Source organism: Treponema vincentii (assembly GCF_018336815.1).
GTDB lineage: Bacteria > Spirochaetota > Spirochaetia > Treponematales > Treponemataceae > Treponema.
This window is the reverse complement of sequence record NZ_CP050497.1, coordinates 115,344-346,029: the sequence shown is the minus strand read 5'-3', so window position 1 is coordinate 346,029 and position 230,686 is coordinate 115,344. Positions and strand designations below refer to the sequence as shown.

Here is a 230,686-nt window from a genome sequence, read left to right as displayed (position 1 = left end):
AATGCAGTATGTACAAAAATTATTACAGCCGTTCATAATCGGCACAAAGCTTTGAAAAGACCCTTCGGTATACGAACATTTGGAAAAATGATAGCGCTGTTCATTCCCGGACTGCGGGCTAAGCGCCGTAAGCTCAGCGAGACCTTCTTCCGTGTCTTCCCACAGTAGTTCCCTTTCAACCGCATCGAAGATGGCCGTAAACCGATCCCGTTCAAACATCCCGACGACATAATCAAGCAGTGGGAATTTGTCCTTTATCTGATCATGTAACCGCTGCGCCATACAGCCCATCAAGACGATCGTAAAATTCCGCTTTTTTTTCATCGCAGAAAAAAGACCAAGCCTCCCGAACACGCGGGTTTCGGCAGTTATCCGCACCGAGCAGGTATTAACAATGAGCAAATTGCACTGCTGTATATATTCGGCAGTCTCCCAGCCGCGTTCCCGCAAAAGCTGTTCCAATGCCGCAGACTCGGCAAAGTTCATTTGACATCCATACGTTTCAATAAAGTATTTCAAAATATGTATTCCTAAAAGTTTCTATAAAATAAACAAGGCAGCTCTAAACACTGAGTTTTTTAGCGATGCCTAATATAAAAAGTTTTCCACCTTACCGACGATTTAAAAAGCGATGCAATTTTAATGCAAGATTATCATATTTCCAACGGAGGACGCTCCCTTTTTCAAGGGTTTTGTTTGCAATAAGCGGAAATTCGGCAAGTACCAGCGGTTTCCCCTCATCTTCCGTAAAGAATTGCACCTTTCCGATTTTTTCTCCTGCGGCAATGGGAGCGGCAAGCGCACCGGGCACGAGTATACGCGAATGAATTTCAGCGGTATTCAGTACGGTTTCACCTGACTTCGCATCGGAAAGAGGAACGGTAAAAGCTCCACCATTTCCGCTCGGATCGTCCAACAGTGGCAGCAGCGCCGCTCTATTCGCCTGTTCTTTTGCCCCGACAACGGGAATAGCCGGAATATCCAATGGAAAGTTCTGTGCATATCTTGTGGAAAAGTGAGAAAACGCCCATTCCATCAATATTGTGCCGTTCTCTTCCCGTAGAGCCTTTCCCTCCGCCATACTTTTACCGGCGCCGCCTAAAATAACTGCAATGAATCGGATACCGTTCCGCTGTGCGGTAAGCGCAATATTAAAACCGGACTCATAAATGAACCCCGTCTTAATGCCATCGCAGCCGTCCAGTTTAGCCAACAGCGTATTCGTCGCCGGCTGGCGGATAATTGTTTGCGGTTTCAGCATATTATGCGACTGCGGATAGCTGAATTCCCGCAGCGAGTGAAACTGCGCAAGGTGGTCGGGGTATTTCCGCACATACACTGCACAAAAACGGGCAAAATCGCGGGCGGTTGTGCGGTTATATTCGCTCAAACCGTTTGCATCCTCAAAGTGCGTATTTTGCAAGCCGAGCGCCACGACAGCTTCATTCATCTGCCGAACAAAGGTCTCCACGGAACCTGCCGTATGAATTGCAAGTGCCACCGCAGCGTCATTACCGGAAACGACCGCCATACCCCTCATCAACTCTTCAACGGTTACTCGCTGATTTTTTTCTAAAAACATCAGCGATGACCCCGGCGGAATATTTACCGCCCACGATTCTGCAGGCGGCGTGATAGTGTCGGTCAGGCTGATCTCTCCCCGCTCAACAGCCTGCATCACCGTGTACATCGCAACCAATTTTGTTAATGAGGCAGGAGGAATACTTTGATCGGGATTTTTTTCGAATAACAGCGCTCCGCTTGAGGCGTCCATCACAGCAGCGGAACGAGCGCTTATTGCAGCCGGCTGCGGGATACCCTGCGTACAAGGCGCAAGGTGTAATAAAGGAGGAGTGTGAAAATATCTGCGAGCTTCGTTTCCGAGGGAATCGCGAGCAGCGGTTATATCTGCGCCGAAAGCCGCGTCCTGTCGCGCTTGTTCCTCCGGCAGGATAGTCAGTAATTGCGTGCTGCGAACATACAACGCAATGCCCGAAGCGACAATCCAACCGGCCGCTACGGCAACGGCTATAAGGATATAAAAACCGATTCTATGGGATTTTGTATTAGTCATGTACAATTATTATTGAAGTTGCAATCTTTCAACAGCGTAACGCTAATTTAATAAACCGGCGGGGTTAAGCGTTGCTCCGTTTCGATAAACGGTAAAATGAAGGTGCGGCCCCGTACTCATTCCGGTATTCCCAACCGTACCAATCTTTGAAGACACGGAAACAAAACTGCCTTTCGAAGTAAGAATTGTATTAAGGTGTCCGTATAAAGTTTGATATCCTGAATGATGGCGGATCATCACATAATTTCCATATACCGTGCTGTATCCGGTTGCAATAACTTGTCCGTTCAATGCCGCATAAACGGAAGTACCCTTGGGAGCGGCCATATCCATACCGTTATGGAAACTCCGTTGACCGTTCAGGAACGGATTATCACGCCAGCCGTAACGGGAAGTGATATAATAACTGCTATGCAGCGGTCTTCGGAAAAGGTCTCCGTTGATTTCCTGCAAGGTAGCCCAATCGAGTTTTGCATCAGGTAAAAAGATAACAGAGGCCGTTTCTATCGTATTATCGGTGAGTGTATTTACCGTTGCGAGTTTTTCCAAGGAAATTTTATATTTGTCGGCAATAGCTTCGGGCGTATCGCCTTTTTTTACCGTATAGGAAATACCATCTATCGACGGAATCTTTAATATCTGTCCGATTTGCAATGTCCGCGTATTTTTGAGTTTATTAAGGCTGATAATTGCATCTTGACTTACCCCGTATTCGGCAGCGATGGTACCGACTATATCACCTTGTTTAACCGAATATGCCCGATAATACAAGGACTGAGGAGCGGAAGACGCCTCATGCTCTTCCGGTAGTTCAGCAGGTAGAGAGGTGCCGCCGCCCACACCATGGTCGAAAGCGTCATTTTTGCCGCTATCGGACGACCATAAAACGAGGAATACTGAAGCGAAACATATAATACCAAAAATAAAAACACGTGTTACTTTCATTGTAATAATGGGAACATCTAAAAACTTTCGTTTTTAGATGTTTTCCTTAGATTTAATTTGCGATGTTTTTGTTTAAATTATTACAATATAAAGACTTAAACAAAAACTCGTCGGTCATCTCTAAAAATCTAACCGAGTTTTTAGAGATGACCTAATCACTTAGATTTATTTTATCATTATAGCACGCATTGGGAAAAAAATCAAGGGAACTTTTGCTTTTGTATGGGATATGAAGAGAGATGGTATCCCCGTATTAAGAAGCAAGCAATCTAAATTCATTTTTATACAGATGAAAGAACGTGTCAACAAGAACAGGTTTAAAGTTCAAAACATTGCGGTTAATGAGAGGGGCAGCCTGTTGTAAAAGCTGCACAGCAGTTTCAGACAACCGTGAATATATTACCTACACTGGTATGTTAGACGGAGCAAAGGTGAGTGTTACTTCGACAGGGATCGGTGGTCCATCCGCATCGATTGCAATAGAAGAACTGGTGCGATGCGGCTCCGATACCTTTATCCGTGTGGGTACCTGCGGCGGCATGGATACCGCAGTAAAAGGAGGCGATCTTGTTATCGCGACAGGGGCAATTCGTGCAGAAGGAACCAGCAGAGAATATGCGCCTATTGAATTTCCGGCGATTGCAGATTTGGATATTATCAATGCGCTTGTACGGTCTGCAAAACATCTAAAACAGCCGTATCATACGGGGATTGTACACTGCAAAGATTCTTTTTACGGGCAGCGCGTACCATATAAAGCCTCATTGATAATCGCCTCAAGTTTCAGCAATGCTCAATTTGACTGCAAGTAATAACCGGCTGCGTTGCCTTATGCGAACACACAGTGCGCACCATTAAGCAATACTCACAAACTGCGTCGGGGTATTAAACCCGCACAAATAGAGAAATATTGATAGCGTTCAGTAATTATGATATAAACAAAGTCGTTGTACCGCATTGGACTATTTAAATGAGAACGTATAACACCAAATTAAAAAAGCAATGAATATGCCGGAAAAGGAGAATAGAAACACGGTATGAGCAGTATAATTTCAAAAATCGTAGCGGATTCCAATTATAAAATTGAGCAGTTTAATCAAACAGAGATAGATAGTGTAGAAAACTTAATCACTACTAAAACGGATAAAAAAGGAAATGATGTCTATTATGTAAAATGCCAGATAAGAGATAAAGATATTAAGCTTACTGATGAGGAACTTGTCCGTCAGCTTTATATCAATAAACTTATCAATGAATACAACTATCCAAAAGAAAAAATGGAACTCGAATACAGTGTTTCTTTTGGGAGGGAGAAGAAAAGAGCGGATATCGTTATCTTTGATAAACTTGCAACAACAAGCCCTTACATTATTGTTGAACTTAAAAAACCAAAGCTGAAGGACGGAAAGGAACAGTTAAAGAGCTACTGCAATGCAACAGGAGCTCCTATTGGCGTATGGACAAACGGCGGACAGATTTCTTTTTATCACAGGAAAGATCCTAATTTTTTTGAAGATTTACCGAATATCCCGACCTTTAATGAGAAACTGTCAGATATTTTAAGTGAGCGTTGGACGATAGATGACCTTATCTCAAAAGATAAGTTGCTTACAGAAAAGAAGAGCCTAAAAGACCTTATTTTGGAAATGGAAGACGAGGTGCTTGCTAACGCAGGTGTCGATGTATTTGAAGAAGTTTTCAAACTGATTTTTACAAAGCTTTATGATGAAATGGAAAGCGGAAGAAATCAGGTACGCCATCTTGAATTTAGAAATTACGGAGATACGGAAACGGAACTGAAAGACAAGATACAAAAGCTGTTTGACAAGGCAAAGAATAAGTGGGACGGTGTATTTTCACAAGACGCTAAAATTTTACTTAGTCCCTCTCATTTGTCCGTATGTGTATCTTCTCTTCAAGATGTAAAGCTTTTTAATTCCAATCTCGATGTTGTCGACGACGCTTTTGAATATTTGATGAGCAAATCTTCTAAGGGAGAAAAAGGGCAATACTTTACTCCAAGATATGTAATAGATATGTGCGTTAAAATGCTCAATCCAAAGGCAGATGAAACAATGATAGATCCTGCGAGCGGCTCCTGTGGATTTCCTGTTCACACAATATTTTATGTGTGGAAACAAATACTAAAAGAAAAGGGAATAGAGCAAAGTCATTTGTTCACCAGTCAAGAAAAGCCTGCTGAATGTACCGATTATGTTAATGATAACGTGTTTGCAATTGACTTTGATGAAAAAGCTGTGCGGGTAGCAAGAACACTTAATTTAATTGCAGGAGACGGACAGACAAATGTGCTCCATCTTAATACCCTTGATTATGAGCGCTGGGAGGATACGACTAAGACTGAAGATTGGACAGATACGTATAATGAGGGATGGAAAAAGTTTAAAAAACTAAGAACAACTAAAAACAGCAACTATTCTTTTGAGTTTGATATTCTAATGGCTAATCCGCCTTTTGCGGGTGATATTAAAGAGTCAAGAATTATCGCTAAATACGAACTCGGTAAAAATGCAAATGGAAAATATCAATCAAAAGTCGGCAGGGATATTCTTTTCATAGAAAGAAACCTTAATTTCTTAAAACCGGGTGGAAGAATGGCAATTGTGCTTCCGCAAGGCAGATTTAACAATTCATCTGATAAATACATTAGAGATTTTATAACGGAGCGTTGCAGAATACTTGCTGTTGTCGGCTTACACGGAAATGTTTTTAAACCTCATACGGGAACGAAAACATCGGTTCTCTTCGTTCAAAAATGGGACGATAAACTTTGCCCTAAAAAAGAAGATTACCCGATCTTTTTTGCTACCATGCAGGAACCAAGCAAGGATAACTCAGGCGATAAAATCTTTGTCAAAGATAAAGACGGATTGCCAATCCTTGATACGCACGGACACTTAATCGTCAAGCACGATTTATATAACCACGATGGAATGACTGAAGACGGCATAGCCGAAGCCTTTGCAGAATTTGCAAAAAAAGAGCATTTAAGTTTTTTTTAAATAGCCCGTTTGATAAGGAAAAATACGAAAGATTATTAAACGGGCTTGAAGTACGAGAAATCTCACTAAATGAAGTTGAAAAAAATAAAGATTGCAGAGTAGATAGTCAATTTTGGACTACAAAAATTTATTATAATCAGCACTTGGACTACAAAAAAATTGGTGATATATTAACAAAATCTCAATATGGAATTTCAATTGCAATGAATGAAGAAGGAATTGGATATCCTATTTATAGAATGAATGAGATTCATAATTTACTTTGTGATTTAGAAGTGGATAAATATGCTGATGTAGCTCTTAAAGAGGCTAAAAAGTTTATATTGAAAGACGGTGATGTTTTATTTAATAGAACAAATTCTTTTGAATGGGTTGGAAGAACTGGAATTTATTATAAAAATGAATTAGATGATAGAGATTATGTTTTTGCTTCTTATCTGGTTAGATTTAATACAAATGATAATATAATTTTACCAGAGTATTTAAATATTTTTTTAAATTGCAAATATGGAGTATTGGATATAAAACGAAGAGCAAGACAATCAATAAACCAAACTAATGTAAACCCTGAAGAAGTAAAAGAAATGCAAATTCCAATATTGAGTATGAAATTGCAGAATAGGCTCAAAGAATTTTTAATTAGTGCGAGTAACAAAGAAAAGAAATCCAAAGGCTTGTACTATTCAGCCGAAAATCTTCTCATTTCCGAACTGGGACTTGAAAATTTTAATCCGTCGAATAAAAAAGTATCTATCAAAACTTTGAAAGAAAGCTTTTTAAGAACAGGAAGATTGGATAGCGAGTATTACCAGCCTAAGTATGATGAAATATTAAATAAAATTACTAAATATGGTTGTTCTGAATTTACAAATTTTGTAGATAGCTATACAACAGGTTATCCATATTCAAGTGATAGTTATGTAGAAAAAAGATGGAATAGCGCTTATAAAAATATCAAATATAAACAATTTTAAACTTGATATTTCAAGTGCAAGTTTAATACCAAAAAACGATATTGGTTTGAGCGCGGAAAATGTAGTACAAAAAAATGATATTTTAGTTTCTATGTCAGGAACGATTGGAAATAGTTGTATAGTACAAGATGACATAAAAGCTGTTGTTAATCAACGGATTATGAAAATAAAATCAAAAAATATCAATCCTGTTGTATTTTCTCTTATTATCAATAGTATGATAGGTAAAAATCAATTGGAGAGAATACAAACAGGAGGAGTACAAGCAAATATTTCTCCGAAGGATATACTAAAAATACAAATACCTTGTATTAAAACGAGCGTCCAAGACGAAATAGCCGGATATATCAAGCAGAGTATGGAGTATTCAAAAAAGGCAAAAGAATTGCTTGAAATTTCTACAAAAAGTGTTGAAATAGCTATTGACAAAGATGAACAAACGGCACACAATTTCTTAGAACAGAACAGAACAGAACAGAACAGAACAGAACAGAACAGAACGCTAATTGTCTACTATAATGAGCAAGCGAACTATTATATTAATCTTGCAATCTTCAGACTTTATGAAGAAATCGGCTTGTTTGATAATCAAAAATCTGTAAATTATACTGTCAAAAATCTTAAAGATACATTCGCCGTTACAGGGAGATTGGATAGTGAATACTATCAAGAAAAATATGACAGGTTGTTTGAAAAACTGTCGGATAACAACTGTGATAAGTTATCTAATCTTGTTACAATCAAAAAGTCGATTGAGCCGGGAAGCGAAAGCTATCAGACAAAAGGAACACCATTTATAAGAGTACAGGATTTAACGAAATTCGGTTTAACTGATACGAATATTTATCTGTCGGAAAACGAATTTAAAGATTGCATCAAACCAAAAAAAGATACGATACTTTTATCCAAAGACGGGACTGTCGGCATAGCCTACAAGATGAATAAAAGCGAAGATATTATTACATCATCTGCCATACTACACCTTGATGTTAAAGATAAGAGAGTGCTACCTGATTATCTGGCATTGGTGCTAAATTCCGTAGCGGTAAAAATGCAAGCGGAAAAGGACGCAGGCGGTTCAATTATTAATCATTGGAAAAAGAGCGAAATAGAAAATATAATAATTCCGATTATCGCAAAAGAAAAACAGGAGCAAATAAGCAAGCTGCTAATTGAAAGCGAGACTTTACGGAATGAAAGCAAGTCTGTTTTAGAAAAGGCTGTTAAGTCGGTAGAAGCGGCGATTGGATAAAGAAGCGTATTCTGCTATTACCGCTGACGCTGGACATGATGCAGGTGTAAAATTCCACGAATTGACTGCAACCGATACCCGGTTACAGTACCGCAATTCTGCTATTCAAACAGTAGAGCCGATTGCAAGGCGCTTTCTCCACGCCGATTTTTTAATTTGCTCATGATAGAAATAATTGACAACAACAGGCGGCGCATCAAAGGGACGGTTCATACTATCATCATTTGTTACATAGTCATGTCCGATGTCCGCGGTAAAGGCTTGTAGTTTCGCATCAAGCAGTTCCCAATAACTGCGGTCTCCGTCAACATATATACTTTGATAGAGCGGCAGCAAATGAGGGTAGTTCGTTCCTATGTAGTCCATGATCACCGGTTTATAGCTGCCGCGTAAATTGAGATTTTCAAGCCAGATTAAATGACACTGATTCGATATTTGAGAATGATTGCATAATGTCTGCGGTAACTTTTTTGAATGGTGCGGTAAGATAGTGCGGCCTGCTTTGGTCAGGGGTTATCTTTAGCACCGAACATACCCGTAAGTGAAGCAGCTTCGATTGCGTGCCCTTTAATCGCGGCCTTAAGCTCTTTTACGCTGCTGCCCGCCGGAAGAGTCAGATTCATATCGAGCGCATAGAGGTAAAAAATATAGCGGTGCGTCCCGAACGGCGGTTGAGGTCCGTTGTAGCCGCTCGTACCCCAGCTTGTTTCGCCTTCGACGGCATCCGATGGTACATTACCTTCTCCGATCGACGTTGTTTGCGGCGGAATGTTCCACAGCGTCCAATGATAAAATCCGCCGGGAAGCGGCGCATCCGGATCGTGCACGATAATCGCAAGGCTCTTTGTACCCTCCGGTACACCGTCGATTTCGAGCGGAGGAATGTGATTCGCTCCGAGTTTTGCAAATTCTCGGGACATTTTTTCGCCGTCGGCAAAAGCCGTGCTTGTCAACTTCATAGAACCTCCTTCAGTAAGCGGCTTGATTTCGTCTTTACTTGAGCAGCTTCCACAGGAAATAACAATCAGCGCCGCCATAAACGGCAGCATTTTTGTATAGATATGTTTCATACCGATATTTTATAACAAAGCCATTTTAAGTCAATATGCCTGATGGTTGCTTCGGGGACACACATCAGGCTGTTTTAATAGTCTTACACATTGATCAGTGTTAGGCAAAAACTAGGGAGTTTAGTTCCGAAAAAGTTAGGAAAGTATCCCGCCAACGCTTTCTTATATTCTTTATTTCTCCTTCTGCAAGGCACGGATACTCTTTCTATATGAAACAAGGTAATCGATAAACGAGCAAACCGACAATAAGGCAGCGACCCAGTAAATACCTTTGTTGATAATAATCATCGTATCGGTAACGGATTTTTCCGCAAGCGAAAATACAATCAGCAGTTCAATAAGCAGCGTAAAACCTTCGGCAAGAATATAGCATACCGTTTTAGTCTTGCCACCTTTTTTCGCACCGATGGTAATACCATTCCCTCGTGCAAGCATCCGTAAAAATAAAATATTTAACTCACGGTATAAAATAATGATAAAAACAGGCAGCGGCACATAACCGGACAGCATAAATGCCAACAGTACGGTCAGATTTGCAAACACATCCGCAAAAGGGTCGAACAGCTTTCCGAAATCGCTCACCTGCTTCAACTTACGGGCATAATAGCCGTCTAAAAAATCAGTAAATTCCATATAAATAAACAGCGGTATAAGAATAAGCAGAACCGTTTGTTGCGATATACCTATATAATTGGGAAGATAATAAATGCAGACAAAAAGAGGAGCCGCAACCATTCTTGTCGCGGTAAAAAAATTTGCGATATTCATAGTTTGAGTATCTCTTATCGGTACGAGTTTGTCAAACCCTAGGACAAATACATCAGCCCATTTTTTAACAGCCCCGCAGAATTATAGAGGCCGTTCAACCAGAGTTTCGCCGCTGTGCGGCTCAAATGGTCTCACAACCTCTATAATTCTGCGATTTTTATCTACTCTGCCTGATGTATTTGCCTATCCTACTGAAAAACCGTGCGGAATTTTATTTAAAATTTCGCACAGAACGAAGGCTACCGTTTAAAATATTTCCGGAACGCCGGTGTGTAAACCATCCGCACAAATAAAAAAGCCGACTAAAATCCGATGAAGACTTTAGACGGCTTTTTCAGAAATTACGGTCGGGCATCCGGGGATGTCTCAAAAGTTGGTTGCTTTTTCGACAGTCTCGTGTCTCCGATTTGTGATGTTAAATCGCTTATTCTGCAGGTTTTTCCGCTTCGGGCGGGAGGATGCCCAATAACTCAACTTCAAAAATCAATGTTGAGTTAGGAGGAATAACCTGTGAAACGCCGCGTTCTCCATAAGCAATCTTAGAGGGGATATAAAGCTTGTATTTTGAACCGACTTTCATCAGCTGCAAGCCTTCCGTCCAGCCGGGAATAACGGCATTTAACGGAAATTCAACGGGATTTCCTCGGTCGTAAGAGCTGTCAAAGACGGTGCCGTCAAGTAACGTCCCTTTGTAATGCACTTTTACCGTATCGGTAACGAGCGGAACAGAACCGGTTCCTTCGGTTATAACTTCATATTGCAAACCGCTTTCGGTTGTCTTTACACCATCTTTTTTTCCATTTTTTTCAAGAAATTCTGTTTCTTTTGCCAAATTTTCTGCAGCTTCTTTCTTATAAGCAGCTTCGCTTGCCCGCTGTAATACCTTCTGTGCAGCAGTAATATCTATATCTTTGTTTTTTTCGACATCCTTTAAACCTTTTACCAATTCACCGTAATCGACATCCAGTTTAAAGTCTTTAAGCGATGTTCCCATCATAACGCCGAACGCATAGCCGACCTCTTTTTTCGTCGGAGGGGGAAGTTCTTTTTCTTCCTCTGTTTTTGTTGTCTCGGTGTTAGCGCCTTCCGCCGGAGCAGCAGTTTCGGCGGCCGGTTGTTTTTTACAGCTTACCGTAAAAGAAAACACAAGAAGTGCCGCAGCAATAATCGATAGAATCTTTTTGTTCATTTTTCACATCCATAAATAATAAAATTAGATTTTATGACGATACTAACAATGACTAAAAAAGTCAATGTTTTATGATAGAAATGGAGAAAAAATGCGGATACTTATTGTTTGTATTATATATGCTGTTCTCGTTACGATTCTCGGCTCAATTACCGTAAAAAACTTTTTTACTATGAAAACGAAAAAAGACCCGCTGCATCGGCAATATTTTTTTGCCGCACTTATCTTCTTATTTTTCCTTATTATATCTTTTATTGCAATTCTTCTAAAGCTAAAGCAAGATATATTTATCGGCGATGGCGCAGGCTCAGATATCTTTATAGGATATTCCGATAAAACCGGCTATGGTCTTATAGGTTTTATCATCTTAATTATCCTTGGAATAGCAGCAATCGTCCTATTTGACCGATTCTTCCTGAAACGGAGATCAAAAACCGAACAAGAATACCGCACACGCCGAAAATTAGCCGTCGCTGTTGTTATAATTATAATAGGAATAATTGCAGCGCTTAGATTGATTTGGTAACAAGTTGGAAAACCAATCCCCGGATGAATGGAAACCATATTTTAATAAAACAAGCACTGCCGGATTGTCCGGATATAATCTTTCATAGCAATGCACTTTCTATACATTTTTTCAAACACTTGTTAGAATACGCCGTATGCGTTTATTCTTTTCATATTTTAAACCTCATTGGAAACTCTTTACTGCCGATCTGTGCTGTGCAGCTTTTATTGCAGCGGTAGATATTATCTTCCCCATGGCAAGCAGATACAGCATCCAACATTTTTTACCCAAGGCTGACTATGCAGCCTTTTATGCATTTATTGTAATAATGATAGGATTATATCTTATCCGCAGTGCTGCTCAGTATTTTGTAACGTATTTCGGGCATCTTTTCGGCGTTAAAGTTGAAGCGGATATGCGGCGGAATCTTTTTCGCCATATAGAAAAACAGTCGTTTCATTTTTTTGATACCAATAGAACCGGACAGCTGATGTCCCGCATTACAACAGATTTGTTCGAAATTACCGAGTTATCGCATCACGGACCGGAAGACCTCTTTATTTCAGTATTAACGCTGACCGGCTCGCTGGCACTTATGGCTTCTATCAGATGGGAACTCGCACTGCTTTTGACGCTCTTTATACCCATCGCATTTTTTCATACTGTCCGCTGCCGTGTACATATTATGAAAGCGTCCCGCCGTGTAAAGGAAGAAACTGCTGCAATAAATACCGCTATTGAATCCGCTCTTTCGGGAATACGGGTAACACAAATATTTACAAATGAAAGCTATGAACAAGATCGTTTTGAAAAAAACAATCAGGCATTTTATACGGCAAAAAAACGTTTTTATTGGAATATGGCATTTTTCTTTAGCCGTTTAGAGTTTCTTATTTCAATGTTACATTTAGTGATTATTGCCGCGGGCGGTTTTTTTATTATGCAGAAGACGATGACGCTTACCGACCTTATTACTGCAACACTTTTTGCCGGTGCATTTTTACAGCCTATCCGCCGCCTTACTGCTTTTATTGAACTATACGCAAACGGTATGGCAGGTTTTAAACGCTTTAAAGAACTCATGGAAACAGATGATAGTATTAGCGATCATGATAATGCGGTAGAAATTACTTTAGCTCATGGAAACATCTGCTATCATAATGTTTCGTTTTCGTATCAAGATGGGGTTACGGTATTAAAAAATATCAACATGGATATACAGGCAGGGCAAACCATTGCTTTTGTAGGACCGTCCGGCGGAGGAAAAACCAGTTTATGTAATTTACTGCCCCGTTTTTATGAACCGTCCGCAGGAACCATTACCCTCGATGGGCGGAATATACAGGATATTACCGTGCACAGTTTACGGCGGCAAATCGGTATTGTTCAACAGGATGTTTTCTTATTTGCCGGTACCATTAAGGAAAATATTGCATACGGAAACAATGACGCTTCTGAACAGGATATAATACATGCAGCAAAACGGGCTGAAATTCATGAAGATATTATGCAGATGCCGGACGGGTATAATACGCTTGTCGGAGAGCGGGGGGTACGGCTTTCCGGCGGGCAAAAACAGCGGGTTGCGATTGCACGAACCTTTTTAAAAAATCCCCCGATTTTAATACTTGATGAAGCAACTTCGGCTCTTGATACCGCAACGGAAATAAAAATTCAAAAATCATTTGAAGAACTCGCACGGGGTCGTACAACACTGATTATTGCCCATCGCCTCTCAACAATCCGCAATGCAGACCGTATTGTAGTAGTTGATGATGAAGGCATTTGCGAGCAAGGAACGCATGCAGAGCTACTGGCAAAAGGCGGTGTCTATGCCGCCCTCTATAACGCACAAAACAACATGAGCTAGATGTTGATCTGCTCTATCTGAAGACGGAATGATTCTACAGCATACTCATCTTACGTGACAAAGTAATACAACGGTTTTGAAATTGGAAGAAAGAAATAAGAATGATGAAGATAAATCTGCGTCATTTTGTAATGTGCATAAACTTTTTAAAGAGATTGAAAAGCTGAAGAAATACTAAGCAACCGATTTGTTAATAATTTTATCTAATAGTTTCTTATCAATGAAGCTTCTATTTCTTTTAACAAGATTTCTCTTGAGAGTTTTTTGAATTCTGTTTTATTGATAATGCTATTTGCTTTCAATATGTTTTTTAATTCCTGAGAACTTACCCAATCCATATTCCAGATTTGATTTATATCAGTATCCGATAAAGAATTATTATCCATCTCTTTGAAGGCATGATCAATCAAACGGCATAAAGCATCATCATAGTCGATATCAAATTTAAAAAATAAGCTTATCCGCTGTAGCCATATAAGCATGTTGCTTGTATTTGGAATTAAGCTAAATTTATTCTTTATTTTGGTAATAATTCCTTTTTGTTCGTCTTTGTTCGACAGTTGAGCTAATATTATGCTTAACATTGCTGCACATATTGCATACGTTCGAGGATTGCGATAGGCTATATCAACGATGATAGCTATTAATGACTTAGAATGATTTTGCAAACGCTTGCCTTTCTTTATTCGGAAATAGCAATCTTGTAGAGGGGTTATTAAACTGCCTGCATGGGGATATTCTAATGCATGTTTGTATATTAGCAGCAAATGCTTCTGTAAATCTTTATTGGATTGTTTCTTTATAAGCCATGCGAGTTTGTCTTTTTTGATTGCATGTAAAATTATATTGTCGTATGTATTTGTTTTTAATGTATTTGGCTTCATTCCAAATTCAGCAAGAACCTCGGTTATTATTTTTAAGATGTGTTCTCCTGTATGAGGATTGTTAACAAATATCTTATAATCATCACGGTAACGTAATATATGATAATCGGTTATATTATTTGCTTTAATTCGATCGGATAATAATGTGTCAATATAACCCAGTACCATTTCAGCAATAAAATCCATCAAACCAGAACCTTGCGGAATGCCATTTGTTTGACCATATATACGGAGATGTTTTCGCCGCTAGTGAATTATTTCACTCTAAAAAGGAACGGGATCAAAAAAATCGATAGAGTTATGTTCTATCTGGTTTAATCTGTTATGTATGTTGAGTAATATAATATTTTTTCTTCCATTGTTTGAGTTCTTTAATAGGTTTATAAAATTCTTTAAAAGATAGCAGTCATAGTGTTGTTGGGGATAATAACGAAATCTACCGGAAATAAATGTACGGATAACATCGGATATATTTTGTACTTCATTTTCAAGTTGATTTATGGTATATATATTTTGAATCTTCTGTATAATTATATCAATATCTGTGGTATATGAAGCATCTTTATCAATCATTGCAATAGAAGTAACCAGTGCATCAATAAAATTTTTATATATCTTTTTTTCTTCATCTGTAAAAAATTCGATATTTTGATTATTATCTTTTAGGATTTTTTCTTTTATATCGGAAAAACTTTGTATTCTGTCGGATGGGTTAAGTCGTATCATTTCTGATAATAGACTTTCATATCTAAATTCATAAAAAATCTTCTCTTGATATAGATACTTACCGATTTGTTCAAATAATTTACCTACAAAATAGATTTCTGTCTTATGACTATATATATTCTGTGTAAAATCATACGGTTTATCACACCACCAATTTAGGCTAATGCTTTTCTCACAATCATTATCATAATTTATAGTTTTCCCAAATCCAAAATCTATAACTTTAACCTGACCATTGAAATTTACCAATATGTTGTTTATGCGTATATCTCTATGTAATATATTGTTACTTTCTAAATATACAAATGCCTCTATAACTTGTTCAAAAACAGAGTTTATTCTTTCAGGATTCTTTTTTAGATAGGTGTAGATATCCTCACCATCAATATATTCCATCAAAATATAACCTGTGGTTTGTTCAGGATATAAATAGTAATTAAATATTCGTACAATATTAGGATGATAGAGTTGAAACATTAATTTTATTTCATTTTTAAAATATTGATAATATTTTTCTTTAATCTGATTGGAATGGGGCTGATATTTCTTACATACAAACAGTATCTGCATTTCTTGATCAAGTAGTATAACAGTCTCTCCTAATCCGCCGTTTCGAAGATAGTCTAAAAATAAAAAATCTTTCTTGCGCAGAAAGGAAACTATATCATTTGGCCTTTTCCGATCCTGTACTGTTTCCATATCCGATGATTTTCAAGTTTTAGTTGTTCAGTATATTGTATATCAGACATAGTATTCTAATCTCCTTAATTTTATATCCGTTTCCTCTTCCCCGCCAACAGCCCCTCCGTCTTCTTCCCATACAGCTCGAACAAAAAAGCCACACGGGCGGTATCGTCGGGGAAGGCTGTTTTACGATACAGCTTATCCACAGCGGAATCAAGGGCGGCGTGCGCTTTGGTGAGTACCGGCGGCATCGTATTGGGATCGTATAAGTCGGCAAGGGAGCTATCGGGAAACTGCGAGCGCGCGTCCAATACCGCTTGCGCCTTTTGCATAATAGCTGCCTTTTGTTCTTCCGAAACATCCGGCCACGGGAAGTTGTTATACACAATCTGTGCAGAATAGCGGTAATCGCTTTTGAGCCGCCCGCATACGGTACGCATCCACGCCATGTGCATCTGTGAGGTAAGCACCCCGAACTCGTATAGCGTTGCATTGGGAACGAGTAAGTTCGCATTGCTTGAAATATCAGAACTATTCATAAAACCAATCGGAATATATTTACGGCGTTCTGATGATGTACTCGGCACGAGGAGATAATGTCCCGACTCCGGCTGACGGATTTCTCCAAAGAGGGACGGTGTTTGCGCAAGTTTCCGTGTTGCCTCACGGCTGCTGCCTTCACGGTGTTCCCGCACCTTTTGTATTCGCGCTACAATGAGCGGGCATTTTTTTAGGTGCTGAGGTTCCGCATTCAAAAGCCAGAGACAATATCGTTTTTTATTATTGATAAACTCTTCCGCCCCCAAAAACGGACGGATATACCGTTCTGCTTCCGGTTCTTGTTGTAAAAAGGAGGCGTATTCATTTTCTTCTATAATGAGATTACCGCCGTCATTCGGCATACTGCCAAACACCATCGGATTAGTTTGTGTATCAAGTACCGAACTTCTACTATCAATAAACACATGTTGTGCATCAGCTAAATAAGCATTTATCCGCTTGACTGTTTGAGCTTTCGGCTCTCCTTTTATATCGTCATATAAAAAGAGTTGTTTTTCCGTTCGGCTCCGGAGAGAAAAGCCGACAATAATGCAGTACACTGCCGCATTTCCCCGCGCTTCATTCGACCACTTAAAAGTCTGGTGCGCAAAATTGATATGCACCCCGCACGCAAAAAGATTGGGCCACAAAATCGGTACTTGCTGCCCCTGACAAATAGAATTAGTAGAAACAAAGGCGCATTCAATCTGCGTTCCTTGAATATACTCCGCAGCCTTTTTATACCAGCCCGTAACGTAGTCAAGATTCCCCGCATTCTTTACCCCGCTAAAAAGCATTGCAAGCTCCGCAGACTGTTCTTTCTCCATCACCCGCGCACCTAAAAACGGCGGATTGCCGAGAATATACGAAAGGTTATGTTTTGGTACGATGGTCTCCCAATCAAGCGCAAGCGCATTGCCCTGTACAATCGACGCGGAATTAACCAACGGGATACGCGCAAAGTATTGACCGAAGCGGCTGCCTACCAGTCTATTCATTTGATGATCCATCAGCCACAGCGCCGTTTGTGCAATTTGAGCGGGAAACTCTTCAAGCTCTATGCCGTAAAACTGATTAACATTTACCTTGATATATTCGCCGACATCAAGCAGCTGCTGATCTGCGCTTTTCAATTCTTCAATAATCGCAAGTTCCAAAAGACGCAGCTCACGGTATGCAATAACCAAAAAATTCCCGCAGCCGCAGGCTGGGTCAAGAAAGGTTAAATGTGCAATTTTATCATGCAGCGCGTTCAAGTTTGTTACGCGGGCTTCGGAGGTGTACTGTTTGTATTTATCAAATTCTGTCCACAGAGAATCTAAAAAGAGCGGATGAATGAGTTTTAAGATATTTGTTTCGCTGGTATAGTGCGCTCCCAAAGCGTGCCGTTCTTCCGGCTTCATCACACTCTGAAACATCGCACCGAAAATTGCCGGAGAAATACCGCTCCAATCCAGCGCACAGCATTCAATCAGTTTTTCCCGCATTGCACAATTAAAATCCGCAGTGGGAAGCAGCTCCTTAAAAAGCCCGCCGTTGATATACGGAAAACGCGCCAGCTGCTCATCAAGTGTTCTAAGCCGCTTTTCTTTCGGCGTATTGAGCACTTCAAAAATCTTTTGAATGTGCATCGCTAAATCGCTGCCGTCAAGATTCGTCCGCTGCAAAATATATTTAATAAAATGATCATGCTCAAAAAATACCGGTGTCATCAGCAAACAAACAAAATAACAGACGAACCAAATACAACTCCAGTTGATGTCCGGTATAGCCGATCTCTTTTAAGGTGTCGTGCAATTCTCCCATCTTTTCCGCTGCTTCGATATTGACCGCATCCTGCTTTTTATATTCAACATCTTTATAACCTGCAAGAAAGAGAAACAGCTCAATATACTCCGCCAGTTCATCAATCGTAAAAGAGGTGAGCTCCGCATCTTTTTCTAAATGATAGTAGTCGAAATGAACAAAATCGCAAATCAAAATGCCCTTCGGCATATCGGCATTCTGCAGCGCATTGGCGTAGGCTTTTGCCTGTTCAAAGGCTTTTTTTCGGCCTTTGCCGGGAGACTTCATTTCGATGAGAATGTAACTCTTCCAAAAAAGATCGATATATCCATTTGAACCGTCTAACAGTTTAACTTTGTGCTCAAACACGGCAATTTTATTGCGTGGCACACCGAAAATTGCAAAAAACTCGTTTTCAAAGGTTTGCGCATCCGCTTCTTCCCGCGCAGTTGCCGCTTTATCTTTCCAGTTCAGTACAAACTGCTGCGCTCGTATCTTAATTTCGTTTAATGATAATGCCATATAATCAGTATGTCCAATGTCTATACCGATTGTCAAGCAAGAGGGTACCTCTAAAAAACTGCAAGCTTTTAGCAGTGCTAAGGTACTATAGATTGGTGATTTTAACCTCTATTATCAACGCTGTAACTGCTATAATTAAATGTCCTTTATAGGAACCCGTCTGCTTTTTATGCTATACTTTTATCGTTATGCGTTCCGAACGGCTTTTTGAAATCGTCTTTATTCTCCTCAATAAAAAACGAACGACGGCGCAGGAGCTTGCGAAAAAATTTGCTGTATCGATTCGTACCGTGTATCGTGATATTGATATTTTAAGCTGTGCCGGTATTCCGGTGTATACGGTGCAGGGAACAGGCGGCGGAATTTTTATTGATGAAACATACACCATCAATAAATCGATTGTAACACAAGAAGAGCAAGATAAAATTCTGCTCGCCCTGCAATGTTTATCGCCTGTTGACGAGATACATACCGAATCGATTTTAAACCGGTTGTCTGCTGTCTTTCAGCGTCATGCCGATTGGGTTAAGGTTGATTATTCCCGCTGGGACAACAAAAACGACACGTCCATTTTCGATACGGTTAAACAAGCCATCTTGGAATGCCGTGCGCTCCGCATTGAATATCTCAGTTCCTATGGAGAAAAAACTGAGCGTACTATTTATCCGCTTCGCCTTTTGTTTAAATCCAAGGCGTGGTACGTTGAAAGTTTGTGTACCGACAAAAATGCTTATCGGCTTTTCCGGTTAAACCGTATGCTTTCCGTTATGCAGACGGTAAAAATATTTAAGCGTATGGAATTGCTCAACAAGCTACCTGACCGTACAGAGTATTCCGATGCTCTGACGCTTACGAACATAAAATTAAAATGCACCGCCGGAATCGCTTATCGGTTTTATGATGAATTTCCTCCCGATCTTATCACAAAAAATATGGACGGCTCGTACACGCTTTCGGTATGCCTTCCGATCGATCATTGGCTGTACGGATTTATTTTGTCGCTCGGTACCGAGGTAGAAATTCTTGAACCGGAAACTCTAAAACAAGGAATAATCGATTTTGCTGAAAAAATAGCGGCGCACCATAAAAAAAGTTTAAATGTTTTTTCAAACCTGACATACCGTGTCAGCTTTCTATGGTACAATAGGGCATCTTACTATCCTAAAGGAGTCACAATAACCTATGCCAAGGCCTACCACCAAAGCCGATTTAATACAAGCCGCAAATGAACAATTCGCAAAGCTATGGACGTTAATCGGCGAAATGTCCGACGAAGAAAAGAGCGCCGATATTGTTCCGAACGAACGCGATAAAAACGTGCGGGATGTTTTGGCGCACCTCTATGAGTGGCACTGTCTTTTGCTGAATTGGATACGGTCAAACACAAACGGGAAACCTGTCCCTTTTTTGCCGGCGCCCTATAATTGGAAAACCTATCCCCAGATGAATGTTGCATTTTGGGAAAAACATCAAAACACATCATATACCGATGCAGAAACAATGCTCAAAAAAACACATAAAGAGGTGATGGCGCTTATCGAAATATTTTCCAACGAAGAGCTTTTTTCCAAAGGTGCTTTCGATTGGACGGGAACGACAACGCTCGGCAGCTACTGCGTGTCTGCAACTTCCAGCCACTATGATTGGGCAATTAAGGATATTAAAAAAGCCTTGAAAAAATATAGAACACGATAACAGCCATCTCTAAAAACTGCCGGATTTTAAAGGTTTCCAACACAAACACTGCCGGATTGCCTGTGTATAATCTTTCATAGACAATACGGCTTTATTGTGGTACTATCATGCCATAGGGGGATAGTTATGCCGCAAATAGTTCCGATACGTGATTTAAAGAATACTGCAAATATTTCCGCCTTGTGTCATGAAAGTAATGAACCTATTTTTATAACAAAAAAACGGTTACGGTGATATGGTGATTATGAGCATGGAAACGTTTGAAAGAAACTCTTTTTTCGATCGTCTGTATGATAATCTGAATGCAGCGGAACAAGATGTACAAGAAGGGCGTGTTACCGATGTTGATGATGCAGTTGCGGAACTAAAATCCAAGTATGGTTTATAAAGTCAGAGTAACCGATAAAGCAAAGACTGATCTTGATGAGATTATCAGGTATATTGCGGAAAAGCTTTCAAATGTAACAGCTGCCGCTAATTTGCTTGCGGACTTTGTAAAACAGAAAAATAATTTACAGGATTCGCCATATATGTATCCTCTTTGTAATGATATAAGATTGCAGAAGAAAGGCTATCATAGATTTCTCTTTTATAAAAACTATCTAGCCTTGTATTCGATTGATGATAAAGAAAAGATTGTACATATATTGCATATATTTTATGCAAAAAGAGATTATGCAAAATCGGTGTAAAACAAAGCCTTGAAAAAATACCGAACACGATAACAGCCATTTCTAGCAACTGCGGTTTTTAGCAGTTGCCGACACAAACACTGCCGGATTTTCAGGAATAACAGATGTACTTTGTACAAGCAAAAGGAATTTTATCAGCTAAAAATGGGATGAACTTATACCGCGGTTGCACGCATGGGTGTATCTATTGCGACTCGCGCAGTGAGTGTTATCATATAAACCACAGCTTTGAAGATATAGAAATAAAAGAAAATGCAATAGAGCTGCTCGAAGATGCCTTGCAGCGAAAACGCAATAAGTGCATGATCGGTACCGGCTCTATGACTGACCCGTATATGCCGCTGGAAGAAAAACTCGGTATGACGCAGAAAGCGATAGAGACCGTCCTCCGCTACGGTTTCGGCTTTACCGTGATAACAAAATCCCCGCTGATATTGCGCGACCTCGAACTTTTACAGGCGGTAAACACCAAAGCAAAATGCGTTGTACAAATGACGCTGACCACCTATAACGATAGCTTGTGTAAAATACTTGAGCCGAATGTTGCCGTTACCAGTGAACGGTTTGCCGCGCTTAAAACGCTACGCGACGCAGGTATTCCAACCGTTGTGTGGCTTACGCCTATTCTTCCGTTCATCAATGATACGGTGGAAAATCTCGAAGGTATTTTGCACTATTGTATCGAGGCAAAAGTACGCGGCATCATCTGTTTCGGCATGGGCTTAACGCTCAGAGACGGCAACCGCGAATATTTTTATAAAAAACTTGATGCAGCGTTTCCGGGCTTAAAAGAAAAATATATCCAGCGTTACGGTACTCGCTATTCCGTTATAAGTCCGCACAATACACGCCTTATGAATATCTTCCGTGCGCGGTGTAAAGAAAACGGCATAGAAACCAACCCTGATGTCATATTTGCGTATTTAAGCGCTTTTGATACAATCACCGGAAAGACGAATGCGCAGTTGGAATTATTTTGATATAATGGCAGCCAATATGTAAACGAATCAAATCAATTAGGAGCAGATTATGAATGAAAATGAAACGCACGCTGTTACCGAGCGCGGGATATTTTTTGTGCAAAAAAAGTTGTGATTGTAACGCATAGTCTGATTTTTACCTTGATTGATATATGCTTTTGTTATATACAATTAAGTATTCACACTATGAAACTGGAACGGCTTCTTGAAACAATTATCTATTTATTAAATCATGAAAAAGTCTCTGCAAAATACTTAGCCGAGTATTTTAATGTATCGGTGAGGACTATTCAGCGTGATATGGCGAGTATCGCTGAAGCCGGTATACCGGTGTATACATTAGGCGGAAGGTACGGCGGTTATGCCGTTTTAGAACATTATAAAATAAAGAATCTCACCGTCAAAAACAGCGAACAGCAGATCATTGTCAATGCGTTGGAAAGCCTTGCAACGTCATACACAAACGAGAGCTTAAACTCTTTAATCAAAAAATACAATGCAATTATCGAAAAAGGAGACGGGCAAAAAGTCTTTTGGGATTTTAGTGTTACAAAAGAAAATAAAAAAGTACAAGATTTCAATCTGCTGTTGGAAAAAGCTATAAGCGATAAAAAATATATCGTATTCGATTACCGTAATTCAGAAGGAAAAAGTTCGCATATTTGTGCGGAACCGCTTGCCATTCATTACAAATGGTATGCGTGGTATTTGTTTACATACCTTAAAGAAACAAAAGAGTATCGAACTTTTAAAGTTGCACGGATTCAAACGCTTGCCATATCAAAAGAAACTGCCGCTGCAAATCACAGCGATATACAGCAGAGGATGAGAGAAGCCGAACTTGCGTATTACAAGACCTGCATTGATATAGAAATCGTTTTTTTCCGAAACGGAAATTCCACTCATCGAAGAGTATTTTCCCGACTCCGTTATCGAAACGCTGCCGTCTCAAAAATATAAAACCCATATCCGTGTTCCTGCAAAAGAACGGTTATGGAAAGCCTTACTCCTCAGCTTCGGGAATGCAGTTACCGTCGTATCTCCTAAAGATTATCAAGCGGAACTTGTAAAAACAGCAAAAAGTTTTTTAGCTAATTATGATAATGCTCAATTTTGTTTATGAAATGAATGAACACACTAGAGTGCTCGGAGGTGCTTTATGTTATATATTATTTTAGTATTAATGTTCCTTTCATTCGCCGGCGGCGGTATTATAATTAGAGAATTAAAAGCATACGACTTAATAGCAGGGTACAATACTATGCCGGATGAAGAAAAGGCACAATATGATATTGAATCGGTCGCAAATCAGTTAGGTATACTATTATATTTTTTTGCGTTATTAGCTGCAATTGTAATGATATTGTTTTATTTTGCTAACCTCTCTTTACCAATGAAAGAGCTAATAATGTTTTGCTATGTGGCAATTATTTTGTTTATGCTAGGTATAGCTATGTTGGTATTTAATAAAAAAAATATTCGTAAAATTCTTCCGGTTTTCATTATTTACAATGTTGTTATGATAGCATCATTAATACCGGCTTTCTTGAAGCTGTTAAAAAAACTTTTATAAAAAAATGTAATTTTTTTATCCAATTACGACAGATAGCGGTTCCTTTTTTATTCCATCACTCCGACAAGATAAAGATATTGAATTGGCAGCCCATATATTTCAGCTTCTTCAATATTTTCAACCTTGGGAAAATAGGTGTAGGTACGCCCGTCGATAAGTTCAATAATAATCATAAAGTCAGGCTTGCTATCGGGTGCATTAGGATTTAAGCTGTAGGTTGCCTTTTTTATATCTTCCAGCCTATTCGGTGCAATGTAGCCAATGTTTTCAGTTTGGCCTGCAATAAGTTTACAAATGAATTGTTCAGCCCGTCCTTGGAACATATCCATACATTGGAATGCGATATATTCAGGTTTAATATACTGCAAACAAGAAGCCGCATCATGGGCATTAAGAGCTTTTACAAAACCGCTCAATAATATACTGTAAACATCTGCTTCATCATCGGTTTCTTTTAGCACATAGTCGCTAATGCGGACAAATTTTTCATTTTTCCACTTAAAAATCATACAATCAAGTTGGTTTATCATTACCGCAAGCGAAGTGTTGTCCCGCAGCGGATAAAAACGTATCAAATCATTCATACCTTGAAATGCAGGGCTTTTTTTGATCTGTTCTTTTACGGTTTTTATGCCGAAATCATCCGTTTCGGAAATTTTGCCTTTATTGTAAAGATAAAAGCCTTCAGAACCGGCACCGTCGTAACTTACCAAAATAAGTTTTTTACCGCCTTTTACATCCCAATAACACATTTCAAAACCGTATTTGCTTTTAAGGCTCAAATACCGGTTTTTCTCATCGCAGACCTCAATGTACGAATCCCTGTTTGCCGTATCCAAGTTAAAATTATCAAAAACAGGCTTTAATGCTTTTTCAGGTAAGAGTTTAAAGAGCGTTTTGATCGTTACAGGTTCCTCTGCAAAAAGAGCGGAAGCTCCTGCAGTTAAAACGGCAAGAGTGAAAATAATCGATATAATTTTTCTATTCATATTGTGTTAACTCCATATTGCAAGCCTGATTACTCGGCTTTTTTGTAACGGGTCGTAACAAATGTCAATAGACCGTTTTCGATAACACATTTTTCCCAATTAGGTTTTTGGCCTTGACCGTCAAAAAAATCAACCGTTCCGATTTGTACCCATAACTCACCGTTCCTGTCTTCCCAAGGCTGAGGTTTACCAAGCATCATCATACCATGACGGAGCGTAATTACCCCCGCTTCGACGGCTTTATCAATTTTTTCTTGAGGTACATTATCAGGAATCGACATAAGCATATAAATCATACCGTCTTCACAAATTTCCAGCACAGAGTCTATTCTAGTCTTTCTCTCGCGTCGTTCTTCTTCGACTGCTGTTGCATTATTTTTATCGATGAAATCAGGCAACGTGTTTAGATACTCCTCGGAATTAAGGAACGTAGTTCTGCCGCTTTCATCCATACTCATAATTGAATGAAATACCCATTTTCCTACATAGGACATAGAATTCTCCTTATTTTTTTCTGCAAAAAGCAGAGAATTAAAGCCCGTAAAAAGTGCAATGCTTAACATAATCAATGTGATGTTCTTTTTCATATTAAACATAGTTTTTCTCCGTAATATCTTATGTTTATTATAACACACTTTGCAGTATTCTCCCATAACAGAAATTTCCCTTACTGAAGAATTTCTCAGAAGTTTTTTATCCAATTACGACATATAGCTGTCGCCGTGCTGTGATAGTGTCCATTATAACTTATTTTAGGCGGATAGGATACACTGTTTGATGAAAAGATATCTTCTACTATTAAAAGCCTATTTTAAAGGTTCCCTTATGAATCTACTGGAATATAAGTTTGATTTTATAAGCGGCGGAACTTTTGAGCTGGTGTGGCTGTTTATGTATATCATTTTTATAGACACGATTTTTATTCATACCAACACGATAAACGGGTGGGATAAATATCAAATACTGATGTTGACTTTTCAGGGCGGCTTGACGGACTCTGTGTTTACTTTTGCGATAGTACCGGGATTAAAAAGACTGCCCGAAATGATCAATACCGGCACCTTGGATTTTATATTATTAAAACCGTTAAATCCGCGCTTTAATATTTCATGCCATGCATTCGACATTCCACAAATAAAAAACATCGCAATCAACACTATTGGTTTGATATATTGCCTTATACAATTGAATATCCCTATCACACCCTTAAAAGGCGTGATGTATATTCTGCTTTCACTGAATGGCCTTTTTTTAATTTATTCGATTATGTTTATATTGATGAGTCTTGCCTTTTGGTTTATGCGGATGGATATTGTTATGGGGATAGGCTCGGAATTAATTACTATTGGAAATAAACCGATGCAAATATATCCGAAAGTGATTCAAAAAATTCTAACCTTTGTTATTCCCTTGTTTGTTTGCTTTAATTTCCCTGTTCTGTTCATCGTTAAACAATTATCTGTACGCGCTATTTTCTATGCTTTTATCTTAAATGTACTATTTTTGTTATTATCAAATTTTATTTTTAAAAAAGGAGTAAAGCGTTATGTCGGATCAGGCAGTTAGAAGCGAAAAGATTATTGTTGCAGAAAATATTTGCAAAAGTTATACGTATTATAAAAAAGAGGCAGGGCTGAAAGGTAGTATTAAAAACTTGTTTAAACGTGAAAAATTATATAAGCCTGCGGTAAAAAATCTTTCTTTTCAAATTAATCATGGCTCGATAACAGGGTTAATCGGTTTAAACGGCGCGGGAAAAACGACGACCCTTAAAATGCTATCCGGTTTAATACTTCCGACGACAGGAAATCTGAATGTTTTGCATTATAATCCCTTTGAAAAGAAAAAAGAGTATCTGCGGCAAATTTCGATGGTGATGGGGAATAAAAGTCAACTTTGGTGGGATCTACCTGCCATCGATTCTTTTGAACTTAATAAAACAATTTATGAAATTGAAGAGGCCGAGTATCAAAAAACACTTTACACAATGATTGAAATACTCGGTGTAGAAAAACAGGTAAATGTTCAGGTGAGACGGCTGTCGTTGGGGGAACGGATGAAGATGGAATTGATAGCGGCTTTAATTCATAAACCGAAACTCATTTTTCTTGATGAACCTACAATAGGCCTTGATGTCATTACGCAATACAACATACGGGATTTTTTAAAGCACTATTGCAGTACGTATCATGCGACGCTTATATTAACAAGTCATAATTTTAACGATATTGTTTCCCTTTGCAGCGAATTGATTTTGATAAATAACGGAGAAAAGATATACTCGGATTCTTTTATTAATTTTAAAAACACCTTTCTCAATCAAAAATATTTTATCCTCAAATTAAAATTTCCGGCAGCTGAAAAAATAATAACTATGCTTCAACAAAAAGGAGTCGGCACTGCAGAAAAAACAGCTGACGATACGATAAAAATTTCTGCGGATTCAACTGAAAGTTTAGATATACTAAAAAATATTTCCAATGAGTTTATTGAAGATTTAAGCGATATTACCATTGAAAATATATCCATGGAAGATGTCATCAGAAAATTGTACAAGCCAGATGAGTGATTTTTTAAGACACTATTTTTAATTCACTATAGGAAAAAATTATGAATACCTATTATAAAATTTTTAAGATAAGCTTAGCAAACCAATTGGAATACCGTGCTAATTTTATTTCCGGATTTTTGTTTTCGCTCGTTCCTTTTACCGTTAATGTCTTATTGTGGCTTGCCGTTACTGCTCAGAACAGCACCATTCCTCTCGAAGCAAGCGGAATAGTGTCGTATTACTTTTTAACATTAATTACATACAATATTACTTCGACGACTTCCGTATTCAAAATTTCAGATGATATAAGACTCGGCTCTCTCAATCAGTATCTGATAAAACCGTATAACTATGCATTGTATCAACTTGCCGTCGATTTACCGTATCGTTTTGTTTTTATTGTTATGAATGCCCTTCCGATTACGGTTTTATATTTTGTGTTGCACGGATATTTTATATTTATCTTGTCCGTATGGAAGATTGTCTTTTTTGCAGCTTTTTTAGTTACAGGGTATCTTATCAACTTTTTAATTGATTTTTTGATAGCGCTCTATAGTTTTTATTTTTCTCGAGTTTCTTCACTGTATACCTCAATACGGGTACTTAAAAATATTTCCGCCGGTATTATTTTCCCGCTCGTCCTTTTACCAAAATCCGTATTTACCTTTTTAAAAAACCTCCCCTTTGCCTTTATTTCGCATATTCCGGTAAGTCTTTTACTTGATGATATGCCGATACATACTGCTCTCTTTTCTTTATGCAAAGCATTCGGCTGGATAACAATCCTTGGTATATCGTGTAGAACGGTGTGGAAAAGAGGAATGAAAGTCTATTCTGCCTATGGGGGATAGCGGATTTCAGGAACAATTTATCATATATCTCTTCAATATTGATACTCTAATCTTGACATTGTAAAGATTTTTAGCTATCATCTTAACAATGTCAAGATTAGAGAGGAAGGTGTTTATGTGTGAATCGAATCTGCCGTATCATCGCAAGGATCTAAAAAATCTATTAATTGAAAAGGGTATCGAAATCGTCAATACCGAAGGCTTGCAATCTTTTTCGCTAAGAAAAGCTGCCGCAGCTTGCAAAGTCAGCCATGCTGCTCCCTACAGTCATTTTCACAACAAAGAAGAATTACTTAATGCAATGCAGCTGCATATCACCAAGCGTTTTTCAAAAGCACTCGAAACGGCTATCAGTGAAAATAAAGCTCCTGCGGAATTGCTAAAAAATCTGGGAATAGCATATATTTCTTTTTTTATTGAAAATCCCGCCTATTTTCAATTTTTATATTCCAAATCCGACATAAAGGTGGATTTAACCTTATCTATGCCGGATGAGGAAAATTATAGTCCTTTTATTCTGTATAAAAACAGTGTTCTTTCATTACTCAAGGAAAAACAATATCTGAAGGAAAAGCAAAACGACATTGTAATAACAATATGGGCTTTTATACACGGACTTACTGCGTTGGCAACAATGAAAAATGTCCACTACGACAAAAACTGGAAAGAAAAAATCACCGATTTTATGGATTTGCTTGAACCGTCCTTTTTAAAATAACAGCACATGGAATAGTATATGAACGGAATTTATTTCAGTGGAACGGGCAATACAAAATATTGCATGGAAGTATTGACAAAAACGACAAATGGCAAAGCTGTCAGTATAGAAGCACCCGAAGCGCTCGAAGTCTTACGCATATCGAATGAAATTGCACTGGGTTACCCCATTTATTTTAGCGATATTCCGCGTATTGTAAAAACATTTATTTTTGAACATGCCGATATGTTTTGCGGAAAGCACGTTTTTGTTATTGCGACGATGGGACTTTTCAGCGGCGATGGAGCGGGCATTGCAGCACGGCTGCTTCAAAAATACGGAGCCGTCATTATAGGAGGTCTACACATACGTATGCCGGACTGTATTGCCGATGTAAAACTATTGAAAAAAAAGCCGGATGAAAATACCACACTCATATCGGCAGCGCAAAAAAAGATTATACAAACGGCGGAATGTATAAAACACGGAATATACCCAAAAAACGGTTTATCTTTTTTACACAGAATTGTAGGTCTGTTCGGACAACGCCTATGGTTTAAACGACATGCAAAAAAACTGAGCGAACGACTCAATGTCCGAATGGAGCGCTGCATCGGCTGCGGAATATGCGCGGCAAATTGCCCTTCAAAATCATTATATATCGAAAACAATAAAGCTGTATTTTATCCCGGAAACTGCACGATATGTTACCGGTGCATAAACAACTGTCCCGCAAAGGCGATCACACTTATAGGTACGGATGTATTCGAACAGTGTCGTTTTGAAAATTATATAAAGGAAGATATACTATGAAAAAAATATTTACTATATTTTTCTGTATGACGTTTCTCGGTTTGGTGTATTCCCAAACAACGCAGAACGAAACGCTTTATGACGTAGAAATCGTCATCACCGATATAACAGAAGATTCGGGAACGTTAGTTATAAGTATTCATAATTCGGCTGAAAGTTTCAACAAACGGCTTCCATATCAAACCGTCAAGCTAACGGCATATAAAGAAAAAGCGGTTTATCACATACAACTAAAAAGCGGTGATTACGCTTTTTGTGTTTACCATGATATCAACAACGATGGAAAATTAAACACAAATGCAATAGGTATACCAAAAGAGCCGTTCGGATTCAGTAATTATAACGGAAAAGGCTTCCCTGGAAATTTCAAAAAACATAAAGTTTTTATAGGAGATGCAATGACAATAAAGATCCCTTTGGTTAAACTGAATTAAATATCGCTTTTTATTCAATACGAAGTTGATATACGAATCTTGTATAAGTTAAAAAAAACTGATATGATTTTTCATTCGGTATATTCAAAAAGATTATTTGTGAAACAAGTCTGTTTATTAAATAAATCATTATACAATAACGATTTATAAAATTTCAGACAGTTCAGAAAAGAAAACCCTTTTAAATTATCACTTTTTGAACTTTCCTTCACGCAGTTTTTGAAATACCAATTTATTTTATATGAGGTGAAATATGATTAGAGGCGGCGATATTGCAAAAGGCACGGTGTTATTACACAAAGGTAGTCCGTATTTAGTGGTCGAACGGGAATTTGTAAATCCCGGAAAGGGAGCTGCGTTTGCACGTGTTAAGATGAAGAATTTAAAAGATGGAGCTGTTTTAACTCAAACAATAAAAACAGCCGATACGGTAGAAGACGCAACAGTAGATACACACAAAGGACAGTATCAATATGAAGACGGGGAAAGCTACCTCTTTATGGACACCGAAAGCTATGATCAAATTTCGGTTCCTTCAGACATCATAAATGATAAAAAATATTATCTGCGGGAAGGTGATGAATACGAAATCCTTATTTGGGAAGGCAACCCTATCGATGTAAAAATTCCGGCAAAAATGGTGTTTGAAGTTGCAGAAAGCGAAAACTATGTAAAGGGCGATACCGTTTCAGGAGCAACAAAGCCCATCACAACAGAAACAGGCCTTGTAGTTCGTGTTCCGCTCTTTATTAAACAGGGCGAAAAAATATTGGTCAACACTGAATCAAATGAATATCAAGAACGTATCAACTCATAACTACTTTCAAAATCAGCAGTTTTAATCAACACTTTAACGAAAAGCCCTTCACATATTTGAGGGGCTTTTTCTTTTTACAGAAAATTTATTCGTGCGGAGGATTTAATACACTGACGCGAGCATTGGGGTTGTTGGTTATTCCCTGATGTCTTACGCCAAGGTTATTGATTTATACTATATATTTAATCGCTTTTAAAAATGCTTTTCTTGAATGTTTCACGTGAAACATTTTATACAGAATTGAAAGAAAGCAGCTGTTGGGAACCTCTAAAAACTTCAGTTTTTAGAGGTTTACCATAGACTTAATTTGCGATGTTTTGATTTAAGTCATTCAATTACAAAGACTTAAATCAAAACTCGTCGGGCATCTCTAAAAATCTAACCGAGTTTTTAGAGATGCCCTATTCATATAATTTTAACTCTTTTATTACCTTTGCCATATTTATAAAATCATTGTCATCATGCAGTAAATATAAATCATTTTCTATTGCTGTTTCTGCTATTAACAAATCTATCGTACTTCTAATGGTAATGTCTTTTTCTCTACACCTAATATTTATCAGTACAGCTTGTTCATAAGATTCTTTACCGTATTTTAAATGATATAAAGGAATGGTTTCAAAATACTCTTTTAAAATATTATATTCTTTGTCTGTTTTCGCTCCTTGTAAAACTTCTTGATAAATAAATGTATTAATTCCATACGGCAAACTTTTATCAAGAATATCTTCAAAGTGTTCAACAGCTTCAGTTTTTTGATCTTTCAAATAATTAATAATAACAGAGGTATCAACTAAAATCATTTTCCGATCCGCATTTCTTTATAATCATAATTTTCATAAAAAGCTATTTTACCTTTTAAATCTCTAATGTCTTTTACTTTTCGATTTTGAATATATTCTTGTAATGCAGTTTCAACTAATTCTTTTTTTGTATGAATATTTGCAGAATATTTAAAAGCTTCGGCTACAAGCGCATCATTCAATACGATATTTGTTCTCATATACACCTCACAATACACATTGTAATACACATATATTGTTTTGCCCCCTAGGGATTCTGCATTATAATTACCTAAATCATTGTATGATAATAACTTGAGTATAAAATATAATAAAAACACAAAACATATAAGTCATTACAGGATATAACTTTATAATTTAAATGCGAAATCCCTGACCTCCCGTAAGTCAATATTGCTCAATCATATACAGTCTTTACAGTTTATTTTTCAAGCGCTTCGACCTCTGCTTTGGAAAGCCCTGTCGCTTTTGCAATATTTTCAACGGATAACCCAAATTGAAAAAGATTCTTTGCAGTCTCAAGCGCTTTTTGGCGGGAACCTTTGGCTTCCCCTTCATCAAAGGCGTCCATAAGAGCTGCCGGTAAAATATGGTATTCTCTCCGTGCTAACTCGTTCTGTTTTACCGTCTGTATCATCTGTTCTATCCTCCCCGTATAGTCCGTTGTTATCTTACCGGTTTTTACATATTGTAAAAAGCCTTGTAGATATTTATTATCAGTTGTGTTAAATGCATTTGCATTCAGTATAATCTTTTTTATCCCATCCTGTAAGGGTATGGTTTTATCTTCCACACAAATGTTTTCAAACGTGTAAATAGCTCTATTCTTTCCTATAGGATCAAACAAGCAAATAAAAATAATAAAACTATCGTTTAACGTCTTATAAGAATATCCCTGATCAAGGAACGAAATATCAAGGGCAGCCTGATAGTATCTCATTCGTTTTGGAAGATTATTTTGGTTAGCAACTTGCATCTCAATATCATAGGATGTACCGGCTTCGTTTTTTACCAATACATCAAGGCGGACGGTTTTTGCACCGGAATTAGTTGTAATACTATTTTGGGACGATAAATACGTGATTTTCTCGATTTCGGCGCTAAAGAGCAGTTCAAGAAATTCTTTACAAATATGTTCATGCTCCATGACTTTGCAGAACATAAAATCATCGGAAATAGTTAGTTCTTCAAAAGGTTTTCTCGTCATTCACATCTCCTAGCATCCTTATGCGACTTTTGGAGTAAAATGGCTAAAGAAAATCGAAAAAATTTGAGTTTTTTAATTACAAAATCCTATTGCAAAACTTCCTGCAGCGGCCGATTGCAACATGCGCCAACACGGGCGTAATATGCAGGGCATATTCTGCTTCGTCCCATTCGCCGCTTTCAAGCTTGTAGCGGTATTCTTTAATGCGTTTTTTAAGACGTTTCTTCTTCTTTTGCGCAAGATATATCCCTTTCGGCTTGAGTAAAAAGCCCAGAAATGGAACGCCGCTTGCAGTTTTGCCGATGTTTTCTTCTTTTAAGGTTAAAAGCAATTCATCTTCTAAAAAACGCTTTGCTGTATGCAGCATAGTTTTTATTTCTTCCATCGTATCGGCAAAGAGTAACACGTCATCCATATACCGGACATAGCCTTTTACCTGCATCTTTTCTTTTGCATAGTGATCAAAAACTCCAAGATAAAAATTTGCAAAATATTGGCTTGTTAAATTACCGATTGGGAGACCGCGTCCTTCCGTTACACAATAGGAAGCCAGCAGTCTGTCAAATAAGTTGAGCAAAGTTTTGTCTTTAAACTTAGCTGCCAACAATGCCGTAAGTTTACTGTGTGAAATGGAGTCGAAATACTTTTTCATATCAAGCTTGAGGAAATAAGGATAATGTTTGGTAAAATATAACGCGCGCAGTAATGCGGCGTTTGTCCCCTTACCTTTTCTGCAGGCATAACTGTCGTATATTTGAAGCCGCTCAAACACCAGTCCAGTGATATTGATAATAGCGTGATGCAGTACTCGCTCCTCAAACGGAGCTGCACAGATAAGCCGCTCTTTCGGGTCATATATTTTAAAAAACCGGTAATTGCCGAGCGGAATAGTTTGGTTGATAAGATGAGTTTGTAAGGTTTTTAGATTTTCGTATAGATTTTTTTCATATAAAGCTACATCCGGCTTGAGCCGTTTACCACGAGCTGCATTATAAAAGGCAATGAGCAGATTGTCCCACTCAGCTATGTGCCGGTACAGCTTGCCGCTTCTTTTCATAGTCTTGTATCGCTTTTAGAAACGACTCTCCGAATTTTTCGCACTTACCCTGCCCGACACCTTCAATTTGAGCCAAAGCAGATATTGTCTGCGGTTTCTTTTCCGCTATTTGCGCAAGCTGCGCATTTGTTACTACGGCATAGACAGGTATACCTGCTTGCTCAGCCAGTTTTTTCCGTTCATCCCGCAAGTAAGAAAACAGTTCAAAAACTTCGGGCTTTAATACTTCTTTATAGTCTACCGAAGCTTTTCCTTTATCGGCAGCAGGCGCAAAAGAAGTGTCTATGTATTCGGCAATGATTGAATAAAAACTATTTTCTCCCGTTGCGACAAATTCTTTGGTAACGGCGATAATTTTATGCCCGCGTAAAAAAGCATTCATTTCGGCAACCGCTTGTTCGCAATTGGAAATCGGTATAACAAATAATTTAAATTGCATCTTTTTACTCTCATTAAAACCGTTAAAAAACTCTCCTTAAGCTTTCCTAATTCCGATATTTCAGATACGGTACTTACGTAAGGAGAGCACTCTTCCTTCGTACAGTCGTTAAAAAATATACATCATTGTGCATTTTTTAACCGTACACGATAGGGACGGTTCACACCGTTTGTGTGAGCTCTAGGGGCGACAAGCCACACGAAAGCCAAGATTGTCGTTGCTGTTGTCGGGGTTGTTGTTGTTCCGTTTACCGACGACACAGTTCTTCGCGTTATTGTTCCAACTACCTCCGCGTTTGACGCGGTTAGAACCGGAGCACCTCTGTTAAGTCCCTACCGTTTAACACTCCGACTATTTCGCATTCATAGTGTCATTACTACGATCTGTATTTAGGATAATGCCTTACCATCCTACTTTTGCTGCATAGTTTTAAATTCTGCAATTGCACAAGGGATAAGACGAGTAGCCATATCTAACCGATCCATATCTCCAAGGTCTTTGTATTTTGTCCACCAGTCGTCAAAGCTGCCATCACAGTTTTCGATAGCGGCATTCAGGTTGTCAAGTTCATTTTGATTCAACATCTCAAAATTATTGCACGTTATCGATATTTTTCCGCTCTGCTTTTTTTGCGCATCATAGACCGTAAAACGATATGTTGTTTCCAGTCCTCCAGGACTGATGTCAACTACACCCTTCAAATTTGCATCATAACTAAATGATTTCGTCATTTTTCTCCTCCTCGCATTATGCGGATTATAATAAATTATTTTTTACTCTCCGTACCCCTACGATATACGTACCGGCACGGTAGATTCTTACACATTCTATATACACAAAATGTGTAGTTTTTTGTTTTACATTCCATCCCTACACATTTTGCCGCTTCGGTTTCGCCGCAACGGGCGGCTTACGCAACGCCCGTTGTTGCTCAACCTCACAGGCAAAATGTGTGAACCCTAGGGGCGACAAGCCACACGAAAGCCAAGAAAGACGTAGCTGCAGTCGGGGCTGATGAAGCTCCGTCCACCGACGACACAGCTCACCGCGTAATAGTCCCAACCACCACCGCGAAGGACGCGGGGAGAACCGGAAGCAGCAGGTGCACCTTGCGGGTCCATAACATCTTCAGCTTCGATATTACCATACCGGTCAAAACACCATTCCCAGACGTTCCCGCTCATATCGTGTAAGCCAAGTGCATTCGCTTTCTTTGTTCCAACTGGATGCGCTTTACTATCTGCATTACCGCTATACCATGCAACTTCTCCCGTTTTCTCCGCATCTTCCCAGTTGCCTTTCGCTCCGCTTGCACTGTTTAGTTTGATAAGCCATACTTCTCCGTATTGTTCAGCATTTGTGCTATCGTTTTGCCACCGAGCTGCATATTCCCATTCGGCTTCTGTAGGAAGTCTAAAACCTTTTTTACTCATATCGGCATAGGCGGCATCGCAAGCAGCTGTATCAGTCGCGTCTTTTAATACCGTAGTATGATCATCGCTTTTTCGGTAAACGCATTCGTCTGCACCTTTTTCTTTCTGGGTATACGCATTGCACCATACAACGCAGTCCCGCCAACTTACCGTCGTTACCGGCTCTTCTTCGCTCCCGCTTCCGTCTTTACCTTTTACTCCTGCATGAGCAAACTTGTATCCATTCGCAGGCTGTGTCGCCCAGTCGTATACTTCTTTCCACAGCTTATACGGCACTTCCGTCTTGCCCAGCTTATAAGGGCTCAATTTTACCTTCCGCCCTTCGCGGAATACCCCTTTCCAATACTCATCCGTTCCCGGCAAAGAATATGTCGGATCCGCTCCGATAATACCTGCTTCAGGCGGGGTTATCGTTACAAAATCGTCGGCAGGCGGTGTAGGTGGTGTGCTGTTGCTTTCAAAGCTCACCTTAACCTCGACGCCCTTTGTAACGGTAAACGAATAGGAATCGTTTGTGCCGTTTACGGCTTCTCCATCACGCGTCCAGCCCTTTACCCTGTAGCCCGAATCAGCCGTTGCCGTAAAGGTTACGGTTTTGTCGTGCTCAACGTTTATGGGACTGATCGTTGTTTCCGCTATGCCTTCCGCCTTTGCTTTAAGCGTACCGTTCCCACCTTCTACGCTGAAGGTTATCTTGTATGTTGTCGGAGGCTTGGCTGTTACGTTTACCTTACAGCTCGCTGTTTTACCGCCGTCTTCGGTTGTTACGATGATAACTGCTTCACCGGCTTTATGTGCCGTTACTGTACCGTTTTTATCAACGCTCGCTATCGCAGGCTTATCGGAACTCCACGCTACTGTTTTGTTTGTTGCATTTGCAGGCAAAACCGTTGCAGTCAGTGTTGTACTAGTTCCTGCTACAAGACTTACCGTAGGCTTATCCAGCGTTACACCCGTTACAGCGACGGCAGAAGGCGGCAAAGCCTTAAAGCTTACCTTTACCGTTACGGCAGCCGTTACTTTATGGCTATACGTTGTACTTACATTATTTGCCACAGCAGTACCGTTGACCGTCCACTTTTCTACTTCATAACCCTTTTCAGGCACCGCAGTAAACACAACTGTTTTGTCTTTTTCGACGCTTATCGGGCTTTTATTCGTTTCCGTTACGCCGTCCGCCTTTGCTTTAAGCGTACCGTGTTCCCCGGCACTAAACGTTACTGCAAATGTTTCCGGTTTAACCGTTATCTTATTCGGACAACCGGTAAACAAGGCCATTGCAGCAAGCATCAATCCTACTGCTAACCGGCTCAACAGCCGATTTATTCTTCTATTTTTATTCATACTTGTTCCTCCTAGCACTTATATATTTTCAACCGCTAAACGGTTTATTCCTTAAATTTTTTAACCGCAAAGTACGCAGAAGACGCTAAGGGGGTTGGAATATGGTTTGGTATTTACCGGTGATTCTTTGTGATTTTTGTATGCTGAGTGGTTTTATTTTAATTAACCGCAGAGACGCAGAGTACGCTAAAGTTTTGAAAGGAATGTTCTCCTCTATCTGACTCCGCATACGTGGTACTCTTTGCGGTTTAATAGGGAAAAGATTAACAGTACGTTTGCCGTCTGCAAAAATTGATGAGAAATAATGATGTTGTTGTCTGAATGTAAAAGCTGCCCGTTTTTCAGAGCGCAGACAGACTCTACGCCTGAGTTGCTGAGTTGCTGAGTTGCTGAGTTGCTGAGTTGCTGAGTTGCTGAGTTGCTGAGTTGCTGAGTTGCTGAGTTGCTGAGTTGCTGAGTTGCTGAGTTGCTGAGTAAGTGTTGCCGCTTATTTTATGCGTGTCAAGTATCTTTTGCATCTTTTTTTGCGCGTTGTGAGAAGATAATTGATACTGCGGCAATACGGTTTTAAGACTCAGCATAGAAATAGTATAAGGGCAAAAAGGGAAAAGTGCAAGGGAAAAATAATAATTGAAAATTCGTAATTGGTAATGTGCAATTTGTAATTAAGAATTCATAATTCATAATTATGAATTACACATTCTTGACTCGTTTTTGGGTACTAAATAAGCAAGATAATAGTGCGCAAAAAGATATCTATTTTCTATATACCGCCGCGGATAGTGTAGCATATTTTTGCTTGCTATGTAATAGCGCCGCATAACGATGTACGGAAATTCAACTTCAAGCATCGTTAAAAAATTTATGTTAACTATAGATATTGACGTACCATACCGATAGATGGTATTCTTTAAAAGTTCTGCGGATGTCGTATAACGGCTATTACCCGAGCTTCCCAAGCTCGTGACGGGGGTTCGACTCCCCTCATCCGCTGTTTTCTATTCTAATCTCTTTCGCTAATAGACATCCTCAATCTTTCAAATGCCTTTTGTACTTCTTGTGGTAATTCCGTTTTTATAGCATTATCAGTTTCTAGTGATATTTTTTGCTGTATTGAGAGTGCAGCAGTTTTTTCACTCGCCTTTTGCTTATCAGGAACTGTCCTATCGTTATTTTCAATATTTCCAAACTGATGAGAAGTCTCATAATACGATGAAACAATAACCGAAATATTTTTAACTTCCAGTTGAGGATATCTTTTTTGAAAGTTTCGCAAAATATATTTCTTGTTTAATAAAATCTGCTGACTCCAGCCGGGATGATCAACTTCAATAAGCGCCGTTTGATGTTTAATATCAAGCAACTTGGAATGGGCAGCTTGCTTCTCGCCGACAATAGACGCCCATGATGAATATACTTCCAATACTTTTGATTGTTCAAAAAGCCCTACCTTATCAAGATAGCTCATAATCAACTCAGAAAGCTTTTTTACGTCATTCTGCACGGAAGCTGCCCTCCGAGACAATATACACACGGCTTTTTTCGCGTATGTAGTTTTGATACGGTTCCCCTGGAAGGAATGTACAGATAAGCTGGTCATAACGAGGTAAATGCTCGGTAAAATTTTTTCGTTTTTCAGGATCAAGTTCCAAAAGAACATCATCCATCAGCAATACCGGCAACCGTTTCGTCTTTTCCGTATAAAAATATGCCTGAGCCGCTCTCAAAACAAGAGAAAGTAAGCGTTGCTGCCCCATAGAAGCGGTTTGTACAAAGGGCTTTTTATTACGGATAAAGCGTATCTTATCGCGATGAGGTCCTGACATACTGGTATTCATTGTAAAATCAAGCTGCCGTTTTTCTATTAATGAGATTAACACTTCATCAAAATTCGTCGATTTCCACGAAGGACTGTAATCGATCATCACGGAATCTATCCCACCGATATTTTCATATAAAGAAGAGAATATTTTATTGAACGATTCAATAAGTGCACGGCGTTTTTCTATAATTTGTATACCGATTGGGATAAGCTGCGCGTCAATAACATCCAGTATTTCGCTCTTTTTTTCTTTTAACACAAGGTTTCGAGATTTTAATAATTTTGTAAAGTTCCGTAGAATATCGATATACGAAGGGTCATAGAGGGAAAGAGATTGATCGATAAAAAAACGGCGGCGTTCCGGCGATCCTGTCGCAAAATCCAAATCATCATGGCAAAAAAGAATGCAAGGAATAGTTGAAATGAAATCTTTTCTATCGTGAATTTTCTTTAAGTTTTTTTCTATGATTTTTTTTTTATCTTTTGAAACAATTGATATTCTATGACTCCGCTCTTCATTTTCTTTAAATAAGACACGGACGCTATATTCATTCGTATTTTTTTTATATATTTCCGCTTCGTTTCTGGTTCTAAAGGAATTTCCATAAGCGGCAAGGTATAACGCTTCCAGTAGGTTTGTTTTACCTTGCCCATTTTGACCCACTAAAAAAACTTCAGGAGCGGAGAGGTCAATTGCCTTGTCTTCAAGGTTCCTGAAGTTATAAGGAGAGATCGACAAAAACGGCACGAATACTACTCCATTTGCATCGGCATAATGATATGGAAGAAATGAGTGTCTGTTTCCGGCCGTAATGTAATAGCGCGCATGGGATCGGTAAATTCTATACGGATATTTTCCGAACCGAGAACCTTGAGCGGTTCTTCAAGATACATGTAGTTTAATGCAATGGTTATCTCTTCGCCCTCATATTTGCAGGGGATTTCTTCATTTGCAGTTCCAAGTTCATTTTCATTTGAGGTGATGGAAAGCGTACCGGCAGAAATTTTTAAAAATATCCGCTTGGATTTTTGTTCTACAAGCAAGGCAACTCTTTTTAAGGCCTGTAAGAAATCATCACGTTGAGCTTCAAAATGATGTGCTTGAGATTCGGGAATAACTCGTTCATAGTTCGGGAATTGACCGTCTATTAAAACGGAAGAAAAATTGTAAGCGTTAAAGCGGAAGAATATATTTTTCTCACTTATACCGATGGAGATCATTCCTTCTTCCGACGATCGTCGTTGTACGATAGAAAGAATTTTTGGAGGAATGATACTTCCTTTAAAGTCGGGTAAAGGAATACCGAAATCATGTTGGATAAAGGCCAATCTTCTACCGTCTGTAGCAGCAAAAATCAGATTGTTTTCTTTCTTTTCCATGTAGACACCGTTCATAAAGTAACGAGTTTCATCATCGGAAACGGCAAAAATTGTTTGAGTTATCATTTCCTTAAATTCTTTTGCAGGAACTTCGAAGAACTGAACGTTTGAGGAATCGGTAAAAGGAGGAAAGTCATTATCTGATATGGTTTTAAGAGAGAATTTTGCTTTTTTGCTGATAGAACGGATAATAAGTTTTTGATCTTTTTGCTCCGCTTCTATTTCGCCTGAAGGCATTGAAGCGATAATGCTGGTAAATTTATCACAGAATACGGTTGTTGCACCTTCTTCGGCAACATCGACGGGAATTTTTGTTTCAAAGGCTACTTTTATATCGGTTGCACGGATTGTTAAGCTGCCTTCTTTTGCTATGAGCAGGACATTTGATAGTATGGATATTGCTGTTTTATTTGAAATGATTTCTTGAGCAATAGCCATTTCTTTTAGTAAAACTTCTTTAGTAAATGTAAATTTCATGATTTCTCCTAAAAAGAGGTTATCTTTATTATACTATAAATTTAGTAATAGTAATAGTAGGCACTGTGAATTTCTTGATATTTAGGTTAAAGCATTGGTTAACCGTTAGTTAGCGCTTGAATAATGATGTTTGAATTGTTCACAATTTGTATCATTATGCACAGCTGAAAAAAGATATACACAATAGAATGGGTCTTATAAACAAGTTTTACATCAATTATACAGAGGTTATGAACAGTGGAGAAAATGAGGAATTGACTACTGAAATAGCTTGACTGAAAAGCTCTGCTACTGAAAATTTTTTGTGATATACAGAATTGGCGGTTTTTACTATACTAAGCTCAGTATGGTAAAAGCGTTTACGGTAGGAAAAAACATATTTTCATCGCAAGAGCATGTGTTGATTATTGCGGAAATTGGGACGGGGCATAACGGCAGTTTGCAAAAGGCGAAAGAGTTGGTAGCGGCTGCTAAAGAAAGCGGAGCCGATGCGGTTAAATTTCAGATTGTATATGCGGATGAAATTTTGCATCCCGATACCGGTTTTGTGAATTTACCGACCGGAAGGATTCCTCTTTATGAACGCTTTAGAGAGCTGGAATGCAGTATTGATTTTTACGCTGAATTGGCACAGTATGCACATAAGCTTGGAATGCTTTTTTCCGCTTCGGCATTCGGCCTTCGTTCAGCTGATGAATTGCGGCAGCTTAATCCGGCTTTTATCAAAATTGCGTCGCCGGAGCTCAATCATTTTCCGCTGCTTGAGCGCGTTGCTTCATTCAGACTGCCGGTTATTCTTTCGACCGGTGTCTCTCGGCTTGGAGATATTGAACGTGCCATAAGCTGTTTGGAAAGCAACGGGTTACCTGCCGATATGCGGGCGTTGCTTCATTGTGTAACGGCGTATCCTGCGCCGGAAACGGATTATAATACGGCTGTGCTGCAATCCTTGTCGATGTTGTTTAACAGTCCTGTCGGTATTAGTGATCATTCTCTTGATCCTGCAGCAGTTCCGATAGCGGGGTTGTTGAGCGGCACCTGTATTCTTGAAAAGCATATTTGTCTTTCCCGCAGCGATGCCGGTCTTGATGATCCTGTTGCGTTGGAACCCGCGCAGTTTTTGCAGATGTCAAAAACTGTAAGGGAATTAACCGGTAAGTCCGATGAAGATATTTTTAAGGCGGCACAGAGTTACGGCTATTCCAAGGATTTTCTACAGCGCATTATCGGCGATGGTGAAAAAAAGCTCGCTGCTGCGGAAAAAGATAATTACGGTAAAACGAATCGTTCGCTGCATTATATAAAAGATTTACAGAAAGGCGCCGTGTTGAAAAATAGCGATATTGCCGTTTTACGAACCGAAAAGAATTTAACTGCGGGCGAATCTCCTGAGTATTTACATTACTTTATCGGATCGGTTTTGCAAAAAGATGTTACCGGAGGTTCCGGCGCCGTGTTTGATGATATTATAGAAAGGAAAATGCGATAATGTCTGATTATTACGAAACGCTCGGCAGTTTGTTGCGTGATCGGCTTGGAACGGATGAGGATCCTTTTGAACAAGCGGTAGAAGGCCGGCAGGGTAAATACCGAAGCGCCGGAAATAAAATAGAACGGCGTGTTCCTAAAAAACGGACGTACAAAGAACCTGAACAAAAGGCTGAACCGATACGTGTGCCCGTCCCCGACGCTTTAACGGAAGATTTTGCTATTCTGCAAGTGCTTCCGGGTGTTCCGCTTGACTATTGCAAAAAAGCATGGAAACACTTGTTGAAAAAATATCATCCCGATGTCATTGCCGAGGAATCTGCACGGCAACAAGCTGCGTCTATTGTTAGAAGGATAAATCGTTCGTATAAGCGTATCGAAATATGGTTTTCAACCGGTAAGGTTCAGGATTATGACAGTTTATGAGCTGCGTGCATAACTATTTATTGCCGAGATTTCGGTATCTTTGGATATTTTTGTTTCTTCTTTTGCCGGTGCAAGGACTGATTGCAGAAAATATTTTTTATGAATTCGGACCTAAAACGGATAAGGTCATTGTCTTTACCGCATCGGCAGGTAGTGATAATCAAGCTACTGCCGTAACTTTGCAACTGCAACAATATGCGCAAAAATTATCCGCTGATGCGCCGGATACCCATATCATTGTTGCTATTACGAAAAATGATATTTCCGAATTACCGGTTGATGTTCCCGTAAAGCGATACGAGGGGACTAAGGCGTTAATTCAAACCTTGATCACCTATCCGAATGCTGCCGTATGCCTTGTTGCTCCCGATAAATCTGATGGCGCACGGATTATTACGGGAACGTCGAAAGGGACAACCCCTGCATGGCTTCTCAAGGCGGTGTACACCTCTTTGGAACAAAAAAATATTCCGGTTGACTTTTATACTAATGCGGTTGTGTTTCATCGTCTCGGCTGGTTGCCCGATGACCCTGCTTTACGGCTCTATAATGAAGCGAATATTCCGGCAATAAAAATAGAAACCGGTGCGGATTTGTCGGATTTTTTCTCTTCGGTTGCGCCCGCCGTTACTCAAAGTATGAGTAATGAATGGGATACTCATTATTTTGTTTTGAAGCTGCATAAAAAACTTATTATCATCAACGAGCAGCATATCGTCATCACGCTTATTGTATCGTCAATTATATTTTTGCTATGGGTGATGTTTTTTAGCTTTTTATTCGGGAAAAAACGAGATCAACATATAAAAGATTTATTTAAACTATGGTGGATGCCGATTTATTTTTTCTTGGTCAATTGGCTTAGTTTTTTCTTAGGCTCCAAGATAACGGAAGCGCTTTTTTACCTGCGGTTTTCCTCTATAAGTGAGCTGAATTCATTTCCGTTGACAGCGCTGCTGATTAAATATGTGTTTGCATTGTTTTTTATGTTTACCGTTACCGCATTTAATAAATTTATTCCACTTCCGGCAAATCGTTTTATTTACGGATTTATTGCTCATGTCGTTTGTTTGTTGAATATTTTTATTTTTTCATTTTTTAACCTTTCGTTTTCAATTATCTTTATGGTGATTTATTTTGTCTCGTTAGCTGCCTATCATTTTAAAAATATTGTGCTGCAAATTATATTTATTGTGTGTCTGTTTTTGCCGCTCATGCCGGTTGTGACGCATATTATCCTTTATCGCGAGTATATGTTCCATATCATATTTTTTATCAACCTTGCATCAGCCTGTATTTTTGTGCCTTTTGATCTGTTTTTAATCCGGTTGAGTCTTAGCTTTGATAAAAAAAGAAAAACTGTTCAACCGTTTTTTAAGATACCGATTCAATGTAAGGTTATGGGCGGGCTGTTTTTCGTATTAATGCTTTGGGTATTCGTTATGCCGGCAACAAGGAATAATATTCATAATCGCTGGATGTTAATTCAACATCTTAACGGTAATGAAAGCAGTGTGGTAAAAAAATATATTGATTCTTCGGCGGAAGAAAAGATAATGGATTATACCCGCGGCAATACACAGGGTTCAGCGGAAACCGCGGATAGTTTTTTAACTGTTCGTACCTCATTTGAAAATTACTTTGAGCGCAGCATCGGGGCTATTACCATTGATTCACCGTTAAAAATTGAAGCGTTTTCCGTAACATTGAGTGCAGTGAATGATATTGCAATTTTTGAATCCGATGTTCGATTTGAACAAAATGCTTCCGGCGATACGGCAACGTTTGTGTCTTCTCCTCGTCCGAATTTTCCGGTTGTCATTCATTTTTCAGGTAAAAAAGATGCTGCCCTTACACTTTCGGTTGTGGTGTGGTCAAATGATAATCCATTTGAAATAAAGTTGCCTGTCGATAATTCTAAAGATGCTACCGGTAAAATGGAAGCAATACCATTCCTCTTAAAGATAGAGAAAACGCTGCATATTACGGCACAAGGGAAAGCGTTGTGAACGTTCCTCATGACATATTTGTAAAATTGTTGTACTATTTTTTTTAATCCCTTGTTGGAAAAAACTGGATAATTCAATCTAGAGGTTTTCCTTAGATTAAATCATCAGTACATTAGGAGGATAAAAATAATGACACCCCCGATAGAAGTAGAGGTCAGAAGCTACGAACTGGACGCATATAATCACGTAAACAATGCTATATATTTAAACTACTTGGAATACGCCCGTATGGAATACCTGCGCCGTATCAGCTTTGATTATGTAGGGCTTATCGACGAAGGGTATATGCTCTATGTAACTCATATCGATATCCACTACAAATATTCCGCGCGGCTTTACGATAAGCTCCGCATCGACGTTACGCCTATCAAGCTTGGCAAACTTTCGGGAACGTTCCGGCAGGTAATTACAAATCCCGAAGGATATGTCTGTGCTGAAGCGGACGTTTCGTGGGGGTGTGTGGATAAAACCGGCAAACCCGCAAAACTGCCGGACAAGTATTTTGTGGAAGGGCTTAAACCTAAAAAAACAATAAATTGATCTGCATAGTTCTTCACTGCAACAGCATCCAAAGTTTATCCTTTGTCTACTTGTTGCAGTTTAAAGAAAATTTATAGGAAGGTTTATGACCGACAGGCAATACGGAAGCCGATATTGTCGTATTCATTAGTATTAGGTTTATCACTAAAGCGAATCATACGAGTAGCCTTAGTAGTGTCTTGGGAATAACTGCCACCGCGGTTAACACGCTTACTGCCGGTATCCTTACCTTTCGGATCCTGTTTATCATAGATTGTCGTATCACTCCAGTACCAATCCCAGCACCATTCTATTACATTCCCGGTCATATCATACAATCCGTAAGCATTCGGCTTCTTTTTCTTTACTTCATGCGTTTTGTTATCGGCTCCGGTGTCGGATAACCATGCATAGTCTTTCAGCTCGATCGGGCTGATCGTACCTGCCCATGCATCATCCTTTCCGGCTTTTGCTGCCCATTCCCATTCCGCTTCGGTAGGGAGCCGGAATCCTTTCTTTGACCAATCCGCATACGGGAGTTTTTCGGCACCGGCATCGTCTTTTGTATACACAGCCTTAAACGCCGCATCACTATAATAGACGCACGTAGTACTTGCTCCACTGTTCGTTTTCTTTGTCAGTTCATTACAGAAGGCTATGCACTCATACCATGTAACCATTTCCACGGGACGCTTCATTTGTACTTCACCGGCAGCAGGCGGATTCAATGAGCCCTTAAACCCGCTTGGATTATTTCCCATAACTTCCTGCCATAACTCTTGGGTCACTTCTGTTTCGCTTATGTGATAGGCGGTTAAATTTACCCAACGCGGGGGATTATACTCTTCTGTACTATGACCTATACTGGCGTCGTTTACCGCGGCAATTGGTTTCATTACAAAATGTACACCTTGTACGGAACCGATACCGTTTGCTGCATCATATCCACTGTTTTTTTCACCATTGGAGGAGGGGGTTGTACCGGGACAAGCGGTGAATAAAAGAGATATAATCAGCATACACACCGATATGGCGGCATAACCGAAATACTTTTCTATCGTCCGGTCTTTCTTCCTGAAATTGTTGATTTTCATATTTGTCATTTCTCCCATAAAAAGTCAAGAAGAAAGTATCAACTTTCGATTGACTTTTTACGCACGTTCGCAACGAAGTGAGAACGTGCAGATGATATACAAGTTTGCTCAAACGCAAACTTGAGTAAATAAAAGCCGTGCCATTTGTACGGCTTTTATTTTACACTCCTTAGTCATACTATCTTTAGAATATAACCGAACGCATTATACTGTAAAATATGCATAATCGCAATGCTTCTTAAATGTCTAACCATGAGTAACCGCCATGGATTCCAACGCTTGCTGGACAGCTATCAGAAAAAGAGTTATACTCTTTCTGTATATAAGTAATATACGTGTGGATCCGCTTATTATTATCTTTCAAAGGCGGACAAGATAGGCGGATGTCTTTTTTATTCATTAAAAGGAGACTTGACAAAATGAATGAAAAAAGTATAATACCCCCGCACCTACCTACCGTTTAATTGGTAATACTGGATGGGTGATTGGTAATCGAAATTCCTACAAAATAATCTACTCTTTAGATTCCTTCTCTGGGAAAGAATTTTATATGCGTTTGTAAGGTTACCGCAACTAATACCCTGTATCATCATCTCAAATTACTATATCCATTATTTTATTGGGAGGTTTACAATGAAAAAACGTTTTTCGTTAAAAAAGAAATTCATTCTTATTTTTGGTATTCTCATTGCTGCAGCAGGAGTTATTGAAATTGTCTTAGCAGTTATGATTGCCAGAAGGGCAGTCACCGAAAAAATAGAGGATCATCTTATTGATAAGGCAAATGATACCGCCGAAATCATTAACGGAAGGGTTACAGCCCTGTTGCAATTTATCGAAGGTATTTCCCGAATGCCGGTTTTGCGAGATGCAACCGCTTCATCCACTGCACGATTAGCGTTCCTTGCAAATGAAGTTTCTTTTAATGAAACAATAATCGAATTGAATATGACTGATGCACAAGGGCAGTGTATGCTTGCTAATGGAAGCGTATTATCCGTTGTGAACAGAGATTGGTTTCGTTCCGCCATTAGTGGGAAATCCTTTTTTTCGGAGCCATACATCTCTCGTGCAAATGGACAATTAATAAACACCCTTGCTGTCCCTATCTATGATGATAACAAAACTATTGTAGGAGTGTTATCTGCCGATATCCCCGGTTTGCTGTTATCCCAAAATATTGCTGATATCGTCGTAGGAGAAACCGGCAACTGTTATATTATGGGGGCAACGGGAATTATCATTGCAGATAGGGATACCGATTTAGTACAAAGTCAAGATAATATCATTGAACAAGCAAAAACAGATCCTTCACTCACATCGACCGCAGCCTTTTTACAGTATGTGCTTGATACTGACGAAGGAGAAGTCTGCTACTATGACTATCATGGCATTGAATATATTGCATCATTCGCAGCGGTTAAAACTACTAATTGGTCGATTATCATTCGAGCGCCTGTCAACGAATTCATGGGAACGGTCAACACACTTCGCAGCACAATGATTGGAATTGGTATTAGTGTACTAATTGGAGCGCTGATTATTGTCTATTTTGTTGCCCGTACAATGATAAAACCAATTCAAACGACGGTTTCGGCTTTACAAAATATTTCACAAGGTGATGGCGACTTAACAGTCCGGCTGCCGGTATACGGTAATGATGAAATCACCGATATGGCAAAGTATTTTAATGAAACAATCGCTAAAATCGGCGCTTCAATACAAGCGGTTGGAACAAGCAGCAGCGAAATGGAAGAAATCGGTAATGAACTTGCGTCGAATATGACCGAAACGGCAAGCTCCGTCAACCAAATTAGTGCAAACATTGATGGTGTTAAACAGCAAGCCTTAACTCAGGCTGCCAGCGTTACCGAAACTGCAGCAACTATTGAAGAAATTGTTCGGACTATTAAGCAACTAAATGCCAGTATTGAAACGCAAGCTGCAAGTGTCGCACAATCTTCATCTTCCGTAGAAGAGATGGTTGCAAATATTGCATCTATCGGTCAAACACTCGGTAAAACCGATGACGTAATTAAAAGCCTTACAACAGCAACCGGCGACGGTAAAGCAACGCTTGTTACTTCTAACACGGTAACACAGAAAATCGCAGAAGAATCCGGTTCCTTGATGGAAGCCAGCAGTGTTATTCAGCATATTGCTTCACAAACGAACCTGCTCGCAATGAATGCTGCAATAGAAGCGGCTCATGCGGGAGAAGCAGGTAAGGGCTTTGCTGTTGTTGCAGATGAAATTCGCAAGCTCGCAGAAGAATCTTCGATGCAAGGGAAAACCATCACCACTACATTGAAAGCGCTCAGTGGTGAAATTGAAACACTCTCTACTTCATCCAAAACGGTGGAAGAAAAATTTAATACAATCTTCAGCCTTGCAGAGAAGGTAAAAGAAATGAGCACCAGTGTTACCGAATCGATGCGAGAGCAGGAAAACGGCAGCAAGGAAGTTCTAGCGGCGATAAAAAGCATCAACATGGTAACCGTAGAAGTGCAGGCGGGTTCGGAAGAAATGCTAAAAGGTGGAGAGAGTGTTGCACAGGAAATGCATACATTGGACGACCTTACGCGCATTATTACGGAAAGTATGAACGAGATGGCTGCGGGTGCGGTGCAGATTAACAATGCCGTGCAGGAAGTGAGCGAGATTACGCAGAAAAATAAACGGAGTATTGAGCGTTTGGCGGAAGAGGTCTCAAAGTTTAAAGTTTAATAGGTAAAACATAAGCATACAGTAGCTCCTAATTGTTTTACTATATCCCAACGGGGAGGAGTTGAAAATGTATAGTCGGAAAATTGATCCTAAAAGGATCAGCATCCTTATCAGTGCACTAATTTTGATTGCATTGTTGGGAAATGCCTGCACAACGCAGAAAAAAAAGAATGATATACAAGGCGCGGACATCGTGGATATGAAAGGCTCCGAGCTTGATAGTATTATGAACGATAAGGCAGAAAAAGAGCAGTATCTGGTTATCGATGTGCGTGAAAAACACGAGTATGAGGCGGACCACGTCCGCTATGCAATCAATATCAGCCTCAACGATATCGAAAACAGGCTGAGCGATATTGCCGATTTCAAGGATAAAAATATTATCGTTATTTGCAGAAGCGGACGCAGGAGCCGCGCAGCTGCGGAAATCTTACAAAAAAATGGGTTCAAAAAACTGTTCAATGCGGATGGAGTCGGACGTTATTCTTATAAGTCGCTTACCAAAGTGACAAATGTACGCGGAAAACAGATGCAGGAGCTCGCGAATACAGGGAACTACTCCGTTGTCGATGCCCGAGAACCCGCTGATTATGCCGCTTCGCATTTAAAAGGTGCAATATCGGGGAATGCGGATGCTATTGCTGAGTTACTGCCCAAATTACCTAAGAATAAACCGGTACTAACCTACTGCTATTCCGGTAACCGCTCTTTTGCCGTTGCGGAAAAACTAGCGGATGCAGGATACACGGTGATAAACAGTTTAGATGGAACCAACGAATACTCAGCCTTTGAATTGGTAAAATAACAAAACTATCCTTAAATAGCCGCTAAAAATTTAACCTTTTAGCGGCCTTTCTTGGGCACCTCTAAAAACTCGGTTAGATTTTTAGAGGTGCCCGTCGAGTTTTTAATAAGTCTATAAATATAAATGACTTATTAAAAACATCGCAAATTAAAATCAAGGAAAACCTCTAAAAAACTGAAGTTTTTAGAGGTTCCCCTTCTGTTTAACTTATAATTAACGTATGATAACTATGCGCCGCGTTTACTTACGCTTCTCCGGGATTCAGCTGCGTTAAAATTTCGGTGTGGTCTTCAAAGATGGCAACCGTGTGTTCCATGTGACAGGAACAGGACTTGTCGGCGCTAACAACCGTCCATCCGTCGGCGCGGGTTTTAACATCTGCCGTACCGAGGTTAATCATCGGTTCAATCGCAATCACCATACCGGGTACTAGCCGCGGGTTTGGTGCGCCCCGCTCCGGTACATTCGGAATATTCGGTTCTTCATGTACTTTAAGCCCGACCCCATGACCGCAGTATTCATATACGACACCGTATTTATACTGCCGCGCCAAGTCGTACACCGCGCGGGATATTGCATTTACACGCTTACCTGCCTGACAGGCGGCGATTCCCGCATAGAGGCAGTCGGTGGTAACCTTTAAAAGTTGTGCGCGTTCGGGGCTTACCTTTCCAACCGGCACCGTTACGCACGAATCGCTGATGTATCCGTTAAGGTCAATACCGATATCCAGCGATACGAGGTCTCCTTCCTGTACGATTTTCTTTTTACTGGGGATACCATGTATAACTTCCTCATTGATGGAGATACAGGCTGCCCCCGGAAAATTTTCCGCATACCATGCGGGAACGCCGCCGATGCTCTTAATGTACTCAACACAAAAGTCATCCAGTTCTTTCGTGGTTACGCCCGGCTTCACCCGCGGCGTTAATTGCTTAAAGAGCCGCGCCAATGCTTTACATGATAGGCGGATACCGTCTATCTGTTCCTTTGTCTTAATTCGTATCATATATTCCTTACCCTTTGCGCAGCCTTATCGTCTTAGGATTTGCCGGTTATCTTATGTTAAGGATAACCGGAGCACCTTTAACGCCAAAGCTGCTCCTGATAGTTTTTTTTCAACTTCGTTATGCCGCGGATGCGGGGATTCATTCGCATGGACGCCTCCGCACATCCGTCGCCGGTAGTAAAATCACCCATCCGGTAATAAATTTCCGCCATCTTTTTTAATATTTCTGCATTATCCGCTTTACTTAGCCCAAAATCCAGCGCGGCTTCGCAACAATCAAGCAGTAAATCGTCTGCAAGATTGTAGATGAGTTTTTCGCGGATAAGCTTGCGGGCTAGAATAAGCACTTCGGGAAAAAAATGGCGGAAATATGCCTGCTTCTGCTCTTCGCTGATAATTTGGTCAAGCAGCAAAAAAGACTCATAATAGTGATCACGGAAATAGAGTTCCTCTGCAAGCACAAATCCGCAATCCATAAAGTCTCCCCTGCTAAAGTACCGGCGAAGCGAAAACGAAGGCTGTACCGAGCGGAGCCGTAAAAATTCCTGTACCGCTTCGTCCTCAGCATTATGGAAAAGGTCAAAAAAAATTAGCGTCGCCCTGCTTTCGGGATCCGTCCGCTCTTTTAGCCATGTACGGTAATCAAAACTTTCACCTTTTTTCGCGGTCTTATTATAGAAAAAATCAAACTCCGCCCGGCGCTTCGCATCAAGCAAGGCTTCATAGGCACGGATAAGCCTCATCATCGCCTGCTCATTAGCCTTTTTGCCGTCGGTATTCCGAACATTATGGGGAATATCGGGATGCAGTTCTTTGGCTTTTTTTCGGAATGCCCGTTTGATTTCGGAAGTAGAAGCGGAAGGAGAAACACTTAAAATCTTATAATAATCTTCTATTATTATGGATTGATGTGTTGAACGATCTCCGCGTCCTTCTTCGCTATCCTGCCGTCCGCTTTCCGCCTTGCTACCCAATATTTGCCCCCGCGCGGCGAGCATCCGCTACATTCCGCAAAGTATCGAAGTAGTCGATCATAAAACCGCAGCTTTCTAATGTATTCATCAGATTTCGAATAAATTTACCCGAAAACAGCCCACGGTTTACGGTAAGAACGCAGCCTTTACAACCCTCTTTAAGGCCGTGATCTCTGAGGATTGTTACGACGGCAGGATTTGGTTTTGATGTAAAAAACGGTTTTTCGGCGCAGAAAATAGCAATATATCCGTACATATTAAGCCGATCCGTATCGGTCAACGTATGCCCATTCAAAATACGAATATCATCGCACCGATTATGGGCGCCTTCTTTTAGGGCTGCCAGAAAAAGCTGTGTTTGTGCTTTTTTCCCTTTATCAAAATACACCAATGCGGTTGTCATGGGGATATAATAGAAAAAATAAATCTCTTATGCAAGCGGACGCCTAGTTAGGAAAGGTTGATCCAAGTCTGTAAAGGAATGAGCAATACAATAATTGGTTTCAAATTGCCAATTATTGCATGTCGTTACGGGAACCTTTTCCTCGTCGTACCTTTTGCGGGAAGCTTGTATGAGGTACGGCTTTTCGGTGCTTTAATAACGTGAGTTCTTTTACGGTAACTATGGTTCTTTGTGGTAAAATATATGGTTTTTTCACTTCGATAGTGTATACTGTGTTAACGAATAAGCCTATCGGCTTGTAGTTTTTACACGTTCCTGTTAAATCCTTGAGGTACTTATGTTAAAAAAATGCTTTTTTGTACTTGTACTTACACTTATGGCAATTTTTCCACTCGCAGCGGAGATATCATTTAACAGTCTTGCAGGCTCTGTCCAGACTTTCTGGTCGGATACGAACGGGTTACCTTCAAATAGAATATTGGACGTTTTGCAGGATGGAACGGGTTATATTTGGCTTGCCTCCTATGACGGCCTTATCAGGTTTGACGGAGAAACGTTTACCGAGTTTACCGAAGCCGAACACGGGTTTACCGGCATAGCGCCGCGTGTTCTATGCGAAGATGCATACAGTACGCTCTGGATAGGAACCAATTCCACCGGTTTATACGCCTATCAAAACAAGATATTTAAGCGCTATGCCGAAGAAGATGGTCTGCCGAATCTTTCAATTAGAGCGATAAAATTTGATAAAGACAATGTGCTGTGGGTCGGAACGGCAGACGGACTCGCGCGGTTGGAAAAAAGCGGCCGTTTTGTCCCTATCCTTGATGAACGCAATAAAAGTTTAGGGATTATTACGTTTATCCTTCCGGTAAAGGACAGGATATATGTCGGTTCAAATCTGCAGGGGATTACAGTCATTCAAAATAAAAAAGTAGCCCGGCTCCCGTATTTGGATGCCATACAGGATTATACTTTTTCGGCTGCATATTTTGATTCCGATAACATACTGTGGCTCGGTACAAAAAACGGAAAAATCATCAAGATAAAAGAAGAAAAAGACATTGAATTTATTGACGCAGAATATCTGAAAGGGATGAGTATTAACGAATTTTTGCGTACTGTGAACGGAACGCTGTATGCGGCGACCAATAGAGGTATTGTTACGATCAAAAAGGGTAAGCCGGAAATATTTTCGGAAGAGAACGGCTTGCCGAATAATATCGTTTCATGTCTCTGTCAAGACTTTGAGGAAAACCTTTGGGTAGGTATGGAACGCGGCGGCGTCGGGAAATTCAGTAAAGGAAAATTTCTTGATTTAACCAGCGCAGAGTCCCTGCCACCAACCGCGGCAAATTCCGTATTGGAAGATTTGGATAAAAACATTTGGATTGCAAAAGATGACGGCATTGTGTGCTTAAAAAGTTCGGCGCTCTCTCCTACAAGAGCAAGGCAAATTGATGCCCTTATCGAAAAGCTGCATGCCGTCCGTGTCCGGCAAATCAGAGAAGAAGCGGACGGAACATTATTTTTTGCTACCTATTCCGATAACGGCCTTTTGATTTTTAGGAAAGACGGAAGCATGCAAGCGCTATCAAAAAAAGACGGACTACCGAACAACCGTGTACGTTTTTCGTACCGCAGCTCGGATAATCTCCTGTGGATCGGCACAACGGCAGGACCCGCCGTCTATTTTGACGGTACGATAACAACAATTACGCAGGAAGACGGACTCCCTAATTTATTTATTCTTTGTGCGGAAGAAAGCCGCAGCGGAAAGATATGGCTTGGTACGGACGGCGGCGGGGCGGTCGTTTTAACGGTGTCGGGTTTTTCTGACGGCAGACCGGTTATCAAGGTGGAACACGTTTTTACCAAAGATGATGGACTGCACGGCAATATTATCCTTAGAATTATTGAAGATACGGAAAATAATATTTGGTTATGCACAAGCGAGGGGCTAACACTGTATAAAAACGGCGGATTCTATTATGCCAATAAAGCATTCGGTGCAGGAGCTATCAGTGTGTTTAACATCGTACAAGACACAATGGGAAACCTCTGGATTGTAACGGCAAAAGATTTGCTGCTGGTAAAAACGGATGTTTTTGTAAAGGCAGTGCTGAACGGTCTCCCAGCTGAATTTCTTGTCCGCTACAACCGGCTTGACGGCCTAACAGGTCAATTAGCGGCGAATGCATGGGCGCATGTTACCGCCGAAAATACATTGTTTCTGCCTACGCTTAAGGGAGTTGCCGTCTGCGCTCCTTCTTATTATGTTACCAATAAACATGCTCCACCGGTTGTTATCGAGAGCATTGTTTTAGACGGCAAAAACTATGATGTAACGGAAGAAAGACTGAAGGTCGCGGCCGGAATAAAGCGTATTCTGTTTAAATTTACCGCTTTAAGTTTTACCATTCCGCAACGGGTTCAGTTTGAATATAAACTTGAAGGATATGATAAAGAGTGGCGTAGCTGCGGAACTACGCGGGAGATTGCCTATACGAACCTCAACCCCGGTAATTACGTGTTTAAGGTAAGAGCTGCGAACAATGACGGCATTGTAAACAAGAGCGGTTCCAGCGCCGCTATCTATAAGAAGCCGTTTTTTTATCAGACTATCTGGTTCTATCTTTTACTTGTATGCTGTATCGGAAGCGGTATTTTCTTTGCCGTCCAACTCCGTTTTAGAAATTTACAGCGGAGGGCAGATGAACTTGACCGGAAGGTAAAAGAAAAAACAAAAGAACTCGCCGGCGAAAAAGAAAAGAGCGACAAACTTTTACGCAATACTCTGCCGCCCTCCGTTATCGACGAACTTATCAGTACGGGAGCGTCAAAGCCTAAAGTGTATCCTGCGGTAACGGTACTGTTTGCAGATTTAGTCAGCTTTACCGAATGGTCGGGTGGTACGGCGCCGGAGCATGTTATTAGGCAATTAAATACGATGTTTACTCAATTTGACGGTATTATGGATGTTTTCGGCTGTGAGCGGATAAAAACACTTGGAGACGGATACTTAGCATGCTGCGGCCTTAGAGGGGAAAAAGACCATGCACTCAGGCTTACCGGCGCCGCTGTCGAAATGCTACGAAGCTTTGAAACAATTAATAAAGATAATAACAGCCATTTTAGAATAAAAATAGGCATCGATTCGGGAGCAATCACCGGAGGTATCGTCGGCGTGCATAAATATATTTTCGATATCTTTGGTGACACGGTTAATATGGCTTTCCGCCTTGAATCGGTAACTGCTCCGATGGCGTGCACCGTTTCGATGAAAACAGCGGCGCTCATTTCCGGCAGCTATCGGCTCTATAAACGCCCTCCACATCTTTTAAAGGGAAAAGGAAAGGTGCCATGCTATTATATAAATTATCAGGATGTCGACTATACGATGGAATTCGAAGAAATAAAAGAATGTTATGATCAACTGACCAGAGCATTTAAAGAAAACCGACTCTCCGAATGCCGTGCCCTTATCAACAGGTTGGAGCCGACGCTATTGGAGCCTGAGATGGCAAAAGGAATTTCTATTATAGAAAAAAACATGTGCAGGTAGCATGGGGATGCTCTGCAGCGGGGAATAGATTGCATCTTTCAAATAATTATCTTAAAATCGAATGACCTAAGAGACGTTTCTTAGAACTAACGTTTTCAGAGATGGTTTCTATTTTTTTTCGGAGGTAAATGATGACTATCTATGATTATTCGGTGCAAGATGCGCAAGGAAACGATGTTCCGCTCAAGCAATACAAAGGCAAAGTCTTGTTGATTGTTAATACGGCGACGGCTTGCGGATTTACACCGCAGTATAAAGAGTTGGAAGAACTATACGAAAAATATCACGATAACGGTTTTGAAATAATCGATGTGCCGTGCAATCAATTCGGCGAGCAGGCTCCCGGAACCGATGCGGAAATTCACCAATTCTGCACACTCCGTTATCACACAACATTCCCTCAGATGAAAAAGTCTGATGTAAAGGGTGAACACGCGCTTCCGCTTTTTACCTATCTAAAATCTCAGAAAAAATTCGAGGGTTTCGGCACAGGGAAGATGGCGGAAACGCTAAGTGATTTTATTCAAAAAATAGACAGCAATTATAAAAATAATCCTGAAATTAAATGGAATTTTACCAAATTCGTTATTGCCCGGGACGGCACTGTTGTTGCCCGCTTTGAACCGCCCGCTCCTATGGCTGATGTTGCGGCATGTGTGGAAAAGTGTGTAGTGGGGTAAAGTAACTCAAAAAAAGGAGCCGTGCCCCCGGCAGGCAATGCGAACTACGCTTGGATCCAGCACATGATACACCATCTTTCTGCAAACGGTAAAATCGGACTTGTGCTTGCCAATGGCGTATCCGCTTTACTTAGCCCAAAATCCAGCGCGGCTTCTCGAATAAATTTACCCGAAAACAGCCCACGGTTTACGGTAAGAACGCAACCTTTACAACCCTCTTTAAGGTCGTGATCTCTGAGGATTGTTACGACGGCAGGATTTGGTTTTGATGTAAAAAACGGTTTTTCGGCGCAGAAAATAGCAATATATCCGTACATATTAAGCCGATCCGTATCGGTCAACGTATGCCCATTCAAAATACGAATATCATCGCACCTAAAGCCACAATGGAACAACAAAATAGTACGAAATGCACATTTATTTTGACAAGTACTGAATCGCATGATATAATCCTTTTTATATTTATTGCCTTTTTTAAGGTAAGTGTGATTTTATTCGGTAGTGTTTGCCGGATTATTTTTAACAGGGAGTACATTATGAAAAAAATGTGTCTGTTTTTATTGGTTGCCGTGGCCGGCGTATGGACAGGAATGTCTAATGCTTTTGGCTGTACGGGGTTTGTTGCAGGAAAGGATGCAACAGCCGACGGCTTTCGTATCATTGCGCGTACGGAAGATTTGAGTGGCGCCCATAACAAAACCTTTAAGGTATATCCGCATAAGAAAAACAGAAAGCCGGTACAGTTTACCGACTCAATCGGCTTTAAAATCGAATTACCGAAAGAGAGCTATCGGTATACCGCTATTTGCGATGCCGAACAATCCGAAGGCATCTACGACGAAGTAGGTTTTAACGAGCACGGCGTTGCGATGAGCGCAACCGTTTCTGCCTCTCCGGGAAAAGCTGCAGAAGAAGCTGACCCGCTTGTTGAAAACGGACTTTCGGAAGCATCTATGACAACGGTTGTGTTGCCGTATATTACCACAGCCCGGGAAGGCGTTGAACGGATTGCAAAGATTGTAGATACCTACGGTTCGGCAGAAGGCAACATCATTTTTATCGCAGACGATAAAGAAAGCTGGTACATGGAAATTTATACCGGCCATCAGTATGCAGCGGTTAATGTCCCGGATGATATGTATGCGGTAGTACCTAATTGCTTCTTGCTCGGTTATGTCGATACGACAAGTAAAGATGTTATCGCATCAAAAGATTTAATCAATTTGCCTAAGTCGAAAGGCTTTTATAAAGAAGTTGACGGTAAATTCCATGCAGCGCTTACTTATGGAGAAGAAATGAGCGACTACAACCGTGTACGGCTTTGGGGAGGACAAAATAAACTCTCACCGTCCGCTAAGGTTGCGTATGACACGAAGCTATTCTCTTTGTGGAGAAAGGCTGATAAGAAAATCGCCCTTGAAGATGTAATGGAATTGCAGCGCTATCGCTATGAAGATACCGATAAAAATGCAAATTTACCGGAAAACGCAGGAGTTCGCGCAATCGGTACACCGACTTCTATGGAATGCCATATCATTCAGATGAAAGACACCTTACCGAAAGCTGTCGGCGGTGTGATGTGGATGGCGATGGCAAATGCAGAACATTCGGTGTATCTGCCCTTCTACGGCAACATTACGGACACCTACTCTGCGTATAAAGTAGACAATGAAATGTATACTCCCGATTCGTTTTACTGGCTGATGCGGACAATCAATGTCTTTTCAGCATTAAACAGGGATATGTACGGAAAGAATGTCCGCAGCTATTGGAAAGCGTATGAGCAAAAGCTGATTAAAGAGCAGAAAGACAAAGATGCTGAAATTGCACGGCTCTATACCAAAAAAGGTGAATCCGCCGCAGCAAAATATGCAACCAAATTAGGAAACGACCAAGCAGCCGATGTGTTTGAAAAAGCACAGAAAATATACCCGGAACTGGTAGGTTTTGCAGCAAAGAACGAAGGCAGAACTCCTAAAAAAGCCTTTGAACCGTCAGTAGCAAAAGAAAAATAAAAGTTTATTTTAAGCAACTTAAATATCGCCGCTTAAAAACACACCGAGTTTGCCGTCCGGTAAACATCGCTTATTGACGTGTGCGCTTTTCGCGCACTAATGCAACAGTTTCCAAAGTGCATACTTTGTTCAACTGTTGCATTTTAAGGAAATCAACACCCCCGACGCAAGCGTCGGGGTATGTTGTTCTCATAAGGTGGTTGCAGTCGGCTTTAATACCCTTTGTTACGACGCAAGCGTCGGGGTATTAAACCCTCCGCACGAATAAAATTTCGCACATTTTTCCAGCAAGGGGTTATAAATGCATCAGGCAAAGTAGATATAAATCGCGGAAAAATTGAGACTGTGAGACCATTTGAACCGCGAAGAGGTTCAACTCTGGTCGAATAGTTTCAATTTTTCCGCGGGGATATAAAAAAATCAGACTGATGCGTTTACCATGGTGCCATATTGGCAGGAAATGACGGAAGGCGAGGTTACATATACCATACTGCTGTACATCCGAAATGGCGGAGACAAAGGGTTGCTTCCCAATTGATCACCACGGCGTTGAATGCTTTAAAACATATTGGTATTCACAAAACCGCATTAGTTGTATTCACTAAAAATAAAGACGGTAATGCCTTTTGGGAAAACGAAGGTATAACTTCGGCAACCAAATAAGGCTGCCTCGTTAACCGATGAGTTTGCCACAAGGCAAACTCACTTATTGACGTGTGCGCTACCGCGCACGAATTGAACAACTTCCAAAGTTGATACTTTGTTCAGTTGTTCAATTTTAAGGAAGGTTTTTCCGCTAGAGACGATTTAGTTTATCGCAATAAAGCCCTTACAGAATTAAAAAGAATAGACACCTAGCAGAAATTTAAACCACAAATCAGCTTGACCGATTAATCGACTTTGAGAACTAAGGTATGTATTTCCTCTATAATAAATATTTTTTTTAATTCAAGCCAATCCTATAGCCTAAAGTAAACTGGATTTTATTGCATCCCGCATACGGAATATAGAATCGCAACCGCTGCTTACGGATAAAGATAAAGAACTATATTTTTTTAACAGTATATGTAATTCAGAAGCACTCGGTAAATACGTACCATTCTGTGAAGCATGGTATATAGCTGCACTAAAGTATCTTGACTGGGTTCAAAATAGCGATAATTTGACGGATGTTATGACCGCATACGAAAACGTCCTCCTACTTGGTACAAATATTTCCAAAGAAGATCTCAAACACATATTTGAGCATTTACTTTATCTTTCGTTTTGCTATTTTAATACGACAAATGATACTGAAAAAGTTTTAGAAATTTATAATCAAAGACATAAATATCTTACTAACGATGAGTATACGAATACGTATCAACTGATGGTCAAGTTTAATTTTTCTACGGAGGAATTGAATCCTATAAAATATATCTGCGAACTATGGAATGAACATTTCAATGTTCAAGCTGTTGGAAGTATTATTGGCTTAGATATTCTGGAAACTCAAGCACTTTTACAAAAAAACAGAAAATATTTACAAAGACAAGACGGAGATGATCTTGATTATGATTGGGAAGAACAGCTTGAAATGGTTGACTGGTGTTGTTCATATATTTATTTGCGGGATATACCGATAGGCTTACCGTTTTAGAGGCTCAAGAAACCGTTCTCCAGTCAGCTGCTTTTGAATAAATGCACATCGGAATTATGCAATTACCAATCAAAATTAACATCTCCCGATGCAGAGTATCACGCCCACATTTCACTTTCTCTTACTTTTTATTCCCGCATAATACGCAACCGCTGCGAACAGCACAAGTATTGAAAGATAATCTACCGCGAACAAAACATAGCCTCTGTCAAAATCGAAGAAGAAAAACTGCTGCTGCAGGAACATATATTGTACAAGACCGCGGGAGATAAACGCATACACACCGTAAGCGGAAATCAGCAGAACGAGCACCCTCAAAATCCGCAGGGTACGGGGCTTTGCTTTAAGTCGGGAGGCAATCATATTTGCGTGCATTCTTAAATGGAAGCACATAAAAAGATAATACCAGTGCGAAGCGATAAGATGAGCAATCCGTGCAAAGCCGAGCATATCGCCCACGGCTTCCGGCGGAACAAACCACGCCATCATAAGACCGCTCATCATCAGAAAAAGTGCGCAGAGCAATATCCCCATATTTACCGCAATTTGCATGATTCTGTGTGCAGAATATTTCCCGCGAAATAATGCCCCGTACCATCTGCGGTTCAGCACGATGTGAACCGCCCATAGTACGAGCAGCGGCATTCCTAAAATCTGGTGAATCTTATCGTCAGGGAAAAGTACCGTGCCTCCCATCAGGATTATAGAAAGCACGGTCATCATCATATCAAGCGGCATTCTGATTTCGTTTAGTTTTATTATTGTATTATTCCTTAAACTCTTTTTCCATTATAGATATTACTATATAAGTTTCCCATACTCGTAAATATATGCTTAACCATTTACAGCATAATGCTTTGCATATTGAGAAAGTACTTCATTCATCATAGTCTGATATTTTGTATGATTTTTCTTTGCTTCTGTTTTAAAAAAATTAATACAATCAGAATCTATTGAAATGGTTATTTTTTCTTTTGCTGGTTTCTTTACAAGCTCTGCCGGTGAAGGAAGAAAATCCGTCACTAATACGGCAGAATCCAATGCTTCCATTACTGATTTTTCGGGGTTACTGTAAATGCTCTTCATAGAGTTTCTTTCCTTGACGCCAATATCCTGCGCCGAAAATCCTAATATTTTGACCACGTATTGTAAAACGCACGGTCAAAATTCCTTTATCTGTTTTTCCAATACAAAAATAACGTTTTTCTGAAATGGAATGCTTTACATCTTCTAAAATCATACGGTTTACGTCAAAAAAAGCATCCTGCGCCTTTTCAAAAGAGACCTTATGCTTCCCTATGTTTTCAGAGTTTTTATTTTCATCCCATTCAAATGTCATATACCTCCATATTATACATACTATTTTATGTATTCGTCAACATACAAAATATTTTATTGAAAAAACTAACAGCACGCTCATAACCTCCGTCCCCGATTTTCATCATTTTACCGCAACTCCGCTCTTATTAAGCCATTTTGTCACATATTTGCCAAGGGATGAGCCGCCCGAATAATGAACCGACAGCCCTTCACCGAGTTTAGCATTCGGGGCAAGCAGAGGGATTGCAATCCCCCTGGAATAATCGGAAAGATTAATGATTATAAACGAGAGCTGTTAACATGGATTTTCGGTTTTGCTGCAGTATAAAGCGGCGGCAAAGTTGACGCGAAGGCTGCCTAAAAAAAGGGAGATGCACCGGCATCGACGCCTCAAACAACTTTCGTGATAAAACAAACGTCAGGTTAAAGTGGGTCAAAATTTTCTATGTATGTTTATTCTTTTTCCACGTTATATAATCTTTTTTTATCTTCATATTTTTTAGTTTATTCCATTCTTCCAAAGCATCTTCTCTTATCGCATCTTTTTCATTTGCTAAATAATCACTTATAAAGTTATTAAATTTGCAGGATGGAATTTGCGGAAGTTTTCCTTCGGTTTTATTTAAACGAATATATTCACAAATGACATCATTATAAGTTATTTTTTCATCATGAGAAAGTTTATTTTCAATCCATCGATTAAGCCAATATTTTGCCCCTGATTTCGGTTTTAGTCCCGGAACTCGGCTATTCATTTGACTATGTATGAATTCCCATGTTTCTTTTTTATTGCTAAAATTTTCAACATAACTGCTATTATTCAAAATTTCTATATTCCGGCTTTTGCTCCTAAAACTATTCTTTTTATTCACCGTCCCGGTTTCCAAAAATTGAATAATCATTTCTTCAAGCTGATCCTTTCGTATTTTTGAATGAAAAGGAATTTCAAGCGATTTTGCCAATGCTTTGAGTTCACTCATATACCAATATTTATTTTCAAATTCTTTTATCGTCATATAGTCTTTTGCTTATGTGCGGTGATTATTGTATAACTGTATGCATTAATGGTGATAATAACATCATCAATACTTACATACCAATTTTTTACTTTTTTGATTATTGTGGAATGCCCGCATCGTGCAGCGTTTTAAGCACCGCAAAACGCTCACTCGTAACGGCAACATTCGGTTCAAGTATTTTGCAGAGCTTATCGTTATATGTGGTGAGCGTCATCTGCACAACACACTTTGCTTTTTTGTTCACCGCCTGCAAAAGTTCAAGGTCGCGCAAAATCAGCGGCGATTTTGTTATCACGGTAAAGCCGAACCCATACCGGTACACGTTTTCTATCGCTTTGCGCGTCATACCGATTTTTTCTTCAAGCGGCATATACGGATCGGTCATAGAACCGGTGCCGATCATGCACTTATTTCGTTTCCGCCGCAAAGCAGTTTCGAGCAGTTCTATTGCATTCTCTTTTATTTCTATATCTTCGAACGTATGCTTTATTTGATAGCAATCGCTCCGCGAGTCGCAGTAGATGCACCCATGAGTACAGCCTCGGTACAGGTTCATTCCGTTTTTAGCCGATAAAATTCCTTTTGCTTGAACAAAGTGCATACGAATACGACTATTTCTCTCGCCACTTTTTCAGCGCCTTTTTAATATCCTTGATTGTCCAATCGTAATGGCTCGATGTTAAAGCCGATAGGCGATTCTGTCAGTGCATTTTAATTTAATATTTGTAAGGAGAATATCCGGCGCCGCTAAACCGAATTACAGTTTTTCAATTTCTTCAACGGAAAGACCGGTTCCTTCAGCTATCTTGTCAATGTCAAAACCGAAACGTTTAAAAGCCTTAGCTGTTTCAAGCTTTGCTTGGCGCGATCCGTTGGAAAAGCCTTGTTCAATACCTTGTTCAATACCTTCGGCAAAGGCAATTTCTCGTTCTTCAGCACGTTGTACGGCTATATCGGTTTCATAATCATATTCAGCTAATAGCATATTAACGACCTCCTTACTCTTGCGTTTTAGATATTCACGCAAAATATTGTTCTCTATACATTCTTCAACGGCTTTTTCAAAACCGTTTTGAGGGTCTATTTCTTTCCATTTTCGCACTGTTTCCACAAATATACTGTATTCCTGTATCGTTTTACAGTTTTCCAATACAGGATGGCGGTTTTGGCGGTTTATGTTTATTACTTTAACGGTCAACTCAAGATTAGGTTCCGCTGCCTTTTCTATGAAGGCCTCCGAGAGTTTAAGAGTCTTATCACAAGGATAGTCTTCTTCTCCATTGTAAAAAACATAGAATTCAGGACTCGGAATTTTCAGTAGTTTACGGCTATATTTTTCTTTTGATTCAAAGAGGGTTTCATACAAGCGGCTGATGTATTCAAGGCAGCGTAAAGGCATATTCGGGTTGATTGTTGACTGGTGTTCTGCAAGCACTATTATTTTGTTATCTACAAGGTAGGATACATCGTTATAGAATGTCATGTACAAGACTTGATCAAGGCGGATATTTTTCAAAAGCTCTATAGCCGTAAGTTTGGTATTATGCAAGGCGTTATACAGTGACAAAAAGTTTTCTTTTGCTTTTTCGTCTTCACTGAATAAATCGACAAAGACAGAATCTTTATATTTTCTGTTTGAAGTGCTCATATCACAACTCCTTAACATACAATTATACCACATTTACCGCCGTTTTGTAAGAATACCGTGACGTATACCGCACGTATATACACAAAAAAACGCCTCAAGCCAGAGATATCTCCGACGTGAGAGCGGATAGTTTAGTTGACTGTGTTATTACCTATTAATCGGACTACTCTGCAACAAACCTATCGGCCTGTGTTCCCATGTCATCGGCATTGAACATCAGTCTTCAATATCATTTTCCAGCTGTTTTATCACCTTTGCGGGAACACCGGCGGCTACGCAGTTATCGGGAATATCTTTTGTTACCACCGCACCCGCCGCGATGATGACATTGTTGCCGTTGGTTACGTCCGGCAAAATCATACAGTTACAGCCGATCCATACATCGCTTCCAATAATAACGAGTTTTGAGTTCGCCATTTTTATTTCATATAAATAGTTGTTCACTCTACAAATTTCAAATCACCCAAACCGGCACGATGTAGTTTTCCCTATCAATTGCTGAAAGCTCCGGTTTCATGCAGATGACCGCGCCTTTAGAACGCGGAATAGAAGCGTTATCCAGTAAGCTGAATACTTTGACAAGCTCGGAACCCGGATTTGCGGATTTCTTAATTTCTATCGGATTAAGTACGCCGTCATGCTCTAATACGATATCGATTTCTTTCGCGTCTTTGTCCCGATAGTAATACATAAAGGGCGCTTTACCGTTATTGAGATATGTTTTCATTATTTCGGAAACAACATAATTTTCAAGTATGGCTCCGTTCATAGCGCCGCTTTCCAGCGTTTCCGCACTGCTCCACTTTGTCAGATAGCAGACTAATCCCGTATCATAAAAATACAGCTTGGGAGTTTTTACGAGGCGCTTTAACATATTATTTGAATAAGGGTGTAAGTAAAAAATAATTCCTAACGTTTCAAGAATACCCAGCCAGCCCTTCACCTGCTTTTGATTAATATCCGCGTCGCGTGCTATGTCGGCGATATTGAGCAGCTGTCCGCACCGTGCGGCAACGGCAGTTATAAACCGCAAAAATTTTAAAGAGTCAATCGAATCCGAAAGCGCTCTTACATCTCTTTCAATATATGTTGTTACATAACTGCTGTAAAAAATGTGAGTGTTTTTATTTTGACCGCTTATGACCGCAGGCATGGAGCCGTTATAAATTCTGTTAAAAATTTCTTTGATATTCGCAGGTTTTCGTTCTCTGCTCCGTGCGGAAAGTTTTTTCATATCGAGCACAAACGGCTCAAGTCTATTTCCGTAAATCTCTGCTTGCGATAAAGATGTTAATGAGAGCACCGCTACTCTTCCTGCCAATGACTCTTGCATTCCCTGCATCAGCTTAAAAGCTTGAGAACCGGTAAGCCAGAAATCACCTTTGCTGCGCTTTTTATCCGCATATATTTTTATGTAGGTGAATAATTCAGGCGCATATTGAACTTCATCGATCAGTATGGGCGGTTTATGCAGCTGCAAAAACAGTTCCGGATCGGTCTTTGCAAGAGCTCTCTCATGCAAATCATCGAGCGACACATAACCTCTGTCTGTGCCCTCCATAAGTTTTTGCAGCATGGTAGTTTTCCCAACCTGTCTTGGGCCTGTTACCAATACTACCGGATATTCTTTTGTTACCTCTAAGACTATCTTTTCCAAACTTCTGGAAATATAACTCATACAGCATCCTTTCGGCTAATATGTATTGTGATTACATTTTAGCCGAAGGCTATAGACATGGCAAGTACAAGGCCTCCCATACGGAACAACACTCGAATTGACAGCCCAATATATGCGAATTATTGCGTTAGGCGCAGTCTTTCAGCTTTTAGCCACCGGTCTTATACCTTTTATCCGCAATAGGAAGCAAATATTTTCTCTTGCTGTTTTTGTACAAAATAGTGTACATTATAAGTAAATAGGAGTTCTTAATCCTAAAAGATTAAAATTTTGAATAAAGTATTTAGAAAAATTTGATGTAAAAGGATTATCACAATTGCAAAGAACTGTTTTATTCTTAAATTGACCGATATAATGAGAAAGTTCGTTTTCTACAGTTTCATAAGTTGTATAAAACTCATCATCTTTAAATCGCTTTGCTTTATGTAAATTTGTATTTTTATTAGCCATTTTCCCTTCACACCTTGGTTAATAATTAATAATAATAGCACATTTTACAAAAAATTTATAGAGGGCGGTCGTTAATTTTTTAATATTTATATAACAATGCTAAAATACAAAGTTTAAAAGCCACTCTTGACACTGTTTTTAATTGTACATATAATCAAATAAACATCTGAACATTTGTTCATATATTGACAGATAAAACAATCCTGCTGTTTTGAGAAGACGAATGACCAAGGTGGGCAGGCATGATAATCAGAATACGTAAGGAGGCAGCGTAATGGAAAACCAAGAAGAACCGATGAGCGACGAAGCGGCGGAGTATTTTAACCCCGATGCCGTGGCTCATGCACGCTCAAAGATCCCCGACGAGGACACGATGACCGCATTGAGTGATTTTTTTAAGAACTTCGGTGATTCAACCCGTATCAAGATTGTATCCGCGTTAATGGCGGGTGAGCTGTGCGTTGCCGACATTGCGGAGGTACTTGAAATCTCCGCTTCGGCAATTTCTCATCAACTGCGTATCCTCAGACAGGCAAAAATAGTGCGTTCGCGGCGGGTGGGAAAACAAATCTATTATTCCATAGAGGACAATCATGTCGGCATCTTATACAGCGTCGGCATGGAGCATATTCTGGAAGGGCGCTAGACCAAAGGAGGAGAGATGACAAAAAGCGCTGTCTAAAATATCGCCAGCGCTTTTTGTCTCAAGTTTGCGCTGCAAACTTGATTATTTACGTGTGCGCGCAACGCGCACGACTAAAAACTTTTTCGGATGTTTAAACATCCTGCAAAAGTTTTTATAGGAGGTAATATGGCTTGTAGTTGTATGGCATGTAATCATATACACGAAACGCATAATCATGATGAACATCATCATGACAGTTTGTGGAATAAACACGATATTATCCGTTTTAGCGTAGCGGCGGTGTTTTTTATCGCCGGGATTGTATTGAAAATTGCTTCCGAACCTTTCAAAATAACCGTTCAGTTCAACGGCGCTTCTTACTCCATTGCACTTTCATCACTGCTTTTTGTCGGTTCGTGGCTTGCTGCGGGACTGGAAGTTATCCAAACCTTGCTGAAGACCATCGGTAAAGGAAGTATTTTTGACGAAAACTTTTTGATGACCTTTGCGACACTCGGTGCATTCATACTCGGAGAGTGGTCGGAAGGCGCCGCGGTTATGCTGTTTTACAACTTGGGTGAGCTGCTGCAAGCCGCCGCCGTTCAGCAATCCCGCCGTTCCATTACCAACTTGATGGATTTGCGCCCCGAATTTGTCCGGCTCTATCATAATCCTGCCGACTCCGAATCGGGACACAGCGATGCACATAGTTGTTGCGGTCATGAACATGAAGATGATGACCACCATCACAGCCATGAGCACATTCACGCCGAGATGTGCAAATGCGGGTATGAACACGGTGAACATCACCATACCCATTCGGAAAACTGCGAGTGTGGACACGAACATAGCCATGAACATCATCACGCATATGAAGAATGCGAGTGCGAGCATGAACACGAACATACGCATAATCATGCCGAAGAGTGCTGCTGCGGGCATCATCATGAAGGGGATGACCCTGACATTGTAGCCCCGGAAGATGTTCCTATCGGTACGCTGATCCTCGTAAAACCGGGAGAGAAGGTTCCGCTTGACGGGATACTGGTCGAAGGGGCGTGTTCTTTTGATACCTCTTCAATGACGGGAGAGAGTGTTCCGCGTTTTATTGAAGCAGGCGGTACGGTACTTGCAGGATTCGTCAATACGGACGGGCTTGCGGTGATTAAAACCACCGTAGCGGCGGAAAATACCGCTGCGGCAAAAATGCTACAGTTGGTGGAACATGCGCAAGACCGCAAGGCAAAAACGGAGCGGCTTATTTCGAGCTTCGCACGAGTATACACTCCGATTGTAACGATCGGTGCAGTCGTGCTGGCGCTCCTTCCGCCGCTTGTACTTTCAGCTGTACATGGCAGCCCGCTTTCGTGGAACGCCTTTGTTCCGTGGATTTCGCGCGGATTGGTATTCCTCGTCATCTCTTGCCCATGCGCCTTTGTTATCTCCGTTCCGCTCGGCTACTTCGGCGGACTCGGCGGGGCGGCAAAAAAAAGGTATATTGATAAAAGGAGCGGATTTTATCGACTCGCTTGCCAAAACGGACAGCGTTGTATTCGACAAAACCGGCACACTGACCGCCGGTGTTTTAACGGTACAGCATATTCTTCCTGCCGAACAATTCAGCACGGAGGAGTTGCTTGAGCTTGCCTATATCGCCGAGTATCATTCCGGCCATCCGATTGCCGTTGCGATAAAAGGCGCTATTCAAGGGCAGCTCGGTAAAGAGAAAATAGCCGTGTTTGAAAAAGAAGCTGCCGAACTCCGGCAATACACGGAAAAAGCCGGTTCCGGCGTTAAAATGCTGCGGAACGAACAGGAGCTTGCGGCCGGTTCCGCGCTGTTCATCTTCGGCGATGCGGAAAAGCAGCCTGCTTCCATCGCTCAAATCGAAGGAACAAAGGTATTCCTTTCCTACGGCGGGCGTTATGCCGGCTGTATTATTTGCAGCGACAGCATTAAACCGCAATCCGCACAAGCGATACGGGAACTGCGCGGCGTCGGCGTCGGATACCTTGAGATGCTGACCGGCGATACGAAGCGTACAGGCGAAAAAATAGCCGCCGAATTGCAGCTTGACCGCTGCAGCAGCGAACTTTTGCCGCATGAAAAGGTCGCCCGCTTTGAAGCTATCAGCGACGAACGGAAGAAAGGCAACGCCCGCGCCGTCTGCGTGTTTGTCGGAGACGGAATTAACGATGCGCCCGCTCTCGCCCGTGCGGATGTGGGTATCGCGATGGGCGGAATCGGCAGCGACGCCGCAATCGAAGCCGCCGACGTCGTTCTTATGACCGACAACCCGCAACTTATTCCGCAGGCAATCAAGTCGGCACGTTTTACACGGCAAATCGTCAAACAAAATATCGTTATGTCGTTTGTTGTTAAAATCGCCTTTTTGGCAGGCGGCGCCTTGGGCATTATCGGATTATGGGCAGCGGTGTTTGCCGATGTCGGCGTCGCACTTCTTGCCGTGTGCAACTCGCTGCGCGCACGGAGATAGGAAGTTCCTAAAAGATACAACAGTGCGGGAATATATTCAGCTTTTACTTTTAAGTCCGCAAGATCGATTTTGATAAAATCTTGCGGATAATCAGCGTCTTTATATTTAATGTCAGACCTCCTAAAAAACAGCAAAATTATTTTCTTTTCTCTTAAATTCTTAGCCAAAAAGCCGCGCGTGTCGCATATAGAAGGTAGCTTACAAATACTTAGGAGACGAACCGATGAAAAAACTCTTTTTTGTTATGCCGGTTATCTGTGCGCTATGCGGAGCAGGGTGTGCAGGTTTTTCTCAACAGCCGATTTTTACCGATATTCTCGGAGGAGAAGCTGAACCCATTAAAATAGTAAAAACCGTACGGATGGAAACCAATACTATACAGATATACTTTGCCGGTACGGCGGAATTTCTTTCAGCGGAAATTTTTATCCCCGAAACGGGAGAAACGCAAACGTGCAGCGCCGAGCCGATGGATATCCCCGACAATTTTACCGATTCCGACGAACAATCCGGCAAGGCTGATACCTACACCGCCTTTGCGCTTAGCCCAACTGCCACGATCGGTATCGGAGTTCCTTTTGTATTGCGCGGTTCCGTGTCGGACACAAAGCACAGCGTTCTTGATTTTGCGCTGCCGTTTGAGGGAGCCAATACGCACCCTGCAAAACTGCGGATAACCGAAATCCGTCCGCTATACAGCAGCAAACCGAAAAGCGAATTTATCGAGTTTATTGTAATGGAAAGCGGCAACCTTTCCGGCATCACCATCACGAATGTCGGAGATAAGCAAAACCCGCACTATCGGTTCCCCGCCGCAGAAGTTTCCGCAGGCGAGACTATTGTATACCATTGGCGTTCCGTCGAAGAGGGTATCCGCGATGAAACAACCGTTAAAATTATTTCCGGCGGAACACAAGCTTGTGCGGCTGCGCGGGATTTTTGGGGACCGTATACGAGCATTCCCAAAAGAAACGCCAATGTCATTCTGATAAAAGCCGGAGTGGACGGCGATATTCAGGATGCCATTCTCTACTGTACCGAAAAAAGAATGTGCTAAACGGGGCGCAGCTCCTGCATGGAATGACGAAGAGCTGGTACGGGAAGCGGAAGCCGCCGTTGCAAGCGGTGCATGGCGAGGAGGCGCCGTCTTAAAGTCAGCGGTTATCGCGCCGATAACCGCCTCAAAATCGCTGGTACGCGATGCAAAAACCGCTATTAATAAAGCAGAAAGCTGGACACTCCGCGATTCAAAAAAGGTTACTATGGGGAAACCGTATTAACACCAGCTTTTAAGAATATGCGGAGCATCTACGTTGTCGCATCTAAATTTAAAGGAACTGTTCAAAAACTGTTACGCAATCCGCTTTAGCGGATATGATAAATTATTTCCTTACAGAAAAGGCCGATAGGCTTTCAGTTTTTGGACAGCCCCTTGTCGTTAAGCGGTGTATACGAATGTACATTTCAGAACCGCCACGGATGGCGGTGGTTCCAAGCAGTAACCGGTTTGCTTGCAAACCGGCGCTGGCTTACAAGCGAGGATTTGACTATCTGCAAGCGATAGCAGCATTAAAACAATGGTATGACGCTACCTGTTCCATCCGGCAGGGGAAGGAATGTACAATCCATTCAGTCTATTAAATGCTTTTGATAATAAAGAAATTAAAAGCTACTGGTTCGGGACGGGAACACCGACCTTTTTGGTGAATTATCTGAAAGAAGCTCATTTTTTTATCCCTGACTTGGATGGGAATATTGAATTGAATGAAACCGGATTGGAAACATACAGGGCTGTAGCGCAAGATGCCTTACCTATTCTGTTTCAATCCGGTTATTTAACCATTAAGAAATACGTTACAGAAGAGCGGATGTACCGGCTTGGTTTTCCGAATGATGAAGTGCGGTACGGGTTTTTAGAAAATTTGATGCCTGCATATACTACAATACCGTTTACAGACACGGGAAAATCAGTATGGAGCTTTGTAGAAGATATCCGTAAAAGCAATGTAGACAGCTTTATGGAACGGATGCGGTTGTTATTACAGCTGATATTGAGGTATGTTAATGGAAGCCCGAAAACAGCCTATACATTTCGGTTGTGCATAATCTCCAGTTCTTCCATAACGAGATCGACGACGGCCTGTTTTTTGTCATCTCCGTCACGGCAGCGTTGTTTCGCACGCTCGCGGAATTCGTTACAGTCGATAACCGGACTCATTTCCATTACAACCTTGTCTTGGCACACAATGTCTCCCAGCATATTGGATGGGTCGTCCGAAATGCGCAAACAGTTACCGTTAATAGACACCAACAGCATCACATCGGAGGTTCGGATGTATGAGTCGATTTCGCGGACACCCCGTTTTGTTTCGGGCTTTCCCGGGCGGTAGCGGGTACCTGCCGGATATACGATAACGGCTTTTCCTTCTTTTCGCACTTCTTCCAACGTCCGCATCGAGGCGATATTGATGCTGCGGCTCCGTTTTTTCTCTTCTTCCAGTTGTACGGGGTCGGTAATGCCGGCAAGTGTTCTGCTCGGATAAATGACAATGCGCTCATAGCCTTCGGTGAGAGCGGCTATCAGCGGATCCTCTTCGGTAAGCTTCATCCCTGCCATTGCAATCGAACGATGAGCAAGCTCTTCTCCTGCCGGTCCTGTTTGTTCCATTAAATATAAAAAAATCGGTAAATCGAGGTTGCTGTAGTGCTCGGAGAGGATAATGCCCTTCTTTCCGGCTTTAATTGCCGTTAAAAATTCGGCAATGTGTTTTTCCGGGTAGAGTTTTGAACCTTCCAACAAGAGTTTTTTTACGGCCGATTCTAAGATTGATCGAATTTGAGGATTTTCCAGTTTGTGTACATTTTCTTCGGTGATAACATTATCCTTGCTTGCGTATTGTTCGAATAATGGCCTCAAGTTTTCAAGCATATTTTTTAGTACAAGACCGTCAATTTTTTTCTCTTCCATAATGCGCTCCTCAAAATAATACAATTGTCTCGTCGACCTATTCGAAAACGAAAGTTTCAGAATAGGTCTAATATACTCCTATATGGAAAGACGTTCCAACAGCGGCGGCAGCTCATAAATTGATTTGATCGACGGGATACCGGACGCTTTGGTAAAATCCGTACATCGTTCTTTTTCGTCGATCAGTACGCTCCTGCCGCCAATTTTGACAAAACCCTCAACGTAAGCGGGGCAATCATCCAGAAACAACGTTTCTTCAACCGTTTTATGCACAGCGGCAAGCGGCTTGGTAAAGGCTTCCGGTTGCGGCTTCCCTCTCCCTTGGTTATAGGAAATGTCAAAAACAGCGAGGAATAAATCACTGATATTAAAGAAGTTCAAAACCCGTTCGGCATGTGCCATCGGTGCATTGGTCAAAACCGTCATCGGCATCTGTAACGAAAGTAAAAAATTCCGCAAATTCGGATCCGGTTGTAATTCGGCAATTTCCGAAGCGGGATGCACTGCTTCAAAATACGTGTCTCTGTCATTAAAATGATATTCACATTCAAGCCATTCGAGCGTCGTACCGTAATTGTGCCGCCGTGCACGTTGCAGTTTTATAGCCTCTTCCAACGGAAGCGATAAGAAATCGGCAATAAATTGAAACATCCGTTCGGAGATTCTCCGTTCCATCAGATTGGATGCAGAATAAAGCGTATTATCAATATCAAAAAGTAAATGCCCTATCATCTCTGTTGCAGTATAGCACAAAAACTAAAAAAGTCCATTAAAATAGGCTTGCTCTGCGCTATACGCAGCGCTGTTAACTGTTAGGCTGACAATGGTAAAGCTGCCGTCTTTATTTTTAATGCATCGTTTTATGTCTTTTGAAATCTTTTTTGATTCGATGTCGTATACGGATTGCTTGAGCGTAAAGGCTGTTTGCTTCCCTTCGACAGTCGTATACGGCAGCAGTGTTTTGGCATAAGGACTTGAAGCTGTTAGCAATCGAAGCAAGCGTTCGGGTACGGATAACGGATTCCCATTTTCTGCCGACGGTATATTGACCGTACTTACCGTTAAAAAGGCGGTATCCTCGCAAAGAAATGAATTATCTGCAATTTTTTTCCACTGGCTATCCAAATGGAGCTGCACACCTGATACGGTTACCGTTTCTTTCTTTGCCGCTTTATCGACGGTAAATACGTTTGTGTTTTGCTGAGGTTCTGCCGGACCATAACCATAGAATACCGATTCCCCGTTGCCATTAATGGAGCCTATTTCGGTTAATTCCAAAACCGGTTCTTTTTTTGCGCCGGTTATCGCTTTAAGGTGAAAGAGGGGCACAAAAGATTGAAAGTCCAGTGTAACTGCTCCGCCGAATTCTTCCATTTGCTTGCGTACCGTTGCCGTGCCGAACGGCGCTTTTCCTGCACGAGGGAAAGTTTTAATTTCATAGAGCTTGGGTAAAAGCTCCATCAGATAATTAACGCCGAATGTATCATCCTGCGTAATAGAAGAGATAATTTGCTGACCGGTCAGGACTAACCGCCCCTTTTCAACTTGAGCGCTGAATAGGATGGATACGGTACGGGAATTTCCCTGCTCATCGGTACGGATAAAAGCACCGTAGGTTTCATCGTTATAATACAAAAAGCCTATCCATGTAGGGATTTTCCATGAATAATCACGGTAAATAACGTAATCACCGGAAAAAGTACCTTGCGCAGATTCTTTTGTAGGTTTTTGCGTTGCAAAAAGAAGTGTGGGAACAAATACCGACATACAGCATACGATAAACCATGCTGCACTTCGCTTGAGGAAGGCGTGATAATAATCCATTATAATCTCCCCAAAAAATTAACTTTTTTCTGCGTTTTCTTCTGCATATTTTTTGAATTCTTCTTCGCTCATTTTATCGGCATAGAGCGGATAGAGCGCTTCGACTAAATCTTCCAACGTAGGGAATTTTGCACCGTCTAATTTGTATGGCATTATTGTACCTCGCTTACTTTATTGAGAATTTTGATGAGTTCTTCTTTTGTTCCGTTGATGAGCGGTACGTTCGGAATAGGGGTATCGATATCGCGGAGATATTCGGGTATTATCGGAGACTCGCCGCATATCCGGGTAAGAATTTTGCTTTCAAAGGCAGGATGATCCTTCGAGACCAACACGAGAGATTCTCCGCCGCTCCTTTGGCATATATTCCGGTTTTGTGCTGCTGAGTATGCATGAGCGGTCGCCATATCGAACATAATACCGTAACGCCGATAGGAATCGCTGATGAGCATTTCCGCTTCGGCATCCGAGACCCATGCAGGGAAAATAATCGATTTCATAATCGCAGGGCTGAGTGTAAAAATTTGTTCAAGTCGTTCGATGCTGGAAGGTACGGCAGGATCGGCGGGGCCGCGTTCCGAAAGTGGGATGGACGAATTAACGCAGCGGCAGCTACCGGTTTCGTCACAGTTCAGTGCATCCGTTGCGTCCGTGATAAAACCGTTTACCGGCAAGCAAAACTTCCATGCGTATAAGCCTGCCGTAAGATTACCGTAGTTTCCCGACGGCACTGCATAGAATATCTCCCCTGCCGTTCTTGTTTTTATGCGGGTAAAAGCAAACATATAGAAAAACACCTGCGGCAAAATGCGCCCGATGTTGACCGTATTTGCCAATGTCAGGTTATAATCTTTTACGAGCTGCCGCTCTTGATAAATAGACCGGATGAGATTCTCGACTGTGACAGTGTCTCCTTTAACCTCTACGGGATAGACGGAGCCGCCGTTCTGAAACAAATGCTCCGGTTTTAGCCCCTTTGCATAGCCTTTCGGATATAAGATAATCAATTTAAGATGTTTTTTATTTCCGAATGCTGCCGCCATACTTCTGCCGCCGACTCCGGTACTGGGGGCGATGACAATGGCTTTCTTCTCATCTATTGTTAAAAGGTGTTCCAGCGCGGAAGCAAGCCATAGAAAGCCGAAATCTCGATGATTGCCGGTCGGCCCGTGGAACAGCTCCAGCAAAAAGAGGCGGTCATCAAGCTGGCGAAGCCGCGGGCTATAGGATTGAAACGCCGTTGCTGCAATCCGCTCGGAAATAACCGGACTAATCTCTTCTTTGAGCAGTGCAGATGTTAGCGAGCCTGCTATGGTCGAAAAGGTTGTCTGCTCATTCATATGCAATATCCACGAGCGTAAATCGTGTTCGGAGTACGGAACATATAAACCGCCGTCGGCAGGCATACAATCAAAGATCGCATGTTTAAAGGAAACAGCGAGATTGCTGTTTCGAGTGCTGACTAACTTCATAGTTTCAAAGCGCTCCTTTATCAAGTCGGTATTTTTTAACAAAACCTTCCGGCTTGTAGCTCATTTTTGCATGGCGCAGCCCCTCGTCGCCCAAGTCTTGCTCACGGTTGATGTAGATAACCTGTTCGGGAAGCGATTGGGCAAAGGCATAGTTGATGTATTGATAGCTGCCTCGAAAATCGGTTCGTGCTTTTTCAAAATGGACAACGGCGATAGTTCCCTGACCGGCCAATTCAGCTAAACACCATGCAACCGGCACACCTTGTACATACAGGATAAGGCTGAGAAAATTCGCTATTTCCGGCAATGCCAAGGCTTGTTGTGCAGCCTCGTAGTCGGTTTCTTGGATGTTGGTTTGCTCCGTCGCCCAGATGTCTAAAATTTTAGATGCGTCTTTTTTGGTATCCGTATCAAGCTTTTTCAACGTAAAATCAGGATAATTGCTTAAAAAGCCATTCACATGGTTTTTCTTTTTATGTAATTGCTTACCGGAAAGCGTACTCAACGAGAGGCGGGTGTAGAGGTAATCGAAATTATCCCTATCTTCGGTAGGAGACTCTTTAAAGTTTTGGAAAAAAGCTGCATTATCGGTTAAATATGATTCTGAGATCAACTTCCAGTAAGCACAATCGTTGTACAGTTCTTTAAGTGTTGCAAGCGGAAGCGGGTCTCCTATGGAGAAAAAAAACGCTTTTTTCTGTTCTTCCCCTAAAAAGATCAGGGTGCGCTCATTAAATCTGCTTATTTTATATTTATACGTATTTCTAAAAAAATACAAACTTCCGAAGGTTAACTCCGACATACCGTCTTTCAGCGGCTGTAAATCGGATTGAATCGCTTGTACAGCTTCAAGAGATAGCGGAGAAAATTCAGGATACCGCGCAATGACGTCCATGGCCGCTATGTTACTCTTTTATCAAAAAAATCGCAAGTTCTTTAGCAAATATAAAGGGTAGCGGATATGCAAGTTTTCGATAAAAAACTTAGTAATTCAGCACCGCCACGGATGGCGGTGGTTATAACAGAAGCGATATTTTGGCTTTGCCAAAATTCGCAATCAAGTGATGAACAAGGACGTTCATCACTTGATGATTAAGCCGTCAGATCCAACAGATATGCCGATTCCGGTAAGGAAGAAGCATACCCGATGCTTTTTGAAAGCGCTATTTCCGTATGGATTTTATTGTTGACATATTCAATCATCGTGTCCAGCGTTTTTTCATCGGAAGTGCCCGTTAATAGCTTGTTTTCCCGTTCGTTTTCGCGCATTCTCACCAGCTGATCGATGAGCGTATTTAAAATCTTGAGCTTTCCGATACTGACGCCGTTTTGATCTTTGGTTCGCGGCACCCCGGAAACATATTGAAAATGAGAATAAACAACTTGTTTGGTATCGACCGGAAGATATGCACGCCCTCCGGCCGAAATGCTCGTCATTGCCGCATAAGACAATGATGACAACGGTACATAATTCGATACCATACCGATCCCTCCACTATTCTAATAATCGGTATTTTTTTTTTGTACTTTAGAGGAATTTTATAACGAAGGTTATCTTTTAGCCGTAATGACACAAAACAATATCGGATTCTTTAAAAATTTTAAAGTCAATGGTATAATCAATATACTTATACTGAATAAAATAGTATGGAGGCTCTCTGCTATGAAATTTATTATGGATGAAAGTATTGCCGCGCTTGGGATTAAAAGCATTGTGATCGGCATTGCAAAAAATGTAGACCCGCAAGCTCCCTTATCAGAGGCTTTTTTAAAGAAGCAAAAAGAGATGGAAGAATGGGCATTGAAATGCGATGTTGATGAAGTATTCAATCATCCGGTCATTCAGGGATACACTGATATGCTGCAAAGCGTGGGGCGCAGTATCAAAAAATATATGCCGACCGTTCCGGCTCTTATCCGAAACATTCAGCACCGCGGCTCTATTCCGCACATTAATAGCGTTATCGATATTTATAACGTCGAGTCGTTACGTTCGCTTTTGGCAATAGGCGGACATGACCTTGCTAAAGTAGACGGGCAGATAGAGTTTACCGTCAATAAAGAAGAAGGCGTTTTCCTTCCCATCCTATCCACGGAAAAGCATGTCGCTAAAACCGATTACGTGTACCGCGATTCAAAAGGTATTATGGCATGGCTGGATGTCCGGGATGGGGAACATTATAAATTTGATGACGGGACAAAAAATGCAATCTTTATCATTCAGGGAAATGCCAATACGTCCGTCGATATGCGTGTAGACGCGCTCAAACGGATTCAAAGTGATTTAGCGGAATGTATGCCTCGGTTGGAATTTGAGATACAGATTATCGAGGGGTAATTTATAATGAGAAATTGAGCTTCTCCGTTTCCTGTACGGTTAAGCTGAATTTCAGAAATCGAAGGAGAGTTCTACCGTTCCGCAAGTTCCGGTTTTTTGAATAAGGAGATAGCCCAAAACGACAAAAAGAAGCGGAACGCTTCCCGATGAATTAAGCCGATATCAAGGGCAACGGCGACCAGAAGAGCCGACCGTATGCCCAATTTGTTTTTGCCGAATCCGATGAGCCAGCGTACAAAGGCTTCATCGTATTGGTAGTCTTGAATAAAATCGATGACGGTCTTTTTCAGTACAGGATCGCTCGTTTTTTTTGTTTCAAAGATTTCATCGAGTATATCGATGAAAAGAATAGACGGCGATTGTTTTTCGTTCCGGTATTTTTCAAACATATAATAAAAGTCGTTTTGGATACCCATTAACGATGCGAGTGCAAGCAGCGCTTCGTTTTCGATATAGGGCGGAACGGTGTCCCTGCGGAGAATATCCAGAATAAACATAGGGGAATTATCTGCATTAAAAAGCTCCAGCGCACGTATTCCTTTCAGTATCAGCGCGGGGTTTTCCGCTTGGGAAAGAATGGTGCCGATTTTAGGCTGGCTATAACTGTCGTTTAGCCGTGCAAGGGCGACCATCGCTTCTCCGGCAAGATAGTAGTCGTCGCTGTCGAGCGCTGCCCGTAACGGGGTAACCGCTTGCTGCACATTGAATTTGGCGAGTATCCGTGCGGCGAGCGGCGCGGTAGTAAACGCCCCTTGTTCAAGCTCTTTCAACACCACATCGCGCACTTTCGAATTGATGGTATTCATCGAATAGAGCGCCCGTAATGCGTTCATCCGAATTGTAAACCGCGGAGATTCAAGGTAGTGCAGCAGCTGATCGCAGGATACCGATGAAGCAATTTCGCCGAGTTCGTTGAGGATTTTCTCTTCGGTTTCGATAGTCTCGCTTCGGTCTAATTTGTGCAGCAGGTTGAGCGCCTTCATATCGCGGGGAGAAAAGAGGACGGCAAGCGTTTCAAAAACGCGGTAACTGCCGAGGTTCAAGAGCTTGCGCTGGAATACGATACCGAGTGCGATAATGGCGATAACTATCAAGAAAAATATTTGATACGATTGCAGGTAGGAAAAACCTTGCACCCGCAAAAGGTCGAGTATCGTTCCACCGAGGATGGAACCTGCGCCGCCGGTAATCGCAAGGATAAAGTAATAGAGCATACTTAAATCCATCAGCGCCTCTTCCGGCACCATTGCGAAGAAATATGCTTGCGACGAATTATCTTGCCCGACAAAACCGACATTGCTGATCATCGTAAATAAGATGAGAAAAACGGTACTGAGTATACCGGCGCTTGCGAGTCCCGGCGCAAAGAAAGCCGGTATTAACGAAAGGGCGCTGATTGCGCTGAAAATGATAAAGATCGGTTTTGCGCCGATGCGGTCGATAATCAGATGCATTAAAAGCCCGACACTGAGAGCGCCTACAAGTGAGTACACGGATAAGATGGTCGCTGCGCTGTCTCGTCTACTGTAAACTTCTTTTGCATACACGATGATAAACGGACGGATCATCGCAATACCGAGACTGATAATAAAGAACGCCAATACGAACCGTCTAAAGTTTGCGTCTTTAAAGGCATCACGAATGTGTCTCAAAAAAGTGGAGCCTTGGCGCGGGGTAGTATTGTCTTTCCGCTTTTGACGGTTCGGCTTTGCGGACTGAGGTTCCGGTATTCTAAACAGCAGGATAGAGGCGATAAAACCGAGCAGTATGCCGATCATGCTGGCAAGGTTATAGCTTTGTACCGAAGGATCCCTCCGTAAAAGCCACGCGAGCAAAACAGTGGCGAGTAATGCCGCAAGGTTGTTGATTAAGGAAAGGCGCACGATATACGAGCTGCGGTCTTTCCCGGGCGCAAGGATTCTGATAACGGGATTATTGGCAATCATCCCGGCGCCGCGGAAAAAATTGAACAACCCTACCGCAAGCAATAGACAATAGAGCGCATACTGATTGTGTCCCGCTGATACGAGGAACGGAATGGCAAGCAGCGGCAGCAGCGAGGCGGTACGCAAAAGCCATGTACTGCCGAATGTCTGCATAATGCTGAAACGCATCACCATCAATTTACCAAGCGGAATGGCAAAAAATGAAAGGTACATAAATGCGGTCAGTAAACCGACTACCGTTGTGTTGGCTTTTAAAAAGAGCGCATAAAGGGTAACCGTATTACCGGTAACAAGCGCAAAAGAAAAAGAATTGAAGATATTGTAAATGTCGTAGATTCGCCGCCCTTGTTTAATTTTATAGGCCGACAGTTGCTCATTCATCGGCCATATTGTATAGTGAACGTATGAAAAACTCAACGGTACCCCTGCGTTCGGAGGTCGCAAAAAGCGACCAATGGGATTTAAGCAAACTTTTTACAAATGATGCGGACTGGAATGCTTCACTGAAAGACATTACCGCCGCAAAAGATCGCGTATTAACCTACAAAACCGCCTTTGCTTCACCTGATACACTGACTGCCGAAACGGTGCTCGGCTGTTTACAGGCTGTGGAAGCGGCCTCTCGTATTTCGGAAAAGACAAGCCATTATGCCTTTTTGATGAAGTCTGTAGATGAAAGCGATCCTAAAAACATCGAACGGGTCTCGCGCGCGATGATGGCGGACACGGAACTTTCTTCCGAAATAAGCTGGTTTATCCCCGCTTTACTGGAGATTCCCGAACAGAACATCCGCAACTGGATCGACCCTGCCGGAAAGACCGGAGCGGCTTTTGCTCCGTACAAAGTCTTTATCGAAAAGCTGATCAGACTAAAGGCTCATACATTGAGCGAAAAAGAAGAAAAGCTCCTTTCGCTTTTAGCCGAATCGCAGGATGTCGAACGCCGCAGCTTCTCGACGCTTACGAATGTAGACTTCCGTTTCGGCTCGATTGAAACTCCCGACGGAGCGAAAGAACTTACGCAATCTTCATATTCACAGTTCTTAATCAATCCCGACCGGAATATCCGTAAGCAAGCATATATGCAATTTTACGGCACGTTCGACACGTACAAAAATACGATAGCATCTTTGTATACCGGTCAGGTACAGCAAAATATCGCGCTTGCCCGTATCCGCGGATACGGTTCCGCCCGTGAACAGGCCCTCTATCCCGATAAGGTTCCGACGGAAGTATACGACAACCTTATCAGCACAATCCGGAAAAACTTGGAGCCGCTGCATCATTTTTATGCGCTTATGCAAAAATCGCTCAAACTTGATGAACTGCGGCACTACGATGTGTATGTTCCGTTGGTGGGCGAAGTGCGGCGGCACACTCCGTATAACGAAGCCGTCGATATGATTACCGAAGCGTTACAGCCGCTCGGCGATGAATATGTCACCACGCTGCGGAACGGACTGCTCGGCGGCTGGGTTGATCGGTACGAAAATAAGGGCAAGCGTTCAGGCGCTTTTTCGTGGGGCTGCTTTGAAGGCGATCCTTATATCATGGTTAACTACAAAGAGGATGTTATCCGGGATGTGTTCACCCTTGTGCACGAAGGCGGGCATTCCATGCACTCATGGTATTCAGTGCGGAACAATCCGTTTTTAAGCTACAACTACACGATTTTTGAGGCGGAGGTTGCCTCAACCTTCAACGAGGAGCTGTTGTTCCGCTCTATGCTGAAAAATACGAGCGATCCCAAAATGCGGGCATACCTGCTGAGTATTCGCGTAAGTGATATTCTTGCAACGCTGTATCGCCAGACGATGTTTGCCGAATACGAACATATCACGCATAAGTTGGTCGAAGAGGGAACGCCGCTCACTATCGAGAACCTCCGCGGCGAGTACCGCAAACTGCTGACCGCTTACTTCGGTCCCGCGATGCACTTTGAGGAATGCAGCGATCTTGAAGGCTTGCGTATCCCGCATTTTTACAATTCGTTCTATGTGTATAAATACGCAACCGGTGTTTCCGCATCGCTTGCCCTTGCCGAACGGGTATACTCGGGCGGAAAAACGGAGCAGGAGGATTACTTTAAGTTTTTAACCTCCGGCGGTTCCCGCTATCCCATCGAGTCGCTGCGGATTGCCGGTGTCGATATGGCTTCTCCCGAACCGGTTGAGGCAACCTGTAAGCACTTTGCGCACTTAGTAAGCGAGCTTGAAAAAGCCTTAGCCGCTCTATAACCCGATTGCCCTGCCGCCGTGACTCTTGAACAAGCTCAAGCGATTATCGCTTCGCCTTTTTTCAGCGCTTTTTTAGAACCGGCGGCAGACCGGTGCGCCTTTATAACGGAACGGTTGGCGGCGCAAGGAATTCCCTACCGTACCGTTACCCTTCAAGATAAAACACACATTGTTATTACCTACCGGCAATCCGCGTACAATCCCCGCTTTAAGATGAAAACGCTGATAGCGCACTATGACCGCGCCGCCGGTACACAGGGCGCAAATGATAATTCCGCCGCCTGCATACAGCTGCTACTGTTTGCCCAAACACTGCTGCAGAAACGGGATGCGCATAACATCCGCATTATCTTTACCGACGGCGAAGAAGCGGGGGCGGATGGCATTAAAAACCAAGGGGCGTACCGTTTGGGGCAAGGCTTGCGTGCGCTTTCAATGCAGCAGGATGACATCTTTGTGTTTGATATGTGCGGCAGCGGGGATACGCTCATCCTTTCCGAGTCGGGGATATACGGCAGGGATACACGGAAAACGGCGGCGCTTTCCGCTCTGCATCGGCGCTGCCGCATCTATGCCGACGCCGCGTGCAGGGGGCGCTGGCTTTCGCTGCCGACCGCCTACAGCGACAACGCGGGGCTCATTTCCGCCGGATTAACCGCGCAGGTAATCACCGTATTGCCGAGGGCGGAAGCGGAGCTGTTAATGCGGTATATGCCGCACTCGGCTGGAACGCCTCTATCGGGTAACGTGCATTCCGCCGGATGTCATAGGTCGGCCGCTGCAGAAATATCCGCCAACGAAAGCGCCGCTCAAGCGCTTCAACGGTGTATCATCACCAATGCACACGTTCCGCCTGATTCGCCGCTTGCCGCCGTCATTCCGCAGACATGGCAGCGGATGCACACCCCACAGGACAGCCTCGAAACACTGACGCCGCAAGCTTTTATCCTAGTAGATAAAATGCTTCGGTATCTGGCGGGTGTGAAAGAAGCGGCCGGATAAAAAAACTCTAATACGCCGACTTTTGGTAATGAATCTTAGGTGATCATTTCCGGGGCGGTTTTTCAATACACAATATCGAAATAATCCAAACATTGCTTCATTACATCCTGTACGGATAGGTATGTTATCTTGCTCATTGGTACTATTTTAACATAGTATCGGCAATATATAAACAATCTTTGTATGCTTAAATTTGATTATATTTGGCCGTTCATCACTCAAGTTTATTCATGCGGCGATTCTAATATCCCTTTGCGGGGAGTGAAATATTTGTCATGTTTAAGACGGAACACTAGAGATCAAATAAGTAAAGCATAATAATCCTAAAAAGATAAAAAACCGGAAAATTTTCCTCTTGATAGCGTTAAAATTAAAAGCAGTAGGGTTGCTTAAAAGAAACTTTCACTTTATACTAAATCATAATTTCTCTTATTAATGGAAGCTGATGGGATCTGGTGGTCTTCGCGGTCTTCAAAACCGTTGGTTGCATAATTCGCAACGGCAGGTTCGATTCCTGCCTCTTCCGGTTTTCTGTTGTAGGTGTGGCTGTGCTAAGTGTTTTGTTTGTTGCAGCATTTTCGACAGATGCCGAAAAACTCGCTTGTGTGTCTAAAAAAGTTTGGTCTATAGACTATATATTGGACAATCGGGCTGTCCTACCTTGCTTAGAAGAAAAAGCCTACGATTTTCTGTTATTTGATTTTGAAGCAGGGGGCGAGTATCCGCCGAATATACTCAAAGAAATTTACGGGCAATATCCCATTTTACCTATCTTTTTATTATCACATCAGCATTGTAATTTTGTAGAAAAGGCCGCTTTTGCAACAAATATGATATTAGGATGTTTTTCTATTCCTTATGAATTCAATATATTACACAATACTATTCAAAATACGCTTGAAGGAAAAATTATCCGAATAATCGATATGTACGATATAGATCCGGTAACGGCTCCGCTCTATACGAAATTGCAGGGGCAGAGTATCGAAATTCAAATGATACGGAACTTTATTTTACAGACAGCACAGCAAAATTCTCATGTATTGCTGTACGGAGAAAGCGGTTCAGGTAAAGAAGTCGTTGCTTCGCTCATTCATTACTATTCTAAAAATCGTCCCGGTAGATATTTACCGATAAATACTACTTGCATTGCGGAAGATCTCGCAGAGAGTTTATTGTTTGGTTCGTGTAAAGGAGCTTATACCGGAGCAATCGATAAGGAAGGTCTCTTTTCAGAGGCAGATCAAGGAACCTTATTTTTTGATGAAATAGAAAATCTTACACTGAATTTGCAAGCAAAACTCTTACGGGTTCTTGAAACACACGAGTATTATAAACTGGGAGGCACTCAAAAGTACTCTTCTGATTTTAGATTGATTTGTGCGACAAATTGTGATCTGCAAGAAATGGTAGATCAGGGACTCTTCCGATTAGATCTTTTTTATCGTCTTGATGTTGCCCATCTTATCGTTCCCCCGCTGCGTCAGCATAAAGAAGATATCGGAGTGCTGGCATATAATTATTTAAAACAAACGAGAAAACACTTATCACGGGAGGCTCTGTCTCTGCTGTGTAAGTATAATTGGCCGGGGAATGTCCGTGAACTTTTTAATTGTTTGGAACGGGCGGTGTTTGCAGCAAAGGCATCTCCTGTACTGTTCCCTCAGCATTTCGACATTTAACATAGCATAGCTTTTGAAAAAGTTCTTCCAAATACTGCGCTTCCCGGGCGGATAATCCCGCTCTTGCAATTATCTCCTGAAAAAAACGAATGTTATCTTCTTTCCCTGCATGTTTAAAAAGACCCATTTTACATAAACAGTCGTTGATATGTTCTGAGGTTGAGGTAACCCGCGTATAAGGGATACGCTCATAGCCGTATTTTCGGGGACTATAGGCGCGGAATAGCGTATAGCAGACGATTTGCACGGCATGCGAAAGGTTAAGCGATGGAAAATCGGGGGCTGAAGGGATATTGATGGCAACCGAGCAAACATTTAATTCCTCATCGGTAAGCCCGGTTCGTTCATTGCCGAATACAAGGCCGGTAAGTCCTTCTGCCGTATTGAAAGAAAACGAAGCGAAATCCTCCGGTGTCATGCCCCATGATTTGCGTTTTTCGCCTACTCGTCGTGTTGTTCCGGCGACAATACCGCAATCAGCAACAGCTGCTTTTAATCCGGTGATCGAGGGTTCAAAAAAGCATGCGTTTTGCCAAAGCGCCCCCGCATGAATTGCCAAACGGAGGATTTCATTTTCGTCGTAATCCGCTCTATTGCCTACAATGCGTAAATCAGTACAATTATTGTTAGCCATCGCTCTGCAAACGGCGCCGATGTTACGGCTTATTTCAGGGTGGCAGAGAATAACCGCAACCGGAAGCCGTTCTTGAGAGGTTGAAGTATCCATAGCAATTATTTTGTAGAGAACGCTTGCTATGTCAAGTGCTTCGGAGTATAATGGAAGAGACATAAGCGTGGAGACTATCTAATAAACCGTATAAGAAGGAATACGCTATGGATAATGTGCTGCAAGGTAAAAGTGCGTTGGTCGTCGGCGGTACAAGCGGAATTGGGTACTGCTTAGCGCAAGCTCTTTTAGAGGAATCTGCTTCTGTCGTGATGCAGGGGCGGAGCAATTCAAACCATGTTACAAGTCTTTGCAGCCAAGGAAATGTAGCCTGTTTTATCTGCGATTTGCAAGAAGTCTCCTATGTGGAAGAACTGTGTAAATATGCCAATGCTGCCGATATCCTGTGCATTGTTTATGGTCCGTTTTTGCAAAAGCCGCTTGATATGACTACTGCGAAGGAGTGGAACACAACCGTATATGCGAACTTTACCCTGCCGGGAATACTGGTTTCATCAGCTTTAGCCGGTATGAAAGCGCGGAATTGGGGGCGTATTTTGTTATTCGGTGGTACGGAAACGCATATTTTACGCGGTTTTCGGACAAATGCCGTATACGGAGCGGCAAAAACAGGGATTATGTCTCTTGTAAAATCCGTGAGTATGGAATATGCTCAATATGGTATTACGGCCAATGCCGTTTGCCCCGGGTTCACCGATAGCGGCTTGTTACCTGAAGAGACGCGGGTTCTATGGGCAAAAAAAAATCCGGACGGTAAACTGGTTAATCCGTCTGCAATTACAGATGCTGCGCTTTTTTTGTTAAAAGATAGCGCTTATAATGGGGTTATAATGCCGGTTGACAAAGGATGGTCGTCGTTTTAAATCTAAACCCCTTGAATAGGGATATGAATACAGGTATAATTTTTATTTAAGAACATAACAGACTGATATAAAGGATTGTCATATGAATGATGCAGAAATAATTCAGAGTTTCGACAACGAAAAAGACAAAAGCCTCAAGATACAACTTCAAAAGGTAGAAGGGCTTGAAAAATGTATCGTGATTATTCTGTCGGGATATATCGATACATACAATTCAACATTCTTTCAAAAAAGAGTTACAACCCTTATTGATGCGGGTTATGTTCAGCTTATTTTCAATTGTTCCCATTTAGATTATGTTTCGTCCACAGGTATCGGCTCGTTTACCGCATTTTTAAAAGCTGTTAAAGGAAGAGGCGGTGATATCGTTCTGCTAAGCCTTCAGCCGAAAGTCTATGAAGTGTTTCAATTACTCGGGTTCGCTAATTTCTTTACGATTCACGATTCTTTAGAAACCTCTATCGACTTCTTTAAAAACAAAGGGTCAAAGGCTGCTCCTCAGACCAATCTTTTCCCTAAAATTTTCTCGTGTCCTATCTGTGCAAAAAAACTAAAAGCGCCTCGCGCAGGTCGCTTCCGCTGTTCCGAATGTAAGACTATTCTGGCGGTTGATAATAATGCACAGGTTTCACTCGGTTAATATTATATAACAGTATTACTTGTGTAGAAGTTGTGGATATCTTATAAGCCACATATCTGCGATTTTTGTTTTTTGTTATATCGCCTATATCGTTTCTATTATGTAAAGTGTTATGTGTAAAGATTTTACCCTCTTTTAATATAAAATGAATTCTATTTATATCAGTTAAAAAAGAGAGAAAGCAATAGAACCGTATTGATAATAACTTGTGGATAATTTGTCATATCGGTGAGTAAGCTGTGAATAATCGATGTCGAATGAAATATTGATAAAAAACGCTTCCTAAAATATGATGTAAACGTGAGGAGAAATTATGGCGTACTATTATGAAGAACCGTCGCATACTTTTAATGAGTATCTGTTAATTCCGCGTTATACCGGCGTTGAACATAGCCCTCAAAATATTGACCTGCATACGCCGCTTACTCGTTTTGCTACCGGAGAAAAACCGCTCTATACGCTCAATATTCCATTGGTTTCGGCAATTATGCAATCGGTTTCCAATGACAGTATGGCGATTTCTCTTGCAAAAGAGGGCGGTTTATCCTTTATTTTCTGTTCACAGAGTATAGAAAAACAAGCTGCCATGGTGGCTGCCGTTAAAGACTATAAAGCCGGTTTTGTAGAAAGTGATTCAAACTTAAAACCTGAGAATACTTTGGAAGACGTGTTGCGTTTAAAAGAAAAAACAGGGCATACGACGGTCGCTGTTACCGATGACGGTACTGCACATGGTAAACTACTCGGTGTTATTACCGGTCGTGATTATCGTCCAAGTAGGATGGCGCGGGATTTAACCGTTTCAAAATTTATGACGCCGATTGAAAAGGTTCATTATGCCGGTGAAGGCGTTACCTTAAAGGAAGCAAATGATATTATTTGGGAATATAAGCTCAATTCTCTTCCCGTTCTTGATTCCGAAGGAAAACTTGTAGCGTTTGTATTTCGCAAAGACTATGAAAGCAAAAAAGAGCATCCGAACGAACTGCTTGACGAAAAGAAGCGGTACTTGGTGGGGGCGGGGCTGAATACCCGCGATTATGAGCAGCGGGTTCCTGCGTTGATTGCCGCCGGCGTCGATGTTTTGTGTATTGACTCCTCAGACGGCTTTTCGGAATGGCAGAAACGTACTATTAAGTTTGTAAAAAAGCAATATGGTGAAAAAATTCCCATTGGGGCAGGAAATGTTGTTGACGAAGACGGTTTTATCTTTTTGGCGGAAGCAGGAGCTGATTTTATCAAAGTAGGGATTGGCGGCGGCTCCATCTGTATTACCCGCGAAACCAAGGGCATCGGGCGTGGGCAGGCAACGGCGCTTATTGAAGTCGCCAAAGCCCGCGATGCTTACTTTAAAAAAAACAGGGATTTATATCCCCATCTGTTCCGACGGCGGTATTGTGTATGATCATCATATTACAATGGCGCTTGCAATGGGCAGCGACTTCTGTATGTTGGGGCGTTACTTTGCTCGCTTTGATGAAAGCCCGACAAACAAAATATTGGTAAACGGCAGTTATATGAAAGAATATTGGGGCGAAGGTTCGTCGCGGGCGCGGAACTGGCAGCGTTATGATTCCGGTGGCGACAGTAAGCTTGCGTTTGAAGAGGGCGTTGATTCCTATGTCCCTTACGCTGGCTCATTACATGACGGTGTTAAGACAACGCTCTATAAAGTACGCTCAACAATGTGCAACTGCGGTGTGCTAACCATTCCGGAACTGCAAACGAATGCAAAAATAACATTGGTCTCACCTTCCAGCATTGTAGAAGGCGGCTCTCACGATGTTGTGCTGAAGGACGTGCGTTCCTCTATACGCTAAAAAAATTGCCGCCCTCTTCTATAGAAGGCGGCAATCCACCGCATATCTGTGCTTTACGCACGATAATAGGCGATATGGTGTTTACTTATGTGCGGAATGATGCTCAGTATGGTCTTCGTGAATCTTATTTTTCATCAATGGAGGCTGACCGGTTGCATCAAGGGCATCGCGCCAGAGGGAGCCGTCCGGTTCAACATAGTTGCGCGAACGGACAACGACATTAATCGGTAAGTGAACAAACTTGTTATACATCAACCCTACAATCAGTTTAGTCTTACCTGCCATAGCAGCATGAACCGCATTGTTTCCGAGCCGTTCGCAGTAAATAGAGTCAACCGGCGCTGCCGGTGCAGAACGGATTTGGTAGCTCGGATCGATATACTTTAAATTGATATGGATGGATTTTGACTTAAAGTATGTTTCAATTTGTTCTTTTAAAAATACGCCGATATCCGACAGGCGCTTATTCCCCGAATCATCGGTTTCATTTTTGCTCTGCATTAAGTCTTGGCCTGCCCCTTCCGCAACGACAATGACCGTGTAATGGCTTTGCTCCAAACGGTCTTCCAAATGCTTTAAAAAGCCGTTTTCGCCCCGCATATCGAAAGGAATTTCGGGAATGAGGACAAAGTCAACCTCATGGCTCGCAATAGCCGTGTGCGTTGCAATAAAGCCCGATTCCCGTCCCATCAGCTTAACTAATCCGATACCGTTAATCTGAGATTGTGCTTCCATACGGGCGGCGGCGACAGCCTCAGAAGCTTTTACGACTGCCGTGTCGAAGCCGAATGATTTTTGAATGAATGACAAATCATTGTCAACGGTTTTCGGAATGCCGACAACGGAGATACAAAGATTACGCCGTTCAATCTCCTTTGCAATTTCCAAAGCGCCTTTTTGCGTTCCATCTCCTCCGATAACGAAAAGGATGTTCAAGTTAAGGCGTTCTATTCCATCAACAATTTCGACGACACGGGTGCCGCCGCCGCGCGAGGTGCCGAGAATGGTTCCTCCCGTTTTATGGCATGCATCGACAACCGTCGGATTTAAGGGCATAACGTCAAAATGGTAATCCGGCAGGAGTCCTTTAAAACCGAAGCGGATTCCGCTAATCCGTTTAACACCGTAGCGTCTCCATAAGCAGCGTACGACAGAACGGATAACGTCGTTAAGGCCGGGGCATAATCCTCCGCAGGTGATAATGCCTGCATGGACATGGCTCGGATTAAAAAATATTTTTTCCCGCGGGCCTGCTTTTTCGATCAGCTGTTCACGTTTGAAGGGGCCGTACTGCTCTCCTACTTTAGATTCCAGCCGAAAGCGAATAAAATCTTCATTGGTAACGTAATTAGCGATACGGTCTCCGATTACGTTTGAAAGGTGAATGGGAGACGGTATTTTACAGGCGCCGAGTGTTTCAATGGTAAAATCGAATTCTTCATCATGCCGCATAATGAACCTCCGTTATATCGAAAGTATCAAGCTCCAAATCAAGGGGGCCGTATTTTTATCTTTCTATAATTATTGATGATAACCAATATCACAGTATCATAAATTTGCGGGGCAGAAAAGAGAGAAAAAGCTTTTTTTGATTGACAGATTTCTCAATTTTCTTCATTATAAGGATACCTATGGCACAGAAAACAGAATCTTTCCTTACACGCATATTACAGCTTTTTTTTCCGCGGGATGATGCAGAGGCGATAAAGAAACGGCATTTAAAGACGTTGGCAAAGGAAATTTCAAAAAGTAAATTCGGAAAGTGGTATAAACCCTCTTCTGAAGAGCTTCAACAGCAGATGGCTCGTTTCTTTTTTGAACTGTATAAGATTGTCGGTCCTGCACGAGCGCTTCTTGCAAGTGCAGCCTCTTCAAAGGTTCTCAAGTCTATCACCGTAGAACAAAACTTATCAAAGCATCAGCATCAACTGCGAGAAAAATTAACACCCGAAGCGATTAAAGAGCGAGCAAAAACAACAAATCCCAAAGAGCTGAGTCTTCAGGTGCAGAAGGAATTTGATGTTTTTATGCGTGAACTTGACGGTAAGAAGATAGATGAAATCGATACACTGTACCGGCAGCTTAATGAATTTATCCACTTTGTACTGTTTGACTATTATTTCTTTTTAAAAAAATTTGATCCTGCTTTACCGGAAGATAAATTTTCTTATACGCCGAACTTTTCGAATGTGAACGGCGAGTATCTTAAAGATGAATTAAACGATTTTATCGTTGTGCTCAACGGGCTTTCCCTTGATGCAAATTGGGAAAAGCTTTTTGCAATTATTACCGCATACAAGAATGTACAGCCGGTTAACGCCCCTCAGTGGAAAAAACACCTCGGTCTTTTAAATGACGTGCGCCGTACTCATATTCTGGAAAAAATCATTCAGCACATTACAAAAAATCCAACCTACACGGTGGAAATCAGTCCTTTCACCGAAAAGGTTACCGACGACTATCTTAAACAAATAGAGAGATCTATTGATAATACGTTAAAAGACATTGTTGAGGAACAAAAGAATTCTCAAGTAGCAGTGCTAGTGCAGCGTGTATTCGGGAATACCATTCCTTCAGGTACTAAAAACTATAATCCGCGCTCCAATGCGGCATTTGAAAAACGGGGACTTGACGGTTATATCTATGCCGATGCAATGAACTACCTTAAATCATTTTTAGTTGAATACTTTAAGAGTGACGTCAGGGCGCTCTCCGATTTAATTTTAGTACGCGGACAATGGACACAGCAGGTTCTGTCTGCCGAATATTCCGAAAGCTATCATAATTTAATGCATATTTCGACCAAACTTTTAGAATTTGACGAAAAACTTTCAGAAGTTTCCGAAATGGGAGTAAAATTCCGTACGTTGTTGTCTCGAATGGAGCGAGAAAAAAGAAGCCGGTCGGCAGGTGCAAAAGCATTTGAATGATGTTAACGAAGCGGCATTTAAATTGCTTAAAGTTGCTATTAAAAATATTATGACGCTTGGAAATGCCATAAAGAACTGTATTGCCGATTATGATAAGCCGCATCGTGATTTACTACAAAACTGGAAAGAAATCGAACAACATTCGGACAGACCGATACGGGAATGGATGACTGCCGTTTATACGAAGATTTATAATTTTATTATGCTGGAACAGGTTGTTCTAAAGAAAGAAGAATAGCTGACGCTCGGAATTACAGTGTTTATCTAATTGAGGGTATCTTTCTGAAAGGACTTTTTGATGGAAAAGATATTTGACTCGGTACGGGAGCTTGATAAGCGGGCGGAAGATGCCTTTAGTCTAAAAAACGGCGTACTGATGGAGAATGCTGCCCGAGGTATGGCCGAACGTATCCGAAGCGTTCTTTCGCCATGGTTATCATACTCGCAACATATACAGGGTGATGCAGGGGCGGAACCTATTTGGAATCTGCGGTATCCGCATAGAGCGCTATCGACTCCGCAAAGCGTGTTGCCGCATCCGCAGGTAGAACCGCCGCTTGTACAGGTTGTCTGCGGTTCCGGTGATAACGGCGGCGACGGGTTCGCACTTGCGCGGATGCTTGCCGATTTTTGTACCGTTCGTGTCATTTCCGTAAAGGAACCAAAATCACCATTATGCAAACTGCAACGGGAGCGGCTTCGTCTGCTCGGTATTCCGGTAGCTGCTGAATTGCAGGAACGCTGCGATGTACTTGTCGATGCGCTGTTCGGTACGGGTATCCGCGGCAGCCTCGATAGCGAAATGTGTGCGGCGATTGATCGGATGAATGCCGTACAAGGTTATAAGGTTGCCTGCGATATTCCGAGCGGTTTAAATGAATTCGGTATACCGTCGACTGTTGCGTTCCGCGCCGATGAAACTTGTACGATGGGAGCCCTTAAAATCGCTCTCTATGCCGATGCCGCAAAGGATTATACCGGCGTCATTCATGTGTGTAATCTTGGGCTGCCGCGGCGCTGCTACGAAGGTGAGACCGACACCTTTCTCCTGTCCGTAGAGGATATGAAGTTGCCTCATCGCGCCGTACAAAATACCCACAAGATGAGCTACGGACACGGTGTGTTTTTCTGCGGCGAAAAGACCGGCGCTTGTATGCTAGCTGCCTCTGCAGCGCTCCATTTTGGTATCGGTTTGGTTACCGTGTTCGGAGCGCCTATGCCTGCTGCCCCGTTCGATTTTATGTATGCGGCAGAGTTGCCCGAAAACTTTTCCGCCGCGATGATCGGCTCCGGATTAGGGCGAAGTTCCGATGCACAGGCACGGGCGCTCGATTTCCTTTCACAAGAGCACGTTCGGGAACATCCTCTCATTCTTGACGCCGACATACTGCATAACCCCAAGCTGCCTGAACTGCTGCCGCTTTTAAAAACGCCTATTCTAACGCCGCATCCTAAGGAGTTCCAAAGTCTGCTTGCAAATAGCGGCCTTGCGCAGGTAAGTGTTGCCGAAATACAGGATCACCGATTTGAATATTTGAGACTGTTTTGCGGCGCTTTCCCGCAGGCAGTCATAGTATTGAAAGGCGCTTATCCGCTTATCGGCTGCGGAAGCCGCGTATTTGTAAATTCGCTCGGAAGCAATGCGCTTGCCAAAGCGGGTACGGGCGATGTTTTGAGTGGGATGATTACCGCATTAGCAGCTCAAGGTTATTCTCCCGTTGAGGCTGCGTATACTGCAAGCCTTGCCCATGCGGAAGCGGCAAAACTACTGCATACTTCCGACTACGGTTTAACGGCAAGCGCACTTGCGGAAGCTGTCGGCAGGTTTGGATGCTAAAGGATTGAAAGCATATATAGTCCATTAGAAGTATATTATGAGTGAAAATGAAACTGTAGAAAAGAAAAAGCAGACACTGCAAGACATTGACATACCGAAATATATCCGAATTGCCAGTGTTATTTTTATTGCTCTTTCTATTATTGCTGCAGCACTTAATTTAGTTATTGATATTTTAACGCAGGGGCATGCGACATTAAAGCAATTAGCATATCTCTTATTCAATTTTCGAACAAAAGCCGTATTTTTTCGTGGTGTTACAATTTATTGCTCAAATGATCAGTTCAATCAAAGTAATATTCGGCGCATTGATTGTCAGCCTTATCGGTTTTTTTATCGTTCTACACTTTCGCCGTCTGTACGGAATGTTACGAAGAATGGTATAACGCAACTTGCACGGATAAAAGCCGCCGGTGCAATTCTGATTAAAGCTGCTCCCCTTTATTTAGGTGAACAAATTCCTATACAAACTTCACCGGGAAGTGCAACTGACGGCTAAGTTTGGAACGCATTGGAAATCCCTTCCGTGTACATCATTGTCCATCTGTGCTATAATTCTTGCATGCTAAAAAAAACAATGCTCAATATTGCACATAGGGGATTTCGCAGCCGGTACCCTGAAAACACCATGCTCGCCTTTCGGAAAGCGGTGGAAGCAGGCTGTGACGGCATCGAGTTTGATGTCCATCTTTCGAAAGATGGAGAAGCGGTCATTATTCACGATGAAACGGTTGACCGGACAACGGACGGTACGGGTTTGGTCGGAGAGAAAACATACCGTGAACTAAAATCGCTGAATGCTGCAAAACCGCATCCCGAAACAATAGATTTTGCAGCCATTCCTTCGTTGCGGGAATACTTTGAATACATTGCAGCGCAGCCTAATATCATTTCGAACATCGAATTAAAAACAGGTGTGTTTATCTATGATGGAATTGAAGAAGTTGTATATCAGCTGATGAAGGAATACAAATTGATTAGCCGCTGTATCATATCTTCTTTTAATCACGAAAGCGTATTGCGGATGAAGAAGATCGACCCTACAGTGGTATGTGGGCTATTGGTAGACAGTTGGCAAATCCATCCCGAACAGTATGTGCGAAACCTCGGTATCGAGTGTTATCATCCGTCAGCTTATTGTGTAACACCTGAACTGGTTGCCGCTTTACATAACACGGGTATTCGCATCAATCCGTGGTTTGGCAGCATCCAATGCGATTATCGGCAGCTGCTCGAAATGGGAGTAGACAGCCTTATTACCGACTACCCCGATCAGATTACCGCGTTGTTGAAAGACCTTCGCTCGGCGGCGGTGGATTAATCCAATACCAGTACCGTCGGTTTATTTTGACAAAAGCGGCAAATTTTATTCCAACCCGTATTGCCAAATATACAATTTGTAAATGCTGAATAAGCGAGGTATAATTCGGAATCAAAAAGAATAATACGAATGAAAGAGGAATGATAATGTCCGGCAAGCATTCACGGCTACCAAGGTTTGTCGCTGCTAAAAGCGAAGCAAGAAAGAATACGTTGTAGAAACTTACTACACCTGTGATATACACCATATTACTATTCCCAAAGAGATAGGCAGCGGTATAGGTAACGGTAAACGATAGTATTAAATGTGTAATGAGCCGTGATGAAATTGCACGGGAACGAACAATTGAATGAATTGCGGAGATAGCTGTTCCCGTCATAATAATGATAATCAGCGCTTCACCACCCGTTATATTGAAGATAAGCACCGCGTCTGCTGCCGTGTGAATTGACGGTATTGACATAAGCCACGATGTCAGACCGATAGCAATAATTCCTTCATTGGATCCGAGCTTCCCAAAGCACATTACTCGCCGCTTATAGCGTTCCCAGAAACTTCCAATCTGCCCCGCATATAGATTAAAGAAACCTATTGTAATAAGAGCCGGTTTTGTTACTCGGAAAGAAATCATCAGAATACCCATCAAAAGACCGGTTACAAAACAGTCCAAAAAATGATCAAAGTATTCGCCGAGCGGTGAACCGGTTCCTGTTTTCCGAGCCTGCTTTCCATCGGCACAATCGCCGGTCAGATAAATCAGTGCAAGTAATGGAATAAGCCACCAATGCTCGTACCTTCCGATATAATACCCATGTACTGAAATACAAAAAGCAATGATAATAGAAAGAAAGGAAAAGAATGTAATAAAGTTTGCCGGTAGACGGTATGGTAAAATTTTTACCAAAGGATTAACAAAAAACTTATACAATACCGGTGATAAAATGGATTGATCGTCTGCGCTATATGAATATTCGGTCATTAAAAAACTCCGCGTAAGAAGTGATGAACTCTTCCCGCACAATGCCGGTGCCGCTTGTTATGCGGTGCTGCCTGCCATTATACGGGAAAATACAGCCTTACGCTCTGGTGTAATTTTTTATTTCGGTTCTGATTCGGTTTGCAAGCTCTGCACGGGGAACGCGTACTTGCTCCATAGAATCGCGGAATCGTAAAGTTACGGTTCCATCTTCTTTGCTGTCATAATCGACGGTAACACAGAACGGAGTTCCCGCTTCATCCTGACGGCGATACCGTTTACCGATTGCGCCGGATTGGTCGTAGTCGGTACGGAAGTCTTCACGTAATTCCGCTTGAATTTCCTGTGCCAGTTCCGCAAGTCCGTCTTTCTTCATCAAAGGTAGCACCGCTACGGTAATCGGCGCAATAACAGGGTGAAAATGCAGCACGGTTCGCCAATCGTCATCATTGCCTTTGTCGGCAACTTTTTGCTCTTCGTATGCATCGCAGAGGAACATCAAAAGGTTGCGCGTTAAACCGGCGGAGGTTTCGATGATATACGGAATATACCGCTCGTTGCCGTTATCTTGATCGATATACTGCATATCTTTACCGGAATATTCGGTATGGCGGGTTAGGTCAAAATTCGTGCGGTTGTGTACGCCTTCAAGCTCTTTAAAGCCCATCGGGAATTCGTATTCAATATCGTAGGCGTCTTTTGCATAGTGAGCAAGTTCATCCGGGCCATGCCGGTGCCAGCGCAGCTTATCCATGCGGACATCGTGCTTTTTGTAGAACGCCCACCGCTGCTCGCGCCAGTAGTTGAACCACTCGTCATCGGTACCGGGCTTTACAAAAAACTGCATTTCCATCTGCTCAAACTCGCAGGTACGGAAGATAAAGTTCTTGGTTACAATTTCATTGCGGAAGGCTTTACCGATCTGCGCGATACCGAAGGGAATTTTCATACGGTTGGACTGCGCGACGTTTTTATAGTTCACATAGATACCCTGCGCGGTTTCGGGACGTAAGTAGATGAGGCTGCTGTTATCGTCTGTTGGTCCGATATGGGTTTTAAACATCAGGTTGAACTTCCGTACATCGGTGAGTTCACCGCCGCAATCGGGACATTCCTTTTTGGCTAACTTGTTTTGATCAATCTGATCGGCGCGGAAGCGCGCTTTACACTTTTTACAGTCAACTAACGGGTCGGTAAAGTTTTCCACATGACCGGAAGCCTCCCACACGCGCGGGTGCATCAAAATTGATGCGTCAATACCGACAATCGAGTTGTGCAGTTGGGTCATCTCTTTCCACCATGCGCGGGCGATGTTATTTTTTAATTCAATCCCGAGCGGGCCGTAATCCCATGCCCCGTTCTGCCCTCCGTAAATTTCAGAAGACTGAAATACAAATCCGCGCCTTTTACATAGGCTGACAATTTTTTCCATTGAAATTGCATGATCTTCCATACTGAAACTCCTTTTTTCGTTATGCGAACCGTTCTTTTATTGTTTTTTCGATCCGGGCAATAGAGCGATCGATGCCCAATATCTGGATGGAACCGATAAGGGGCGGGCTTACACGGCTGCCGGTAACTGCCATACGCATCGGCATCATAAAGTCTCCAAGCTTAACGCCCATAGCCTCTGCTTCCGCACGGAACAGGTCGCTTGCTGCGTGTTCATCCATATTTGCAATAGAAGGCAACACGGTCTTTGCTTTTTCGAGTACCGCCTTTGTTTTTTCCGCATCCAATTTCTTGGGGATAATCTCTTCCGCAGGCGGGACAGCAGGCTCTTCAAAGAGGAAGCGTACCATTTGCGGTGCTTCCGTCAAAAAGTGCAGCCGTTCCTTAATAAGCGGCATAACCCTCATCAGCATTGCCTTTTGCTCGTCGGTTGGTTTGAGTAAGGTCTGGTCTGCAAAGCGTAAGCCGACAGCATCTCGTGCCTTTTGATCCTGCTCTCCGAATATACCGGAGTTCGCAATAAACGGCCAAGTCAACTCAAAGAGTTCTTCATCGGTTTTAAGCCGCATGTACTGCCCGTTAAACCATTCCAACTTTTTATAGTCGAAAATTGCCGGAGCTTTGTTGATGTGTTCGGGATTAAACCGTTCACCCAATTCTTGGAGCGAGAACATATCCCGTCCTTCTTCATAAGAACAGCCGAGCATCGCGACATAGTTGATAATCGCTTCTTTTAAATAGCCGTTATTGCGGAATTCATTACAGCTGGTCGCGCCGTGCCGCTTGGAAAGTTTATGGCCGTCATTTCCCATTACCATCGGCAAATGGCAAAAATTAGGATGCTCCCACCCGAATGCCTTGTACATCAGCACATGCATTGGTGTCGAGGGTATCCATTCCTGAGCGCGCATAACATGCGTAATCTTCATTAAATGATCGTCCACGACATTCGCTAAGTGATAGGTGGGGAAGCCGTCGCTTTTTAACAAAACGGGATCGGGGTTGATGTCTTCGTTTTTCCACTCGATAGTACCCAGCAGCACATCCTTAAAAACCGTTGTACCTTCAAGCGGCACCTTGAGGCGGATAACATAAGGTTTCCCCGCTGCGATATTCGCCTCGATTTCTTCCTGCGTTAAATTGCGGCAGTGCCGGTCATATCCCGGTGGCATCTTATTCATCGTCTGGATTTTTCTAATGCGTTCAAGCCGCTCTTCATCGCAAAAGCAATAATAGGCATGACCGCTTTTGACGAGTTTGTCCGCATATTCGCGGTATAATTCTGAACGCTGGGATTGAATATAGGGCGCATACGGACCGCCGCGGGGACCGCCTTCATCCCAGTCAATTCCAAGCCAGTCAAGGGTATCGTAAAGGTTTGTTTCGTATTCCGCCGCATAGCGGGTTTGATCGGTGTCTTCTATACGCAAGATAAATTTTCCACCGGTTGCGCGGGAAAAAAGATAATTAAATAACGCAGTGCGTACTCCGCCAATGTGCTGAAATCCTGTCGGAGACGGGGCATAACGGCTTCGAGTTTCCATAGTGTGCTCCTAACCATTTTTTAAGAAAATGACAGTCTATAATTATAGAAACTTTTATCCTTTTGAGCAAGAGTATGGATTCGTACAGCATAGAGCGTTCAGCAATATCTCAAAAGTTGGTTACTTTTTTCGACATCTCTGCGATGTTTAAATCTAAAGATCAAAACCGCCGCCATCCGTATCGATAAAAAACGGCGGGTAAAAAACTATTTGCGGTTTAGTCTTTTGTACGGTACAATAGACACTATCGGGCACCGGTAAAAATCGGCGTTGAGCTTTTAGCGGCGCTCTATCGTATAAAATAAGGAATATGCTGCATTATGGTAAAAGCTGTCTTTGCGGGTTCATTTGATCCTCCCACGTTCGGCCATTTGAATATTATTGAACGGACACAAAAGCTCTTTTCAGAAATACACGTTGTCATTGCCGTAAATAAAAACAAGAGTTATTGCTTTTCCGGCGAGGAGAGGCTGGAGGTTATACAACAATTGGTTTCCCGTTGGAATAATGTTTCAGTACATCTGTGGGATTCGCTGATTGTCGATTATGCGAAGAAAATTAAAGCGGACGTTCTTATCCGCGGCGTTCGGAATGATAACGATTTTTTATATGAATTCGATTTAGCGATGATGAACAAAAGTTTGAATCCGCAGATCGAAACGTTGTTCTTGGTACCCGACCCTAAGTTTTTTGTACTGCGCTCCAGTTCAATTAAAGAACTCGCTGCCTTCGGCGGTGATGTGTCGACTATGGTTCCCCCCATCGTTGAAGCGATGCTGAAAAAGAAGTTTTCACCCAAAAAATAGCAGTAATACCTTTACCTTACTTCTGTGCGAAATTTTACCTAAAATTTCGCACCTCTATTTTTTCTAGTAGACAGGCAAACGCATTAGACAAAGTAAAATAAAAAGCGCAGAATAAGTGAGGCTATGAGACCATTTGAACTGCAAAGCGGTTCAACTCTGGTCGAATAGACTCTCTTATTCTGTGAGGAGTTTTAAAAGGAGTCTGATGCCTTTACCTTGTTTTTTTCATACGATTATTGTACACTCGCCCGCATGAAAACCGATATCCAGATAGCGCGTGAGACACCTCTTAAACCGATACAAGAAATTGCAGCGGAACTGCATATAGATGCTTTCTCCGTAATTCCATACGGGTTTTATACGGCGAAAATCCCATATACAGCTATCATTCCGGTCCGGATAAAAGAGCATAAACTCATCCTCGTTACCTCTATGACGCCGACAAAAGCGGGAATTGGCAAGACGACGGTTTCCATCGGGCTTGCGCTCGGTTTGCAGAAAATCGGTAAAAATGCGGTATTGGCGCTGCGCGAGCCTTCGCTCGGTCCCTGCTTCGGGATGAAAGGCGGGGCGGCGGGCGGCGGTTATGCACAAGTGCTTCCGATGGAAGATATCAATTTACACTTTACCGGCGATTTCCACGCCATTACTTCCGCACACAATATGATCAGCGCGCTGCTGGATAACTATGTGTTTAGGATGCAACATACGCCGCAGGGTTTAAAAAAGGTGATTTGGAAACGGGTACTCGATGTGAACGATCGCGCACTCCGTTCAATTGTTACCGGCCTCGGCGAAGGAAACGGCGTTCCTGCCGAATCGGGGTTTGACATAACCGCCGCTTCGGAGATTATGGCGGTTTTATGCCTCGCTTCCGACATCGACGATTTACGCCGCCGCATAGAAAAGATTATACTCGGCTATCGGCCGGACAACACGCCGTTTACGGTTAAAGACCTCGGCGCCGCCGGAGCAATTACCGTACTGCTTAAAAATGCGATTAATCCGAATTTGGTGCAGACTACCGAAAATACCCCCGCATTTGTACACGGCGGTCCGTTTGCAAATATTGCGCACGGCTGTAATTCCATTATCGCGACCAAAACAGCCCTTACCTACGGCGACTACGTTATTACCGAAGCAGGATTCGGAGCGGATTTAGGCGCCGAAAAATTCTTTGATATTAAATGCCGCAAAGCGGGGCTTACCCCTGCCTTAACCGTGCTTGTCGTTACCACCGGCGGATTGAAATTGCACGGCGGCGTTCCGGAATCGGAACTGTCTAAGCCCAATAAGGATGCGCTTACCCACGGGTTTAAGAATATGGATAGGCATGTTGAAAACCTGCGTAAATTCGGACAGACGGTATTGGTGGTGTTGAATAAATACGGCTACGATACGGAGGAAGAAATCGAATGTCTCCGCACTTATTGCCGAAATACCGGTGTGCCATTTGCCGTAAACAGCGCTTTTTCCGACGGAGGGGCGGGCGCGACGGATTTTGCCCGTACCGTTTCCGGTTTGATTGAAACCGAGCCGTCAAAGCCGCTTGTGTTTACCTATCAGGATAGCGACGGCATCAAAACAAAAATCGAAAAAATATGCAAACAAGTGTACGGTGCAAAAAATGTTACTTACTCTGCCGATGCGGAAAAAATGCTGAAGCGGATAAGTACATGGGGCGTCGATTCCTATCCGGTATGCATCGCAAAAACGCAGTATTCTTTTTCCGACGATCCTAAAAAACTCGGCGTTCCCGAACAGTTTGACATGACTGTCCGCGAAATTATTGTAAATAACGGCGCCGAAATGATTGTTGCGGTTATGGGCGACATGATGCGGATGCCGGGGCTGCCGAAAGAACCTCAAGCGCTCCGTATAGACCTTGTAAACGGTTATATCGACGGATTAGCGTAAATTATATATCAGGGGACATCCTATGAAGAAAGGCTTTAGAGACTGTATTATTGTCGGCTTTGCGCTCTTTGCAATGTTTTTCGGCGCCGGGAATCTTATTTTTCCGCCGCTGCTTGGGTTTATGACCGGCAGCAAATGGTTTATTACGTTTATCGCGTTCTCTATTACCGGTATTTGTATTCCGATTTTGGGCATTTTTGCAATGGGGAAAGCGGGCGGCGATGTACAGCACTTTGCCGGCAAGGTTCATCCTGTGTTTGCCAATGTGTTCGGTACCGTTATTATGCTGGGTATCGGTCCGCTGTTAGCGCTGCCGCGGACTGCCGCAACCACGTATGAAATTGGAGTGCTCCCTTTCAGCGCGTCGATAAGTCCCATTGTCAGTTCTATCGTATTCTTTACTATTGTGTTGATCTTTTCTATTAAGCCGTCAAAGGTTATCGATACCATCGGTAAATATTTAACGCCGGTGCTTATCATCGTGCTTGCCGCTATCGTTATCCGTGCCTTTATCGCACCGCTCGGGCCGCTTGAGAATCCTCCTCCGCAGAACTTCTTTTTAAAAGGCTTTTTGGAAGGGTACCAGACGATGGATGCGCTGGCAGCTATGTTGTTTGCAACGATCATCATCAATAATATCAAAGAGCGTGGGTATTCCGACCGAAAATCGCTGTTAAAGATCAATCTTTCTGCCGGATTAATTGCTGCGGCAGGGCTGTTGCTGGTATACGGCGGCTTGCTCCATGCCGGCGCTTCGGCTTCGTTGGTGTTCCCTAAAGATATCAGCCGAACGGCGCTCCTCATCAATATTTGCGCGAGTTTATGGGGTAATGTCGGAACGGCTATTCTGTCGATTTCGATTGCCGTTGCTTGTATTACCACTGCAATCGGTTTGACGGCCACAGCCGGTCATTTTTTTAAAAAATTATTCCATAATAGGGTCTCTTATGAAGCGATTGTCATTGTCGTGTCGGTATTCAGCTGCTGGCTCGCCAACTATGGAGTAGAAAACATCATCCGCTATTCGGTACCGCTTTTGGAGGCGCTGTATCCGGTTTGTATTCTTTTAACGATTATGAATCTTTTGGATGATTATATTCCCAATCGCTATTATTACGTCGGCGGGGCTGTCGGTACGCTCTTAGTGAGCTGTTTGCAGGCCTTTGCTTCAACCGAAGGTATTGTAAACGATTTCCTCAGACTGTTCGGCACAAAGCCTGTCTCATTCGCAGGCTTGGCTGCACTGTTGCAAAAGCTTCCGCTTTCAAGCATCGGGGTTGCGTGGCTTGTTCCGGCAATCATCGGTGCATTCTTGTTCGGGCTACTCGGCGGGAAAGGCACGGCGGCAAAACAGACTGCGTAACACCGTACAAAGAATTGAGCGATGCCCTAATAAAGTTTTATATAACAAAAAGGCTATGAACGATAGTTTTGGGGCATCCTCATTTCAGCTTCTATTTCTCTTTCGAACTGATTTTTTCTGCAATCTTTTCTTTTGATAAATTAGGATTTTCTGAGATCGCCTCGAGAACCATTTTTACCGGCTCATTTAATTCGAACATCACCATAATATCGTTAGGATGAACTGTATATTCAGGTTCTGCAATTCCGTATTCTCTACAAAGTCTACAAATCTTTTCTACCCCACGCCCCCAGCTTTCTATAAAGCCGGCTCTAAAGAATGTGTTTGAAATATCGGGATTGTGTGGTAATGAACGGTGTTTCTGCATGAGAGTTTCAGCCGTCCAGCTGACTGGGAAAATGCAATCATTACTGATATAGAGTTTGTCTTTATAAACACTGATTTGAACTGGGACACCAACAGAAAAATCCTGATGAATAAGTAAACCTGTTCGGAAATCTCCGTTTCTGAACAGGTTACCTTAAAATGCGATGTTCTAAATCGTGCCATTTGTGCGATTTAGAACTCGTCGACCTATTCGAAAACGCAGTTATCGAATAGGTCTAGTGCATTGAAAACAGCTTCACGCACGGCGTCTTTAGGAAATGGAAAATGCTCAATTCTTGTAATGTTATCATAAGAGATTTCAGCAGTCAGATATTTTGTATAAAGTAAGTCTATTACTCTGTCAGAATTTCGTTTTTTTGCCGATAGTGTAACTATGAATATTATCACGTATCATGCATCCGATATGGATACGGTGCAAAATGATTCCGTGTCGTTTGCTGTTCAGCTAAAGCGTAAAAATGAATATACAGGCGGGCAGGCTCGACAAGCGGCGGTAGCCGCCGATATGCGCTTTTTTTCCGATTTTCAGAGTACAAATATACCGTATACAAAGAAACGGGTCGCTTTTAATCATACTATTCCATTGATGCGTTTGAACCCTTTGCCTTTTTTGCTGATTTTCAGTATTCTGTATGCGGTGTTGGCGGTTCCGCTATTGCGCAGCGGCGCCGGTTCTTATCCCATTCGGACAATGAGCTTTAACGAAGAGCCTTCGTTAAGCCGCGCGATTCATTCGTATATTTTTCCGGAACAGGAAAATTTCGCCGATCAAGAAGCGGCGCCTGTTGCGGAGGGGTATGTTTCGACGGTAACGTTTAAAGATTATACGGTGAGGAAAGGCGATACCATCAGCGGTATCGCTTCCCGGGCAGGATTGCGGAATTTTGGAACGCTGCTATCGGTTAACAATATCGATAACGCGCGCCGGATTAGCGCCGGACAGGTGCTGCGTATACCTTCGACGGATGGTCTTTTGTACACGGTGAAAAAGAACGAAACCCTTGCAGGTATCGCAGCAGCTCATAAAGTAAGTGTTACGGCGTTACTTGATGCAAATGATTTAACGCAGGAAACTTTGGCAGTCGGGCAAAAGCTTTTTATCCCCGGCGCATCGCTTTCGTCTTTTGAGCTGCGAAAAGCGCTCGGCGAGCTGTTTATCTATCCGATACGGGGCAGGCTTACCTCACCGTTCGGGTACCGGAGCGACCCGTTTACGGGGGTACGAAGCTTCCATTCGGGCATCGATTTAGCGGCGCCGACCGGTACTGCGGTAAAAGCGACATTAGACGGAAAAATTGCGGAAACGGGATTTAACCGCATTTTCGGAAATTATGTTATCATAACCCATGATCGTGGGTATCAGTCCCTTTACGGTCATTTATCTGCGATTTATGTAAAGCGGGGGCAGTATGTCACGCAAGGTGCGGCCGTGGGTGCGGTCGGTAATACGGGATACTCCACCGGCCCGCATCTGCATTTGTCTATTTATAAAAACGGGAGCTTGATTAATCCTTTCTCCGTTCTAAAATAGGCCGCTATACTGAATTGTGCAAAGCTGATAACAGATTCTGAGGTACATTTTTTATTAACGTATCACAGGGGATGTCTAAAAAACAAGCTTTTTAGAGATGCCCCACAGAATATATTTTAGGAGGATTGTGTGAAACGAATTGTATTCACTTTATGTGCATTATTGAGTGCATATACACTCTTATTTGCTTATAACCCGCCCGGAGGAGGAGAAGCTGCCAATACGTTCTTTTCTCCCGATTTGCTGGGCGGTCAAGCAAGCGCTACCGGCGGACCGTTCGGGGATGGAAATCCTGCCGAATCGGCAACGAACCCTGCCCTTCCTGCGTATGAGCAGCGGGTTATTTTTGACCTTTCGTATGCTGCCGTTGTCGGGTTTAATAAGAACACCGCAAACGATTTCGGATTAAAAGGCCATTTGGCAAACATCGATTTTTTATATCCGGCTCGATGGGGTGTTATCGCTACCGATGTTCACTTTTTTACTTCATCGTTTAATTCTCTGCAATGGGGTACAGCCGGTTCGATGCGGTTTTCGTATTCAAAGGATTTAACCGATAAGCTGGCGCTTGGTATCGGTCTATATGGTATTGTCGGCACCGATTGGGGCGTAGGAGCCGATATCGGTGTCCTTTATCGGTTCGGGGATCTCGGATTTGCGAAGGATTCAAAAGTCGGCGCTTCGATTACCGGAATGGGTAAGCCGTATAACGCCGGCAGGGGTGGTATAAAAGGCGCCGACAAAACGAGCGGTTTCCCCGGTATGGTTACTCCCCGCGTCGGTTTTGCGACCACCTTTATTTCGGTGAAAAACTTTAAGCTTGGTATGGCTTTTGATCTATCCTTTCCGACATTCCAAAACCTTGTTTTTGATACCGGTTTGCACATGAAGTTTGCCGATATGGTTACCTTTAAAACCGGATGGAACTTTAATCTTGTTGAAACGCTGAAACATCAGCAAACCTATATTCCGTCATTTGCTCTTGCTTGTTCAATTAAAATTAAGTCAAAAGATGCGAATGAAGCGAATGCGTGGGAACAGAGCGACATTACTCCGCAGGTTGCCGTTAAACCTTTTTATAATAATATCTGGGCAATCGGCGCAGGGGTAAATGTAAAGGTTGGAAAAGCCGACACGGCAGCTCCGGTGATTAGTATCGATTATCCCGAAACAAAATACATTTCTCCCAATAGCGACGGCGTGCAGGATGTGCTTGAAATTCCGTTATCCATCACTGATGAACGCTATGTAATGGCATGGGAGTGTGTTTTTGAGAACGAAAAAGGTGAGGTTGTCCGTACCATTGCAAACAAGGAATCCCGTCCGCAATTAAGTGGAAAGTCCTTCTGGAAACTTTTGACAAAAGCAAAATCAGGTGTTGAAGTACCGGGGACGCTGCGGTGGGACGGTATGCTCGACTCCGGTTCGGTTGCGCCTGACGGAACTTACTATTTTACGCTTACTGCTTCCGATGATAACAACAACACGGCAAAAACGGAACGGTATGCCGTTATAGTTGATAATACGCCGCCGGTTGTTACCGTTACACCTCCTTCCGGTCAAAATGCGTTGATTTTCAGTCCCGATGGGGATGGAAACAAGGATACGTTCCTTATCAAGCAGAGCGGCTCCGTTGAAGATAAATGGGTTGCAACCGTTACCGATTCTGCTAACAAGGTTGTGCGCACAGCCGACACCGTAAAGGCCGCTCCCTCCGACTTTATCTGGGATGGGAAGAATGATGCAGGTGAATTTGTTCCCGATGGTATTTACACCTATAAAATTGCCGCTACCGACCGTGCCGGAAACAGCGCCTCTCAATCGGTGCCCAATATCATCGTAGACACTATCAAACCGTCGGTCGGTATTTCCATTAGTACCAATGCCTTTTCTCCGAACGGGGACGGCGTAAAGGACACCATCACTTTATCACCGGCAATTCCGATTCAAACCGGCTTACAGGAATGGAAAATCGATATTCAAAACGCAAATGGAACCACGGTGCACACGATAACCGAAAGCCGTATCGGGGCAATCACCTTTGACGGAAAAGACAAGAACGGAAAAGTTTTACCGGAAGGCGATTACAGAGCAACACTTTCCGCACGGTATGTAAACGGATATGCACCGAGCGAAACATCTCCGGTATTCACCCTCAATGTTACTGCACCTAAAGCAACGGTAAAAGCGTCGACTGACATTTTCTCTCCGGACGGAGACGGAAAGCTCGATACGGTTACCTTTACACAGCAGCTGAGCGCCGGTGATACGTGGACAGCCGAAATTTATGCGCTTGACGGCGCCGGTAATATGAGCGGCAAGCCGGTGCGCAACTTTGCAATTACGAAGGATAACGCTGCAAGTTTTGCTTGGGATGGGCGGAACAACTCAGGGGCTTTGCTCGCGGACGGAAAATACGCCTACCGCTTAGTAGGTAAAAATGACGCCGGCAATACCGGATATTCGGCGCCTGTTTCGGTTGAGCTGAATACCGAAAAAGCGGATATCATTTTGTCTGCAAATATGCTGGCATTCTCGCCGAATAAAGACGGCGTACAGGATACGATTGTATTCTCACCCAAACTGAAATCGAACACCGCAGCGGCTTCCTACACCTTCAGCATCTACGATAAAACGGGTGCTGCCGTAAAAACGGTTACAGGAAACGGTACGCCGCCCGCGTCAATCAGCTGGGACGGTATTGCCGATGCGGGGGATACAAAAGGGCAGCTGTGTGCTGACGGTTCATACTCCGCCGCTATCGACGTAACGCTCACCAACGGACAGACGGCTAAGTCTACTATCCCCGAAATTACGCTCGATACGAAATATCCCGAAGTGGAAATTTCCGCACCCTATCTGGCATTCTCTACGGATAGTGCGGCAACACGCCCGAATTTACCCGTTACGCAGAAATCTTCCGCAGAAAACCTGTGGACGGGCAGCATTACTGCTTCCGGTAATAGGGAAGTACGAAACTTTGCATGGGAAGGGAAAGCTATCGATTTTGTCTGGGACGGAACCGATGCTTCGGGAAATAAAGTTCCCGACGGAACCTACCGCTATACTATTTTTGCGCAGGATCCGGCAGGTAATAGGACAATCAAGTCTCTTGACAATATCGTGATTGACTCGCGAGTTCCTAAAGCGTATATCACTGCGGAACTGCCTGCATTCTCTCCCAATGGAGACGGCATAAAGGATACGCAAAACTTGACCGTTCATACGACACTGAAAGACGGGTTGGCTTCGTGGTCGGTTGTAATAAAGCCAGCGGATAACAGCAATGCCGCTCCGGTAAAGACATGGTCATCGGAAAAAGGGAATGCGCTTGCTTCTTCCATTCAGTGGGATGGTAAATCCGATGTAGGCAGTGTTGCTTCCGGCACTTTTGTTGCAGAGCTTTCGCTGCGTTATACGAAAGGAGATGAGCTTTCGGTCAGCAGTGCGCCATTTGTTTCTTCGACAAAAGCTCCTGAACTCGGAGTTAAGATGCTTCCTAAGTATTTTAGCCCTGATAACGACGGTAACGAAGACGAGCTCTTTATTAACCTATCCGCAAAGTCGGATACGCAGTTAAAGCAGTGGTCGTTTGAAATCCGCGAACCGGAAGATACCGGCAATAAGCTATTCTGGAGTACCGGCGGAAAGAATAAGATAACCGAGCAGATTGTCTGGGATGGCCGTTCGTTAAAGGGCGAAACCGTACAATCGGCTACCGACTATCCGTATACCTTTACCGTAACCGATGAAGTCGGACAGACCTCCGTTGTTAAGGGGTATATCCCAATCGATGTACTGGTTATCCGCGATGGAGATAAGCTCAAAATTGCCGTTCCTTCTATTATCTTTAGAAAGAATGCCGCCGACTTTGAAGGACTCGAACAAAATGTCGTTGATCGGAATGTTAAGGTATTAACCCGTATTGCGCAAATCTTGAATAAGTTCCCCGAATACAAGGTTCAGGTTGAAGGACATGCGAACAACGTAAGCGGGACGGAACGTGAAGAAAGAGAAGACCTTATTCCGCTTTCGGGCGCACGCGCCGATGCTGTCCGCAGATTCCTGATCGAAAAAGGCGTATCCCGCAGTAGATTGTCGTCTGTCGGTATCGGCGGTACAAAGCCGATTGCGTCGCTTTCCGATAGGGATAACTGGTGGAAAAACCGCCGTGTTGAATTTATCTTGATTAAATAACAAAATAATGTTGAATACCGCCGGTTGAGGTACGATGTGCATTAACCGGCAATTTGAGAAATCCGCAGGCGGCGAAGCTGTTTGCGGATTTTTTTTAGCCAAAGGAGCAGAAATGATGCAGAAAATACTTAACCTTATCGGACTTGTAGGGCAGTCCTGTGCGGGGAAAAACATGGTTGCGGACTTCCTTGAAGAAAAAGGATATGCCGTTATCGATGCTGATAAGGTTGCACATACGGTTCTGCAGGAGCAATGCGAGGCGGTGATAGCACGTTTTTCCCCTCATGCTGCAAAGCGGGGTTTACAGCTGCGGACACAGGAGGGGGCATTGAACAGAAAGGCGTTGAGTGTCCTGCTTTTTTCGGAACCGGCGCTACTGGCGGAACACGAAGCTTTTATTCTCCCCAAAATTGAAGAGCGTATCCGCTTTCTTATCAAAGATGCTTTAACCGAATGCCCAAACAGGCCGATTGTTCTCAATGCGCCGACACTGCATAAAACCTCTTTAACCCCCGAATGCTCGTTTATTCTTTACATCAAAGCGCCGTTTTTTATCAGACTTATCCGGGGCAGAAAGCGCGATAATATCCCGCTCTGTCGGCTCATTGCCCGTTTTTTACAGCAAAAAGATTTCTTTGCTCAATACCTTTTGCAAAATGCCGATATTGTAAGCGTGGTAAACGCTCATTCCGTGCAGTCTTTACGGAAAAAAAATCGAGCGCGTACTGCGCGAAAAGGGTTTTTGAGGGCAGCTATGGAACAAAAGAAAATTTTATGGGTTATCCTTTCGGTAAGCTTATTCGTATTGATTATTTTCGGTATTGCACTATTTTTATATTCACCGTCGCGAAATAGCGCAACGGCATTGGCCGGCGGGGAAACTGTTCCTTATGAAACGGCCGGTACTTCCGCCAATGTTGATCCTGACTTATGGGCACGAGACCCCGATAGGGTTGCCGGACTGGATAGAACCGCTCCCGCTGCTGCCGGAAACATTATCAATTTGAATAATCTGAATATCATTTCCACCGATGGGCAGAGCGACCAAACAAACGGGATTGACGTTTCCGATTTAACCGTGCAGGCGGGAACTGCCGACGTTTCCGGTCTTCCTAAAGAATTGGCGGAACAAATCGGTATTGATACCGCTCCGGAACAGCCGGAAGAACGCGCTGCCTCTACAAAGAAAGAAGAACCTCCTGCACAGTCGCCTAAAACATCTGAGGTGCAAGCCCCGTCGAAACCGGCTGTGGAAAAGAAGCCCTCTACGCAAGCGAGTGTTTCCGTTACCGTTAAACCTAAGGCGAAAACGTCGGCTAAACCTGCAAAGCCTGCTGTGCCGCAAGTTCAGACTCTTTATTGGGTTCAGACCGCTTCGCTTGCAAGCAGGATTAACGCCGAACGCGCACGGGATAAGCTTGCGGCGCAGCACATGAAAGTAGAGATTTTTACAAAAGAAACGTCGGCAGGCTTAACACACCGCGTAAGAGTCGGTCCCTTTACCAATAACACCGAGGCAAAATACTGGCTAAATAGCATCAAAAAAATTGAGGGCTTTGAAAAAAGCTATGTTACGGAAGAAAAGGTAAAGACGAATAGTTAAAAATCGAACTGGTTTTTTAGTGATAGCTTATAGAGTAAGCCGGAAAAGGGAGCCGTTGTTTTACCGGCTCCCTTTTTTTATATCAAAAGCGTGGGATATCAAAAGCGCTTCTTGTTTTTGCACGGATAACGTGATATATTCTATAGATACTGAATTATTTCGTTATCCAAAGCCAACGCAATTTTTGGTAGGGCTGTCCAAAAGCTGAAAGCCTATCTAAGGGGGAAAGGATGTCTTGTCATAAATATAGCAAATATTTCGTATATATCGGTATGCTTATCGCTTTGGTTTTTACTGCTTCCTGTAATTTGCAGCCTTTTTCAAGCATTAGAGTAAAAGCAAGTCCTAAGGTTTATTTGCCGTTGGGGGCGGAGGAAATTACAGTAAGTGATATAGATAAACAACTGAGAGATATTATAGCTTCAAACGGAGATTCGTCTTCCGGTACAAAGGCGCGTATATTTCGTTATACTCCGTCCGATGCAACAGGTGAAGATAAAAATCAGTTGCGTTATTTAATTCACTATCCTATCAAATCTTTAGACTTTGATCTAAGCAATTATTTCGGAGAAAATGCGGTTTCAAGCGACACGGGACTTTCATACAAGGTAGATGAGAAGATTTCCATTCCTACTTTGGACACCACCCAAGTGTGTACCATAGCGGAGCCTGATGTGATTAATACTAAATTACTGGAGGCTTTTAACAATGCTGATTCGTCGACGCTGCCATCGATAAATATTCCGGCTGACACACCGAGCGAAACTTCGATACCTGTAAATATTCCTATTAACTTTGAAGGTTTTGAAGAACTTACGTTCGAGTACGATGCTTATTTAACACTGTCGGCAGAGCTTCCCACTGGTATGACGTGTTCATTTTCCGATGCAAAACTTACCAGTAACGGCAATACATTTGACGGACATAGCCCTTACGGTTCCTCAAATGTGGTAAAATTTTATCTTGGTGGTAGGTCGATAGGCAACTCGCTAACCCTTACAGGGATGATGACTCTGCACGACAGCACATCGTCGGGCGGCACGGTTACGTTCAAGCGTACCCTTGAAGGAACGATACAAGAAGTGAAAGGCGTAAACGCCCATCTTGAACATCTTACGCCGGGCAGCGCTCAAACTGTTGAATTGCCGCTGCCGGATGATTTTAAAAAAAGCCGTTATCGGAGAAGGAACTCTGCAGTTTGCATTCCGACAGCCTGAGGGGTGGAGCGGGATAGAAATAAAAGAGAAAACAAAAATAGCACAGGCGGAAAAAGACGGTGTGCAGGGGCTGAATATTAATCCGTCAGAATTTCGTACCTTAGGAGAACCGATTAAGCTTGCCGGTTTGACGCTCAATGATTCAAAAACGCTGACGTATACGCCGGAGCTTGAGGTAACATTAAAGAATGCAACGTACCGCAAACCATCCCAATCGCTGACTACCGAATTCAGCTTTTCCATCCGGAAGTTTACCGAACTTACTTTGAAAAATAGAGATACGTTTGTAATAGCAAAAACCGAACCTATTCCCGAAGCCATGAAAAAATGGATTAATAAGATAGAGTTTAAAGAAGTGAGTGCAACGGTAACGATGGACAACGGATTGCCGGAAGGGAACCCTATAAAGCTGACGCTTTCGTCAATTGCGCTTAATATATCGTCGCAATCACAAGACTTCCCCTCCCAAAAATCAACGGACCGCACCTACACAAGTATTGCAGATTGGATGTTGGATGTGGAACATACGGCTAATCTTGATTTGAATGCTGCAGTGGAACTTCCCAATTATAACGATAGTGATAAGACGTTTACTTTACAAAATATTTCTACCGGTACGGACATAAAAGTTTCTGTAAAAACAAAGTTTACTCTTGATTGGAAAAAAATTACGTTGAAAGCGCAAAACGGTCAGTCGTTTTCTTATCCTCAGGGGGACAATAGCTTTATTGATCTCTCTGCCCTTTCAAACTTGAAGAAAGTGCATCTGAAAATGCCTGATGTACCGGTATATGTATATGCGGGCACTGCCTCCGGTTTATTGGCTGATAAGTCGATAAAAATAGGGCTGTCTGCGCGCTATACAGAAGAAGGTAGTAGCACTCCCCAGTCGATGACGTTCTGCAGTGAAACTGACTGCACATTACACAACTTTCCTGCCGATAAGTTCGTTGATACTAAAAAAGAATATACGGAGACGATTCCTTCCTACAGTTTCGCTATAAAACGTGGAGTTACCGATAGTACGCTCGCGGATATCTTGAATAAATACCCGACTGGTATACAGCTTGCGTATACATTGACTATGGACAAAATGGACGTGGAGCGCGCAACCTATGACGATATAATAAAAAACGGAGAAAAGGCCGAAATAAAGCTCGATGTGCTTTTAGATGTTCCGGTCGGTTTTACAATCGATACGCCCGACCCAATATCGCTTATGCCGTTTATGAAAAAAAATAGGCGAAAGGGATCTCTTAAATAGAACAAGTGCAAACGATAAATTGCTTAACGAACAAATTATGGATGCATTGCAGTCGATACGGTTGAATGCAAATATTCGAAATGACTCGGGGTTCCAACCGTCTATTATATTTCGAGCGAAGACGGAGAATGGCTCTGTGCTCATGGAAAAAGAACTGTCGTCGGCTACCGGAGAAGGGGAATTATTACAATTCACTAAAGATGACTGGGATACGCTCCAGAATACATATCCCGTATATCCTGAAATTCTTCTTCAATTTCCGGCAGATAAACAACGCACTGTTAAGATTAATAAGGATTTTGCCGTGTCCGCATCGTTCACTGTCTTAGCCGAAACGGATATCGATTATTCGATGAAAGTGAACTAATTACCGGAGCATTCTGAGGAAAATAAAATGAAAAAAAAATATCTTATTGTATTATGTATCGTAATAGGCATTGTTACAGCGTTTGGACAGGATGCGACAAGTGCTGCTACCGATTCAGAAATATTGACTGAACAAGGAGCAATGCCCGGCGGCGTCAAAGCCGACGAAGCAACGGCACAACCTTCTCGAGAAAACGAGGCGGCTATGCCCGAAAACGAAACACCCGCTGCCGTTTCTGTTGACAATGACGACAGTACCGCGCTGCCTTCTGCTGCGTCTGCCGAAAATACTTCTGCTGAGCCTGTTGCTCATACAGATACCGGTGTAGCCGAATCCGTGACTTCGTCAGCTCCAAACATAAATGCTAAAAACGAATCTTCCGGCGCGGGAACGGTAATCGTCCCTGAACAGAACACGAAAGAGCAAGAGCATGCAGATGTACTACAGCCCGTTGAAATGAATGAACCGACGGAGCGGTCTAAGCGGCGCTCGCTTTCTATGCATTCGGGATTAACAATTGCAGCCAGTGGTGCAAACAATGCGTTTTCTTTTCAGGACTTTTTTCAGCCGGAACTGGTTATCGACCTTAATACACTTTCAGACAAGACGATAAAGTCAGGTATCCATGCAAACGTTTTATTTAACTTTGATTGGTTCTTTCAATTTACTGTACTTGAAGAGCACACTGTAAAACTCTCCACCACAGTTAATGTGGATGGATGGACGAATGTCTCAAAAAGTTTGCTCGATCTTATCGCAAAAGGAAATGAGGCGAATGCAGATGGAAAGGCAATTAAAGGAGCTGTCAATGCAAAGCTCAATGCTTTTGCCGACACAGGAATACTGTATCAACTGAAAAAACCGAATTACGGCTTTTCTGCCCGGCTTGCGTATTTTATTCCGCTTGCATATATGGAAAATCCGCAAGCAACAGTCACCTTATCACCCAAAAAAAACGGAGAGCATATTGAAGGGCTGATCATGGAAGCGGAAGGCACAGCAAATATTTATGGGTATTTGCCGGCAATGGCAGCGAGGAGAGGCATTTCTGTTCCCGAACTTTTAAAAAACGGTGGGCTCGATCTTAGTTTAGGTGGATCATACAGCCCGACAAAGTGGGTTACCGTTACCGGCGGGGTAAATTATTTGCCACTTATGGTTGTACAAATGAATACGGGGCTGCAGAGTCATTTTAAATTTGAAGGTTCGGTAGACAATCTTTTAAGCGCTATCGGAGATAAAAATAAAGAAATTTTTACTCAAAATATGAAAATGGATGAGCTCTCCGATAAGTTGCCTCAGAAAAAAATTATGCGTCCGTGTAAGATTCAAATCGGGGCAGATTTTAGACCGTTTCAAAATGATTATTTGATCTTATCACCGTCTTTTGCCTTTCCGGTTATCAATGCAAAGCCGTATTATGTGGACGGGGGACTTAAAATTGAAAGCCGGTTTGCAAAAGTGCTTGGGGTCTATTTGGATATCGGATGTATCGAACGAATGTGGCGACATGAACTTTGCTTTTTTATTGCTTCGCGCGGTTTTACACTTAACCTTGCCGCATCGGTTGCGTCACAGGATTTCAGGCGTACGTTTACCACTCTATCCGGAGTTGGGGTAAAGCTTGGCGTAGGTATCGGTTTCTAGGATGTCCTTTTGAAAATATACGACGCATCTACTTCGTCATACGGCAAAAAAAGTGTCCTCAACGTATCATAGATACGCCTGCGGTTAATTTGTGCTCGCGCCTTGTAATTTCAGAACGGATACGGATGTCCGTAAAATTTAATAGAAGCGAGATTTGTGGTATGCACAAATCTCGTCGTTGAGAAGCGTACACGGATGTACGCTTCTCAACAAGCTATTTTCAAAAGGCTAACGGAAAGCTATATCCGTGTGTGTCCTGATGCGTTTGCCTTCCTTCTGTGCGAAATTTTGCTTAAAATTTCGCACATTTTTTCCAACAAGCGGGTAAAATGCATCAGGTAGAGTAGATAAAAAACGCGGAAAAATTGATACTATGAGACCATTTGAAACGCGAAGCGGTTCAACTCTGGTCGAATAGTATCAATTTTTCTGCGGGGTTGTTAAAAAGCAACCTGATGCGTTTACCCTACAAAGACCGATTGAATTTTTTTTAAAAACATGTAAACTAATGCTCAAATTTATTCCGACATGAGGGGGCGGGTATGATATACTCCGGGTCTGCGAATTTGGCAATTCTGGCGTGTCCGGGCGGCGAGCACTTTGCCGATGCGGTAATTCAGCATTTAAGGCGTATTTATGTAGAAAAACTTAATAGAAAAATAGATAAGTTAATAAAACGGTATAATTTACAAAAAGAAAACCTCATCCGAGACCTCAATTTTTATAACGATCTTATTTCTTCCGGTTTACATGAAAATAATGAGATTGAAAAAATCCGTATTCCTCGGTTTAAAGTGAATGCCCGTTTTACCTACTTTATGAATGGCGAATTTAAGACGGAAATACTGGAATGTATTCGTGGAAAGAATGTCTGTATTTTTCAGGACGTAGAAAATCATTATCCGCTCTGGGTGAATGAAGGTAAGAATCAACACGTTTTTTCGGTCAATGATCACCTTATGTCGATGATGGTAACCATCGACGCCGTTCGGTATGCCGGAGCTGCGCATATTACGCTTGTTGTTCCTGTGTATCCGTATAGCCGTCAGCATAAAAAGAAGGGGCGTGAAGGATTGACTGCCAGTATGCTGGGACATTTTTACGAAACGCTCGGCGTTGATCAAATTATTACGTTGGATATCCATTCCCGCGAGATTGAAAATTCCTTCCATACTGCCCGAATCGAAAATCTTCATGCAAGTTATCAGATTATTCGAGAGCTGATAAAAATTGAAAACCTTGCAGATCCCAATGCCGAGCTTGTTATTGTTGCGCCGGATAGCGGGGCGGTAGACCGGAACAAATTCTATTCCAGCGGTCTAAAAAAACCGCTTGCAATGATTTACAAAGAGCGTGATTATTCCGTAGTTACCCAAAATGCAAAGCAATCCAATATTGTAAATATCAATCTACTAGGCGATGTAAACGGCAAAACTGCTTTCCTTGCCGATGATATGCTCGGCACAGGCGGAACCTTGTTAAAGGCAATGGAGTTCCTCAAAAGCAAGGGTGCAAAAAAGGTTATTGCGGCTGTGAGTTTGCCGTTTTTTACCGGCGATGCAATCCAGCTTTTTGATGAAGCATATAAAAAAGGCCATTTTTATCGCATCATCGGTACCAATGCTGTATACCACGAAGAGCTGCTCAAGAAGGAATGGTATATTTCAACTGACGTTTCAAGATTATTTGCGCAGGCTATTTCGCGGTTGCATCATAATCAGTCTTTGAGTGGTTTGTTGGATAATAGAGATATTATCGAGCGGATATTGCATACAGCGGATTCGAATGCACAAAATAAGACAGATAGCCAATAAGACTAAGCAAGACTGGAACTAGTATGGATGTAAAACAATCCTCGGAGACTACTGTTGCTATGCCTAAGAAATCAATGTTTCCCCATCAGGCGGCGTGGATAAAACCCGTTATCATTTTTATTATGATGCTGATACTGCTTATTCCGCTTGCGTTTATTCGCTCACTTGTTAATGATCGGGAAGGGTACCGGCGGACTGCCGAAGCGTCTATCATGGAACCTGCTGGGGGAGAACCTGTTATTGAAGGCTTGCTGCTTGCCGTGCCATATAACGAATTGGTTGAATATACGGATGCTTCCGGAAAGGTTGTTCAAAAAGAGAAAAAAACGGACTATATTCTCACAGTTCCGGAAACATATAATCTGGTAACACAGATTAATCCTTATCACCTTTCGCGGGGTATATTTACCGTACCCGTTTTTAACGGCGAGCTTGCGATTACCGCTTCGTTCTCCGCCTTTCAATTTAGTCAATTCAATATTGCGGAAAAAAATATTCGCTACAAAGATGCTGTCCTTATCCTTGGGATAAAAGATAAAAAAACATTAACCGCTTATCCTGCACTTCACGGGAACGGTAAGCCGCTGCTTGAAGCGCTGACTGCCCCTGCCGGAGCATCTCCGTTTCGCAATGCCGTTTATTACATGGTGCCGGAAGATACCGTGCGTTCCGGCTTTTCGATTGAGGGTTCTGTTTCCATACAAGGAGGTAAAAGCCTTTGTATCGTACCGCTTGCTGCGGATAACAGTTTTACTGTGCAGTCGACATGGTCTGCTCCCAGTTTTTCGGGTGGATGGCTGCCAAAGAGCCGTACACTCGACGATTCGGGTTTTTCCGCCGATTGGCGTATTTCCGGTTTAAGCACGGTATTTCCCCGTAGTTGGAAAGCGCAGGATTTCAGTATATCCAAAGATACGGATGTGTATGATGAATATAACGGCTATAAGGCAAAAGCCGTATCGGAGATCCGTAGTTCGCCCGAAACGGTAAAGATCGGTTTTATTACACCCGTTAATCATTATTCGCAAGTAAAGCGGTGCATTACTTATGCGCTCCTTTTTTTAGCGGTTCCGTTTTTAGCGATATTTTTATGCGAATTATGGAGTGCGGTGCGGATTCATCCCATCCAGTATTTTCTTATCGGGATTGCCGACATTTTATTTTATTTGCTGTTATTGTCTTTTTCCGAACATGTTTCGTTTAATCTCAGCTATTTGATTGCTACGGCAGGCGTATGTACCGTTGTCGGGTTTTATACTGCTGCAATTTTTAAGCGGATACGTTGGGGTATTCTTTTAACTGCGGTACAAGCCATATCCTATTTTTTATTGTTCGGCATATTGCAATCGGAAGATTATGCGCTGCTTATCGGCAGTATCGGTATCTTCTGCGTTGTTGCGCTGCTGATGTTTCTTACGCGGCGGGTTGATTGGTATAGTACTCGTTTTGCTTCTGTGCATACTCATTCGGAAGTTGTCAACGACGATATAAACCAAATGCTTGCGAATGACGAGTCTTTCTCCGGCGACGTTACATAGGTTTATGCATCACGGTATTTTCTGTGCCGATATTGGTACGTCGTCGTTAAAGGCGGCATTTATTACCGAGGACGGAACGGTTCTCAAGTTTATACGCTTGCTGTTTCCGCAGCCTGTTCAAGCGGTAGACTGGATTCAAACCTTTTTTACCGCATGGAGCAGCTTACCGGCTGATTATGTGATAGACGCAATTTGTATTTCGGGGAACGGCCCTTCACTTGTCGCCGTACCCCAAAACCGCCGTGCGCCGGAAGCAAGCATCAACGCTGCCGGACGCATACCGAAGAGTCATATCAACGCCGCATCTCCTCGGTCTGCCGTATCTTTATCCTCCGCTGTTTCTCCCGATGATGTTGTTAACGGTATTCTTGATGCGGCTAAAGGCGATACCCTGTTTTTATGGAATGAGCCGGTACCGCAAGGGCTTACCGTACTGGCGCCGCAGGGGATGCCCATACGAGCGTCGCAGGAGGATACCGTGTCGGGGCGACAGGGGGCTGCCGTACCGGCGCCGCAGAGTGTTGCCATACGAGCGCCGCAAGATGGAACCGCAGCGATCCCGCCGGTAGGAGCCTCTCTTTTTTTGCCGCGGATTGCGGCGTTCCGTGCAAAGTACCCTGATGTATTTAATAGCGCTGCTCAGCTTTTTTCCGGGCCGGAATATGTTTCTTATCTTTTAACCGGGGCGGCGGTAACCAGTCTCCCCGATCCGCGCTACGAGGCGGCGTATTGGAGCAAAGACGAGCTTTTCCGGTTTGCAGAAGCACTGCATATCAATACGGAAAGACTGGCCGGTTTGTTGCCGCCGTTTGCAGCCGCCGGTACGGTGATGGGACGCTTTTGTGGTATTCCGGTTATCGCCGGTGTACCGGATTTTATCGCGGCGCTTATCGGGACGGGAACGCTGACGGCGGGTACCGCCTGCGACCGTGCCGGCTCAAGTGAGGGCATTAACGTCTGTATCTCGCAGCCGTGCCGTTCCGAGAAAACGCTGCTGCTGCCATCGGTTATGCCTGATTTGTGGAATCTGTCATCCGTTATTCCATCTTCCGGCGCAGCGTTTTCCTCGTTTCTGGTGTCTCACGGCTTTTTGGGTAACGATTACATTGCTGCAATGGAACGGATCGCAGCGGAACCGTTCGTTGCTTCTGGTGCATACCCCGCGACCTTTGCGGGACAGGGGCGCGCGTTTGTAGAGGCACTTGCTTTCCGTATTCGGCACGGCTGTGATTTACTGGAACAAGCTTCCGGTTTTCATCCCGTGTATACCTTGTCCGGCGGGCAGGCGCATAATGCGCTTTGGTGCCAAATGAAAGCCGACATGACTGGCAGAACTTTTGCGCTTCCCGCTTTTGCCGATGGAGAATTGATCGGCGATGCGGCATTGGCGCTCTTCGGTCTCGACAGGGGAGACAACCTTGCCGCTATCGCACAGCGGCTTATCCGCATCAAACGGTACTACGAACCGGAACAGGCTGCTGCACAGCGGTATACGGAAAAATACTTGTTACATTCTGAAACTGCATGAGGTAGTAGAGATTCCGTTGCTTTCAGAAATGAATCCGCAATCCGTTTTAGCAGCCGCTGTGGTTGTTAATCCTGTTGTTTTAAAATCCCCTTGTTGTAAGCGCTAATCAGCATTTCCAAGTTTTGGACTTTTTCCTTCATGTCGGCGCCGGTGTCGGTATCCGCAACCCGCTTTCGTTCAACCAAGGTTTCAATCACCTCTTTTGTAGATTCAATGTCGAAGCCTTCGCGCAAAACCTTATCCACGGACTCAAACGGGTGGTGGCTTATCAGCGTCATTCCGTAAGAATTATAAGTGAGCGTGTAGCCTGCGATGCCGGTAGTCTTTTGGTAGGCTTTTGAAAATCCGCCGTCGATAACCAAAAGCTTGCCGCCCGCTTTAATCGGACTTTCCCCCTTGGCAACCTTGACCGGCGTGTGCCCATTGACGATGTGTGCATTACCGCTTAACCCGAATTCCTTGAGTATCTGCGCGGCAAGCGTACCATCATCCCGCTCCATCAGCTTATAATACGGCGAGGACGGCTCCTTATGTGTTGCCTTATCATCGATAAAGTAGCGCTCAAAGGTGGTCATCTTCGTTTTGCCGAAAAGGGTTGAATCCTGATTGCACCACAGGAACCAGAGGAAATCCGCATTTTGACCGGAAAAGTAGGCTTCCCGCGCCATCTGGTCGTATTTATCCATCAAGCTTTTGCCGTAATATACGGCGCCGTCTATCTCCTTCTCCTTAAAACTGCCATCCTCATTCAGCAAAAGGCACGCATGGAAGAGCAGGTTGTCGTTATAGCGCCGGTACATACTCCCTTTTGCATACAAAAACCGCACATGCTGTTTGAGCTTTTCGCTGGTCATAAACGTATTGGTCAGTGTGTCGATAAGGTACTGTTCTTCGTCGGTGAGCGCTGTTTGATGCGCAGGGTTGACAGTCGGGAACGAGGTATCGTTCAAGGTGTAGGTCTTTCCTTCAATTTCGATGGTACCCGCTGCCGGATTAAGGGTGCGCAAAAGCCTGCGGTGTTCCATATTATACGAAGGGTTCTGCTCGATGATATTCTCTTCAATTTTGAATTGTATGATGCTGATTGCCTTATGCATTTTTGCCAGCAGTTCCGCATCGACATCAAAAGGTTTTTTATCGTTTACTTTTGGCATAAACCGCGTGCAGGGGTCGTCTTTATACACATGCTGGGCAAAACTCACTAGCGGTAAAAGGCTGATTCCATACCCGTCCTCGATAGCGTCGATATTGGAATAGCGGAGTGCAATCCGTATCGCTGTTGCAACACACGCACGGCATCCCGCAGCAGCCCCCATCCAAAGGATATCGTGATTGCCCCACTGGATATCAAGACTGTTCTGCGCCATCAGCGTATCCATCACCTTATGCGGGGACGGGCCGCGGTCAAAAATATCACCGATAATATGCAGGTGATCGATGGTACATTTTTTTATCACTTCGGACAGCTCGATGATGAATAAATCCGCACGTCCGTATTCCACGAGGCTTTTGATAATTTCGCTGTAATAATCCTTTTTGTTAAAGCGGTGTTCATCTTCCTGCAGCAGCTCTTCCATTATGTAAGCAAAACTCTTCGGTAGCAGTTTTCGTACCTTCGACCGCGTGTACTTTGAGGCTGTCGCCCGCGCTACCCGTACCAGCCGGTAAATAGTCAGCTCGTACCAGTTTGTAATATTGGCCTTCTTGTCCGCTTTGATCAGTTCGAGTTTTTCCTTAGGATAGTAAATGAGCGTGGTGAGCTCTTCCAAATCGTCAATGCTGACCGTTGAGCTGAGTTCTTCGGAGACTTTCCGCCGGATAGCGCCCGAAGCATTCTGCATCACATGATTAAACGCCTCCGCTTCTCCGTGTATATCCGTTAAAAAATGTTCGGTGCCTTTCGGTAGATTCAAAATAGCTTTCAGGTTGACTACTTCCTCAACTGCTGTCGTAACATTGGGGAACAAGCGGGAGAGTAAATCCAAATACTTTATATTGTGCTGTAGGGTTTCTGTCGGTACGTTTTTCATATAATTTTCCTTTATTATACGGTAATACGCATATGGTCTTTTGTCAAATAAAATTATTGATTGCTATTCCCCTCTTTCTAACTTTGCGTTTTTGGTCTATGATAGCCCTAGTTGACTAGGAGGAATGAGATGAAATGTACACCGCTTAATCAAGCTTTATGCGGGACTGCCGTACCGGTTTCCGCTTTGTATAGTCAAAAAAGCTGCGGCGTCGGTGAATTTTCCGACCTTATTCCTTTTGCAGATTTTTGTAAAAAAGCAGGATTGCGCATTATTCAGCTTTTACCCGTCAATGATACGGGAACCGACAGCTCTCCGTATAACGCTCTTTCTGCTTTTGCATTGCACCCCCTCTACATCTGTTTGGACGATATACCGGAAGCGCATACCTTTAAGACTGAGATAAAAAAAATACGCATTGCTTTTGAACCGCATACTCCGGGGGAGCGGTTCCGATACCGCGATATACTTCATGAAAAAAACGTACTGCTGCATGCCGTGTTTAATAAATCCGAAAAGCAGATTATTGCAGATTCTCAGACCGGTGAGCTTGCGGAATGGATAGAGGCAAATCCGTGGATAATCGAGTATGCGGTGTTTAAAAATATTAAGCGACAAAACTATCATGCTTCGTGGAAGGATTGGAAAGAATGTGTCGGCATGCGTTCTCCTTCAACGGCAAAAATCACTGCTGCATGGAACGATCCTGTTTTGAAGCGAGAGCATCTATTCTATGCGTGGGTACAAATGCATTTGCATAAGCAATTATTGAAAGCCGTTACTTATTGCGCTGATAACGGGATTCTGGTAAAAGGCGATATTCCGATTTTGATGAACGAGGATTCAGTGGAAGTGTGGGCTCATCCTGAATATTTCCGCAGTGACCTTCGCGCCGGTAGTCCGCCTGACGGGGATAATCCTACCGGGCAAAATTGGGGATTCCCTATTTACAATTGGGTAAATTTAAAAGCAACCGGCTATCGTTGGTGGAAGGATCGGCTTGCTCGTGCGTCGCAGTATTACCATGCCTTCCGGCTCGATCATATTTTAGGTTTTTTTAGAATTTGGGCTATTCCCAAAGGCGAAATGACAGGGCTTTTAGGTAAGCCTATTCCCTATTCGGAAATAACAATTGAGGATTTGAAAAAAGCGGGCTTTTCCGAAGACCGTATCCGATGGATGGCAGAGCCGCATATCAATACCGATATCGTTCAAAATGCAGTGAATGGTGATTATCTGTATGCGCATGGTCTGTTGCGTAAAGTTGCCGATAGGATCGGTACTGAGGAGCTGTGGCTTTTTAAAGCAGGAATACAAAGTGAGTCCGGTCTTCATCGCCGCGGGCTTCCTGCAAAAGTGGAAACGGCTTTGCGGAAAAAATGGACTGATCGTATGCTGGTAAAAGCCGGAAAAGACCTGCACGGTAATACCGTATATACTGCGGCATATCTGTACCGGAATACTACTGCGTGGAGAACGTTATCGGAGGATGAACAAAGACGATTTTCTTTGTTGGTAGAAGAAAAAAGAAACAGAGCAAAATAAACTCTGGGCGGCGCAAGCAGAGGATATTTTGTCGGAATTGTGCACGTTCGTCGATATGCAGCCGTGCGCCGAAGATTTGGGGGCGAAACCGGCGGCATTACCGGAGGTTCTGGAAAAATTGCAGATTTTGAGCCTTCGGGTATTCCGATGGGAACGCAGATGGGCTGAACCCTGCTGTCCTTTTATTCCGCTGCAAGATTATCCGAAAGCAGCGGTTGCGGTAACTTCCGTGCACGATTCATCAACGATGCGGGGATGGTGGGAACAAGAACTCTCGTATACCGATATGCTTTCGTTCTTTGATGCGCTGCTTATTGACGGAGAGATGCGGACAGCGCTGTGCCCTATCGAAGGGGAAAAACCTGCCTACACAGCAGACTTAGCCGCAGCGTTATTGAGCGCCTTAGTTAAAGTTCCGTCGATCTTTGCCATTTTCCCCATACAGGATTGGCTGGGGCTTATGATCGATGAATTACATACTGTCAAGGCACAGGATGAGCGGATTAACATCCCCGGTACCGTCAGCGAATCAAACTGGACATATCGGCTTCCTCTTCCCATAGAAACACTGAGTAAAAATAAAGAATTGACAAAGCGATTACGGAATATCACCTCATTACGGCATATCGGGCAGACCGATTAACCATAACGGTTTGATGATTTAGCAATGTCGGAAAAGAGGCTTATAAGAGGTTTACTATGCGTGTATTAGTTATCGGTGGCGCCGGATATATCGGCAGCCATGTAGTTAAAGCAATGCTCGATGCCGGTCATTCGGTTACGGTGTTCGACAATTTATCGACGGGGCAGCTTTGCAATATTTTTCCGGGTACGGAGTTCATCGCAGGAGATACCCGCCACAGTGATGATATTGACGCAGCCTTTGCCCGCGGATTTGACGGCGCCGTATACTTGGCTGCATTTAAGGCGGTAGGGGAATCAATGGTTGCCCCCGAAAAATACTCCATCAATAATATTTCGGCAACGATGAATATCTTAAATGCAGCGGTTAAGCACGGCTGCCTTCGTTTTGTATTTTCGTCGTCGGCTGCCGTCTACGGTTCGCCTGAATATCTCCCCATCGACGAAAAGCACCCGAAGAATCCCGAAAGCTATTATGGGTTTACCAAGCTCAAAACGGAAGAGTTTTTGCAATGGTATGACCGGTTAAAGGGGCTTAAATTTGCATCACTGCGGTATTTTAATGCAGCGGGCTATGATCCGGAAGGTGCTGTTAAGGGGCTTGAGCGGAATCCTCAGAACCTCCTGCCGATTATTATGGAGGTCGCAGCCGGTATGCGGAAGGAACTTCAGATTTTTGGAAACGATTATCCCACACGCGACGGTACCTGTATTCGTGACTATGTACACGTGAGCGACCTCGCGAAAGCGCATACCGATGCACTGCATTATATCGATAAGGAAAATAGTAGTCTTATCGTAAATCTCGGCAGCGAAGTTGGAATTACCGTCAGCGAAATGCTTACCGCCGCTCGTTCTATTACCGGAAAGGCAATACCTGCCCGCTTTGTCGGCCGCCGTGCCGGAGACCCTGCCGAGCTTTATGCAACATCTCAGCATGCCCGCGAAACGATAGGCTGGAATCCTCAGTATTCTGATGTAAAAACTTTGATTGAATCAACGTGGAATATGTATAAAAATCTTTAAATACGGTGCGGCTCTTTTGCTTGTAAAGCAGAGAAAAATATAGCCATATATTAAAAGAAAACCTCTCGGAATAATGTTCCCGAGAGGTTTTAAATTAAGTCTGCTGAAATCTAAGAAAAGAACTTTTCGAGTTCGTTCATATCGGTAGTCTTCAATAAATCTTTTCCGTCTTCATCAAGTACGACTACCATCGGAGCTGCAGATACGCCATGTGCGCCCATAAAGCTTTTTCCTTCATCGGATGCAGCATCCATAATCTTCTTATCGACGTCGGGTAACCCGTTGCAGTATGTCTTTAATTTTTCACTTACATCGTCCCCTGCTGTTAATACATTTACAAGCATAAAACCTCCTCATACTTTGTTAGTTTAAGTGCATTTACGTTAGTCGCGTACACTATTCGGTTAAAATACGGATAATATCGGACTTGTCAGTTGCATTCAGTATTTCTTGTCGCTTTTCGGCACTCTTGAACAACAGGCTGACTTCAGCCAAAAATTGCAAGTGCGGACCTGTTTTGTCAATCGGTGAAAGTGTCATAATAAAAATGCGGCATGGTTCTTGATCTAACGAATCAAAATCGACCGGATGATCCGAAATGCCAATACAGGCAACAAGATCGTTTACTGAATCGGTCTTTCCGTGTGGGATTGCGATACCATGCTTCATTCCCGTAGACATTTTGCGTTCACGATCTAACACGCAGGCTCGGGCAACGGCTTTATCTTTTACTTTTCCTGCCTGAACAAGCATTTCAAGCAATTCATCAATGATTTCCTCTTTAGAGGTTCCTTTTAAATGGAGATTGACAGTTTCAGGTGTCAAAACAGTTTTCAAGTTCATATATTTAGTGTACGGGACTTTGTCGGAAAAGTCAAGGATTTTATTTTGTATTTTTGTATCTTCTAAAATATTATCTTAAAAAACTATTGCTCAATTTATCGAAAAACTATATACTCATACCGTTTTTGGGGAATTAGCTCAGGTGGTAGAGCGATTGGTTCGCAATCAATAGGTCAGGGGTTCGAATCCCCTATTCTCCACAAGTTTATATCTCTCTGTGCATACTTTTACTGCTTTCTTCCATAATAATATCAGAAGTGTACAGTTGGGAACCTTTAAAAACCTCAGTTTTTTAGAGGTTCCCCTTAGATGTATAAACACATCACGCTAACGGAGTTTGTCGGTCTTCTCTTTTTTTGATACGCATAGACTTCCGTAGCGATGATGCTGAAGCGGTGTTTTTATGTTTTGGGCGCTTACTAAATTAAAAAAACAAAAGAAAAAAGCAAAATGCGCTTGACAGAATAAATGATTTTGTGATATATTCTTCTTCGCTGCGGCGCACTAAGGCAGAGCGTCGGGGCGAGTAAACTGGTCTTTGAAATTAAAGGGAAGGGAAAGAAGAAAGCCAAAGAGCAATCATCTTTGGTAAGGAAGATAAGCGTAGAACAAAGAATGAGAGAAGAAATGACGCAGGGTGATGGATAGTTGCTTTGTGTTGTTATTTTTTTTCTCTCGAGGTCAACGTTCCTAAAAATAAGAAACGGGACTTGCTTGAAAATTATTGAAATCAGACGCCCTTCGGGGTGTTTGAAATAAAATAATGGAGAGTTTGATCCTGGCTCAGAACGAACGCTGGCGGCGCGTCTTAAGCATGCAAGTCGAACGGCAAGAGAGGAGCTTGCTTCTCTCCTAGAGTGGCGGACTGGTGAGGAACACGTGGGTAATCTACCCTTAAGATGGGGATAGCTGCTAGAAATAGCAGATAATACCGAATACACTCGGCGCTTCATAAGAGGCGTTGAGGAAAGGAAGCTACGGCTTCGCTTGAGGATGAGCTTGCGTCCCATTAGCTAGTTGGTGAGGTAACGGCCCACCAAGGCGACGATGGGTATCCGGCCTGAGAGGGTGAACGGACACATTGGGACTGAGATACGGCCCAAACTCCTACGGGAGGCAGCAGCTAAGAATATTCCGCAATGGACGGAAGTCTGACGGAGCGACGCCGCGTGGATGAAGAAGGCTGAAAAGTTGTAAAATCCTTTTGTTGATGAAGAATAAGGATGAGAGGGAATGCTCATCTGATGACGGTAATCGACGAATAAGCCCCGGCTAATTACGTGCCAGCAGCCGCGGTAACACGTAAGGGGCGAGCGTTGTTCGGAATTATTGGGCGTAAAGGGCATGTAGGCGGTTATGTAAGCCTGATGTGAAATCCTGGGGCTTAACCCCAGAATAGCATTGGGTACTGTGTAACTTGAATTACGGAAGGGAAACTGGAATTCCAAGTGTAGGGGTGGAATCTGTAGATATTTGGAAGAACACCGGTGGCGAAGGCGGGTTTCTGGCCGATAATTGACGCTGAGATGCGAAAGTGTGGGGATCGAACAGGATTAGATACCCTGGTAGTCCACACCGTAAACGATGTACACTAGGTGTTGGGGCAAGAGCTTCAGTGCCAAAGCAAACGCGATAAGTGTACCGCCTGGGGAGTATGCCCGCAAGGGTGAAACTCAAAGGAATTGACGGGGGCCCGCACAAGCGGTGGAGCATGTGGTTTAATTCGATGGTACGCGAGGAACCTTACCTGGGTTTGACATCTAGTAGAAGGTCTTAGAGATAAGGCTGGGTAGCAATACCCTGCTAGACAGGTGCTGCATGGCTGTCGTCAGCTCGTGCCGTGAGGTGTTGGGTTAAGTCCCGCAACGAGCGCAACCCCTACTGCCAGTTACTAACAGGTAAAGCTTGAGGACTCTGGCGGAACTGCCGATGACAAATCGGAGGAAGGTGGGGATGACGTCAAGTCATCATGGCCCTTATGTCCAGGGCTACACACGTGCTACAATGGTTGCTACAAAGCGAAGCGAGACCGTAAGGTGGAGCAAACCGCAAAAAAGCAATCGTAGTTCGGATTGAAGTCTGAAACTCGACTTCATGAAGTTGGAATCGCTAGTAATCGCGCATCAGCACGGCGCGGTGAATACGTTCCCGGGCCTTGTACACACCGCCCGTCACACCATCCGAGTTGGGGGTACCCGAAGTCGCTTGTCTAACCTGCAAAGGAGGACGGTGCCGAAGGTACGCTTGGTAAGGAGGGTGAAGTCGTAACAAGGTAGCCGTACCGGAAGGTGCGGCTGGATCACCTCCTTTCTTAGAGAAAGGTAATACTAAATGCTTTGTAAGTTGTACACAAAGCTTTCGCTTATCGCTTCTTCTTTCCCTCTCTTTTTTTATATTTTTGGTTTGTAGTAAGGGGATATAGCTCAGCTGGCTAGAGCGGCGGCTTTGCAAGCCGTAGGTCAGGGGTTCGAATCCCCTTATCTCCAGAATCGTAAGACGAAAATATTTTTTGTATTACGGAAAGATCTTTGAAAAGCTAGGGAAGGGAAAGAAAGACTACTTGAAGGTGGATTACTTTGTTAGAGAAGTGATTAACTGGAGAGTAGATAAAATAAGGTGAAGAGAAACGTTCTTAACGGTTGTTGATATAGATGATCGTTTTAAGAAGAGAACATAATATGGTCAAGCGAAGAATAGGTTTATGGTGGATGTCTTGGAGCCAACCGGCGAAGAAGGCCGTGATAAGCTGCGAAAAGCTTCGGGGAGGAGCACATATCCTGTGATCCGGAGATTGCCGAATGGGGTAACCCGATAGGAGAGATCCTATCATTACGCTCTTGAATAAAATAGAGAGGTAAAGCGATACTGAGTGAACTGAACCATCTAAGTAACTCAAGGAAAAGACATCAAAAGAGATTCCGAAAGTAGTGGCGAGCGAAATTGGAAGAGCCCAAACCCGTTAAACGGGGGTTGTAGGGCTGCACGGGCTTACGTACAGCAAGTGATAAAATGAATGTATAGTAGAAAGGTTTTGGGAAAGCCTGACAGAGAGGGTGAAATCCCCGTATACGAAATACAGTCATCTTGCCGGTGCAGTACCTGAGTACGGCGGGACACGAGAAATCCTGTCGGAATCCGGGTCGACCACGATCCAAGGCTAAATACGAGTTGGCTACCGATAGCGGACAAGTACCGTGAGGGAAAGATGAAAAGAACCCCGGTGAGGGGAGGAAATAGAACCTGAAACCATAAACCGACAAGATGTTACAGCCCCTTGTGGGTAGTAGCGTGCCTTTTGTAGAATGAGCCTGCGAGTTACGGTATGCAGCGAGGTTAAGGAATAGGAGTTCCGGAGCCGGAGGGAAACCGAGTCTGAAATGGGCGAAGGTGAAGTTGCATGTCGTAGACCCGAAGCCAGAGTGATCTAGTCATGAGCAGGTTGAAGCAGCGGTAAAACGCTGTGGAGGACCGAACTACAATCTGTTAAAAAAAAGGTTTGGATGACTTGTGACTAGGAGTGAAAGGCTAAACAAACCTGGAAATAGCTGGTTCTCCCCGAAATGCCTTTAGGGACAGCCTTATACAAAATTACCGGAGGTAAAGCACTGGATGGACTAGGGGGCTTCACCGCCTACCAAACCCAATCAAACTCTGAATGCCGGTAATCAACGTATAGGAGTGAGACTGCGTGCGACAAGGTTCGTAGTCAAAAGGGAAACAGCCCAGACCGTCAGCTAAGGTCCCGAAATACTGCTTGAGTGTGAAATGAAGTGTGGATACCTAGACAGCCAGGAGGTTGGCTTAGAAGCAGCCATTCCTTAAAAGAGTGCGTAATAGCTCACTGGTCGAGTATACATGCGCAGATAATGTAACGGGGCTAAGCAGTATACCGAAGCTACGGGTCTTACACGATTTAAGTGTAAGGCGGTAGGGGAGCATTCCATGGACTGATGAAGGTGTACCTGACAGGGGCACTGGAGGGGATGGAAGAGAGAATGCAGGTATAAGTACACGAAAAGAAAGGTGAGATTCCTTTCCGCCGAAAACCTCAGGTTTCCTGGGTAAAGGTCATCTGCCCAGGGTTAGTCGGCCCCTAAGGCGAGGGCGAAAGCCGTAGTCGATGGGAAATCGGTTCATATTCCGATACCTTTTATAATTTCGATGGCAGGACGCATGAGGCGAACCCCGGCCGGAGAACGGTTGTTCCGGTCGAAGTTTCAAGCCGTTATGAAGGATAGTAGGCAAATCCGCTATCCAAGGTGAGAAGCAACAGCGAGTGGATCGATGAGAGAAGCGAAGCGGGAGTAGTCATGGTGCCGGGAAATACTGTCTAAGGTTAAGGTTATAAAAGACCGTACCGTAAACCGACACAGGTAGGTAGGATGAGAAATCTAAGGCGCTCGAGAGAACTCGCGTTAAGAACTCTCGGCAAAAAGCACACGTAACTTAGGGAGAAGTGTGACCTCTGTTTAGTAATGAGTGGAGGTAGCATAAAGCAGGCCCAGGCGACTGTTTATCAAAAACACAGCCATCTGCGAACCAGTAATGGGACGTATAGGTGAGACACCTGCCCGGTGCCGGAAGGTTAAGAGGAGCGGTGAGCAGTAATGCAAAGCTGTCAATTGAAGCCCCGGTAAACGGCGGCCGTAACTATAACGGTCCTAAGGTAGCGAAATTCCTTGTCGGGTAAGTTCCGACCCGCACGAATGGTGTAACGTATCTGGGCACTGTCTCAACGCGAGGCTCGGTGAAATTTATATACCGGTAAAGAAGCCGGTTACCCATAGTTAGACGGAAAGACCCCGTGAACCTTCACCGTAACTTACTATTGGGACTTGGTTTATCATGTGTAGAATAGGTGGGAAACAGTGAAACTTGCTCGTTAGGGTGAGTGGAGTTGCCAAGTGAAATACCACCCTTGATGAATTAGGTTTCTAACCCGTTCCGTGAAGCCGGAATGGGAACAGTGGTAGGCAGGCGGTTTGACTGGGGCGGTCGCCTCCTAAAATGTAACGGAGGTGCGCGAAGGTCTCCTCACGTCGGTTGGAAATCGACGCAGTGAGTGTAAAGGCACAAGGAGGCTTAACTGCAAGAGTGACAGCTCAAGCAGATACGAAAGTAGGTCTTAGTGATCTGGCGGTCGCGAGTGGAAGCGCCGTCACTTAACGGATAAAAGGTACTCCGGGGATAACAGGCTGATTTTCCCCAAGAGTTCACATCGACGGGAAAGTTTGGCACCTCGATGTCGGCTCATCGCATCCTGGGGCTGAAGTAGGTCCCAAGGGTTTGGCTGTTCGCCAATTAAAGCGGTACGTGAGCTGGGTTCAGAACGTCGCGAGACAGTTCGGTCCCTATCTGCTATGGGCGTTGGATATGTGAGAGGAGCTGCTTTTAGTACGAGAGGACCGAAGTGGACGAACCTCTGGTGTACCAGTTATCCTGCCAAGGGTAAGTGCTGGGTAGCTATCGTTCGGAAGGGATAACCGCTGAAGGCATCTAAGCGGGAAGCCCGCCTCAAGATTACATATCCCTCGGGGTTTAACCCCGCTAAAGACTCCTTGCACACTACAAGGTTGATAGGTTGCAGGTCTAAGCACAGTAATGTGTTATAGCCGAGCAATACTAATAAGTCGTGAGGCTTGACCATATTATCTTCTCTTCTTTACTTTTTCCCCTTGCTCTTTCTTTCCTGTCGCTTACAATAACAAAGCGCTTCCCTTTATTTAATAAATTTCGTTTCTTTTGTTTCGTTTTTTATTGCCCGGTTGCCATAGTGGAGAGGTCATACCCGTTCCCATCCCGAACACGGAAGTCAAGCTCTCATTACGCCGATGATACTGCTCATTCGAGTGGGAAAGTAGGTAGCTGCCGGGCTTTTTTTTACCTAACTGTGTAGAATAAAGGTAGGTATTGTTGATGATGTTTTCTCGTCCTATCTCAAAATATTACGTATTGTATTTATTATTTTCTATTTTTCTCTTTATATCATGTACTACAGTAAAAAATAGTAATTCTGACGATACTTCATCTGCTGCCCCTCTTTCGGCTACTATTCTGCCATTGCCTTCTGCCGCTGATTTGGCATCAAACCATGTCGATTCACAGGTTCAAGCTGATATGGAGATAGCTTCTCCGGCAAGTATTCGCAGTGCGGTAACCCGTGTGTATTCGACTTCTCAAGGTTTAACGAAGGAAAAGCAATTACAATTAACATTGGCTGCCCGATTAATGCGTGTTGTATATCCTCTCGAGCTTATCGATTGGAATGCTCCGAATTATCAACAAGCCCATCCATATCTCGATGCATTGACCCAGATCGAGAAGGATAGTTATCCACAAAACCTTGGTATGAATACATTTTTTGATGCGGTTATTCCGGCAATGATTTTAATAAAGGGGGTAGGATTGCAGGAATATGCCTCTGTACTGGAGAAGCGTTTGTTGATTGCAAGAAACTTAAATCCTTCTTCTGTACTACCGCCTTATCTTCTAGGCCTCTTGTACGAGCAACTCGGCAAGCTTTCGGATGCAGCGAATTACTATCAAACCGCATGGGAACAAGATGAGAGCTGTTATCCAGCCGGTATGCGCTTTGCTTATTTAGCGCTTTTTACTAATGATATTGAAACAGCATATAAAATTGCTGAAAAATTGTATGATCGTTATCCTAATGCAGTAACGATTCAGCTATTGCTTGCAGAAGCATATCTTGAAAAAGGAAATTTGGAAAAGGCAGATGAGATTGTTTCTGGGGTTCTTAAAAAAAACAATGATTTTGGGCGTGCGTTCTTTTTGCAAGTTCGACTGCATATAGAAAAAAAAGAATATTTAGCAGCAAATGCCATGCTTGATGAATTTGCTAAGCAGAATAAGGTTGATAAGGATTATCTTCTATTACGGAGCCGTATTTTACTTGAATGGAGTAAAAATATTACCGAGGCAAAACAATGCCTTGAAAGAGCAGATTCATTCTATCCGCAATCTTCGGATGTTATTCTTGCTTGTGCGAATTTTTGCTTTGAAACAAAAAATACCGTTAATGGGAATACTGCTAACGATTTTATTAATGCACTTTTAAAACAAAACCCGTATAATATTCTAGCGATTCGTCTTTTTGTCAAAGAAGATATAGCGGAAAAAAGATGGGAAAGCGCCTTTGAGCGTGCACAATATTTGTATGATAATAATCCTTCTGAAGAAGATGTCGTACTCTATGCCCGTGTTTGTGCCGGAATGAATAACTGGGAAGCGGCGGTGGATACGGCGCAAGCTGCATATAACGCCGCTCAAAATAAGCCGTCCGACGAAATTATTACATTATATTTGCAGGCTCTTTACGGGGCAAAAAGATACGGCATTCTTAGGCAAGTTATTAACCGCCATCTTGCCGATGCCCGTTCAGCTTTGAAGTCGGTTTTAATTTATTATCAATCGCTGCTTGAATCTAATGATGAAGAGAAGCTCGCGCTTTTGCGCTCGAGTCTTTTAGCTGATCCGCGCAGTTCGCTAACGCTATTTGCCTTATACGAATGGTATTTTGAGCATAAAGATTATCGCAAAGCATACTATTATTTACAGCAAGTTATTGCACTTGACCCTTATAATAAAACTTATTTGCAACTCGCCGAAAAATTGGAAAGACTCCAGTAAAATTTTGAAGACAGAAAAAATAAAAAAGCCTAAAATAAACCGTTAAGTTTATTTTAGGCTTTGCCATCTCCTAGGGGAATTGAACCCCTGTTGTCGGGATGAAAACCCGATGTCCTAACCACTAGACGAAGGAGACATCACAATTCTGTTGCATAACAACGGAATATATTTATACCGAAAAAGCATCTTATTGTCAAGTAGGAATCTAAAACTGTTGTTATTCGGTAAAATTGATATTGACTTCCCCTATACCGGCTTTAACTTCAATAGTATGTAAAGCAGTACGCTGGTTTTCTTTAACGATATTACCCATTAGTCCGCTTCCGCTCGCGCCGTTTACCGAAACTGAACCGATGCCGGAGGTTATATCAATTGCATAGTCGTCCTTTTTTCCGTTGATGCGCATATCTATTTCGCCGATTCCTGCATGAATTTCAAGATTCTGAAATATCTTTCCGTCAAAAACGGTTTCACCGACTCCCGTGTGCATCTCGGTATCCGTAAAACTGCAATTTCGGAACACGGTTTCTCCTACTCCTGTTTTAATGTTCACATTTGATGCGGTAATATTGTTGATATTGACCTCGCCGGCGCCGGTATTCAGTATAAATCGTTGAGCGGCGGTAAATCCGTCAAGCGTCAGCGATGCCGCACCCGTATTGATGTCAACGGTATCGAAGAGCGTATTTTGAGGTATCTTTACCGTGATAACCGTTTTAGAGCGCCCTATTTCATCCCGATGCCATCCCAAAAACCAATTCCAATTGCGGTTCTTTTTTGTGCTAACCGTCAAAACATTTCCCTCAACTTGCACGGACGCATCGACTCTTTTGGTGTTATTCGTGATGCTGTAGGAAACGGATTGTTTATTGTGCGGTTCAATCCGCAGCGTAACATAAGAAATATCCGCTTTAAGCTGTTTTAAAACGGAATCGTTCGAGGTGAGCTGTACTTCATGTATATCTGCCGGCTGCACCATATTTGTATGCTTGTCATCCATGTTCCACTCCTCATAGTCTGATTTATAAAAAGCTTTTTTAACGCTTCCGCCCATCATCATTCCTATAATGACGAGTATACCGCCAATTCCAATAATCAAAAAAGCTGCTGTTATTCTTTTTTTCATCAGGCGCTCCTAAAATAAGAATGCCAAGCCGCCGAAAAATAAGCCTGCTATTAAAAGGGGAATACCGCATAAAATAACGATGAGCAGCAGAATGCCGAAGGTGAGCAGTTTAAATGAAAGCTTCAGTAAGCCGCCTGCAACGGTAAAAATTAATCCCCCTATTCCGAATATTGTAAACAAAATACATAAAACAATGAGTGTCAGCATTTGTTCCTCCTATAATACACTTAATACGCTCCCCTTATTGTTCCGTGTCGCCTTCATCTTTCCGGACATATTCATATTCGAGCGGTTCCTCTTTTTTTACCGGCATGACTAATGCACAGATGATATAGCAGAGAATACCGCTGCCGAAGAAAAGGGTCGCGAGAATCCACAACAACCGGATGACGGTTGGGTCGATGTCAAAGTATTCGGCAATACCGCCGCATACACCGCAGAGCTTTTTATCGTTTTGGCTTCGATAAAGCTTTTTTTCCATAATAATCCTCCAAAATGTTGTTTTGAGAGCTTCTAAAAATTCGCCTGAGTTTTTAGAGGTTTTCTTTAGATGTCATCTATCTGACTTATTCTTAATATGAGTCCCAATACCGGCAATTAATGCGCTGATACCGTGAAAGATCAGCAATGCAAAACCTACGAGAATTAATGCGCTGCCGAAAAGCAATAACGCGGAAGCGGAACCTAAGAACAAGCTGCCGATACCTTTAATAAAAATAGCTCCTGCTGCAATCACCAAGGCAAAGACAACCGCAAATCCTGCAAATCCGAGCGCTATAATAATGACTACCGATGCGATAATCAGCGGTACTGCGACGGGTGCTGCACAAATCGCCAGTATGGTAAACCAAAAAGCGCGCCACCCGCTTTTTGTAGATGCACGGGCTTTTTTCGCTTCTTTTACGGCATAATCCGATAAAATCTTTGAGGCAACATGTGCGGGACTTTTTAGTTCGTTTATAACAGCTTGTTCATTTTGACTGCCTGCTTCGTCAAAATACTCTTCGTAATATTGCAATGCCGCCTGTAAATCTTCTTGCGGCAGCCGATGCAGCCGTGCAGCCAGCTCGGCCATAAATTCTTTACGGGTCATGAACGCTGTGCTCCTTTAAAAATCTTTTCGATTAATTCCTTGTATGATTTCCATTCATCGCAGTATAAGCTTTGCTGCCGTTTCCCTGCAGGCGTTATACGGTAATATTTTCTATTGCGTCCATCAATGGGCATGTCATAGGTTTCTAAAAAGCCCGCAGTTTGCAGCCGTTTTAATACCGGATAGAGTGTCGATTCAGAGATGGACATTACATCCTTTACATCCTGTGTTAACTTATAGCCGTAGGAATCTTCATTACTCAAGATGGCAAGCACGCAGGCTTCAAGCAATCCTGAGTTAATTGAAAAAAGCACTTTTACCTCCTGTACTCTTTATAATATTATTCATAATATAATATGTTGTCAAGTATAATATTTGAAATGTTCTTCTATGCGGATGTGTCGGACAATGGTGTTAGCTGAAGATTGTTAGGCGCTTTGTTTTTTACAGTTGGATATCCGGAGTATATGGGGCGCGGCGGAAGTGAAGGAACTCTGCCGCATATTTTTGCGGATTGCAAAGATGCCCGCATCCGTTTGCCAGATGGAAAATATCGGTTGAATTGAGTACCGCCGCATCAAGGTTATGCTCTACGGAAATAACCGTCAGGCCTTGTTCCGTATTTAATTTTTTAATAAAGGTATAAATTTCCTGCTGGCTTTGTATATCGATGCCTGTTGACGGTTCATCGAGGATGAGTAAATCAGGCTCACCGATAAGAGCACGGGCTATATACATCTTTTGCAGCTGCCCGCCGGACAGCGTCCCTGCCAGAGCATACTTGTAATCGAGCAGCCTGACGTCCGAAAGATAGCGGTCGATAACGCCTTTATCGCGCTGCTTGCGCAATATCCGATACGAGTTTAAGGTTTCGTAAACGGTAATCGGAAACCCCGTTATCGCCGCTTTTTTTTGCGGTACATAGCCGATACTGCGCGCTCCGCAGCGGATATTTCCCGTATCGGGAGTTAACAGCCCAAGGATCAGCTTTATCAGGGTGCTTTTTCCTGCGCCGTTTTCGCCGACAATCGAGATATACGCTCCTTTCTTAATGGTAAGACAGAGTTTTTCAAATAATGTTTTTTTACCGGCGCCATATTTAAACGATAAATCTTGAATACAGACCATTCCGCACACATCGCTGTGTTCGTGTGCGGGAATAAAAGCCGAGTGAAGTATAGGCTGCTGTTCGTTCATACAAATATGTTATATGGGTTCGTGAAATTTGGCATTAAGCTTCCCACACAGTTCACGCAACTGCGCTTCATTTTCGATATTATGCTGCTTTAACAAAACCGGTGGAATTTGATAGTAGCTGATATTGCCGTCAAAAAACTGCAACATAAATTCAGCAAAACTGACGGTAGAAACAAGCTCATAATATTTTTTAGGGGCAGATTCCGGTTCGTATTGGTATTTTATCGTATTGACAATAGCTTCGGGTAAATGCCATTTTTCAGCAACAGCGACACCAATTGCTTGATGCTCCATCCCTGACATCACACTTTTGATGACCTGATCGGGAATATTCTTTTCTGCTTGTAAGTCTTTTATTTTTTCCAATACTTCCGGATAAATAGAACTGAATACGATTTTACCTAAATCGTGCAAAAGGGCGCAAACATATATTTCTTCAAGAAGATTGGTTTTTCCTTGCATTTTAGCAAGATTATATGCGAAAAATGCACATCGATAGGTATGATTCCACAGTCTTTTTTGTTCATTTCCCGTTACTTTTAAAACTTGTAGTGTTCCAACGGAATACAACAAATGCTGAATACCCCGTAAACCGGCCATTTTAACCGCTTCGGTAATACTCATACATTCCTTTGTAAGTCCGAACGCAACCGAGTTGACGAGTTTTAAAAGATCGGTTGTTAACGCAATGTCATCACTAATAAAAGATGCAATTGTCCCCATCGTTGCATTCGGATCATTGATAAGCCGCTGTATTTGCATGATTTTTTCGGGGAATTGCGGAATTTCTTCAATATAATCTACAATCGTTTTGGTCAATTCCACGAGATGCTGGTTCACTGTAAAATCAATCGGAATGGTAATCCGATTAATCGTTACGTCTTTTTCCGGAATCAATTCGAATGCATCTTCTTGCAAGCCGATTTTTTTTAGCATAAGAAGCATAATAATTAAACCAAGTCCTGCACCTTCCGTATCGTCAATTGCCTGCATAAAGGCTTGATCCACATTTTCATAGTCCCGCGCGACAACCATCCGGTCAAAGATGCGTTTAAATTCCGTTGCAACCATTTGCACATTGTTGCGCACTTCAAAAATAATATGCCCCTGCTTTACCTGCATGATGACTTTAATGTAAAGTCCTGCTTTTTTTTGCTGCTGCAGATAGTAATCAATATTTCCGAGGCTTTCTTGTTTAAAATTGAGCATTCCTTCGTCATAAGACTTCTGATCATAGATATCAAAGCCTTTTTCTTTAAAGTAGACCCGCTTGGTGTTTGCTTTTTTTGCGTTTGTGGTCAGCTCATTGAGGCAATAGACGATATAGTCTTGGATTCCGTCCTGATGAACCGCTTCGAGGAAAGCCTTCGCAACATCAACGATATAGTTTTCCGTTTCCTTAGGAAGCGTATAAGTGTTAATCGAGATGGGAATATTCATCTGCACCGCTTGCTTAATCTTGTTTTTATCTACCGGTATAGTTGCAACATTATCCATGTATCCAGTATAAGAGAAATTGATAATTTTCGCAATGCTTTATATTGATATTCCTAGGGTAAACGCATCAGGCCGTCTTTTTAACAACCCCGCAGAAAAATTGAAACTATTCGACCAGAGTTGAATCTCTTCGTGATTCAAATGGTCTCACAGTCTCAATTTTTCTGCGATTTTTATCTACCCTGCCTGATGTGTTTACCTATTTGCTAGAAAACTGTGCGAAATTTTATTTCCCTGAAATGCAACAGTTGAATAAAATATGAATTTTTGAAACTGTTGCATTGGTGCGCCTCAGGCGCACACGTCAATACGCAAGTTTTCGAAAGAAAACTTGACGGTTAAGATGAGCGGCAGCATTGTAGACGCTCATCTTATACCTATGAAATTTCGCACAGAAGGAAGGCAACCGCTAAAAATATTTTTGATACGGTTGCCCTGTTGATATTCCGTACCATTACGAGTAAAATAGCACGAAATGTGTATCACCTATAAATGATACCATATTTTATCTATATAAAGAGGTCGAATGATTCACACGATTTTAGAGAAGAAACAATTCTCAAAAGATGTTTTCTATCTGCGCGTTGCGGCACCGGAAATTGCCCGTCAGAGAAAGGCAGGACAATTTGTTATTATTCAGCTTGATATCGATTACGGCGAGCGCATTCCGCTTACCATCGCCGATGCCGATCCTTCCGAAGGGTGGATAGCCCTTGTCGTTCAGGCAGTTGGGGCAACCACGATTAAGCTCTGCCGAAAAGAAGTAGGCGATTCGATTGCGGCAATTCTCGGTCCGCTCGGTAATCCCACGCATATTGCAAAGGTCGGAAAAGTTGTCTGTGTCGGCGGCGGTATTGGTACGGCGCCTTTACACCCGATTGCCCAAGCTTATAAACGTGCCGGTAATGAAGTTATCATTATCATCGGCGGTCGTACAAAAGAACTCGTGATTTTCGAGGAAGAAATGCGCAAGATAGCGGATGAGCTCATTATCGTAACGGATGATGGAAGCTACGGCCGAAAAGCGCTGGTTACCGAACCGTTAAAGGAAATCTGCGAAAGCGCAGCGCCGCCTCAAGAGGTTATCGCAATCGGTCCACCGATTATGATGAAGTTCTGCGCAGCAACAACTCGTCCGTTCGGAATACACACGGTGGTCTCGTTAAATACGATTATGATTGATGGCACTGGAATGTGCGGAGGATGTCGCGTTACGGTTGACGGAAAGACAAAGTTTGTCTGTGTAGATGGACCTGAATTTGACGGACACAAAGTCGATTTTGACAATATGATGATGCGGATGAAGGCCTTTAAGGAACGGGAAGATCACGATCGTCATGCATGCAGAATTGGACTGTCAAACGGCGCCAATTAATCCGAACAAGGATGAACCGGCATTTTCGGAGACTTGCCGGATAGAGGAGTATGAAATGGAAAATGAAAATACAAATACCGAACATCACTATGTGCCCCGTGAAGAACTTGCGGAACAGGCAAAAACATATTGGGGCGAACTGAAAGATAAAGAATTAAAAATGAAGGATCGCGGCGCTATCCCGATACAGGAAATGCCGGTACTTGAACCGCATGCCAGAGCCCGCCTTATGGACGAGGTTGCAACCGGCTATACCGAAGAACAGGCGCGGATAGAGGCGGAACGTTGCTTAAACTGTAAGAACCGCCCCTGCGTACAGGGTTGTCCGGTCGGTATACCCATCCCCGAATTTATCACCTGTATTCAGAAGGGAGATTTTAAGGCCGCTGTCGATACGATTAAAACGACGAACTTGCTTCCCGCTATCTGCGGCCGCGTATGTCCGCAAGAAAAACAGTGCCAAGCAGTATGTACCGTCGGCAAAATGCATAAATCAGTGGATAAGGCGGTTGCAATCGGCAGATTGGAACGCTTTGTTGCAGATTGGGAACGAAATAATAACAAGACAACAATTCCGCCGGTTGCTCCCGATACCGGAAAGAAGGTTGCGATTATCGGATCGGGACCTGCAGGTCTTGCCGCCGCCGCCGATATCCGCCGTGCCGGTCATGCGGTAACCGTATTCGAAGCCTTCCATAAAACGGGCGGCGTTATGGTCTACGGAATCCCCGAATTCCGGCTCCCCAAAGACATTGTCGCGAAAGAAGTGGAAAATCTTAAAAAGATGGGCGTCAAATTTGAAACCAACTTCTTAGTCGGACGGACGGCAACACTGGAACAGCTGCTCCAAGAAGACGGTTTCGACGCCGCCTTTATCGGTACCGGCGCAGGACTCCCTAAATTTATGAACATCGACGGGGAAAACCTTATCGGCGTATTCAGCGCAAACGAGTATTTAACCCGCGCCAATTTGATGAAGGCCTATCAAGAAGATAAGGCGGACACACCGCTGTATCCTGCAAAGGTTGTTGCGGTTATCGGCGGCGGGAATGTCGCGATGGATGCCGCCCGTATGGGATACCGGCTCGGTGCCGATAAAGTGTACTGTATTTACCGCCGTACCCGTGCCGAAATGCCCGCCCGTGCCGAAGAAATCGCCCATGCGGAAGAAGAAGGTGTTGAGTTCTGCTTTTTGCAAAACCCGACGCGCTTTATCGGCGACAAAGACGGTAAGGTGTGTGCAGTCGAAGTGCTGAACTACGAGCTCGGTGAACCCGATGCTTCCGGCCGCCGCAGCCCCGTCGCCATTCCGGGTACTGAGCATCAAATCCCGGTGGATACGGTTATCGTTGCACTCGGTAACAGCTCTAACCCGCTGATGGCAAAAACGACGGAAGGATTGCAGGTAACAAAAAACGGCAACATCATCGTCGATGAAAACCAGAAAACCAGCATCCCGAAAGTCTGGTCGGGCGGAGATATCGTACTCGGTGCGGCAACCGTCATCCTCGCGATGGGTGAAGGACGCAAAGCGGCGGCGAGCATTAACGAATATTTAGCACAGTAACACAAAAGGAGAAATCGTATGAAAAAGTATGTACCGGAACCGTTTAGAATCAAAATGGTAGAGCCAATTAAAATGACAACCCGCGAAGAACGCCTCAAAAAGCTTGAAGCGGCAAAGTACAATATGTTCAACTTGCGCGGGGAAGATGTGTACATCGACTTATTAACCGATAGCGGCACAAACGCAATGAGCGATAGGCAATGGGCGGGTGTAATGGTCGGGGATGAGGCGTATGCCGGCGGCAAAAGCTATTTTAAATTGCTCGAAGCGGGACAGGATATTTTCGGATACGAATTTATCCAACCGGTACATCAAGGACGGGCGGCGGAAAAAGTGATGTTCCCCTTATTGCTTAAAAAAGGGCAGTTCGCTCTTTCCAATATGTTCTTTGATACGACAAGAGCGCATGTCACTTTGTCCGGCGGGAAACCGGTAGACTGCGTGTGTGCGGAAGCGAAAAAGCCGTCCGTCTATGCCCCCTTTAAGGGCAATATGGATGTTGAAAAACTTGAAAAGTATATCAATGAATACGGCAAAGAAAATATCGGCATGATTGTTATGACCATTACCAACAACTCTGCCGGCGGTCAGCCCGTGTCGATGCAAAATCTCCGTGAAGTGTCTGCGGTCGCAAAAAAATACGGTATTTTATTTAATATCGATGCGGCTCGTTTTGCGGAAAACGCCTATTTTATTAAAGAACGCGAAGCGGGATATAACAATAAATCCATTAAAGACATTGTACGCGAGATGTTCAGCTATGCCGACACCTTTACGATGAGCGCAAAAAAAGATGCAATCGTCAACATGGGCGGTCTTATCGGTATTAAGAACAACAAAGACATTTATCAACTGATTAAGGGCAACTGTATTTCGTTTGAGGGCTTTATTACCTACGGCGGTCTTTCCGGCCGTGATCTTGAAGCTTTGGCGATTGGTCTGTACGAAGGTATCGATGAAGAATATCTGAAATACCGCAATGCTTCTATGGAATATTTGGCATCTCAGCTGCTTGATGCCGGTGTTGCCATCCAAAATCCTGCGGGCGGACACGGTGTTTACGTCGATGCAAATGCGATGTTCCCGCACATTCCCTACTATGAATTTCCCGGCCATACGCTTTGCGTAGAGCTGTACAAAGAAGCCGGCATCCGTACTTGCGATATCGGTTCGTTTATGCTCGGCAATGATCCTGAAACGGGTAAGCAGATTAAATCAGAATTTGAGTTTGCACGGTTAGCTATTCCGCGGCGTGTGTATACGCAGGCTCATTTGGATGTCATTGCCGAAGCGTTAATCAACATCAAGGAACGGGCTTCGCAGGTGAAGGGTTACCGCATCATTTGGGAACCGCCGATTTTGCGCCACTTCCAAGCTCACTTGGAACCCATTAAATAGCCCTAAGTGGACATTCGGAACACGAAGCGTACTAATCCGCCTATTAAAAGGAACCAGCTATGATAAATACAGAAGCACGGCGCGATCAATTCGGATCACAGGTTGGGTTTATTCTTGCTTGCATCGGTTCCGCCGTCGGCATGGGGAATATCTGGCTGTTCCCGTTCCGTGCGGGGCAGTTCGGGGGAGCGGCATTTTTAATTCCTTACATCATCTTTGTTACTTTCATCGGATACACGGGTATTGTTGAAGAAATGTGCTTAGGACGGGCAATGAGAACAGGCCCGCACGGTGCATTTCTGAAAGCAACTCAAATGCACGGTAATAATTCAGGTGCCGCTATCGGATGGATCCCTGTTGCCGGTTCGCTCGGTATTGCAATCGGATACACAGTTGTAGTCGGATGGATTATCCGCTTTACAGTAGGAGCTTTTTTAGGCTCCATGCTTGCTGCAGAGAACAGCGGTGCATACTTCGGTGCCATTGCGGGACGGCTTTCAAGCTTACCGTGGCACAGTGCCGCAATTATCGGCTGCTTTATAATTATGGCGGCAGGTGTTTCATCAGGTATCGAAAAAGTCAACAAAGTGATGATGCCGGCATTTTTCGGCTTGTTTATTATTCTTGCCATTCGTGTTGCGACATTACCGAAAGCAGCTGACGGATATACCTTTCTATTTAAAGCAGACTGGAGTAAATTGGCGGATGTAAAAACGTGGGTTTATGCACTCGGTCAAGCATTCTTTTCGTTATCACTCGCCGGAAGCGGTACTGTGGTATACGGCAGCTATTTGAAGGATAATGAAGATGCTCCAACCAGTGCAAAATTCACGGCGATATTCGATACGTTCGCAGCGCTGCTTGCAGCATTGGTTATCATCCCCGCGGTCTTTGTGTATAACCTTGAACCGACAGCAGGGCCTCCGCTGATGTTTATCACCATGCCGATGATCTTTAAAGAGATGCCTGCCGGTACTCTGTTTTCGATTATATTCTTTGTCGCGGTATTGTTCGCCGGAATTACTTCGTTGATCAATCTGTATGAAACACCGGTAGAGATGCTGCAGCAAAAGTTTAAATTGAGCCGAAAGGTTTCGCTTCTCATCGTGCTCGGTCTCGGGTTCCTTATCGGACTTATTGTTGAAGACGGAAACATACTCGGTATATGGATGGATGTTATCAGTATTTATATTATTCCGCTCGGAGCCTTACTTGCCGGTATTATGTTCTTCTGGGTATGCAATAAAGATTTCGTGTTGCGCGAAGTTTCAAAAGGTCACTTAAAACCGGTCAGCAGCGCGTATGTTGTGCAAGGAAAATATCTTTACTGCGGCGTTACCGTCATCATATATATTCTCGGTATTTTCTACGGCGGTATCGGTTGATTCTGCTTGTATCGGTTTTATTTTCCTTGTTCAGAACGAGCTAATGCAATGACAGCGTTTAAAAATGCGGTTTTGCCGCAGTATCTTTCTGCATCTATCATCAATTTCATCAAGTTTTAAAAGCGGATAGCCTAAATATTCTACAAATTCTATTAACGATAAACTTTGAATATGACCACCATAAGCAATCTCCACTTTATAGCCGTAGCTTTCTAAAAGTTTTAAAAGAGCATAAGCCGCACCGAGGGCATCATGATCCGGAAAATCATGCGTTTGTATAAGTACCGGTTGGTCTTTACTTAAAACCGAGCAAAGCATCGATAATTTTTCTTTCATAAACACCAATCCTAAAGTAGAATTGATAATAATATAGCACAAAAAAAGCTGTTTTCCAATCGTATCAATTGACATCTATTAATTGATAATTGACATCGTATCAATTCGACCGAGGTCTTTAAAAGAAATCTTGACAGTCCCATAAAGTCCTTGTATCATACTATATATAATTTTTTTTATAGTTTTATTAAAAAAATCAAAGCTGGAGGAATGGAATGAAAAAACATTTCATGGTAGCACTGACGGGCGCATTCATTGGTATTGCGGCTGTCGTATTGGTCAAATTCGGAAACCCGGGAAATATGGGCTTCTGTATTGCCTGTTTCTTACGCGATATTGCGGGTACCTTAAAACTGCACAATGCGGCTGTGGTGCAGTATATGCGCCCCGAAGTCATCGGACTTATTGTCGGTGCGTTTGCTATTGCACTTATAAAAAAAGAATTTAAGCCCCGTGGCGGTTCAGCGCCTTTTACCCGCTTTGTGTTAGGCTTTTTCGTAATGATCGGTGCGTTGATGTTCTTGGGATGCCCGCTTCGTATGTTCTTGCGTTTAGGTGCGGGCGATTTGAATGCGGTATTTGGGCTTGTAGGGTTCATCATCGGTATCGCGATCGGAGTGGTATTCCTTAATAAGAATTTCTCGTTGAGCCGCGCGTATCCCCAATCCGGACAGGAAGGTATGCTTGCCCCCATCGTGATGATCGTATTCTTCATTTTATTGGTTGCATTCCCCGCCGTTCTCGCCTTTAGCGAAAAAGGCCCCGGTTCAATGCATGCCCCGATTGCACTCGCACTCGGTATCGGTCTTGTCGGCGGCGCATTGGCACAACGCAGCCGGCTCTGTACCGCAGGCGGTATCCGCGATGCGATTATGCTCAAAGACTTCCACCTTTTAACGGGTAGTATTGCTATTTTAGTTGCCGTGCTTATCGGAACGCTTGTAACCGGACAGTTTAAGCTCGGACTTGCGGGACAAGCCGTTGCCCACACCGACGGATTGTGGAACGCGCTCGGTATGGTACTCGTTGGATGGGCAAGTGTCTTGCTCGGCGGCTGCCCCTTACGCCAGCTCATTTTAACCGGCGAGGGTAACACCGACTCGGCAATAACCGTAACCGGTTTGATTGCAGGCGCCGCTTTCGCTCATAACTTCGGGCTTGCTTCTTCCGGTAAAGGGCCGACAAGCGCGGGGATGATTGCCGTTGTTATCGGATTAGTCGTAACAGCCTGTGTCAGCATATACTACGCTATAAAGAATAAGTAGAAGAGAGAAGTTGAATGGCATTTTTGAAAAAATACCCCATTCCGATTGCCGGTCTTATTTTATCACTGTTTGCGCTTGGTAATCTTTTACAGTCCTATAGCAATAGGATACGCTTGGCTATCGGATTTCTTGCTTTTATTCTATACGCAATATATGTACTGAAATTACTGTTTTTGAATACACAGATAAAAAGCGAATTTGAAAATCCGGTTATTGCAAGCGTCTTTCCTACCTTTACAATGGCTTCGATGCTCTTTGCCGTATATCTGAAAGTATTTTTTCCGGCACTTGGGAATGCTGTATGGTATGCAGCGGTTTTGGGGCACTGTGTTTTAATTGTATGGTTCAGCTGTAAGTTTTTACCTCATTTTGCAATAAAAAAAGTCTTTCCTTCATGGTACATCGTATATGTAGGAATAGTAGTTGCCAGCGTTACCGCACCGGCAGTAAAACAGCTGTTGATCGGTCAAATTGCATTTTGGTTCGGTTTTTTGACATATCTCTGCCTGATTCCGATTGTGTGCTATAGGATTATAAAAGTAAAAGAGATTCCGGAACCTGCACAGCCGACATTGGTCATTTTGTCTGCTCCGGGTTCCCTTTTGCTTGCAGGGTATCTCAATGCTTTTCCGGAAAAGACTACGGCGATGGTATATTTGCTTTTAGTTTTTTCTCTTGTGTTTTATGTCATCGCTATCGGCTGTTTACCGAAACTTTTACGGTTGAAATTTACACCGGGGTATTCAGCTTTCACATTCCCCTTGGTCATAAGCGCTTTGGCTGTAAAATTGACCGGCGCTTATTTTAAGAGAGGCGGCGCTCTCTTAACTGTTATAACAAAAACAGAAGAAATTGTTGCAGTCGTAATTGTTTTTTGGGTTTTAGTATGCTATTCGGTTTTTTTGTTTCAGCCGAATAAAAACTCACAATAACAATAGGGGCATCTTTGAAAAGCCGGTTAGATTTGCTTCGCATTCTTCGGAATAGAAGATGCCTCATTATTTTTTGGAGGAAGAAAATGAAAAACAAAATGGAGTATTTAAAAGAAATCCGTGAAACAGCTGAAGAATACTTTAGAAGCGGAACCTTTTTTTGTTCGGAAGCCGTAGTGCAAACTATCAATGATGCACTCGGTAAACCATTCAACGACGACATTGTAAAAACAGCTTCTGCGTTTCCGATAGGATTGGGAAAAGCGCAATGCTTATGCGGTGCGGTTTCCGGCGGAGAAATTGCGCTTGGTCTTGTCTACGGACGAGTAAAAGGAGAAACGATGAATCCCAAAATGTTTCTCCATGCCAAAGCCTTGCATGATTTTATAAAAGAAAAATACAAGGCAACTTGTTGCCGTGTCATTACGCGGCAGTGGGCAGGGGATAATTTTATGTCGCCTGAAAGAAAACAACATTGTATTGCAATAACGGGTGTTGTTGCGGAATGGGTTGCAAATGTTTTAATTGATGACGGTAAATTGGCTGTTGCATAAAAATCGTCAGAGCTATACAGGAGAATAATATGGCAGATTATACGGTAGATGCGCGGGGGCTTTCCTGCCCCGAACCGGTGGTACGGACAAAAAAAGCATTCGATGCGCATCAGAATTTTACGGTGCTTGTTGATAACGAAACTTCAAAAGAAAATGTTATCCGCTTTTGCGATAAGATGAAGGCAAAGACCTCTGTTTCAGCAGACGGCAGCGACTGGAAAATCACTGTTTCAAAATGATAGGCGGTTACGTAATAACGTTCCACACTCATTATGAAGCGATGCTTTGCCTGCGCACTCTGGAAAAGGATGAAGCAGCGCAAAACGGCGCAATCGCCGTTAAGCTGATTCCCGTACCGCGCGAACTGAGTTCCGGCTGCGGGACAGCTGTTAAAGTTATGATAAAAGACGGCGCTGTGTTCGGCGCAGAGAACTTTGCAAACATTAAACGCGATGAAGTGTTCAGCTTTGATGCTGCCGGAACATACACCGCAGCGGACAAGTAAGAGGCAACTATGAGCTGTGCAATCCCGGAAAAAAATTTCAGTTTAATTAAATCTTCGTCCTATTCGGGATGAGGGGCAAAATTAAGTGCGGGTGCACTGGACGGGTTATTAAAAAGCTTCCCTATTTGCTCCGATCCCCGGCTTTTGGTCGGCTTCGATACATCGGATGATGCGGCTGTTTATAAAATCAATGACGAAACGGCGTTAATCTTTACCGCCGATTTCTTTCCGGCCATTACGGACGATCCGTATATGTTCGGGCAGATTGCCGCCGCTAATGCGCTCAGTGACATTTACGCAATGGGCGGTGTTCCGAAACTGGCGCTCAATCTTTTTTGTATTTCGGAAAAAATGCCCGAACCTGTTATCAAAGAGATACTGCGGGGCGGCGCCGACAAAGCGTTTGAGGCGGGAGCAATTATCTGCGGCGGGCACACCATTTACGACAGCATTCCGAAATACGGTTTAGCGGTAACGGGTTTTGTGCATCCCAATAAAATACTTCGGAATTCAGCGTGCAAAACAGGTGATGTACTGATTTTAACCAAGCCCATCGGCTCCGGTATTTTAACAACGGCAGCGAAGGCTGATATGCTCGGCGCGGATGAGCTTAAAGGCGTGTATGACGTTATGGCCTTTTTAAATGCCGCCGCCTGCACTGTGATGACCAAATATGAGGTTCACGCCTGTACGGATATCACGGGCTTTGGACTGTTGGGGCACTTGTATGAAATGGGAAAGGGAAGCGGCCTCAGTATTGAGCTTACTTGTAAATCGCTGCCGATTTTTGACGCTGCCGTTGAATATGCCGAAATGGGCTTTGTTCCCGCCGGAGCGTATTCAAACAGGAGCTTTGTCGGCGATAATGCTGCGCTGGACGGAGTGCCGCGCGCCTATCAGGATATACTGTTTGACCCGCAGACGTCAGGCGGGCTTGTTATTGCGGTAGCACAGCAAGACGCGCAGCAGTTATACACAGAACTCTGCACCGTCCTTGAAAATACCGTCTGCGGAAAACCGGCAATTATCGGCACGGTTGTAGAACGCGCCGATAAGGTTGTACGGGTGGGCACCTAAGAATGATTCCCCCTGCAATTGCCGAAATGAATTTTGCATTATCATGATTCCCGAATATTTCAATTGACATATAACCATAGAGACCCTATAATATTACCATAAGTTGCTCATAAAATACTTATAACATACTGGTTTAATAAAACTAAGGAGGAACCAATGGTTAAAACATTGCCGCTTTTTATCGATGGGAAGCATATCGTTTCAAAAACACGGAAATTTTCAGATGCTTATGATCCAAGTACCGGAGAGGTAATTGCAAAAGTCCCTTGCTGTACGGCAGAGGAAGTAAATGCTGCGGTAGCAGCCGCAAAAAAAGCTTTTCCGGCATGGTCTGCAACTCCGGTACAGAAACGGACGCAGATATTGTATAAGGTCAGAGATTTACTGATTGAGCACATGGATGAACTTACTCATTTGGTAGCGTTAGAAAACGGAAAAGCATGGGCAGAAGCGCAAGGCGATGTATTGAAAGCAAAAGAAGGTACCGAACAAGCGATTTCCGCCCCTTCGCTCATTATGGGTGAAAGTTTGATGGATGCTTCGTTCGGCTACGATACGGTACTTTACCGGGAACCGATCGGCGTATGCGCCGGTATTGTCCCCTTCAATTTTCCTGCGATGATACCGATGGGATGGATGACTCCTATTTGTGTCGCCTGCGGGAATACTATTGTACTAAAAGCAGCAACTTTTACACCGCAATCGGCGTTGCGTATCGCTGAACTTTATAAAGAAGCGGGGTTGCCGGATGGAGTTATTAACATTGTAACCTGTTCCCGTACCGAAGCGGAGATTTTATTAACTCACAAGGATATTAAAGCGATAACCTTTGTCGGTTCAACGTCGGTCGGTAAGCATATTTATTCAACGGCTGCCGCTACCGGTAAACGGGTTCAAGCGCTCTGTGAAGCAAAAAATCATGCATTGGTATTGGATGATGCGCCGATTGAACGGACTGCAGCCGGCATTATTAATGCGGCATACGGGTGCGCCGGTGAACGCTGTATGGCGCTGCCGGTTGTCGTTGTACAAGAGGGTATTGCCGATGCGCTCGTTGCGAAGCTTAAAGAGGCAGCCCAGAGGCTTACTGTCGGAAAAGCCTATGATAAGGCAACAAAGCTTGGGCCTGTTGTCAATGCCGAGCATAAGGCTTCCATTATTAAATGGATTGAAACAGGTATTAAAGAAGGAGCAACGCTCGTTTTAGACGGCAGAAATCATACCGTTGCCGGTGCAGAAAACGGCTTCTACCTTGGCCCGACTATCCTCGATAACGTTACGGAGAATATGACGGTCGGTACACAGGAAATTTTCGGCCCTGTGTTATGTATCAAGCGGGTAAAAACCTTTGAAGAAGGACTTGCAATTATGAATCGAAACCCGTTTGCAAACGGATCGGTTATCTACACCCAAAACGGGTACTATGCGCGGGAATTTGTGCGTCATACCGATGGGGGAATGGTTGGAATAAATGTCGGTATACCGGTACCTATCGGAATGTTCCCCTTCTCAGGGCATAAAGAATCGTTCATCGGTGATTTACATACGCTCGGCAAAGACGGTTATCGGTTCTTTACGGAAACAAAAGTTGTTACCACTCACTGGTTTGATGAACACGAAATTCATTCAAGCGAAGTAAGCACATGGGACGGCACTATTTAGCCTGAAAAACTTGTAAAATTTCTTTGCCGGTATATGAATTTCCATTTGTATACCGGCGGATTAATGAGCTTTATCATCGGAAGTTTGATACGATTGAGTAAGCACAATCTCAACATGATTTTTTTGAAGAGCAATAAGTAAATCGTCTGTCGGTTGTTTATCGGTTATCAGAGCATCCAAATTGCTGAAAGAGCTATAGGTTACCATTGATGTTTGATTAAATTTACTGCTATCTAACAAAAGATATACTTCCTGCGAACGGGCAATAGCAAGCTTCTTCACTACCGATTCCGCCGGAACCGTATTGCTGACTTCCGCATGAGCGCTAATACCGGTTGCCGCCATGAAAGCTTTGGAAATATTATAACTTTTCAAAACCTCAAGCGTATGCGGGCCGGTAAAAGAAAGCGTACTCCTATCCAGTTCGCCGGAGAGGCTAAAGACTTGTAAACCGGTATACGGCACTGCCTGAATAAGAAATTCAAGATTATTGGTAAGCACCGTAATCTGTTTGTTTTGCAGTCCTTCTATCATGTGACAGGTGGTGGTGCCTGAATCGATAAAGATAATATCTCCATCTTTTACATAATCACAAGCAGTGCGCGCAATCCGCTTTTTTAGAGCAAGATTCTGAACCGTTCGATCGCCAAAAGAAGGCAGCGCAATTGCATCCTTTACAACACGTACCCCGCCGTATGTTTTTTCAATTTTTTTTCCTTTAATAATTTCATCAATATCCCGCCGGATAGTGTTTTTTGATACTTTAAAGGCATCACAAAGTTGGTCAAGAGTTACCGCTTGATAATGATAAATAAAGTCTTCAATTTTCTCCAGTCGCTGTGTTCTCATAGTATGAATAATTTAATACCCAATACTACCGAATTGGTCAACTATCCAGCGGTGTTCGGGCGCATCGCATCGGCTTGTCCACGGGTTTCCGTCAAGATGCCGAATCATCCATACATAGGTCATGCGGTAGGCGGGAGCGGCAACCTGCGGATGGGTTAACCCGCCCGGGATGGCTGCAAAACTTTCATGTTTAATTTTAAACGCCTCGTCCCCGATAAAACAAGCGCCAAACCCTTGCGGCTTATCAAAGCGATAGTAGTATACTTCGGGCTGCTCATGGGTATGCGGAATAAAACTTGACCACAATCCCGCATGGTTAAAGATTTCTCCGATGACCATGTTGGAATATGGAGCCGTACTGTAATCAAAGATGGTTGTAACCTCCCGTACCGCCGTGTTGCCGGGTATATTGGCGCCGAAGGTGTTGATTTTTACCGTATCGGGAGTATAAAACACGGGGGCAAAACTACGGGAGTTTTCCGTTTGCTGTACCAGTACGAGCGAGGGCTGCTCCGCTGTAACGGTTGCCGCAGTATTTCTTGGGATATGCAGGCAATAACCGGTATTGTCCCAAGTAGTAGGTCGCTGGGCGGTTTCGGTTTTACCGTCCCACGCAAAGCGTACCGCTCCTTCAAGGAGCAGCAAAGCAGTTTCCTGCGCCGCATCCTGTAAAGAAAGCGTTTGCCCTGCCGTAAGCCGGTGGACGGAAATGTTCATCAGCATATTCGCATAAAGCCCTTTTGTTTCCGTGAGTGTCTGTACACCGTGTTCGTTAAACGTAGGATAGCCGAATAGTGATTTTCTATCGTAATTCATAACCTTTATCCCTCCCGCGCAACCATTTCGCCGTATTGCGCTTTACACTCTTTGATAAACTGCCTTACCTTTTCTTCAGACGGCATATCGGCGGAACAGCCGTGGCTTGCCACCAAAAGCGCTGCCGAAGCGCTGCCGAATTCAAGACATTCAATTATATCCCAACCGTTAAAGATACCGAATAAAAACGCCGAAGCATAGCCGTCGCCGCCGCCGAACGATTTAAGCGCTTTAACCGGAAAGGGCTTAATCGAAAAGTCTTTTCCGTCCTGCGTATATGCCGTCGAGCCTTTTTTTCCATGCTTAATAACAACGATTTTTGCTTTTTGCGCATGCCAATAGGCTGCCGTCTCCGCATCATTTTTACCCGGCCCTATCAGCCGTTCGGTTAAATCGTATTCCTCACGGGAACCGAGTATGATAGCGCTTTCATGCGCTACAATCGAATAATACAGAGCGGTTTCATCCTCGCTTTTCCAGTTATAGGGGCGGTAGTCAATGTCGAAAATAATCGGCGTTTTGGTTTTCTTTGCGAGTGCAACCGCTTTCAGCATCGCTTCGCGGGAAGGGCTTTGCGCCAATGCGGTACCGGAAATAAGCACTGCCTTTGCCGATTGAATATAATCTTCGTGGATATGCTCTGTAGAAAGCGATAAGTCTGCCGCTTGATTGCGGTACATCAGGATACTGCTTTCGTGTTCATTGAGAATTTCCGTAAATGTAAGACCGAGTTTTTCCCCGTGCGTTGTCCGCACCATTTGGGAAGTATCAACTCCTTCTTTTTGAAAAGTGTCGGTAATAAAGGTACCGAACTGATCATCGGAAACAGCTCCTACAAAGCCGACTTTTTTCCCGAGGCGGGCAAGTCCTACTGCAATATTCGCGGGAGAACCGCCGAGATATTTTTTGAACGAAACGCAATCCTGCAGCGGATGAAAATAATCAATAGGGTTTAAATCGACGGTTGCCCGTCCGAACAGTACAAGATCAAGCGGACGAGACCGTTCAAAATTAATATACATCAGCTTTTCTCCTCATTATTAAAAACCGCAATATGACGAAGGACATTTTTGTATACGCCTTGCACGGCAGCTTCATGTAAGCCAAAAAAACCGGGCGTATCATGTCGGGCGCAATAAGCGCGTATACCATCCGCAAAGGCGTCAAAATTTGCCGTTGCAATGTTTATCTTTCGTATACCGCAGTCTATGCAACGCCTGAAATCTTCATCGCTGATGCCGGTACCGCCATGCAAAACCAGCGGCGCCGGAGTCAGTGCATGTATTGTTTTAAGCACCTCAAAGTCAAGCTGCGGTGTTCCTTTATAATGGCCGTGCGCATTCCCGATAGCAACGGCCAGCGCATCAGCCGGGGCTTGGCGTAAAAATTCCTTTACGGTTTCGGGATTGGTGGTAATGGCTTTTTTCTCGGCGCCGCCTTCGCTGCCGCCGATTGTTCCCAATTCCGCTTCGACGCCCGCGCCGTATTTTTTCGCTGCGGCAAGCGTATCATTCGTTATTGCAATATTTTGTTCCAGCGGAAGCGCGGAACCGTCAATCATAACGGAGGTAAAGCCATAATCGAGCGCACTGTGAATCACATCGAGGGTTTGTCCGTGGTCAAGATGCACTGCTACGGCTACCTTTGCGGCGCGGGCGGCGCTCACCATCATCGGCGCGATTAAATGGAACGGGGAATAAACCAACCGCGCCTGTGCAATTTGCAGAATAATCGGGGTATTTGCCGTTTCCGCCGCCTTTATTGCGCCGATAATCATTTCCATATCGGCAACGTTAAAAGCGCCTACCGCCTTATTGTGCTGTTCGGCTTCCCGCAATAAATCCGTCATCAGTGCTAATGCCATGCCGATGCCTGCCTCTTACTTTATTTCCGATAAAAGTACCGGACGATGTTCTTTCAAAGAGCGCAATGCCGCGGCAGCGATCAATACCGGCTGTAATCCGTCGTTAATATCAACCGGTACGGGGCAGTCCTGTTCGATTGCCTGCACAAACATCCGTACCTCTTTTGTAAAGGAAGCCATATACCGTTCAAGGAAAAAAGTAGAGCGGCTTTTCGGCATGGATACCGGTTTCACTGCTCAATATAAGCGATGAGTTTGTATCGTTGGAAACGCTTGCTTGACCTTTTGATCCGAATACCTCCGCACGTTGATCGTAGCCATAAGCCGCCTTACGGGAATTGTCTATAACGGCTAAGGCTCCGTTCGCCATTTTAAGCGAAATAATTGCAGTATCTATATCGCCTGCTTTTCCGATAAGCGGATCCACCAGTACGGCGCCGTTTGCAAATACTTCGACAACATCGCTTGCGGTTAAATAACGCACCATATCAAAATCATGGATGGTCATGTCGAGGAACATACCGCCTGAAACGGCTGCGTATTCGGGCGGCGGCGGCGCAGGGTCGCGAGATGTGATGCGTACAATATGCACATCACCGACATCTCCATTTGCGACGGCGGCGCGTACCGCTTCAAAATTATGATCAAACCGGCGGTTAAAGCCTACCTGATATTTAAGTTTTGTGCCCTTTAATTTTTCCATTACCTGACGGATTTTTGCGATGTCTTGAGACACGGGCTTTTCGCAGAACACGTGTTTACCGGCTGCGATTGCCTCAAGCGATATATCCGCGTGAGTGTTCGTTGATGAGCAGATTAAGACTGCATCAATTTCGGGATCATTTAATATCTTTTTGTAATCCTTTGAACAATCGGAAACGCCGAGCGCACGGAGCGAGGCTTCGGTTTCCTCATTCATAAAAGGATCGGCAATCGTTTTAAGATGCGCCGATGCAATATGATTCATAATACTTTGTGCATGAACCTTTCCGATTCTTCCTGCACCGATAATGCCGAGAGAAATCATTTTCTTCAGCCTCCTTAATAGTTCAACTCCAGTATACTATAGGTTTTGGGTAAATTCAAGCAATAAATTGATAAATAATGGTATGTTAAATATGATTCCAGTGTTATGTCAATGTTATATATTGGTAATATTATTTATTTAATATGGGTATATAATGAGTATTTCTTAAAAAAAATTCTTGACGGCGCTCTCGTTCAATGCTACTATTTGAATTATAGAAGCAAATTAACCGAGGCAGCTAACTTTAAGGAAAACCTCTAAAAACTGCAAGCCTATCGGCTTGTTCTGTAAAGAAATGATTTATCGTATACGTTCGCGCGGATTGTGAATCAGTTTTTGGAAGGTTCTCATATATAATTGAGATACAATGGAGGAATCGGGGATGATACGAAAGACGGTTGGACAGGCGGTAACGGCATTTCTTGACCGCCAATATGTGATGCGGGACGGTAAGAGGATAAAGTTTGTAGCGGGAATATTTACGATATTCGGACACGGGAATGTCTGCGGACTCGGTGAAGCTTTAGCTGCCGATTCGGGCGGATTACGGGTATATCAGGGAAGGAATGAGCAGGGAATGTGTCATGCGGCGATCGGCTTTGCTAAACAGCATAATCGGCAAAAGATCATCGCGTGCACATCATCTATCGGGCCGGGCGCCGCAAATATGGTAACCGCCTGCGCGCTTGCAACGGCAAACCATATTCCCCTACTGGTCTTAACCGGCGACACCTTTGCAACACGGCAGAGTGATCCCGTACTGCAGCAGATAGAGCAACCGCACAGCGCGGCGGTTACCACAAGCGATGCCTTTAAGCCGGTGTGCCGGTACTGGGATCGCGTAAACCGCCCCGAACAGCTGATGACGGCGCTCATCAATGCACTACGAGTGTTAACCGACCCCGAACTGACCGGCGGGGTGTGTATTTCTTTGCCGCAGGATGTGCAGGGTGAGGTCTGGGATTTTCCCGAAAGCTTTTTAGCTGAGCGGGTACACACAATTGAGCGCCGCCGTCCTGATGAAACGCTGGTAAAACAGGCAATAGACTGCATTGCCGGATCGCAAAAACCCTTGGTGGTTTGCGGCGGCGGCGTGCGGTATTCGGAAGCAGGGCAGGAGCTTCTATCGTTTTGTAAGACCTTCGGTATCCCCTTTGCAGAAACGCAGGCGGGGAAAGGCTGTATTGCCGGTAGCGAACCGCTGAACCTCGGCGGCATCGGGGTAACAGGAAACAGCGCCGCCAATACAATTGCAAAAGAGGCCGATTTAATTATCGGGGTAGGGACACGCTTTACCGACTTTACCACCGCTTCAAAATGGCTGTTCCGGCATCCCGATGTCCGATTCCTTTCGATAAATGTCAGCGGCTTTGATGCAGGAAAGCTTGATGCGCTGCCGCTTGTCGGTGATGTGAAAGTCTGCCTTGCAGAACTGCTGCCGGCGCTTAAAAATGCGCAGTATCGTACCGGATATTCGGGAGAAATCGAGGCTGCGCAGGCCGGTTGGCATGCCGAGATGGAGAAGCTTTCAGAATATTCCTATCCTAAAAACGGAACGGGATTTCAGCCGCTTATTGAAAAGCGTAATCCTCATTCGATTGATGACTTTATCCGCGCAACCGGCGGCGTTATTACGCAAACAGCTGCCCTCGCGCTTATCCGCAGAACAATAGAAGCCGATGCGGTTATAGTCGGCGCTTCCGGCAGTTTACCGGGGGATTTACAGCGGATGTGGACAACGGATTCACCGGGCGGCTATCACCTCGAATACGGATATTCCTGTATGGGCTACGAGATTGCCGCCTCCGTCGGGGTTAAACTTGCAGAGCCTGCACGCCCTGTGTATAGCATGGTTGGGGACGGCGCTTTTTTAATGCTGCATTCCGAGCTGATAACGGCGCGGCAAGAAGGGGCTAAGATTACCGTATTGCTGTTTGATAATTGCGGCTTCGGCTGCATCAATAACCTGCAAATGGGGCAGGGCATTGCCAGCCTCGCAACGGAATTCCGCTTTAGGAATGCTGAAACGGGAAAGCAGGACGGAGAAATGATACCGATCGATTATGCAATGGTGGCGCGGGGCTACGGCCTTAAAGCTTATACGGCGCGGACGCTTGATGAACTGTCCGACGCATTGAAAGAAGCAATGTCCGTCCCTGAGTCCGTATTGATCGACATTAAGGTGTTGCCTAAAACCATGACCGACGGATACGGCGCTTGGTGGCATGTCGGTATTGCGGGTAATTCGGCATCGGAATCGGTACGGGAAGCGTACAAGCAAAAAGAAATGCATCTTGCTCAAGCAAGAAAATATTAACATAGAGGAGAAATACTTATGTTTGATGCAAAGAAAATTCGGGTCGGCATTGCGCCGATTGCATGGACAAATGATGATATGCCCGATTTAGGCAAGGAAAATTCATTTGAACAGTGCATCAGCGAGGCTGCATTGGCAGGGTATGCAGGTACGGAAATCGGTAATAAATATCCGCGTGATCCGGTTGTCTTAAAAAAATACCTTGAAATACGCAATCTTGAGGTTGCAAGCGCGTGGTTCAGCGCTTTTTTGACAACGAAGCCTTTTGAAGAAACGGCAGAGGCGTTCAAAAAGCACCGCGACTTTTTACATGCGATGGGGGCAAAGGTTATTGTCGTGTCGGAACAGGGGCACAGTATTCAGGGACAGCAGGATACGCCTATATTTGAAAAAAAGCACTGTATGAATGACGCTGAATGGAAGCTGCTTTGCAAAGGGTTAAACAATCTGGGCGCTCTTGCACAGGAAAAGGGTATGAAGATTGTCTACCACCATCACATGGGAACTGTTGTACAAACAACGGCGGAAATCGACCGGATGATGGCCGAAACCGATCCTTCGTTAGTGTATCTGTTGTATGATACCGGTCATCTGGTGTATTCAGGCGAAGACCACATTGCAATTTTGAAAAAATATGTTGATCGTATTAAGCATGTTCACCTTAAAGATATCCGTCCGGCGATTGTTAAAAAAAGTAAAGGATGAGCATTTAAGCTTTTTGCAAGGAGTTCGACTGGGTGCATTTACCGTCCCGGGCGACGGGTCGATTGATTTCGACGCAGCTTTTGCAATCCTTGCAGAGCATAAGTACGAAGGATGGTTCCTTGTCGAAGCCGAGCAGGATCCCGCGATTGCCAATCCTTTTGAATACGCGGTAAAGGCGCGGCGCTTTATTCGCGAGCACGCAGGAATATAAGAAAAATCCCAACGCATAATTCATCGGCGCCCCCCTTACTGATGAATTATGCATCCCTCCCTATTTGCTTTACGATAATCAGATATGCTAATCACTTTATAAATAGTTCACCGCCTTTAACAATAAAATGGGTATATTTTGAGTATTTTATAAATATTTTTCTTGACGGCGCTATTTTTCAATGCTACTATTAACATATACGTATCTAAAAATGCCGGTTTATATAAAAATGAATCGGCGAAATGTTCGCGGATTTTATCAAATCGGCGGAAACATTAGGAGGAAGAGATGAAAACTTTTGCAAAGCGAATGTTGTATGTTACAGCAGTGGCTGCAATGTTGTTGGGATGCACAAAGAAAGAGGCTGCTGCGCCTCAGGCGTCTCAAACAAAGACCGACGGCTTTACGGTAGGTTATTGTATCAATAATCTCAATGATACTTTTCAGACGTATATTCTGGAAGCTGCAAAAGCAGCTATTACCGAAGCGGGCGGGAATATTGAGGTTAACGATGCAACTGAGGACACCATCAAGCAGCAGGATCAGGTAAACAGCTTTATTGCGAAGGGTGTTAAGGGATTAATTGTCGTACCGGTAGACACCAGTTCAATGGATGCCATTACCAATGCGGCGCGCAATGCAGGTATTCCGCTCTGCTATGTCAACCGCAATCCTTTTGCCGGTAAAGAAGATAGTATGCCTGACGGTGTGTACTATGTCGGATCGCAGGAGATTGTTGCAGGGCAGCTTCAAGGGGAGCGGGTTGGAGAACTGCTGCAAGGAAAAGGCGGCGTTGCAATTCTGGTCGGTATCCTCGGAAATGAGGGCGCATTAAAGCGGACTGAGGGTAATAAAGAAGTGCTCGCTTCAAAATACCCCGAAATTACCGTACTTGCCGAACAAACGGCAAACTGGCAGCGCGACCAAGCGGTTACCGTTACCGAAAACTGGATTACGACATACGGAAATAAGTTGAATGCGATATTGGCAAACAACGACGAAATGGCTCTCGGCGCTATTAAAGCGTTGGAAGCAGGAAATAGAAAAGATGTTTTGGTTCTCGGTGTAGATGCAACGCTTGACGGGCGGAATGCCGTACGCGAAGGGTTGATGGCGGCAACGGTATTTCAGGATGCAAACGGACAAGGAGGCGGCGCTGCAAAGGTTATTACATCAAAGATAAAGGGTGGTAGCCCCGATAAAATAACGTGGGTGCCGTTCCAATTGGTTGATAAGGATTCCCCGTTATTGAAATAAAACGTCTCTAAAGAGCCGGTTTATTTTACGAGGCAGATCATTTATGGAGGATGTACGGATGAGTGACGGCAATTATATTTTACAAATGAAGAATATTTCGAAGCTTTTTCCGGGTGTGCGTGCGTTGGATTCCGTACATCTCGATGTAAAACGCGGGGAAGTCCATGCCCTAATGGGAGAAAACGGCGCCGGAAAATCGACATTGATGAAATGTCTTATCGGTATTCAACCGGTGAGTTCGGGCGAGATTATCTTTGACGGCAGGCAGCTTCCGCAGTACTACACGACAGCGGAAGCGCTTTCGTGGGGGATATCTATGATCCATCAGGAACTTTCCCCCGTAGCCGAACGGCCGATTATGGAAAATATCTGGCTTGGAAGGGAGCCGCTTTATCGAACCGGTTTGGTCAATCATAAAAAAATGTATGAAATGACCAAAGCTGTGCTGGAACAGGTGCATCTGCAAGAAGATCCTAAGACGAAGGTTGGAACTTTAACGGTGGCAAAGATGCAGATGGTAGAAATTGCGAAAGCGGTTTCCTATGACGCAAAGCTTATCATTATGGATGAACCGACTTCCGCCTTAACGGATCGGGAGCGGGATCAACTTTTTTCCGTTATAAGAAAGCTTAAAAGCGAAGATAAAAGCATTATCTACATTACGCATAAGCTGGATGAAATTGCGCAAATTGCGGATACCGTCAGTATCTTCCGCGACGGTCATTTTATCGCGTCTCATGCAGCGAAAGATTTACCGATGGAACAGATGATAACCGAAATGGTCGGGCGGCCGGTGGATACAATGTTTCCCAAAATTCCCTGTCCGATCGGAGATGAGATCCTTTCGGTAGAAGGTTTAAGTGACGGGCGGTATTTTACTGATGTTTCTTTTTCGTTACGGAAAGGAGAAATACTGGGACTTGCCGGTTTGGTAGGCGCCGGAAGAACTGAAATTATCGAAACCATCTTCGGTATCCGCCGCGCTGTAGCGGGAACGGTTAAAATAAACGGTAAACCGGTTCAGATTAAAAATCCCCGTGATGCAATTAAACATAAGATAGCGCTTCTTACCGAAGATCGGCGGCTTTCAGGTATCTTCCCGGTATTGCCGGTAAGCGACAATATCGTAATATCCAACATCAACCACTATATCAACCGTTTCGGTCTTTTAAATAAAAAGAATATTTTAAAAGATTGTAGTGAATATGTGCGGTCGATAGAAATTAAGACACCCGGTGTCGGACAGCAAATTCAATTTTTATCGGGAGGAAATCAACAAAAGGTACTCATCGCTCGATGGCTTTTAACCGAGCCGGATATTTTGTTTCTTGATGAACCGACGCGGGGAATTGACGTCGGTGCAAAGGCCGAAATTCACCGTTTTATCAGTATGCTTGCAGGACAAGGAAAAGCCATCATCATGGTTTCCTCCGAAATGCCTGAAATACTCGGTATGAGCGATAGAATTGTCGTCGTTGCGGAAGGACATGTTACCGGTATCCTCGAAAATAAAAATCTTACACAGGATACTATTATGGCCTATGCTTCAAACAAAGCGGACTTGGCGGTTTAAAAAACATACTGATAATTACGAGGAGGAATAAAGATATGGTTGGAGCAGGAACAAGCCGCTTTGATATAAAAACGTTAAAGGCGCTGATACAAACCTACGGTATCGTGCTGGTGCTTATTCTGATGATTATTGTTATCTCGATATTAAATCCGAGATTCTTAGGTTTAACAAATATTTTTAATGTACTGAGCCAAACGGCCATTTACGGTATTTTGGCGCTCGGTATGACCTTTGTCATCACCTCACAGGGAATTGATCTTTCCGTCGGTTCGGTGCTCGCATTGGCGGGCTGTATTATGGCAAGCATCGGGCAGGTCGCAGGAGCTGTACCGCGCTATTTCCCGAACTTACCTCAAATGCCGCTTATTGTTCCTATCCTTGCGGCCTTATCGGTAGGCGCTGCTTCGGGTGCGCTGAACGGATGGCTTATTTCGGCAACGCGCATCCCGCCGTTTATTGCAACGCTCGGTATGTACACCGTTGCGCGCGGTCTTGTGCTTGTCTATACGGGCGGCACGCCGATCAGCAATTTGCTGTCCGGCTTTGATGTAATCGGACAGGGTAAGCTTTTCGGATACATTCCGGTTGCGGTACTGGTGTATGTTGTGATGATTATCATTTCGTGGATATTGCTGCATAATACCAAGTTCGGCAAGGCTGTCTATGCGCTCGGCGGGAATAAACGGGCTGCGGAAATTTCCGGCGTAAATGTGAATAAAACGCTGATTATCATCTATGCTTATTGCGGATTGCTTGCCGGTGTTGCAGCTATTGTGTATGCAGGACGGGCGGGCAGTATGCATCCTTCCGCCGCAACCGGCTATGAGTTGACGGCAATTGCTGCAACGACGGTCGGCGGTACCAGTCATACCGGCGGCATCGGCACTATTTGGGGCGCAGTTATCGGAGCATTGCTTATTTCCGTACTGAGAAACGGGTTAACGCTTTTGTCGGTCAGCTCCTATTGGCAGCAGATTGCCGAAGGTGTCATTATCGTAGCGGCAGTTATCGTCGATATGCGGAAAAATAAGGGGAAAAAATAAATGGACAAGATACGGATAGGTTCAGTCGGTTTAGGCCGCTTAGGACTCGAACACGCAAAAAATATTGCAACAAGAATTCCGGGCGCGGAACTGGCCGCTTTGTGCGACATCGATACCGAAAAACTGCATCGGGTTGGGAAAGAACTCGGTGTCCGCCATTACTGTACGTCTTTTGAAGAAATGCTTGCCGTTGAGGAGCTTGATGCGGTAGCGATTGTTTCCCCATCGGCTCTCCACTGTACGCAGATTGCGCAGGCTTTGGAGCGCGGTAAGCACGTGTTTTGTGAAAAACCGCTTGGCACCAGCCTTGAAGAATGCCGCCTTGCGGAAAAAGCGGTAGAAGCCCATCCCGACGCAGTGTTTATGCTTGGGTTTATGCGCCGTTTTGATGAATCCTACCGCTATGCAAAGGAAAAAATCGATGCAGGCGAGATCGGCCGCCCGATACTGTTCCGCTCTTATAGTCAGGATCCGATCAGCTGTATTGACGGCGCGATTGCGTTTGCTCCGCACAGCGGCGGCGAATTCTATGATATGTCTTCTCACGATATCGACCTTGCCCGTTGGATGCTTTCAAGCGAACCTGTTTCGGTCTATGCGGTTGGCGGTTGTTATGCGTATCCCGAATTTGCTCAGTATGAAGACGGTGATAATGTCTCCTGCTTAATGAAGTTTAAAAACGATGCAATGGCCTTCCTCTTTGCCGGTAGAACCGCACCGCACGGGTATAACGTCGAAACGGAAATTATCGGAACGAAGGCAACGCTGCGAATCGCTTCTGTTCCTCAAAAAAACTTGGTTGAAATTCTTGACCGGTACGGTGTCCGCAAAGAGTGTTCGGAGAATTTTCAGGAGCGGTTTGCACAGGCTTATCTGCACGAAATGGAAGCATTTGTAGACTGCATCCGCTCAAAGCGGAAACCGTCCGTCTCCGTATATGACGGTACGGCGGTATCCGTTATTGCCGGTAAATGTACCGAATCCTTTCGGAGCGGAAAACTGATAGATATTTAATACGCAAACTCTGCGCTTAACCGAATATAGTGGTTGAACTGTTTCCCGATAGCTTTGGCACGCCAGTCTGCAAGCTGTCTGGCGGCTTCTTTCCGAATCGCCGCTTCTCCAATCTCTGCTATGGATTTCTTATCCCATCCCATTGTCCTATCATTCGGCGAATACATATTTTTCCTTACTCCCGGATTGATGTTTGCCTCAAACACATAACCGAATTTAAACAGCATATACCCGCCCGACTTTACAATCGGTAAATGGCAGCTGATATCCAATGCAAGCTGGTTAACATATTGGATGGTCTGCTGTCGCATAAAGGGAGTGGAATAAAGAAATGCATGATTTTTCCAGTGAGTGCTGCCATTTGAAGTTCTATCTGTAATAGTAGGGTGATTAAACACCGAACCGTCTGTGGTATATTGCCTTGCAAGGTAATCCTTTATCATACTGATATCTGTAATACTTTCAGTTGTATTAGCATGCCTGATAAAGGTATTGGAAAGATTGATATCAAATCCATAAAGAGGTCGAAATTTAAGTTTAAGATGAATCCTATCGGAGTTCGGTTCAAGGTTTGTTCCAAGCGGAGAGCCATGATGCGTATAATTTTGATAATTAGGTTTCTTATAATTATCATCGTCAACATGTGTATACATATAGGGCATCACAAGCGTGTAATTTAAATCGACAAACGAGAACCAATGAGTATTCGGCATGGTATAAGATACTCCGAATTCTCCTGCTAAACGCCATAATGCACTTTTAAATTTAATAATTTCAGTTAAACCAAGATCGTCAACATATAATGCGGCATCAAAGCGTAAACCCCGTATAGGCTTAACCGTAAAACTCATCCCCAATAAGGAATTATCAGGAAATTCATAAATACTTTGGCCTAAAAAAAATGCCGAGAATGGGATTAAATAAATCGGCTCGAATCGTCCTCCATATATCATTGAATCTATTATAGAAAATGTCAGCCATGGCAGCGGTCGTATATCCAAAGAATGGGATGCTAAAAATTTGTTCGGTCCTAGATCGTATCCTGCATTATTAGTTGCTGAAAGCAGTAGTAAAACTTGGTTATATGCCCACTTTGGTTTATTAACCGTAAAAATAAACTGTCCTGCATGAAAAGCCTGACGAGAAATAAAAATACCGCTATCATGGAACGGCCCATAAGAAGTACGTCCTAATCCTGCCGTTAAATAATACTCAGGAGTTCCGAATGTTATGGATGAATTAAACATCGGTAAGGTGTTCCATTTACCAATTGCTGTACCATGATCACGAGCAATATCTTTAGAGGAATATGTATCAGCGGGTAGCAAAGAAGGATTATCTAGTTTATTAAATAGGCTAAAACTTACATACGCCGAAACGGTCAGCATTTTTGTTATCTGATAATTCATTTTAGCAAAGGGCGTTATAAAAAATTGATTTTCGTTTTTCTTTGATTGTCGTGCGAAATTAAATTCGGCTTTCCCTCCAAAATGGAAAGCGCGATGAAAGAAACGTGCTTGATATTCGGCAGCTTTTCTGCGCTGACCGGCATCCCCTTTTTCTATAACTATTTGCAATATACGTTCAATTTCCTGTAACGGATACGGTCTAATGCTCGGTGTATCATTAATTAAACCGCTGCCCTCCCATATCGATAAATCTTCGTAAAATGGATCGAACAAATCTACTGGAGCCTGCGCATGAATATATACTGTGTGGAGCGTGGTGAGTAATAATGCAACGCATAAGAGTTTTTTCATACATACCTCATCTTTTTCACAATTATTTTTATAATAATTGCGAAAGATATCAAAAATTAGCGATATGCTCAAGCAGGGGCGGATACAGTAAACAGATTTTACCGAATCGTATATTTCACAGAAGAATAAATATCCACTGCATGTCCGCTCTTTTTGCCGGTTACAATTGTCCAGTTGAGCCCTGCATTCAGATCAAGCTGTTTAATCACCCTGTACGAACCTCCTAACGAAATCGTATGGAAGTATGCCGGATTCGCAGAAGGCGTTTTTGCATCTACTATCGGTTTATAGTGGTATTTAGGAGGATAGTAAATATCTTTGCCAGTCTCTTGCTTAGGATCAAAAAACTTTTCTTCATTCTCCCCTTTTACCAAAAAACGGTAACCGAGTTTTGCACGGTACTTTTGCGGTTCCGTTAGGGAAATTTGCAAAAAAGCTCCCATAGTATCCGGACCGTAGGGATTTCCAATCCATGCCATAATATAATCGTTAAACTTTTCTTTGCCGGCAATGGTATCTCGTCTGCGATGATACAAACTTACATGTTTATTCTCCATAATGTACATCCATGGACTTGCATATAAAAACTCTCCGGTTATTGAAAGGTGTCCAAAGCTGAATGGATGAATATATTCAATACCGGCAGAACCGCCGAGACCGTTGGGAATATTCCGGGCTAAGGGATAGTTCTTTCGTTCAAAAGCTAATTGATACTGATTTTGCCCATAATGCCCATATAGCCGAAGTCCATGTATAGGCACAATCTCAACAGATAAACCGATTTGACAACCTATCAGCGCTTTACCTTCATCGGAATTGGGAGCGCCTGCAGTACTTTTATTAAAAGAGGGATCGCGCCATCCATAATAGTTATGAAAAATCATCATTGGATTTAAATACCGAGGATCGAATGGCGCATTGAGGACAACTCCTTCGTAAAGTCGAAACATAAGCCAGCTTAGCGGGCGGAAAGACACTTCGTGAGAGAACAAAAAACGGGTAGGCTCCAATTCTAACACACTCAGCGACAGATGTGCCTTTTTATAGAAAAGCGAAGCAGTCATATAATCCATTCGGTCTACGGTATCTGCAATCAGCATACTACCCGCAAGTGACCTACCGATATTTAAAGCACCTCGTCCAATAGTAAAATTAAAGAAGTGATTTCCAAGGCTCAGCCCTGCTTGCGTAGGAAATGTCATATCAAACGCGTTCCCTTCTAAGGGCAGATTTGTATACGGATAGGACAATTCCGCTGCCCAATAATTCTTCTTTAAGCTGAAATTTGCAAAAAAATCAACATACCGGGTAAACATCACATGCATTGGGATGGAAACAATAGCGGGGGTTCTATTATACCGCAAAAAACTATCAAGCCGAGGTTCGTTTTCACGATTGTGTACATATTGCCCCTGCAGCGTAAAAATGCCGTTCACATCAAATGTAAAATATTTACGAGTAAATAAAAACGAATGCCCTGAAAAATATCCCTGCATCATACGGTATAGCGGTTCACTCGCCTGCGGTATAGCAGCATTGTCAAAAGTAGAAAAATATTCGGCAAGCTCACCCTTAGAAAGCGGTTGACGGTCTGCAAGCGTTGTCTGCCGCGATTCAACCGAAAGGATATGCATTGCATCATAAATCCAATGGTCATTTTCCACAAATAACGCATAAGGCGTATCTGCAAAACAAAATACGGCAGGTGTTAACAATAGTAATAGAATAATGATAAAACGTTTCATTTTTTAACCCTGAGAGATATTTGGTAAGTAATAATAGATAAAACAAAGAAAGATGTCCACTGTACATATCAACAGATAGATCAAAAGCCCTTAGATGTATACCGGCAAGTCCTTACAAAATATCATAGCTGTTTTGAAGTTCTGATTTGATGCTTGCTTTTACCGTCTTACCGTGATAGGATAGAAATTGTACTTATAAAAGGCTATCTATATGCGAATTGCTATTATCACCGAGTGTTATCTTCCGGAAATTAACGGTGCCGTATATCATATCGAAGCGCTGAGAAAAGGTTTAATTGAATTGGGGCATGAGGTTCTTATCGTTAAGCCTGATGCGAATACAAAGCATCACCATATTACTGACGGTATTTTATACAGCCCTGCCGTAAAATTGCACAATCTTTACAATTATTCCGTTTCTTACCCGCGTAGTAGAACCAGATTAAGGTTGCTAAAAGAATGGAATCCCGATATTATTCATATTCACCATGAATTCAGCCAAGGACTGTTCGCCTTGTATGCAGGACGTAAACTCAATATACCGATTGTATATACCTGCCATAGTATGTATTACGATTATATTCACTATTTTGGTGCATTGCAAAATCTTAAAGCGGTAAAAGATTTTATCGACCATGGTATTTTACGGTATACCAATGCCGCTAAAGCGGTTATCTGTGCATCGACAAAACTGGAAGATTTTTTAAAGCAGTGCAAAGTAACAACGCCGATTTATAAAATTCCCAATGCATGTATTACCACCGATTTTGCCGAAGATACGCTCAATCAGGATGTCATTCAGAATCTTAAAATCCAGTATGCCATTAAACCTGATGATTTTATCGCCTGTTTTTGTGGAAGACTTGCTGCGGAAAAAAATCTTTCACTCACATTAGAATATTGGAAATACTTTGTAGACGGAATGCCGAATGCTAAATTATTTATAATCGGAAACGGTCCTGCTAGAGCAGAGCTTGAACAGCAGGCAAAAGATTATGGCCTTACCCATTCGGTTATCTTTACCGGTGCCGTACTGCATGAGAATATCAAATACTATTACCACTTATGTGATGCATACATTATGACCTCGCTTTCGGAAAACCATTCGGTTTCGGCTTTGGAAGCAATTGCCTGCGGCATACCTGTAATTCATCTGTATGACGAAGAAAATGAAGATCAATATATCGAAGGAGTAACAGGCTTCGCTTTTAAAGATTCGGCCGCATTCGTTAACATTCTGCACAACATCTATGATAAAAAACAACATACTAAGGATGGTAAAACGCTCAAAGAGGAAATAAACTCAGCCGCATTGCAAGACAATTATCAAACGATGACAAAAAAAATCGTGGAGGTTTACCGACAGGTACTTGCAGAAACCCATAATCCGTAACAGCCCTTCTGTGCGAAATTTCATAGGTATAAGGTGAGCGTCTACAATGACGCCGCTCACCTTAACCGTCAAGTTTTCTTTCGAAAACTTGCGTATTGATATGTGCGCTTTTCGCGCACGAATGCAACAGTTTCCAAAATTCATATTTTGTTCAACTGTTGCATTTTAAGGAAATAAAATTTCGCACATTTTTCCCACATTTTTCCCACAAATGGATAAACGCATCAGGTAGACTAGATAAAAACCGCGGAAAAACTGAGACTGTGAGACCATTTGAACCGCGAAGAGGTTCAACTCTGGTCGAATAGTCTCAGTTTTTCCGTGGGGGTGTTAAAAAACGACCTGATGCGTTTATTCATCCATCCCGTTCACTCTTTTTTTCTTTTAGGCTATACTGACCTTTATGATTACAGTAAGCGATGTTAGTTTAAAATTTTCGGAAAAACCTCTTTTTAAAGATGTCAATTTAAAATTTACCCCCGGGAACTGCTACGGCATTATCGGAGCGAATGGAGCAGGCAAGTCAACATTCCTCAAGCTGCTTTCAGGCGAATTGGAACACGATAGCGGAGAAATCAGCATTACGCCGGGTGAACGGATGGCGGTACTGCGGCAGGATCACTTTGCGTTTGATGAGTATTCCGTCAAAGACTCCGTATACATGGGCTACCCGCAGCTCTACAAGATTATGAAAGAGCGGGAAACCATTTACGAAAAGGAAGATTTCAGCGAAGCGGACGGTATCCGCGCCTCGGAGCTTGAAGGTGAGTTTGCCGACATGGGCGGCTGGGAGGCGGAAAATCAGGTAGAACAGATGCTCTCCGGGCTCGGTTTGGAAGAGACAAACCACGAGCGCATGATGAGCGAGCTTGACGAAAGCCAGAAGGTTCGTGTGCTGTTGGCGCAGGCACTGTTCGGCAATCCCGATATTCTCTTGTTGGACGAGCCGACGAACGGTCTCGACCTTGAATCCATCAGCTGGCTGGAGGAGTTTTTAATAGAGTTCCCGAATACGGTGATCGTGGTATCGCACGACCGGCACTTTCTGAACACCGTGTGTACGCATATTTGCGATATCGACTTTGGAAAAATCCGTATGTACAGCGGTAACTATGACTTCTGGTATCAGATGAGTCAGATTATGCAGCGACAAGCACGCGACCAGCAGAAAAAGCGCGAAGAAAAGATGAAAGACCTGCGCGAATTTATCCTACGGTTTGCTTCTAACGCGGCAAAAAGCCGGCAGGCAACCAGCCGCAAAAAAGTGTACGACAAACTTGCCCTGGAAGAACTGGAAGTTACCACCCGGAAATTTCCGTATGTCCACTTTAAACCGGATAGAGAAATCGGCAATAACGTTGTCCGCGTAGAAAAGTTGAATTACACTTCTAAGGAAGAAGGTTCGGGCAACGGTATTACGCTGCTCAAGGATTTCAGCTTGACCGTGAACCGGACGGACAAAATCGCCTTTGTCGGACAGGAGCATAACTCAAAATCGGCTTTCTTCGATATTATTGCCGGTGTTAAAACCGCCGATTCCGGTGATGTGTATTGGGGGCAGACCGTTACGAATGCCTATCTCAGCAAGGATAATTCCAGCTACTTTGAAACCGATTTGAACATTACCGACTGGCTGCGGCAATTTTCCACCGAACAGGACGAAGCCTATGTGCGCGGCTTTTTAGGGCGGATGCTTTTTACCGGCGATGAATCGCTCAAACCCGTCAAGGTACTTTCCGGAGGGGAAAAGGTACGCTGTATGCTCAGTAAGCTGATGCTTTCCGGTGCCAATGTGCTGATTATGGATGAACCGACCAATCACCTTGACTTGGAAGCGATTACCAGTTTGAACGAGGCGCTCATCGCCTTTCCGGGAGTGGTGCTGTTCAACTCGCACGACCACGAATTCATCTCGTCCATCGCAAACCGCATTGTGGAAATTACCCCCGGCGGTGTAATCGACCGGATGATGCCCTTTGACGACTACATCCGCGACGAGCAGGTTCACGAATTGCGCAACAAGTATTACGGCGGCGCTGCAAAGAAGATATTGATTTAATACAGGCACCCTTCCGTGAGTCTTAATCTTTAGAAGCGATGTTTAAAATTAAGTTGTGAGTGTATCAAGACTTAGTTGTAATAGAGACGACCTAACCCCTTCGCGCAAATGGAAAGTTGACCAGCATTAGAACTTGCCGCCGCCGAGCTTAAAGCTGAGGTTATAGCCGATGGAGCCTTTACTGTGCGACGAAGGACTCAGCGGATACGAGAATATCGGGCCGGTACTCATCTGTACAAACTTAAATATCCTCCAGTTAAGGCTGAGTGTTGTAAGCCCTTCAAGCTCGCTGATTGCGAATTGCTGGAACAAATTTGCCGTCAAATCTTCCGTGCCGATCTTGTTCTGAGCTACTGTAAAGGCGATATAATGCTGGCCTCGGTTTCCCATTGCGGCGATATTCTCATATTTTTTGAGCGAAGGATCGGTAAAATTTTTTTTGTTCAAAGCATCTGCTGCGCTATCAGCAATACGGTCGGCGGCCTTTGTGTTTGCATAGCCGAAGCCGTTATAGTAATATTGGAATGCAATTGTTGTATGTGAGTTCTCATTTGAATACGAGCCGCCGAGCGTCGCTTGGAAAAACGGCTTATTCTTTACCGTATACGGCGTCAGTACATCATCGTCTTTATAATAGGTATAATCGCTGCCCCATGCAAATACGCCTTCCGCAAAGACGGCAACCTTTCCCGCGATACTGCCGGAGAGGGTTGTAATAAACCGCGGCGCCTTTTCATAGCGATACCAACCGCCGACACCCAACTCCCAGTCGCCGAACACAAACTCTGCCTTTGCAGCCCCCGCCGTATATTGCGGCTTAAACGTTTCCGTGTCGGGCAGCAAATACAACCATATATTGTACTGCGTCTTAGGAATAACAATATGCGTTCGCAGCGAAACGGGACCTTCTCGGTCTGCCGTCGGTTTTTCAGGGTCTATCCGCGAAATATTGATAACATCAGCCGGACTATAAAAATAACCGGTTCCCCACTTAACCGTATGTTTTCCAAACCGGAAAAACGCAATATCCTTTGTCGAGAAATCGGTATACAGTTCCCAAATTTTAAAATTCGGTGAACCGTTTACACTGATAGGATATCCAAATCCATTTCGTGGAAAATTTGGTATGGTCTTTAGAGCTGGATACTGCTTCAAAATCTCATCCATTTGCTCTTTTGTGATACTTATTGTTCCGTTCAAACTCTTTTCAAACGGGAATTCAAAAAGGAACTTGCCGTATAACTTTAAGTCCTGTACCGGGCGCGCATCAAAAAAGAGATTTGCACCGATTGTCGGCTGCAGCTGTGCCACCGCAGGATTTAAAAAAGCTTTTTTCGCATCGTTTTTCTTTGTGTACGGATCAGTCCATACATATTTAAGCCCCAATTCAGTGTTTAACGAGCCGCCGATACGCAACTTATTGCTTTCGAGTGCGAGTGTTGCGGTTTTAAGATCGCCCGTTAGGGAAACACCGTTTTTTTGAGTTTCGGCGTTTGCCTGCTCCGGTGTTACGAGCGCTTCAGTATCGCCGCCGAACAGCTCATCTTCAAGACTGCCTGTTTCAGTTTGCGCCGCGTCCTGTGCAAACACGGCGCTTGCAAGTATCATCATAAAAAACAACGTAATTATTTTTTTCATAGAAACCTCTTATACACTTCTTAAAATCAACGGGCATCTCTAAAAACTTGGTAGTTTTTAAAGATGCCCTGTTATCAATTAGAACCGCAAAGCGGCGGTTCCGTTACATACAAGAAAAGCAGCTTTCGGCAGTGTTCTATTTGCTGCGAAGATAGGCATCGCGGATTTCGCAGAAATAGACGTAGTGAAAATCTTTTTTGGGATAACAGTCGATAATGACCTGTGGGTCTAAAAACGAGTCCATATCGAACTGACTCCGGTAGAGTTTCCGGCATGATACGGTGAGTATGGCTTCCTCAAATCCGATAACGGTATTGTCGTGGAATACCGGTGTAAGCCCCGCGCTGGCCGCTTTGTCTTCATCCCTGCCCGACACGGTACCGCAAATTTTAAGGGCTTCGCACATTTTTTCATCGGCAGTATCCAAAAAGGACACGCTCAAGTAATCTTCTTCTTCGGCAAATACCGCGGTATGCCGCTGCGGTCTAATAAACAAAGCAGCCATCGGTCGGTTCCATAAATGCCCCATCAATGCCCACGATGCAGTCATAGTATTCCACTCGCCGTGTTCCGTTCCATGTCCGGCACTGACGAGTACACCATGTTTAGCTAACGCAGAAAAAGGCTTAATCACCTTGTCTACTAATTCCGATGTTACTTGTAAAGATTCAAACATACATTCCTCCCACTGAAAAAGATATACGGTTATTCCTCATCTGCGGCATCTTTCTGCTGTTCCATTGCTTCTCGCCTCGAAAAGAACGAAACAGCCGCGTAGCCGATAACACATACTATTCCGGAAACAACCCGCATCGTAAAAGGCTGGCAGCTGGTGTTCGGATAGAGATAGAATACCGAGCCTGCAACCAAGCCGAGAATAAAAGCATACATCAGCGCAGGGAAGCGTTCCAGCAATACGGCAATCAGCCGCGCTCCGAATACCAACCCTGCCCCAACGCCAAGCGCAATAGGTATAAGCAATAGCATATTAAAGTCCGCGACCGCTTGCAGTACTGTCGGATATACGCCGAGAATCAACAACACAAACGAGCCGGAAATCCCCGGAATCAGCATCGCAACCGCAGCTAAAGCTCCCATTACCGCTAATTTTGCCGCAAATGGCAGCGAAAAGGCGGTAACAACGGCAGCAGCTTGTACACCGCGACGCTGTAAGAAAAACATTCCCAGCATCAGTGCAAAACCGGCAATTCCGCAGCATAGCGTTCCATACAGCCATCCGGCTGTCAAAGAGCCATTCTCTGCAACTGCCGCAGCGGGGATACCGGCACGAGCCTTTCGGAATAAAAACGGAATGCTCCCCGCCACAACCCCGATAAAAAAGGCGCTTGTCTGTGCCGGATACGCGCGGTATAGCAGCGTAATCACCTTTGCAAACAGCACAATTCCCGCACCGATTCCCAAGGCAAGGCTTAGTATATCCTGCCAAGCCTCTTTTATCCGTTTACAATTAAGTGAACTCAATATGATTAATTTATCGTAGACATTGCAAATTACTGCAATCGTACCGCCGGAAACTCCGGGTACAACATTGGCGATTCCAATGAATACTCCCACACCGAAGAGCTTTAGAAGTGAAATCATACCGTATAAACCTTATATTTTTTCATATTGATACGACTTGATATGACAGCTCCGCGTTTTTGTACTGTACTAAGCTGTGCATACACGGTTTCGCCCCTGCTCTTTTGCACAGTATAGCGCTTCGTCGGAATGCTTGAGTATATCCTGCACATTATCGTTATGGGCGCAGGGAACTAAGCCGATTGAACAAGAAACCGCCAAATCGGGATGCTCGTTAAATCTGATAGCGTTTACTCCCTCACAGACATTTTGGCAAAGCGTTTCAGCTCGTTCAAAATTTCCTCCGACAATAAAACAGAACTCGTCGCCGCCGTACCGGATCAGCGTATCCTGATGGTCAAAGGTTTTCTTAAACACATCGGTAATTGCAAGTAAAATGCTGTCGCAGAACACACTTCCGTAGGTTTTGTTTAAAGTACCGAAACGGTCGACATCCACCATTGCAAAACTGGCGCCGGTGGTTTCCGTGTTTCGGCGGATAAGGTTTCCGATATTATCATCCAAATAGCGCCGGTTAAAGAGGCCTGTAAAGGGATCGGTGATGGCGCGCTTCTTAGCTTCGTCGCCCCATTGGATAACTTGCGTTAAAAAGCTGTTTGTCCGCAAGAGGCGGGAAACCGTACTTGAAAGCATTTGTTGTAGGATAGAAACGGCAATAACAGGGTCGTTTACAATAATCTGCGAAAAATCCCGCGCTTTAAGCATAAAGCAGGAGGTGTTTTCCACCGCCGTACAAGAAGCTGAACGGGCCGTTTGTTCAAGCAGCGACATTTCACCGAAAAAGTCTCCGGAACGCAGTCTGCCCAGTTCGATATTTTCTTCTCCCGATTTTACCGAAATCGATATGCATCCTTGCACAATAATAAAAAGCTCCGAACCGATTTCCCCTTCATACACGAGGGTCTGCCCTGCTTCAACCTCGCAATAGAAAAGGGATGAAAGGACAACGCCCATTTGATCAGGTGTTAAGCGTGAAAAAAGAGAGGTTTTCCGTAAAACTTCAAGCCATCGCTGTTTTACTTCGAGCATTATATATCCTCCGGAAATAAAATCATCGAACCGCCGCGTTGTCTACCTATGAGCGGCATACCGGAACACCGTGTTACAATATCGGTGTAAATTTTCCCGTGCTGGGGAAAGAGGACAACACCAAGGCTCATACTTAAAAAGATTTTCTCTCCATTAAAAAGATGAGAAAGATCTAACGTTTCCAACTCATGTTTGATTTTCTCTGCAAATGTTCGAGCAGACTCCTTATCGGCATAGAGATGCGTAAGGACTGCAAATTCGTTCCCTTCGTAACGCACCAAAATGGTATTTTCCGAAAAGGCTTTTTTTAGATGACCGGCAATAAAAATAAGAGCCGTGTCCCCCGCTTCATGACCGAAACTGTCGTTGATCTGCTTAAAGTTATCGGGCTTCATCATAATAAGTGCAAAAGGTCCCTTGCAAAATTCTGCAAAAGATTCCTCTAAATAGGTGCGGTTAAATAGACCGGAAAGTTTATCGCTATAGACTTGATTCCGCAGCTCGCGTACAACCGGTGAATTCTCTTTAATGAGCATATTGGCAGCTCTGGTACGTTGAGAGGTGAAAATCAATAATGATTGAAAGAGATGTGCAAGTATCCGCGGATTATCGTGGAATAAGGTTTCAAGCGGAACCCCGCCTTTGGGAAATTCTAAGACACGGGCTTGTTTACGCGCTATTGCATACGCATCGTGTGGTTTACCGGTCAGCAAGGCGATTTCGCCGAATAACTCCCCTGCAACAAATTCAGCCAACGCAGCCTTTTTATCGGGAGCAAGGACTTCCACACTGCCGTTCAGTAACAGATAGACCTTCGAGCCGTTCTCTTCGGGTGTAAATATTACGCTGCCATCCTCAAATTCATTTACTTGACAGTGCATCATAATTTCGTCCAGTTCAATGTCAGTCCAGCCGGAAAAGAATGAGGTTTTCTGTAAAAACGTTTTTGCTTGAACAGCTAAGTCCGCTGATAATGGTATTTCTTGCATACCCTGTACTATATCATAAAACGAACAGGTAGTCATTAACGAAGAACGCATTTTTTTTGATTGTAAAGATGTTTTCCGAATTTGTAGGATGGATTATAAACTCATTCCTATAATACTAAGTATACCAAGCATCCCATTCCTACTGTACAGATATAAAATATATGCTACAATGTCTCTTCGGTTATCTCTAAACATTTGGTTAGATTTTGGAGGTTTTCTCTTTTTTAGCTTATCTCAACCCTGATAAAAAAGGAGCATTATATCTTTATGGATCACTTTGGACTGTGGGGTATTATCCCTCCCGTTTTAACTATTGCGCTTGCCTTCATCACAAAAGATGTTATTGTCTCGCTTTTCTTGGGGATATTATCCGGCTGTCTAATCGTTGCCGGTGGAAATCCTGCTGCGGCGCTTATGCAAGTAACGGATTTACTTGCAGGTTCTTTAGCAGACGGTTGGAATATCCGCATCTTCCTATTCTGCGGATTACTCGGCGCACTGGTCGGTATGTTGTCAAAAACGGGGGCGGCACAGGCATTTGGTTTATGGATGTCCAAAAAACTGAAAAACGGAACAGCTTCTCAGTTTGCAACGTTTATATTCGGGTTAATCGTTTTTATCGATGACTATTTTAACTCTTTAACCGTCGGAACCGTTATGCGTCCGATAAATGATCAGCATAAGGTTCCGCGTGCAAAGCTCGCATATATTTTGGATTCCACCGCAGCTCCGATATGTATTTTAGCGCCTGTTTCAAGCTGGGTTGTTACCGTTATGTCTATCGTAAGAAATTCCGAAGGATTCAGTAAACTAGGCATGAGCGATTTTGAATTTTTTATCCGCGCTATTCCGTACAACCTTTACGCGCTCACAACGATTCTGATGATTCTTGTCATCATCTTTTTTAAAACGGATTTTGGCGCTATGAAAAGATCAGAGAACTTAGCAAGAACTTCCGGTCTCCTCTGGAACGAAGAAGTCTACGGGGTTATCTCCGGCGATGTCCCCGAAGAGCAAACAACTCTCGCAAAGCCGATCGATATGCTGCTGCCCATTTTGCTCCTTATTGTTTTTGCTATTGTCTTTTTCCCCGCCGTTTCGTGGATCAATGCCATAGACGGCTCCACAATTACCAATATATCACAAGCAGCCGCATCGATGAGTCTCCGCGACGCTTTTATCAATACCGATTCATCCTATGCGCTTTTTTATGCCATTATTTTTACTTTAACCGTTACATACGTTTACTATCTTGCACGCCGCCTTATGAATCTAAAAGAAGCAAGCGAAGCTGTCCGCGACGGTATAAAGTCTATGGTTCCCGCTCTTATTATTTTGACGATGGCGTGGTCAATCGGAGCGGTCATACGCTCATCTCCTGCAGACGGCGGTTTGGGACTGGGACGTTACCTTTCCAAACTGGTTGTCAGCAGCTCTTTCCCGTTGTGGATACTTCCTGCTATCGTCTTTGCGTTGTCAGCAGTTATTGCATTTGCAACCGGCACCAGTTGGGGAACTTTCGGTATTATGATCCCGATTATTATGCCGATAGCTGTCGGGTTAACGGAAAACGCCGGATTAGCGCAAAATACCGCGCTCAACGCCGTCTTCATCTGTATTTCGGCCGTCCTCGGTGGGGCTGTTTTCGGTGATCATGCATCCCCTATTTCAGATACTACAATTTTATCCTCTACGGGGGCAGCTTGCCCGCATTTGGAGCATGTCGCAACACAGATGCCGTATGCGCTTTTTGTTGCAACGTGTTCGTTAGCAGGTTTTATCACCGGTGGAATCTTTATGAATATTCTTTCCGCATGGATCGCTGTTTTAGTTGTATTTATCGGCGGCATCATTGTTTTACCTAAGATAACGAAAGCGTAAAAGTAACTGCTATAATTATCTTGTCTATTAAAACTTTCTTAAATGATATATACTTTTATCCGATAATTAAGACGATGATGTGTACGAAAAAATTTTTTTCAGTGCTATTTTTTTTCTCAAGCATTCTTACTGCTTCGTTTACCGGTAATGCTGTATTTGAATTAGGCGGAAAGCATGGGTGGGGAATGCTGCAGTATACGGAAAATATACAGATGTGTCCGGGAAAGTACGGGAATCCCGGTATTTCGCTCAGCAGCAGTGTCCCAAAGATAACGCAGGAAACCGATCTTTACCTTAATTTCGATTCTCCCTCTATTATAGAAGAGACCAGCTCCTATACGGTTGTCTCCTCGAATATGCGTTTTGCAGGCGCTGAACAAGCAAAGCTCGGCGCTGGCGCTGCAATGTGCAGTCCTCATGTAAAAACAGCCGGTTTGGTTTTAAAGCCTCAAAAAGGATCTTTTTTCGGAGGTGAAAGTTCTGCCGGTTCGTTTACGATTGAATTTTGGATTGCGCCGTCGGTTACCGAAAACGGGAGTATTATTCTCCAATGGTATTCCTCATATTTTGAAAGCGAACGCCTAACCGACCAACACATTATCGCACAGATCATTCAGAATAAGTTGCAATGGGATTTTTTTAATATTTGGCAAGATAAATACAATAACGGTATTCCTATTCAGCTGAGGGGGCGCACTAATTTAATTCCTTCGCAATGGTCACACCATTTGATTACGTATGATGAAGAAATCGGGCTGTTGGAGTACCGGATGAACGGGCATACAGAGAACATCGTCTACATTACCGAGAATGGGCGGGAAAGCGATGCCGTTTTATTGTCAAAAATGGGGAATGCGGCTGATCTTTCAATCGGTGTGCATTATTCGGGAATGCTTGATGAGATGAGGGTAACCAAACGGTTTGTCGAACCGCCGACTTTTGCCGAGCAGACAGCGCTATTTGACCGGTATCACCTTAACGGCGGTCGTTTTGAATCTCTGATTATTGATTCAGGCGGTTCTCTGTCCGAAGCAAAGATGTTGACTGTTTCTGTGGACACGCCGGTACAAACGGACGCAGTGTTCTTTATTCGATCCGGAGAGAACCGTTACGCATGGACGGATACGGAGCCTGCATGGAAACCCGTACACAGCGGACAGGCAATTACGGGAATGCAAGGACGATTCTTTCAAATTGCAGGAAATCTGTACCCTGATGCGGAAGGACAAAAAACGCCGATTGTGCATTCCATCAGCCTTGAATATGAAAAAGATTCCGAGCCGCTACCGCCAGCACGGTTATTTGCAGCGCCTAAGGACGGCGAAATCGAGCTGTCATGGACACCGTCAATTGATTTTGATGTAAAAGGTTATATGGTTTATTACGGCGAGCGCCGTGGAGAATATTTTTCGGCGGGTTCGCCACTGAATGTGGGTAAGGTTCTTTCTTATCGCATACCGAATTTGCATAATGGTAAAATTTATTTTTTTGCCGTTGCCGCCTATGATGATGAGGTCGGTACGCGGGTAGGGGCGTTTTCTCAAGAAGTATGGGCAAGGCCGCGGAAGGAATAACGGTTTGTAGAGGAACTATGTCGGAGTCACTTGATTTTATCTTTGAACGTGCAAATTCAGCTTTAATTACTCAAGATTTTGAATATGCCGAACGGTTATTGACCAATGTGCTCACCAAACGTCCTGATATATCGCCGGAAGATAAGGAAAAAATCGAAAACTTATTGGCGCGTATCTATGGGGATGAAGGTAACTCTGAACGCTCGTTGGAAGCCTATCTTCGGTTATATGAGCGCGAACCTGACAATCTGCACCTTATGCTGAGCATCGGACGTGTTTATCGGCATCTATGCCGCTATGAAGATGCGCTTAACATATTGCAAAAAGCAAGAGATGCCGGCGGTGATACCAATGAGGTGCTGTATAGCTTTGCAAAGACCTACAAAAAGATGGGGGATTATGCGAAAGCTGCCGGATATTTTTTGCGTGCGATAGAACTTAAACCCGACCATGCTCATGCGTATGACCGGCTTGGTAATCTGTATGTTCTAACCGGTGAAACGGATAAAGCGATTGAAATATATAAACAAGGTATTCGTGTAGACGCTAATCATCCCTATTTAAATTTCCACCTTGCCGAACTTTTACGCCAAGAAAAGCGATATGAAGAAGCGATTGTATATTATAACTCGGTACTTCGTGTTAATCCTGCGTGGGCAGAAGTATTGGCGGGGATTGCTGCTGCGTATTTAGGGTTGGATAAACTTGATGATGCACTGAATACCTATCGATCGCTGCTTCGTGTAACCGGTGAAAACGCCCCGATTTATACGGAGCTCGGGTATCTTTTTGAAAAGAAGCAACTTCAGCAGGAAGCTGAACAATATTATTACGATGCTTTGACGATTGATCCCGGATACGCCCCTGCTGCACTTGCCTTAACGGCTCTTTTAGAAAAAAGACAGCGGTATAACGAAGCGCTTTCGATCTTACTTGCTGCAGAAGCTGCTCCGGTAAATGCCGACAATCATGCATTACGGCTTAAAGCCATTCAAATGTGCATGTATGCGAAAGATTATGCAAAAGCCCATGAGCTTTTTGGACGGTTGGACACGGAACACAGTAACAGCCTTAACGCACTCAAGCTGCGGGGACAACTGTATGCCCTTACCGGCGAGCTTGAACAAGCTGAAGAGACATTCAAACAAATATTAACAACAGCGCCATCCGCGATAGAGTTCCGCCAAGAACTTGCCGAACAATACCTTTTGGCGCATAAATATGAAGCAGCTAAGGAGCAGCTTAAACTTTTCTTGAGGCAAAAGCCGAACGATATTTCTGCATTGATGGCATTAGGCAAAGCTGAAGAATTGCTAAATAATCCTCAGGCAGCGTATCAAGAATATCAGAAAGTGCTTGAGTTAAAACCGAATGCTATTGAAGCCCACTCCGCTCTTTCTCGGTTATTTCAAAAACGGGGAGATACGCTTGAGGCTTTAAAAACGGCAAATGAGATTCTTAATATGCAGAGCGGCTCCGAATCGGACGAACCTGAACAAGATATGTCCGCCTCGCTCGATCTCTATGAGCAGGCTGCAGAAAACTATATAGCCGATCCATTGTTAACCAAAAACCTTGAACAGCTAAAATCCGATGATTCACATCTTTATATTTCTCCGGCAGAATTGAATCCGGATCCGAAACAAAATATTCCTTCATTGCGAGACATATCAATGTCCGAACGGGAGCTCCCGTTTGAAATGCTCATCGAAGGGACTGAAGAGGTAAAGGAACTTCCGCCGGAGAAAGATGATACTTCTATTGACGGTATCCAGTTGATTGGCGCTCAACAATCGGATATATCCGGTCTGTCCGCATTTCCAGCTTATTCCCGTGCGGTGTCTGCACCCCATGCGTTCGGCGCCGGAAATTTTGATGCTGCGAGTCTTGCTGCAGCATCAGGGAGCAGCATCGGTGGTGCCCCGCAAATAAACAGCAGCTTACCGAATGGTCAAGGAGGCGCAGCCGCCAATGAGACAGTTGCTTCACCTGTCGATGAACTGTATCTTAATCCGGATCATTCTGAAAACAACACCGCCCTTGATGTAGGCGGCATTTCGCAAAAAAATGCACAAGCGTTGCAAAAGTTGCAAAACCTTATTCGTGACGAAGCGACGCAGAAAAGATTAAAAGAAATAGATAGCCGCGGTACCAGCATAGGTTTTTTGCAGGATATTATTTCGGATATCGATAAGCAGTTTGATGAGAATCGCTATGTGCAAGTCGTCGAGGTTTTAGCTGAAAGAATTGCTGAAAACCTGAGCCGTAAAATGCCGCTTCAACCGGTTGCTCCAAAAGAAGAACCTGAGGATCAGTCGGTTCAATCGGAACCGCAAGCATTGCAAGAACCGGAGGAAATACCCCAAGCAGCAGCAACGGAAGCTGCCGCAGAAGAGTGCCCCGTCGCAGTAACAACAGCAGGAGAAGCTGAAGCAACAGCAGCAGCAGCAGAAGAAGAAGAAGAAGAAGGTTTACAGATTGCCGAAACGCAAGAATCTTTCCCTGAGATGGAAAAAAGATTGTGAACCGGTTAATGAGAATGTATCGGTGAATGACGATAATGTTCAGGTTGTCGAAACTTCGGAAGAAGATATTTTCGGTGACGAAGAAAATCAAGCAATTTCGCTTGAAACCGACACTGTTCCGATAGTTGAGATGACGGACAAAGACCCTGCAGAAGCGGTTACGGAAGAAGCAACGGAAGCAGAAGCTGTAGATGTTCAACCTGATTTCGCTCACGAAGACAATCCCGAAATTATCGTTGATAATGGTGAAGATGCTGCTACCGAAGATTCGGTGTCCGAGGATTCGGAGAACGAGGCAGAATGTGAGCCGAGCGATAACCAAGTGCCGTTTGTTCTTGATCAAGAACAGCAAAACCTTTTGTGGTGTCACGCAAAACATCAGATTAAAGATTCTCCTTCGTTTGAGCAATATCTTAATACGACCGACCCCGAGCAACTTGCTCAGTTGTTCTTGTATTTGCGCGATTTAGCTATCTATCTTCCGCAGGAAGAACTTGAAATTTTTCTTAACAGCAGTGAACGAATACAGATTTATTATATTATTGCTCGGTTATCGGGCGAACTGGGGCTTAAAGAACGTGCGAACCTTATTAAGCAGGCTTGTAGTGTAGTGAGTGAACCGCAGCCGTATAATGATGCGGCAGTATTTAAACTGCTGAGTTATTTACGTGATTTAAGTATTGACTTGCCGGATCAAGAATTGGGAACAAGAGTAAGACAAGAATTGGAACAATTAATGGCGAATATGTCGGCGGTGTTGCCTAACTTATCATAAGCTAAAGAGATGTCGCAAATTACATCTAAGGAAAACCTCTAAAAACTGAAGTTTTTAGAAGTTCCCTATTATTTTTAGGAGAAAAAAATGGAGTTGAATAAGTATATCGATCATACTTTATTAAAGCCGAATGCCGTAGAATCGGAAATTATTGCATTGTGTAAGGAAGCGAAGGAGTATCATTTTGCTTCAGTGTGTGTGAATCCTTGCAATGTCGCATTGGTCAAAAAGGAACTTGCCGGTTCCGATGTGATGACGTGCAGCGTTATCGGATTCCCGTTTGGAACACAGACCACCGAAGTAAAGTGCGCCGAAACCGAGCAGGCTTTGAAAGACGGTGCCGATGAAATCGATATGGTTATTAATATCGGGAAACTGCTTGAGGGCAACACCGGCTATGTTGAAAAAGAAATCGCTGCACTTGCTTCTATCTGCCATGCAAAGAAAGCTCATTTAAAGGTAATCGTGGAGACGTGTTATCTGTCCGAAAAGGATATTGCAAATGTCTGCGCTGCGGTTGAACAAGCCGGAGCTGATTTTATTAAAACGTCTACCGGTTACGGTTCACGCGGGGCAGCGCTTGAGGATATTGCATTATTTAAAAAATACCTCAAAAAAGATACAAAGATTAAGGCGTCCGGCGGTATCCGCAGCCGCGAGGATGCCCTTAAATATATAGAAGCAGGGTGTTCAAGGATTGGCACCAGCAGCGGTATTAAAATTATCAAAGGATAAATCGCCGTTAATGGATATTTTGCTGTATAATGCAGTAAGGCTGTCAGATTTAAGATTTTTCGATATTCACCGATAATTACACTGTCGGTTTGTCGGAATATATGTCGGATACCAGTAGAGGCGCAAAAAGGGTTTTAGAATGAAAGATCTTGAGTATTTAAAATCGCGACCGAAGTCGGATACGCATAATCATCTCAATTTGAGTATGAAATACGAACGTTACAAGCATTGGGCGGGCGTAATCATTCCAAATTTTCCCCGCAAAATGGCAGGTCTTGATGAAATGCACCAAGTAATCGGCGCTTATACTCGTCCGCGCTGTAAAACGGCAAAAGACGTCAAAGCCCTTTTTGAAATGTCTATACAGGATGCGATTGCCGATAATGTTGTATGGCTTGAAACATCAATTGATATCGGTTTTATAAAACATTACGATAACAATATTGATAAGTTTTTATCAGACATTTCGGAGCTTGTGGCAAAATATAAAAAGCAAATTGAAATACGCCCCGAGGTTGGCATTCCCAAAACGCTCGATCGTAATTTTATTCGTACATGGGTATATCCGCTTTTTGGAAGTAAGGTGTTTAAGAATGTCGATTTATACGGCCCCGAAGTATTTGAAGGCATTGAGGATTTTGACTATATCTTTAAACTGGCCGAAAAGCATAACATCAAAAAGAAAGCGCACATCGGAGAATTTTCCGATGCAAAATCCGTTCGTAAATTTGTTGAGTTTTTTAATTTGGATGAAGTGCAGCACGGTATCGGAGCCGCTTCCGACGATTCGGTGTTGAAATTTTTAGCTGACCGAAAAATACGTTGTAATGTGTGCCCGATGAGTAATGTGATGCTGAGCGCAGTACCGAGTTTAAAAGAACACCCCATCAAAAAAGATGATTGATGCGGGGATTCCGATAGGGCTCGGTACCGATGATCTATTGTTCTTTGGAAAGACAAATAGCGATCAACTCTACGATATGCTGAAATGCGGGGTGATTACGGACGCCGATGCAGAAATGCTGATGGCGGTACGTGGTTAAGTGATGCACCGCTTATGCTTCTCTTGAAAATCTCCAAACCTAACTGAGTTTTTAGAAACACACTCTTATTTTATCGCGACCATCAAAACCATAATATCCGAAGGCCTGATGCCGGGAATTCTGCTTGCCTGTCCGATTGTGGCAGGCATTACCCGCTTTAACCGTGCAAGCGATTCCGTAGAAAGCCCCGAAACCGCATCGTAGTTAAAGCTCGGCGGGATACGGCTCGTTTCCATCTTCTTCATTTTATCAATTCGTTTATCCTGCGCGACAATGTAATGCTCATAGCGGATTTCCAGTTCCGCCGCGTTTTTAATTGCCTCGGAATACTGTGCGCTTGCAGGATCGCATCGGCAGATCAGCTCGAGCGGGATGAGCGGGTCGTGCAGCGCGTCGGCGAGGGACTTACCGAGATGACACTGCAAAGCGGGTTCCGCTTCCACAATGCTGCCGGTAATTTTCAACTCCCGCCAGTGTTTGATAAGCTCGCCGCGCTGCACAAGTTTTTCCTGTAGGCGGGTATAGGCGCTTTGTTTTTGCAAGCCGATGCGGTATGCGCGCTCGGTGAGCCGCTCGTCGGCGGTATCGTGCCGGAGCTTGAGCCGGTATTCGGCGCGGGCGGTGAACATCCGGTAGGGTTCATCGACCCCTTGCGTAATAAGGTCGTCGATCATTACGCCGATGTAGGCTTCGTCGCGGCGGAGTGTAAACGGTTCGTAGGTTGCCGGTTGTGCGTGGTTGAAAGCTCTGGCATACAACGCTGCGTTGATGCCGGCGATGAGGCCTTGACCGCCCGCTTCTTCGTAGCCGGAGGTTCCGTTGATTTGCCCCGCGGTAAAAAGCCCCGCAATCCGGCGGGTTTGTAAGTCCGGTCCCAGCTGTAGCGGAGAAACTACTGCGTAGTCAACCGCATACGCGGGGCGGGTAATCACGGCATCAGCAAAACCGGTCAGGGTGCGGAGCATTTGATCTTGCACATCCTCCGGCAGCGAAGACGAAAATCCGTTGATGTACAGCTCATCGCTCATCAGCCCTTCCGGTTCGATATACAGCTGATGCCGCGTGCGTTCGGGGAACTTCCGTACCTTGTCTTCGATGGAAGGGCAGTAGCGGGCGCCCGTTGCGTGAATTTTCCCCGAAAAAAGCGGCGAGCGATGAAAGTTTTGCCGAATAACCTCGTGAGTATGCTCGTTGGTGTAGCAGACATAGCACACTGCCGAAGGGCGGAATATTTCCGCCGTGTCGAAGGAGAACGGGCGCATCACTGCATCTGCTTCTTGTATTTCCAGCTGAGAAAGATCGACGGATTTCCGTAATACGCGGCAGGGGGTACCGGTTTTGAGCCTACTCATCGTGAAGCCCTTGCGCGCAAGGGCGGCGCCAAGCCCGATCGCCGCTTTTTCACCGAGGCGGCCTTCTTCCGCTTCGAACTCGCCGATGTAGATTTTCCCTTCCATAAAGGTGCCGGTGGTGAGCACTACCGCTTGTGCGGAAATTGTTCGGCCGCGCGCCGTCAGTACCGCCTGTATGCTGCCGTTTTCCACAAGCCCGCTTTCCGCAGTCTGCGAGGAGATGACATCAACAACCGTATCTTGGTAAATATGGAGATTTTTTTCTTTTTCGAGGGTGTACTGCGCGGTCTGCGCATATAGGAATTTATCCGCCTGAATGCGGGGCGACTGCACTGCCGGCCCGCGGCTTTTGTTAAGCAGGCGGTATTGAATCATACACGCATCGGCGAGTTTTCCCATCTCGCCGCCGAGCGCATCTATTTCCCGCACGATGTTACCTTTGGAAACGCCCCCAATCGAGGGGTTGCAGGACATTCTGCCGATAGTATCAACTGTTTGTGTAATAAGAAGGGTTTGCGCACCCATTCGTGCGGCGGCGAGCGAGGCTTCGATGCCTGCGTGTCCCCCGCCGACGACAATCACGTCATAGTCCGAATAACGAAAATTCATAGCGGGTATTATAGCGAAACGGCTCTTGTTTGTCTGGTATAGATTTGTATTTTCGGCTATAACTATGTTGCATATTTATAATTGGAGGTGGTTATGGAAGTAGGAATTAAAGGTGATGCCAGCTTTGTTGTTACAAAGGAAATGCTCGCAACTGCGGTGGGGAGCGGAACGGTGGATGTATTTGCAACGCCGGCTATGATTGCTCGGATGGAAGATACGGCAACGCGCAGCGTGATGCCATATTTGGACGAAGGGCTGGCAACGGTGGGAATCCATGTGGATGTACGGCATCTTGATGCAACCCCCGAGGGAATGAAGGTGTCCATCCACACTGAATTGATAGAAATCAATGCAAACGGAAAATTCCTAACCTTTCAGGTTGAAGCGCGTGATGAACGCGGCGTGATCGGCAGCGGTATCCATGAACGCGCGATTATCAATGTCGGCCGCTTTATGGAAAAAGTGGATAAAAAGAAAAACGCATAACGTAAATTACATTTAAGGACACTCTCAAAAAACGAGATTTTTAGAGGTTCCCACTATTTTAATACGATGAGTATCTTTTAAAAATGCAGATGAACGGCGAAACATATCAAGATAATGAAATAGACGAATTCGGCATTATACGCGGAGAGAAGCGTGCGGGGGATGAAAAAGACCGCGCGCTGCGCCCGCAGCTTTTGAAGGATTTTCAGGGGCAGCAAAACATCAAAGAAAACCTGTCGGTCTTTATCCAAGCGGCGCGGAGTAGGGGAGAGAGCCTTGATCATCTTTTTTTGATTGGACCTCCCGGGCTGGGAAAAACGACCCTTGCGCAAATTACCGCGCAGGAGCTTGGCGTTGAATGCAAGATCACCGGCGCCCCTGCCCTCGATAAGCCTAAAGACTTGGCGGGTATTTTGACAACGCTGTCCGAACGAAGCGTGTTCTTTATCGACGAAATTCATCGGTTAAAGCCCGCCATCGAAGAAATGCTCTATATTGCTATGGAAGATTATGAGCTTGACTGGATTATCGGGCAGGGGCCGGGAGCGCGGACTGTCCGTATCCCGTTGCCGCCGTTTACGCTGATCGGTGCGACAACCCGTGCAGGCATGGTTTCAAGCCCGCTTATCAGCCGGTTCGGTATTGTGCAACGCTTTGAATTTTACAGCAACGAAGAGCTTGCTTCCATTATTATGCGTTCTGCTGATATTCTCGGAATCGATATCGGGGAAAAAGCAGCGCTCGCCCTTGCCCGCTGCTCCCGCGGGACGCCACGCGTTGCCAACCGGCTGCTCAGGCGTATGCGGGATTTTGCGTTCATTGAAGGCAGTGATACCATCCTCGAAACAACCGTTACACAGGGATTGAAAAAATTGCACATCGACCGGCTCGGCTTGGAAAACTATGACCGGCAGATACTTCGCTCTATCATCGAAAACTACGGTGGGGGGCCGGTCGGGGCAGAAACACTTGCGATTTCAATCGGGGAGTCACAGGATACGCTCGAAGACTACTACGAACCCTACCTTATTCAAATGGGATTGCTGCAGCGTACGCCGCGTGGACGTATGGTTACGGAAAAAGCATATACGCATCTCGGCCTTAAAATTCCGGCAATAGCGGCGCAAACCGGCAGCCTCTTTGACTAGGAAAGTGTTGATTAAAGCGAGGAGCGCATTTGATCAGTGGTTTCCTAGACGAGACATGGGGAAACTCCCCATCATACTGACGGTTTTCCTGAGGGATACGTCGAGCATTCATTTTTGTGTATTACGATTGTTCCCTATACCAATAGAACTCTTTTGTGTAAAATCATCATCGAGCTTTTTTGCAATAGAGGAGTGGGACGTGAGCATCGAAACGGTATATCAACAGACATTATTGGATTATTCGCGGAGAGCGGAACATAAACATCAGTTGGATGGAGCAACCGGCATTGAGCGCGGGCATAATCCCAGTTGCGGCGACGATTTAACCTTGCTGATTAAGCAAAAGGACGGGATTGTTGAGGACGCTTCTTTTTTAGGTGCGGGGTGTGCGGTTTCAACCGCTTCTACCAATATGCTGATCGATTTAATCAAAGGCAAAACGGTTAAAGAGGCGCAGCATTGCCTTGAGGTGTTTTTTAATATGATGGCAGGAAAGCCTCAGTCCGAGGAAGAATTGGAGAGCCTCGGCGATGCGCAGATTCTCAGCTATTTTGCCGAAATGCCTGCCCGCATTAAATGCGCGACACTGAGCTGGCACAGCGCACAGGTTTTACTCAAATAAGATAATCGAACATTTCAGGACACCCTCACCGGAACATCAGACATGGAAACCAAGACAACGAATAAGACTCATAAAACAAATAAACCGGCATTAACGGGAAATTGGGAGCCGCAGAACAAACTGCGGTTGGAACGCTTGATTGCGGAAAAAGCTTTTGCGGACAACTATGCCGTCTTTGATTGGGATTACACGTGTATCTTCTACGATATACAGGATAGTCTTTTTCTGTATCAGCTTGAGCACCTTTGCTTCAATCTGACGCCCGAACAGTTTGCCGTTACCATCCGATATGAAATTCCGCAGGATATTCCGCTTGTCGGCTGCTTTAATAGCGAAGGACGTCAGCTCGCTGCAGCTGATCTTTCGGCAGATTTGGATGACCGCTACCGGTTCTTATATCATGCATATCAACATTTGAACGGGATGCTCCCGCTTGAGGACGTCGTACAAACCGAGGAATACCTCGATTTTAAGACAAAAATTCTGACGCTGATGCGGTATGCGGTAACGGTCTGTGATACCGATATTTCGCAATCGGTATGTACGGGATTAACGCTTCCCCAATTGAATAGTCTTGTAGAAAAAACGATTGCCGAAGCGCTTACTGCTGAAATAAAACAATACACGCTCGTATCACCTGCGCGGCAGGCTGGGAGAGCCGGTATCGTTACCGCAACGTATCGGAAGGGGATACGGATACAGCCGGAAATACGGGAGCTGTTCCGCCGCTTTGAAGAGTATGGCATTACGCCCTATATTTGCTCCGCCTCGCAGGAGGACGGCGTGCGGGTGTTTGCCTGTAATCCCGCGTATGGCTATTGCCTCCAGTCCGAACAAGTGTTCGGTAGGCGGCGGCTTCGGAATGCCGACAGTGTTTTTACCGATGAGCGTGATTACTCCATTCCGCAGACGTGGCGGAAAGGAAAGGCTGAGGCAATACGGACGTTGATTGCTCCGCGGCATGGCGGGAAAGCGCCTATCCTTGTTGCAGGCGACAGTGACGGCGACTTTTGGATGATGGATGCGTTTAAGGATGAGGCGCTGCTGCTTATCCTGTATCGCAATCAAAAGCCGCACGAACAGCTCTACCCGCTGATACAGCAGGGGATCGCCGAGCGCAATGCCCCCGATGCATCGATTATCGTGCAGCATCGGGATGAAGAGACGGGGCTATTCGTCGCTTCGGAATGGTAGAAGGTAGGAAAATTATTCTCAGAGATCACAAAGTACGCAGAGGATAATAGGGCAATGGTGCCGTTCAGTCATTTGTTGTTGTATTCTTTGCGATCTTGACGAGCTCTGCGGTATTTTTCGAGCGAAGGTGTCATACGCCGGATCGGCCTTTCGATTATTGTAGAAAACCAGATATTGAGGTATAGTATGGAAGCTAAACAGATGGTAGGGCATTTCTAAAAACTGAGGTTAGATTCGCTTCGCAGCCTTCAAAATAGAAGCACCCCCGTCAGTATAGCCGATAGCGAGGAACCGGTCGTGAATCATTGGACACAGTTAAGTATTGAATACGCAAACCAAAGAAATTATCTCGATCATTTATTTCGAGTATATCCTACAATTCCAGATGGAATCCGCGATATAGATGAAAATCGTTGGGAGGCCGTCACAGATGCTTTCAATGCAATGGATAATATTTCATTGGTAACTCATTTATTGTATCTGGACTTATTTCCGATAAAAGATTCTTATGTTGCTTTTTTAAAAAGAGATCATAATGCGATAGAACGGAATCCTGAAACGATAAATAGATTATGCGGCCGTTTATATGAGATGGGATTGGATAAAATATTTGAAAAATGTTCCGAACCTAAAGAAACAAACAGACAGATTGGTCCATTATTTAAACGTTGGGTAAATTCAAAAGCCCTAGGAATAGTGCCTGTCGGTTTAAATGAATTTATGAATACTACAGAAAATGCAATTTTAAATGCTAGTGATGCCGAAATGCAGTTGTGGGCAAAAAAATATTTAGGTTATGAGAGAAATAAAGGGCTTGATTTTGTAGCCCGTTTCAACGGTAAATATGTTATCGGCGAAGCAAAATTTTTAACGGATTTCGGAGGACATCAAAACGCACAATTTGCAGATGCCATTTCTACGATTATGACACCGAATGTTAATGCTATAAAAATAGCAATACTTGACGGAGTATTATATATAAAAGGCAATAATAAGATGTATACCGATATTACAGAAACATATTCTAATGAAAATATACTAAGTGCTTTATTACTAAGAGATTTTTTATATTCAATATAGGGTTAGTAATATGGAATTATTTTATCCGGGAAAGAAAAATAGGAGTGAGATTTTAAATATATCTAATCCATATTCGTTCTCGAAAAAATGGAATAGCAAAAGGAACTTATTAATTGAAGGCGATAATTTTTCATCAATGCAGTCATTATTGCATGAATATTCTTTAAAAGGAAAAATTGATTTTATCTATATCGATCCACCATTCGCAACAAATAGTACTTTTACTATAGGGGATGAAAGAGTAAGTACAATTAGTTCAAGTAAAAAGGATAAAATTGCCTATCAAGATATATTGATCGGAGAATCCTTTATAGAATTTTTACGTGAACGACTGATACTGGCCTATGAATTACTTTCTGAAAAAGGTTCTTTTTATCTGCATATCGATTATAAAATTGGGCATTATGTTAAAATTATTTTAGATGAAATTTTCGGTATTGAAAATTTTAAAAATGATATTACGCGCATAAAATGCAATCCCAAAAATTTTACAAGACGAGCTTATGGAAACGTTAAAGATTTAATCTTATTTTATACAAAATCAAAAAATGCTATCTGGCACGAACCTTGTGAACCGTTTTCAGAAGACGATATAAAAAGATTATATAAAAAAGTAGATAAAAATGGACGCTTGTATACAACAATTCCGCTTCATGCCCCCGGAGAAACAAAAAGTGGAGTAACCGGTGGTGAATTTAATGGAATAAAACCACCTGCAGGACGGCATTGGCGTTCCGATCCAAAAGAACTAGAAGAATTAGACAAACAAGGTTTAATTGAATGGTCGGCAAATGGAGTACCGCGCAAAATTATTTATGCAGATGAACAAAAGGGGAAAAAAATACAGGATATTTTGGATTTCAAAGATTATCAGTATCCCGTATATCCGACAGAAAAAAATCTTGCATTGCTTAAATTATTGATTCAAGCATCTTCCAATCCGGATAGTATCGTATTGGATTTCTTTTGCGGGTCAGGTACTACATTGATAGCGGCTCAAGAATTGGGGCGCCAGTGGATTGGAATTGATAAATCAAACGAAGCAATAAAAATTGTGAAAAAAAAATTAGCTTATTGTCAAAATGAATTGTTCTCATCGATGGAATACGATTATTTGTCACTAAAGCCGGTAATAAAAAATGAATTATCGGTTGCTAACCAATAACAATAAATATGGTTCATGGTTGTAGAGGTAAAAATGAAGAACATATTCGCTCAATCACCGGAATTCCTTAGAACTGTTAATGCGACAGTAGGAGCTTCTTTCATTCGCGATTATTCATATGCTGTTGCGTATTGGAGTGCGGGTGATATTTTAGTTAAGGATGCATTGGAGAGCGATAAAGACAAACGAGATGGTTTATTTTATCCAATTTGTTTTATGTACCGGCATTTTATTGAACTAACATTAAAGCAATTGATTATTTATGCAGAATCGTTTTATGAAAAAACAGAAATTATTGGATATGAACTACAAAAATATACTAAACCGAAAAAGGAATTGGAATCGATTCATAGTTTAGAAATATTAGTAGGACGATTAATAGCTGTTTTAACATGCATTTCAGAAGGACATTTTGACGATGAAATAAAAAAAATAATACTTGAATTTCATGCTATTGATCTGGTCGGTCAGACCTTTAGATATCCAACTAACCGGAAGCACGAAAAATCATTTTCTCAAGTGCAGAATTTTAATATAGCTACAATTAAGGCTGAAACCAATAAAGTGGCACAATATTTTATGGGGATAGATGCTTATCTTGAATATTATACAACGCTAGCTGATGGCATAATCAGTGAACAAAATCCTCAATAATTATCTATGCGGTTAACCCCTTTTAAACTTTGCATTCTTTGCGATCTCTGCGGTTAAAAAATGACCATAGAACCGTATAAACAAGTACGTATTTTATCGCTTTCTGTTGCCCTGCTGCCGTCCGCTTGTTATTCGGGGATCCCGGCGGTTCTGTGAACGTCCTTTAGGCGGTTTTGTTCGTCCGCCGGAACGTTTGGTGCCGCGCTCTGCCGCCGATTTTTGTCCCAGCTGTTTGAGCTCTTCCACCCGCTGCGGATCGTAAAAGCCTTCCTTCCAGTTAAAGCGCACCGAGTCGGGGAGGGGGGTACCGCTCCGCAGCGACTGTAAAATAAACCGATAAGCGCGGCGTTCAACGCTCGTATGCGAAAAATCCAGCAAAAAGCGTGAGAACTGATGATGCTGTAAGGCGTGGTAGCGGTCTACAATCGAGAACGGCTTGTCGGATAGCACAAAAGAGGCGGACGGTGTAGAAAAAGCTCTGAACGCCTCGCCCTGCTTGTCGGAAAAATAGAGGAAGTTGTAGTTTTTCGGCAGCGTAAAGCGCATCCTGAACAGCACGGAATACGAAAAAAGTGGCAGCAGTACCTGCGGGCGCAGCTCCGGCGCAAACACCGTTTCGATATTCGCCTGAGAGCTTTCGGCAGGGGGGATATAGGCGCAGATGCCGTTCTCCTGCAGCCACGAAACCGCCCAGCAGTTAAAGGTGTAAAGGTACGGCCCCGCGACCAAAAAGTTCTTTTTATTGCGGAGCATGGAAATATGCGCCGGATTATTCACGATAAATTGCGTATACCCCTGTGCGGTTAGCTGTTCAAGCTGTTCTGCAAGGATCGGTTCCTGTTCCTGCGGCACAAAGGGATCAAGCGAAATAAAGATTTCCCGTTTGGAGAACGGCAGCGGTTTTGTCTGTTGCTGATTTTGCTGCTGCGGATTGGATTGTTGTCCAGCTAGCGCCGGATAGGTGTCCTCATTCAAATTGATAATAACTCGTACCGGTTTATCCGCAAGGATAGTATGCAAATCCGCAATGGAAGAAACCTGAACGTAGAGCCCTTCGGGGAAGATATCTGCAGGCTTTTTCGCAAGACTTTTTTTGACGGATGGTGCGGTCGCTGCAGCCGCTGATCTTGCGGGCAGCGCCGCTCCGGCAGATGGTGCGGATGCGGATTTTGAGGGCGCGGACTTGCTTGTATCGCCGATGGTAGGGAAGCCTGCTTCGAGCGTCAGCATCGGCAGCGCTTCGTCATTCGGCTGTTTGCGGTATTTTTCGAGCGAGGCAGGCAGTAAACGAGGGTAGCGTTTGGTCATCGCCTTGGTCTGCAAGAGATATACGCTGTCTCCTTTGCCGGAATCCGCAGGCAGCTGCAGCCATGTGCCGGATTTGCTTTCCATTATATCCTGAATTTTCCAGCTTTCGCGTCCGCTGTCGTCCTTCTTATGGATGCGCACCGAATCGCCTTTCTCCGGCGTATAATGTCCGTCTTTCAGCTGTACATAGTGTACCGCCCGCGTACCGTCTTTGAACGGGACTTCCTCCACGGCGCCTTTTTTAATCCCATCGATAATGCCGAGGTAAATGCCGGTGCCGCCCGCCTGATCGGGGTTGAGCACTTCTTCCGCGCGGGTGCTTTTAAAGCGGTAGCCGGTCTTTTTCCGTGCAAAGTCGTTCGCTAAGATACGTTTGCCCGTTTCTACCGCCGCTTTTTTATCGGCTTCCCAGTTGTCGATGACATACCGGTAGGCGGACACCACCGTTCCAACATACTCGGCGCTTTTCATTCTTCCTTCTATTTTAAATGAGGCAACGCCTGCCTGAATCAAATCGGGGATATACTCGATGAGTTGTAAGTCCGCCGGAGAGAAAAAGTAGCCTTCCCGGTCGCCCTCCGGCTCATGCGCGGTATAGAGGCGGCGGCACGCTTGGGTACACATCCCGCGGTTCGCCGACTTTCCGCCGAGGTAGCTCGAAAAAAGGCACAAGCCCGATTCGCTGACGCAGAGCGCCCCGTGTACGAATACTTCCAGCTCGCAGGATGTGTTGGCATGTACCGCTCGGATTTCTTCCAAACTCAGTTCCCGGGCAAGCACCGTCCGCGACACCCCCCAGCGGCTCATCGCATTGGCTGCCTTTGCACTCGCAATATTGAGCTGCGTAGAAGCGTGGAGCTTGAGATTCGGAAAGTGTTTGTGTGCCATCTGAATCAGCCCGAGATCCTGCACGATGATGCCGTCAGGACCGACATTGTTGAGATACGCCAAGAACCGATAGAGCCGCTCCATCTCGTTCTCGGTTACAACCGTGTTGACGGTAACATATATTTTCTTATTCCGCTTATGCAGTACATCAACCGTTGCCTCAAACTGATTCCACGCAAAGTTTGAAGACCGCATACGGGCATTAAAGCTCTTTAAACCTAAATAAACGGCGTCCGCCCCTTCCGCAATCGCTGCTTCCAATGCTTCGGGATTCCCCGCCGGCGCTAATAACTCGATCATCCCGTCATCATACTGAAAAAATGCGGCGCTGCATAGATATGGGATTGTCTGTGATGTCGGTGCATAGATATAGTGTTCATGCTGTCGGTGTGACAAGGGTCTTATTATTTCCGTGTTTTCAGTTCATGCAGCTGCTCAACAAGATGCCGGGACGCGCGGGTATCATTGGTGTCGTACAGCCAGTTGTGATTAAAACAGGCGATGGTATTTTTGTTGCCGCTTTCTCCGATAACAAGGCTGTAAAAGCCGGTGTCCTTTTCTTTTTCCTGTTCGATAGCCGTAACAAGATCATCTGAAAGATTGCCCATTACGAAGTCCGAGATCATCAGTACATCGGCATTTTTATATCCGGTTGCAGTATCACTGCCTGCAAGCATGTTAAGCGCTTTCCGCAGCGCGGGTTCCGCATCGGTTCCGCCGTTAAACGACATACGCAAAAAACGTACCAGTTTTTGCAGGTAGTTGCCTCCGTCCGCATTTGTCAATTCCATATCCTCATTTGGTTTTACTTCCAGTGTTTCAATATCTGTGGAAAACGAGATGATATAGCAAAGCCGTTCCTGTTCTGCGGCAATCTTTGCCAGTGCAAATGCTACCGTTTTTGCAATATTCTCCGGAGTGCCGTGCATAGAGCCGCTCGTGTCAACACAGATGATAATCGGTCCCTTAGGTTCTTGCTTTTCCATCGTTACCTCTTCTTGCTCGATACTTTCTTTTAATTCCTCTTGCTCATTTTGATACTCAAATGACAGGAGTTGTTTTTGCGCAAATTTCAGCTGAAAGAGTTTTTTTGCCGCAGGATTTTTCAACATAGCAAGTTCACAGGGAAGAACCGCTGCAATATCGTTTGAATACTTGAGTCCGTTTATCTCTCCGCGGTATGCAGGTTGCGGATGCCACTCTGTTGTTATGACGATTTTATCCCGCAGCTCTTTTTCAAACACCGCTTGTGTGCGGCTTTGCCTGCCGAGAAGGTCAGCGAGTTCTTGCAGCGATTCATCTTGTTCCAGAAGTTTGGCAAAGGTATCAAGAATTTCAAACCCGCTTGTTTCAAAGGGATGCTTGGATAAATCCCAGAGCCTTCCAAAATTTTTAGTGAACGGCGTAAGTAGTTTTTCAAGCCGCATAAAGTTTTGTATTTTTTTATACAGCTCTTCCAAAAACTGCTTACGCATAGCATCGATCCGTTCCTGCTCCCACTTTGTTTTGCGTTCTATGAGATTTTTTTCCATATCGGCAATAAAGTTTCTGCGCAGCGCTTCAAGTTTTTCCGGCGATTCCCATTGAAGCGTATTTTTTTCATTATTTTTCGTTTTCTGTATTACGGTTTCTGCATGGGTAGTATTTACTTGCTCATTTTTTCCGGGAGTGTTTTCTGCTTGCATATCGTCTACCCGTATACTTGCTCCTGAAGACGTTTGTGCTTCCTCTGTCGGAACTGTTTTCGCGGTATCGTCTGCTGCACTATCGGTGATGTGTTTTTGCTCGGCAAATGCTTTGCGGTAAAAATCAAAGTCCAGCGTACTTTCCTGAATAGTTTCACGTTTTGAATCGCTAACTGACGGAAGACGTTTATAGTGATACTGTATTTTTGACTTTTCCGCAGAAAGATCGGCTGCAATTTCTTCTGCAGCCTGCTTTTTCTGCTGTGTAACAAAGATTGCTTCATCGAAAAACGGATTTTCTTTTTCCAATGTGCCGTGTGTTTTTTGCAGCCATTCCAAAAGATCCGTTTGAATATTTTCTGAAAGCCCTTCGTGGGTTTGCATATACTCTTGTACGTCTTGCGTATTCAGAATTTCGGAAAGCGTATGCTGCGCGACCTGCGCAAATGTATTCTGCGGAAAAGCAATGGGGATGTCTTCCGGCTCAACAGGCTGTATGGCATCTTCGATCGCATCAACCAACTGCTTCCGTTCCCGATTTGAACCGAATGCAGATTCAGGGGCAGCATTTTTTTCAAACTGCCGCTTTTTCTTTGATTGCTGCTTATAGCGTTGAATGTTTGCGTTTAAATTTTGTTTTATGTTACCGATGTTGGAAAATAGTGTACTACACAGGTTGGAAAATGCATTATCGCTTAAATCTTCCGTTTGGTGTGCGGTTTTATTCCGTGTTAGACGGAGCGGTTCCCACCAATGAGGTTTTGAAGAAAACCATACTTTTGTTAAACATTCCCGTAGCTGCTGCATTTTTATTTGCAGCCATGCACGCGCTTCTTCATTGATTGCTGTAACATCGGAAATACCGGAAGGGTATTTTTCACTCATTTCTTCAATAGGGCGCAATGCTTTCCTGCTATATTTTCTTGAGTTTCTATCTTTTCTCGTCATCAGTGCATCCTGTTTCTATTAAAGCTCTAATCTCTTCCATATTGTCAAATACAAATGAAATCATCTTTTGCAATTCCTTATCGGGAATATCTTCCGTTGCATGCACAAGCCGGTTGCGGATTTTATGCAATTCCATAATCGGCTGCAGTGGTTGAAGCCCTTCTGCAAGCATCTGTATTTTCAGTTCAAGCCATGCTTTCTGTTCATCGGAAAGCCGGTAGACATTGGGCATGCCGCCGGAATACTTTTGCTGCAATGCGGTAAGGGCTTCACGGGATGTATTCATATCACCCACTATATTTTGCTCCATTCACGGATAGTGCGGACTGCGTATACATGATCTTTGGTTGTATGGTCTTGCAAACCGTTCTCATCAAAAAGTTGATAGAAGGCCGCCGCTTCTCCGTTTTCGGATGCCGACCAGTATTCTTGCGGAGTAAGCATCGCCTCCTCAATACCAAGGGCTTCGAAGGACGTATTTAGTTTATCTCTATTTTCCCATATCGCATACAGTTGAGCTTTATCGGGAACTATCCAATTTGCTGCATAGTCTTTCGGTAAGGCATCGCCGTAATGAAGGGCATATTCTTTGAGTGCATTCCATGTCAATTTTTTTTCGCTTATACCAAGGGCAAAGGTTTTATCGTCAGCAATGCACACAACTGCAATCACATTTTTTTTCTGTTCTTCTGTCATATTTTTAATTTCTTCCGAAGAAAAAGCAGTTCCGTCTTTGAGAATGACATCTCCTTCTGAAAAATCAGTATCGAGTTCAGCATTGAAATATCTATCATGCTGCTTGGCAAGTGCGATTTCCGCATCTTCAAATTGCCGGATTGCCTCATCCAGTTTTGCAGTAAGACTTTTATTATAGGATTGATTTGCAAATAAATTTGCCTTGAACGGTATCGCATCCGCTTCTTTTTTGTCTTTCAGCGCCTTAATTTCAGTATGGATTTCATCTACAATCGGCTTGTAATACGCTTTGTCAAAATTCTTTTGTAACGTTTCCTGCGCTATATCGGAATATTCTTTTTGTTTACGATAGCTTGTTGCAGGTTGTATAACTACAATTTGTTCAGGATTCTTTTTTACAGTAAAGTTATGATAACAAGAAATTTTACTACCAGATTTCCGAAAGGAGGAGCTTGTATAATGGTTTTTATTCGAATCATAAATATCATGATAATCATTCCATGGATCATGTTTCCCTCTAGCTACAGAAACATACCATGTTTCGTTGGTGCCATCGCGAGTACATTTATAGCATTCTTGATCATCGACTGTGACAATTTTATCAGTTGCAGGGTCTGTTCGTGTTTTTTCAGCTACTTTTACTGTTTTAAACCAGTCTTGCTCAACTTTTGCCGTAAACTCTTCAATCCGGTCGTTGATGTCATCTATCGCAGTATCGCAATCCAGCCCGTTTTGCTGAATGCACGTCTCTACGATTTGGCGTGCCTTTTTCTGCTGTTTTTCGGTGTTCCAAATGCAGTATTCAATCAGCTGACAGTCCATTAAATCTACTTCGGTACGGTCGTTCAAAAATGCGGATGTTTTTAAGATGCGCACTATTTTTTTCCAACGGCGGTCGCCGATTGCAAATGATTCACCGGCAGCTTTTTCTTCTTCGCTCAATGTCTCATTTTGCGCCGTCAGTTCTTTACGGATTGCGGAAATAACCGCTCTTGCTTCTTCTGAAAGCTGCACTGCGTCAATCTGTGTTTTCCATTTTTTTAAGTCCTCGTTGGAAATCTGTAATTTTTTAATCTCACCGGAAAGTTCAAATTCAGAACTCGAGCCTTCTACCATATCAAAAAAGCTATCTTCGTTTTGAATAAAACCGATAGGCAAACGAATAATGAACCGGTCGTACAAGGCTTCAAGCCCGCGGTTTTTTTGCCGGCAATTCGTTTGATGCGGCTAGTAAGGCTTTTAGAGGTACGTCCTGTACTTTACTGCCGTTATGAAATTTCCGCTCGTTTATGATGGTAAGGAGTGTGTTGAGGATTGCAGGGCTTGCCTTCCAAATTTCATCGAGAAAGGCGATATCCGCTTCCGGCAGCATATTTTCCGTAAGGCGGCGGTATTCTTCTTTGCCGCTTTCACCTTCGCCGTTCAAGCCTTTCAGAGAAATATTGCCGAACACATCTTCCGGTGTAGAAAATTGATTTAAAAGTGTTTCAAAATACTGAACACTTCCATCGCCGTCTGTTTTAAATGCCTTGGCAATACGCCGTGCAAGCATACTCTTGGCACACCCGGGAGCACCCAAAAAGAAAATACTTTCCCCTGCAATTGCTGCTAAAAGTGCAAGGCGCAGCGCTTCATCTTTTTCGTATAGACCTTCGCTGAGCGCATTTTTAAGCGCTGATATCCTATCGTGATGCTTTGTTGTTTCTGCCATCTGTAGTTCCTCCTGCTTGGCATTTAATTGTGTGTATTCGGTATTCTGCACAAGCTGCACGTATGTGGTGCCATGCTTATTTTTCTCTATTTGTATCTGCGGTATCTGAGATAAAATTTCACTGAATTTACTGACATTGAATAAACTGCACATATTATTAACGGTGTCTTTATTCCAGCCTAATTGTTGCATAATTACAGAGGGATTCCTTTTACCGTCAAAGTTTTTTACTACGGCAATGATCTTTTCAATCACTTCTTCTTTTGTATAACTCATAACAAACTCCTTATGCTTATGTTATATGTATAATAATAGTGCATTCTATCACACAGTTGACATTTTTATGTATTTAAAATATTTCCTCAATTCAAAAATTCCTAATTTCCGTAATTTTGAGATTTGATTACTGTATTTCTTTATGAAATTGTCTTGATTTTCTTTGGGAACCAATCTTCTAAATTTGTTTATCTTAGCAGCCCATGAAAACAATAAATGTATTGTAATTTCATCATTACACTCAAGATTAAAAAAATCAGCGAGAGATTCAATAATGCCTTTTTTACCGTGGCTACGGTCTCCATAAATATCAATTTTTTGACCGGATTGTTCCCAATATTTATAAGAAATAAAATAGGGGATTAAAAAGCCCTCAATGTAATCAGAAATATTTTTTGAAGATAGTAATCTAAGTCTAATATCTATGGGAGTTGCAAGACAGAGCGATTTATCTTGAAATTTGTGATCATACACAATGATGTCATCAATATCAAAAACTTTCGGTAATATATGCGGATAATTATTATCCATCACTAGCGTTAATCGCGGAGCAGCTTCCATAATAAAGTCCTTATATCTACCGCGTAAAATAAAACGTCCTTCAAAAATTACAGATGAGGCTTCTTGCCGTATGGCAACTTCAGGAAATGTCTGATGTATAAAATCAATACTTTCGTCTATAATTGCCACGGTTTTACGCCTATACTAAATTCTTTAATAGGAGTGGTAGTTTTGTCATTCAGCTTAGGGAACCTATCTCCAAACTGTTCCCTCATGATAATTGATGATCGATTATCGGATTGGTTATTGATTGCTGTTGCTATATCATTCATAAGATCAGAAAGTTTTTGTATTAAAGTATTTTTCTTTGATTCAGAATAATTCTCCCATAAATCTTCGTATGGGGAAACAGGTTTCTTTATTCCTCGGTTTGTATTAAGAAATGTCACACATTTTTCCAATGTTTGATACAATACCACATCATCACGATCATTACCGTAAAAATTATTTACAACTAATATTGTTAATTCTATACTGGTAAAATCTGTTTTAGAAAAATCTCGCCATGCTTTTAAGTAACGTATAATACGGTTTGTTTGCTCATTTTTTCTATTGTTATAAAACCAATCTTTAAAATCTTTTGAATCACTCTCAATCCATCTATTGGTTTTTGTATTAGCCAACCTTGCGTGTCCATTTTTCATAATATAAATAGGAAAGTCTATGTGAAAATCATGCGCATAGTAAGCCTTACGCAAGAGTTTTTATCTTCACAACCATCTTTTGTATGATCATCGAGAGCATCAACAATGAACTTATGCGCTTCTTTAGGAGAAGGCCATTCATTTTCATTTTGCGAAACGTGTTGCAAGTAAATTCCGTCATCGATATCAACCTCATTTCCATTGATTGGATTTAAGGCAGTATTTATGGTAAAAGAACCTTGTGATTGAAATTTAGGTTGGTTGTATTTCAATTCATCTTTAAAAAATGTCCGTATTTTATCGCGAACAACATCACGCCTACGCCGAATATCAGCTTTTTTAAATTCGGTTAGTTTTATCTTTTCATTAAAATCAATAAATGCTTGATGCAAATTTGCCATACACTACTCCTTAAAAAATTTAATTATATCGGCTTTATTTTTGGTGAAATCATTAAAACTTAATTCCGATAACAATTTGTACGTTTTCGGATTAGCAGAATCTAAAGATAATTTTTTACATTCCGGTTTATCCGGTAAATTTTGACTTTCAATCCGTAAATATTTATGAATTGAAAGAGCTTCATTTCTCGAAAGAAAATTGATAATATTATGTACGCCAAAAGAAGATATTTTCATCGGCATGGTCACCATTTTTGATGCCCATTTTATTAAACCTGATTTTCTTGTTTCTACCGAAACGGTTTCTTTGATTGCAGATAGAGGGTTTCCAATCGAAAGTATATTTATACTATCATACTCTTTTTCCTCGCCTACAAAATAAGTACACGCTTCTATTATCGCAAAGAGAGCAGGATTATTTTGCCATAAACCGCCATCAGCCAAGCCTCGATAATAGCCGAAACTATGCAATGGGAAATAGGTAGGTGCTGCAGACGTTGCAAGAGCAATATCTGTTAATTTTACATCAATGTCCCGTGTCAAATTTCCGTTATGATTTGTTTTAAAAATAATGGGCTGACAGTTAGATACATCAATTGCGGGAATGCAAATATTTGTTTTACAGTCCTTGACTGTTTTATCACCGAAAAATTCGATAAGAGCATTTTGTAACGAAAGAGAAGAGTATCTATTTGTGAATATCCAATTTTTAAAAAGATAGTTAAAATAAGATTTATGAAATATTTTTTCTCCATGCAGTTTATAAAGTTCAGAGATTTGAGCTGGAAAACACCCTAATGCAAGTGCTAATGCGATAATACCGCCGGTTGAAGTACCTGCTATCAAATTAAATTTACTAGAAAATGTTGAACCGTTTTTAAATAGTTCTTTTTCAATGAGAGTTAATAGCTCAGCAGAATATAAGCCTAAAATGCCTCCTCCGTCTATGGAAAGTATATTAAAAGGTTTATGCTTATCAATTCTATCACAACGCTTCATGCATACTCCTCAATTTTGCATCTACTTAATATAATGAAATTTTATAATATTGGCAAATTTTCATCATATTTTATATAGTCCATTATATCAAAAAATTGATACTCTTTGCCGTACTTTCTGTAAAAATTTATGTATCGTTCTACTTGCATCGGTTTTATCTTTGCCGAACTGTTTGGCAATATCTTCTTGCGTGGGGAAGCTTTTCGCTTCAAAAAATAGCCGGATGAGCGTGCGTCCATGTTCCGTATCTGAAAAGCGTACATTGCGCAAGACTACAGCTATTACGGTACTGTCTACTTTTGCCGCATCCAGTTCGCATAACACACGATGGGTCAGCAATGCGGAAAGATACGGCTTTGTGCGGTCTTGCGATGCGGCAAATGCTGCATCAATGAGCTGTAGGCTGCGCTCAATATGGTCTTGTTCTATTAAGCAGGCATCGACTGCTTTGTAACCGCTATGAGTACATACTGCCGCAGAATCAAACAAAGAATATCCCTTGCTGCTTTCGGAATCGATATGTTCCGATTGTACAGCGGTCTGAACCTTCCACTCCATGAGCTGGGCTATTTCATTCACCGGATAACCGGTTCGCTTTGCAAGCCATGCTTGTGTTTCAGCACGTTCTATATCTTTCCCATAGTGTGCAGCAGCGGCGCACAGCTGATTCCATTTTCGCCGTTTGTTCTCCGGCAGCGGAATGATTTCAGAGTGAAAAGTATGCAGTTTTATATTTGCGCGGTTTATTTCTTTTTTTAAAGAGTGTGCCAGATAGTTAATATAGTGTTCGGCAGTTCCTTCATAGCTGAGCACACTGCGGTTTACACATTCCATTATTTCAATCGCGGCATTTTCAATTTTTTTCGGATTGAATGTCAGTAACGTCCACCGCCATACGGCATCGGTAAGTTTTGTCCGCAAAGTAAGAAACTCCATACAGGCAGTATTCTTCTGTTGAACAAACGGAAACAGTTCCGTTGCAATTCTGATAATCTTTGCTTCCTGCTGCTTTTTGTCCATCACTCTCTCCGCTTATTACGATTACAGTGCAAAAAAGGCATCCAAGGCTTTTAATGCTTCCGTTCCGTTTGGAGCTTCCATTGTCCCCATGAGATTATTTAAATAATAGAGCGGCGTAACATCATACAGTTCAGGATTTTCAGGATAGGCTATTCCGTCGGCATGTTTGATAAACTCAACTTTGCCGTATATGATTTTTTTTACATCTGCATCAAAAAACTTTTCCGCAAAATGAAAGGCACACATTAAAACCATGGGGATTGTTTTTTGTCCGAATGTAATATCCGCATAGAGTTCAGCGCCTTCTTCTATAAACGGCAGCATTTTACGGAGCCGTGCTTCATGGCTTGCTTTTGATTCAACAAAATCCGTTGCAAGTTGCTCATATTCAATATGCGCACCGATAGCCGCATTAATCGAATTCAGTTCCTGCTGAAAAAGCTCGACATTTTCTATTGAATGATCTTTGCCTGTAATGGTTGTGAGGAGCACCGCTTTTACCTGATCTCCTTTCTGCAATTTTTCTGCAAGCACGGCATTGACAGGAAACACCACCTTACCGGTATAGCGGCAACCGGCATTTCCCGTTTCCGCATAACATTGGGTATCTGTAGTGTCATTCATTTTTTTCATAGGAATATCTACAAATATAATCTTTTTCATTGAAAACCTCACTTTGGGCATCTATAAAAAATTTAAGGATATTGATCAAAGATGCTCCATCATAACTATTAGTGTCAGAATGAGAAAGAGTTGACATATTATAAAACGATTGTAGCATATTTTTGATTTGTGCGGAGTAATGGGTATGTAAAACCACCGCCTCTTTACATCCTATGATGTTCCTCATCTTCCCCACCGTCGCACTCTCTCTTTTCGTAGTTTTTACCTGCTTAAAAAAACAACTGGGTTCCTCTTATTTGGCAAACGAATAGCCGATTTTGACGCGGTTAAATTGCAGAAAGTATTGAACCCTGCTATACTATCATTATGAACATTACACGCAAACTGCCGATCGGCGTACAGAGTTTTAAGGTATTACGGACTGATCATTATCTCTATGTAGATAAAACTGACTATCTTTTCCGATTAGTACAAGGCGGTCGTGTTTATTTTCTCAGCCGTCCGCGCCGGTTTGGTAAGAGCCTTTTCCTTTCAACATTAGCAGCATATTTCCTTGGACAGAAAGAGCTGTTCAAGGGTTTATATCTTGAAAAAGCCGAAGAGGAGCAAGCGGTACAAGAAAACCGAGCTGCGTGGCTGGAATATCCGGTACTCTATCTGGATTTTAATACAAAAAATTATATAAATGAGCAGGCACTTGTAGATATTCTCAATCTCCATCTGAACGAATGGGAAGCCCTGTACGCTATACCAAAAACAGCAGAAGCACCGGAAGATCGGTTTAGATTGCTTATCGCAGCTCTTTTTAAGCAAACCGGCAAGCAGGTAGTAATCCTTGTAGACGAATACGATAAGCCCCTGTTGCAAACGATGGGGGGTAATGAAGCGCTGAATGAACAATACCGTAATGCGCTTAAAGCTTTTTACTCTGTCATAAAAACCTGCGATGAATATATCCGCTTTGCTTTTCTCACCGGCGTTACAAAGTTCAGCAAGATCAGTATTTTCAGTGATTTGAATAATTTGAAAGATATTAGCATACATGAAACGTATGCAGGTATTTGCGGCATTAGTCAAAAAGAGCTGGAAGCAAATTTTCAACACGAAATACAAGCGCTTGCAGAAAAGCAAAATCTTAACTATCCGCAGACGCTTGCTGCCTTAAAGCAATGGTATGACGGCTATCTCTTCCATCCGGCAGGGGAAGGAATGTATAATCCTTATAGTATTCTCAATGCCTTTGATGATAAAGAAATCAAAAGCTACTGGTTCAGTACGGGAACGCCGACGTTTTTGGTCAACTTCTTAAAAGAGGCGCACTACTTTATTCCCGACCTCGATGGAAATGTTGAGCTGGATGAAGATGGGCTACAAACGTATCGGGCTATTGCTCAAGATACGTTACCGATTTTATTTCAGGCAGGCTACCTCACTATCAAGGAATATATAAAAGATCTGAGGCTCTACCGGCTGGGCTTTCCGAATGATGAGGTTCGGTATGGCTTTTTGCATAACCTTTTACCTGCATATTCTGATGTACCGTTCGGCCAAACAGGGGTATGGGTTGGACGGTTTGTACAAGACATCCGCAAGGGTGATGTGAATAGTTTTATGGAGCGGATGCAGTCGATTATCGCCGGTATTCCGTATGATGATTTTAGAGAAGAAAACCTCACAATCAGAACCGCCATGGATGGCGGTGGTTCCATGCAGAAACAAGTTTGCCATGCAAACTTGCAGCTCACAAATGTACAAGGACGTACATTTGTGAGCAAGCTGCGGGAACAAAACTATCAAACAGCGGTGTACCTCATCTTTGCTCTGATGGGGCAGTTTGTACAGACAGAGGTGCATTGCGCAACAGGGCGCGCTGATTGCGTACTCAAAACAGCTGATACTGTTTACCTCTTCGAGTTTAAACTCTCCGGTAACGGCACGGCGGAAGATGCAATCGCGCAAATAAAAGAGAAAGACTATGCCGCAAAGTACATGGCGAGTGGGAAGAAAATAGTGCTCATTGGAAGTTCCTTTGATGAAAAGACGAGAACGATAAAAGACTGGAAAGTGGCTAATGAATAATTTGTAATAAGTGCCGCTCTTAGATTTAGATTATATTGAGCCGTAATACCAACGTTTATTTTCATCCGCTAAAATAGCGCGGCTGAAAAACACGTCAAGTTTGCTTTGTGCAAACTTGCGGATTATATGTGCGCTACCGCGCACAAATGCAACAGTCTCCAAAATTGATATTTTGTCCGACTGTTGCATTTTAAGGAACCTTTAGACAGCTCTTAATAATTATGATATAATTCAAAATATGAAAATCGCAGCGACTTATGATATTTTAACGAATTCAATTTTTCAGCATTTTGGAAAAACAGAGCATTTTAAGGTTTATACAATTGAAGCCGGAAAAGTAACGAAAACTGAAGTAATCGATAACGGCGGTTTCGGTCATCACGATTTGGCAACCTATCTTAAAAGCCTTGGAGTTGAAACGCTCATCTTAGGAAACCGCGGACAGGGTGCGATTGATGCGCTGAACAACGCCGGAATTCATCAGCTTGCCGGCCTTACCGGCTCTCCGGATGAAGCTGTTGCAGCATTTTTAGCAGGCACATTACAGGATAATCCGAACGCTCAATGCAATCATCATGGGGAACATCACCACTAATAGGATAGGACAGTACCTCTTTTTATAAAGTTGAGGCGTTCCGCATACTATGCTATAATCCCCGCTATGAATACCGAAAAAACGGCGGAACGGCTTCTTTCCGCACTGGAAAAAGCGATTAAAGGGAAGAGGGATGTTCTCCGTCTTTTTATTACCGCATATCTAACCGGCGGGCATGTTCTTTTAGAGGATGTGCCGGGCGTCGGAAAAACCACACTGGTAAAAACATTTGCAGCACTCATCGAAAAAGACGGGCAGTCGGCGCGGTTCAGGCGTATCCAATGCACCCCCGACCTTTTGCCCTACGACATCACCGGTGTGGAAGTCTTTAATGCAGGGCTGAATACCTTTGAATTTATGGAAGGCCCGGTATTCGCAGACATCCTGCTTGCTGATGAGCTGAACCGCACCCCGCCGAAGGTACAGTCCGCCTTGCTGGAAGCGATGGCTGAGCGGCAGGTAACCGCCGGTACGGTAACCCGTCCGTTAAGCCCTTACTTTTTTACGGCGGCTACGCAAAATCCTGTGGAAAGCTTAGGTACCTATCCGCTCCCCGCTGCTCAGCTTGACCGGTTCAGTATATGCCTGTCGATTGGCTACCCCGATGAAGAAGCGGAAACCGAATTGCTGCATGAACAAACGCACCTTCCCGCTGCAGAACCGGAGCCGGTTACGCCGGTTGTTTCCATACAGGATATCGCGGCCTCGCGGGAAGAACAGCGGCAGGTATTTGTGCATCCCGTACTCGAAAAGATAATCGCTCGAATCGGAAAAGAGACCCGTGCCCATCCTGCGTTTAAGCTCGGCACATCTCCCCGCGCCGGTTTGCATTTGCTGCACCTCGCCCGCACCTTTGCGCTTGTCAACGGACGCAATTGGGTTGAGGACGGAGATATCCGCACGCTTAGCTCCCTCGTCCTTGCGCACCGGTGTTTGATAAAAACCGGCGACGGCTCGGCTTCGGAACTCATTAGCGGTATTACCGAAGCGGTTATCCGCACTGCCGACAAACAAACGGATTGGACAAAACCGGCTGAGGCACAATAAGGCATGATGCGGATACGGATGACGAGGCACGGCGCAGTATACACCGCAATGGGCACGCTACTTTTAATAAGCGGCTTACTCCGCGGAGAGCTTTTGAGCGCAGTATGCGGCGGGTTACTCACGCTCTATACCGGTTTCGCTGCCGCTGCTGTAGCGGTTACCGCCCTGTGTTGGAAATCGGAAGAACCTGACCTTGCCCCTGAGAGCAGCGGCTTTACGGTTACTCCCGCGCGTTCAAAAACGGCACAGTCCGAATCTGCAAAGGCTTTTCCGCACTGTGTTCCCGGAACCGCAGCCTTTTATACCATTGAGTTTTCACTATCGCCTGAACCTACCGCAGAAACGGCCGCACATCTTTCCATCCCCTTGCAGGGAATACAAACAAAATATCATCCTGAAAACCTAACCCGCGGACGGTACTTTTATAAACGTCAGTATCTCAATATTCGGGACTTTGCCGGTTTTTTTGCCGCGGCATATACGCAGCCGCCTTGCCTGTCCGTGCCCTACATTGTAGTACAGTCGGTGATTCCGCCGCAAAAAAGCGGTATTTCCCGACCTCCGTTCCCGCGCCGTAAACGATTTGCCCTCACAAGAGCGCACGCATGAACTCTATGAATCCCGTCCGTATTTTCCCGGCGACGATCCGCGGAAAATTCACTGGAAGCTCTATGCACACACCAATACGCTTTCCATAAAACTTGGTGCTTTTGAACCGCCGCCGGTTAAACGCTTAACGATATATATAGAAGAGCCGGTGTGCGTGAAAAAACAGGAACGGGCTTGGGTTGCCTCCATTTTTGACGCCTTTATCGGCCATCTTTCCGGCGTGATTATAGAGCTGCTCAATGTCGGTATCCAATGTTCTCTTCTATTATATGATTATTCCCGGCAATCCTTACAGCGGTACGAGATAACCGAGGAAGGAGCCGTCGCTGCTGCACAGATACAAAATCTGCTTGCCATACCGGCGCTCCGTGCTTCACCGGAAGCGCTTCCCGATGCAGCTGCGGTCTTTAAGGCAGCACCGGACGGCGGGGGACTATTATACTGCTATATGCCAACCGGAGGCGTCCCTCGAAATGCAACCGGTGTGTCGTTTCGCCCGTCGCGTACAGAAGGTATAACCGGCGGCGGAGAATACATCGCTGCTTCCCAAAATACTGCCGCTTACCGGAAAATCACCGCTTACAACCGGAGCGGCGTCGAAACGTTTTTTTGCCTTGCCGCGCCGCCGGTATCGGAAGACTTTATGCAGGCCGATGGGCTACGGCATCGTACTTTAAGCAAGACGTACATACACCGCCTGCTGTATTCCTCCGCCGCTTCCGCACGGCAGGATGCTTTTTATCGAAAGGTGCAGGAAGCTGCCGAACGGGAACTCCGTATCTTTACCGCAGGAAATTGCCATGCAGAACTACTCTAAACCTGCCGCCGTGCTCCGTATCTGTTCACTCCTGCTGCTTCTTTCGGTACCGTACCGCTATCTTGCCGGTATTCTGCCCGCAGCGGCGCTGCCGGTATGGGGGCTTTGCTGCACGGCGGTAATTCACTTTCTGCATAGAAAGAGAATTCGTGCGGAAGCGGCGGGGATTATCGGCTTTTCCGCCGCGCTGCTTATCCCTGCATGTGTCCTCGGCTTGCTCGCGTTGATACCGCAGCTTATTGCGGATACTCTCTTTTTGCGCATCAAGCTGATATTCGGCTTACTTGCGCTCACCGCCTTCATCAGCGTTACCTCAACAGCGCTGTTCATTTCTACCGAACGGTGGCGGCGCTATGAACCGCTTGTTGCTATTCTCGTGTTCTCCCTGCTGTTTTTTCCGCAGCAGCATTATCGTCTGACAGCCTTTTCCCATCCGATCTTTGCGGCGGGATTTGTCGGTGTTTTCATGCTGCTTCAAACAGCCTTGCTCTGTATTCCGTTTTTAAAACGCAGACGGTTCGCAGCGTTTGCATTCATCTTTATCGGCTTAACGGCGGTTTTGCTCGCGCTCCTCATCAAGACATTTAATAAAGGCTCTGTCGGTAATAACGGCGGACTGCTCGAACAAAAGCTTTTCGAGTTCGATTTTTCTCAGTTTTTGCAATTGCAGGATGAGGTAAAAATGAACACCAATCTGGTGATGGTGGTGCATGTTGATCAGGAATATGATTCACACTTGTTCCGCCGTATGTACCTGTCCGGCTGGAGTCCGCAAAAAGGTTTTTACGAAAAGTCGGCGCCCGGCGAACCGGAGCAGCCGCTGCGGATCACTGGGCAACCGGCGGAACTTCCGCATCAGTCTTTCCTGTGCCGCGAGCGGGTCAGTCAAGAAATATTTACCGTCAACCTCGATCCCGACTCCCTTGTCGCGCTCGATTATCCGCTGTCGGTAACGCCGTATACGGTTTGGGACACGGTGAGTTTTAAAGGCGCTTACAAGGCGAAAAGCGAGGTGCTGCACGGTGTGCCGCTCGACCTTATTACGGCGGAGCCTCCGTCGGGAAATCCGGCAGAGGGGCTGTCGGCGGAAGCCTTGCGTTTTTATACGTCCGTAGATTCCGGCACAAAGGCGCTGCTCTTTCCTATCGCGGAATCGGTTACCGCTCCCTTTGCGCTCTACTATGATAAGGTCTACGCCTTGCTCGACTATTTCCGCGAGGGCGAGTATCGATATTCGCTTCGTCCCGGGCAGGCTCCCGATGGCGATCAGCTCCGGTATTTTGTAACCGAATCGAAAAAAGGCTATTGCTCGTACTTCGCCTTTGCGTACTGCCTCATGCTCCGCAGCCTCGGCATTCCTGCGCGGCTTGCCGCCGGTTTTTTTCTACAGCCTGAATCGGGCATCCTCAATTATTATCCGGTGCGGGCGAATATGGCTCATGCGTGGGTAGAAGTCTTTTTCCCCTATCTCGGCTGGGTGGATATAGACCCGACCACTGAACAGCTTGCGGATGGTGAATCGCTCGATTTTTCTTTTCAGGCAGGTGGCGATCAATTTACGCAGCTCCTTGACGAAATCCTATTAAACCGCTCGGCGCTCCGTATCAGGCACGGCGGAACGCTTTCGGCCGCAGAAGCCCAAACCGTTGCTCAACGTGTTTCGCAGTTTTTCAAAATGCACCGCGGAATACTGCTCTGTATTGCTGTGCTCGTTGTGATTCTCTTGTACGGCGCCTTCCGCGCCTATCCGTATCTAATTATCAGGTGTTCACGAAATAACCGGAAAATCATTCTCACGCTGAAACGGCTGCATAAGCATCCGAGCGAGGCTTTTTATGCACTCACTCAAAAAGCAAAGTTTGCCCCCTCCTGTACCGACGAAGATGTTGCGATTGCAAAGCAACTCTACCGCTCGGAGAAAAAGCAGAGAAAAAACAGAGAAGCCAATCACAAGCAGAGGGACGGCAAATGAAAGCACAATACCGAAAATACCGCCCCACCGATAAACATCATAACGACCATGCATCACGGAACGGGCTGCTCCTCGTGCTGGTTTTGTTTCTATTACCATTGTACCTCTTCCCTGCATCAAGCACATCGAACGCTGATGAGCTGCTGCAAAAAGCGGACGCGGCGGTGCAAGCTGAAAACTGGGATACTGCTGCTGCGCTGCTCGAAGAAGGTATCGCGCGATACCCGACAAATGAACTCTTCCAACTCAAGCTCGGCGATATGTATTTTAGCAACGGACTGTACGAACCGGCATACCGCCGCTTTACCGAAGGCCTGCGTATCAATCGGTATAACATCAAACTCCTGTACGGCGCAGCGAGCGCAGCAGCGGCGTTGAATAAAGCAGAGGAGGCGCGCGGTCTCCTGCATGAATATCTTTCATATAATCCTACCGATATTTTCGGATGGTCAACGTACGGATGGCTTTGTTTTAAAACGCACCGAACCGATGAAGGGATTAAAGCGATGCTCGATGCCCGCAGCAGCTACGGCGACGACGGCTGTATTGCGAACGCGCTTGGAAATCTGTACGGCGAACTTTTCGACTATCGGAATGCGGCGCTCTATTATCGGAAAGGCATTGAACTCGCGCTGCAAAACGATTCGCTGTACTCGGCCTCGGTGTATTCCTACAACAAGGCGATATTGGAAACCGAATTTTATCATTTTGATCAAGCTGAAGAAGACGCCCGCAATGCCTCCGACTATTTTTCACGCTCATCAGGATATTTGATTCTCGGAGAGCTTGAAGAGCGGAAAAATAATTTTGACCGTGCGATTGCCTATTATGCGCAATCGACAAAAGATAATTATACGCCGCTGCCGCTGATCAATCTTGCAAAAATCTATCTGCGGATGGGGCATTGGGAGCAAGCGGAACGCTATATTACACAAATCGAGCGGGTTACCGACTATTCGTGGATTGCGAACTTCGGGATGAGTACCGCGCAGTTTTATACTGAGTTGTACGGCCTGTATCAGACGTTATATGAAAAAAAATATGCGGCGGAAAAGATGCGGCTACCTGAAAGCGCCAAGGATTTTTTTGTCCGGTCTAAAAATCTTACAAAGTATTCCGCTTTGATTCGATATTATCGCGCGGCTTTTAGTATACATAATTTGAAATTGGCAAAGGAGTACACGATAGCGGATACGGACGGCAATACGCACGGGTTGTATAAAAACAGCTTCTATTATCGGGCATTTCAATCGGTACCGTTTAAGGCGCGGCGGTATTTACGCCGTGCGGAGGTGCTGGAAACCTCGGTTATTCCGCAGGCGCGTCCGTCATACATTGCCGAAAAAAAGGTATCCTGCTCCGCGATGAACAACTGCTGCGGGAAGCGCTGGATGCCCTCGACCCCGTATGGGAGAAAGAACTGCGGGAACAAGCTGCCGCGGCGCTGATACTCTGCACGAGAAACACCGAACTGAAAACCGCGCTCTATCAAGAGCTGCTGCAAAGCAATCCCTCCTGCTTTCCCGAACATTGGATACGGCTGCCGGTTACGCTGACCTGTACCGGTGCAGACGAACGGCTCAGCAAACGAACCGAGAAACGCATCGCCGCCGCTTTAAACAAATCGTTATTTGCGGTTTCCAAACACGCGCCGTTTTCCATCACGGCAGTATGTACCGAAAGCAGCATCCGGCTCAGCCTTATCGGTCAAGACGGCAGTATCTATTTCCGCTATGAACATCCCGCTCCCGTTGCCGATAAACAGGAGGCAGCTGCCTGCGTCAACCGTTTTGCTGCGCGACTGTTTAGAGTTGCGGTAAGGTAGGAGATTTAGGTGCTATCGGGCGAGATAGTTGAAGCTCACACTAACGGACACCCGTTTTGCCGTGCCCAGCGTATTACCTCGTTCATTCGTTTTTGATACCCTTTTGCACCCTTACTTTGCAGCCACGATAAGTTATCAAAATCGATACGGAATGTTACCGACTTTTTAAGCGGTTTCCAATACTTAAAGTGTCCCCGCGCAAAATCTTCTTCAGTTAATTCCGGAATATCTGTTGTGTTAATTTGACTGTCGGGAACTGCACAAGCCTCACATTTGGTGATATATTCGTCTAAGTCTGTCATAATACATTTTCCTTTCCTGCGCTGTTGCAGGACGAGCTGAGATAATATGGATTCGACCGGTCTCCGTGTACACAACTTGCACAATGCTTAAACCGGATTTTTCCACATACCCAAAACCGTTATATCTATCTTGTCCGGCGTCGGAATGTTTTATGTCGTATATTTCATAAAAATAAGGGTCGTCAAAAATAGGCAAAATATCCCGAAACGGAATCCCATTGTTATTTGCATCCCTATGGTTCCTGATGTTCGCATTTTCTTTTTCAGACCACCACTCGAATCTGCCAAACTTAACAAGTTCACCTTTTAACATGGCCTACAGCCTCTCATCAATATATAGTGTATGTACGTAATTGTCAATAAATTTTGAAACCTTGAATTTTTCTCTTGACTTTTTTTTTGGGGGGGGGCCGGAGGCGGAAATACTGCATCAAGTATCGAGGGGATTACCTGGAAGTCAGAGACTACAGCTGCTACAATGACTTTACGGCTTAAAAGCGGGCATGTGAAAGCTACATTCACCACAGCAAGGCGAACCGTACCAGACAACGGTACCTATACGGTAAGCGGTGATACAATACAGTTTACAGGGTTCACATTAGCGACTTATCTCAACCGAGAATTTAAATACAAGGTTGAAAACGGTACCTTTGAAATGTGGACAGAGTGGCTTACCTATAAATTCAAAAAAGCATAAATATAAAATCCCTTTATGGTAAGAATAAAGGCTTTTACGGCAAGAAATTAACACTTTCTTGCCGGTTATTATTTTTAAGGTGTTCTTAACACCAAAAAGGAGTTTTTAAGATGAAGAAAATTGCTATTATGTTTCTCTGTCTTGCGTTGGTTTCTGCACATGCGTTTGCAGAATTTGTGATGCTGCCGGGGGCGGGACTCAGTTATTATTCCGGTTCAACAGGAGAAAAGTCTTCTACGTAAGGTTGATAGTACCTCTGTAGGTCTGAGCGTGAATAAGGGCTTGGTATGGAATTCACGGATAATGCCGGGCTATACGTTTAAATTCGCAAAGGACAAAGCATACCTCCGTTTGGCAGGTGGTCCTGCCGTAGGCACCTTTGGCTATGAAGTGGAAACGGAAGTTAAAGTTGCGGATAAAAAGGTAAAAACGAAAACCGTACACACAGCCATGACAATAGGCTTGGCTTTCCATATAGGATTTGAATACTTTTTTACGAATTTAGTCGGTATTGGTATTTCGATTAACGAAATTCCGACGCTTTATTCAACTTCCGGTGTAGGAAGGGCTAATATCTTCAATGTAAAAGTATGTCCCTCGTTTAGACTTGGTGAGAAAAAACAAGCGGCTAAAAAATAAACGCTTGATTTTCGCTGTCTATAGCCCTGCCATTTACAGCAGGGCTGAACTATCGGGTTTGCTTACCGCAAACATCATGTATCACCACGTATCCCGATGGGAAATGCTTTTTCCTATCGGGATTTTTGTAATTTTATATTCGATCAAAAAAAAGGAGATTGAAAAATGAAAAAGAGAACGTTTTTAAGCCTTATATTTTTAGTTATTTTTTCAGCTATGTTTGCGAATAATCTAGAAATATTTAAGGTAGGTGATTACACCATACTTGCTATTTATGATGGACAAAATAATCGTGATGCTGTTTTTAAAAAGTTAAAATCTCAAGGTCGTTTGACTGATGATAAACCATCCCGGGAACAAATGGAATGGGTTAAACGTGCTTTAAATGTCTTTGAGACCACCAAAGGTGATGTATATACGATTGGTATTTCTCGTATGGAAGATCTCATTGATGGATATCAATATATTTGTGTCTGTGAATTTTCAACGGATACAAATTTTTCCTATTGGTTCTATCTACTACACGCCCCTCGGTCGTGGAAGTAATTTTAACTCTGCAATATGGAACATACTATAAAAATCGAAGATGCAATACACTTCGAAAAAATCAGAGAGGAAAACTTATGAAAAAGATTATCGTATGTATGTGTTTGGCGCTGTTCATCGGAACGACGTATGGGCAAGGAGTATTTGTATTTAAATATTATTATAATTATGAAAAAGGATGGACGGGGGGAAGCAGCAATAGCCTATCTATGTAATGATGCGAATGGTGCGTGGGAGATACTACAATCTGAGGGCGCGTACAATATGACAAGTCAGAACTTCCGTGAGAAGGGAGTTACTATCTGGCGTGTTGAAAAACTATCCGAGAGAGAATGGTGGTTGATTTGGTCAGCGCTTGGTGAATACAACACCGTTAATAAAGAAATTTATCAAATCGGTATAAAGAAAGGAAGAGGACTATTGTGTGTGTGGGGTAGAATCCAAAACAATGGGAAGTTCGTCAACTGGTTCGCTTATGGATATTAATCAATAAATAGTGCGAATGAAGGTTCTAAACAATATATTTTATAAGGGTATACAAAATGAATAAAAAACTTTTTTCTATCGCATTACTATCCATTATTTTGCTCAGCGGGATCGGCGTGATACCGGTATTGGCGCAGAGCGTCTCTCTCTCTTCGGATTTTGAGTACGACTTAAACGGAGACGGTACGGGAGTAGTTATTTTAAAGTACGTTGGAAAAGGCGGCGATATTGTCATCCCCGATAGCATTGAAGATTTCCCTGTCGTTTCGGTAGGATGCGGGTTTGATAACGAAAATGTCAAAACACCAATTACATCGGTTATCTTCCTCGACACGATCACCATAGCATATAACGATCGACAACCCCTGCACCTTGCGTCTCGGAGTTGTCGATTTGTCTGATACGTTTACTTTGATAAAAAAATCGGCTTACCAGCTTTCCTGTCTGATTACGTAGTCGGTGAAGGAATGATTCGCCAGTGCTTCTTTTACTTTTTCAAGATCGTCAGGTTGTATACCCGGAAGAACAACCCGTACCGATTTTTCAGTACGCTCGTATGCAGGGTCGAACCCTGCTTTTCTCAGCTGGACAACAAGTCTCAGTGCATTTTCTTCCCGTGCAAAAGCGCCCAGCTGAATTCGCCACAACACACCGGAAGTTCCCGGTAAATAAACAGGCGCCGGAGTTTGTTCCGGTTGTGCAGAAGCTGAACGGTTTGCAACACCTTTGACCGTTTCAGGCTTTGCTGTTTGTTGATCTACAGATACCGGTTGTCCTTGCGTTGTATTAGGCTGTACTGCTTGGGCTTGTGGTACTGTAGACGGCGTCGTTTGGGCTTCTACTGCTGTGCCGGAACCTTTAGCTGGTGTATCGGGAACTGCATCATTCTGAACAGGCACTGCTTCAGGTTGTGTTTCGGATGCAAAAGGTGTTTCTTTTTGTGCGGGAGCCGCCGGTGTGTCGCTATAAACATCAGTTGTTGCCATCAAGGCTGCATGATCAAGTGAATCAACCCGTTTAATCGAAACCCGTGTGATACCGCGGCTAATCATTCCCAATGATTTAGCAGCAGCTTTTGATAAATCTATCTCACGGTTTGGGACGAATGGGCCGCGGTCGTTTACGCGTACCACCACTTTTTTCCCGTTTTCAAGATTGGTTACTTCAAGAAAAGTTCCGAACGGCAGTGTTTTATGGGCTGCCGTATAGGCATTCATATCGAAAATTTCGCCGCTTGACGTCGGTCGGCCGTTAAAAGCTTCTCCGTAATAAGATGCATAAGTTTCTGCTGTGAGTAATTCTTCCGCTCCAAGGGGCAATAACAACAATACCCCCACCAGAGCTGACAGTACATGGTATTTTCTCATAAGATCCTCCCATAGCTTCATACAGACAATATCGGAAAACAAGAAAAAAAATTAAGTGCAAAAGGGGAAAGATGTTTTTAGGAGATCGATGGAGATACTATCTACTGATTCTGAAACTCTATGATACGGGATATTATAGAAACATTGTGCATAGATAAGGCATAAGATGAAAGAACCTGCCGGAGACGAGACTTGAACTCGTACGACCGTTACCAGTCAAGGGATTTTAAGTCCCTGGTGTCTACCAATTCCACCACTCCGGCAAAGATGATATACTATACCGGAAATTATAGAGGCGGTCAAGATTGTTTACAGACTCTCATTGCCATTTACGTCATATTTCTCAAAAAGCGGCGCACTTTCCACTTATACTGAAAGAGATGCAGGAAGAAGGCTATCCTTTTATAATGGATATAGGAACTGATGCCGGAGATTTTACGCCGCGGTATAATACCGTTGCAGATATATGGGATAAAAATAGCAGTATACCCGATTTTATTCATTTTTCTGCAGGACTGTGGCCGGGACGTGTCGCTATTGAACATAGGGCTGAATCGATGCAAAAGCTTGAAGCAGATGTTCAAGCCATTTTAAAAAGCGGGCAGCTGTATACGGCAGTCGGAGAATGCGGCATCGATCGGCATTGGAACCATGCCGGATCTACCGGTACGGGAACCGGCGATCTTGCAGGCGAAGAACAGCTTTTTAAAGAACAGCTTGCCCTTGCCAAACGGTACGGATTGGCTGTGATTATTCATTCACGCGACGGCTTTGAACCGACGCTCCGTTGTATCGACGAAGTAGGCTGGCACCGCGGTGTCATTCACTGTTTCTCTTATGGGAAGAAGGAAGCCGAAGCTTTTTTGGAACGGGGCTGGTATCTTTCATTTCCGGGCACCATCACATACACTGACAATGCCGAAACCTCTTCCGCAATAGCGGAACTGGTACGCATGGTTCCCGACGATAAACTACTATTGGAGACGGATGCTCCGTACCTCGCCCCTCAACCGGTTAGACGGGAGGTAAACACCCCGTTAAATATTCCGTATACCTATCAGGCGGCAAGCGAATATCGGCAGTGTTCGATAGAACACTTATGCGAAATTGTGCACCGGAACTGCCGCCGTCTTTTTTCGCTGCTGTGTAAAACCCCGGACATCCGTGTCCGTTCTGCATAGCCAGCGCTTTTGAAAATAGTGGTACCGGATACAAGGCGCAGATGCGTCGTCTATTTTCAAAAGTACAGTTGACAGGTTCGACAGCTTTTCTTACTATGGTAAGATATGAATAAACACATTACAGCAGACGAACTTCGTTCCAAGTATATTGCATTTTTTAAGAGTAAAGGCCATGTGGAAATTTCCGGTAAGTCGGTTATTCCCGAAAACGATCCCACCGTATTATTTACCACCGCAGGTATGCACCCCCTTGTTCCCTACCTGATGGGAGAACCGCACCCTGCGGGTACCCGTTTAACGGACTACCAAAAGTGTATCCGCACCGGAGACATCGACGCGGTAGGCGACGCTTCTCACCTCACCTTTTTTGAGATGTTGGGGAATTGGTCGCTCGGCGACTACTTTAAAAAGGAAGCAATCGGGTACAGCTTTGAATTTTTAACAAGCCCTCAATACCTTAACATTCCAGTCGATCTCCTTTCGGTAACGGTCTTTGCAGGGGATGATAAAGTTCCGCGCGACACCGAATCGGCGGAGATTTGGGAAAAGCATGGGATTCCTAAAGAAAGGATTCACTTTTTACCCCGCGAGGACAACTGGTGGGGGCCTGCAGGAGAAACAGGTCCTTGCGGTCCCGACACCGAAATGTTCATCGACACGGGAAAACCGGCGTGCAGCGCCGGATGCCGGCCGGGCTGCAGCTGCGGTAAATACGTCGAAATATGGAACGACGTCTTTATGCAGTACCGCAAAGAACAAGACGGTTCGTATCACACGCTGGAGCGGCACTGTGTCGATACCGGCATGGGGATTGAGCGTACCGTTGCTATGCTGCAAGGGAAAAAATCAGTCTACGAAACGGAGATCTTTACCCCGCTTATTGCCGCGGTCGAAAAGATAACCGGCTATCGGTATGGAAGCGATGCTGAAAAAGATGTATCAGTTCGTATTATCTGTGATCATATCCGTGCTGCTACCGTTATCTTGGGCGACCCGAAAGCCGTGCTGCCGTCCAATATCGGAGCAGGGTATGTTCTCCGCCGTATTATCAGACGGGCTGTCCGCCACGGCAGAAAACTCGGTATCGAAGGAACGTTTCTCGCAATTCCGGCAAAGGTTGTCATCGAGCAATACAAGGGCGCCTATCCCGAATTAAAAGAGAAAGAAGCGCTTATCACTGCCGAGCTTGAGGCGGAAGAAAAGCGCTTCCTCGAAACCCTCAAAAAAGGCGAAGCGGAATACGAAAAGATGAAGCCGAATCTGTTGAAGAATCCTAAAAAGGTTATTCCGGGGCGGCTTGCCTTTAAACTCTACGATACTTACGGGTTCCCCATTGAGCTTACTGAAGAACTCGCGCGGGAATCGGGGTTAACCGTTGACAAAGCGGAGTTTGAAGAAGCCTTTAAAAAGCATCAAGCGCTCTCCCGTGCAGGCAGCGAACAAATTTTTAAAGGCGGTCTAGCGGATCACTCCGAGCAAACGACGGCGTACCATACGGCAACGCATCTTTTGCATAAGGCGCTGCGAATGGTACTCGGCGATCATGTTGAACAAAAAGGTTCTAATATTACGGCAGAACGGCTCCGCTTCGACTTTTCCCATCCACAGCCGATGACAGCTGAGGAAAAAAGCTGAGGTTGAGCGTATTGTCAACGAGCAGATTCAAGCGGATTTACCGGTTACTATGGAAATAATGTCGCTTGAGGAAGCAAAAAGATCCGGTGCGATGGCGCTCTTCGGTGAAAAATACGAAGATACCGTCAAAGTGTATTCCATTGGCAACTTCTCCAAAGAAGTATGCGGCGGTCCGCACGTAGAACACACCGGTGTATTGGGCAAGTTCGTAATCCAAAAAGAACAATCGTCATCGGCGGGAATCAGACGTATTCGTGCGGTACTTATAAAATAGGATGTACAAGGTCTGTAAGTAACTTATCGGTTGTTTGCTTGTTTATAAATATCAAAATCTGAAGAGGATATGATGAAAAAAACTGTAATCACATTGTTTATTGTATTAAGTTTATCTATAAGCGGCGTCTTTGCGCAAACCAATTTGCAGCCTATTGCAGAAGTAAAACTTACCGGACGGGCACCGATTACGCTTGGTCAGCTCAAAACTCGTGTTTCTGCCTTGGAAAAAGAAATCGGTCGGAAAATGACCTTAGAAGAGCGGCAGCAAACGCTGGACGGCCTTATCAATGAGCGTTTAATTGTTCAGGCTGCTGAAAAAGACGGGATAAAAATTACGGATTCGGAAGTAAATAATTACTTTACCGAATACGTATCCAATCAATTGGGGCAGCAGGTATCCGAAGCGGATTTTGCAAAACTGATTAAAGAAAAAACGAATATGTCGCTTGACGAATATATGAAGGCACAAAACGGCATGACTCTTGCGGAGTTTAAAAGTTTTTTGCGAACTCAGCTGACGGCGCAAGCGTATGTGATGCAGAAAAAACAAAAAGAGCTGCAATCGATTCCCAGTCCGAGCGACGATCAAATCCGCTCATATTATGAAGTAAACAAGCAATCCTTTGTGCAGCCCGATACGGTACAGCTTTTCCTTGTGGTAGCGCCGAAAGGTGACAAAGCAAACTCTGCAGAGAAAATGATAAAAGATGTTCAAAAAAAGCTGACAGCAAACCCAAAGGCTACTGCCGATATCCGTAAAAAATCGCAAGCAAAGAATTCAGGTTATCAGGCAGGAGAGATTTTTGTCAGTAAAACCGCATTGGCTGCAGAACAACTCGGTATTCCGATGGACGAGCTTCTCAAGATTTTTAACATGAAAGTAGGAGAAGTGTCTCCGATAACCGAAACAGGCGCTAATTACCAGTGTTTTGTTGTCTTAGAGAAAAAAGATGCGAAAATACTCGGTTTAAGTGATGTTGTAGAACCCGGTGGAAATGTCAGTCTCTATGAATATATCAAAAAGATGGTAATTATGCAGCGCCAAAATGAAGCGCTTAACAATGCGTTAGTTTCGGTAACCAATGATCTTCATAAACCGGAAAATTTTGTCATATTTAAAACCGGTGCTGATCTTGAAAAAGCGCTTTCGTGGTAAAAATGGCGATCGGAAGACGACGCGGAAGAATTCTCGCATTTCAAGCGCTATTCGCTTGGGACGCAGGTTCTCTTCCACCTGATGATTTATTGCCCTTTCCGTGGGTCGAACGTACCGGTAAAGAGGTACATGACGAAGATTTTTTATTTTCAAAGCTCCTTTTTTTAGGTACTGTTGAGCATATCAATGAAATCGATACCCTCATCACCAAGAACTTAGAAAACTGGGATTTTAATCGGCTTAAATTGGTTGACAAAGCAATTCTTCGGCTTGGTACCTATTCTCTTCTTTTCCAACAAGACACCGATCCTAGAATCATAATTAACGAAGCCGTTACAATCGCCCGCACGTATGGTACCGATGATTCCTTTAAGTTTGTAAACGCAGTACTTGACAGCGTCAAACGAGAATGTTTAGACTGCTCCTATGAAAAGGACAAAAACTAATCTCTTCCTTATAGGAAGTCTTTTACTCTGCCTTATTGTTACTGCATGTTCAAAAACAGATAAAAATGAGCTTTTCCAACAAAGACTGAATGCCATTGACAGTGTTGTTCAAGAAGGCAACACTCAAAAAGCGCTGAATAGCTTACGCGCATTGCGTAAAAAAGCACAGCTCCCCATTCAATATTTAAGCATTGCAAAGCGGGAATTACGCCTGCATAGTCCTGTTCAAGCCTTACAATCCATTCAGGCCGGCTTGAAAAAATATCCTGATGATTCGATGCTTAAAGCTGCCCTTACTCATACACTGATGCAGGAAGACCGGATAGAAGATGCTGCTGTTGCTGCTGAAACTTTGCAAGGTACTCCTTATGCCGGTATTGGAACGGAGGCGCTTATCCACGTGGATAAGGCAAAACAAACGTATCGGACACCGGTTCCTTTTTGGCAAGAGGGGTTTCGGCTTACGGGCGAACATATTTTTTTGGAGAATGCTGCCGTAATGCTTGCCCACCAAGGCGACATTGCACAGGCTGCAGCCCTGCGTTCACGGATTGGCAAAGAAGAAGCGCTTCGTTCCCCCTATTTTTGGTCGTGTTTGGCTTATGATATGGGGAATTTTCAGCCGGTACTGGACGATTTGGTTTATTCCCTTGCATATAGCGATATGGTTGGGCTTCCCGAAAACAACCCTAAAATTTTTGAATATGCTCGCCGTCATCTTTTGCTCGCTGCCGATGCAAGTGCAGGACTTGGTGATATGGAGCAGGCGCGCGGTTTTTGGCAAATGTATATCGACCGTTATGCGGATTCTTCAAGTGAAGTTTTTTATAACTTAGCGATGACCGCTCCTACCCAAGAAGAAAAAGCCGAAGTATTGATTGACTGTATTTCGCAAAATCCGGGATACTATCCGGCTGTTGCACAGTATGTCCGTGCCTGTTCCGCTATCAAGGCGGCTCATAATCAAAAAGATCCGTTGGATGAATATCTGCAAAGTAAGGATTTTTTCTCATTAGAGATGGAAAAAAACTTATTCGTGTCTTCTGCTTTTACCCTTTCTGCTGAAGAAGTGCTTGAGGGAGCAATGGCGACCGATAGTGAGGATATACGATTCCTGCTGGAAAAATTCCGATATCGCTATGTGCAGCCGCAAAACTATGCACAGGGAAACGGAGAAATGTGGAAAATTCTGGAAGCCCATCCTCATAATCCGTTGGTCAAGGCGTACGCACGGTGGTATTTTGCATCTTCGGGCGACTTTAACGCTTCTTTCGGAATCGATAAGGCTGATAATCATGACGAAGACGTATTCTACAACGGTATCCGTCGTGCAGTGCAGGGATATTCGACTGCGGCGTTAAAAAATTTTGCCGAGGTTGAAAATGATGCCCGCTATAAAATTCCTGCGACGGTTGATCAAGCCTATATCTATGATGCCCGCAATGAACCTGATATGGCGATTAAGTATTTCTCCCGCGCTGTGGAGCTTCTTTCCGATAATCACACAAAAAGCAAGATGCTCTACGAAGCTGCGCGGATATACGCTGAGCGTAATGGGATGCCGGAAGCAATCACACTGTTGAATCGGGCATTGAAACTTGATCCTGAAAATCATCGAGCTAATGTGTTGAAACAAAAACTGATTGCCGACGGCAGCGTTAATCGGAATGCCGGTTTAGATGCATTCTTACAAACGGGCACGGGTACCGATCAAACCGACAAGGATACTGATCAAGCCGGTACGAATCCCGAGCAAAATAGTACAGCTATTAATCGGCAGTAGCGGAAGCGACGGACTGAATCTTAAGCCGGAAAAATGAAAGAGGCAATATGAACGAGTGGTTTGAAAATGAAGCTTTTTGGGTACAGTATGCGCCTATCATGTTTGATGTTCCTCGTTGGCAGGAAGCGCCCGCTGTTGCCGAAGGAATTTTCAAACTAGCAGGGACAGGACGGCCGCCGCAGGAGTTAAAAATCTTTGATGCAGGGTGCGGGTTAGGCCGTATTGCCGTTGAACTTGCCGTCATCGGGGCGCAGGTTACCGGCGTCGATCTTATCAAGCCGTTTCTGGATGCGGCGGCGGAGGCTGCTGCTGCGGAAAATGTAACGATCGAATGGGTGCAAGCGGATTTACGGGAGTTTGTACGTCCCGCAGCCTTTGATATTGCAGTCAATATATATACAAGCTTCGGCTACTGCAAAACGATTGAAGAGGATGCGCTTATTATCAGTAATATTGCGCAGTCGTTAAAAAAAGGCGGCTGTTTCATTCTCGAAATGGTGGGACGGGAAATAGCCGTGCGGGATTTTACTGCCGGAGAATGGTTCGAGCGGGCAGGCTATACCGTGCTCACCGATTTTACGGTAGAAGGCGCATGGGAGGGCTTGCGCTCGCATTGGCAGCTCTACACAAAAGACGGACTCAAAGCCGACCACACTTTTGTACAGCGCCTCTATGCCGCAACCGAATTGCGGCAGCTGATGCTATCTGCCGGTTTTACTTCCGTCGAAATCTACGGCGACTTTGACCGCTCTCCCTATAATGAACACGCCCGAACCATGATACTGGTCGGGCGCAAATAAGTCATATACACTTCTTGTATGACGTATGTAATACAAGAAGCGTTATTTGTCAATAGAGAGCCTCTAAAACTCACGTTAGCGGTATGACAAATCTTTTCTTTACAGAGTAAGCCGATCGGGTTACAGTTTTACACGTGCCTGATGATTTCCCGGGGCTTTGAACCGTTTGCAGGGCCGACAATACCGCGGGCTTCCATCTCTTCGATAAGACGAGCTGCGCGATTGTATCCGATTTTCAGTTTCCGCTGTACATAAGAGGCGGAGGCTTTTCCTGCAAACGCAACGATTTCCAAGGCCTGATCGTAGAGCGGATCGTTATCGTCAGAGAACACGGCATTATCATAGGGTTCGTCATCATCATCAACAAAGATTTCTTCATCGATATATTCTGGTTCGCAGTATTCCTTTACGCAGGCGACAACACGTTCTACTTCCTGTTCGGAAACAAAAGCTCCCTGCATACGGGTTGGGAACGGACGAGCCGCACTTACATACAGCATATCGCCTTTTCCAAGCAGTTTTTCCGCGCCCATCTCGTCCAAGATGATTCGGCTATCGGTTTTTGACGCAACCATGAACGCAATTCTGCTCGGAATATTTGCCTTAATCAAACCGGTGATGACGTCGATAGACGGTCGTTGCGTTGCAAGCACCAAATGAATACCGACTGCGCGGCTCATTGCGCACAGGCGTGCGACCGTGGCTTCAAGTTCCTTACCTGACGTCGCCATAAGGTCTGCAAACTCATCGATGATGATGACAATATAAGGCAAGGTTTCCGTTGCAATCCGCTCCGATTTGATTTTCGCATTGAAGGTTTTAATGTCGCGCACGCCCATATTATCGAGCAAGGCATAGCGCCGTTCCATTTCGCAGAGCGCATATTGCAACGCTTGGAACGCCCGCTTCGGTTCGGTAATGACAGGCGTTAAAAGGTGAGCTATGTCGTTATAGAGCTTGAGTTCGACGATTTTCGGGTCGACTAAAATCAGCTTTACCTCGTCAGGGCGGCGGTTATAGAGAATCGACAGTATAATCGAATTAACGCAAACCGATTTACCCGAACCGGTCGCGCCTGCGATAAGTAGATGCGGAGTTTGTGCGAGGTCAAGCACTTGCGGATTTCCCGTTACGTCTTTTCCGAGAGCAACGGGGATGGCCATTTTTGCAGCTTCCGGCAAATCGGTTTCTATCAGCTCCCGAAAGCTGACAATCGAACGCTTCTTGTTGGGAACTTCGATACCGACTGCATGTTTGCCCGGAATCGGCGCGACAATACGGACGCTGGAGGCTGCAAGACGCAATGCGATATTATCCTGTAGATTGGTAATCTTGGACAACTTGATACCCGGTGAAGGCAGCATTTCAAACATCGTTACAACCGGCCCCTTACGGATACCGGTAATGGACACGTCGATTTTAAATTCGTTAAAGGTTGATTTCAGCATGAGCGCCGACCGCCGTGTCGCATCGTCCACAACCCAATATTCGCCGTCGGGATAATTCGTTAAAAGATCAAACGGGATGGCATATTTTTTGCGCGGCGGCGGGGGAGGCGCCGGTTTTGCTGGTATGATCGGTACTGTTTGTTCGATGGTTTTCAAAAATGCTTCATCGGCATTCGAGTCTAATTCTTCATCCGCTTCCGATTCGCCGCCGTCGCTATTCGGCTCCGGTTCTTCCTCAGTCTCCTGTTCCGCTTCGCCGTCGTCAGCCGTTTCTTCGTCCTGCGCGTCAAAGCTATCAATGGCGATATCCGCTTCGGCGCCGATATCGGTTTCCGCAACATCATCTCCAATCCGTGCATTCGCCATATCGATGGTACTATCGGATTCCTGCGTTTCGGTACCGATGTCCGCGGCCGTAGCTTCTTGTACCCCTGCAGTTTTGATGTCTGCATCCGTTACGGCAGTATTCTGTATATCTGCTGCTTCCGTTTTTTCCGAATCGATAACTTCCATGGTATCGAGTATGTCCGAACGCTCATTCGGCAGCGGCACGCCGTTTACAAAGACAAGCGGTATCTCCGGTTCTGCTTGAGGACTCGCTGCTGCTATCGTTTGATGTTCCGGAGTTGTTTCTTCCGGAATAATATCCATTTGAGGAACAGCCGTTGCGTCTTCTTCCGCTGTAGCCGTTTCATTTTTTAACGGAGTAGGGGCTTCGGAGCTTTCTGTCATAGCCGGTGCATTTTCAACCGACGGTGTAGGCGCTGTGTCTTCTTTCGGCAGCGGTGGATTGAGCTGCGTTTCGGAATGATCGGTCTGTTTAAGGCGTTCAACGGGAGCGGTGATTTCCTCCAAGCTGGCAAACAAGTTGTTGGGATCGGAGGGATCAAATACCGGACGGACAGCCTCTTTTTCCTGCATATCCATAACCGCCGATAACGGAGTTGACAGCGGAAGGGGCTGTACATCTTCCTCAACTTCTTCCAACAAAGGTATTTCTTCTATATTCGTATCCGTAGGCTCAATAGTATCTGCTGCCGGTGATTCAATGGGATGCTCCTCTACCGGAACGACAATAATGGTATCCTCTTCAGGTACATTGGGAACTCTATATACCGTATCCGTATCGGTCATATCTATCGATACCGGAGAAGTTGATAATTCGTCTTCCGCCTCTTCCGGCGGAATTGCGGCTTTGTCCGGGGCTTTTGCGGGCAAAACCGGTACTTCGACGCTATCGGTTGCGGTGCTCTCCAATGTTCCGTCTGACGTTTTCTCCGGCGGAACCGAAGATGCTGTAGAAGCAGCTGAGGCTTGCTCCGTTTCGGGCGAATCCGGCGCTTGCTCCACCTCTGGCGCCGCTGCTTCTACCGCCGGAGCTGGAAAGATAGGCTCTTCGCCGGTATCGCTGTCATTTGCTTCATCATTCTTAGGAACCTGCTCTTCCTCAGAGATATTGCGTACAAAGAAGTGTCGACCGGAGAGCTTTTCGCTGAGTGTCAACATCAAGAAAATTTCAAAACAAACGAGCAACAGTGCGCAAATCAATATTGAAATAGTTACAAATTGCCGAAGGGTCGGAATGGAAACCGATGGAGCAAAAACGGTGATGAGCCGTTCGCCGATGATTGCGGTAACAAAATAGAGCGGCACACCGAGCAGCACCGCTTTGGATTCACGCGACCAGCCGGGGATAAGCAGCAACACCGCCCCATATAAAAAGAGGAGCGGAATTAAAAAAGACGAGAATCCATAAACGGAAAAGACCCGTTGCCCCATCGCAAACAACGCATAGTTCGACGAAGCGAATCCGGTAATTGGTAGAAAAATACCAAGCGTTAATACAATACCCGCACAAAAGAACAGCACGCTCAAAATGAGCGCTAAAACTCTAAATCGACTATCTCTATTTCCCATCACTATTATTTCCCCTCCCTTCTGTGCGAAATTTTATTCAAAATTTTGCACATTTTTTTTCGGTAAGCGGGCAAACGCATCAGGCAGAATAGCTACAAATCGCAGAATAATGAGGCTGGGACTCCATTTGAACCGCGAAGCGGTGAAACTCTGGAGGAACAGCCTCATTATTCTGCGGGGTTATATACACCAAACAGTCTGATGCGTTTACCCGCTGTTCTATAATTGAAAGATTCCGACTGCACCGAATAATATAATCCCCGCAGGAATCAAATAGTAGGCGAATAAGCCGAGCTTTCCCCCTTTTATCAATTTGAGTAAAAAGGTCAATGAAAAAAAGCCTACGATAAAAGAGGTCAGCATCCCCGCAATCAGCGCTGCGATGCCGATTGAAGCACTTATGGTATCGGCTGATTTCAGCTCAAAGATAAACGCGGCGAGAATAGCCGGAATAGAAAGAAGAAACGAATACTCGCCGGCTTTTTCGCGGTCTACGCCGGTTAAGAGCGCCGCGGCGATGGTGGAACCGGAGCGGGAAATACCCGGCAGTACGCCGATACCCTGCGCCGCCCCGATAATCACCGCTTGCATCACGGACGGCACGGAAACGTTTTTTTTCGGGTGCAGTTTTGCCGAAAGCAAAAGCACAATGCCGGTAATAATAAAACAGACTGCGATAAACAGCATGTTTTTTGCCTGCACAATATCTTTCAGAACGATACCGATAACGCCGGTAACAACAGTAGAAATGAGCAGTGCACCGATTAGTTTAAGGTCTGCACTGTCTTCTATCGTATTTTTCCTGATAATAAACCGGCCGAGTACGGTTAAAAGCCGCCATATCTGTTTGTAAAATACGATACAAACTGCGCCGAGGGTCGCGATATGCAGCAGAATATCGAAAATGATGGGAACATCAGTATGTCCCAAAAAGTACTCGGCTACGGCGAGATGACCGGAGCTTGAAATGGGAAGAAATTCGGCAACGCCTTGGACGGCGCCGAGAAAAATTGCTTGTATAATCGTCATAACAGTTCCTTAAAAAAGAGCCGCACAATATCCTCCGGTTTTTCGGAATAATAGAGCGTCCCGTACACCGTTGCGGCGGACAGTAGTTTTCGCCCGTAATCCCGTGTTTCGGCGTATTCCAAACTTTCCAAAAAGAGATCTTCCGGCAGGCCTTGCGCTTTTTTTTGCCATCCGCGAACGCGCGATATTCCTGCATTGTATGCAAAGCAGGCAGGCATAATACGGTTATCGGATCGGCGGATCATTTCCGCAAGATAATAGGCGCCGAATCTGATATTTATTTCGGGATCGGTAAGGCTGTAATCTGCAACCTTTAACTTCTTTGCGATATCCGCAGCCGTAGCGGGCATCAGCTGTGTAAGACCGACCGCGCCTGCCCCTGATACAACCTGATGCTGAAAAAAGCTTTCGCTTCTTATTAACGCATATAACAGATATTCCGGCAGCCCATATTCTGCGGCGTATTTCGAGACAAGTTCACCCCACGGACGGGGATACAACAGCTCAAGCTGCTCCTTTGTTGCCGCATCTTCCTGATTTTTTAACGAGAAGCGGATCACCCGTATCGAATCGGCATAGCGGCCTTCACTAGCCAACGTGCGGGCGATTTGTAGTGCCTCTTCAGCGGAAATCGACGGATACACGGCAACAATGCGGGGATAGACCATATCGTATAAACCGAAATGAAGCAAGCCGTCGATATACGTCCGCGCCTCTTGGGGAGAAAATGTGCTTGTTTGCGCTTTGCCCGTGTCGGACTGAGTGTTTGCTTCATCGGCTTGCGCTTGGGCACCGGATTGTACCTGCGAGGTATTGGATTGTGTACGCCCACCGGACAGGAGTTCACTACGGAAGCGGAACGTCTCTTCCAACAGCTGAGCGCCGCCAAGCCGGTACGTTCCCAAAATACGGTAATACAGCGCATCGTGCGATTCACCGGCTGCTTCTTGCAGTAACCGTGCCGTTCTGTCCGGCGGGAGCTGTCCGGCGCAGGCAAGCGTGTAAGCAACGGCAGCCCGCTGCTCCGGCAACTTTGTTTTTGCCAATACGGTATGGAGCGTTTCTAAGTTTTTCCAGTCCTTTGCCGCAGTTAGCTGCGCCCGTAACGATTGTACCAAATCGGCGTACCATGCAGGGTTTTTCCAGCGGGCTGCCGTATCCGCCAGCGCTTTGAGGTAACGGGATAAGCCGAGCATTCGCATGGCATCCAAATAGTACCACGTTGCAGAATCAAAGTCGGAAGCGGAATCGGCCAGTTCAGCTGCCTGTAAGAAAAGTTTTACGGCTTGTTCACGTTGCGCAGCGCCGCCGATTTTCGTGCGGCAACGGGCTTCATAAAAGGAAGCGTAAAACAGGCACCGCTGCTCATCCGTACCGGACAGCTGCCCATCGGCGGCGGCGCTCCGTACCTGCGCTGCAAAATCTTCAAAAAATGCAGCGGCATCGGCGCTGTTTTCGGCGCCGTAAACGCCCGCCTTACCGATATCGGAAAGCAGTGCGGGAGAGGAGATGCCTGCAAACGTATGCGCTATGCCGAACGCTTCTTGTACGGAGTTCCATGCTCCCGTATAGCGTTTTGCAAAAACCGCTATACGGGCTTCGGCGAGCTTATATAAAAACGGCGGCAGCGCCTTACCGAGTTGAGGAAAGGCATCGA

At 43.8% G+C, this 230,686-nt stretch carries 204 protein-coding genes, 6 tRNA genes, 3 rRNA genes and 10 pseudogenes (2 of these 223 only partly in view); 125 read left to right on the top strand and 98 right to left on the bottom strand.

Annotated features, from left to right (window positions below; genetic code table 11):
* From miaB to GWP40_RS01630, 3 genes are all read right to left on the bottom strand, one after another.
* Positions 1 to 519 carry the beginning of a tRNA (N6-isopentenyl adenosine(37)-C2)-methylthiotransferase MiaB gene (gene miaB / locus GWP40_RS01640; RefSeq protein WP_212565783.1) on the bottom strand. 852 nt of this gene lie to the left of the window's left edge, so only the first 519 of its 1,371 coding nucleotides appear in the window; its start codon is at positions 517 to 519; its stop codon lies beyond the left edge, outside the window.
* Between the two features lie 91 nt (positions 520 to 610).
* On the bottom strand, positions 611 to 2,074 hold the full coding sequence (locus GWP40_RS01635; protein ID WP_212565782.1) for a D-alanyl-D-alanine carboxypeptidase family protein: 1,464 nt from the start codon (positions 2,072 to 2,074) through the stop codon (positions 611 to 613).
* 42 nt (positions 2,075 to 2,116) lie between these two features.
* The gene (locus GWP40_RS01630; RefSeq protein WP_212565781.1) at positions 2,117 to 3,019 is read right to left on the bottom strand and encodes a LysM peptidoglycan-binding domain-containing M23 family metallopeptidase; all 903 of its coding nucleotides are present in this window, start codon (positions 3,017 to 3,019) and stop codon (positions 2,117 to 2,119) included.
* Positions 3,020 to 3,396: 377 nt separating this feature from the next.
* Between GWP40_RS01630 and GWP40_RS01625 the strand changes: the two are divergent.
* The 4 genes and pseudogenes from GWP40_RS01625 to GWP40_RS01610 form a co-directional block, all read left to right on the top strand.
* A pseudogene (locus GWP40_RS01625) lies at positions 3,397 to 3,771 on the top strand (nucleoside phosphorylase); the annotation flags it as partial.
* 285 nt (positions 3,772 to 4,056) lie between these two features.
* Entirely contained in the window at positions 4,057 to 6,042 is a 1,986-nt protein-coding gene (locus tag GWP40_RS01620) for a type I restriction-modification system subunit M (protein ID WP_212565780.1), read from the top strand.
* A 143-nt stretch (positions 6,043 to 6,185) separates the two neighbouring features.
* The gene (locus tag GWP40_RS01615; RefSeq protein ID WP_212565779.1) at positions 6,186 to 7,016 is read left to right on the top strand and encodes a restriction endonuclease subunit S; all 831 of its coding nucleotides are present in this window, start codon (positions 6,186 to 6,188) and stop codon (positions 7,014 to 7,016) included.
* A 46-nt stretch (positions 7,017 to 7,062) separates the two neighbouring features.
* Positions 7,063 to 8,268 carry a restriction endonuclease subunit S gene (locus GWP40_RS01610; RefSeq protein WP_212565778.1) on the top strand — a complete coding sequence of 402 codons (1,206 nt, stop codon included), beginning with the start codon at positions 7,063 to 7,065 and terminating at the stop codon, positions 8,266 to 8,268.
* Positions 8,269 to 8,373: 105 nt separating this feature from the next.
* On the opposite strand, the gene GWP40_RS01605 is transcribed toward GWP40_RS01610, so the two are convergent.
* The 4 genes from GWP40_RS01605 to GWP40_RS01590 form a co-directional block, all read right to left on the bottom strand.
* Complete coding sequence (locus GWP40_RS01605; RefSeq protein WP_212565777.1) at positions 8,374 to 8,634, bottom strand: radical SAM protein; 261 nt, start codon at positions 8,632 to 8,634, stop codon at positions 8,374 to 8,376.
* A gap of 140 nt (positions 8,635 to 8,774) precedes the next feature.
* The gene (locus tag GWP40_RS01600; RefSeq protein WP_212565776.1) at positions 8,775 to 9,338 is read right to left on the bottom strand and encodes a YbhB/YbcL family Raf kinase inhibitor-like protein; all 564 of its coding nucleotides are present in this window, start codon (positions 9,336 to 9,338) and stop codon (positions 8,775 to 8,777) included.
* A gap of 171 nt (positions 9,339 to 9,509) precedes the next feature.
* Positions 9,510 to 10,106 carry a CDP-diacylglycerol--glycerol-3-phosphate 3-phosphatidyltransferase gene (gene pgsA / locus GWP40_RS01595; RefSeq protein WP_212565775.1) on the bottom strand — a complete coding sequence of 199 codons (597 nt, stop codon included), beginning with the start codon at positions 10,104 to 10,106 and terminating at the stop codon, positions 9,510 to 9,512.
* Between the two features lie 424 nt (positions 10,107 to 10,530).
* Entirely contained in the window at positions 10,531 to 11,295 is a 765-nt protein-coding gene (locus GWP40_RS01590; protein ID WP_212565774.1) for a BamJ family beta-barrel-assembly machinery protein, read from the bottom strand.
* A 91-nt stretch (positions 11,296 to 11,386) separates the two neighbouring features.
* On the opposite strand from GWP40_RS01590, the gene GWP40_RS01585 reads away from it, so the two are divergent.
* Both GWP40_RS01585 and GWP40_RS01580 read left to right on the top strand, forming a co-directional pair.
* On the top strand, positions 11,387 to 11,821 hold the full coding sequence (locus GWP40_RS01585) for a hypothetical protein (protein ID WP_212565773.1): 435 nt from the start codon (positions 11,387 to 11,389) through the stop codon (positions 11,819 to 11,821).
* A gap of 136 nt (positions 11,822 to 11,957) precedes the next feature.
* A complete protein-coding gene (locus GWP40_RS01580; protein WP_212565772.1) occupies positions 11,958 to 13,673 on the top strand; it encodes an ABC transporter ATP-binding protein in 1,716 nt (571 codons plus the stop codon).
* 203 nt (positions 13,674 to 13,876) lie between these two features.
* On the opposite strand, the gene GWP40_RS01575 is transcribed toward GWP40_RS01580, so the two are convergent.
* The 4 genes from GWP40_RS01575 to GWP40_RS01560 form a co-directional block, all read right to left on the bottom strand.
* The gene (locus GWP40_RS01575) at positions 13,877 to 14,785 is read right to left on the bottom strand and encodes an RNA-directed DNA polymerase (protein WP_414162760.1); all 909 of its coding nucleotides are present in this window, start codon (positions 14,783 to 14,785) and stop codon (positions 13,877 to 13,879) included.
* A gap of 36 nt (positions 14,786 to 14,821) precedes the next feature.
* The gene (locus tag GWP40_RS01570) at positions 14,822 to 15,982 is read right to left on the bottom strand and encodes a protein kinase family protein (RefSeq protein ID WP_212565770.1); all 1,161 of its coding nucleotides are present in this window, start codon (positions 15,980 to 15,982) and stop codon (positions 14,822 to 14,824) included.
* Positions 15,983 to 16,053: 71 nt separating this feature from the next.
* Positions 16,054 to 18,219, bottom strand: coding sequence for a DNA methyltransferase (locus GWP40_RS12525; RefSeq protein WP_230974529.1), 2,166 nt, complete (start codon positions 18,217 to 18,219; stop codon positions 16,054 to 16,056).
* Positions 18,200 to 18,814, bottom strand: a complete 615-nt coding sequence (locus GWP40_RS01560; protein ID WP_212565769.1) for a type IIL restriction-modification enzyme MmeI — start codon at positions 18,812 to 18,814, stop codon at positions 18,200 to 18,202. Before GWP40_RS01560 ends, GWP40_RS12525 begins: the two co-directional genes overlap by 20 nt.
* A gap of 188 nt (positions 18,815 to 19,002) precedes the next feature.
* Between GWP40_RS01560 and GWP40_RS01555 the strand changes: the two genes are divergently transcribed.
* From GWP40_RS01555 to GWP40_RS01525, 8 genes are all read left to right on the top strand, one after another.
* The gene (locus tag GWP40_RS01555; protein ID WP_212565768.1) at positions 19,003 to 20,043 is read left to right on the top strand and encodes a helix-turn-helix transcriptional regulator; all 1,041 of its coding nucleotides are present in this window, start codon (positions 19,003 to 19,005) and stop codon (positions 20,041 to 20,043) included.
* Positions 19,997 to 20,509: a ClbS/DfsB family four-helix bundle protein gene (locus GWP40_RS01550; protein ID WP_212565767.1), complete on the top strand. Its 513-nt coding sequence runs from the start codon at positions 19,997 to 19,999 to the stop codon at positions 20,507 to 20,509. Before GWP40_RS01555 ends, GWP40_RS01550 begins: the two co-directional genes overlap by 47 nt.
* A 250-nt stretch (positions 20,510 to 20,759) precedes the next feature.
* Positions 20,760 to 20,897, top strand: a complete 138-nt coding sequence (locus GWP40_RS13530) for a hypothetical protein (protein WP_230974528.1) — start codon at positions 20,760 to 20,762, stop codon at positions 20,895 to 20,897.
* Positions 20,887 to 21,201 (top strand): type II toxin-antitoxin system RelE/ParE family toxin, encoded by a 315-nt coding sequence (locus GWP40_RS01540; protein WP_212565766.1) that lies wholly within the window; start codon positions 20,887 to 20,889, stop codon positions 21,199 to 21,201. The genes GWP40_RS13530 and GWP40_RS01540 overlap by 11 nt, the downstream gene beginning before the upstream one ends.
* Before the next feature lie 104 nt (positions 21,202 to 21,305).
* Entirely contained in the window at positions 21,306 to 22,181 is an 876-nt protein-coding gene (locus GWP40_RS01535; RefSeq protein WP_212565765.1) for an SPL family radical SAM protein, read from the top strand.
* Positions 22,182 to 22,367: 186 nt separating this feature from the next.
* Complete coding sequence (locus GWP40_RS01530) at positions 22,368 to 23,141, top strand: helix-turn-helix transcriptional regulator (RefSeq protein ID WP_230974527.1); 774 nt, start codon at positions 22,368 to 22,370, stop codon at positions 23,139 to 23,141.
* A complete protein-coding gene (locus tag GWP40_RS13360; protein WP_330997238.1) occupies positions 23,077 to 23,304 on the top strand; it encodes a WCX domain-containing protein in 228 nt (75 codons plus the stop codon). The genes GWP40_RS01530 and GWP40_RS13360 overlap by 65 nt, the downstream gene beginning before the upstream one ends.
* Before the next feature lie 36 nt (positions 23,305 to 23,340).
* The gene (locus GWP40_RS01525; protein WP_212565764.1) at positions 23,341 to 23,754 is read left to right on the top strand and encodes a DUF3784 domain-containing protein; all 414 of its coding nucleotides are present in this window, start codon (positions 23,341 to 23,343) and stop codon (positions 23,752 to 23,754) included.
* 47 nt (positions 23,755 to 23,801) lie between these two features.
* On the opposite strand, the gene GWP40_RS01520 is transcribed toward GWP40_RS01525, so the two are convergent.
* Both GWP40_RS01520 and GWP40_RS01515 read right to left on the bottom strand, forming a co-directional pair.
* Positions 23,802 to 24,743, bottom strand: coding sequence for a hypothetical protein (locus GWP40_RS01520; protein ID WP_212565763.1), 942 nt, complete (start codon positions 24,741 to 24,743; stop codon positions 23,802 to 23,804).
* Positions 24,744 to 24,772: 29 nt separating this feature from the next.
* Positions 24,773 to 25,339: a hypothetical protein gene (locus tag GWP40_RS01515; protein WP_212565762.1), complete on the bottom strand. Its 567-nt coding sequence runs from the start codon at positions 25,337 to 25,339 to the stop codon at positions 24,773 to 24,775.
* A 181-nt stretch (positions 25,340 to 25,520) separates the two neighbouring features.
* Here GWP40_RS01515 and GWP40_RS01510 point away from each other — a divergent pair, with 181 nt between their 5' ends.
* From GWP40_RS01510 to efp, 7 genes are all read left to right on the top strand, one after another.
* Complete coding sequence (locus tag GWP40_RS01510; protein ID WP_212565761.1) at positions 25,521 to 26,309, top strand: ABC transporter permease; 789 nt, start codon at positions 25,521 to 25,523, stop codon at positions 26,307 to 26,309.
* Positions 26,290 to 27,312: an ABC transporter ATP-binding protein gene (locus GWP40_RS01505; RefSeq protein ID WP_212565760.1), complete on the top strand. Its 1,023-nt coding sequence runs from the start codon at positions 26,290 to 26,292 to the stop codon at positions 27,310 to 27,312. Before GWP40_RS01510 ends, GWP40_RS01505 begins: the two co-directional genes overlap by 20 nt.
* Positions 27,313 to 27,353: 41 nt before the next feature.
* Positions 27,354 to 28,145 carry an ABC transporter permease gene (locus tag GWP40_RS01500; protein ID WP_212565759.1) on the top strand — a complete coding sequence of 264 codons (792 nt, stop codon included), beginning with the start codon at positions 27,354 to 27,356 and terminating at the stop codon, positions 28,143 to 28,145.
* A 115-nt stretch (positions 28,146 to 28,260) separates the two neighbouring features.
* On the top strand, positions 28,261 to 28,863 hold the full coding sequence (locus tag GWP40_RS01495) for a TetR/AcrR family transcriptional regulator (protein ID WP_212565758.1): 603 nt from the start codon (positions 28,261 to 28,263) through the stop codon (positions 28,861 to 28,863).
* An 18-nt stretch (positions 28,864 to 28,881) separates the two neighbouring features.
* Positions 28,882 to 29,655 carry an EFR1 family ferrodoxin gene (locus tag GWP40_RS01490; protein ID WP_212565757.1) on the top strand — a complete coding sequence of 258 codons (774 nt, stop codon included), beginning with the start codon at positions 28,882 to 28,884 and terminating at the stop codon, positions 29,653 to 29,655.
* Entirely contained in the window at positions 29,652 to 30,089 is a 438-nt protein-coding gene (locus GWP40_RS01485) for a DUF2141 domain-containing protein (protein ID WP_162664677.1), read from the top strand. Before GWP40_RS01490 ends, GWP40_RS01485 begins: the two co-directional genes overlap by 4 nt.
* 253 nt (positions 30,090 to 30,342) lie before the next feature.
* The gene (efp, locus tag GWP40_RS01480) at positions 30,343 to 30,906 is read left to right on the top strand and encodes an elongation factor P (protein ID WP_162664678.1); all 564 of its coding nucleotides are present in this window, start codon (positions 30,343 to 30,345) and stop codon (positions 30,904 to 30,906) included.
* A gap of 401 nt (positions 30,907 to 31,307) precedes the next feature.
* Here the strand turns inward: efp and vapC are convergent, their stop codons facing one another.
* The 9 genes and pseudogenes from vapC to GWP40_RS12505 form a co-directional block, all read right to left on the bottom strand.
* On the bottom strand, positions 31,308 to 31,709 hold the full coding sequence (vapC, locus tag GWP40_RS01475) for a type II toxin-antitoxin system VapC family toxin (protein ID WP_212565756.1): 402 nt from the start codon (positions 31,707 to 31,709) through the stop codon (positions 31,308 to 31,310).
* Positions 31,706 to 31,909 carry a type II toxin-antitoxin system VapB family antitoxin gene (locus tag GWP40_RS01470; RefSeq protein ID WP_212565755.1) on the bottom strand — a complete coding sequence of 68 codons (204 nt, stop codon included), beginning with the start codon at positions 31,907 to 31,909 and terminating at the stop codon, positions 31,706 to 31,708. The genes vapC and GWP40_RS01470 overlap by 4 nt, the downstream gene beginning before the upstream one ends.
* Before the next feature lie 221 nt (positions 31,910 to 32,130).
* The gene (locus tag GWP40_RS01465) at positions 32,131 to 32,916 is read right to left on the bottom strand and encodes an Rpn family recombination-promoting nuclease/putative transposase (protein WP_212565754.1); all 786 of its coding nucleotides are present in this window, start codon (positions 32,914 to 32,916) and stop codon (positions 32,131 to 32,133) included.
* 76 nt (positions 32,917 to 32,992) lie between these two features.
* Positions 32,993 to 33,973: an RNA-directed DNA polymerase gene (locus GWP40_RS01460; RefSeq protein ID WP_212565753.1), complete on the bottom strand. Its 981-nt coding sequence runs from the start codon at positions 33,971 to 33,973 to the stop codon at positions 32,993 to 32,995.
* Complete coding sequence (locus GWP40_RS01455; protein ID WP_212565752.1) at positions 33,936 to 34,412, bottom strand: HRDC domain-containing protein; 477 nt, start codon at positions 34,410 to 34,412, stop codon at positions 33,936 to 33,938. Before GWP40_RS01455 ends, GWP40_RS01460 begins: the two co-directional genes overlap by 38 nt.
* A gap of 180 nt (positions 34,413 to 34,592) precedes the next feature.
* Positions 34,593 to 34,715 (bottom strand): annotated as a pseudogene (locus tag GWP40_RS13525) (formylglycine-generating enzyme family protein); the annotation flags it as partial.
* Positions 34,716 to 34,822: 107 nt separating this feature from the next.
* Positions 34,823 to 35,143, bottom strand: coding sequence for a hypothetical protein (locus GWP40_RS01445; RefSeq protein ID WP_212565751.1), 321 nt, complete (start codon positions 35,141 to 35,143; stop codon positions 34,823 to 34,825).
* A 228-nt stretch (positions 35,144 to 35,371) separates the two neighbouring features.
* Positions 35,372 to 36,538, bottom strand: a complete 1,167-nt coding sequence (locus GWP40_RS12510; protein WP_230974650.1) for an SUMF1/EgtB/PvdO family nonheme iron enzyme — start codon at positions 36,536 to 36,538, stop codon at positions 35,372 to 35,374.
* A gap of 45 nt (positions 36,539 to 36,583) precedes the next feature.
* Positions 36,584 to 37,123 (bottom strand): annotated as a pseudogene (locus tag GWP40_RS12505) (Ig-like domain-containing protein); the annotation flags it as partial.
* A 987-nt stretch (positions 37,124 to 38,110) separates the two neighbouring features.
* On the opposite strand from GWP40_RS12505, the gene GWP40_RS01435 reads away from it, so the two are divergent.
* Positions 38,111 to 38,182, top strand: a tRNA-Gly gene (locus tag GWP40_RS01435).
* A 10-nt stretch (positions 38,183 to 38,192) separates the two neighbouring features.
* Here GWP40_RS01435 and GWP40_RS01430 read toward each other — a convergent pair.
* The 3 genes from GWP40_RS01430 to dnaN are packed head-to-tail and all read right to left on the bottom strand — an operon-like array spanning position 38,193 to position 40,868.
* Positions 38,193 to 38,657 carry a DciA family protein gene (locus GWP40_RS01430; protein WP_230974526.1) on the bottom strand — a complete coding sequence of 155 codons (465 nt, stop codon included), beginning with the start codon at positions 38,655 to 38,657 and terminating at the stop codon, positions 38,193 to 38,195.
* Positions 38,658 to 38,682: 25 nt separating this feature from the next.
* Positions 38,683 to 39,759 (bottom strand): DNA replication/repair protein RecF, encoded by a 1,077-nt coding sequence (recF, locus tag GWP40_RS01425; protein WP_212565748.1) that lies wholly within the window; start codon positions 39,757 to 39,759, stop codon positions 38,683 to 38,685.
* Between the two features lie 5 nt (positions 39,760 to 39,764).
* Positions 39,765 to 40,868: a DNA polymerase III subunit beta gene (dnaN, locus tag GWP40_RS01420; protein ID WP_212565747.1), complete on the bottom strand. Its 1,104-nt coding sequence runs from the start codon at positions 40,866 to 40,868 to the stop codon at positions 39,765 to 39,767.
* Positions 40,869 to 41,214: 346 nt separating this feature from the next.
* Here dnaN and GWP40_RS01415 point away from each other — a divergent pair, with 346 nt between their 5' ends.
* The 4 genes from GWP40_RS01415 (at position 41,215) to GWP40_RS01400 (ending at position 45,331) form a co-directional block, all read left to right on the top strand.
* Positions 41,215 to 42,357: an N-acetylneuraminate synthase family protein gene (locus tag GWP40_RS01415; RefSeq protein WP_212566502.1), complete on the top strand. Its 1,143-nt coding sequence runs from the start codon at positions 41,215 to 41,217 to the stop codon at positions 42,355 to 42,357.
* Positions 42,357 to 42,782 (top strand): J domain-containing protein, encoded by a 426-nt coding sequence (locus GWP40_RS01410; RefSeq protein ID WP_212565746.1) that lies wholly within the window; start codon positions 42,357 to 42,359, stop codon positions 42,780 to 42,782. Before GWP40_RS01415 ends, GWP40_RS01410 begins: the two co-directional genes overlap by 1 nt.
* 50 nt (positions 42,783 to 42,832) lie before the next feature.
* Positions 42,833 to 44,791, top strand: coding sequence for a hypothetical protein (locus GWP40_RS01405; RefSeq protein WP_230974524.1), 1,959 nt, complete (start codon positions 42,833 to 42,835; stop codon positions 44,789 to 44,791).
* 129 nt (positions 44,792 to 44,920) lie between these two features.
* Positions 44,921 to 45,331, top strand: a complete 411-nt coding sequence (locus GWP40_RS01400) for an acyl-CoA thioesterase (protein ID WP_212565744.1) — start codon at positions 44,921 to 44,923, stop codon at positions 45,329 to 45,331.
* An 83-nt stretch (positions 45,332 to 45,414) separates the two neighbouring features.
* Here GWP40_RS01400 and GWP40_RS01395 read toward each other — a convergent pair whose 3' ends face one another.
* Positions 45,415 to 46,404 carry a formylglycine-generating enzyme family protein gene (locus GWP40_RS01395; RefSeq protein WP_212565743.1) on the bottom strand — a complete coding sequence of 330 codons (990 nt, stop codon included), beginning with the start codon at positions 46,402 to 46,404 and terminating at the stop codon, positions 45,415 to 45,417.
* A gap of 633 nt (positions 46,405 to 47,037) precedes the next feature.
* Between GWP40_RS01395 and GWP40_RS01390 the strand changes: the two genes are divergently transcribed.
* Positions 47,038 to 49,131, top strand: a complete 2,094-nt coding sequence (locus GWP40_RS01390; protein ID WP_212565742.1) for a methyl-accepting chemotaxis protein — start codon at positions 47,038 to 47,040, stop codon at positions 49,129 to 49,131.
* A gap of 67 nt (positions 49,132 to 49,198) precedes the next feature.
* Positions 49,199 to 49,936: a rhodanese-like domain-containing protein gene (locus tag GWP40_RS01385; RefSeq protein ID WP_212565741.1), complete on the top strand. Its 738-nt coding sequence runs from the start codon at positions 49,199 to 49,201 to the stop codon at positions 49,934 to 49,936.
* Positions 49,937 to 50,180: 244 nt separating this feature from the next.
* Here the strand turns inward: GWP40_RS01385 and map are convergent, their stop codons facing one another.
* From map to GWP40_RS01370, 3 genes are all read right to left on the bottom strand, one after another.
* Positions 50,181 to 50,945, bottom strand: coding sequence for a type I methionyl aminopeptidase (gene map, locus GWP40_RS01380; RefSeq protein WP_212565740.1), 765 nt, complete (start codon positions 50,943 to 50,945; stop codon positions 50,181 to 50,183).
* Between the two features lie 77 nt (positions 50,946 to 51,022).
* Complete coding sequence (locus tag GWP40_RS01375; RefSeq protein WP_212565739.1) at positions 51,023 to 51,943, bottom strand: J domain-containing protein; 921 nt, start codon at positions 51,941 to 51,943, stop codon at positions 51,023 to 51,025.
* Positions 51,912 to 52,322 carry a hypothetical protein gene (locus GWP40_RS01370; protein WP_212565738.1) on the bottom strand — a complete coding sequence of 137 codons (411 nt, stop codon included), beginning with the start codon at positions 52,320 to 52,322 and terminating at the stop codon, positions 51,912 to 51,914. The genes GWP40_RS01375 and GWP40_RS01370 overlap by 32 nt, the downstream gene beginning before the upstream one ends.
* Positions 52,323 to 52,659: 337 nt before the next feature.
* Here GWP40_RS01370 and GWP40_RS01365 point away from each other — a divergent pair, with 337 nt between their 5' ends.
* The 6 genes from GWP40_RS01365 to GWP40_RS01335 all read left to right on the top strand — a co-directional run bounded on the left by GWP40_RS01365 (position 52,660) and on the right by GWP40_RS01335 (position 60,221).
* A complete protein-coding gene (locus GWP40_RS01365) occupies positions 52,660 to 55,887 on the top strand; it encodes an adenylate/guanylate cyclase domain-containing protein (protein WP_212565737.1) in 3,228 nt (1,075 codons plus the stop codon).
* Between the two features lie 131 nt (positions 55,888 to 56,018).
* Positions 56,019 to 56,567: a glutathione peroxidase gene (locus GWP40_RS01360; protein WP_212566501.1), complete on the top strand. Its 549-nt coding sequence runs from the start codon at positions 56,019 to 56,021 to the stop codon at positions 56,565 to 56,567.
* 21 nt (positions 56,568 to 56,588) lie between these two features.
* Positions 56,589 to 56,798 carry an N-6 DNA methylase gene (locus tag GWP40_RS13645; RefSeq protein ID WP_432912286.1) on the top strand — a complete coding sequence of 70 codons (210 nt, stop codon included), beginning with the start codon at positions 56,589 to 56,591 and terminating at the stop codon, positions 56,796 to 56,798.
* A 305-nt stretch (positions 56,799 to 57,103) separates the two neighbouring features.
* Positions 57,104 to 58,582, top strand: coding sequence for a C69 family dipeptidase (locus GWP40_RS01345; RefSeq protein ID WP_212565736.1), 1,479 nt, complete (start codon positions 57,104 to 57,106; stop codon positions 58,580 to 58,582).
* Between the two features lie 450 nt (positions 58,583 to 59,032).
* Entirely contained in the window at positions 59,033 to 59,245 is a 213-nt protein-coding gene (locus GWP40_RS01340) for a GNAT family N-acetyltransferase (RefSeq protein ID WP_230974523.1), read from the top strand.
* Between the two features lie 511 nt (positions 59,246 to 59,756).
* A complete protein-coding gene (locus tag GWP40_RS01335; RefSeq protein WP_212565735.1) occupies positions 59,757 to 60,221 on the top strand; it encodes a hypothetical protein in 465 nt (154 codons plus the stop codon).
* A gap of 111 nt (positions 60,222 to 60,332) precedes the next feature.
* Here GWP40_RS01335 and GWP40_RS01330 read toward each other — a convergent pair whose 3' ends face one another.
* From GWP40_RS01330 to GWP40_RS01285, 10 genes and pseudogenes are all read right to left on the bottom strand, one after another.
* A complete protein-coding gene (locus GWP40_RS01330; protein ID WP_230974522.1) occupies positions 60,333 to 60,959 on the bottom strand; it encodes an endonuclease in 627 nt (208 codons plus the stop codon).
* 96 nt (positions 60,960 to 61,055) lie between these two features.
* Complete coding sequence (locus GWP40_RS01325; protein ID WP_212565734.1) at positions 61,056 to 61,307, bottom strand: BrnA antitoxin family protein; 252 nt, start codon at positions 61,305 to 61,307, stop codon at positions 61,056 to 61,058.
* A complete protein-coding gene (locus GWP40_RS01320) occupies positions 61,288 to 61,560 on the bottom strand; it encodes a BrnT family toxin (RefSeq protein ID WP_212565733.1) in 273 nt (90 codons plus the stop codon). The genes GWP40_RS01325 and GWP40_RS01320 overlap by 20 nt, the downstream gene beginning before the upstream one ends.
* A gap of 424 nt (positions 61,561 to 61,984) precedes the next feature.
* Positions 61,985 to 62,557 carry an SAP domain-containing protein gene (locus GWP40_RS01315; RefSeq protein WP_212565732.1) on the bottom strand — a complete coding sequence of 191 codons (573 nt, stop codon included), beginning with the start codon at positions 62,555 to 62,557 and terminating at the stop codon, positions 61,985 to 61,987.
* A complete protein-coding gene (locus GWP40_RS01310) occupies positions 62,554 to 62,628 on the bottom strand; it encodes a DUF3781 domain-containing protein (RefSeq protein WP_230974649.1) in 75 nt (24 codons plus the stop codon). Before GWP40_RS01310 ends, GWP40_RS01315 begins: the two co-directional genes overlap by 4 nt.
* A 35-nt stretch (positions 62,629 to 62,663) precedes the next feature.
* Positions 62,664 to 63,161: pseudogene (locus GWP40_RS01305) on the bottom strand (radical SAM protein); the annotation flags it as partial.
* Positions 63,162 to 63,317: 156 nt separating this feature from the next.
* Positions 63,318 to 64,208 carry an Rpn family recombination-promoting nuclease/putative transposase gene (locus GWP40_RS01300; RefSeq protein WP_212565731.1) on the bottom strand — a complete coding sequence of 297 codons (891 nt, stop codon included), beginning with the start codon at positions 64,206 to 64,208 and terminating at the stop codon, positions 63,318 to 63,320.
* 216 nt (positions 64,209 to 64,424) lie between these two features.
* A complete protein-coding gene (locus tag GWP40_RS01295) occupies positions 64,425 to 64,625 on the bottom strand; it encodes an LbetaH domain-containing protein (protein WP_212565730.1) in 201 nt (66 codons plus the stop codon).
* A 37-nt stretch (positions 64,626 to 64,662) separates the two neighbouring features.
* A complete protein-coding gene (locus GWP40_RS01290) occupies positions 64,663 to 65,886 on the bottom strand; it encodes an ATP-binding protein (RefSeq protein ID WP_212565729.1) in 1,224 nt (407 codons plus the stop codon).
* A 228-nt stretch (positions 65,887 to 66,114) separates the two neighbouring features.
* Positions 66,115 to 66,336 carry an adenine-specific methyltransferase EcoRI family protein gene (locus GWP40_RS01285; protein ID WP_212565728.1) on the bottom strand — a complete coding sequence of 74 codons (222 nt, stop codon included), beginning with the start codon at positions 66,334 to 66,336 and terminating at the stop codon, positions 66,115 to 66,117.
* A 274-nt stretch (positions 66,337 to 66,610) separates the two neighbouring features.
* Between GWP40_RS01285 and GWP40_RS01280 the strand changes: the two genes are divergently transcribed.
* The 5 genes and pseudogenes from GWP40_RS01280 to GWP40_RS01265 form a co-directional block, all read left to right on the top strand.
* On the top strand, positions 66,611 to 66,982 hold the full coding sequence (locus GWP40_RS01280; RefSeq protein ID WP_016522542.1) for an ArsR/SmtB family transcription factor: 372 nt from the start codon (positions 66,611 to 66,613) through the stop codon (positions 66,980 to 66,982).
* A gap of 165 nt (positions 66,983 to 67,147) precedes the next feature.
* A pseudogene (locus GWP40_RS13515) lies at positions 67,148 to 69,458 on the top strand (heavy metal translocating P-type ATPase).
* A gap of 223 nt (positions 69,459 to 69,681) precedes the next feature.
* Complete coding sequence (locus GWP40_RS01270) at positions 69,682 to 70,515, top strand: lipoprotein TP_1001-related protein (RefSeq protein ID WP_230974520.1); 834 nt, start codon at positions 69,682 to 69,684, stop codon at positions 70,513 to 70,515.
* Positions 70,478 to 70,738, top strand: a complete 261-nt coding sequence (locus GWP40_RS12490) for a lipoprotein TP_1001-related protein (protein ID WP_230974519.1) — start codon at positions 70,478 to 70,480, stop codon at positions 70,736 to 70,738. The genes GWP40_RS01270 and GWP40_RS12490 overlap by 38 nt, the downstream gene beginning before the upstream one ends.
* 268 nt (positions 70,739 to 71,006) lie before the next feature.
* Positions 71,007 to 71,500, top strand: a pseudogene (locus GWP40_RS01265) (AAA family ATPase); the annotation flags it as partial.
* A 41-nt stretch (positions 71,501 to 71,541) separates the two neighbouring features.
* Here the strand turns inward: GWP40_RS01265 and GWP40_RS01260 are convergent.
* The 7 genes from GWP40_RS01260 to GWP40_RS01235 all read right to left on the bottom strand — a co-directional run bounded on the left by GWP40_RS01260 (position 71,542) and on the right by GWP40_RS01235 (position 77,204).
* A complete protein-coding gene (locus tag GWP40_RS01260; protein ID WP_212566498.1) occupies positions 71,542 to 72,411 on the bottom strand; it encodes a 1-acyl-sn-glycerol-3-phosphate acyltransferase in 870 nt (289 codons plus the stop codon).
* A 93-nt stretch (positions 72,412 to 72,504) separates the two neighbouring features.
* A complete protein-coding gene (locus tag GWP40_RS01255; RefSeq protein ID WP_212565727.1) occupies positions 72,505 to 73,158 on the bottom strand; it encodes an HAD-IA family hydrolase in 654 nt (217 codons plus the stop codon).
* A 24-nt stretch (positions 73,159 to 73,182) separates the two neighbouring features.
* Complete coding sequence (locus GWP40_RS01250) at positions 73,183 to 74,250, bottom strand: DUF7954 domain-containing protein (protein WP_212565726.1); 1,068 nt, start codon at positions 74,248 to 74,250, stop codon at positions 73,183 to 73,185.
* Between the two features lie 18 nt (positions 74,251 to 74,268).
* A complete protein-coding gene (locus GWP40_RS13210) occupies positions 74,269 to 74,403 on the bottom strand; it encodes a hypothetical protein (RefSeq protein WP_256478592.1) in 135 nt (44 codons plus the stop codon).
* Entirely contained in the window at positions 74,403 to 75,722 is a 1,320-nt protein-coding gene (locus GWP40_RS01245) for a PALP domain-containing protein (protein ID WP_212565725.1), read from the bottom strand. Before GWP40_RS01245 ends, GWP40_RS13210 begins: the two co-directional genes overlap by 1 nt.
* A gap of 4 nt (positions 75,723 to 75,726) precedes the next feature.
* Complete coding sequence (locus tag GWP40_RS01240) at positions 75,727 to 76,617, bottom strand: DUF2156 domain-containing protein (protein ID WP_212565724.1); 891 nt, start codon at positions 76,615 to 76,617, stop codon at positions 75,727 to 75,729.
* Positions 76,618 to 76,814: 197 nt separating this feature from the next.
* Positions 76,815 to 77,204 (bottom strand): hypothetical protein, encoded by a 390-nt coding sequence (locus tag GWP40_RS01235; RefSeq protein WP_212565723.1) that lies wholly within the window; start codon positions 77,202 to 77,204, stop codon positions 76,815 to 76,817.
* Positions 77,205 to 77,385: 181 nt separating this feature from the next.
* Here GWP40_RS01235 and GWP40_RS01230 point away from each other — a divergent pair, with 181 nt between their 5' ends.
* The gene (locus tag GWP40_RS01230; protein WP_212565722.1) at positions 77,386 to 78,060 is read left to right on the top strand and encodes a B3/B4 domain-containing protein; all 675 of its coding nucleotides are present in this window, start codon (positions 77,386 to 77,388) and stop codon (positions 78,058 to 78,060) included.
* Between the two features lie 71 nt (positions 78,061 to 78,131).
* On the opposite strand, the gene GWP40_RS01225 is transcribed toward GWP40_RS01230, so the two are convergent.
* Positions 78,132 to 80,387 carry an MFS transporter gene (locus GWP40_RS01225; RefSeq protein ID WP_212566497.1) on the bottom strand — a complete coding sequence of 752 codons (2,256 nt, stop codon included), beginning with the start codon at positions 80,385 to 80,387 and terminating at the stop codon, positions 78,132 to 78,134.
* Between the two features lie 23 nt (positions 80,388 to 80,410).
* On the opposite strand from GWP40_RS01225, the gene pepF reads away from it, so the two are divergent.
* The 4 genes from pepF to GWP40_RS01205 all read left to right on the top strand — a co-directional run bounded on the left by pepF (position 80,411) and on the right by GWP40_RS01205 (position 84,927).
* Positions 80,411 to 82,243, top strand: a complete 1,833-nt coding sequence (gene pepF, locus GWP40_RS01220) for an oligoendopeptidase F (protein WP_212565721.1) — start codon at positions 80,411 to 80,413, stop codon at positions 82,241 to 82,243.
* A gap of 18 nt (positions 82,244 to 82,261) precedes the next feature.
* Positions 82,262 to 83,245 (top strand): M28 family peptidase, encoded by a 984-nt coding sequence (locus tag GWP40_RS01215; protein WP_212565720.1) that lies wholly within the window; start codon positions 82,262 to 82,264, stop codon positions 83,243 to 83,245.
* A gap of 437 nt (positions 83,246 to 83,682) precedes the next feature.
* Positions 83,683 to 83,771: transfer RNA gene (locus tag GWP40_RS01210), tRNA-Sec, on the top strand.
* A gap of 22 nt (positions 83,772 to 83,793) precedes the next feature.
* Complete coding sequence (locus GWP40_RS01205) at positions 83,794 to 84,927, top strand: sigma 54-interacting transcriptional regulator (RefSeq protein WP_212565719.1); 1,134 nt, start codon at positions 83,794 to 83,796, stop codon at positions 84,925 to 84,927.
* Here the strand turns inward: GWP40_RS01205 and GWP40_RS01200 are convergent.
* Positions 84,854 to 85,654 (bottom strand): RNA methyltransferase, encoded by an 801-nt coding sequence (locus tag GWP40_RS01200; protein ID WP_212565718.1) that lies wholly within the window; start codon positions 85,652 to 85,654, stop codon positions 84,854 to 84,856. The two genes, GWP40_RS01205 and GWP40_RS01200, sit on opposite strands and share 74 nt — an antisense overlap.
* A 107-nt stretch (positions 85,655 to 85,761) precedes the next feature.
* Between GWP40_RS01200 and GWP40_RS01195 the strand changes: the two genes are divergently transcribed.
* From GWP40_RS01195 to GWP40_RS01185, 3 genes and pseudogenes are all read left to right on the top strand, one after another.
* The gene (locus tag GWP40_RS01195; RefSeq protein ID WP_212565717.1) at positions 85,762 to 86,478 is read left to right on the top strand and encodes an SDR family NAD(P)-dependent oxidoreductase; all 717 of its coding nucleotides are present in this window, start codon (positions 85,762 to 85,764) and stop codon (positions 86,476 to 86,478) included.
* Positions 86,479 to 86,560: 82 nt separating this feature from the next.
* Positions 86,561 to 87,118, top strand: a complete 558-nt coding sequence (locus tag GWP40_RS01190) for an STAS domain-containing protein (protein ID WP_212565716.1) — start codon at positions 86,561 to 86,563, stop codon at positions 87,116 to 87,118.
* Between the two features lie 313 nt (positions 87,119 to 87,431).
* Positions 87,432 to 88,938, top strand: a pseudogene (locus GWP40_RS01185) (IMP dehydrogenase).
* An 81-nt stretch (positions 88,939 to 89,019) separates the two neighbouring features.
* Here GWP40_RS01185 and GWP40_RS01180 read toward each other — a convergent pair.
* Positions 89,020 to 90,390: an ATP-dependent 6-phosphofructokinase gene (locus GWP40_RS01180; RefSeq protein ID WP_212565715.1), complete on the bottom strand. Its 1,371-nt coding sequence runs from the start codon at positions 90,388 to 90,390 to the stop codon at positions 89,020 to 89,022.
* A 179-nt stretch (positions 90,391 to 90,569) separates the two neighbouring features.
* Here GWP40_RS01180 and GWP40_RS01175 point away from each other — a divergent pair, with 179 nt between their 5' ends.
* From GWP40_RS01175 to GWP40_RS01160, 5 genes are all read left to right on the top strand, one after another.
* On the top strand, positions 90,570 to 91,868 hold the full coding sequence (locus GWP40_RS01175) for a DUF5312 family protein (protein WP_230974516.1): 1,299 nt from the start codon (positions 90,570 to 90,572) through the stop codon (positions 91,866 to 91,868).
* Complete coding sequence (locus tag GWP40_RS12485; protein ID WP_230974515.1) at positions 91,861 to 92,106, top strand: hypothetical protein; 246 nt, start codon at positions 91,861 to 91,863, stop codon at positions 92,104 to 92,106. Before GWP40_RS01175 ends, GWP40_RS12485 begins: the two co-directional genes overlap by 8 nt.
* Before the next feature lie 60 nt (positions 92,107 to 92,166).
* A complete protein-coding gene (locus tag GWP40_RS01170) occupies positions 92,167 to 93,705 on the top strand; it encodes an NAD(P)H-hydrate dehydratase (protein WP_212565714.1) in 1,539 nt (512 codons plus the stop codon).
* Positions 93,706 to 93,742: 37 nt separating this feature from the next.
* Positions 93,743 to 94,204 (top strand): hypothetical protein, encoded by a 462-nt coding sequence (locus tag GWP40_RS01165; RefSeq protein ID WP_212565713.1) that lies wholly within the window; start codon positions 93,743 to 93,745, stop codon positions 94,202 to 94,204.
* 63 nt (positions 94,205 to 94,267) lie between these two features.
* Complete coding sequence (locus GWP40_RS01160) at positions 94,268 to 95,026, top strand: glycerophosphodiester phosphodiesterase (RefSeq protein ID WP_212565712.1); 759 nt, start codon at positions 94,268 to 94,270, stop codon at positions 95,024 to 95,026.
* Here GWP40_RS01160 and GWP40_RS01155 read toward each other — a convergent pair.
* The 3 genes from GWP40_RS01155 to gltX all read right to left on the bottom strand — a co-directional run bounded on the left by GWP40_RS01155 (position 94,983) and on the right by gltX (position 98,998).
* Positions 94,983 to 96,005 (bottom strand): CDP-alcohol phosphatidyltransferase family protein, encoded by a 1,023-nt coding sequence (locus GWP40_RS01155; protein ID WP_212565711.1) that lies wholly within the window; start codon positions 96,003 to 96,005, stop codon positions 94,983 to 94,985. The genes GWP40_RS01160 and GWP40_RS01155 overlap by 44 nt on opposite strands.
* Before the next feature lie 97 nt (positions 96,006 to 96,102).
* Positions 96,103 to 97,455 (bottom strand): glycine--tRNA ligase, encoded by a 1,353-nt coding sequence (locus tag GWP40_RS01150; RefSeq protein WP_212565710.1) that lies wholly within the window; start codon positions 97,453 to 97,455, stop codon positions 96,103 to 96,105.
* A 19-nt stretch (positions 97,456 to 97,474) separates the two neighbouring features.
* Positions 97,475 to 98,998 carry a glutamate--tRNA ligase gene (gltX, locus tag GWP40_RS01145; protein WP_212565709.1) on the bottom strand — a complete coding sequence of 508 codons (1,524 nt, stop codon included), beginning with the start codon at positions 98,996 to 98,998 and terminating at the stop codon, positions 97,475 to 97,477.
* 320 nt (positions 98,999 to 99,318) lie between these two features.
* Here gltX and coaD point away from each other — a divergent pair, with 320 nt between their 5' ends.
* The 3 genes from coaD to brnQ all read left to right on the top strand — a co-directional run bounded on the left by coaD (position 99,319) and on the right by brnQ (position 103,084).
* Positions 99,319 to 99,804: a pantetheine-phosphate adenylyltransferase gene (coaD, locus tag GWP40_RS01140; RefSeq protein ID WP_212565708.1), complete on the top strand. Its 486-nt coding sequence runs from the start codon at positions 99,319 to 99,321 to the stop codon at positions 99,802 to 99,804.
* Positions 99,805 to 100,056: 252 nt separating this feature from the next.
* On the top strand, positions 100,057 to 101,721 hold the full coding sequence (locus GWP40_RS01135) for a formate--tetrahydrofolate ligase (RefSeq protein WP_212566496.1): 1,665 nt from the start codon (positions 100,057 to 100,059) through the stop codon (positions 101,719 to 101,721).
* Between the two features lie 22 nt (positions 101,722 to 101,743).
* The gene (gene brnQ / locus GWP40_RS01130; protein ID WP_212565707.1) at positions 101,744 to 103,084 is read left to right on the top strand and encodes a branched-chain amino acid transport system II carrier protein; all 1,341 of its coding nucleotides are present in this window, start codon (positions 101,744 to 101,746) and stop codon (positions 103,082 to 103,084) included.
* Positions 103,085 to 103,175: 91 nt separating this feature from the next.
* Here brnQ and GWP40_RS01125 read toward each other — a convergent pair whose 3' ends face one another.
* Positions 103,176 to 103,562 (bottom strand): ATP-binding protein, encoded by a 387-nt coding sequence (locus tag GWP40_RS01125; RefSeq protein ID WP_414162759.1) that lies wholly within the window; start codon positions 103,560 to 103,562, stop codon positions 103,176 to 103,178.
* 282 nt (positions 103,563 to 103,844) lie between these two features.
* On the opposite strand from GWP40_RS01125, the gene GWP40_RS01120 reads away from it, so the two are divergent.
* The 10 genes from GWP40_RS01120 to GWP40_RS01080 all read left to right on the top strand — a co-directional run bounded on the left by GWP40_RS01120 (position 103,845) and on the right by GWP40_RS01080 (position 120,177).
* On the top strand, positions 103,845 to 105,002 hold the full coding sequence (locus GWP40_RS01120) for a peptidoglycan DD-metalloendopeptidase family protein (protein WP_212565706.1): 1,158 nt from the start codon (positions 103,845 to 103,847) through the stop codon (positions 105,000 to 105,002).
* 129 nt (positions 105,003 to 105,131) lie between these two features.
* Entirely contained in the window at positions 105,132 to 109,199 is a 4,068-nt protein-coding gene (locus GWP40_RS01115; protein WP_212565705.1) for a FlgD immunoglobulin-like domain containing protein, read from the top strand.
* A gap of 112 nt (positions 109,200 to 109,311) precedes the next feature.
* Complete coding sequence (gene coaE / locus GWP40_RS12480; protein ID WP_230974514.1) at positions 109,312 to 110,802, top strand: dephospho-CoA kinase; 1,491 nt, start codon at positions 109,312 to 109,314, stop codon at positions 110,800 to 110,802.
* Positions 110,803 to 111,032: 230 nt separating this feature from the next.
* Complete coding sequence (locus GWP40_RS12475) at positions 111,033 to 112,019, top strand: hypothetical protein (protein ID WP_230974513.1); 987 nt, start codon at positions 111,033 to 111,035, stop codon at positions 112,017 to 112,019.
* Positions 111,907 to 113,283: a hypothetical protein gene (locus GWP40_RS12470; RefSeq protein WP_230974512.1), complete on the top strand. Its 1,377-nt coding sequence runs from the start codon at positions 111,907 to 111,909 to the stop codon at positions 113,281 to 113,283. The genes GWP40_RS12475 and GWP40_RS12470 overlap by 113 nt, the downstream gene beginning before the upstream one ends.
* A gap of 142 nt (positions 113,284 to 113,425) precedes the next feature.
* The gene (locus GWP40_RS12465) at positions 113,426 to 113,650 is read left to right on the top strand and encodes a hypothetical protein (protein WP_230974511.1); all 225 of its coding nucleotides are present in this window, start codon (positions 113,426 to 113,428) and stop codon (positions 113,648 to 113,650) included.
* Positions 113,651 to 113,677: 27 nt separating this feature from the next.
* The gene (locus tag GWP40_RS01095) at positions 113,678 to 115,297 is read left to right on the top strand and encodes a DUF5723 family protein (RefSeq protein ID WP_212565704.1); all 1,620 of its coding nucleotides are present in this window, start codon (positions 113,678 to 113,680) and stop codon (positions 115,295 to 115,297) included.
* Positions 115,298 to 115,839: 542 nt separating this feature from the next.
* Positions 115,840 to 117,111, top strand: a complete 1,272-nt coding sequence (prs, locus tag GWP40_RS01090) for a ribose-phosphate diphosphokinase (RefSeq protein WP_212565703.1) — start codon at positions 115,840 to 115,842, stop codon at positions 117,109 to 117,111.
* 23 nt (positions 117,112 to 117,134) lie between these two features.
* Positions 117,135 to 118,649 carry a cell envelope integrity protein CreD gene (gene creD, locus GWP40_RS01085; protein ID WP_212565702.1) on the top strand — a complete coding sequence of 505 codons (1,515 nt, stop codon included), beginning with the start codon at positions 117,135 to 117,137 and terminating at the stop codon, positions 118,647 to 118,649.
* A gap of 4 nt (positions 118,650 to 118,653) precedes the next feature.
* On the top strand, positions 118,654 to 120,177 hold the full coding sequence (locus GWP40_RS01080) for an FGGY-family carbohydrate kinase (protein ID WP_230974509.1): 1,524 nt from the start codon (positions 118,654 to 118,656) through the stop codon (positions 120,175 to 120,177).
* A 65-nt stretch (positions 120,178 to 120,242) separates the two neighbouring features.
* Here GWP40_RS01080 and GWP40_RS01075 read toward each other — a convergent pair whose 3' ends face one another.
* Entirely contained in the window at positions 120,243 to 122,207 is a 1,965-nt protein-coding gene (locus GWP40_RS01075; RefSeq protein WP_212565700.1) for a fructose-1,6-bisphosphatase, read from the bottom strand.
* Positions 122,208 to 122,336: 129 nt separating this feature from the next.
* Between GWP40_RS01075 and GWP40_RS01070 the strand changes: the two genes are divergently transcribed.
* The 3 genes from GWP40_RS01070 to galE are packed head-to-tail and all read left to right on the top strand — an operon-like array spanning position 122,337 to position 125,420.
* On the top strand, positions 122,337 to 123,752 hold the full coding sequence (locus GWP40_RS01070; protein WP_230974508.1) for a 4-alpha-glucanotransferase: 1,416 nt from the start codon (positions 122,337 to 122,339) through the stop codon (positions 123,750 to 123,752).
* Positions 123,753 to 123,780: 28 nt separating this feature from the next.
* A complete protein-coding gene (locus GWP40_RS12460) occupies positions 123,781 to 124,395 on the top strand; it encodes a 4-alpha-glucanotransferase (RefSeq protein WP_230974507.1) in 615 nt (204 codons plus the stop codon).
* Positions 124,396 to 124,451: 56 nt separating this feature from the next.
* Positions 124,452 to 125,420: a UDP-glucose 4-epimerase GalE gene (galE, locus tag GWP40_RS01065; RefSeq protein WP_212565699.1), complete on the top strand. Its 969-nt coding sequence runs from the start codon at positions 124,452 to 124,454 to the stop codon at positions 125,418 to 125,420.
* 110 nt (positions 125,421 to 125,530) lie between these two features.
* Here the strand turns inward: galE and GWP40_RS01060 are convergent, their stop codons facing one another.
* Positions 125,531 to 125,764, bottom strand: a complete 234-nt coding sequence (locus tag GWP40_RS01060; protein WP_016522863.1) for a thioredoxin domain-containing protein — start codon at positions 125,762 to 125,764, stop codon at positions 125,531 to 125,533.
* Between the two features lie 52 nt (positions 125,765 to 125,816).
* Positions 125,817 to 126,263, bottom strand: coding sequence for a PTS sugar transporter subunit IIA (locus tag GWP40_RS01055; RefSeq protein WP_016522864.1), 447 nt, complete (start codon positions 126,261 to 126,263; stop codon positions 125,817 to 125,819).
* A 127-nt stretch (positions 126,264 to 126,390) separates the two neighbouring features.
* Here GWP40_RS01055 and GWP40_RS01050 point away from each other — a divergent pair.
* The 6 genes from GWP40_RS01050 (at position 126,391) to GWP40_RS01025 (ending at position 133,913) form a co-directional block, all read left to right on the top strand.
* A tRNA-Ala gene (locus GWP40_RS01050) sits at positions 126,391 to 126,463 on the top strand.
* A gap of 560 nt (positions 126,464 to 127,023) precedes the next feature.
* A 16S ribosomal RNA gene (locus GWP40_RS01045) occupies positions 127,024 to 128,573 on the top strand.
* Positions 128,574 to 128,675: 102 nt separating this feature from the next.
* Positions 128,676 to 128,749: transfer RNA gene (locus GWP40_RS01040), tRNA-Ala, on the top strand.
* 194 nt (positions 128,750 to 128,943) lie between these two features.
* Positions 128,944 to 131,910: ribosomal RNA gene (locus GWP40_RS01035) — 23S ribosomal RNA — on the top strand.
* A gap of 113 nt (positions 131,911 to 132,023) precedes the next feature.
* A 5S ribosomal RNA gene (rrf, locus tag GWP40_RS01030) occupies positions 132,024 to 132,137 on the top strand.
* The 16S, 23S and 5S rRNA genes sit together here with 1 tRNA gene alongside, the layout of an rRNA operon.
* A 42-nt stretch (positions 132,138 to 132,179) precedes the next feature.
* Positions 132,180 to 133,913 carry a tetratricopeptide repeat protein gene (locus tag GWP40_RS01025; protein WP_230974681.1) on the top strand — a complete coding sequence of 578 codons (1,734 nt, stop codon included), beginning with the start codon at positions 132,180 to 132,182 and terminating at the stop codon, positions 133,911 to 133,913.
* A 64-nt stretch (positions 133,914 to 133,977) separates the two neighbouring features.
* On the opposite strand, the gene GWP40_RS01020 is transcribed toward GWP40_RS01025, so the two are convergent.
* From GWP40_RS01020 to GWP40_RS00985, 8 genes are all read right to left on the bottom strand, one after another.
* Positions 133,978 to 134,049: transfer RNA gene (locus GWP40_RS01020), tRNA-Glu, on the bottom strand.
* Positions 134,050 to 134,130: 81 nt separating this feature from the next.
* Entirely contained in the window at positions 134,131 to 135,039 is a 909-nt protein-coding gene (locus GWP40_RS01015) for a DUF4097 family beta strand repeat-containing protein (RefSeq protein WP_212565697.1), read from the bottom strand.
* A gap of 9 nt (positions 135,040 to 135,048) precedes the next feature.
* On the bottom strand, positions 135,049 to 135,246 hold the full coding sequence (locus GWP40_RS01010; RefSeq protein WP_006188910.1) for a hypothetical protein: 198 nt from the start codon (positions 135,244 to 135,246) through the stop codon (positions 135,049 to 135,051).
* Between the two features lie 34 nt (positions 135,247 to 135,280).
* Positions 135,281 to 135,520, bottom strand: coding sequence for a PspC domain-containing protein (locus tag GWP40_RS01005; protein ID WP_006188911.1), 240 nt, complete (start codon positions 135,518 to 135,520; stop codon positions 135,281 to 135,283).
* A gap of 72 nt (positions 135,521 to 135,592) precedes the next feature.
* The gene (locus tag GWP40_RS01000; protein ID WP_006188912.1) at positions 135,593 to 136,132 is read right to left on the bottom strand and encodes a DUF1700 domain-containing protein; all 540 of its coding nucleotides are present in this window, start codon (positions 136,130 to 136,132) and stop codon (positions 135,593 to 135,595) included.
* The gene (locus GWP40_RS00995; RefSeq protein ID WP_212565696.1) at positions 136,129 to 136,446 is read right to left on the bottom strand and encodes a PadR family transcriptional regulator; all 318 of its coding nucleotides are present in this window, start codon (positions 136,444 to 136,446) and stop codon (positions 136,129 to 136,131) included. Before GWP40_RS00995 ends, GWP40_RS01000 begins: the two co-directional genes overlap by 4 nt.
* A gap of 130 nt (positions 136,447 to 136,576) precedes the next feature.
* Positions 136,577 to 137,260, bottom strand: a complete 684-nt coding sequence (locus GWP40_RS00990; protein ID WP_212566493.1) for a metal ABC transporter ATP-binding protein — start codon at positions 137,258 to 137,260, stop codon at positions 136,577 to 136,579.
* A gap of 78 nt (positions 137,261 to 137,338) precedes the next feature.
* Positions 137,339 to 138,826, bottom strand: a complete 1,488-nt coding sequence (locus GWP40_RS00985; protein ID WP_212565695.1) for an HDOD domain-containing protein — start codon at positions 138,824 to 138,826, stop codon at positions 137,339 to 137,341.
* Between the two features lie 529 nt (positions 138,827 to 139,355).
* Between GWP40_RS00985 and GWP40_RS00980 the strand changes: the two genes are divergently transcribed.
* The 4 genes from GWP40_RS00980 to GWP40_RS00965 are packed head-to-tail and all read left to right on the top strand — an operon-like array spanning position 139,356 to position 144,551.
* Positions 139,356 to 140,201 carry a sulfide/dihydroorotate dehydrogenase-like FAD/NAD-binding protein gene (locus GWP40_RS00980; protein ID WP_212566492.1) on the top strand — a complete coding sequence of 282 codons (846 nt, stop codon included), beginning with the start codon at positions 139,356 to 139,358 and terminating at the stop codon, positions 140,199 to 140,201.
* Between the two features lie 55 nt (positions 140,202 to 140,256).
* Positions 140,257 to 141,768 (top strand): NADPH-dependent glutamate synthase, encoded by a 1,512-nt coding sequence (gltA, locus tag GWP40_RS00975; protein WP_212565694.1) that lies wholly within the window; start codon positions 140,257 to 140,259, stop codon positions 141,766 to 141,768.
* Positions 141,769 to 141,786: 18 nt separating this feature from the next.
* Positions 141,787 to 143,166: a tryptophanase gene (locus GWP40_RS00970; protein ID WP_212565693.1), complete on the top strand. Its 1,380-nt coding sequence runs from the start codon at positions 141,787 to 141,789 to the stop codon at positions 143,164 to 143,166.
* Between the two features lie 59 nt (positions 143,167 to 143,225).
* Positions 143,226 to 144,551, top strand: coding sequence for a sodium-dependent transporter (locus GWP40_RS00965; RefSeq protein ID WP_212565692.1), 1,326 nt, complete (start codon positions 143,226 to 143,228; stop codon positions 144,549 to 144,551).
* 96 nt (positions 144,552 to 144,647) lie between these two features.
* Here the strand turns inward: GWP40_RS00965 and GWP40_RS00960 are convergent.
* Positions 144,648 to 144,887: pseudogene (locus tag GWP40_RS00960) on the bottom strand (DHH family phosphoesterase); the annotation flags it as partial.
* A gap of 215 nt (positions 144,888 to 145,102) precedes the next feature.
* On the opposite strand from GWP40_RS00960, the gene yedE reads away from it, so the two are divergent.
* The 7 genes from yedE (at position 145,103) to GWP40_RS00925 (ending at position 150,882) form a co-directional block, all read left to right on the top strand.
* Positions 145,103 to 146,152, top strand: coding sequence for a YedE family putative selenium transporter (yedE, locus tag GWP40_RS00955; RefSeq protein ID WP_212565691.1), 1,050 nt, complete (start codon positions 145,103 to 145,105; stop codon positions 146,150 to 146,152).
* Positions 146,153 to 146,166: 14 nt separating this feature from the next.
* Positions 146,167 to 147,084 (top strand): TDT family transporter, encoded by a 918-nt coding sequence (locus GWP40_RS00950; protein ID WP_212565690.1) that lies wholly within the window; start codon positions 146,167 to 146,169, stop codon positions 147,082 to 147,084.
* 86 nt (positions 147,085 to 147,170) lie between these two features.
* Entirely contained in the window at positions 147,171 to 147,638 is a 468-nt protein-coding gene (locus GWP40_RS00945; protein WP_212565689.1) for a C-GCAxxG-C-C family protein, read from the top strand.
* A gap of 29 nt (positions 147,639 to 147,667) precedes the next feature.
* Complete coding sequence (locus tag GWP40_RS00940; RefSeq protein ID WP_162661966.1) at positions 147,668 to 147,877, top strand: sulfurtransferase TusA family protein; 210 nt, start codon at positions 147,668 to 147,670, stop codon at positions 147,875 to 147,877.
* Entirely contained in the window at positions 147,874 to 148,143 is a 270-nt protein-coding gene (locus GWP40_RS00935) for a putative Se/S carrier protein (RefSeq protein WP_212565688.1), read from the top strand. The genes GWP40_RS00940 and GWP40_RS00935 overlap by 4 nt, the downstream gene beginning before the upstream one ends.
* Positions 148,144 to 148,164: 21 nt before the next feature.
* Positions 148,165 to 149,220: a selenide, water dikinase SelD gene (selD, locus tag GWP40_RS00930; RefSeq protein WP_414162775.1), complete on the top strand. Its 1,056-nt coding sequence runs from the start codon at positions 148,165 to 148,167 to the stop codon at positions 149,218 to 149,220.
* 156 nt (positions 149,221 to 149,376) lie between these two features.
* A complete protein-coding gene (locus tag GWP40_RS00925) occupies positions 149,377 to 150,882 on the top strand; it encodes a CoA-acylating methylmalonate-semialdehyde dehydrogenase (RefSeq protein ID WP_212565686.1) in 1,506 nt (501 codons plus the stop codon).
* Between the two features lie 60 nt (positions 150,883 to 150,942).
* Here the strand turns inward: GWP40_RS00925 and GWP40_RS00920 are convergent, their stop codons facing one another.
* The 6 genes from GWP40_RS00920 to iolG (GWP40_RS00900) are packed head-to-tail and all read right to left on the bottom strand — an operon-like array spanning position 150,943 to position 155,438.
* Positions 150,943 to 151,731 (bottom strand): DeoR/GlpR family DNA-binding transcription regulator, encoded by a 789-nt coding sequence (locus GWP40_RS00920; RefSeq protein ID WP_212565685.1) that lies wholly within the window; start codon positions 151,729 to 151,731, stop codon positions 150,943 to 150,945.
* Positions 151,732 to 151,743: 12 nt separating this feature from the next.
* Positions 151,744 to 152,547, bottom strand: coding sequence for a 5-deoxy-glucuronate isomerase (locus GWP40_RS00915; protein WP_212565684.1), 804 nt, complete (start codon positions 152,545 to 152,547; stop codon positions 151,744 to 151,746).
* 5 nt (positions 152,548 to 152,552) lie between these two features.
* Positions 152,553 to 153,569, bottom strand: a complete 1,017-nt coding sequence (iolC, locus tag GWP40_RS00910; RefSeq protein WP_212565683.1) for a 5-dehydro-2-deoxygluconokinase — start codon at positions 153,567 to 153,569, stop codon at positions 152,553 to 152,555.
* Entirely contained in the window at positions 153,569 to 154,411 is an 843-nt protein-coding gene (locus GWP40_RS00905) for a ketose-bisphosphate aldolase (protein ID WP_212565682.1), read from the bottom strand. Before GWP40_RS00905 ends, iolC begins: the two co-directional genes overlap by 1 nt.
* Positions 154,412 to 154,426: 15 nt before the next feature.
* A complete protein-coding gene (locus GWP40_RS13345) occupies positions 154,427 to 154,591 on the bottom strand; it encodes a Gfo/Idh/MocA family oxidoreductase (RefSeq protein ID WP_330997232.1) in 165 nt (54 codons plus the stop codon).
* A 7-nt stretch (positions 154,592 to 154,598) separates the two neighbouring features.
* Positions 154,599 to 155,438, bottom strand: coding sequence for an inositol 2-dehydrogenase (gene iolG / locus GWP40_RS00900; RefSeq protein ID WP_330997231.1), 840 nt, complete (start codon positions 155,436 to 155,438; stop codon positions 154,599 to 154,601).
* 382 nt (positions 155,439 to 155,820) lie between these two features.
* On the opposite strand from iolG (GWP40_RS00900), the gene iolD reads away from it, so the two are divergent.
* From iolD to iolG (GWP40_RS00870), 7 genes are all read left to right on the top strand, one after another.
* Positions 155,821 to 157,755, top strand: coding sequence for a 3D-(3,5/4)-trihydroxycyclohexane-1,2-dione acylhydrolase (decyclizing) (iolD, locus tag GWP40_RS00895; protein WP_212565681.1), 1,935 nt, complete (start codon positions 155,821 to 155,823; stop codon positions 157,753 to 157,755).
* Positions 157,756 to 157,773: 18 nt separating this feature from the next.
* Positions 157,774 to 158,460 (top strand): myo-inosose-2 dehydratase, encoded by a 687-nt coding sequence (iolE, locus tag GWP40_RS00890; protein ID WP_230974504.1) that lies wholly within the window; start codon positions 157,774 to 157,776, stop codon positions 158,458 to 158,460.
* The gene (locus GWP40_RS12455) at positions 158,438 to 158,671 is read left to right on the top strand and encodes a TIM barrel protein (protein ID WP_230974503.1); all 234 of its coding nucleotides are present in this window, start codon (positions 158,438 to 158,440) and stop codon (positions 158,669 to 158,671) included. Before iolE ends, GWP40_RS12455 begins: the two co-directional genes overlap by 23 nt.
* Before the next feature lie 288 nt (positions 158,672 to 158,959).
* On the top strand, positions 158,960 to 159,928 hold the full coding sequence (locus tag GWP40_RS00885; RefSeq protein WP_212565680.1) for a substrate-binding domain-containing protein: 969 nt from the start codon (positions 158,960 to 158,962) through the stop codon (positions 159,926 to 159,928).
* 58 nt (positions 159,929 to 159,986) lie between these two features.
* Positions 159,987 to 161,501 (top strand): sugar ABC transporter ATP-binding protein, encoded by a 1,515-nt coding sequence (locus GWP40_RS00880; protein WP_212565679.1) that lies wholly within the window; start codon positions 159,987 to 159,989, stop codon positions 161,499 to 161,501.
* Positions 161,502 to 161,536: 35 nt separating this feature from the next.
* Complete coding sequence (locus GWP40_RS00875; RefSeq protein WP_212565678.1) at positions 161,537 to 162,544, top strand: ABC transporter permease; 1,008 nt, start codon at positions 161,537 to 161,539, stop codon at positions 162,542 to 162,544.
* Positions 162,545 to 163,558: an inositol 2-dehydrogenase gene (iolG, locus tag GWP40_RS00870; RefSeq protein WP_212565677.1), complete on the top strand. Its 1,014-nt coding sequence runs from the start codon at positions 162,545 to 162,547 to the stop codon at positions 163,556 to 163,558.
* Here the strand turns inward: iolG (GWP40_RS00870) and GWP40_RS00865 are convergent.
* Positions 163,555 to 165,318: a hypothetical protein gene (locus tag GWP40_RS00865; RefSeq protein WP_212565676.1), complete on the bottom strand. Its 1,764-nt coding sequence runs from the start codon at positions 165,316 to 165,318 to the stop codon at positions 163,555 to 163,557. The genes iolG (GWP40_RS00870) and GWP40_RS00865 overlap by 4 nt on opposite strands.
* A 98-nt stretch (positions 165,319 to 165,416) precedes the next feature.
* On the bottom strand, positions 165,417 to 167,063 hold the full coding sequence (locus GWP40_RS00860; protein ID WP_212565675.1) for a hypothetical protein: 1,647 nt from the start codon (positions 167,061 to 167,063) through the stop codon (positions 165,417 to 165,419).
* Between the two features lie 211 nt (positions 167,064 to 167,274).
* Here GWP40_RS00860 and GWP40_RS00855 point away from each other — a divergent pair, with 211 nt between their 5' ends.
* Together GWP40_RS00855 and GWP40_RS00850 are read left to right on the top strand one after the other, a co-directional pair.
* Positions 167,275 to 168,456 (top strand): glycosyltransferase, encoded by a 1,182-nt coding sequence (locus GWP40_RS00855; protein ID WP_212565674.1) that lies wholly within the window; start codon positions 167,275 to 167,277, stop codon positions 168,454 to 168,456.
* Positions 168,457 to 168,859: 403 nt separating this feature from the next.
* Positions 168,860 to 170,515 (top strand): ABC-F family ATP-binding cassette domain-containing protein, encoded by a 1,656-nt coding sequence (locus tag GWP40_RS00850; RefSeq protein ID WP_212565673.1) that lies wholly within the window; start codon positions 168,860 to 168,862, stop codon positions 170,513 to 170,515.
* Positions 170,516 to 170,641: 126 nt separating this feature from the next.
* Here the strand turns inward: GWP40_RS00850 and GWP40_RS00845 are convergent, their stop codons facing one another.
* From GWP40_RS00845 to GWP40_RS00825, 5 genes are all read right to left on the bottom strand, one after another.
* The gene (locus tag GWP40_RS00845; protein ID WP_212565672.1) at positions 170,642 to 172,153 is read right to left on the bottom strand and encodes a hypothetical protein; all 1,512 of its coding nucleotides are present in this window, start codon (positions 172,151 to 172,153) and stop codon (positions 170,642 to 170,644) included.
* 136 nt (positions 172,154 to 172,289) lie between these two features.
* Complete coding sequence (locus GWP40_RS00840) at positions 172,290 to 172,829, bottom strand: flavin reductase (RefSeq protein WP_212565671.1); 540 nt, start codon at positions 172,827 to 172,829, stop codon at positions 172,290 to 172,292.
* A gap of 29 nt (positions 172,830 to 172,858) precedes the next feature.
* On the bottom strand, positions 172,859 to 173,755 hold the full coding sequence (locus tag GWP40_RS00835) for a DUF368 domain-containing protein (protein ID WP_212565670.1): 897 nt from the start codon (positions 173,753 to 173,755) through the stop codon (positions 172,859 to 172,861).
* Between the two features lie 69 nt (positions 173,756 to 173,824).
* Positions 173,825 to 174,784 carry a GGDEF domain-containing protein gene (locus GWP40_RS00830; protein WP_212565669.1) on the bottom strand — a complete coding sequence of 320 codons (960 nt, stop codon included), beginning with the start codon at positions 174,782 to 174,784 and terminating at the stop codon, positions 173,825 to 173,827.
* The gene (locus GWP40_RS00825; RefSeq protein ID WP_230974502.1) at positions 174,784 to 175,773 is read right to left on the bottom strand and encodes a GGDEF domain-containing protein; all 990 of its coding nucleotides are present in this window, start codon (positions 175,771 to 175,773) and stop codon (positions 174,784 to 174,786) included. The genes GWP40_RS00830 and GWP40_RS00825 overlap by 1 nt, the downstream gene beginning before the upstream one ends.
* 267 nt (positions 175,774 to 176,040) lie before the next feature.
* On the opposite strand from GWP40_RS00825, the gene GWP40_RS00820 reads away from it, so the two are divergent.
* The 6 genes and pseudogenes from GWP40_RS00820 (at position 176,041) to GWP40_RS00795 (ending at position 184,306) form a co-directional block, all read left to right on the top strand.
* Positions 176,041 to 177,654 (top strand): Na+/H+ antiporter NhaC family protein, encoded by a 1,614-nt coding sequence (locus tag GWP40_RS00820; RefSeq protein WP_212565667.1) that lies wholly within the window; start codon positions 176,041 to 176,043, stop codon positions 177,652 to 177,654.
* 74 nt (positions 177,655 to 177,728) lie between these two features.
* Positions 177,729 to 179,228 (top strand): LamG-like jellyroll fold domain-containing protein, encoded by a 1,500-nt coding sequence (locus tag GWP40_RS00815; RefSeq protein ID WP_212565666.1) that lies wholly within the window; start codon positions 177,729 to 177,731, stop codon positions 179,226 to 179,228.
* A gap of 17 nt (positions 179,229 to 179,245) precedes the next feature.
* Positions 179,246 to 181,753: a tetratricopeptide repeat protein gene (locus GWP40_RS00810; RefSeq protein WP_230974501.1), complete on the top strand. Its 2,508-nt coding sequence runs from the start codon at positions 179,246 to 179,248 to the stop codon at positions 181,751 to 181,753.
* Between the two features lie 22 nt (positions 181,754 to 181,775).
* Complete coding sequence (locus GWP40_RS00805; RefSeq protein WP_212565664.1) at positions 181,776 to 182,528, top strand: hypothetical protein; 753 nt, start codon at positions 181,776 to 181,778, stop codon at positions 182,526 to 182,528.
* Positions 182,529 to 182,615: 87 nt separating this feature from the next.
* Positions 182,616 to 183,263 carry a deoxyribose-phosphate aldolase gene (gene deoC, locus GWP40_RS00800; protein ID WP_212565663.1) on the top strand — a complete coding sequence of 216 codons (648 nt, stop codon included), beginning with the start codon at positions 182,616 to 182,618 and terminating at the stop codon, positions 183,261 to 183,263.
* 139 nt (positions 183,264 to 183,402) lie between these two features.
* Positions 183,403 to 184,306, top strand: a pseudogene (locus GWP40_RS00795) (amidohydrolase family protein).
* 65 nt (positions 184,307 to 184,371) lie between these two features.
* Here GWP40_RS00795 and mnmG read toward each other — a convergent pair.
* Entirely contained in the window at positions 184,372 to 186,267 is a 1,896-nt protein-coding gene (gene mnmG, locus GWP40_RS00790; protein WP_212565662.1) for a tRNA uridine-5-carboxymethylaminomethyl(34) synthesis enzyme MnmG, read from the bottom strand.
* A gap of 93 nt (positions 186,268 to 186,360) precedes the next feature.
* Here mnmG and GWP40_RS00785 point away from each other — a divergent pair, with 93 nt between their 5' ends.
* The 7 genes from GWP40_RS00785 (at position 186,361) to GWP40_RS00755 (ending at position 192,616) form a co-directional block, all read left to right on the top strand.
* On the top strand, positions 186,361 to 186,753 hold the full coding sequence (locus tag GWP40_RS00785; RefSeq protein ID WP_212565661.1) for a thioesterase family protein: 393 nt from the start codon (positions 186,361 to 186,363) through the stop codon (positions 186,751 to 186,753).
* A gap of 83 nt (positions 186,754 to 186,836) precedes the next feature.
* Positions 186,837 to 187,901, top strand: coding sequence for a Holliday junction branch migration DNA helicase RuvB (ruvB, locus tag GWP40_RS00780; RefSeq protein ID WP_230974500.1), 1,065 nt, complete (start codon positions 186,837 to 186,839; stop codon positions 187,899 to 187,901).
* 199 nt (positions 187,902 to 188,100) lie between these two features.
* Positions 188,101 to 188,523 carry a Fe-S cluster assembly sulfur transfer protein SufU gene (gene sufU / locus GWP40_RS00775; protein WP_016522648.1) on the top strand — a complete coding sequence of 141 codons (423 nt, stop codon included), beginning with the start codon at positions 188,101 to 188,103 and terminating at the stop codon, positions 188,521 to 188,523.
* A gap of 42 nt (positions 188,524 to 188,565) precedes the next feature.
* Positions 188,566 to 189,717 (top strand): HAD family hydrolase, encoded by a 1,152-nt coding sequence (locus GWP40_RS00770; protein WP_212565660.1) that lies wholly within the window; start codon positions 188,566 to 188,568, stop codon positions 189,715 to 189,717.
* A 297-nt stretch (positions 189,718 to 190,014) separates the two neighbouring features.
* Positions 190,015 to 190,797, top strand: coding sequence for a restriction endonuclease (locus GWP40_RS00765; protein WP_212565659.1), 783 nt, complete (start codon positions 190,015 to 190,017; stop codon positions 190,795 to 190,797).
* 10 nt (positions 190,798 to 190,807) lie between these two features.
* Positions 190,808 to 191,962 (top strand): site-specific DNA-methyltransferase, encoded by a 1,155-nt coding sequence (locus GWP40_RS00760; protein WP_212565658.1) that lies wholly within the window; start codon positions 190,808 to 190,810, stop codon positions 191,960 to 191,962.
* A gap of 33 nt (positions 191,963 to 191,995) precedes the next feature.
* The gene (locus tag GWP40_RS00755; protein WP_212565657.1) at positions 191,996 to 192,616 is read left to right on the top strand and encodes a hypothetical protein; all 621 of its coding nucleotides are present in this window, start codon (positions 191,996 to 191,998) and stop codon (positions 192,614 to 192,616) included.
* A gap of 93 nt (positions 192,617 to 192,709) precedes the next feature.
* On the opposite strand, the gene GWP40_RS00750 is transcribed toward GWP40_RS00755, so the two are convergent.
* The 11 genes from GWP40_RS00750 to GWP40_RS00705 form a co-directional block, all read right to left on the bottom strand.
* Positions 192,710 to 195,112: a peptidase U32 family protein gene (locus GWP40_RS00750; RefSeq protein ID WP_212565656.1), complete on the bottom strand. Its 2,403-nt coding sequence runs from the start codon at positions 195,110 to 195,112 to the stop codon at positions 192,710 to 192,712.
* Positions 195,113 to 195,216: 104 nt separating this feature from the next.
* Positions 195,217 to 197,445 (bottom strand): VWA domain-containing protein, encoded by a 2,229-nt coding sequence (locus GWP40_RS00745; RefSeq protein WP_212565655.1) that lies wholly within the window; start codon positions 197,443 to 197,445, stop codon positions 195,217 to 195,219.
* Entirely contained in the window at positions 197,429 to 197,731 is a 303-nt protein-coding gene (locus GWP40_RS00740) for a hypothetical protein (RefSeq protein ID WP_212565654.1), read from the bottom strand. Before GWP40_RS00740 ends, GWP40_RS00745 begins: the two co-directional genes overlap by 17 nt.
* A gap of 8 nt (positions 197,732 to 197,739) precedes the next feature.
* Positions 197,740 to 199,257: a hypothetical protein gene (locus GWP40_RS12450; RefSeq protein WP_230974499.1), complete on the bottom strand. Its 1,518-nt coding sequence runs from the start codon at positions 199,255 to 199,257 to the stop codon at positions 197,740 to 197,742.
* Between the two features lie 70 nt (positions 199,258 to 199,327).
* Positions 199,328 to 200,128: an AAA family ATPase gene (locus tag GWP40_RS12445; RefSeq protein ID WP_230974498.1), complete on the bottom strand. Its 801-nt coding sequence runs from the start codon at positions 200,126 to 200,128 to the stop codon at positions 199,328 to 199,330.
* A gap of 48 nt (positions 200,129 to 200,176) precedes the next feature.
* Positions 200,177 to 200,818: a hypothetical protein gene (locus GWP40_RS00730; protein ID WP_212565653.1), complete on the bottom strand. Its 642-nt coding sequence runs from the start codon at positions 200,816 to 200,818 to the stop codon at positions 200,177 to 200,179.
* Positions 200,806 to 201,333 (bottom strand): hypothetical protein, encoded by a 528-nt coding sequence (locus GWP40_RS00725; RefSeq protein WP_212565652.1) that lies wholly within the window; start codon positions 201,331 to 201,333, stop codon positions 200,806 to 200,808. The genes GWP40_RS00730 and GWP40_RS00725 overlap by 13 nt, the downstream gene beginning before the upstream one ends.
* 17 nt (positions 201,334 to 201,350) lie before the next feature.
* Complete coding sequence (locus GWP40_RS00720) at positions 201,351 to 201,734, bottom strand: cyclic GMP-AMP synthase DncV-like nucleotidyltransferase (protein ID WP_212565651.1); 384 nt, start codon at positions 201,732 to 201,734, stop codon at positions 201,351 to 201,353.
* Between the two features lie 3 nt (positions 201,735 to 201,737).
* Positions 201,738 to 202,733, bottom strand: coding sequence for a CBASS cGAMP-activated phospholipase (locus GWP40_RS00715; protein WP_212565650.1), 996 nt, complete (start codon positions 202,731 to 202,733; stop codon positions 201,738 to 201,740).
* Positions 202,734 to 202,820: 87 nt separating this feature from the next.
* Positions 202,821 to 203,753 (bottom strand): hypothetical protein, encoded by a 933-nt coding sequence (locus GWP40_RS00710; protein WP_212565649.1) that lies wholly within the window; start codon positions 203,751 to 203,753, stop codon positions 202,821 to 202,823.
* A 21-nt stretch (positions 203,754 to 203,774) separates the two neighbouring features.
* Entirely contained in the window at positions 203,775 to 204,416 is a 642-nt protein-coding gene (locus tag GWP40_RS00705) for a TM1812 family CRISPR-associated protein (RefSeq protein ID WP_212565648.1), read from the bottom strand.
* A 327-nt stretch (positions 204,417 to 204,743) separates the two neighbouring features.
* On the opposite strand from GWP40_RS00705, the gene GWP40_RS00700 reads away from it, so the two are divergent.
* The 7 genes from GWP40_RS00700 to GWP40_RS00675 all read left to right on the top strand — a co-directional run bounded on the left by GWP40_RS00700 (position 204,744) and on the right by GWP40_RS00675 (position 212,944).
* Entirely contained in the window at positions 204,744 to 206,456 is a 1,713-nt protein-coding gene (locus tag GWP40_RS00700) for an ATP-binding protein (RefSeq protein WP_212565647.1), read from the top strand.
* A 238-nt stretch (positions 206,457 to 206,694) separates the two neighbouring features.
* A complete protein-coding gene (locus GWP40_RS00695; protein WP_206182551.1) occupies positions 206,695 to 207,051 on the top strand; it encodes a NifB/NifX family molybdenum-iron cluster-binding protein in 357 nt (118 codons plus the stop codon).
* Positions 207,052 to 207,117: 66 nt separating this feature from the next.
* Positions 207,118 to 208,098 (top strand): AAA family ATPase, encoded by a 981-nt coding sequence (locus GWP40_RS00690; protein ID WP_212565646.1) that lies wholly within the window; start codon positions 207,118 to 207,120, stop codon positions 208,096 to 208,098.
* Between the two features lie 3 nt (positions 208,099 to 208,101).
* Entirely contained in the window at positions 208,102 to 208,707 is a 606-nt protein-coding gene (locus GWP40_RS12440; protein WP_230974497.1) for a hypothetical protein, read from the top strand.
* On the top strand, positions 208,682 to 209,524 hold the full coding sequence (locus tag GWP40_RS12435) for a DUF58 domain-containing protein (protein ID WP_230974496.1): 843 nt from the start codon (positions 208,682 to 208,684) through the stop codon (positions 209,522 to 209,524). The genes GWP40_RS12440 and GWP40_RS12435 overlap by 26 nt, the downstream gene beginning before the upstream one ends.
* On the top strand, positions 209,508 to 211,496 hold the full coding sequence (locus tag GWP40_RS00680; RefSeq protein WP_212565645.1) for a transglutaminase TgpA family protein: 1,989 nt from the start codon (positions 209,508 to 209,510) through the stop codon (positions 211,494 to 211,496). Before GWP40_RS12435 ends, GWP40_RS00680 begins: the two co-directional genes overlap by 17 nt.
* Positions 211,493 to 212,944 (top strand): tetratricopeptide repeat protein, encoded by a 1,452-nt coding sequence (locus tag GWP40_RS00675; RefSeq protein ID WP_212565644.1) that lies wholly within the window; start codon positions 211,493 to 211,495, stop codon positions 212,942 to 212,944. Before GWP40_RS00680 ends, GWP40_RS00675 begins: the two co-directional genes overlap by 4 nt.
* A gap of 40 nt (positions 212,945 to 212,984) precedes the next feature.
* Here the strand turns inward: GWP40_RS00675 and GWP40_RS00670 are convergent, their stop codons facing one another.
* From GWP40_RS00670 to GWP40_RS00660, 3 genes are all read right to left on the bottom strand, one after another.
* Entirely contained in the window at positions 212,985 to 213,185 is a 201-nt protein-coding gene (locus GWP40_RS00670) for a hypothetical protein (protein ID WP_212565643.1), read from the bottom strand.
* Positions 213,186 to 213,356: 171 nt separating this feature from the next.
* Positions 213,357 to 213,623, bottom strand: coding sequence for a BrnA antitoxin family protein (locus GWP40_RS00665; protein WP_212565642.1), 267 nt, complete (start codon positions 213,621 to 213,623; stop codon positions 213,357 to 213,359).
* Positions 213,589 to 213,936 carry a BrnT family toxin gene (locus GWP40_RS00660; RefSeq protein ID WP_212565641.1) on the bottom strand — a complete coding sequence of 116 codons (348 nt, stop codon included), beginning with the start codon at positions 213,934 to 213,936 and terminating at the stop codon, positions 213,589 to 213,591. The genes GWP40_RS00665 and GWP40_RS00660 overlap by 35 nt, the downstream gene beginning before the upstream one ends.
* 494 nt (positions 213,937 to 214,430) lie before the next feature.
* On the opposite strand from GWP40_RS00660, the gene GWP40_RS13205 reads away from it, so the two are divergent.
* The 5 genes from GWP40_RS13205 (at position 214,431) to GWP40_RS00640 (ending at position 216,392) form a co-directional block, all read left to right on the top strand.
* Positions 214,431 to 214,562 (top strand): hypothetical protein, encoded by a 132-nt coding sequence (locus GWP40_RS13205; RefSeq protein ID WP_256481851.1) that lies wholly within the window; start codon positions 214,431 to 214,433, stop codon positions 214,560 to 214,562.
* Positions 214,563 to 214,623: 61 nt separating this feature from the next.
* Positions 214,624 to 214,959, top strand: a complete 336-nt coding sequence (locus tag GWP40_RS12430) for a DUF2715 domain-containing protein (protein ID WP_230974495.1) — start codon at positions 214,624 to 214,626, stop codon at positions 214,957 to 214,959.
* 165 nt (positions 214,960 to 215,124) lie between these two features.
* On the top strand, positions 215,125 to 215,505 hold the full coding sequence (locus tag GWP40_RS00650) for a hypothetical protein (protein WP_212565640.1): 381 nt from the start codon (positions 215,125 to 215,127) through the stop codon (positions 215,503 to 215,505).
* A 129-nt stretch (positions 215,506 to 215,634) separates the two neighbouring features.
* Complete coding sequence (locus GWP40_RS00645) at positions 215,635 to 215,991, top strand: hypothetical protein (RefSeq protein WP_212565639.1); 357 nt, start codon at positions 215,635 to 215,637, stop codon at positions 215,989 to 215,991.
* A gap of 56 nt (positions 215,992 to 216,047) precedes the next feature.
* Positions 216,048 to 216,392, top strand: coding sequence for a hypothetical protein (locus GWP40_RS00640; RefSeq protein ID WP_212565638.1), 345 nt, complete (start codon positions 216,048 to 216,050; stop codon positions 216,390 to 216,392).
* A gap of 27 nt (positions 216,393 to 216,419) precedes the next feature.
* On the opposite strand, the gene GWP40_RS00635 is transcribed toward GWP40_RS00640, so the two are convergent.
* The gene (locus GWP40_RS00635) at positions 216,420 to 217,358 is read right to left on the bottom strand and encodes a septal ring lytic transglycosylase RlpA family protein (protein WP_212565637.1); all 939 of its coding nucleotides are present in this window, start codon (positions 217,356 to 217,358) and stop codon (positions 216,420 to 216,422) included.
* Between the two features lie 177 nt (positions 217,359 to 217,535).
* Positions 217,536 to 217,621 (bottom strand) — tRNA-Leu (locus GWP40_RS00630).
* Positions 217,622 to 217,663: 42 nt separating this feature from the next.
* Between GWP40_RS00630 and GWP40_RS00625 the strand changes: the two genes are divergently transcribed.
* The 6 genes and pseudogenes from GWP40_RS00625 (at position 217,664) to GWP40_RS00600 (ending at position 224,635) form a co-directional block, all read left to right on the top strand.
* The gene (locus GWP40_RS00625) at positions 217,664 to 218,539 is read left to right on the top strand and encodes a TatD family hydrolase (RefSeq protein ID WP_212565636.1); all 876 of its coding nucleotides are present in this window, start codon (positions 217,664 to 217,666) and stop codon (positions 218,537 to 218,539) included.
* A 105-nt stretch (positions 218,540 to 218,644) separates the two neighbouring features.
* Positions 218,645 to 220,448, top strand: a pseudogene (locus GWP40_RS00620) (alanine--tRNA ligase).
* Positions 220,449 to 220,520: 72 nt separating this feature from the next.
* Positions 220,521 to 221,606 (top strand): MOSP complex formation periplasmic protein, TDE1658 family, encoded by a 1,086-nt coding sequence (locus GWP40_RS00615; RefSeq protein WP_212565635.1) that lies wholly within the window; start codon positions 220,521 to 220,523, stop codon positions 221,604 to 221,606.
* A 2-nt stretch (positions 221,607 to 221,608) separates the two neighbouring features.
* Positions 221,609 to 222,052 (top strand): transcription antitermination factor NusB, encoded by a 444-nt coding sequence (nusB, locus tag GWP40_RS00610; protein ID WP_212565634.1) that lies wholly within the window; start codon positions 221,609 to 221,611, stop codon positions 222,050 to 222,052.
* The gene (locus GWP40_RS00605) at positions 222,033 to 223,835 is read left to right on the top strand and encodes a tetratricopeptide repeat protein (RefSeq protein ID WP_230974494.1); all 1,803 of its coding nucleotides are present in this window, start codon (positions 222,033 to 222,035) and stop codon (positions 223,833 to 223,835) included. Before nusB ends, GWP40_RS00605 begins: the two co-directional genes overlap by 20 nt.
* Positions 223,836 to 223,882: 47 nt before the next feature.
* On the top strand, positions 223,883 to 224,635 hold the full coding sequence (locus GWP40_RS00600; RefSeq protein ID WP_212565633.1) for a class I SAM-dependent methyltransferase: 753 nt from the start codon (positions 223,883 to 223,885) through the stop codon (positions 224,633 to 224,635).
* 128 nt (positions 224,636 to 224,763) lie between these two features.
* Here the strand turns inward: GWP40_RS00600 and GWP40_RS00595 are convergent, their stop codons facing one another.
* From GWP40_RS00595 to GWP40_RS00585, 3 genes are all read right to left on the bottom strand, one after another.
* Positions 224,764 to 228,000: a DNA translocase FtsK gene (locus GWP40_RS00595; RefSeq protein WP_212565632.1), complete on the bottom strand. Its 3,237-nt coding sequence runs from the start codon at positions 227,998 to 228,000 to the stop codon at positions 224,764 to 224,766.
* Positions 228,001 to 228,219: 219 nt separating this feature from the next.
* Positions 228,220 to 229,029, bottom strand: coding sequence for an undecaprenyl-diphosphate phosphatase (locus GWP40_RS00590; RefSeq protein ID WP_212565631.1), 810 nt, complete (start codon positions 229,027 to 229,029; stop codon positions 228,220 to 228,222).
* Positions 229,026 to 230,686, bottom strand: partial view of a flagellar assembly lytic transglycosylase gene (locus GWP40_RS00585; RefSeq protein ID WP_212565630.1) — the 3' portion only. Its footprint extends 586 nt past the window's final position; the window shows 1,661 of its 2,247 coding nt (coding positions 587-2,247); the start codon falls outside the window, past its right edge; its stop codon occupies positions 229,026 to 229,028. The genes GWP40_RS00590 and GWP40_RS00585 overlap by 4 nt, the downstream gene beginning before the upstream one ends.

Coding starts and splice junctions, on each gene's coding strand:
- GWP40_RS13530 (WP_230974528.1), top strand. CDS start 20,760: ATGGAAACGTTTGAAAGAAACTCTTTTTTCGATCGTCTGTATGATAAT.
- GWP40_RS00605 (WP_230974494.1), top strand. CDS start 222,033: ATGAAAAGGACAAAAACTAATCTCTTCCTTATAGGAAGTCTTTTACTC.
- GWP40_RS00990 (WP_212566493.1), bottom strand. CDS start 137,260: ATGGTCTGTATTCAAGATTTATCGTTTAAATATGGCGCCGGTAAAAAA.
- GWP40_RS01230 (WP_212565722.1), top strand. CDS start 77,386: ATGAAATTTATTATGGATGAAAGTATTGCCGCGCTTGGGATTAAAAGC.
- GWP40_RS01560 (WP_212565769.1), bottom strand. CDS start 18,814: ATGGCATTATCATTAAACGAAATTAAGATACGAGCGCAGCAGTTTGTA.
- GWP40_RS01055 (WP_016522864.1), bottom strand. CDS start 126,263: ATGAACTTGAAAACTGTTTTGACACCTGAAACTGTCAATCTCCATTTA.
- GWP40_RS01490 (WP_212565757.1), top strand. CDS start 28,882: ATGAACGGAATTTATTTCAGTGGAACGGGCAATACAAAATATTGCATG.
- GWP40_RS00715 (WP_212565650.1), bottom strand. CDS start 202,733: ATGAAGCGTTGTGATAGAATTGATAAGCATAAACCTTTTAATATACTT.
- GWP40_RS00750 (WP_212565656.1), bottom strand. CDS start 195,112: ATGATCGAGTTATTAGCGCCGGCGGGGAATCCCGAAGCATTGGAAGCA.
- GWP40_RS01630 (WP_212565781.1), bottom strand. CDS start 3,019: ATGAAAGTAACACGTGTTTTTATTTTTGGTATTATATGTTTCGCTTCA.
- GWP40_RS00905 (WP_212565682.1), bottom strand. CDS start 154,411: ATGGCATTAGCACTGATGACGGATTTATTGCGGGAAGCCGAACAGCAC.
- map (WP_212565740.1), bottom strand. CDS start 50,945: ATGATACGAATTAAGACAAAGGAACAGATAGACGGTATCCGCCTATCA.
- GWP40_RS12430 (WP_230974495.1), top strand. CDS start 214,624: ATGCCGGGCTATACGTTTAAATTCGCAAAGGACAAAGCATACCTCCGT.
- GWP40_RS12465 (WP_230974511.1), top strand. CDS start 113,426: ATGGAAAAAGAACTGTCGTCGGCTACCGGAGAAGGGGAATTATTACAA.
- GWP40_RS01570 (WP_212565770.1), bottom strand. CDS start 15,982: ATGGAAACAGTACAGGATCGGAAAAGGCCAAATGATATAGTTTCCTTT.
- GWP40_RS00615 (WP_212565635.1), top strand. CDS start 220,521: ATGAAAAAAACTGTAATCACATTGTTTATTGTATTAAGTTTATCTATA.
- GWP40_RS00640 (WP_212565638.1), top strand. CDS start 216,048: ATGAATAAAAAACTTTTTTCTATCGCATTACTATCCATTATTTTGCTC.
- GWP40_RS00880 (WP_212565679.1), top strand. CDS start 159,987: ATGAGTGACGGCAATTATATTTTACAAATGAAGAATATTTCGAAGCTT.
- GWP40_RS12445 (WP_230974498.1), bottom strand. CDS start 200,128: ATGAGTTATACAAAAGAAGAAGTGATTGAAAAGATCATTGCCGTAGTA.
- GWP40_RS01530 (WP_230974527.1), top strand. CDS start 22,368: ATGAAACTGGAACGGCTTCTTGAAACAATTATCTATTTATTAAATCAT.
- GWP40_RS00965 (WP_212565692.1), top strand. CDS start 143,226: ATGATAAATACAGAAGCACGGCGCGATCAATTCGGATCACAGGTTGGG.
- GWP40_RS01150 (WP_212565710.1), bottom strand. CDS start 97,455: ATGGAAGATCATGCAATTTCAATGGAAAAAATTGTCAGCCTATGTAAA.
- GWP40_RS01500 (WP_212565759.1), top strand. CDS start 27,354: ATGAATACCTATTATAAAATTTTTAAGATAAGCTTAGCAAACCAATTG.
- GWP40_RS01015 (WP_212565697.1), bottom strand. CDS start 135,039: ATGAAAAAAAGAATAACAGCAGCTTTTTTGATTATTGGAATTGGCGGT.
- GWP40_RS01635 (WP_212565782.1), bottom strand. CDS start 2,074: ATGACTAATACAAAATCCCATAGAATCGGTTTTTATATCCTTATAGCC.
- GWP40_RS00725 (WP_212565652.1), bottom strand. CDS start 201,333: ATGAAAAATGGACACGCAAGGTTGGCTAATACAAAAACCAATAGATGG.
- GWP40_RS01385 (WP_212565741.1), top strand. CDS start 49,199: ATGTATAGTCGGAAAATTGATCCTAAAAGGATCAGCATCCTTATCAGT.
- pgsA (WP_212565775.1), bottom strand. CDS start 10,106: ATGAATATCGCAAATTTTTTTACCGCGACAAGAATGGTTGCGGCTCCT.
- GWP40_RS01415 (WP_212566502.1), top strand. CDS start 41,215: ATGGTAAAAGCGTTTACGGTAGGAAAAAACATATTTTCATCGCAAGAG.
- GWP40_RS00940 (WP_162661966.1), top strand. CDS start 147,668: ATGGCAGATTATACGGTAGATGCGCGGGGGCTTTCCTGCCCCGAACCG.
- GWP40_RS01075 (WP_212565700.1), bottom strand. CDS start 122,207: ATGAAAAACGTACCGACAGAAACCCTACAGCACAATATAAAGTATTTG.
- GWP40_RS01195 (WP_212565717.1), top strand. CDS start 85,762: ATGGATAATGTGCTGCAAGGTAAAAGTGCGTTGGTCGTCGGCGGTACA.
- GWP40_RS01370 (WP_212565738.1), bottom strand. CDS start 52,322: ATGACAACCGCATTGGTGTATTTTGATAAAGGGAAAAAAGCACAAACA.
- GWP40_RS00745 (WP_212565655.1), bottom strand. CDS start 197,445: ATGACGAGAAAAGATAGAAACTCAAGAAAATATAGCAGGAAAGCATTG.
- iolC (WP_212565683.1), bottom strand. CDS start 153,569: ATGTATATTAATTTTGAACGGTCTCGTCCGCTTGATCTTGTACTGTTC.
- GWP40_RS00635 (WP_212565637.1), bottom strand. CDS start 217,358: ATGAGAAAATACCATGTACTGTCAGCTCTGGTGGGGGTATTGTTGTTA.
- GWP40_RS00770 (WP_212565660.1), top strand. CDS start 188,566: ATGGAAACCAAGACAACGAATAAGACTCATAAAACAAATAAACCGGCA.
- mnmG (WP_212565662.1), bottom strand. CDS start 186,267: ATGAATTTTCGTTATTCGGACTATGACGTGATTGTCGTCGGCGGGGGA.
- nusB (WP_212565634.1), top strand. CDS start 221,609: ATGGCGATCGGAAGACGACGCGGAAGAATTCTCGCATTTCAAGCGCTA.
- iolE (WP_230974504.1), top strand. CDS start 157,774: ATGTTTGATGCAAAGAAAATTCGGGTCGGCATTGCGCCGATTGCATGG.
- GWP40_RS01360 (WP_212566501.1), top strand. CDS start 56,019: ATGACTATCTATGATTATTCGGTGCAAGATGCGCAAGGAAACGATGTT.
- GWP40_RS01600 (WP_212565776.1), bottom strand. CDS start 9,338: ATGAAACATATCTATACAAAAATGCTGCCGTTTATGGCGGCGCTGATT.
- GWP40_RS00950 (WP_212565690.1), top strand. CDS start 146,167: ATGGCATTTTTGAAAAAATACCCCATTCCGATTGCCGGTCTTATTTTA.
- GWP40_RS00830 (WP_212565669.1), bottom strand. CDS start 174,784: ATGCTCGAAGTAAAACAGCGATGGCTTGAAGTTTTACGGAAAACCTCT.
- GWP40_RS01175 (WP_230974516.1), top strand. CDS start 90,570: ATGGCACAGAAAACAGAATCTTTCCTTACACGCATATTACAGCTTTTT.
- GWP40_RS01465 (WP_212565754.1), bottom strand. CDS start 32,916: ATGACGAGAAAACCTTTTGAAGAACTAACTATTTCCGATGATTTTATG.
- GWP40_RS01060 (WP_016522863.1), bottom strand. CDS start 125,764: ATGCTTGTAAATGTATTAACAGCAGGGGACGATGTAAGTGAAAAATTA.
- GWP40_RS13210 (WP_256478592.1), bottom strand. CDS start 74,403: ATGCCATACAAATTAGACGGTGCAAAATTCCCTACGTTGGAAGATTTA.
- GWP40_RS01225 (WP_212566497.1), bottom strand. CDS start 80,387: ATGAATGAGCAACTGTCGGCCTATAAAATTAAACAAGGGCGGCGAATC.
- GWP40_RS00985 (WP_212565695.1), bottom strand. CDS start 138,826: ATGGATAATGTTGCAACTATACCGGTAGATAAAAACAAGATTAAGCAA.
- galE (WP_212565699.1), top strand. CDS start 124,452: ATGCGTGTATTAGTTATCGGTGGCGCCGGATATATCGGCAGCCATGTA.
- GWP40_RS00860 (WP_212565675.1), bottom strand. CDS start 167,063: ATGAAACGTTTTATCATTATTCTATTACTATTGTTAACACCTGCCGTA.
- vapC (WP_212565756.1), bottom strand. CDS start 31,709: ATGATTTTAGTTGATACCTCTGTTATTATTAATTATTTGAAAGATCAA.
- GWP40_RS01235 (WP_212565723.1), bottom strand. CDS start 77,204: ATGGTATCGAATTATGTACCGTTGTCATCATTGTCTTATGCGGCAATG.
- GWP40_RS01255 (WP_212565727.1), bottom strand. CDS start 73,158: ATGATAGGGCATTTACTTTTTGATATTGATAATACGCTTTATTCTGCA.
- GWP40_RS01470 (WP_212565755.1), bottom strand. CDS start 31,909: ATGAGAACAAATATCGTATTGAATGATGCGCTTGTAGCCGAAGCTTTT.
- GWP40_RS01295 (WP_212565730.1), bottom strand. CDS start 64,625: ATGGCGAACTCAAAACTCGTTATTATTGGAAGCGATGTATGGATCGGC.
- GWP40_RS00865 (WP_212565676.1), bottom strand. CDS start 165,318: ATGAAAAAACTCTTATGCGTTGCATTATTACTCACCACGCTCCACACA.
- GWP40_RS00690 (WP_212565646.1), top strand. CDS start 207,118: ATGAATACCGAAAAAACGGCGGAACGGCTTCTTTCCGCACTGGAAAAA.
- GWP40_RS01070 (WP_230974508.1), top strand. CDS start 122,337: ATGAAATGTACACCGCTTAATCAAGCTTTATGCGGGACTGCCGTACCG.
- pepF (WP_212565721.1), top strand. CDS start 80,411: ATGAAAAACTCAACGGTACCCCTGCGTTCGGAGGTCGCAAAAAGCGAC.
- brnQ (WP_212565707.1), top strand. CDS start 101,744: ATGAAGAAAGGCTTTAGAGACTGTATTATTGTCGGCTTTGCGCTCTTT.
- GWP40_RS01160 (WP_212565712.1), top strand. CDS start 94,268: ATGCTAAAAAAAACAATGCTCAATATTGCACATAGGGGATTTCGCAGC.
- GWP40_RS00760 (WP_212565658.1), top strand. CDS start 190,808: ATGGAATTATTTTATCCGGGAAAGAAAAATAGGAGTGAGATTTTAAAT.
- GWP40_RS01395 (WP_212565743.1), bottom strand. CDS start 46,404: ATGAAAATCAACAATTTCAGGAAGAAAGACCGGACGATAGAAAAGTAT.
- gltA (WP_212565694.1), top strand. CDS start 140,257: ATGGAAAATGAAAATACAAATACCGAACATCACTATGTGCCCCGTGAA.
- efp (WP_162664678.1), top strand. CDS start 30,343: ATGATTAGAGGCGGCGATATTGCAAAAGGCACGGTGTTATTACACAAA.
- GWP40_RS00875 (WP_212565678.1), top strand. CDS start 161,537: ATGGTTGGAGCAGGAACAAGCCGCTTTGATATAAAAACGTTAAAGGCG.
- GWP40_RS01390 (WP_212565742.1), top strand. CDS start 47,038: ATGAAAAAACGTTTTTCGTTAAAAAAGAAATTCATTCTTATTTTTGGT.
- GWP40_RS13345 (WP_330997232.1), bottom strand. CDS start 154,591: ATGGCTTCCTTTACAAAAGAGGTACGGATGTTTGTGCAGGCAATCGAA.
- GWP40_RS01320 (WP_212565733.1), bottom strand. CDS start 61,560: ATGACATTTGAATGGGATGAAAATAAAAACTCTGAAAACATAGGGAAG.
- GWP40_RS01400 (WP_212565744.1), top strand. CDS start 44,921: ATGACACCCCCGATAGAAGTAGAGGTCAGAAGCTACGAACTGGACGCA.
- GWP40_RS00705 (WP_212565648.1), bottom strand. CDS start 204,416: ATGAAAAAGATTATATTTGTAGATATTCCTATGAAAAAAATGAATGAC.
- GWP40_RS01375 (WP_212565739.1), bottom strand. CDS start 51,943: ATGCTCGCCGCGCGGGGGCAAATATTGGGTAGCAAGGCGGAAAGCGGA.
- GWP40_RS00825 (WP_230974502.1), bottom strand. CDS start 175,773: ATGCAAGAAATACCATTATCAGCGGACTTAGCTGTTCAAGCAAAAACG.
- GWP40_RS00755 (WP_212565657.1), top strand. CDS start 191,996: ATGAAGAACATATTCGCTCAATCACCGGAATTCCTTAGAACTGTTAAT.
- GWP40_RS01510 (WP_212565761.1), top strand. CDS start 25,521: ATGAAAAGATATCTTCTACTATTAAAAGCCTATTTTAAAGGTTCCCTT.
- GWP40_RS01445 (WP_212565751.1), bottom strand. CDS start 35,143: ATGACGAAATCATTTAGTTATGATGCAAATTTGAAGGGTGTAGTTGAC.
- GWP40_RS01505 (WP_212565760.1), top strand. CDS start 26,290: ATGTCGGATCAGGCAGTTAGAAGCGAAAAGATTATTGTTGCAGAAAAT.
- GWP40_RS00700 (WP_212565647.1), top strand. CDS start 204,744: ATGAACATTACACGCAAACTGCCGATCGGCGTACAGAGTTTTAAGGTA.
- GWP40_RS00695 (WP_206182551.1), top strand. CDS start 206,695: ATGAAAATCGCAGCGACTTATGATATTTTAACGAATTCAATTTTTCAG.
- GWP40_RS01365 (WP_212565737.1), top strand. CDS start 52,660: ATGTTAAAAAAATGCTTTTTTGTACTTGTACTTACACTTATGGCAATT.
- GWP40_RS01010 (WP_006188910.1), bottom strand. CDS start 135,246: ATGCTGACACTCATTGTTTTATGTATTTTGTTTACAATATTCGGAATA.
- GWP40_RS00885 (WP_212565680.1), top strand. CDS start 158,960: ATGAAAACTTTTGCAAAGCGAATGTTGTATGTTACAGCAGTGGCTGCA.
- GWP40_RS00720 (WP_212565651.1), bottom strand. CDS start 201,734: ATGGCAAATTTGCATCAAGCATTTATTGATTTTAATGAAAAGATAAAA.
- GWP40_RS00785 (WP_212565661.1), top strand. CDS start 186,361: ATGGAAGTAGGAATTAAAGGTGATGCCAGCTTTGTTGTTACAAAGGAA.
- GWP40_RS12450 (WP_230974499.1), bottom strand. CDS start 199,257: ATGGTAGAAGGCTCGAGTTCTGAATTTGAACTTTCCGGTGAGATTAAA.
- GWP40_RS01525 (WP_212565764.1), top strand. CDS start 23,341: ATGTTATATATTATTTTAGTATTAATGTTCCTTTCATTCGCCGGCGGC.
- GWP40_RS00920 (WP_212565685.1), bottom strand. CDS start 151,731: ATGAGAACACAGCGACTGGAGAAAATTGAAGACTTTATTTATCATTAT.
- GWP40_RS01580 (WP_212565772.1), top strand. CDS start 11,958: ATGCGTTTATTCTTTTCATATTTTAAACCTCATTGGAAACTCTTTACT.
- GWP40_RS01345 (WP_212565736.1), top strand. CDS start 57,104: ATGAAAAAAATGTGTCTGTTTTTATTGGTTGCCGTGGCCGGCGTATGG.
- GWP40_RS00740 (WP_212565654.1), bottom strand. CDS start 197,731: ATGAATACATCCCGTGAAGCCCTTACCGCATTGCAGCAAAAGTATTCC.
- GWP40_RS00815 (WP_212565666.1), top strand. CDS start 177,729: ATGATGTGTACGAAAAAATTTTTTTCAGTGCTATTTTTTTTCTCAAGC.
- GWP40_RS00660 (WP_212565641.1), bottom strand. CDS start 213,936: ATGTTAAAAGGTGAACTTGTTAAGTTTGGCAGATTCGAGTGGTGGTCT.
- GWP40_RS00670 (WP_212565643.1), bottom strand. CDS start 213,185: ATGCTGCTTTCGGTACATACTGCCGTGATGGAAAACGGCGCGTGTTTG.
- GWP40_RS00675 (WP_212565644.1), top strand. CDS start 211,493: ATGAAAGCACAATACCGAAAATACCGCCCCACCGATAAACATCATAAC.
- GWP40_RS00845 (WP_212565672.1), bottom strand. CDS start 172,153: ATGAAAAAAATAATTACGTTGTTTTTTATGATGATACTTGCAAGCGCC.
- GWP40_RS00840 (WP_212565671.1), bottom strand. CDS start 172,829: ATGTTTGAATCTTTACAAGTAACATCGGAATTAGTAGACAAGGTGATT.
- GWP40_RS00600 (WP_212565633.1), top strand. CDS start 223,883: ATGAACGAGTGGTTTGAAAATGAAGCTTTTTGGGTACAGTATGCGCCT.
- GWP40_RS01430 (WP_230974526.1), bottom strand. CDS start 38,657: ATGAGCTATCTTGATAAGGTAGGGCTTTTTGAACAATCAAAAGTATTG.
- GWP40_RS00850 (WP_212565673.1), top strand. CDS start 168,860: ATGATTACAGTAAGCGATGTTAGTTTAAAATTTTCGGAAAAACCTCTT.
- GWP40_RS01550 (WP_212565767.1), top strand. CDS start 19,997: ATGCCAAGGCCTACCACCAAAGCCGATTTAATACAAGCCGCAAATGAA.
- GWP40_RS00590 (WP_212565631.1), bottom strand. CDS start 229,029: ATGACGATTATACAAGCAATTTTTCTCGGCGCCGTCCAAGGCGTTGCC.
- GWP40_RS01485 (WP_162664677.1), top strand. CDS start 29,652: ATGAAAAAAATATTTACTATATTTTTCTGTATGACGTTTCTCGGTTTG.
- GWP40_RS01590 (WP_212565774.1), bottom strand. CDS start 11,295: ATGAACAAAAAGATTCTATCGATTATTGCTGCGGCACTTCTTGTGTTT.
- GWP40_RS01410 (WP_212565746.1), top strand. CDS start 42,357: ATGTCTGATTATTACGAAACGCTCGGCAGTTTGTTGCGTGATCGGCTT.
- ruvB (WP_230974500.1), top strand. CDS start 186,837: ATGCAGATGAACGGCGAAACATATCAAGATAATGAAATAGACGAATTC.
- iolD (WP_212565681.1), top strand. CDS start 155,821: ATGATACGAAAGACGGTTGGACAGGCGGTAACGGCATTTCTTGACCGC.
- GWP40_RS01605 (WP_212565777.1), bottom strand. CDS start 8,634: ATGGACTACATAGGAACGAACTACCCTCATTTGCTGCCGCTCTATCAA.
- GWP40_RS00935 (WP_212565688.1), top strand. CDS start 147,874: ATGATAGGCGGTTACGTAATAACGTTCCACACTCATTATGAAGCGATG.
- GWP40_RS01330 (WP_230974522.1), bottom strand. CDS start 60,959: ATGCCGCTTGATATGATGATGACCGTGCTTTCTATAATCCTGATGGGA.
- GWP40_RS00835 (WP_212565670.1), bottom strand. CDS start 173,755: ATGATTTCACTTCTAAAGCTCTTCGGTGTGGGAGTATTCATTGGAATC.
- GWP40_RS00855 (WP_212565674.1), top strand. CDS start 167,275: ATGCGAATTGCTATTATCACCGAGTGTTATCTTCCGGAAATTAACGGT.
- GWP40_RS01135 (WP_212566496.1), top strand. CDS start 100,057: ATGAAAACCGATATCCAGATAGCGCGTGAGACACCTCTTAAACCGATA.
- GWP40_RS01285 (WP_212565728.1), bottom strand. CDS start 66,336: ATGGCTAATAAAAATACAAATTTACATAAAGCAAAGCGATTTAAAGAT.
- GWP40_RS01290 (WP_212565729.1), bottom strand. CDS start 65,886: ATGAGTTATATTTCCAGAAGTTTGGAAAAGATAGTCTTAGAGGTAACA.
- GWP40_RS01270 (WP_230974520.1), top strand. CDS start 69,682: ATGAAAAAACTCTTTTTTGTTATGCCGGTTATCTGTGCGCTATGCGGA.
- GWP40_RS01200 (WP_212565718.1), bottom strand. CDS start 85,654: ATGGATACTTCAACCTCTCAAGAACGGCTTCCGGTTGCGGTTATTCTC.
- GWP40_RS01005 (WP_006188911.1), bottom strand. CDS start 135,520: ATGGAAAAAAAGCTTTATCGAAGCCAAAACGATAAAAAGCTCTGCGGT.
- GWP40_RS12490 (WP_230974519.1), top strand. CDS start 70,478: ATGCCATTCTCTACTGTACCGAAAAAAGAATGTGCTAAACGGGGCGCA.
- coaD (WP_212565708.1), top strand. CDS start 99,319: ATGGTAAAAGCTGTCTTTGCGGGTTCATTTGATCCTCCCACGTTCGGC.
- GWP40_RS01165 (WP_212565713.1), top strand. CDS start 93,743: ATGAGTGAAAATGAAACTGTAGAAAAGAAAAAGCAGACACTGCAAGAC.
- GWP40_RS01300 (WP_212565731.1), bottom strand. CDS start 64,208: ATGAGCACTTCAAACAGAAAATATAAAGATTCTGTCTTTGTCGATTTA.
- GWP40_RS00915 (WP_212565684.1), bottom strand. CDS start 152,547: ATGAATTACGATAGAAAATCACTATTCGGCTATCCTACGTTTAACGAA.
- creD (WP_212565702.1), top strand. CDS start 117,135: ATGGATGTAAAACAATCCTCGGAGACTACTGTTGCTATGCCTAAGAAA.
- GWP40_RS01325 (WP_212565734.1), bottom strand. CDS start 61,307: ATGAAGAGCATTTACAGTAACCCCGAAAAATCAGTAATGGAAGCATTG.
- GWP40_RS01585 (WP_212565773.1), top strand. CDS start 11,387: ATGCGGATACTTATTGTTTGTATTATATATGCTGTTCTCGTTACGATT.
- GWP40_RS00710 (WP_212565649.1), bottom strand. CDS start 203,753: ATGGACAAAAAGCAGCAGGAAGCAAAGATTATCAGAATTGCAACGGAA.
- GWP40_RS00595 (WP_212565632.1), bottom strand. CDS start 228,000: ATGGGAAATAGAGATAGTCGATTTAGAGTTTTAGCGCTCATTTTGAGC.
- GWP40_RS12525 (WP_230974529.1), bottom strand. CDS start 18,219: ATGACACCGGTATTTTTTGAGCATGATCATTTTATTAAATATATTTTG.
- iolG (WP_330997231.1), bottom strand. CDS start 155,438: ATGATTTCTCTCGGCATTATCGGTGCAGGAAGAATCGGAAAGGTTCAT.
- GWP40_RS01120 (WP_212565706.1), top strand. CDS start 103,845: ATGAATATTATCACGTATCATGCATCCGATATGGATACGGTGCAAAAT.
- GWP40_RS00945 (WP_212565689.1), top strand. CDS start 147,171: ATGAAAAACAAAATGGAGTATTTAAAAGAAATCCGTGAAACAGCTGAA.
- GWP40_RS01315 (WP_212565732.1), bottom strand. CDS start 62,557: ATGACGATAAAAGAATTTGAAAATAAATATTGGTATATGAGTGAACTC.
- GWP40_RS01495 (WP_212565758.1), top strand. CDS start 28,261: ATGTGTGAATCGAATCTGCCGTATCATCGCAAGGATCTAAAAAATCTA.
- GWP40_RS00680 (WP_212565645.1), top strand. CDS start 209,508: ATGCAGAACTACTCTAAACCTGCCGCCGTGCTCCGTATCTGTTCACTC.
- GWP40_RS00650 (WP_212565640.1), top strand. CDS start 215,125: ATGAAAAAGAGAACGTTTTTAAGCCTTATATTTTTAGTTATTTTTTCA.
- deoC (WP_212565663.1), top strand. CDS start 182,616: ATGGAGTTGAATAAGTATATCGATCATACTTTATTAAAGCCGAATGCC.
- GWP40_RS01280 (WP_016522542.1), top strand. CDS start 66,611: ATGGAAAACCAAGAAGAACCGATGAGCGACGAAGCGGCGGAGTATTTT.
- GWP40_RS00665 (WP_212565642.1), bottom strand. CDS start 213,623: ATGACAGACTTAGACGAATATATCACCAAATGTGAGGCTTGTGCAGTT.
- GWP40_RS01520 (WP_212565763.1), bottom strand. CDS start 24,743: ATGAATAGAAAAATTATATCGATTATTTTCACTCTTGCCGTTTTAACT.
- gltX (WP_212565709.1), bottom strand. CDS start 98,998: ATGGAAACTCGAAGCCGTTATGCCCCGTCTCCGACAGGATTTCAGCAC.
- GWP40_RS01095 (WP_212565704.1), top strand. CDS start 113,678: ATGAAAAAAAAATATCTTATTGTATTATGTATCGTAATAGGCATTGTT.
- GWP40_RS01000 (WP_006188912.1), bottom strand. CDS start 136,132: ATGACCCGTAAAGAATTTATGGCCGAGCTGGCTGCACGGCTGCATCGG.
- GWP40_RS00970 (WP_212565693.1), top strand. CDS start 141,787: ATGAAAAAGTATGTACCGGAACCGTTTAGAATCAAAATGGTAGAGCCA.
- coaE (WP_230974514.1), top strand. CDS start 109,312: ATGATGCAGAAAATACTTAACCTTATCGGACTTGTAGGGCAGTCCTGT.
- dnaN (WP_212565747.1), bottom strand. CDS start 40,868: ATGAAATTTACATTTACTAAAGAAGTTTTACTAAAAGAAATGGCTATT.
- GWP40_RS01080 (WP_230974509.1), top strand. CDS start 118,654: ATGCATCACGGTATTTTCTGTGCCGATATTGGTACGTCGTCGTTAAAG.
- iolG (WP_212565677.1), top strand. CDS start 162,545: ATGGACAAGATACGGATAGGTTCAGTCGGTTTAGGCCGCTTAGGACTC.
- GWP40_RS01170 (WP_212565714.1), top strand. CDS start 92,167: ATGGAAAAGATATTTGACTCGGTACGGGAGCTTGATAAGCGGGCGGAA.
- GWP40_RS01515 (WP_212565762.1), bottom strand. CDS start 25,339: ATGTTTAATATGAAAAAGAACATCACATTGATTATGTTAAGCATTGCA.
- yedE (WP_212565691.1), top strand. CDS start 145,103: ATGAAAAAACATTTCATGGTAGCACTGACGGGCGCATTCATTGGTATT.
- GWP40_RS01455 (WP_212565752.1), bottom strand. CDS start 34,412: ATGCAATTTAAATTATTTGTTATACCGATTTCCAATTGCGAACAAGCG.
- GWP40_RS12440 (WP_230974497.1), top strand. CDS start 208,102: ATGATGCGGATACGGATGACGAGGCACGGCGCAGTATACACCGCAATG.
- GWP40_RS01335 (WP_212565735.1), top strand. CDS start 59,757: ATGACCGCATACGAAAACGTCCTCCTACTTGGTACAAATATTTCCAAA.
- GWP40_RS01540 (WP_212565766.1), top strand. CDS start 20,887: ATGGTTTATAAAGTCAGAGTAACCGATAAAGCAAAGACTGATCTTGAT.
- GWP40_RS01190 (WP_212565716.1), top strand. CDS start 86,561: ATGAATGATGCAGAAATAATTCAGAGTTTCGACAACGAAAAAGACAAA.
- GWP40_RS00925 (WP_212565686.1), top strand. CDS start 149,377: ATGGTTAAAACATTGCCGCTTTTTATCGATGGGAAGCATATCGTTTCA.
- GWP40_RS00820 (WP_212565667.1), top strand. CDS start 176,041: ATGGATCACTTTGGACTGTGGGGTATTATCCCTCCCGTTTTAACTATT.
- GWP40_RS01240 (WP_212565724.1), bottom strand. CDS start 76,617: ATGGACGTCATTGCGCGGTATCCTGAATTTTCTCCGCTATCTCTTGAA.
- GWP40_RS01460 (WP_212565753.1), bottom strand. CDS start 33,973: ATGAAAAGAAGCGGCAAGCTGTACCGGCACATAGCTGAGTGGGACAAT.
- GWP40_RS01155 (WP_212565711.1), bottom strand. CDS start 96,005: ATGACCGAATATTCATATAGCGCAGACGATCAATCCATTTTATCACCG.
- GWP40_RS13205 (WP_256481851.1), top strand. CDS start 214,431: ATGAAGAAAATTGCTATTATGTTTCTCTGTCTTGCGTTGGTTTCTGCA.
- prs (WP_212565703.1), top strand. CDS start 115,840: ATGATATACTCCGGGTCTGCGAATTTGGCAATTCTGGCGTGTCCGGGC.
- GWP40_RS12475 (WP_230974513.1), top strand. CDS start 111,033: ATGTCTTGTCATAAATATAGCAAATATTTCGTATATATCGGTATGCTT.
- GWP40_RS01250 (WP_212565726.1), bottom strand. CDS start 74,250: ATGGATTATTATCACGCCTTCCTCAAGCGAAGTGCAGCATGGTTTATC.
- GWP40_RS00645 (WP_212565639.1), top strand. CDS start 215,635: ATGGGCAAGGAGTATTTGTATTTAAATATTATTATAATTATGAAAAAG.
- GWP40_RS01025 (WP_230974681.1), top strand. CDS start 132,180: ATGATGTTTTCTCGTCCTATCTCAAAATATTACGTATTGTATTTATTA.
- GWP40_RS01180 (WP_212565715.1), bottom strand. CDS start 90,390: ATGCGGCATGATGAAGAATTCGATTTTACCATTGAAACACTCGGCGCC.
- GWP40_RS01555 (WP_212565768.1), top strand. CDS start 19,003: ATGCGTTCCGAACGGCTTTTTGAAATCGTCTTTATTCTCCTCAATAAA.
- GWP40_RS00810 (WP_230974501.1), top strand. CDS start 179,246: ATGTCGGAGTCACTTGATTTTATCTTTGAACGTGCAAATTCAGCTTTA.
- GWP40_RS01535 (WP_212565765.1), top strand. CDS start 21,306: ATGTACTTTGTACAAGCAAAAGGAATTTTATCAGCTAAAAATGGGATG.
- GWP40_RS01245 (WP_212565725.1), bottom strand. CDS start 75,722: ATGAAGTTAGTCAGCACTCGAAACAGCAATCTCGCTGTTTCCTTTAAA.
- GWP40_RS01620 (WP_212565780.1), top strand. CDS start 4,057: ATGAGCAGTATAATTTCAAAAATCGTAGCGGATTCCAATTATAAAATT.